General features: G+C 61.8%; 141 protein-coding genes and 1 pseudogene (1 of these 142 cut by a window edge). 73 read left to right on the forward strand and 69 right to left on the reverse strand.

Annotation, left to right across the window (positions count from 1 at the left end):
• Positions 1–560, forward strand: partial view of a phage late control D family protein gene (locus tag BLU85_RS15435; protein WP_092200913.1) — the 3' portion only. It extends 493 nt beyond the left edge of the window; 560 of the gene's 1053 nt are visible here — the last part of the coding sequence; its start codon lies beyond the left edge, outside the window; the stop codon is at positions 558–560.
• On the forward strand, positions 557–1090 hold the full coding sequence (locus tag BLU85_RS15440; protein WP_092200910.1) for a phage baseplate assembly protein V: 534 nt from the start codon (positions 557–559) through the stop codon (positions 1088–1090). Before BLU85_RS15435 ends, BLU85_RS15440 begins: the two co-directional genes overlap by 4 nt.
• A gap of 25 nt (positions 1091–1115) precedes the next feature.
• Here the strand turns inward: BLU85_RS15440 and BLU85_RS30565 are convergent, their stop codons facing one another.
• Positions 1116–1547: a hypothetical protein gene (locus BLU85_RS30565; RefSeq protein WP_139207935.1), complete on the reverse strand. Its 432-nt coding sequence runs from the start codon at positions 1545–1547 to the stop codon at positions 1116–1118.
• A 107-nt stretch (positions 1548–1654) separates the two neighbouring features.
• Between BLU85_RS30565 and BLU85_RS15450 the strand changes: the two genes are divergently transcribed.
• The 7 genes from BLU85_RS15450 to BLU85_RS15480 are packed head-to-tail and all read left to right on the forward strand — an operon-like array spanning position 1655 to position 6137.
• On the forward strand, positions 1655–2032 hold the full coding sequence (locus BLU85_RS15450; protein ID WP_092200904.1) for a GPW/gp25 family protein: 378 nt from the start codon (positions 1655–1657) through the stop codon (positions 2030–2032).
• Entirely contained in the window at positions 2016–3137 is a 1122-nt protein-coding gene (locus BLU85_RS15455; RefSeq protein ID WP_092200901.1) for a baseplate assembly protein, read from the forward strand. Before BLU85_RS15450 ends, BLU85_RS15455 begins: the two co-directional genes overlap by 17 nt.
• Positions 3130–3675, forward strand: a complete 546-nt coding sequence (locus BLU85_RS15460; RefSeq protein WP_092201099.1) for a phage tail protein I — start codon at positions 3130–3132, stop codon at positions 3673–3675. Before BLU85_RS15455 ends, BLU85_RS15460 begins: the two co-directional genes overlap by 8 nt.
• A complete protein-coding gene (locus BLU85_RS31235) occupies positions 3675–4619 on the forward strand; it encodes a glycine-rich domain-containing protein (protein ID WP_218190015.1) in 945 nt (314 codons plus the stop codon). The genes BLU85_RS15460 and BLU85_RS31235 overlap by 1 nt, the downstream gene beginning before the upstream one ends.
• A complete protein-coding gene (locus BLU85_RS15470) occupies positions 4613–5122 on the forward strand; it encodes a DUF4376 domain-containing protein (RefSeq protein WP_218190016.1) in 510 nt (169 codons plus the stop codon). Before BLU85_RS31235 ends, BLU85_RS15470 begins: the two co-directional genes overlap by 7 nt.
• 2 nt (positions 5123–5124) lie before the next feature.
• Positions 5125–5325 (forward strand): Com family DNA-binding transcriptional regulator, encoded by a 201-nt coding sequence (locus BLU85_RS15475; RefSeq protein ID WP_092201096.1) that lies wholly within the window; start codon positions 5125–5127, stop codon positions 5323–5325.
• Complete coding sequence (locus BLU85_RS15480) at positions 5286–6137, forward strand: DNA cytosine methyltransferase (protein ID WP_092200898.1); 852 nt, start codon at positions 5286–5288, stop codon at positions 6135–6137. Before BLU85_RS15475 ends, BLU85_RS15480 begins: the two co-directional genes overlap by 40 nt.
• A gap of 232 nt (positions 6138–6369) precedes the next feature.
• Here the strand turns inward: BLU85_RS15480 and BLU85_RS15485 are convergent, their stop codons facing one another.
• The 4 genes from BLU85_RS15485 to BLU85_RS31165 form a co-directional block, all read right to left on the reverse strand.
• Complete coding sequence (locus BLU85_RS15485; RefSeq protein ID WP_092200895.1) at positions 6370–7818, reverse strand: APC family permease; 1449 nt, start codon at positions 7816–7818, stop codon at positions 6370–6372.
• A 193-nt stretch (positions 7819–8011) separates the two neighbouring features.
• On the reverse strand, positions 8012–8752 hold the full coding sequence (locus BLU85_RS15490; RefSeq protein ID WP_092200892.1) for an IclR family transcriptional regulator: 741 nt from the start codon (positions 8750–8752) through the stop codon (positions 8012–8014).
• A 58-nt stretch (positions 8753–8810) separates the two neighbouring features.
• Complete coding sequence (locus BLU85_RS15495; protein WP_092200889.1) at positions 8811–9779, reverse strand: helix-turn-helix domain-containing protein; 969 nt, start codon at positions 9777–9779, stop codon at positions 8811–8813.
• Positions 9748–9996, reverse strand: coding sequence for a hypothetical protein (locus BLU85_RS31165; protein ID WP_139207933.1), 249 nt, complete (start codon positions 9994–9996; stop codon positions 9748–9750). Before BLU85_RS31165 ends, BLU85_RS15495 begins: the two co-directional genes overlap by 32 nt.
• Here BLU85_RS31165 and BLU85_RS15500 point away from each other — a divergent pair.
• The 3 genes from BLU85_RS15500 to BLU85_RS15510 all read left to right on the forward strand — a co-directional run bounded on the left by BLU85_RS15500 (position 9995) and on the right by BLU85_RS15510 (position 13530).
• Complete coding sequence (locus BLU85_RS15500; RefSeq protein ID WP_092200887.1) at positions 9995–11368, forward strand: aspartate aminotransferase family protein; 1374 nt, start codon at positions 9995–9997, stop codon at positions 11366–11368. The genes BLU85_RS31165 and BLU85_RS15500 overlap by 2 nt on opposite strands.
• A gap of 38 nt (positions 11369–11406) precedes the next feature.
• Positions 11407–12861 carry an aldehyde dehydrogenase family protein gene (locus BLU85_RS15505; protein WP_092200884.1) on the forward strand — a complete coding sequence of 485 codons (1455 nt, stop codon included), beginning with the start codon at positions 11407–11409 and terminating at the stop codon, positions 12859–12861.
• Positions 12862–12966: 105 nt separating this feature from the next.
• A complete protein-coding gene (locus tag BLU85_RS15510) occupies positions 12967–13530 on the forward strand; it encodes a cytochrome b (RefSeq protein WP_092200881.1) in 564 nt (187 codons plus the stop codon).
• 136 nt (positions 13531–13666) lie between these two features.
• Here the strand turns inward: BLU85_RS15510 and fabF are convergent, their stop codons facing one another.
• The 3 genes from fabF to BLU85_RS15525 are packed head-to-tail and all read right to left on the reverse strand — an operon-like array spanning position 13667 to position 19196.
• Positions 13667–14953: a beta-ketoacyl-ACP synthase II gene (fabF, locus tag BLU85_RS15515; protein ID WP_092200878.1), complete on the reverse strand. Its 1287-nt coding sequence runs from the start codon at positions 14951–14953 to the stop codon at positions 13667–13669.
• A 56-nt stretch (positions 14954–15009) separates the two neighbouring features.
• Positions 15010–18090 (reverse strand): efflux RND transporter permease subunit, encoded by a 3081-nt coding sequence (locus tag BLU85_RS15520; RefSeq protein ID WP_092200875.1) that lies wholly within the window; start codon positions 18088–18090, stop codon positions 15010–15012.
• Positions 18087–19196: an efflux RND transporter periplasmic adaptor subunit gene (locus tag BLU85_RS15525; RefSeq protein WP_092200872.1), complete on the reverse strand. Its 1110-nt coding sequence runs from the start codon at positions 19194–19196 to the stop codon at positions 18087–18089. The genes BLU85_RS15520 and BLU85_RS15525 overlap by 4 nt, the downstream gene beginning before the upstream one ends.
• A gap of 218 nt (positions 19197–19414) precedes the next feature.
• Between BLU85_RS15525 and BLU85_RS15530 the strand changes: the two genes are divergently transcribed.
• Both BLU85_RS15530 and BLU85_RS15535 read left to right on the forward strand, forming a co-directional pair.
• The gene (locus BLU85_RS15530; protein WP_092200869.1) at positions 19415–20878 is read left to right on the forward strand and encodes an efflux transporter outer membrane subunit; all 1464 of its coding nucleotides are present in this window, start codon (positions 19415–19417) and stop codon (positions 20876–20878) included.
• A gap of 136 nt (positions 20879–21014) precedes the next feature.
• Positions 21015–21800: an SDR family NAD(P)-dependent oxidoreductase gene (locus tag BLU85_RS15535; protein WP_092200866.1), complete on the forward strand. Its 786-nt coding sequence runs from the start codon at positions 21015–21017 to the stop codon at positions 21798–21800.
• Between the two features lie 57 nt (positions 21801–21857).
• Here the strand turns inward: BLU85_RS15535 and BLU85_RS15540 are convergent, their stop codons facing one another.
• The 4 genes from BLU85_RS15540 to BLU85_RS15555 form a co-directional block, all read right to left on the reverse strand.
• A complete protein-coding gene (locus tag BLU85_RS15540; RefSeq protein WP_092200863.1) occupies positions 21858–23129 on the reverse strand; it encodes an OmpP1/FadL family transporter in 1272 nt (423 codons plus the stop codon).
• 49 nt (positions 23130–23178) lie between these two features.
• Positions 23179–23958 carry a thioesterase family protein gene (locus BLU85_RS15545; RefSeq protein WP_092200860.1) on the reverse strand — a complete coding sequence of 260 codons (780 nt, stop codon included), beginning with the start codon at positions 23956–23958 and terminating at the stop codon, positions 23179–23181.
• A gap of 202 nt (positions 23959–24160) precedes the next feature.
• On the reverse strand, positions 24161–24781 hold the full coding sequence (locus BLU85_RS15550) for a TetR/AcrR family transcriptional regulator (RefSeq protein WP_092200857.1): 621 nt from the start codon (positions 24779–24781) through the stop codon (positions 24161–24163).
• Positions 24782–24909: 128 nt separating this feature from the next.
• Complete coding sequence (locus BLU85_RS15555; RefSeq protein WP_092200854.1) at positions 24910–25335, reverse strand: VOC family protein; 426 nt, start codon at positions 25333–25335, stop codon at positions 24910–24912.
• 338 nt (positions 25336–25673) lie between these two features.
• Between BLU85_RS15555 and BLU85_RS15560 the strand changes: the two genes are divergently transcribed.
• From BLU85_RS15560 to BLU85_RS15595, 7 genes are all read left to right on the forward strand, one after another.
• On the forward strand, positions 25674–26438 hold the full coding sequence (locus tag BLU85_RS15560; protein ID WP_092200851.1) for a substrate-binding periplasmic protein: 765 nt from the start codon (positions 25674–25676) through the stop codon (positions 26436–26438).
• A gap of 145 nt (positions 26439–26583) precedes the next feature.
• Positions 26584–27837, forward strand: a complete 1254-nt coding sequence (mexE, locus tag BLU85_RS15565; protein ID WP_092200848.1) for a multidrug efflux RND transporter periplasmic adaptor subunit MexE — start codon at positions 26584–26586, stop codon at positions 27835–27837.
• Between the two features lie 15 nt (positions 27838–27852).
• The gene (locus BLU85_RS15570) at positions 27853–31032 is read left to right on the forward strand and encodes an efflux RND transporter permease subunit (RefSeq protein WP_092200845.1); all 3180 of its coding nucleotides are present in this window, start codon (positions 27853–27855) and stop codon (positions 31030–31032) included.
• Positions 31029–32453 (forward strand): efflux transporter outer membrane subunit, encoded by a 1425-nt coding sequence (locus BLU85_RS15575; RefSeq protein ID WP_092200842.1) that lies wholly within the window; start codon positions 31029–31031, stop codon positions 32451–32453. Before BLU85_RS15570 ends, BLU85_RS15575 begins: the two co-directional genes overlap by 4 nt.
• A 433-nt stretch (positions 32454–32886) precedes the next feature.
• Positions 32887–33945 carry a tetratricopeptide repeat protein gene (locus tag BLU85_RS15585; RefSeq protein ID WP_092200836.1) on the forward strand — a complete coding sequence of 353 codons (1059 nt, stop codon included), beginning with the start codon at positions 32887–32889 and terminating at the stop codon, positions 33943–33945.
• A gap of 182 nt (positions 33946–34127) precedes the next feature.
• The gene (locus BLU85_RS15590; protein WP_092200833.1) at positions 34128–35630 is read left to right on the forward strand and encodes an ATPase domain-containing protein; all 1503 of its coding nucleotides are present in this window, start codon (positions 34128–34130) and stop codon (positions 35628–35630) included.
• The gene (locus tag BLU85_RS15595) at positions 35627–37297 is read left to right on the forward strand and encodes a response regulator (RefSeq protein ID WP_092200830.1); all 1671 of its coding nucleotides are present in this window, start codon (positions 35627–35629) and stop codon (positions 37295–37297) included. The genes BLU85_RS15590 and BLU85_RS15595 overlap by 4 nt, the downstream gene beginning before the upstream one ends.
• A 223-nt stretch (positions 37298–37520) precedes the next feature.
• Here BLU85_RS15595 and BLU85_RS15600 read toward each other — a convergent pair whose 3' ends face one another.
• The 5 genes from BLU85_RS15600 to BLU85_RS15620 are packed head-to-tail and all read right to left on the reverse strand — an operon-like array spanning position 37521 to position 44058.
• Complete coding sequence (locus BLU85_RS15600; protein WP_060742522.1) at positions 37521–37898, reverse strand: response regulator; 378 nt, start codon at positions 37896–37898, stop codon at positions 37521–37523.
• On the reverse strand, positions 37891–39171 hold the full coding sequence (locus BLU85_RS15605; RefSeq protein WP_092200827.1) for a hybrid sensor histidine kinase/response regulator: 1281 nt from the start codon (positions 39169–39171) through the stop codon (positions 37891–37893). Before BLU85_RS15605 ends, BLU85_RS15600 begins: the two co-directional genes overlap by 8 nt.
• Before the next feature lie 5 nt (positions 39172–39176).
• Positions 39177–39764 (reverse strand): chemotaxis protein CheB, encoded by a 588-nt coding sequence (locus BLU85_RS15610; RefSeq protein ID WP_092200824.1) that lies wholly within the window; start codon positions 39762–39764, stop codon positions 39177–39179.
• Positions 39761–40576 carry a CheR family methyltransferase gene (locus BLU85_RS15615; protein WP_092200821.1) on the reverse strand — a complete coding sequence of 272 codons (816 nt, stop codon included), beginning with the start codon at positions 40574–40576 and terminating at the stop codon, positions 39761–39763. Before BLU85_RS15615 ends, BLU85_RS15610 begins: the two co-directional genes overlap by 4 nt.
• Positions 40576–44058, reverse strand: coding sequence for a response regulator (locus BLU85_RS15620; RefSeq protein ID WP_092200818.1), 3483 nt, complete (start codon positions 44056–44058; stop codon positions 40576–40578). The genes BLU85_RS15615 and BLU85_RS15620 overlap by 1 nt, the downstream gene beginning before the upstream one ends.
• Positions 44059–44311: 253 nt before the next feature.
• Here BLU85_RS15620 and BLU85_RS15625 point away from each other — a divergent pair, with 253 nt between their 5' ends.
• The 10 genes from BLU85_RS15625 (at position 44312) to BLU85_RS15670 (ending at position 55891) form a co-directional block, all read left to right on the forward strand.
• A complete protein-coding gene (locus BLU85_RS15625) occupies positions 44312–44692 on the forward strand; it encodes a response regulator (RefSeq protein ID WP_081015440.1) in 381 nt (126 codons plus the stop codon).
• 78 nt (positions 44693–44770) lie between these two features.
• Positions 44771–46063: a glycosyltransferase gene (locus tag BLU85_RS15630; RefSeq protein ID WP_092200815.1), complete on the forward strand. Its 1293-nt coding sequence runs from the start codon at positions 44771–44773 to the stop codon at positions 46061–46063.
• Positions 46064–46133: 70 nt separating this feature from the next.
• The gene (locus tag BLU85_RS15635; RefSeq protein WP_060742529.1) at positions 46134–47039 is read left to right on the forward strand and encodes an AraC family transcriptional regulator; all 906 of its coding nucleotides are present in this window, start codon (positions 46134–46136) and stop codon (positions 47037–47039) included.
• A 212-nt stretch (positions 47040–47251) separates the two neighbouring features.
• Complete coding sequence (locus BLU85_RS15640; protein WP_092200812.1) at positions 47252–48562, forward strand: ABC transporter substrate-binding protein; 1311 nt, start codon at positions 47252–47254, stop codon at positions 48560–48562.
• A gap of 156 nt (positions 48563–48718) precedes the next feature.
• On the forward strand, positions 48719–49654 hold the full coding sequence (locus BLU85_RS15645; RefSeq protein WP_053184628.1) for a carbohydrate ABC transporter permease: 936 nt from the start codon (positions 48719–48721) through the stop codon (positions 49652–49654).
• 10 nt (positions 49655–49664) lie between these two features.
• Positions 49665–50495 (forward strand): carbohydrate ABC transporter permease, encoded by an 831-nt coding sequence (locus BLU85_RS15650; protein ID WP_092200809.1) that lies wholly within the window; start codon positions 49665–49667, stop codon positions 50493–50495.
• Positions 50496–50633: 138 nt separating this feature from the next.
• Complete coding sequence (locus BLU85_RS15655) at positions 50634–51737, forward strand: ABC transporter ATP-binding protein (RefSeq protein ID WP_092200806.1); 1104 nt, start codon at positions 50634–50636, stop codon at positions 51735–51737.
• Positions 51738–51752: 15 nt separating this feature from the next.
• Complete coding sequence (locus BLU85_RS15660; RefSeq protein WP_092200803.1) at positions 51753–53234, forward strand: mannitol dehydrogenase family protein; 1482 nt, start codon at positions 51753–51755, stop codon at positions 53232–53234.
• A gap of 218 nt (positions 53235–53452) precedes the next feature.
• Positions 53453–54940, forward strand: coding sequence for a xylulokinase (gene xylB, locus BLU85_RS15665; RefSeq protein WP_092200800.1), 1488 nt, complete (start codon positions 53453–53455; stop codon positions 54938–54940).
• Positions 54941–54952: 12 nt separating this feature from the next.
• Complete coding sequence (locus BLU85_RS15670; protein WP_092200797.1) at positions 54953–55891, forward strand: carbohydrate kinase family protein; 939 nt, start codon at positions 54953–54955, stop codon at positions 55889–55891.
• Positions 55892–55974: 83 nt separating this feature from the next.
• Here the strand turns inward: BLU85_RS15670 and BLU85_RS15675 are convergent, their stop codons facing one another.
• The 4 genes and pseudogenes from BLU85_RS15675 to BLU85_RS15690 all read right to left on the reverse strand — a co-directional run bounded on the left by BLU85_RS15675 (position 55975) and on the right by BLU85_RS15690 (position 59523).
• Complete coding sequence (locus BLU85_RS15675; protein WP_060742536.1) at positions 55975–56256, reverse strand: DUF1652 domain-containing protein; 282 nt, start codon at positions 56254–56256, stop codon at positions 55975–55977.
• A 380-nt stretch (positions 56257–56636) separates the two neighbouring features.
• A pseudogene (gene ilvA, locus BLU85_RS15680) lies at positions 56637–57643 on the reverse strand (threonine ammonia-lyase, biosynthetic).
• A 342-nt stretch (positions 57644–57985) separates the two neighbouring features.
• Positions 57986–59134, reverse strand: a complete 1149-nt coding sequence (locus BLU85_RS15685) for a PQQ-dependent sugar dehydrogenase (protein WP_092200795.1) — start codon at positions 59132–59134, stop codon at positions 57986–57988.
• Positions 59135–59181: 47 nt separating this feature from the next.
• Entirely contained in the window at positions 59182–59523 is a 342-nt protein-coding gene (locus BLU85_RS15690; RefSeq protein ID WP_092200792.1) for a hypothetical protein, read from the reverse strand.
• A gap of 198 nt (positions 59524–59721) precedes the next feature.
• Here BLU85_RS15690 and BLU85_RS15695 point away from each other — a divergent pair, with 198 nt between their 5' ends.
• Together BLU85_RS15695 and ligD are read left to right on the forward strand one after the other, a co-directional pair.
• Positions 59722–60612, forward strand: coding sequence for a non-homologous end joining protein Ku (locus BLU85_RS15695; protein ID WP_092200788.1), 891 nt, complete (start codon positions 59722–59724; stop codon positions 60610–60612).
• A gap of 33 nt (positions 60613–60645) precedes the next feature.
• Positions 60646–62634: a DNA ligase D gene (gene ligD / locus BLU85_RS15700; protein ID WP_092200785.1), complete on the forward strand. Its 1989-nt coding sequence runs from the start codon at positions 60646–60648 to the stop codon at positions 62632–62634.
• Positions 62635–62761: 127 nt separating this feature from the next.
• Here the strand turns inward: ligD and lpxO are convergent, their stop codons facing one another.
• A complete protein-coding gene (gene lpxO / locus BLU85_RS15705; RefSeq protein WP_092200782.1) occupies positions 62762–63661 on the reverse strand; it encodes a lipid A hydroxylase LpxO in 900 nt (299 codons plus the stop codon).
• 404 nt (positions 63662–64065) lie between these two features.
• On the opposite strand from lpxO, the gene BLU85_RS15710 reads away from it, so the two are divergent.
• The gene (locus BLU85_RS15710) at positions 64066–65655 is read left to right on the forward strand and encodes an ABC-F family ATPase (RefSeq protein ID WP_003181279.1); all 1590 of its coding nucleotides are present in this window, start codon (positions 64066–64068) and stop codon (positions 65653–65655) included.
• A 301-nt stretch (positions 65656–65956) separates the two neighbouring features.
• Positions 65957–67150: an MFS transporter gene (locus BLU85_RS15715; RefSeq protein ID WP_092200779.1), complete on the forward strand. Its 1194-nt coding sequence runs from the start codon at positions 65957–65959 to the stop codon at positions 67148–67150.
• Here BLU85_RS15715 and BLU85_RS15720 read toward each other — a convergent pair.
• Positions 67144–68181 (reverse strand): alpha/beta hydrolase family protein, encoded by a 1038-nt coding sequence (locus tag BLU85_RS15720; RefSeq protein WP_092200776.1) that lies wholly within the window; start codon positions 68179–68181, stop codon positions 67144–67146. The genes BLU85_RS15715 and BLU85_RS15720 overlap by 7 nt on opposite strands.
• A gap of 181 nt (positions 68182–68362) precedes the next feature.
• The gene (locus tag BLU85_RS15725) at positions 68363–68971 is read right to left on the reverse strand and encodes an FMN-dependent NADH-azoreductase (protein WP_092200773.1); all 609 of its coding nucleotides are present in this window, start codon (positions 68969–68971) and stop codon (positions 68363–68365) included.
• Between the two features lie 129 nt (positions 68972–69100).
• Between BLU85_RS15725 and BLU85_RS15730 the strand changes: the two genes are divergently transcribed.
• Together BLU85_RS15730 and BLU85_RS15735 are read left to right on the forward strand one after the other, a co-directional pair.
• On the forward strand, positions 69101–70009 hold the full coding sequence (locus BLU85_RS15730) for a LysR substrate-binding domain-containing protein (protein ID WP_092200770.1): 909 nt from the start codon (positions 69101–69103) through the stop codon (positions 70007–70009).
• Positions 70006–70356, forward strand: a complete 351-nt coding sequence (locus tag BLU85_RS15735) for an MmcQ/YjbR family DNA-binding protein (RefSeq protein ID WP_092200767.1) — start codon at positions 70006–70008, stop codon at positions 70354–70356. The genes BLU85_RS15730 and BLU85_RS15735 overlap by 4 nt, the downstream gene beginning before the upstream one ends.
• 70 nt (positions 70357–70426) lie before the next feature.
• Here BLU85_RS15735 and BLU85_RS15740 read toward each other — a convergent pair whose 3' ends face one another.
• Together BLU85_RS15740 and BLU85_RS15745 are read right to left on the reverse strand one after the other, a co-directional pair.
• Entirely contained in the window at positions 70427–70855 is a 429-nt protein-coding gene (locus BLU85_RS15740) for a DUF1294 domain-containing protein (RefSeq protein ID WP_092200764.1), read from the reverse strand.
• A complete protein-coding gene (locus tag BLU85_RS15745) occupies positions 70852–71682 on the reverse strand; it encodes an undecaprenyl-diphosphate phosphatase (RefSeq protein ID WP_092200761.1) in 831 nt (276 codons plus the stop codon). The genes BLU85_RS15740 and BLU85_RS15745 overlap by 4 nt, the downstream gene beginning before the upstream one ends.
• A 273-nt stretch (positions 71683–71955) precedes the next feature.
• Between BLU85_RS15745 and BLU85_RS15750 the strand changes: the two genes are divergently transcribed.
• From BLU85_RS15750 to BLU85_RS15790, 9 genes are all read left to right on the forward strand, one after another.
• Positions 71956–73590 (forward strand): methyl-accepting chemotaxis protein, encoded by a 1635-nt coding sequence (locus tag BLU85_RS15750; protein ID WP_092200758.1) that lies wholly within the window; start codon positions 71956–71958, stop codon positions 73588–73590.
• A 178-nt stretch (positions 73591–73768) separates the two neighbouring features.
• Entirely contained in the window at positions 73769–74332 is a 564-nt protein-coding gene (pnuC, locus tag BLU85_RS15755) for a nicotinamide riboside transporter PnuC (protein ID WP_092200755.1), read from the forward strand.
• Positions 74329–74853, forward strand: coding sequence for an AAA family ATPase (locus BLU85_RS15760; RefSeq protein WP_092200752.1), 525 nt, complete (start codon positions 74329–74331; stop codon positions 74851–74853). Before pnuC ends, BLU85_RS15760 begins: the two co-directional genes overlap by 4 nt.
• Positions 74854–75174: 321 nt before the next feature.
• Positions 75175–75621 carry a hypothetical protein gene (locus BLU85_RS15765; RefSeq protein ID WP_092200749.1) on the forward strand — a complete coding sequence of 149 codons (447 nt, stop codon included), beginning with the start codon at positions 75175–75177 and terminating at the stop codon, positions 75619–75621.
• 1 nt (position 75622) lies between these two features.
• Complete coding sequence (locus tag BLU85_RS15770; protein ID WP_092200746.1) at positions 75623–76216, forward strand: adhesin; 594 nt, start codon at positions 75623–75625, stop codon at positions 76214–76216.
• A 59-nt stretch (positions 76217–76275) separates the two neighbouring features.
• Positions 76276–77253, forward strand: a complete 978-nt coding sequence (locus BLU85_RS15775) for a heme utilization protein (protein ID WP_092200743.1) — start codon at positions 76276–76278, stop codon at positions 77251–77253.
• Positions 77254–77428: 175 nt separating this feature from the next.
• Positions 77429–78109: a C39 family peptidase gene (locus BLU85_RS15780; protein ID WP_092200740.1), complete on the forward strand. Its 681-nt coding sequence runs from the start codon at positions 77429–77431 to the stop codon at positions 78107–78109.
• 59 nt (positions 78110–78168) lie between these two features.
• Positions 78169–78915, forward strand: a complete 747-nt coding sequence (locus BLU85_RS15785) for a hypothetical protein (protein ID WP_092200737.1) — start codon at positions 78169–78171, stop codon at positions 78913–78915.
• A gap of 46 nt (positions 78916–78961) precedes the next feature.
• Positions 78962–80245: a transporter gene (locus tag BLU85_RS15790; RefSeq protein ID WP_092200734.1), complete on the forward strand. Its 1284-nt coding sequence runs from the start codon at positions 78962–78964 to the stop codon at positions 80243–80245.
• Between the two features lie 163 nt (positions 80246–80408).
• Here BLU85_RS15790 and BLU85_RS15795 read toward each other — a convergent pair whose 3' ends face one another.
• Positions 80409–81734, reverse strand: coding sequence for a sigma-54 dependent transcriptional regulator (locus tag BLU85_RS15795; RefSeq protein WP_092200731.1), 1326 nt, complete (start codon positions 81732–81734; stop codon positions 80409–80411).
• Between the two features lie 342 nt (positions 81735–82076).
• On the opposite strand from BLU85_RS15795, the gene BLU85_RS15800 reads away from it, so the two are divergent.
• The 3 genes from BLU85_RS15800 to nhaB all read left to right on the forward strand — a co-directional run bounded on the left by BLU85_RS15800 (position 82077) and on the right by nhaB (position 85415).
• Positions 82077–82343: a hypothetical protein gene (locus BLU85_RS15800; protein WP_013693488.1), complete on the forward strand. Its 267-nt coding sequence runs from the start codon at positions 82077–82079 to the stop codon at positions 82341–82343.
• 184 nt (positions 82344–82527) lie between these two features.
• Positions 82528–83817: a hypothetical protein gene (locus tag BLU85_RS15805; RefSeq protein WP_092200728.1), complete on the forward strand. Its 1290-nt coding sequence runs from the start codon at positions 82528–82530 to the stop codon at positions 83815–83817.
• 95 nt (positions 83818–83912) lie between these two features.
• The gene (gene nhaB, locus BLU85_RS15810) at positions 83913–85415 is read left to right on the forward strand and encodes a sodium/proton antiporter NhaB (RefSeq protein ID WP_092200725.1); all 1503 of its coding nucleotides are present in this window, start codon (positions 83913–83915) and stop codon (positions 85413–85415) included.
• 162 nt (positions 85416–85577) lie between these two features.
• On the opposite strand, the gene BLU85_RS15815 is transcribed toward nhaB, so the two are convergent.
• From BLU85_RS15815 to gnd, 3 genes are read right to left on the reverse strand one after another with little or no spacing between them, the layout of a single operon-like run.
• Positions 85578–86396 (reverse strand): HAD family hydrolase, encoded by an 819-nt coding sequence (locus BLU85_RS15815; RefSeq protein ID WP_092200722.1) that lies wholly within the window; start codon positions 86394–86396, stop codon positions 85578–85580.
• On the reverse strand, positions 86393–87913 hold the full coding sequence (zwf, locus tag BLU85_RS15820; protein WP_092200719.1) for a glucose-6-phosphate dehydrogenase: 1521 nt from the start codon (positions 87911–87913) through the stop codon (positions 86393–86395). The genes BLU85_RS15815 and zwf overlap by 4 nt, the downstream gene beginning before the upstream one ends.
• Entirely contained in the window at positions 87910–88890 is a 981-nt protein-coding gene (gene gnd, locus BLU85_RS15825) for a phosphogluconate dehydrogenase (NAD(+)-dependent, decarboxylating) (RefSeq protein WP_092200716.1), read from the reverse strand. Before gnd ends, zwf begins: the two co-directional genes overlap by 4 nt.
• 274 nt (positions 88891–89164) lie before the next feature.
• On the opposite strand from gnd, the gene BLU85_RS31170 reads away from it, so the two are divergent.
• Together BLU85_RS31170 and BLU85_RS15830 are read left to right on the forward strand one after the other, a co-directional pair.
• The gene (locus tag BLU85_RS31170; protein ID WP_013693491.1) at positions 89165–89338 is read left to right on the forward strand and encodes a DUF6026 family protein; all 174 of its coding nucleotides are present in this window, start codon (positions 89165–89167) and stop codon (positions 89336–89338) included.
• A 371-nt stretch (positions 89339–89709) separates the two neighbouring features.
• Positions 89710–91449, forward strand: coding sequence for a phosphoethanolamine transferase CptA (locus BLU85_RS15830; protein ID WP_092200713.1), 1740 nt, complete (start codon positions 89710–89712; stop codon positions 91447–91449).
• 24 nt (positions 91450–91473) lie between these two features.
• On the opposite strand, the gene BLU85_RS15835 is transcribed toward BLU85_RS15830, so the two are convergent.
• From BLU85_RS15835 to BLU85_RS15850, 4 genes are all read right to left on the reverse strand, one after another.
• Positions 91474–91968, reverse strand: a complete 495-nt coding sequence (locus tag BLU85_RS15835) for a GNAT family N-acetyltransferase (RefSeq protein ID WP_092200710.1) — start codon at positions 91966–91968, stop codon at positions 91474–91476.
• Between the two features lie 57 nt (positions 91969–92025).
• Positions 92026–93147, reverse strand: coding sequence for a cell division protein ZapE (zapE, locus tag BLU85_RS15840; RefSeq protein ID WP_092200707.1), 1122 nt, complete (start codon positions 93145–93147; stop codon positions 92026–92028).
• Positions 93148–93367: 220 nt separating this feature from the next.
• On the reverse strand, positions 93368–93709 hold the full coding sequence (locus BLU85_RS15845; protein WP_003202401.1) for a nuclear transport factor 2 family protein: 342 nt from the start codon (positions 93707–93709) through the stop codon (positions 93368–93370).
• Positions 93710–93760: 51 nt separating this feature from the next.
• Positions 93761–94477, reverse strand: a complete 717-nt coding sequence (locus BLU85_RS15850) for a helix-turn-helix transcriptional regulator (protein WP_092200704.1) — start codon at positions 94475–94477, stop codon at positions 93761–93763.
• A gap of 164 nt (positions 94478–94641) precedes the next feature.
• On the opposite strand from BLU85_RS15850, the gene BLU85_RS15855 reads away from it, so the two are divergent.
• Entirely contained in the window at positions 94642–95112 is a 471-nt protein-coding gene (locus BLU85_RS15855; RefSeq protein ID WP_092200701.1) for an LEA/WHy family protein, read from the forward strand.
• A gap of 1 nt (position 95113) precedes the next feature.
• On the opposite strand, the gene BLU85_RS15860 is transcribed toward BLU85_RS15855, so the two are convergent.
• Entirely contained in the window at positions 95114–96037 is a 924-nt protein-coding gene (locus tag BLU85_RS15860; RefSeq protein WP_092201094.1) for a carbon-nitrogen hydrolase family protein, read from the reverse strand.
• An 85-nt stretch (positions 96038–96122) separates the two neighbouring features.
• On the opposite strand from BLU85_RS15860, the gene BLU85_RS15865 reads away from it, so the two are divergent.
• Complete coding sequence (locus tag BLU85_RS15865) at positions 96123–97031, forward strand: LysR substrate-binding domain-containing protein (RefSeq protein ID WP_092200698.1); 909 nt, start codon at positions 96123–96125, stop codon at positions 97029–97031.
• A 3-nt stretch (positions 97032–97034) separates the two neighbouring features.
• Here the strand turns inward: BLU85_RS15865 and BLU85_RS15870 are convergent, their stop codons facing one another.
• Positions 97035–97289, reverse strand: coding sequence for a hypothetical protein (locus tag BLU85_RS15870; RefSeq protein ID WP_003181187.1), 255 nt, complete (start codon positions 97287–97289; stop codon positions 97035–97037).
• Positions 97290–97452: 163 nt separating this feature from the next.
• On the opposite strand from BLU85_RS15870, the gene BLU85_RS15875 reads away from it, so the two are divergent.
• Entirely contained in the window at positions 97453–97770 is a 318-nt protein-coding gene (locus tag BLU85_RS15875; protein ID WP_092164831.1) for an ElaB/YgaM/YqjD family protein, read from the forward strand.
• Between the two features lie 132 nt (positions 97771–97902).
• Here BLU85_RS15875 and BLU85_RS15880 read toward each other — a convergent pair whose 3' ends face one another.
• The 3 genes from BLU85_RS15880 to BLU85_RS15890 form a co-directional block, all read right to left on the reverse strand.
• Positions 97903–99780, reverse strand: coding sequence for a feruloyl-CoA synthase (locus tag BLU85_RS15880; RefSeq protein WP_092201092.1), 1878 nt, complete (start codon positions 99778–99780; stop codon positions 97903–97905).
• Between the two features lie 141 nt (positions 99781–99921).
• Positions 99922–101370 (reverse strand): aldehyde dehydrogenase, encoded by a 1449-nt coding sequence (locus tag BLU85_RS15885; protein WP_092200695.1) that lies wholly within the window; start codon positions 101368–101370, stop codon positions 99922–99924.
• A 105-nt stretch (positions 101371–101475) separates the two neighbouring features.
• Positions 101476–102306: a p-hydroxycinnamoyl CoA hydratase/lyase gene (locus BLU85_RS15890; RefSeq protein ID WP_092200692.1), complete on the reverse strand. Its 831-nt coding sequence runs from the start codon at positions 102304–102306 to the stop codon at positions 101476–101478.
• 213 nt (positions 102307–102519) lie between these two features.
• Between BLU85_RS15890 and BLU85_RS15895 the strand changes: the two genes are divergently transcribed.
• Positions 102520–103005, forward strand: coding sequence for a MarR family winged helix-turn-helix transcriptional regulator (locus BLU85_RS15895; RefSeq protein WP_060742571.1), 486 nt, complete (start codon positions 102520–102522; stop codon positions 103003–103005).
• Between the two features lie 81 nt (positions 103006–103086).
• Here the strand turns inward: BLU85_RS15895 and BLU85_RS15900 are convergent, their stop codons facing one another.
• Positions 103087–104394: an OprD family porin gene (locus tag BLU85_RS15900; protein ID WP_092200689.1), complete on the reverse strand. Its 1308-nt coding sequence runs from the start codon at positions 104392–104394 to the stop codon at positions 103087–103089.
• Positions 104395–104706: 312 nt separating this feature from the next.
• Here BLU85_RS15900 and mhpT point away from each other — a divergent pair, with 312 nt between their 5' ends.
• Positions 104707–105930 (forward strand): 3-(3-hydroxy-phenyl)propionate transporter MhpT, encoded by a 1224-nt coding sequence (mhpT, locus tag BLU85_RS15905; RefSeq protein ID WP_092200686.1) that lies wholly within the window; start codon positions 104707–104709, stop codon positions 105928–105930.
• A gap of 57 nt (positions 105931–105987) precedes the next feature.
• Here mhpT and BLU85_RS15910 read toward each other — a convergent pair whose 3' ends face one another.
• From BLU85_RS15910 to BLU85_RS15935, 6 genes are all read right to left on the reverse strand, one after another.
• Positions 105988–108408 (reverse strand): efflux RND transporter permease subunit, encoded by a 2421-nt coding sequence (locus BLU85_RS15910; protein ID WP_092200683.1) that lies wholly within the window; start codon positions 108406–108408, stop codon positions 105988–105990.
• A 52-nt stretch (positions 108409–108460) separates the two neighbouring features.
• Complete coding sequence (locus BLU85_RS15915; RefSeq protein ID WP_092200681.1) at positions 108461–109564, reverse strand: WD40/YVTN/BNR-like repeat-containing protein; 1104 nt, start codon at positions 109562–109564, stop codon at positions 108461–108463.
• 69 nt (positions 109565–109633) lie between these two features.
• Positions 109634–110995, reverse strand: coding sequence for a DUF1329 domain-containing protein (locus BLU85_RS15920; protein ID WP_092200678.1), 1362 nt, complete (start codon positions 110993–110995; stop codon positions 109634–109636).
• A 15-nt stretch (positions 110996–111010) separates the two neighbouring features.
• Positions 111011–112660: a DUF1302 domain-containing protein gene (locus tag BLU85_RS15925; RefSeq protein ID WP_092200675.1), complete on the reverse strand. Its 1650-nt coding sequence runs from the start codon at positions 112658–112660 to the stop codon at positions 111011–111013.
• A gap of 90 nt (positions 112661–112750) precedes the next feature.
• Positions 112751–113518: a coniferyl-alcohol dehydrogenase gene (locus tag BLU85_RS15930; RefSeq protein WP_060742578.1), complete on the reverse strand. Its 768-nt coding sequence runs from the start codon at positions 113516–113518 to the stop codon at positions 112751–112753.
• Between the two features lie 71 nt (positions 113519–113589).
• Entirely contained in the window at positions 113590–115062 is a 1473-nt protein-coding gene (locus tag BLU85_RS15935; RefSeq protein WP_092200672.1) for a benzaldehyde dehydrogenase, read from the reverse strand.
• Positions 115063–115348: 286 nt separating this feature from the next.
• Here BLU85_RS15935 and BLU85_RS15940 point away from each other — a divergent pair, with 286 nt between their 5' ends.
• A complete protein-coding gene (locus tag BLU85_RS15940; protein ID WP_092200669.1) occupies positions 115349–117124 on the forward strand; it encodes a sigma-54-dependent Fis family transcriptional regulator in 1776 nt (591 codons plus the stop codon).
• A 343-nt stretch (positions 117125–117467) separates the two neighbouring features.
• Here the strand turns inward: BLU85_RS15940 and BLU85_RS15945 are convergent, their stop codons facing one another.
• The gene (locus tag BLU85_RS15945) at positions 117468–118388 is read right to left on the reverse strand and encodes an AraC family transcriptional regulator (RefSeq protein WP_092200667.1); all 921 of its coding nucleotides are present in this window, start codon (positions 118386–118388) and stop codon (positions 117468–117470) included.
• Positions 118389–118642: 254 nt separating this feature from the next.
• On the opposite strand from BLU85_RS15945, the gene BLU85_RS15950 reads away from it, so the two are divergent.
• Positions 118643–119416, forward strand: a complete 774-nt coding sequence (locus BLU85_RS15950; RefSeq protein WP_092200662.1) for an L-iditol 2-dehydrogenase — start codon at positions 118643–118645, stop codon at positions 119414–119416.
• 194 nt (positions 119417–119610) lie between these two features.
• Positions 119611–120462 carry a CAP domain-containing protein gene (locus BLU85_RS15955; protein ID WP_092200659.1) on the forward strand — a complete coding sequence of 284 codons (852 nt, stop codon included), beginning with the start codon at positions 119611–119613 and terminating at the stop codon, positions 120460–120462.
• 79 nt (positions 120463–120541) lie between these two features.
• Here the strand turns inward: BLU85_RS15955 and BLU85_RS15960 are convergent, their stop codons facing one another.
• The gene (locus tag BLU85_RS15960; RefSeq protein WP_092200656.1) at positions 120542–121435 is read right to left on the reverse strand and encodes an NAD(P)/FAD-dependent oxidoreductase; all 894 of its coding nucleotides are present in this window, start codon (positions 121433–121435) and stop codon (positions 120542–120544) included.
• Between the two features lie 147 nt (positions 121436–121582).
• On the opposite strand from BLU85_RS15960, the gene BLU85_RS15965 reads away from it, so the two are divergent.
• The gene (locus BLU85_RS15965) at positions 121583–122050 is read left to right on the forward strand and encodes an Rrf2 family transcriptional regulator (RefSeq protein ID WP_092200653.1); all 468 of its coding nucleotides are present in this window, start codon (positions 121583–121585) and stop codon (positions 122048–122050) included.
• A 115-nt stretch (positions 122051–122165) separates the two neighbouring features.
• On the opposite strand, the gene mqo is transcribed toward BLU85_RS15965, so the two are convergent.
• From mqo to pedF, 10 genes are all read right to left on the reverse strand, one after another.
• Complete coding sequence (gene mqo / locus BLU85_RS15970; protein WP_092200650.1) at positions 122166–123809, reverse strand: malate dehydrogenase (quinone); 1644 nt, start codon at positions 123807–123809, stop codon at positions 122166–122168.
• A 487-nt stretch (positions 123810–124296) separates the two neighbouring features.
• Positions 124297–125667: a hybrid sensor histidine kinase/response regulator gene (locus BLU85_RS15975; RefSeq protein ID WP_092200647.1), complete on the reverse strand. Its 1371-nt coding sequence runs from the start codon at positions 125665–125667 to the stop codon at positions 124297–124299.
• Positions 125651–126808 (reverse strand): alcohol dehydrogenase-like regulatory protein ErcA, encoded by a 1158-nt coding sequence (gene ercA, locus BLU85_RS15980; RefSeq protein WP_092200644.1) that lies wholly within the window; start codon positions 126806–126808, stop codon positions 125651–125653. The genes BLU85_RS15975 and ercA overlap by 17 nt, the downstream gene beginning before the upstream one ends.
• Positions 126809–126940: 132 nt before the next feature.
• Positions 126941–127012, reverse strand: coding sequence for a pyrroloquinoline quinone precursor peptide PqqA (gene pqqA, locus BLU85_RS15985; RefSeq protein WP_003243383.1), 72 nt, complete (start codon positions 127010–127012; stop codon positions 126941–126943).
• Positions 127013–127260: 248 nt separating this feature from the next.
• Positions 127261–128781, reverse strand: a complete 1521-nt coding sequence (locus BLU85_RS15995) for an acetaldehyde dehydrogenase ExaC (protein WP_092200641.1) — start codon at positions 128779–128781, stop codon at positions 127261–127263.
• Positions 128782–129049: 268 nt separating this feature from the next.
• Positions 129050–130825 (reverse strand): PQQ-dependent methanol/ethanol family dehydrogenase, encoded by a 1776-nt coding sequence (locus tag BLU85_RS16000; protein ID WP_092200638.1) that lies wholly within the window; start codon positions 130823–130825, stop codon positions 129050–129052.
• A 305-nt stretch (positions 130826–131130) separates the two neighbouring features.
• Entirely contained in the window at positions 131131–132069 is a 939-nt protein-coding gene (locus BLU85_RS16005) for a quinoprotein relay system zinc metallohydrolase 1 (protein WP_092200635.1), read from the reverse strand.
• Between the two features lie 16 nt (positions 132070–132085).
• On the reverse strand, positions 132086–132856 hold the full coding sequence (locus BLU85_RS16010) for a quinoprotein dehydrogenase-associated SoxYZ-like carrier (protein ID WP_092200632.1): 771 nt from the start codon (positions 132854–132856) through the stop codon (positions 132086–132088).
• A gap of 10 nt (positions 132857–132866) precedes the next feature.
• On the reverse strand, positions 132867–133742 hold the full coding sequence (locus BLU85_RS16015) for a substrate-binding periplasmic protein (protein WP_092200629.1): 876 nt from the start codon (positions 133740–133742) through the stop codon (positions 132867–132869).
• Between the two features lie 5 nt (positions 133743–133747).
• Entirely contained in the window at positions 133748–134209 is a 462-nt protein-coding gene (gene pedF, locus BLU85_RS16020; protein WP_092200626.1) for a cytochrome c-550 PedF, read from the reverse strand.
• Positions 134210–134462: 253 nt separating this feature from the next.
• Here pedF and exaA point away from each other — a divergent pair, with 253 nt between their 5' ends.
• A complete protein-coding gene (gene exaA / locus BLU85_RS16025) occupies positions 134463–136328 on the forward strand; it encodes a quinoprotein ethanol dehydrogenase (protein WP_092200623.1) in 1866 nt (621 codons plus the stop codon).
• A 147-nt stretch (positions 136329–136475) separates the two neighbouring features.
• Positions 136476–137120 (forward strand): pentapeptide repeat-containing protein, encoded by a 645-nt coding sequence (locus BLU85_RS16030; protein WP_092200620.1) that lies wholly within the window; start codon positions 136476–136478, stop codon positions 137118–137120.
• Positions 137121–137310: 190 nt separating this feature from the next.
• On the opposite strand, the gene BLU85_RS16035 is transcribed toward BLU85_RS16030, so the two are convergent.
• Positions 137311–137949, reverse strand: a complete 639-nt coding sequence (locus BLU85_RS16035) for a response regulator (protein WP_092200617.1) — start codon at positions 137947–137949, stop codon at positions 137311–137313.
• A complete protein-coding gene (locus BLU85_RS16040) occupies positions 137949–139202 on the reverse strand; it encodes a HAMP domain-containing sensor histidine kinase (protein WP_092200614.1) in 1254 nt (417 codons plus the stop codon). The genes BLU85_RS16035 and BLU85_RS16040 overlap by 1 nt, the downstream gene beginning before the upstream one ends.
• Before the next feature lie 377 nt (positions 139203–139579).
• Between BLU85_RS16040 and BLU85_RS16050 the strand changes: the two genes are divergently transcribed.
• The 6 genes from BLU85_RS16050 (at position 139580) to BLU85_RS16075 (ending at position 144790) form a co-directional block, all read left to right on the forward strand.
• On the forward strand, positions 139580–140746 hold the full coding sequence (locus BLU85_RS16050) for an ABC transporter substrate-binding protein (RefSeq protein ID WP_092200608.1): 1167 nt from the start codon (positions 139580–139582) through the stop codon (positions 140744–140746).
• Between the two features lie 27 nt (positions 140747–140773).
• Positions 140774–141763: a YVTN family beta-propeller repeat protein gene (locus BLU85_RS16055; RefSeq protein WP_092200605.1), complete on the forward strand. Its 990-nt coding sequence runs from the start codon at positions 140774–140776 to the stop codon at positions 141761–141763.
• Entirely contained in the window at positions 141760–142491 is a 732-nt protein-coding gene (locus BLU85_RS16060) for an ABC transporter ATP-binding protein (RefSeq protein WP_092200602.1), read from the forward strand. Before BLU85_RS16055 ends, BLU85_RS16060 begins: the two co-directional genes overlap by 4 nt.
• On the forward strand, positions 142488–143279 hold the full coding sequence (locus BLU85_RS16065) for an ABC transporter permease (protein ID WP_092200599.1): 792 nt from the start codon (positions 142488–142490) through the stop codon (positions 143277–143279). Before BLU85_RS16060 ends, BLU85_RS16065 begins: the two co-directional genes overlap by 4 nt.
• Positions 143280–143530: 251 nt before the next feature.
• A complete protein-coding gene (locus BLU85_RS16070; protein ID WP_092200596.1) occupies positions 143531–144064 on the forward strand; it encodes a PQQ-dependent catabolism-associated CXXCW motif protein in 534 nt (177 codons plus the stop codon).
• Positions 144065–144124: 60 nt separating this feature from the next.
• The gene (locus tag BLU85_RS16075) at positions 144125–144790 is read left to right on the forward strand and encodes a response regulator transcription factor (protein WP_072405723.1); all 666 of its coding nucleotides are present in this window, start codon (positions 144125–144127) and stop codon (positions 144788–144790) included.
• A gap of 193 nt (positions 144791–144983) precedes the next feature.
• Here the strand turns inward: BLU85_RS16075 and nahK are convergent, their stop codons facing one another.
• Both nahK and nosP read right to left on the reverse strand, forming a co-directional pair.
• The gene (gene nahK, locus BLU85_RS16085; RefSeq protein WP_256572857.1) at positions 144984–147626 is read right to left on the reverse strand and encodes a hybrid sensor histidine kinase/response regulator NahK/ErcS'; all 2643 of its coding nucleotides are present in this window, start codon (positions 147624–147626) and stop codon (positions 144984–144986) included.
• On the reverse strand, positions 147556–148719 hold the full coding sequence (gene nosP / locus BLU85_RS16090; RefSeq protein ID WP_060742609.1) for a nitric oxide-sensing protein NosP: 1164 nt from the start codon (positions 148717–148719) through the stop codon (positions 147556–147558). The genes nahK and nosP overlap by 71 nt, the downstream gene beginning before the upstream one ends.
• A gap of 381 nt (positions 148720–149100) precedes the next feature.
• On the opposite strand from nosP, the gene BLU85_RS16095 reads away from it, so the two are divergent.
• Positions 149101–151758: an excinuclease ABC subunit UvrA gene (locus BLU85_RS16095; RefSeq protein WP_092200587.1), complete on the forward strand. Its 2658-nt coding sequence runs from the start codon at positions 149101–149103 to the stop codon at positions 151756–151758.
• Positions 151759–152145: 387 nt separating this feature from the next.
• Positions 152146–152874 carry a helix-turn-helix transcriptional regulator gene (locus BLU85_RS16100; RefSeq protein ID WP_092200584.1) on the forward strand — a complete coding sequence of 243 codons (729 nt, stop codon included), beginning with the start codon at positions 152146–152148 and terminating at the stop codon, positions 152872–152874.
• Positions 152875–152952: 78 nt separating this feature from the next.
• Here BLU85_RS16100 and BLU85_RS16105 read toward each other — a convergent pair whose 3' ends face one another.
• Positions 152953–153552, reverse strand: coding sequence for a LysE family translocator (locus tag BLU85_RS16105; RefSeq protein ID WP_092200582.1), 600 nt, complete (start codon positions 153550–153552; stop codon positions 152953–152955).
• Positions 153553–154177: 625 nt separating this feature from the next.
• Between BLU85_RS16105 and BLU85_RS16110 the strand changes: the two genes are divergently transcribed.
• On the forward strand, positions 154178–154951 hold the full coding sequence (locus BLU85_RS16110; RefSeq protein WP_092200579.1) for an acyl-homoserine-lactone synthase: 774 nt from the start codon (positions 154178–154180) through the stop codon (positions 154949–154951).
• 29 nt (positions 154952–154980) lie between these two features.
• Positions 154981–155847 carry a helix-turn-helix domain-containing protein gene (locus BLU85_RS16115; RefSeq protein ID WP_092164972.1) on the forward strand — a complete coding sequence of 289 codons (867 nt, stop codon included), beginning with the start codon at positions 154981–154983 and terminating at the stop codon, positions 155845–155847.
• Positions 155848–155916: 69 nt separating this feature from the next.
• Here the strand turns inward: BLU85_RS16115 and BLU85_RS16120 are convergent, their stop codons facing one another.
• From BLU85_RS16120 to BLU85_RS16130, 3 genes are read right to left on the reverse strand one after another with little or no spacing between them, the layout of a single operon-like run.
• Positions 155917–158991, reverse strand: a complete 3075-nt coding sequence (locus BLU85_RS16120; RefSeq protein ID WP_092200577.1) for an efflux RND transporter permease subunit — start codon at positions 158989–158991, stop codon at positions 155917–155919.
• Positions 158988–160091, reverse strand: a complete 1104-nt coding sequence (locus BLU85_RS16125; RefSeq protein ID WP_371128548.1) for an efflux RND transporter periplasmic adaptor subunit — start codon at positions 160089–160091, stop codon at positions 158988–158990. Before BLU85_RS16125 ends, BLU85_RS16120 begins: the two co-directional genes overlap by 4 nt.
• Positions 160088–161518 carry an efflux transporter outer membrane subunit gene (locus BLU85_RS16130; protein WP_092200571.1) on the reverse strand — a complete coding sequence of 477 codons (1431 nt, stop codon included), beginning with the start codon at positions 161516–161518 and terminating at the stop codon, positions 160088–160090. The genes BLU85_RS16125 and BLU85_RS16130 overlap by 4 nt, the downstream gene beginning before the upstream one ends.
• Before the next feature lie 293 nt (positions 161519–161811).
• On the opposite strand from BLU85_RS16130, the gene BLU85_RS16135 reads away from it, so the two are divergent.
• Positions 161812–163152, forward strand: a complete 1341-nt coding sequence (locus tag BLU85_RS16135; RefSeq protein WP_092200568.1) for a diaminobutyrate--2-oxoglutarate transaminase family protein — start codon at positions 161812–161814, stop codon at positions 163150–163152.
• A gap of 85 nt (positions 163153–163237) precedes the next feature.
• Here BLU85_RS16135 and BLU85_RS16140 read toward each other — a convergent pair whose 3' ends face one another.
• The 3 genes from BLU85_RS16140 to BLU85_RS16150 all read right to left on the reverse strand — a co-directional run.
• On the reverse strand, positions 163238–165199 hold the full coding sequence (locus BLU85_RS16140) for a MacB family efflux pump subunit (RefSeq protein WP_092200565.1): 1962 nt from the start codon (positions 165197–165199) through the stop codon (positions 163238–163240).
• A 2-nt stretch (positions 165200–165201) separates the two neighbouring features.
• Complete coding sequence (macA, locus tag BLU85_RS16145) at positions 165202–166353, reverse strand: macrolide transporter subunit MacA (RefSeq protein ID WP_092200562.1); 1152 nt, start codon at positions 166351–166353, stop codon at positions 165202–165204.
• Positions 166354–166431: 78 nt separating this feature from the next.
• Positions 166432–178209, reverse strand: an 11778-nt coding sequence (locus BLU85_RS16150) for a non-ribosomal peptide synthetase (protein ID WP_139212809.1), incomplete at its 5' end; no start/stop codon positions are given.

Raw genomic sequence — 178209 nt, forward strand, 5'->3', positions numbered from 1 at the left:
GTAATCTCGCCGCCGAGTACGACTACGCCTTCAAAATCACCGGCCAACGCCTGGTCTTTCACGCCATTAGCCAGCTCGCCAACGCCGCGCCGGTAGCAACCCTGATACTCCAGGACTTAAGCCGAGTGAACCTGCGCGACCAAATCAAAAGCGTCCCCCAAGCCATCGAGCTCAAACACAAAGACCCCGCCCACAAGCAACTGCTTACTTACACAATCGAAAACGGCGAAACCGTCGCCGTGCCCAGCAGCATCAGCAAAACCACCACCAGCGGCGACACCCAAAAAAGCCGCAAACGCAGCGCCTCCACCGAAGAGTCCAAAGCGAAAGCCAACGCAGAACGGGCCAAAGCCAACCGCGAACGCACCACCGGCAGCTGGGCGGCCATGGGCCGACCCAACCTGGTCAGCGGCAACGTCGTCACCCTGGCCGCGGCCGGCCAACTCGGCGGCCACTACCTCATCACCTCATCCCACCACCGCATCACCCGTATTGGCGGCTACACCGTCGACAAACACGTGTGCCGCGTCCGCACGACCAATCAAGAGCAAACCCCATGAGCATCGACCTGGCCTACGGCGAAGTCAGCGCCATCGACTATCCAAACTGCCGCATCCGCGTCCGCCTGGAAGACCGCGATGGTCTTCAGACTTATTGGCTCAACATTCCTCAACGCAATACCCAGGGCACCAAACGCCGCCCACTCATGCCCGAACTGGGCGAACAGGTTGCGGTGTTGCTTGATGCGGATGGGGTGGGCGGCGTGTACCTGGGCGGGATCTATTCAACTGCTGAACCGCCTCCGGTTGGGGATGAGGATACGGATTATGTGCGGTTTAGTGATGGGACGGTTTCGGCTTATGACCGTGCGGCTGGGGTGATGAGATTGGAATGCGTAGGGGCGTTGGTTATGAAGTGTGCAAGGAACATTACGATTGAGGCAGGTGGGCTCGTGGTGGTGAAAGCATCTTCGGTGACGTTGGATATCTCGCAGGTTACCTTGAACGGGGACCTGCGAGTAAACGGAGACATTGAATCTACGGGATCAATTATGGATACCCGTGGCAATTCAAATCACCATAGCCATTAAAGTCCCGAGCCTTGCTACCGGATTCCTATTCATCACTCGCAGCGGGTGGGGGGACGGCCTTGAACTTTGCCGATCCACGCCCCTGATGCTCGGATAAAGGCTCGTCGCAATGCCTTAGAACTTCGCCGGTGAGCAGGTCAGTCACAGTTTCCAGGTAGCGATCATTGTCTTTGTCCAGCACTCGTTCCTTGTTCACATATCGGCCCAAACGAACGCTAAGTTCTTGGCCGGATTTGAAATGGAGCCTCTGTTTCTTTTTCCCACTCAGATTAGATTGCTTCAGTTTCCCATCTAGCATTTCGAAGACGGGAGAATCAACGGTATCTGAAAGCTCAAGTTCAACGATTCGCTTCCTCGAGCCACATTTAGAACAAGGGTCTCGGTCAGGCTCGCTTGCACGCTGATTCAGCTTCGTTCCGCAGTCGGCGCATTTAACACTCTCGGAATCTGCTGGCATTTTGAAGTCCTTATCGGTTTGTCCTTGATATTAATATGGTATCAACATTTCTGCCTCTTTAAAGCTGATTAAAAGCCGTCTCTTTCAAGCTCACACATCATGGGTGTATGACAACGCCCACTACCCACACCAGTATCACCGCCGCCCATTGGCAGCCCAACCTCGGTACCTCCGGCGAGGTCGTCGAGGGCTTGCGTGACATCGACCAGTCCATTCGCATCATCCTGACCACCCCCAAAGGCAGCGACCCCCATCGCCCGGAATTCGGCAGCGACCTGCACCTGTACCTCGACTGGCCCACCAACCGCGTGACCCCACACCTGGTCCGCGAAGCCGTCGATGCCATCAGCCGCTGGGAACCGCGTATCTCGGTGGTCCAGGTCCACATCCTGATCAATGCGCAACAGATCATCGTGCGGGTGCGATGGGGCATCGCCGGCCAGATTCTCCAATTGACCGAGGTGCCTTATGCGCGAGCTGCCTAAACCCGAGTTCATCAAAATCGACCCGGCAGAGCTCGAGGCGAAACTGATCGCCCGCTACGAACAGAAATCCGGCAAAACCCTGTACCCCGCCCAAATCGAACGGCTGTACATCGACCAGATTGCCTACGCCGTGTCCCGGCTACAGATGAGCATCCAACACGCCGGTGAACAGCTGCTGGTGCGCTTCGCCCGCGGCCCCATCCTCGACTACCTCGGCGAACTGGTCGCCACGCCCCGACTGCTGGCAAAGCCGGCCCGTTGCACCTTGCGCTTCAGCCTGCCCATGCCGGCAATACAGCCGCTACTGATCCCAATGGGTACACGGGTAAATACTCAAGACGTCAAGCTGACCTTCATCACCGACCAAGACGTGACCCTGGCCGCCGGCACTACCCAAGTGACAGTCACCGCCACCTGCCTGACCGTTGGCGAACAAGGCAATGGCTGGACCGCCGGCCAGATCAGTGCCCTTGGTAATCCGCCGATGGCAGGCCTCACCGCAAGCAACACAACGGCCACCGCCCACGGCGCCCAAGACGAAGACGATGACCGCTATCGCGAGCGCATCATCCTGGCCCCCGAAGCCTTCAGTAACGCAGGAAGCCGCGCCGCATATCGCTACCACACATTGGCCGTGCACCAGTCCATCGTTGATGTCGCCGTCCATGGCCCAGACGAAGGCCAACCAGACGGCCATGTCGCGCTATTCCCGCTGACCACCAGCGGCCTGCCAACAGACGACCTACTCCAACGCGTTAGGGCCCAGGTCAGCGGCGAAAAACTCCGACCGCTGTGTGACACGGTTAACGTGTTATCACCCACCGAAGTCGACTATCAGATCAAGGCCAACATCACTTTCTACGCCAATGCAGACCGCCCGACCGCGATGGCAGCCGCACAAGCCGCCGCACAAACCTATGCCGCCGATTGCCGCGCCAGTCTCGGTCGGGACTTGGTGCCGGAACAAATCACCGCATTGCTTCAAGTGACCGGGGTGTACCGCGCCCATCTATTACTGCCGGCAGACCTACGCGAGTTGCAGGGCCATGAGTGGGCAAACTGTTCAGCCATTCAATTAATCGATGCCGGGGTGGTCCATGACTGATCAGCCTCTACCACCTGCATTGGCCGGCGATGAACGTTTCGCACTGTTATGCGAGCTACTAAACCGAGCACTGGCCGAGCTTGATCTCAATGTAATGCTGGTCTATCTGATCGACCTGGTGAAACCCGCGTTACTACCGGTCCTGGCCGACCAGTTCTCGCTCTTGGACGAAGCCGCCTGGCAATTGGCCGAGTCCGAAGAAGCCAAACGCAAGTTGATTAAAGGCGCCGGTGAACTGCACCGCTTCAAAGGCACACCGTGGGCAATCCGAGAAGTCATCCGCCTGCTGGGCTTCGGCGAGGTCACCCTCTTGGAAGGGATACAAGCGCAGCCAAGCACCGAGCCCTCCATCTGGTCGCTATACCGGGTCGTTTTAAAGCGCGTCATCACCAACGACCAGGCGATGCTCCTGCGCCGCCTACTTCTTTCCGTCGCCCCGGCGCGCTGTCGCCTGGTGTCGCTCGACTATCAATCCGTCGCCATCCGCTACAACGCAGTCGCGTGCTACGACGGCCAATACAACCATGGGAGCAGCTAATGGCCGATTTACCCGAGTCTCAAGATTGGGCACCCGGTGTGTACCAGCTCGAAACCTCCGATCCCGTACTAGGCGGGCCGGAGGGCATATCGAATCAACAAGCCAAGCAATTGGCGAACCGAACGTCCTGGTTAAAGAAAAAAATAGAGTCTTTCCTCGACGGCTCAGGCATTAACTTTGCCAGCCAGCAGGAAGCAGAAAAAGGGGTTGAGACCAACAAACCCATGAACGCTCTCAGAGTGTTCCAAGCAATCGGCGCCAAAGTCGTTCAGGCGACCACAAGCACCTCAGGCATCGCGCGGATCGCAACTTCCACCATGGTCAGAGCCGGCACCGACAACCGCACAATCGTGACGCCTAAGATGCTCGCGGCGATGTTCCCGTTCCGGGGGCGGCAGGTCTATAAAGTGCCGGGGGTCTACACCTGGGAAGTACCCTCTGGAGTAACCAAAGTCTGGGTAGAGGTCATCGGCGCTGGTGGCGGTGGTGCGCGACTTACAACGCTCCCAGGTCCCTCCGGTGGTTCTGGTGGCGGGATAGCTCGAAGATTTTACGATGTCAGTGACAAAGCGTCGGTGATAGTCACAGTGGGCGCAGGCGATATCGGCGCTTTAGTTGACGGGGGAACAGGCACCGACGGTGGCACCTCATCATTCGGTACGGCCATAGCGGCCACGGGGGGCGGTGGTGGCTTAATCAACGGGAAAGGAGCACACGGGGGAAGGGGTCATGGTGGCGACGAGAACCATAGTATTGGGATAGCCGGCCACGCGATTGGTGGCTCCACCAGTACCACTTTCCTCGGTGGCGCTGGCGGTGGCGGATCGTCGGGGCCTTCGTGGATAGACGATGTAAAGCCCCTGACTCCGGGACATGGGGGCGGAGGACGAGGCGGCGGTGCCGCCCCTGATGGCGCAGATGGACAGGTGACCATTCAATGGTAACCAGCACCTGGGCACGAATAGAAAACGCAACAGTCGCCGAAGTGACGAACATAGACCCGCAAGACAGATTCCCGCCATCTCTTGTATGGATAACCTGTCCTGACGACACACGGCCAGGCATGCAGTATGCGGATGGAATATTCACGGCTAAACGTGAAACGCCCATTGACCATGCTGCACACATCGCCCGCGTGCGCTACCAGCACGAAACAGCAGGCATCACCGTCAACGGCGTGAATATCGATACCCACCGCGACAGCCAAGCCTTAATCACAGCCGCGGCGCTATCGGCCGTCATCGACCCAACCTACGTGTGTGTTTGGAAAGCCCTAAGCGGCCCGGTCACGCTAACGGCCACCCAACTGATCGACATCGCCACCGCGGTACGCACGCATGTCCAAGCCAGTTTCGACCGCGAGTGTCAGTTGCTGACAGCACTGGCAGAAGGCACCTACAAGGTCGACATGCTCGACCACGGATGGCCCGCGGCGCAGGGGACATAACCATGCAGGAAATACGCTGTGGCGAGTGCCACCGCAAACTCGCCACCGTTCGCAGTTTCACCGAACTACAAATCAAGTGCCCGCGCTGCCGGACACTCAATCACCTGAAGGCCCCGAGCCTCCTATCCGAATGCCCTGAGCATCTGCCCACAAAAGAGCAGACATGCCCCAGCCCACCATTGGAAGCCTGTTCGCAGGCATAGGAGGTTTTGATGTCGGATTCGAAAACGCAGGCTACCGCACCGCCTGGCAAGTGGAACTCAACCCCACCAACCGGGCTGTCCTTGCCGACCGATTTCCACACGCCACCCAGTTCGAAGACGTGCGCCACTGCGGCGCCCACAACCTCAGCCCCGTCGATGTCCTCACCGCCGGATTCCCTTGCCAGGACATCAGCATTGCTGGCTCAAGACCCAACAACAAAGACACCCGAGGCCTGCGCGGCCAAAGAAGCGGTCTGTTCTGGGAAGTCATACGAATCCTCAAAGAGACACAACCTCGCTGGGTGGTGCTTGAGAATGTCGTTAACCTGCTCGCTATCAACGATAGCCAAGACTTTGAAACAGTCATCGGGGCCCTTGCGCAATGCGGGTATGTGGGATGCTGGCGGGTGCTTAATGCTCAATATTTCGGAGTCCCCCAGCAACGTCGTCGCATATTCCTGGTCGCAGGTCATCGACGAATGCCCCCCATCGAGCTGCTGGCTGACGCTGCGCCAGTGGAAGCAATACCTCCAGCGTCTAGCAAGATCCAGTGGCCACGGCCAGCGGATGCATGGGCTGCCAATACTCTATTGGCAAACAAAGCAGGCTCACAAATCGCTATGGGCTGTACAACTTTCATCGCTCACCCGAACGGATGGCATCAGATGGCTGAGCGGCAGCGAACGTCTGAAAATGATGGGCTTTGCCTCGGACTGGATGCGGCCAACCTTGCAGAGGCTTTCGCTGCCGGAAACGCCGTCGTTACGCAAATCGCGCAATGGATTGCCGAAAAGCTAATCAAAGCAGGCTAACAACCAAGACAGCGGGGACATCGTCCCCGCCAACCACCACCTCAACTTTCGAAATTCCCTTGCACCACACGCAAAAAACCTAAACCCTATTTACCTCGCCCCCGAGCCCTAGTTTTTCGTGCTCGGCATCATCTGGTTGAACCTTGTTGAATACAAGGTGAGCCCCTACCCCCACTCCACTGTTGATCGACGCGTCTCTGCAACTGTCGACGATGAGCCAAGCGCCAGGCTCCTATAGCTTATGACTCCCCAGCCCCAAATACCGCTGCGGTGCCACCTTGCGCAGTCGCGCCGCCAAAAACACACCCGCCAGCAAGGCCACGGGAATGATCGCGCAGAGGCCATATGACAAGGCCTTGCTGGCGCCGGTCAGCACATCGAAATGCACCACTGCAATGACCAGGACAGCCAGCAGGGCCACGCAAGAAAAGCCGGGGAAAATCCGCCCACGCCAGAACCCCAGTTTGAGTTCGGGGTGGCGCTGGGCAAAGACCCAGACCGCTGCGGACGTCAGTGCCATCAGCAAAATCACGCACAGCGTCGCCAGGTTGGACAGCCAGGCGAACAGTTGCAGGATCGGATCGGCATCCATGGCGGCGAACATCAGTACCACCACGGCGGAGATCAGGCTCTGCAATGCCGAACCCATGTGCGGGCTCTGGTGCACGCGGTGGGTGGTGCCCAACCGGCTGGGCAGCAAACCGTCACGCCCGATGGCATAGAAATAACGCGCCGCGGCGTTGTGGAACGCCAGCAGCCCGGCATAGATGCTGACCATGAACAGCACACGGATGACCTGGGTCAGGTGCGGGCCGACAAAGTGGTCTGACATGCCATAGATAAATGTCGTCGGGTCCTGCAAGGCCTGAAGCGTGGAGACGATTTTGTCCGCGCCCACGCCAATCACCATCGACCAGACCGACAGCGCGTAGAACCCGCCGATCAGCAAAACCGAACAGTAGGTGGCAATCGGGATCGTGCGTTGCGGGTTCCTGGCCTCCTCGCCATAGATGGTGGTGGCTTCGAAGCCGATGAACGCCGCGAAGCAGAACAGCAAGCCGATGGACGGCGTGCCGCTGAACACATGGCTGCGATCGAACGCGTCGAGATTGATCCCGCTGTCGCCACCGGTCCTGAGAATGGCGAAATCCAGGAGCAGGATCGCCAGGTATTCGGCGATCACAATGACCGACAGCACCCGGGCCGACAGGTCGATCTTGCGATAGCCGAGAATCGCGACGCTCGCCATCGCCATCAGCGAGTACGACCACCAGGGCAATACCAGGCCGAAGACGCTTTCCATCGTGCCGCTGACCACGCCCCCGAACATGCCATACAGCCCGACTTGCAGGATGTTGTAGGCGAACATCGCCAGCACCCCCGCCGCACCACCGGCCAGGCCACCCAGGCCGCGAGAAGTGAAGGCATAGAAACCGCCGGCATTGGTCACGTGCCGGGACATGGTGGTGTAGCCCACCGAAAACGCCAGTAACACCAGCAAGGCCAGGAGCAGCAAGGCCGGTGTGCCGGCGCCGTTGCCCAGCATGATGCCGATAGGGAAGCCGCCGGCGATGACGCTCAAGGGGCTCGCCGCCGAAACCACGAAGAAGATGATGAAGCCGATACCCAGGGCCCCACGCTTGAGCTCCGTGGAGCTATTGACCGGGAGAGGTACACTCATGTTTTCTTGACCTTATTGTATGAGGCAGTCGCTGTAGGATCGGTGCAGTCAATCCCTCGCCGTCACCGGATGGCGTTATTGTTCGTGTCGCACGCTGGACTCGATCCTATGCTTGCCCACGAACGCCCCATTAGCCCAAATCGGTCATCGGCGTGTTCCCCCCGAAAAAGCCAGCCGTCCAGTTGCTCTCGCCTTACTGCAAGGCGATACGCGCCGTCAGTTCCGACGCCGCGCCGGTGACCAGGTCGCACAGGTAGCCCTGGTGGAACGCATGGAACCGCTCGCTACGCCCCACCAGGGTCATGCTCCCGAGCACTCGGCGCTTTTCGTCGAAGATCGGCGCCGCGACGCCACTGCGCCCCGGGTACAGCTCGCTTTCGCTGATGCAGTAGCCCTGCTTGCGGATGGCGAGCAGCCCCTTGGTGAACGGCTTCCACGCCAACCCCTGATGCAGCACTTCGGCGGGCTTCGCGTGGACGTCATAGATGCGGCGGATCTGGCGCGGCAGCAGATAGGCCAATACGACCCGAGCGGTCGCGCTGTGAAAAAGATCGATCGGCCTCCCCCGATCGCCACCCACGGGGCCGGCGTCGGAACCCCGCTGGATCAACACGTTGACCACTGAGTCGCCATGCCATTCGCTGACCAGTGCGTCCAGGCCTGTGTCGGCCACCAGTTTGTCCACCAGGCCCCGGCTGCAGGCCAGCAATGGATCGTAGCGGGCCATCTGATGCTCCAGCGTGACGATCCGTGGGCCGAGTGCGTAGCCGCGGGGCAATCGCTTCAAGAACCCCGCGTCGCCGAGCTCGCGCAGATAACGATAGGCAGTGGCGGGCGTGTAGCCGAGCTCCCGACAAATCACGTCCACATCGATGACCGGCTGTTCAGGGCGGAACAAATCAAAGACCCTGAGCAGACGGCGAAGGCTATTCATCTTTTCGACATCCTTGTGCAGGCCAGCCCGCCCGCTGCCGGGTGCAGCGGGCAAAGGCTCAAGCAAGGGCGCAACCGCCGATGGCAGCACGCGCGGTTTGGGACGGCAACTCTGCGAACAGCACCTGGTACTCCGCCGCAAAATGGCTGAGGTGATAGAAGCCCCACTGGGCCGCGGCATCGCCAATCGAAAGATGCGTCGCGGGGGTGGACATCAGGGTTCGGCGCACACCGTTCAGCCTCACGGAGCGCAGGTAATTGACCGGCGTCGTCTCGGTCACCGAGCGGAAGCTGTTCTGCACCGTACGCCGACTGACCTGGAGTCGCTGGCACAACTCGTCCACGCTGGGCACGCTGTTCAATTGCGCGGTCGCCAGGCGGTGGCATTTTTCGACAATGTAGCTGCGCGTGGAACTTGGCGTGCGCTGCTGCTTGTCGCAGGCGGGGTCGGTCATCAATTGCAGCAGCTCGCCGAGCATGGTCTGCTCCAGCGCCACTTCCCGGTCTTGCGCATTGTCGAGTTCTTCACTCAAGAGCGCCTGGGAGAACGCCGCCAGCATTCGACGGCGAGCCTCGGCATAGCGTTGAGTGGACACCTTGATCACCGGCTGACGCAGCAACTGAGCGATTTCCCTGGCCGACGCGGTTTGCGCCAACGCGTCTTCGAACAACTCCCGTTCGAAGGTGATCGCCAGCAGTTCCATGCCCAGCGGCATATGGAACATGAACTCCTCGCCACCATGAAGAAAGAACAGGCTGCTGTCATCCACTTCCCGCCCTTGCATCCGGATCGAACCCGGAACGGTGATCGGCACGGCGAAACACATCTTGCCCCGTGGGGCCACGCCGTGCTGCACGACACGCTGGTTGATCTGCTCGCGAAACACGTGGCAGCGCGCCGTCGTCAGCTGGATAAGTGAGCTCTCAGCCGTACCAGCGGTCAACTGGTTGTAATCCTGGCTCCACTCCTGGACGGTGGCGGCGTGGACATGGATGTCATGGAAATGGCTGATGTTCTGGTTTTTCATGATGACGAAAGCCTCGGCCGATATTCTTCTTTTTTAGATCGCCTTCTCGAGCGATATTCTCACATAAAGAGAATTCTGCAAATTTTCTTTGAGCAATGTCCGTGCTCCGATGCTGACGCGCCAGGCGGCCCATCCATGTGCCGATTCGGGCTACCGGCCAGGAACAGCCCACGGGGATGATCGGCACACTGAAACCGACATCCTGAGAGACCGTCATGAGCGAAGCCAAACTTGAAGCCCTCCATTTCGCGGATGCCCCGCGGATTACCTCCACCATTCCCGGCCCCCGGACCACCGAGGCGCTGGCGTTGTCGGCGCGTACCGAATCCATGGCACGCGGTGGCGGACGCATGCCCGTGGCCATGGACCGGGCGTTCGGCGCGACCTTCAAGGACGCCGATGGCAATACCTACATCGACTTGTCCGCGGGTGTAGGCGTCAGCAGCGTGGGTCGCTGCCACCCGAAAGTGGTGCAAGCCATTCGCGAACAGTCCGAAGTGCTGATGCACGCCCTGGAGGTCAACAGCACCCGGCGCACCGAACTGGCCGCCAAACTCTCCGAGATCGCGCCCGACGGCTTGCGCGGCGACTGCATTACGTTCTTCACGCAAAGTGGCAGCGACGCTTTGGAGGCGGCCATCAAGTTCGCCAAGCGCGTCACCGGGCGGCACCAGATCATCGCCTTCCACGGTGGCTACCACGGCGTATGGAACGCTTCCGGTGCCCTGACGACAGGCACGGCCTATCGCAAGGGCTATGGCGCCCAGATGGGTGGCGTCATTCATGCCCCCTACCCTTATGCCTACCGTTTTCCCTTCGATACCACGCACAAAAGCGCCGAGCAGATCGCCGGTGAGTACGTGGATTACCTGCTGAACACCCCCTACACCGCCGCCGATGACGTGGCGGCCGTGATCGTGGAACCGGTACAGGGCGAAGGCGGCTATGTGCCGCCCTCGCCAGAGTTCCTGCAACTGTTGCGCAAGGCCTGCGACCGCAGCGGTGCGCTGCTGATTGTCGATGAGGTGCAGTCCGGCGCCGGACGTACCGGCAAGATGTGGGCGGTCGAGCACTCCGGCGTGAAGCCCGACATGCTCACCTTTGGCAAGGGTATCGGCAGCGACCTGCCAATGGCCGGCCTGATCATGCGCTCGGACCTGGCGGTGGCGATTCCTGACGGATCGATGCCCAACACCTTCGCCGCCAACTCGTTGTCCGCTGCAGTGGCGCTGACCAACATCAGTATCCTCCAGGACCCGGAGCTCGATCTGCTCAACCGTGCCCACACACTGGGGCTCGAAGCACAGGAGCGTATTCGCGGCTTCGGCAGCCCGCTGGTCGGTGAGGTCCGGGGGCGCGGCCTGATGATCGGGATCGAGCTGGTCTCGGACCCGACCACCAAGGCGCCACTGGCACCGGAAAAGATTGGCCAACTCATGGGTTACCTGCTGAGCCACGGCGTGCTGATGATTCCCTGCGGTCGCTACAGCAACGTGATGCGTGTCATGCCCTCGCTGACGATCTCACGGGCGCTGTTCTTCAAGGCCCTGGACATCTTCGGCGACGCCCTGGACGCCCTCGATGCGTGACCTGTCCCGACTCCTGCACATCACTCGTGGATTTCCAAATGACTGAGCACTTGAAACACTTCATCGCAGGCGCGTCTTTCGAAGCCTCTGACGGCCGCCGCATCAACCTCGTCAACCCCGTGACGGAACAGGTCTACGGCAGTTGCGCCCGCGGCACCGTCGAGGACGTGGACCGTGCCGTGGGAGCCGCACGCCACCAGCTCGAACGTGGCGTCTGGAGCCAGCTTGACGGTGCCCGGAGGGCTCGACTGCTGTCGAAACTGGCCGACCTGGTGGAACGCGACACCGACGTGCTGGCCGATATGGACGCCGACGCCATTGGCCGCTCGCCGATCGAACCGCGCCGGTTGGATGTGCCCAATGCGGTCGCCAACCTGCGCGCCTCCGCCGGCTGGGCCAACCAGCTGGAGGGGCGGACCATTCCCTCCGGTGGCTACTTTGGCACCAAGTCCCTCTCGTACACGGTACGCGAGCCAGTGGGCGTGGTCGGTGCCATCGTTCCCTGGAATTCACCGCTGATGATCACGGTCTGGAAACTCGCCGCCTTGCTGGCGGCAGGCTGCACCGTGGTCATCAAGCCGTCGGAAGAGACGCCACAGTCGGCGCTGCACCTGGCAACGCTGGCCCAGGAAGCCGGCTTCCCCGATGGCGTGATCAACGTTGTCACCGGCTATGGCAACGAGGTGGGTCGCGCCCTGTGCGAACACCCCCATGTCGACAAGATCAGCTTCACCGGCAGCCCCGAAGCCGGACGCGAGATCCAGCGCACTGCCGGCGTGCTGTTCAAGCGCGTGGCCCTGGAGCTGGGCGGCAAGAGCCCGCAGATTGTCTTCGACGACGCCTCCTTCAACGACGCGCTATTCGGCTGCTCCCTCGGTCTGTTCGCCAACCAGGGCCAGGTCTGCGCGGCCGGCTCGCGCATCCTGGTCCAACGTGGCCTCGCCGATCGCTTCGCCGCAGCACTGGCCGATGCCGCGCGCGCGGTCAAGGTGGGCGACCCCCGCCAACCCGGCGTGCAGATGGGGCCGGTGGCCAAGAAAGCCCAATTGGATCGCGTCAACCGCTACATCCAACTGGGCATCGACCAAGGTGCGTCCCTGCTGGCCGGCGGGGTATCGAACCCTGAACAGGGCTGGTTCGTCCGGCCGACCATCTTCGCCAACGCCCGCAATGACATGGCGATCGCCCAGGACGAGATCTTCGGCCCCGTCGGCACGGTGATCACGTTCGACAGCGAAGAAGAGGCTGTCGCGCTGGCCAACGATTCCAACTACGGCCTTGCCGCCACGGTCTGGACGAGCGACCTGGCACGAGCGCATCGCGTCGCCGCGGCGGTGAAGGCCGGGGCCGTGGGCATCAATTGCTGGAGCCCACTGGACGCCAACCTGCCCTGGGGCGGCGTCAAGGCCAGCGGCATTGGCCGGGAAGGAGGATTCAGCGGCGCACTGGCCTACACCGAGGAGAAGGTGATCACTGTGCTGCTGCCTGGCTAAGAGTAAACCCGCACTCCCCCGTCCATCCTCCACGCCCCTGTGTCGTAGAGGGTGGCCGTTCAAACGTGCATTCCCCTGGCTCCGATGATCGATGGAGAGACTGTGATGAATCCGGTAAATCAAACAACAATTGATCGGTATCCGACGTCCCTGCGAATTTTGCACTGGGTGCGCGCCGTGCTCGTCACTGGCCTCCTCTGGGCGGGCTGGCACATGACTGGGCTGGCTGACGAAGTGGCGAGCAAATATGAGCTCTATTATCCATGGCACAAATCCTTCGGGGTGCTGGCATTCCTGGTGGTCCTGGTCCAGATCGTCATGCGGGTGAGAACGGCCAGGCTGCCGCAACCGCCAGAGACGCTGGCACGGTATGAGCGGGTTTCGTCAAGACTCGCCCACCGTACCTTGTACGCGCTGCTGGTAATCGTGCCGTTGATGGGTTATTCGATGTCGAGCACCTACACGATGAGCGACGGCGTGTTCTTCTTTGGGGTGAACCTTCCGGAGCTCCTGGGCAAGAATGACGACTGGTTCGTGGTCTTCCAATGGCTGCACAAAGTGCTCGCCTACACCCTTCTCGGCCTGATCCTGGTGCATGTCGCCGGTGCCTTGAAGCACCGGTTTTATGACCGCGACCCTCGAAACGATGTCCTGCGCCGCATGCTGTGACTCGATCAGGCGTTGGCGAAAAGTGCCAACGCCTTGCATGACCTGCTTCTGCGTCTACACATCGGTAGTGACTGCCAGCCCGGGAACCGCCACCGTTGAAGTGCGTGACGGCCGGTGCCAGGCGCGCTACCCGTATTCATGCCTCCCAACGACGAAACAACACGCTGGCATTGACCCCGCCAAACCCGAACCCATTCGACAACGCATGGTTAATCGGCATCTTCCTGGCCTTCAGGCCGACCAGGTCAAGCCCAGCGGCGGCCTCGTCAGGATGAACCAGGTTGAGGGTCGGCGGCACGATCTGGTCACGCAGCGCCAATACCGTGAAAACGGCTTCAATGCCCCCGGCCGCGCCCAACAGGTGGCCGGTAGCCGATTTAGTCGAGGTAATCGCCACCCCGGAGTCAGTGCCGAATACCGAACGAATCGCCGTCAGCTCCCCGCTGTCGCCGACCTGGGTAGACGTCGCATGGGCATTGATATGCTGCACGTCGGCTGGGCTGACTGCGGCCTGGCGCAGCGCCTGTTCCATTGCTCGGCGGGCGCCGTTGCCGTCTTCCGGGCCGGCCGTCAGATGGTAGGCATCGGCGCTGGTGCCATAGCCGACCAGCTCCGCCAGGGGTTTGGCCCCACGCGCCAAGGCGTGCTCCAGCGACTCGATCACCAACAAGCCCGCGCCTTCGGCCATGACAAAGCCGTCGCGATCACGGTCGAAGGGGCGCGAAGCTTCCTGCGGGCGGTCGGCAAAACCGGTGGAGAGCGCCCTGGCCGCCGCGAAACAACCCAAGGTCACGCGATCGATCGCCGCCTCGGTACCGCCGCAAACGGCAATGTCCGCCTCCCCGCTCCTGATCAGCCGGGCCGCATCGCCAATGGCCTGGACGCCGGCCGCACAGGCGGTTACCGGTGCACCGAGCGGGCCTTTGAGGCCGTGCCGGATGGAAACGTGGCCGGCCGCCATGTTGGCGAGAAACGCCGGTGCGGAGAACGGTGACAGCCGACGCGGCCCCCGCGAGTCGGTGGTGCGTACGGCATCGGCAATGGCGCCAAACCCACCCACGCCCGATGAAATGATCGTCGCGGTCCGCTCCTGGTCGACGGCTTCAGTCGGGTGCCAGCCCGCCTGCTCCAGGGCCTCATGGGCGGCCACCAGCGCAAACTCGATGAAGCGATCCATTTTCTTGCGATCCTTGGGCGCGATGACGCGCTCGGGATCGTAGCCAGCGCTGGCATCTTCCTCCAACGACGGCACCTGGCCGCCCACGGCGACACCGGTACCCTCGGTGATATCTCCAGGCAGGACACGAATGCCGGAGCGGCCGGCCAGCAACCGTTGCCATACCTGTTCTACACCGCAACCCAAGGGGCCGACAATGCCAACCCCTGTGACGACGATTCGTTTTTGACCTTCGGGAGTACTCATAAGAACCTCTTCATTTCTCGGTCGACGCTCACTGGCAGCCACACGTGAACACTCGCTTATACCAGCCGTACTGTTTCAATTGGAGCAGGCTGGCCAGGACGGATCTTGAACCAGATGGAATACATTGCCGGCAGGAACACCAGGGTCATGAGGGTGCCGACGAACGTACCGCCGATCAGCGTGTAGGCCAACGTACCCCAGAACACCGAGTGCGTCAGGGGAATGAACGCAAGGATCGCCGCCAGCGCTGTCAACAGCACGGGGCGGGCCCGCTGTACGGTGGCTTCGATGACAGCATTGAACGGATCCAGCCCTTCTTGGGCGTTGTGATGGATCTGCCCGATCAGGATCAGCGTGTTGCGCATCAGGATGCCCGACAGTGCGATCAGGCCGACCAGGGCATTGATGCCGAACGGCTGGTGGAATATCAATAGCATCGGCACCACGCCAATCAGTCCCAAGGGCGCGGTGAAGAACACCATGAGCATCGCCGAGATCGAACGCACCTGGACAATGATGATCAGCAGCGTCAGCGCCACCATGATCGGCAGCAAGGGCAGGATTGCTTGGTTGGCCTTGCCCGATTCCTCGATAGCCCCTGCCTGCTCGATCCGGTAGCCGTCAGGGAGCGTGTCGAGGATCGGCTGCAACAGCTCGAGCATCGCGCTCGATACGTCCGGTGGCTGCAAGCCTTCGGCAATGTCGCCGCGCACGGTGATGGTCGGCGTACGATCACGTCGCCGAAGGATCGGATCCTCCATGCGTACATCCACCTCGCCGACCTGGGACAGCGGGATACGCTGCCCGGCGGCCCCTACCAGCGTAAAGCCTTCGATCCGGGCGGGGTCAAGACGGATGTCACCGGCGGCTCGACCGACTACCTGCACCGAACGGATGTCCTCACGAACCGCCGTGATTGGCACCCCGGCCAGCAGAAATTGCAGTTGCTCGGCGACGGCACTGGATGTCAGTCCGACCGCCTGCAGGCGATCCTGATCCAGGTTGAAATGCAGCGTCGGCACCAGCGGCCCCCAATCGGTGTTGACCGTTCTCATCATCGGGCTGGCTTGCATGACGTCCTGTACGCGTGCGGCAATCTCCCGCAGTTTCGTCGGATCAGGCCCCATCACCCGGTAGGCCACCGGAAACGGTGAATACGGACCGAACACAATCTGGGTCGCCCTGACACGGGCCTCTGGGGCAAGCCCTGCGGCAACCGCTTCCCGAAGACGGAACTTGAGGGTTTCCCGTGCCTCCTGGCTGTCCGTCAGCACGACGATCTTGGCGAACGACGGATCTGGGAGTTCTGGCGCCATTGCCAGGAAGAAACGCGGCGCGCCCTGTCCGATATAGGCGGTGACGATTTTCGCTTCCGCCTGTTTTTGCAGCCAGGCTTCGACCTTGGCCGTGGCGGCGCTGGTCTGCTCGATGGAAGTTCCATAGGGCATTTGCACCTCGACCATTACCTCGGGACGGTCTGAAGTCGGAAAGAACTGCTTTTTCACCAGGCCCATGCCCAGGACGGCCACGACAAACAGCGTGATCACCGTACCGGCCACCAGCCATTTGTGGCTGATGACCCGCGTCAGGACCTGGCGGAAGTGATTGTAGTGGCGGGTGTTGTAAATGGCGGCATGTCCGCCTTCGACCGGTTTGATGTCCGGCAACATTTTCATCCCCAGGTAAGGGGTAAAAGCCACCGCAACCACCCAAGAGGCGATCAGGGCGATGCCTACGATCCAGAACATGTTGCTGGTGTACTCGCCAGCGGTAGATTGGGCAAACCCGTTGGGCATGAAGCCAATCGCCGTCACCAGCGTACCGGATAGCATCGGTGCAGCAGTGTGACTCCAAGCATAAGCGGAGGCTTTGATCCGGTCATATCCCTCCTCCATTTTCACCACCATCATTTCGATTGCGATGATCGCATCGTCCACCAGTAGCCCGAGCGCCAGGATCAGCGAACCCAAGGTGATCCGGTCGAAGTTCTTACCGGAAGCCGCCATCACCACAAAAACGATGGCCAGTGTCAACGGTACGGCCGCTGCGACCACAACGCCTACACGCCAGCCCATGCTGAGAAAGCACACGAGCATCACAACCAGCAGCGCGACAAAAAACTTGACCATGAACTCGCCGACGGCCGAATCGATGTTCACGGCCTGATCGGTCACCTTGGTCAGCGTCATGCCCAGCGGCATGCCTTCATTGATCTTGCTCGTTTCGGCATCGAGCGCCTTGCCCAGATCGAGGCCGTTCCAACCCTCGCGCATGATCACGCCCAGCAACAACGCCTCTTCGCCGTTGTTGCGCACCAGGAAGGTGGCCGGGTCTTCATAGCCACGTTCAACTGTCGCCACGTCCGAAAGTTTCAACGTGCGCCCCTGGACGGCCAGCGGCGTATCACGAATTTTCTCCAATTTATCGAAAGCCCCCTCCACCCGCAGGAAAACCTGTGGCCCGTTGGTTTCGATGGAGCCGGCGGGCGTCAGTACGTTCTGGCTGTTCAGTGCGGCGAAGATATCCTGGGGAGAAACACCCAAGGTCGCCAGCCGGTCATGGGAGAAGGAAATGAAAATGCGCTCGGCCTGTTCGCCGATGATGTTGACCTTCTTCACCCCCGCCACATGCAACAGGCGCTGGCGCAGAACCTCGGCATCACGCACCAGCAGGCGCTGCGGCTCGCCCTTGGCCTTGAGGGCGAAAAGCGCGAACGTCACGTCCGAGTACTCGTCGTTGACCAGGGGGCCGACCACACCCGCCGGTAACTTGCTGGCTTCGTCGTCGAGCTTCTTGCGCGCCTGGTAGAACTCTTCCTGCACCTGTGAAGGTGGCGTGCGGTCCAGCAGCGAAACCATGGTGAAAGCCAGGCCGGGACGAGTGTAGGTTTCCGAGCGGTCGTACCATTTCAATTCTTGCAGGCGTTTTTCCAGGGGCTCGGCGACCTGGTCCTGCATCTCCTGCGCCGTCGCCCCCGGCCATGCAGTGATGACGGTCAGTTGCTTGACCGTGAATGGCGGATCCTCCGCGCGGCCAAGCTTGAAGAACGCCAGGGTCCCGGCGACAGCGATCAGAAAAATCAGAAATACCGTGATGGCGCGCTCGCGCACGGCGAGCGCCGAAAGGTTGAAGCTCATTGGCGGCTCTCCGCGACATTCACATCGCCTTGAGCAAGCAGCCGGACGGGCTCGCCTTCACGCAGCAGATGTGCACCCAGGGCGACAATCCGCTCACCGACGTTGAGACGGCCTGCAACGCGCGCCGCGTCGTCGCTCAAGCCCAAGACCTGGACGGGACGCCAAGTCACTTTTGCCGGCTCGCCGTCGATGACCCACACGCCAGTGCCATTGCCGGGGTCGTACAGCGCCGCGATCGGCACTTGCAGCACCTGCCCCTGGGCCACACCCTCGGTGATACGCAGTGTGACGGTCGAGCCCAGCGGTGCATTAGCCAGGGCGCCTTCCAGGACATAGCGCGCTTCAAAGGTACGGGTCACCCGGTCAGCCGAATCGGAAAGCAACCTCAGCCTGGCGGTGACCGCACCGCTGGTATTGCCATACAGCGTCGCCTGGGCGCTGGACCCGACGGCCGGCCGCAGGGTCTCGGGCAGTTGCACGACGGCTTCGCGCTGCCCTGCTCGCGCCAGTCGGACCACCGGTTGACCCGGACTGACGACCTGCCCCGGCTCGGCGAGCGTTTCCATCACCACACCATCGGCGTCGGCGAGCAGCACCGCATAGCCGGACGCATTGCGGGCCACGTCGGCTTGCGCCTCGGCGGCGCTGAGCTGCGCCTTCGCGGTATCGGCGGCGGCTTTGATCTGGTCATAACCCGACGCCGAAATCGCCCCGGCGGCCACCAGCTCGCGATATCGAGCTTCATCGTCAGCGGTCTGCTTGGCCCGGGCACGTGCGGCCGTGACAGCCTCTTGCTGGGCTCGCGCCTGCAAGCCCAGGTCGATGGGGTCCAGGCGCATCAGCGGCTGGCCCTTCTTGACGGACTGACCGGCATCCACCAACCGCTCCAGGACCTTGCCTGACACACGAAAGCCCAGGTCGCTCTGGACACGGGCCGCCACGACGCCGGTGAAAGAACGAGCGCCGACGGAAGAACCCTGCACTTGCGCAACCCTCACCAGAGGAGCAAGCGTGCGCGGATCGGTGGCGGTGGAGGAGTCGCCACACGCCGTGAGGACAAGAGGCAACAAGCAAGCGGCAAGGGTGACAGGTCGGAGCCGGAGCATAGGTTCCCTTTACTGAACGGAGGATTGGGAACTCATTCTTGCGCTCGTGACCAATACTGTCAATGGTCACATATCGCGGGACAGTTTTTAAAAACTGATTTTTTACAGGCGCCCAGTAAATACTGTGATTTCAATTCTGAAGGCCACTTCCATCACCAATTGACAGGGTGTGACCATCATATAATATGGTCACAAATGTCGATCCCAAGGAAACGTCAATGCCACCCCTGCGACCCCTTGCTTTTTTAGTAAGCGCCAGCTTGATGACCGGCTGCGCGGTCGGCCCGGACTATCAGCGTCCCGATGCCACGCTTTCCGATCGTTTCCTGGGCCAGTCTTCTGTCGAACAAAGGGCCGGCACAGCGCAGACCCGTCTCACAACCTGGTGGGAGGGTTTTGGCGATCCGGTGCTGACCGATTTCATCAACAAGGCGCTGGAGCAGAACCTCGACCTTGCCCAAGCGTCAGCGCGCGTTGCCCAGGCGCGGGCGGGTCTGGGCGCCGCCAACGCTGCCTTGCTGCCGTCGGGAAATATCAGCGGCCAGGCCGCACGGGCCTATCAATCCGTCGAAACGCCGCTGGGCCAGGTGCTCAATTCAACCCCCGGTTATGATCGATACGGAAATACCTACTCGATGGACCTGGGCGCGAGCTGGGAACTGGATGTCTTTGGTGGCCTGCGACGCGGACGCGAAGCTGCATTGGCCGAATACCAGGCCTCCGAGGCCGGGGCCGCGGCCACGAGGCTGGCCGTCGCCGCGCAGACCGCTGACACCTACATCACCCTGCGCGGCTTGCAAGCGCGACTGGACATTGCGAACCGCCAGGTCAAGACCCAGCAGGACCTGCTGGAAAAAGTCCGGTTGCTCTACAGCAAAGGGCTCGCCGCCAGCTATCAGGTCCGCCAGACCGAGGGCGAACTTGCCCAGGTCCAGGCAACGGTACCGGTCCTGCAAACCGGGCTGGATGCCGCCATGAATGCGCTGGATGTCATGCTCGGCACGCCGCCAGGCACCCACCGCCCGCAACTGACCGAGACAGGGAGCATTCCCCTGCCCCCCCAAATCAGCGGGATGGGTACACCCGCCGATCTGCTGCGCCGCCGGCCGGACCTCATCGTCGCCGAGCGTCGTCTCGCCGCCTCCAATGCCCGCATCGGTGAAGCCGTCGCCGAGTACTATCCGAAATTTTCCCTCAGCGCATTGCTCGGCAGTGCCACGACGGTCTCTGCCGGGCACCTTTTCTCCGGCGGCGCCAGCCAGGCGTCGGGGGCGCTGGGCCTGCGCTGGAGGCTGTTCGATTTTGGCCGGATCAACGCCCAGATCGACCAGGCCAAGGGGCAGGAAGCCGAGGCGCTGGCTGCTTATCGCCAGTCCGCGTTGCGCGCCACCGAGGATGTCGAGAACGCCTTCTCCGCCCTGGTCAACCGAGAAACCCAGGCCACGACGCTCACCGCAGGCGAAGCGTCATTGAGCGAGGCGCGTCGATCATCCTTTATCGCCTATCAGAAAGGCACGGCCAGCCTGATCGATGTCCTCAACGCCGACGAGACGCTGCTCCAGGCATCCGATGCCCGGGCACAAGCACGGACGGAATCGGCACGCGCGGCGGTCGCGGCATTCAGGGCGCTCGGTGGCGGCTGGCAAGCGCCGCAGCCACCACCGCCCATCGCGAGCCGATGATCCGACATAAACACCAGGCCGTCATCGCGAGCAAGCTCGCCCCCACAGGGTTAGCGCTCATTCCCTGTGGGAGCGAGCTTGCTCGCGATCGGGCAATCGCAGCTATTTTCAATCTCTACAACCGGAGTCCAGCCACATGAAAACCAACGAGAATTCCTGGGTGCTCATCACGGGCGCTTCAAGCGGCTTTGGTGAAGAGTTCGCCCGGCAATACGCAGCGCAGGGAAAATCCCTCGTTCTGGTGGCCCGCAGGCTGGACAAACTGGAAGCGCTGTCAAAAGAACTGCGTGAGCGTTTCGGCATCGAGGTGATCAACGAACAAGTCGACCTGTCTTCGATTCCAGCAGTCATCGAACTGCACAAGCGACTGGTTCAACGGGGTATTACGGTCGATGTGCTCATCAACAACGCCGGCCATGGATTGCAGGGCCCGTTCCTGGACCACGCCATTGACCAATCCCTGGCAATGATCAATCTGGACATCGCCAGCCTGACCACCATGACTCGCCTGTTTGCGCAGGACATGCGCATCCGCCGCCGCGGCCACATTTTGCAGGTCGCCAGCCTGCTGTCCTATCAAGGCGTGAAAAATTTCGCGGTCTATTCGGCGGCCAAGGCCTATGTGCTTCGCTTTTCCGAGGCACTGCATCAGGAACTCAAGGGCGACGGTGTCGTCGTGACCGCGCTGTGCCCAGGCATGTCGGATACCGGGTTTGCGCAGAGTGCCAACCAGACCCTCACGCCAGCACTGAAAATGGTGATGATGCAACCCGAGCCAGTGGTTCGCGCAGGCATCCGCGCGCTGCAAGCCGGGCGCATGAGTGTGGTACCCGGCCTCGGCAACAAGGCGCTCACGGTGTTGACCTGGGCCACGCCCCGCCGATTTCACCAGCGTCTCATGGCGAATGTCATGGGTGCATGAATGCGCTGCGGCGAAGGACCGGGAGCCACAAGGGCTCCCGGCATACGCCCTATTGCGTTAGAAGCGATAGCTGACTGAAGTACCAAAACCGCTGGCACTGTTCCGGTACTTGGAACTGTATGCGCCACGGGTCGACGAGGTCTCGTTGACGCGCACACTCTCTTCCTGCAAGTAAGAGTAAGCCACGTCGATCGTCACGTCTTCCACCGGCGTCCAGCCGGCACCGAAACTGAGCACCGTGCGGTCGCCGGTTGGTATCCGAGGCCCACGGTTGGTGTTGTTGGCGGGCGACTGGTCGACCGACAAGCCCGCGCGCAGGACCCATTGATCGTTGAGCTTGTACGCGGCACCGATGGCATGGGCCCAGGTGTCATGCCAGTCCTGTTCTTCGCTGACGGTGCTCAGCGCGCCGCTCAGCAGCGCAGGCAAGCCGGAGGTCTCGATGGTCAACTCTTTGAAGCGGCTCCAGCGCGTCCAGGTACTTCCCAGGTAGATCGTCCAGTCGTCATTGAGCTGATGAGTGAGCGAGATGTCCACGGACTCCGGAGTATCCACGTCCAACGACGCGTCATAGCTGCGGCCACTTACCCCCAACACGCTGAAAATGCCGCCGGTGAGCTTGGACTTGGCGTCCAGGTGGTAACTGACCTTGGAGTGGTAAGTCAGCCCCAGGCGAGTTTGGTCCGTCGCCTGCACCAGGATGCCGGCGTTGAAGCCGAGCGCCGTATCGTCGCCATTGCTCTTGAGCTTGCCGTCGTTACTGCCGGGGCTGAGGGGATTGGGCACCATCCCGGAGATCTCACCGCTGATCCGGTTGATGGTCGGACCGAACCCGATCGACACCTTGTCGTTGAAGGCATAGCTGACGGTCGGCTGGAAGGTCAGCGTCGTCACTTCGCTTTTGTTGCCGTAATAACGCCCGGCAAAGTCACTGCCATAATCGGTGATCAAACCAAATGGCACATAAAAACCGACGCCGACAGCCCAGTGCTCATCCACCGGCTTGACGTAGTAACCCATCGGCACCGTGGTGGTCGGCACGACGTCACCGTCCTCTTGGCCACCGAAGGTACTGCGGGTCTGGCTGATATCGTTCTTGGCAAACAGGGTCGCAGCGCCCAGGCTGACCTGCTCTTTCTTCAGGCGAGACATGCCCGCCGGGTTGCCGAAGACAGTACTGGCATCTTCTGCGGAAGAGGACCGCCCGGCAAAACCCGAGCCCATCCCACTGATGCTTTGTTCGTTCAGCGCAAAGCCGCTGGCAAACACTTGGGACGTTGCAAGCGCAACGGCGAGACTCACGGGGGTCTTGAGCAAGATTCTTTTCATTATTAGGACTCTAGGAACAATTGCTGGGGGGAAACGGTTTGTTTTTCTACTAGGTAAAAATCGCCACGGTCTGGCGCGCCCAAAGCACCCGCCGACCGCTTTCGTCCCAGATCTCCATATCCTGTAGCGAGTAGCCTTCCAAGGCTTGCTGACTGAAAGAGCTGATGAGGAACCATTCGCCGGCCACGGCGGGCTGCGGCAGATCGATTGTCCAGGAAGCCGAGCTGATGGCTGCCGGCTCTGTGAAGCAGGTCATCGCAGCGGGCGGCAGACTGTCAGCCAGGGCGATCAAAGCCACCGCCGGGTCTACCCCCTGGGCATCCAGGTGACGAACCCACATCAGTAACTCCGGATTCGTAGCCCCGGACACCGGCAGTGACCCACCCGCAGGGCGCATTTCGAAATTGAAGGCGCAAGCAGGCGCAATGGTGTTGTCCAGCGCCAGCGTGGTGTACCGCGACGCCTGCTCCACCATCGGGCATCCCCATGCTTCATGGGTAATCCTGCTGGCTCGTGGTTGAGCGAACAGCAAGGTCGTGCGCAACGCCAGCTCATCGCCCGACTTGCAATCGACAGACACCGAGGTCACGGATCGCCCTTCGCGCAACACGCTGGTATCGAATGTCTGGGCTTGCGTGACCGGACCTATGAATGACACCTGCGCAGACTTGAACGGAGGAAAGCCCTGTGGCCGTTCGCGCAGAACCGTTTCCAACGACAACGCCGCCGAAAGACCACCGAAAATCGTGCGACCCTGCTGCCAATTGGCTGGAGCAATGAACGGCAGGCTCGGATCAAACTGCGCCAGCACCTGGGCAAAACTGGTCATTTAGACGTCCTCCGACGGCCTGAACGTGAACCCGCAAAAGCACCGCAAGAGGGATCACCTGAAAGTCGATGCCATACTTATTCATGTGACCATTTGTGTCAATAGTCACCTAGCAGACAAAAAGAGACCACTCGGTCAGGTACAACCCGAATGCAAGGACAGTCGTTTTTGAATCGGGACGGCTGCTCGTCGCAGCCGTGGCTCAGGGCATCAGGCTACGCAGGATGAGGTTGGCGGTAAGCGTCGGCGCCACCTCGACATGATCGAGGCTGTACTGCAGCAATAGAGGATTGACGAAAGGCCGAAGGGTCAGGTGTATCGCCTCAACGGTTTCATCCAGGGGCGTCTTGCGTTCGAACTCACCGCTTTCGCGCCCTTCCCGTACGACCTGCACCACGAATTGCTTGATCCGTGCGTCATACACCTGGGAACTGGGCCAGCGCTCCGACGCGGAGAATGCGGCAATGTCGTAGAGCTTGCGATCATTGAAGAACAGGTCGATCCCTGTGGTAATCAGCGTCTTGACCAGGCGGCGAAAGCGCTCGGTCGAAGAGAGCCCTTCCTCGCTGACGGCCTCCTCCACGGCCGCAACGATCTTCGCAAGACAGCTGGAGCAAATGGCTTCGCCAATCGCCTGCTTGGAATCGAAAAACTTGTAGATGTAGGCCTTGGAAAAGCCGATGGCCTTGGCCAGGTCAGACACGGTGGTCTTGGCGTAGCCGTATTGACTGAAATGCTCGTTGGCCGCCGCGACAATCTGGTCGCGAATGTCATGATCGGCTGGGCCGCGAGTGCTGGGCGAAGGTGCTGTTGGCTGATTCATGGACGCAGCTTACGCATCCCGGCGAGGGATGACAACTTGTGACCACCTATGAATATGGTCACAAAACAACCGTCCGTCAGTTACCCGCGCTTTGCTCCCTCGCCACAAGGGCTCCCGATTTATCCGTATCATTTGGCAAAAAGCTGGCTCATATCCTTGAACGCCTTGAATTCAAGGGCATTCCCACACGGATCGAACAGGAACATCGTGGCTTGCTCGCCAACCTGCCCTTTGAAGCGGACGTAGGGTTCAATCACAAACTCCGTACCGAAAGATCTCAATCGTTCAGCCAGTGCCTCCCACGCCTCCCAAGCCAAAACAACACCAAAGTGCGGGACCGGCACATCGTGCCCGTCCACCGGATTGCTCTGGGCACTTTCCTGGAAAGCGGTCTTGGCTTGCTCATGAATCACCAGTTGGTGACCGTAGAAATTGAAATCGACCCACTGGCTGCTGGAGCGGCCTTCTTCCAGGCCAAACACTTCACCATAGAAGGTACGGGCGGCGGCAAGATCGTAGACCGGAATCGCCAGATGAAACGGAGAAAGGCTCATCGAGAATGCTCTTACGTGTGAGGTTGGACCATCGTAGCGCCGCGTACAGACCGTGTCCAAGCGATGCTGGGAAAGGACGGGGTTTCGCGGCGGGACCTTGCACCGCAGGTCCGCATCCAAACTTAGCCGCTTGCGCCGAGTAAATGATCTATACCTTCAGAAGCACAGTCGGGCCAAGGCAGCGGCATTGACGTGATGGGATGGAACGGTTCTGGTGAATCCCGCTGGATCGCTGCATCATGCGCCGCACTTTATAAAGAAGCTGGCCTGTAGACGTTGTTTCCGGCGCCCTGTACGCCGGGATTGGCGCACCACTTTCAATGCCTGAAGTATCGTCCATGAGCCCGACTACACGCGTTTTGAACGCCTCAACCAAAGCGCTTTACCGGCTTTGTCTGTTACTGCCGCTGCTGGCTACCCATGAGGCGAGCGCTGAGCCTCCGGTCATTGAACTGCACATTCTCGACGCACCGCCGCTGACATTCGTCGACGATCCCAGGGGCCACGGAATCGTGGGCGATGTCGCCGTGGCGGCCATGGCCAGGGCCGGGTACACCGTAAAGATCCATGTGCTTCCCTGGGCTCGTGCGCAAAAACATGTCAGTGAAGAACATGACCACTTGATCACACCCCTGTCGCGCATCCCCACTCGTGAGGATCGCTTTACCTGGATCGCCTCGATCATGCCCATGGAGCGCGCCTTTTTCAGCCTCGAACGGCAGGTGACCAGCTTCGCCCAAGCGAAAGAAACCTACCGCAAGATCGGCGTCGGCCTGGGCAGTGCACAGGAAGATATCCTGCGCAGCGAAGGGTTCAGCGATGAACAGATCTATACGTTGGCCATCGGCGACAATCCTGCCCAGATGCTGTTGATGGGGCGTATCGATGCCTGGTTCAACGGGGTGCCGGAGAGTCGTTACATCTGGCCGAAGGTGTCCAAGCGCAAACTGCTCATGAGTTCGGTTGGCAGCTACGCCGACCTTTACCTGGCCTGCTCCAAGCAATGCTCGCCGGAAATGGTCGAGCATTTGCGCGATGCGGTTGAAGCGCCTCGCGCGGATGGGACCGTCAAGCGTGTCCATGACCTTTATTTGTCGCAATAGACTGTGGTGGGGGGAGCCGGGCTAGAGCCCTCATCGATGGCTTATATCATTCTGAATGATAGTTACCTTTGCTTCATTCGATTCGTTCCTGTGCCTTGCGCCACGCATCATCCGCCCATTCTCAATACATTGGCGGATGCTATCCATGGAACATTCACTTTCAAAATTGCGTTTTCCCCTCGCGCTGCTGGCGGTGCTGGTGATGAGCGCCTGCGGCAAGACTCCCGACACGGCAGCGTCCATGCCGCCGGCCAAAGTCAGTGTGGCCAAGGTGTTGGAGCAGCCTGTCAACGAATGGGATGAGTTCACCGGCCGCCTCGAGGCGCCAGAAACCGTCGAGATCCGCCCGCGGGTTTCCGGGCAGATCGACGAAGTGGCCTTCACCGAAGGCGCGTTGGTCAAGAAAGGCGACCTGCTGTTCCAGATCGACCCGCGCCCTTTCCAGGCTGAAGTACGTCGTCTCGAAGCCCAACTGGCCCAGGCCCGCGCCACCGCCACCCGCAGCGAAAACGAAGCCCAGCGCGGCGAACGCCTGCGCTTGAGCAACGCCATTTCCGCCGAACTGGCGGACTCGCGCACCACCGCCGCCCAGGAAGCCCGTGCCGCCGTTGCGGCGATCCAGGCGCAATTGGACCTGGCCAAGCTGAACCTGAGCTTCACCCGCGTCACCTCGCCCATCAGCGGTCGCGTCAGCCGCGCGCAGATTACTGCCGGCAACCTGGTGACCGCCGATGTCACGCCGCTCACCAGCGTAGTGTCCACTGACAAGGTCTACGCCTACTTCGATGCCGACGAGCGTGTCTTCCTCAAGTACACCCAACTCGCCCGCCAGGGCCAGCGCGGCCAGGCCACGCCAGTCTACATGGGTCTGTCCAACGAAGACGGCAACCCGCACCTGGGGCAGATGAACTTCGTCGACAACCAGGTCAACCCGCAGACCGGCACCATTCGCGGTCGCGCCGTGTTCGACAACAAGGACGGCGCCTACACCCCGGGCCTGTACGCCCGCCTGAAGCTGGTGGGCAGTGGCACCTACTCTGCCGTGCTGATCAATGACGAAGCCGTGGGCACCGACCTGGGCAAGAAATTCGTGCTGGTGATGGACGCCGAGAACAAGCCGGCCTACCGCGCTGTCGAGCTGGGGCCGAAGATCGAAGGCTTGCGCATCGTGCGCAACGGCTTGAGCAAGGACGACACCATCATCGTCAAGGGGCTGCAACGGGCTCGTCCGGGCTCGCCGGTCACGCCTGAAACCGTACCGATGGCCAGCGAAGAAACCATTGCCGCCCTGGCACAACAACGTAAAGCGCTCGAAGCCAGCAACCTGCCCCAAGTCGCGCCATCCAAGGCGGCGTCAGGGTCGGCAGGCAAACTGGCCGCTGCGACCCCACGCGGTTAAGGGACTGAATCCAAGATGAAATTTTCCCAGTTCTTCATTTCGCGGCCGATCTTCGCAGCAGTGCTCTCGCTGCTGATCCTGATCGCCGGCGCCATCTCGCTGTTCCAGCTACCGATCAGCGAATACCCGGAAGTCGTGCCGCCGACCGTGGTCGTACGCGCCAACTTCCCCGGCGCCAACCCCAAGGTCATCGGCGAAACCGTGGCCGCGCCCCTGGAACAAGCCATCACCGGTGTCGAGAACATGCTGTACATGTCCTCGCAGTCCACCGCTGACGGCAAGATCACCTTGACCATCACCTTCGCCCTGGGCACCGACCTGGACAACGCCCAGGTGCAGGTGCAGAACCGCGTCACCCGGACCGAGCCCAAGCTTCCGGAAGAAGTGACCCGGATCGGCATCACGGTGGACAAGGCATCGCCCGACCTGACCATGGTCGTGCACTTGACCTCGCCGGACAAACGCTACGACATGCTCTACCTGTCCAACTACGCCCTGCTCAACATCAAGGATGAGCTGGCGCGCCTGGGCGGCGTAGGTGATGTGCAACTGTTCGGCATGGGTGACTACTCCCTGCGGGTCTGGCTGGATCCGAACAAGACCGCTTCGCGCAACCTGACCGCCACTGACGTGGTCACCGCGATCCGCGAACAGAACCGCCAGGTGGCGGCCGGTGCCCTGGGTGCGCCGCCAGCGCCGAACGCTCAATCCTTCCAGCTGTCGATCAATACCCAGGGTCGCCTGGTGAGTGAGGAAGAATTCGAGAACATCATCATTCGCTCCGGCGCCAACGGTGAGATCACGCGCCTGAAGGACATCGCCCGGGTCGAGCTGGGTTCCAGCCAATACGCCCTGCGCTCGCTGCTGGACAACCAGCCGGCGGTGGCGATCCCGATCTTCCAGCGCCCAGGTTCCAACGCGATCCAGATCTCCAACGACGTTCGCGCCAAGATGGAAGAGCTGAAAAAAGGCTTCCCGGCGGGAATGGACTACAGCATCGTCTATGACCCGACGATCTTCGTCCGCGGCTCCATCGAAGCGGTGGTCCACACCCTGTTCGAAGCCCTGATTCTCGTGGTGCTGGTGGTGATCCTGTTCCTGCAGACCTGGCGCGCCTCGATCATCCCCCTGGTGGCGGTGCCGGTTTCGCTGATCGGTACGTTCGCGGTGATGCATCTGTTCGGCTTCTCGTTGAACGCCCTGTCACTGTTCGGCCTGGTCCTGGCGATCGGTATCGTGGTGGACGACGCCATCGTGGTGGTGGAGAACGTCGAGCGAAACATCGAGCTGGGACTCACCCCCGTGGAGGCGACCAAACGCGCCATGGGCGAAGTGACCGGTCCGATCATCGCCACCGCCCTGGTGCTGTGCGCAGTCTTCGTTCCGGCGGCGTTCATCAGCGGCCTGACCGGTCAGTTCTATAAACAGTTCGCCCTGACCATTGCCATCTCCACGGTAATCTCGGCGGTCAACTCCCTGACCCTGTCGCCGGCCCTGGCCGCGGTACTGCTCAAGGGCCATGACGCACCCAAGGACCGTTTCTCCAAGTTCCTGGACAAGATATTCGGTGGCTGGCTGTTCCGTCCGTTCAACCGTTTCTTCGAGCGTGCCAGCCATGGCTACGTGGGTACCGTCGCTCGGGTGATCCGCAGCAGCGGCATCGCCCTGGTGCTCTACGCCGGCCTGATGGTGCTGACGTTCTTCGGCTTCTCCACCACCCCGACCGGCTTCGTGCCCGGCCAGGACAAGCAATACCTGGTGGCCTTCGCCCAACTGCCGGACGCTTCGAGCCTGGACCGCACCGAAGACGTGATCAAGCGCATGTCCGACCTGGCCCTCAAGCAACCGGGCGTTGAAAGCGCCGTGGCCTTCCCCGGCCTGTCGATCAACGGTTTCACCAACAGCCCGAACGCCGGCATCGTGTTCGTGACCCTCAAGCCTTTCGACGAGCGCAAGGACCCGAGCATGTCGGCCGGCGCCATCGCCGGTGCCTTGAACGGCAAGTACTCGGAGATCCAGGAAGCCTACATGGCGATCTTCCCACCGCCGCCAGTACAGGGCCTGGGTACCATCGGTGGTTTCCGCCTGCAAATCGAAGACCGGGGCAACCTGGGCTACGACGAGCTGTACAAAGAAACCATGAACATCATCACCAAGAGCCGCAGCGTGCCGGAACTGGCCGGGTTGTTCACCAGCTACACCGTGAACGTGCCCCAGGTCGATGCCGCCATCGACCGTGAAAAAGCCAAGACCCACGGCGTGGCCGTCAGCGACATCTTCGACACCCTGCAGATCTACCTGGGTTCGCTGTATGCCAATGACTTCAACCGCTTCGGGCGCACCTACCAGGTCAACGTCCAGGCCGAGCAGCAGTTCCGTCTCGAGTCGGACCAGATCGGCCAGCTCAAGGTGCGCAACAACCGTGGCGAGATGATCCCGCTGGCGACCTTCATCAAGGTCAGCGACACCTCGGGGCCGGATCGCGTGATGCACTACAACGGCTTCATCACGGCTGAAATCAACGGTGCCGCTGCCCCGGGGTACAGCTCCGGCCAGGCTGAAAAGGCCATCGAAAAACTGCTCAAGGACGAACTGCCCAACGGCATGACGTACGAATGGACCGACCTGACGTACCAGCAGATTCTCTCGGGCAACACCGCGCTGTTCGTGTTCCCGCTCTGCGTACTGCTGGCGTTCCTGGTGCTCGCGGCACAGTACGAAAGCTGGAGCCTGCCATTGGCGGTGATCCTGATCGTACCGATGACCCTGCTGTCGGCGATTACCGGGGTGATTCTCTCCGGTGGCGACAACAACATCTTTACCCAGATCGGCTTGATCGTACTGGTGGGACTTGCCTGCAAGAACGCGATTCTGATCGTCGAGTTCGCCAAGGATAAACAGCTTGAAGGCATGAACCCGCTGGCGGCGGTCCTCGAAGCGTGCCGCCTGCGTCTGCGGCCGATCCTGATGACCTCCTTCGCCTTCATCATGGGCGTGGTGCCCCTGGTGTTCTCCAGCGGCGCAGGTGCGGAAATGCGTCATGCCATGGGTGTGGCGGTGTTCTCCGGGATGCTCGGCGTGACCTTCTTCGGCCTGCTGCTCACCCCTGTGTTCTATGTACTGATCCGCAACTTCGTCGAGCGCAGCGAGGCCCGCAAGGCGGCCCGGGCTTTGAAACTGGAGGCGCAACAATGAGTTTGAAAGCGTTCGTTCCGAGCTTGCTGGCCCTGGCGTTGAGCGCCTGCGCCGTGGGTCCGGACTACAAGGCACCACAAACGGAGGCGGCGAACATCACCACCGCCACCGACGGTGCCGCCGGCCAGAAGAATTTCGACCGGGCTCGCTTCGAGGGCGTCTGGTGGCAGCAGTTCGACGACCCGACCCTCAACGCGTTGGTGACTCGTTCCCTGGAAGGCAACCGCGAGTTGCGCGTGGCCTTCGCCCGCTTGCGGGCCGCCCGGGCGATTCGCGATGACGCCAGCAATGACGTCATGCCGACCATCACCAGCCGTGCCAGCAGCGACTTGGGCAAGGGCCAGAATCCTACAGGGCAGACGGACGAGCGGATCAACACCGAGCGTTACGACCTGGGCCTGGACATGGCCTGGGAGCTGGACCTGTTCGGACGCATCCGGCGTAACCTGGAAGCCACCGATGCCGATCAGCAGGCGGTCGAAGCCGATCTCTATCAGTTGCAAGTGACGATGATCGCCGAGCTGGTGGACGCCTACGGTCAATTGCGCGGCGCCCAGCTGCGGGAAAAGATCGCCTTGGCGAACCTGAAGAATCAGCAGGATTCGCGCAAGATCACCGAAAGCCTGCGTGATGCCGGCGTCGGCGATCAGCTCGACGTGGTCCGTGCCGATGCCCGCCTGGCGTCTGTAGAAGCCAGCGTGCCGCAACTGCAGGCCGAACAGGTGCGCCAACGCAATCGCATCGCTACGTTGCTGGGCGAGCGCCCGGACAAACTCAGCGTGGACCTGAGCCCGAAACAGTTGCCGGCCATCGCCAAGGCCCTGCCCATCGGCGACCCGGGTGAACTGTTGCAACGACGCCCGGACATTCTCAGTGCCGAGCGTCAACTGGCCGCCGCCACGGCACGCATCGGCGTGGCCAAGGCCGATCTGTTCCCACGGGTCAGCCTGAGCGGTTTCCTCGGCTTCACGGCTGGACGCGGTTCGCAGATCGGCTCCTCGGCCGCCAACGCCTGGGCGCTGGGCCCGAGCATTACCTGGGCCGCTTTCGACCTGGGCAGCGTGCGGGCACGCTTGCGCGGTGCCGATGCCGAGGCGGACGGCGCCCTGGCGGCTTACGAACAGCAAGTGCTGTTGGCCCTGGAGGAATCGGAAAACGCCTTCAGTGACTACGGCAAGCGCCAGCAACGGCTGATTTCGCTGATCCGCCAGAGTGAATCGAGCCGCGCCGCCGCCGACCTGGCCGAGATTCGCTACCGCGAAGGCACCGTGGACTTCCTCGTGCTGCTCGATGCCCAACGTGAACGCCTGGCCGCCGAAGACACCCAGGCCCAGGCCGAAGTGGACCTGTACCGCGGCATCGTCGCGATCTACAAGGCCCTGGGTGGCGGCTGGCAACCGGAAACCGTTGCCAGCAACTGACCCGCCCTGCTCAACCGAGCTCCTTTGGTTGGCCGCAACCAACCAATTCCTTGCCCCGCGTTCATTTGGACGCGGGGCTTTTTTTGCCTATCGCCCACACCCACCATGAAAGTTCCCATTGTGGGAGCGAGCTTGCTCGCGATAGCGGTGGTTCAGTTGGCGGTGATGTCGGATGCGCAGCCGCCATCGCGAGCGAGCTCGCTCCCACAGGGGGGCTCGGGTGGGTACAGGGTTCGTGTCGCCCCCGATTCCGGTGTGGGAGCCGAGCTTGCTCGCGATGGCGGTGGGTCAGTCAATATCGATATCGCTGATCCGACGCCATCGAGAGCAGGCTCGCTCCCACAGGTCCGCTACCGCTATGACAAGGTTTGACTCAAGCCGCCACCTGACCGAAGCTTGCGACATTTCACGCTTCTGGTAATGGATTCCCTGCATGCCCTCGCCTCGCCGTCGCTATCTACTCCTCAGCCTCTGTGTCCTGTTGTTGATCGGTCTTGTCGCGCTATGGCTACGCAGCACCACGCCGCAAATCCCCGAAGCGATCAAGCGCGGTTACAGTGAAGCCCTGGAAAGCGCCCGCAACGGACAGCCGGGAGCGGCACGCATGCTTTACCAGCAACTGGGGCGTCCGGACCTCTCGCCCAAGCGCCGTGTGTGGCTGCACGCCGAACTGCCCAACTACCCCAGCCCGCAAGCCCTGAAACTGGCCGACGCAGACCTGCACAACGAATCACCGGACGTGCGTCGGGCCGCCATCGGCAGCATCGTCGGGCTGGTTCCGACGGGCCAGCGCAGCCTCTTGCTCGGCCCACTCCTGGATGATGACGACCCCAATGTCCGGTTCGCTGCCGTGAATGCGCTGCTGGGTCTATCGCCGGATGACCTCGGTTTGTATTTCGGCGCGATGCAGATCGCCATCGATACCTGGGAGCAGGTGCTCGATGATGGTCCGAAAACCGCGGACGCCCACTACCAGCTCGCCCGGCTGCACCTGCACAACGCCGAATTGAAGAAAGCCCAATTGGCTCTCGAACAGGCCTTGCGCCTGCAACCGGACAATCTCCCGGCGCTGGTCATGCAAATCGAAGTGCTGGACAAACAAGGCCAGAGCGAAGCCGCACGGCAACTGCTCGCCCGACAGTTGCAAACCCAGCCAACGTCGGCTTATCTGCAACATGCGCTGGGCATGTGGCTGCTGCAACACGGCCAGAGCGAGTATGCGGTGCTCGGTCTGGCAAAAGCCGTGGAACTGGAACCCGAGAACCGGCATTACCGCTATGACCTGGCGACCACCCTGCATGCCGAACAGGAAGTGGAAGCGGCGCAGAAACAGTTGCAGGAAATCGTCCAGCGCTACCCCGCCGACCGCAAGGCACGGGTGTTGCTGATCAACTATTGGAAGGAAACCGGTCAGTTGCAGAACGTTCAAATCCTGTTGGCGCAACTGGAACAGTTGAACCCCGATGACCCGGCGCTGCAACAGGGCCTGTAGGCATTCACTCAATTGCCTGCCGCCTCGCTTCGCTCGACAGCGCCTACAAAATTTGTGCAGTACGCCGCGTTTTGTCGATTCAAGCGGAACCGCCATCACTGCCAAAGGTCAAGTGTTCAGGCAGTCGATTTCAGGCGTTACCCCGCCTGCTGCCCACTTCCCTAGTCATGAGAGGGCTATTTTTGTCTACATCTAACGAGTTGATCAGTGCAAAAGCCGCCACCGGCATCGAAGGACTGGATGATGTCCTTTCCGGTGGTTTGTCCCGCGGCCATGTGTTCCTGCTAGAGGGGGAACCCGGGACTGGTAAGACCACGGTCGCGTTGCATTTTCTGTTAGCCGGCGCCAAGGCTGGCGAGCGCTCGTTGTACATCACGCTATCGGAAACCGAGCGTGAACTGCGTCAGGGCGCGGCCTCCCACGGCTGGACGCTGGATGACAATATTCATATTTTCGAGCTGACCCCGCCCGAAAGCCTGCTCAATGCCGAGCACCAGCAGAGCCTGCTGTACTCCTCGGACCTGGAACTGGGTGAAGCGACGCGGCAGATTTTCGAAGTGGTCGAACGGGTCAAGCCGACCCGGGTCGTGCTCGACAGCCTGTCGGAAATCCGTCTGCTGGCGCAAAGCTCCCTGCGCTACCGGCGCCAGATCCTGGCGATCAAGCATTACTTTGTGCGCTACGACGCCACGGTCCTGTTGCTCGACGACCTGACCACCGAGTCCCTGGACAAGACCGTGCACAGCGTTGCCCACGGGGTGGTGCGCCTGGAAGAACTGACCCCCAACTACGGCGCCGAACGGCGGCGGATCCGGGTGGTCAAGTATCGCGGGCAGAAATACCGCGGCGGTTACCACGATTTCACCATCATGGGCGACGGCGTGCACGTCTTCCCGCGCCTGGTGGCCGCCGAGCACCGTGGGCAGTACCTGCGCCAGCAACTCTCCAGCGGCATCGGCGAAATGGATGCGCTGCTGGGCGGCGGTATCGAGACAGGGTCCAGTACCTTGATCCTGGGCCCGGCGGGTACCGGCAAGTCGCTGATCGCGCTGATTTTTGCCGCAGCCGCCGTGCATCGCGGCGAGAAAGCCGCACTGTTCATCTTCGATGAAGAGCTGGGCTTGCTGTTCGAGCGCATGAAAAACATCGGCATCGATCTGCAGGCCCTGCTGGAAACCGGCAACCTGCTGATCGAACAGGTCGACGCCGCCGAGTTGTCCCCCGGCGAGTTCTCCCACCGCGTACGTCGTTGCGTCGATGAGGGCAACATCAAGACCGTGGTCATCGACAGTATCAACGGCTATCAGGCGGCGATGCCGGAAGAGAACGCCCTGGTGCTGCACATGCATGAATTGCTGCTCTATCTCAACCGCAAGGGCGCGGCGACCTTCATGACCGTCGCCCAGCACGGCCTGGTCGGCGACATGCAGGCGCCTGTGGACATTACTTATTTGGCCGACACGGTGATTCTGTTGCGTTATTTCGAAGCACTGGGCAAGGTTCGCCGGGCGATCTCCATCATCAAGAAACGCACCGGCAGCCACGAGTCGACCATCCGCGAATACCGCATCAGCCGCCAGGGCATGACCATCGGCGAGCCACTGGAGGCGTTCCAAGGTGTCTTGCGCGGAGTCCCCACCTACATGGGCGAGAGCAACCCGCTGCTCAAGGATGAACACCGGTGACGCCGGCCGAGCCCCTGTCCGAGCGGGCGCTGATCCTCGCGCCGCTGGGACGGGACAGCCAGATCGCCTTGATGATTCTCAATGAGGCCGGTTTTGCCGGCCTCATCTGCCGCCACCTGGGCCATTTGTGCGAAGAGTTGGAAAGCGGTGCCGGCCTGCTGGTGATTTCTTCGGAGGCCTTGGTCGGGCCCGACCTGGAAACGCTGTTCCAGCAAATCGAACAGCAGCCGGCCTGGTCCGACCTGCCCATTGTCTTGCTGACCCATCACGGCGGGCCGGAACAGAACCCGGCGGCCCGTATCGGTACGCAGTTGGGTAACGTGACCTTCCTCGAGCGCCCTTTCCATCCTGTGACCCTGATCAGCCTGGTGACCACCGCCCTGCGGGGGCGTCGAAGGCAGTACGAAGCCCGCGACCGCCTGATCGACCTCAGCAACAGCGAACTGCGCCTGCAGACTACCCTTGAAACCCTCGAGCAGCAGGTAGAAGAACGTACAGCCCAGTTGCGCCACAACGAAGAGGCCCTGCGCCAGTCGCAAAAAATGGAAGCGGTCGGACAGTTGACCGGCGGTATCGCCCACGACTTCAACAACATGCTCACCGGGATCATCGGCAGCCTCGAACTGCTGCGTCGGCGCCTGGCCCGCGGCCGTACCGAGGACCTGGACAGCCTGATCGACCTGGGCGTGACCTCGGCCAACCGCGCCGCTGGCCTGACCCATCGCCTGCTGGCTTTTTCCCGACGGCAATCGCTGGATTCCAAGGCCGTCCAGATGAATACGCTGGTGCTGTCCATGGGCGAGCTGCTGCAACGCAGCCTCAACGAAAGCATTCGCCTGGACATGCGATTGGACGAACAGCTCTGGGTCGCCGAGGCCGACCCCAACCAACTGGAAAGCGCCCTGCTCAACCTGGTGCTCAATGCCCGGGATGCCATGCCCAACGGCGGAAACCTGGTGGTACAGACCTGCAACCGACACCTGGACGCCGACTTCACCGATGCCTACACCAACCTGGAGCCCGGCGACTATGTGGTGCTGAGCGTGCAGGACACCGGTTGTGGCATGCCCGAAGCGGTGATCGGCCGCGCTTTCGACCCGTTTTTCACCACCAAGCCGATCGGCCAGGGCACCGGGCTGGGCCTGTCGATGATCTATGGCTTCAGCAAGCAGTCGCGTGGCCACGTGACCATCGACAGCGAAGTCGACAAAGGCACCACCGTGAACCTGTACCTGCCGCGCTTCCGCGGTGAAGAAGTCCACGAACCCCAGGTCACCACCCAGCACGCCGCCCATGCGCAGGACGGCGAAACCGTGCTGATCGTCGAGGACGATCCGGCGGTGCGGGTGTTGGTGAGCGCGGTGTTGAGCGAACTGGGTTATGCCTTTGTGGAAGCGGCTGACGCCAATGGCGCGGTCCCGATCCTCCAGTCAGGCCAACGCATCGACCTGCTGATCAGCGACGTAGGTCTGCCCGGCATGAATGGTCGGCAACTGGCGGAAATCGGCAGGCAGGTGCGTCCGGACCTGCGGGTGCTGTTCATCACCGGCTACGCCGAGCATGCGGCGGTACGTGGCGGCTTCCTTGACCCTGGGATGCAGATGATCACCAAACCGTTCACGTTTGATCTGTTGACGGCCAAGGTACGGGAGATGATCAAGGTCTGAGGCGATGGGCAGGCATTGTGGCGAGCACGCTGGCTCCCGCAAGCGGGCGCGGTAGGAGCTGTCGAGCGGAGCGAGGCTGCGATCTTTCCCCAGACACTTGAATCTCCAGCGAAAGATCAAAAGATCGCAGGCTTCGCCAGCTCCTACATAGCCCAGCGGGAGCAAGCTCCCTCGCCGCAGGGTTTTGCCTGATCTGCCGGGACATGCCCCCTCACCCGGCCTACTACGACAACATCGACTGCATGATGCGCTGTAACTCATCCAGGTCGAACGGCTTATCCAGGATCGGGGCCTTGCGGGTGATGGGGCTATCGGTATCGCGCACTTCCTGCGCGTAGCCACTGATGAAGATGACCTTCAGTTCAGGTCGCAACTTGACCGCAGGCTCGGCGATCTGTACGCCGGAAATACCGCCCGGCAGGCGAAAGTCGGTAATCATCATGTCCAGATGCGGCTTGCTCGCCAGGATCTCGAACGCCTGGTCACCGTTTTCGGCCTGCAACACCCGGTATCCCTCGCCCGACAGGTAGGCCGACAGCACCATCAGGATCGACGGGTCATCCTCGACGATCAATACAACATCTTGCGCATCTTCACTCATGAGAAGCCTTTGTTCGATCAATAGCTGCTGATACGACCTTAGGGTCTCTCAGAGGTTGCGTCTGTTCGGCGGTTTTGTCCAAGACAGTTTTCTGCAAGGGCAGGCAAACCCGAAACAACGCCCCTTCATGGAGACGACTGTCGACCGTGATCGTCCCGCCATGGGCCGTGACAATCTGCTCGGAAATGAACAGCCCCAGCCCCAGCCCTGAAGCGGCCGCCTTGGACGATACGCGCTCGAACTGCTGGAAGATACGTTTCTGGTTCTCCTCGCTGATGCCGATGCCGTGGTCCCGGACCTCGACGCAGGCATGCTCGGGCGTCTTGTAGACGCGCACTTCGATCGGGTTCTTGCCACCGTAGCGCAGCGCATTGGTCAACAGGTTCGACACCACTTGTTCGATGCGAAACTCATCCCATAGCCCCTCCACCACCGGCTCGGCCAGGCAGGTCAATGAGCACTCGGCGATGGCAATCTGCGGCTGGAAGTTGCGCAGCAGATTTTCCACCAGTGCCGTCAAATTGAAGCGGGTCGGACGGATCGACAGCTTGCCGGTACGAATCCGCGACACATCCAGCATGTCCTCGATCAGCCGGATCAGACTCTTGATCTGGCGCTCATCGCGCTCGACCATCGCTCGCACCTTGTCCAGGCTGAAGGCCGCGGCATTGTCCCGGGCCAGGTGCATCTTGCGCAGTTGGGTCTCGAGAATCAGGCCATTGAGGGGGGTGCGCACCTCGTGGGCGACAATGGACATGAAGTCGTCGCGCATACGCACCGCTTGCTCCAGCTCGCCACGGGTGGCCTCCAGTTGCTGCAACAGGACCTCCTGTTCCCGCCGGCTCTGCTCGAGGGCCACGACTTGTTCCTTTATGGCCTTTCGCTGGCGAAACAGCTCGACGAACACATTGACCTTGCTCTTGACGGCCTGGGTGTCCAGCGGCTTGTGCAGGAAGTCCACCGCGCCGGTTTCATAACCGGTGAAGGCGTAGTTGCGCTCACGACCGGCGGCGCTGACGAAAATGATCGGGATGCTGCGGGTCTTCTCCGTGCCGCGCATCAGCTCGGCAAGGCCGAAACCGTTCATATCGGGCATCTGCACATCGATGATGGCCAGGGCAAAGTCGTGTTGCAGCAGCAGGGACAGTGCTTCGTCCGCCGACAAGGCCTTGAAGACCTCGCGGTCGGGGCCCCTGATCAGCGCTTCCAGGGCCAACAGATTCTCAGGCAGATCGTCGACGATCAGCAGTTTGGCTTGAACATCTCTTGGCATGTGGTTCATTCCAGCCCGGCCAGTAATTGGCCGATGCCTTGCAAAGTAAGGATATGGTCGGGCTCATGCAGGGCCAGCGCCGCTTCGGGCATGGTGGCGACCTGGGCTTCAGCGGGGTCCTGGACCACGGTGATTCCGCCCAGCGCCCTGACCTTCGCCAGGCCCCGGGCGCCATCGCTATTGGCGCCGGTCAACACCACGGCCAGCAACTTCTCGCCGTAGACATCGGCGGCCGACTCGAACAGCACGTCGATGGACGGTCGCGAATGATGTACGGGTTCCTCCAGGCTCAACGACAGGCAACGGTCGGCCTCGACCGACAGGTGATAGCCGGGCGTGGCGACGTACAAGGTGCCCGGTGCGATGTCCTGCTTGTCCCGGGCTTCCTCTACCGGCACCGCCAGGCGATGGCCGAGCACGGAGGCCAGTTGGCTGTCGCGCTCATCCGGCAAATGCAGTACCGCCAGGATGGGCAGGCCGAAACCTTGGCGCAGGTGTCCGAATACCCTGAGCAACGCTTCGACGCCGCCGGCCGATGCACCGACGACAATGGCCTCGATGGGCGGGTTGGATCTGTCCTTCGTCTGGTTCATAGCTTGCGATAGATCCGTTCCTGTTTGACCAACGGCTCGAATCGATGACCGTAAGCCGAAAAATCCAAGGTCTCCTTGCTGCCCAATACCAGGAAACCACGGTGGCAAAGGGACTCATGGAACAGTCCAAACGCACGATCTTGCAGTTTTTTATTGAAGTATATCAATACATTACGGCATGAAATTAATTGTGTTTCTGAAAAAACACTGTCGGTCGCCAGGCTGTGATCGGCAAAGGTCACGTTCTCGCACAGGCTTTTATCGAACATCGCATAATCGTAGGCGGCGGTGTAGTAATCGGCAAACGATCGCCGTCCTCCAGCGCTCTGGTAGTTCTGCGTATAGGTGCGCACGTTTTCCAGGGAGAAAATACCCTGTTTGGCTTTTTCCAACGAGCGCGGATTGATATCGGTGGCGTAGATCAATGTGCGGTCCAGCAGGCCTTCTTCTCGCAGCAGGATCGCCATGGAGTAGACCTCCTCCCCCGTGCTGCAACCGGCGATCCAGATTTTGATCGAAGGGTACGTCCTGAGCAGCGGCACGACTTCCTCGCGGATCGCCAGGAAATGCGAAGGGTCGCGAAACATTTCGCTGACGGGGATCGTCAGCAGTTGCAGCAACTGCATGAATGCACCCGGGTCGTGCAGCACGCGCTCCTGCAAGGCCGAGATGGTCTTGCACTCGAACTGGCTCAACGCATGGTGGACCCGGCGCTTGATGGAGGCGCCGGAATAATCGCGAAAATCGTAGCTGTACTTGAGGTAAATCGCTTCGATCAACAAACGAAGTTCAATGTCAGTGTCACGTTCCACTAAATTCTTTCCATATTCGGCAACCACACGCGAATCAGCGAGAACAGACGATCCAGATCGATCGGCTTGGCCAGGTAATCATTGGAACCCGCCGCCAGGCAGCGTTCCTGATCGTCCTTCATGGCCTTGGCCGTCACGGCGATGATAGGCAGCTTGCGCCAGCGCGGATCCTTGCGGATCAGCGTGGTGGCTTCGAAACCGTCCATCTCCGGCATCATCACATCCATCAGCACCAGGTCGATGTCGTCGAATTCATTCAGGCGATCGATCGCCTCCAAGCCATTACGCCCAATGACCACGATCGCCCCCTTTGCCTCCAGGGCGCTGGTCAGGGCAAAGATGTTGCGTACGTCGTCGTCCACCAACAGCACCTTGCGGCCTTCGAACACCTTGTCGCGGCTGCGGGCGGTCTTGAGCATCCGCTGTCGTTCATGGGACAACCGGGATTCGACTTTGTGCAGAAAGAGTGTCACCTCGTCCAGCAGGCGCTCTGGCGAACGGGCGCCCTTGATGATGATCGAGCGTGAATATTTGCGCAGTTCGGCTTCTTCGTCCCGTGTCAGGTTGCGCCCGGTGTAGACGATCACCGGCGGAAAGGAACAGATGTCTTCGCTGGACATGCGCTTGAGCAGGTCATTGCCGAGCATGTCCGGCAACTTCAGGTCGATGATCATGCAGTCGTAGACATTGGTCCGCAGCAGGTCCAGGGCCTGCTGGGCCAAGCCAACGGCGGTGATCTCTATGTCATCGTCGCCGATCAGGCGGGTAATACTGTCGCGCTGCAGATCATCGTCTTCCACCAGCAGCACCCGCTTGACCTTCTGGGTCAGCTTGGCCTCCAGGCGCGCGAACACGTCCTTGAGTTCTTCACGGGTGGTCGGCTTGACGGCATAGCCGATGGCGCCCATGTGCATGGCGGCTTCAACACGGTCTTCGACGGAAATCACGTGCACCGGGATGTGCCGGGTTTCGGCCTGCTCCTTGAGTCGCTGCAACACCGTCAGCCCGGAATGGTCCGGCAGGCGCATGTCCAGCAGGATCGCGTCGGGGGCCAGTTGCAAAGCCAGGTCGAAGCCTTCGTCGGCACCGTGGGCCACCAGGCACTGGTAACCGAGCTCGTGAGCGAGGTCGAACAGAATCCGGGCAAACTTGGGCTCGTCTTCGATCACCAGGATGCACCGGGTGTCGAACGGCGCCTTGTCGCGGTCGTCGGCGAACCGCGCAATCGACGTGTCCACGTCAGCGACCAGCGGCGCCGGTGCGGCTTTGGGCGCGACAGGCGCCGGCGCGGTGGCCGTCGGGGTGAAGGTCATCGGCGTTATCGGCGTGTCACCGGGTTCGACATAACGCTCAGGCATTACCAGCGTAAACACACTGCCCTGCCCCGGCTCGCTGGAGACCGAAATCGAGCCGCCCAGCAACATGGCCAGGTCCCGGGAAATCGACAATCCCAGGCCGGTGCCGCCGTAGCGACGGTTGGTGGTGCCATCGGCCTGGCGGAACGCTTCGAAAATACTTTGCTGTTGATCGACGGCGATGCCGATCCCGGAGTCCCGTACGATGAACGCGATGCCCGAGCCTGGCTGGCCGGCCACGGACAGGCTGACGGAACCTTGCTCGGTGAATTTCACGGCGTTGGACAGCAGGTTCTTGATCACCTGCTCCAGGCGCTGGCGGTCGGTGTAGAGCATCGCCGGCGCATCTGGCAGCACCTGGACCTCGAAATTCAGGTCCTTGTCAGCAGCCAACGGCTTGAACATATCCTGCAACCCTTCCACCAGGCGCTGCACGCTGGTGTTTTCCGGACGCACTTCCAGCTTTCCGGCCTCGACCTTGGAGATGTCGAGAATGTCGTTGATCAGGTTCAGCAGGTCGTTGCCGGCGGAGTAGATCGACTCGGCAAACTTGACCTGCTCCTCACTGAGGTTGTGCTGCGGGTTCTCTGCCAGCAGCTTGGACAGGATCAGCGAGCTGTTGAGCGGCGTGCGCAACTCGTGGGACATATTGGCCAGGAACTCGGACTTGTACTTGCTCGAGCGCTGCAGCTCTTCGGCGCGCTCCTGCAACTGGATCTGGGCCAGGTTCAATTCGCTGTTCTTCTGGTCCATGGCGTCGCGCTGCTCGGCCAATTGCTCGTTGGTCTGCTCCAGTTCCTGTTGCTGGGCTTCCAGGTGGACCTGGGATTCCTTGAGGATGCGCGACTGTTCTTCCAGCTCTTCGTTGGCGGTCTTGAGTTCTTCCTGCTGGACTTGCAGCTCTTCGTTCAACTGCTGGGTTTCGGCCAGTACTTCCTGCAGACGCTGGCGATAACGGGCGGCTTCGATGGAGGTGCCGATATTGCCGGCGATCAGCTCCAGCAACTCGATGTCACGCTCGGTCAGTGGCCGCAGGAAACCCAGTTCGATGACACCATTGATCCGGTCATCGTCACTGGTGGGCACCACCAGCACGCTGTTGGGCAGGCCTTGCCCCAATCCGGAGCTGACTTTCAGGTAATCGTCCGGTACGTCGTCCAGACGGATAAGACGCCCCTGCTGCGCGGCCTGGCCAACGATGCCTTCGCCGGCGACGATCACCTGCTGTTGTTCTTCATCCTCCCGTGACAGGCCGTAGGTGGCGACACGCCTCAAGACACCACTTTCTTCCCGCGCATAAAGCGCAGCGACAGCGACGCCCAGGTACTTCGCACAGAACTGCAGGATGTTGCGGCCCAACAGGTTCAACGACAGTTGTCCCAGGACTTGCTCGGCCAGTTGCGTCTGGCCGCTTCGCAGCCAGGCCTGCTTCTCCAAGTGCAAAGCGCTGCGTTGCTGGACTTTCAGGCTGGCGCTGTAGCTTTTGGACAGACTCAACAGATCCCGGCGACCGACGTAGGCCAGGAGCCCGCTGACCGCTGCGACGAACAACAGGTAAAGGACAATGCTCCAGACGGTCGTGGTGCGCACATCCTGGTTGCGCGCCGCACGCAATTGTTGCTCGGTCTCGACGACTTCTTCGAAGGACTGACGGATTTCGTCGGTCAGGCGCTTGCCGCGCCCGGCCTTCAACGCCCCCCGGTAATCGCCGCTGCTGCGTTGCAGGTCGATCATGCTTTGGGCGTAATTGGCCCACTCCGTCTGGAGCGCTTGGATCTTGTGCAGACGGTCGGTCTGGACGGGGTTGTCGGCTGTCAATTCCAGCAATGTGTCCAACGCCACGGCAATCCTTGGCTTGGCCACCTCATAGGGGTCGAGGAAGTGCTCGTCACCACTCAACAGGAAACCGCGCATGCCGGTTTCCAGGTCCACACTCAGCTTGAACGCTTCGTTGGCGTTATTGATCACCCTGTCGGTATGGCCGACCCACTGGATCACCGACAGCAGGTACGTGATGAGGATGATGAAAAACACCGCGCTGAGGGCGCCCATGCCCAACGGCAGGCTGATATTGCGGCTCAGGAGCTTGCGAAAGCTTTGCTCGTCGACCGAAGACGAAGGAGTCATGGAAAGGGGCCTTGGTGGACAGTTGAAATCGGTGGAGTTTGCCCGAAAAACCGCGCTTGGATCCACATTTTCTGACAAAGTCAAAGAAGCAAATCCCACGACAATCCGTCTTGTAGCAGGGAAGCGACTATCCTTGTCAGCTCTTGTACTATAGATCCTTTCTTGTACAACCCAGGGAACTTGTGCCGCCTTGGCACTTACTCATGAATGAGGCCATTTTTTTTCGTGCCCCTCCCGCTCCCATCTTTCGAGAATGTCGACTATGCCCACCACCCCTGCCGCCACCCAGCCCACCATCCTGGTAGTCGAAGACGATGACATCGTGCGGATGTTGATCGTCGACGTGCTGGAGGAACTGGAGTACCAGGTGCTGGAGGCGGACGGTTGTGAGCAGGCGCTGAGTTTTTTGCGCGACCACCAACAGGACATCGCCCTGATGATGACCGACGTCGGCCTGCCGGTAATGGACGGACGCGAATTGGCCAAGCAGGCTCGACTCGAGCGGCCACAGCTGCCGGTGCTGTTTGCCAGCGGATATGCCGAAAGCATCGATGTGCCTGAAGGCATGTCGGTGATCGGCAAACCCTTCTCCATCGATCAATTGCGGGACAAGGTCAAAAGCATTCTTGCTTGAGCCGGATCGTATTCTTGGTCACTATCGGCGCCCCCGCGCGCCGATGGCGCCTGATTCGCTCCGAGGAACCCCCAGCCCATGCATCACCCCACTGCCACCAAAGTCCTGGTTATCGGCTATGTCTGGCCCGAGCCGCGCTCATCGGCTGCCAGTGGGCACGTCATGCAGATCCTCGACACCTTCCTCGGCCAAGGCTGGGACATCACCTTCAGCAGCCCGGCCGGCCCGGGCGAGCAGCGCGCGGACCTGGTCGCGCTGGGTATCCGCGAAGTGCCCATCGAACTCAATAACAGCAGCTTCGACGCGTTCATCCAGACACTTGCGCCGGACATCGTGCTGTTCGACCAGTTCATGATGGAAGAACAGTTCGGCTGGCGCGTCGAAAAGCACTGCCCCGGCGCCCTGCGGGTGCTGGAAACCTCCGACCTGCAAAGCCTGCGTCACGCCCGGCATCAACGTCTGAAAGAGCGCCTGAAGCGCGATGAGGCGAGCGAGGACTTCAGCGACCTCTTCGCCCCGGCCCTGGGCGAGGAATTCCAACGGATGGCCGACACCGACCTGGCCAAGCGGGAAATCGCCGCCCTGTACCGCTGCGACCTCAACCTGATGGTGTCCGAGGTTGAAATCGAACTGCTGGTGGAGCACTTCAAGCTGCCCCGCAACCTGCTGCACTGGTGCCCGTTGATGCTGGACCTGCCCGGTGAACCGTCGGTACCGTTCGAGGACCGGGCGCATTTCCTGAGTATCGGCAACTTTCGCCACGCGCCGAACTGGGACGCCGTGCTCTGGATGAAAAACGCCATCTGGCCGCTGATCCGCCAGCAATTGCCCGGCGCGCAACTGCACCTGTACGGCGCCTATACCCCGCCCAAGGCCGCCGCACTGCACAATCCGGCCCAGGGCTTTCACATCATGAACTGGGCCGAGGACGCCTTGCAGGTCATGTCGGCGGCGCGCATCTGCCTGGCGCCGTTGCGTTTCGGCGCCGGGATCAAGGGCAAGCTGATCGACGCCATGCTCTGCGGCACCCCAAACGTCACCACGCCCGTGGGAGCCGAAGCCATGCACGGCGACATGCCCTGGCCCGGATCGATTGCCCAGAGCGCCGAAGGCATCGCCGGCGCGGCGGTGCAGTTGTATAGCGACCAGGCGCGCTGGACCCAGGCCCAGCACGCAGGCCTGGCGCTGCTGGCGAGCCGCTACCGGCAACAGGTGCATGGACCGGCGCTGATCGACAGCATCAACGCCTGCCGAGCGGACCTGGCACAACGACGCCGGGACAATTTCACCGGCAGCATGCTGCGTCACCACCAGCACAAAAGCACCCAATACATGTCCCAATGGATCGAAGAAAAAAACCGCAACGGTTAGACACCAGGGTGGCACCTGCCTGGCGAAGGGGGCATTATCCAGTGGCGATAACAATAAAAGCGCCAGGCCCATGACCCGAACAGCCAGAGTCACCGACCCCTCCTACGAGTTGATGGACGACCATAACGGGCTGTCCATCATCTACCGCCAGCACGGCTTTCCCTGCCCGCTGGTGCGCTGGCATTTCCACAAGGAATACGAGCTGCACCTGATCGTCGCCAGTTCCGGCAAGGTGTTCATTGGCGACTACATCGGCAACTTCTACCCCCAGTCGCTGTTTCTCACCGGACCCAACCTGCCCCACAACTGGATCAGCCAGGTGGCCGAGGACGAAGTGGTGCCCAAGCGCGACATGTTGGTGAACTTCACCGACGAGTTGTTCGAAAGCGGCCACCAGGTATTCGCCGAACTCAAGACGGTCGCACCGCTGCTCGAACGCGCCCAATACGGCATCGAGTTCCGTTGCAAGCGCACCATCCGCCAGGCCATGAGCCTGATGCAGCGCATCGCCGATTCCCAGGGCATGAGCCGCCTGGGGCACTTTTTCATCCTGATGGAGCTGCTGGCCGCCACGGATGACTACCAACTGCTGTCCGGCGCGACCGCCCCGCAAACGGCGGACGAACACAGCATCGACCGCACCAACCGCGCGGTGGACTACATCTTTGCCCATTACGCCCGGGAGCTGCCCCTGGAAGAAGTCGCCGAACACCTGGGCATGAAACCCACCTACTTCAGCCGGGTGTTCAAACAGGCCACTGGCCGCTGCTTCATCGAATTCGTCAATCGCCTGCGCATCAGCAAATCCTGCGAATTGCTGGCCGACGGCGACAAACCGGTGACGGACGTGTGTTTTGAGTCCGGCTTCAACAACATCTCCAATTTCAATCGGCGCTTCCAGCAGCTCAAGGGCATGACGCCTTCCCACTACCGGCGGCTGGCGGTGCAGCGGTTGACCGAGCAGAACCAGGGCTGACCCTGTGGCGAGGGGATTTATCCCCTCGCCACAGATGAACTCCCCACCAGAAATTTTCTTGAGTGCAAAAAAGTATCAGTACAAGTGCGACGGATGATTTGTCACACCGTCCATTGAAGGCTGTAATCAGCGCACATTCTTCCCTTCATCCGGAAGACACAAAAACAATAACTGTCCTTCCGCAGCTTTCGGGCGCGGAAAAGGAGTGCGCGATGAAACCTTCGGTAAAAGCTCTGCTTGTCTCCACCTGCATGACCCTCAGTAGCGTCAGCTTCGGCGCACAGACCCTCACCATTGCCACTGTCAACAACAGCGACATGATCCGCATGCAAAAGCTCTCGAAAACCTTCGAGGCCGAGCACCCGGACATCAAGCTCAACTGGGTGGTGCTCGAAGAAAACGTCCTGCGCCAGCGCCTGACCACCGACATCGCCACCCAAGGCGGACAGTTCGACGTGCTGACCATTGGCATGTACGAAGCTGCACTCTGGGGCGCCAAGGGTTGGCTGGAGCCGATGAAGGATTTGCCGGCCTCCTACGACCTGGACGACGTTTTCCCTTCCGTGCGTGATGGTTTGTCGGTCAAAGGCTCGCTATACGCCCTGCCGTTCTACGCCGAAAGCTCGATCACCTATTACCGCACGGACCTGTTCAAGGACGCCGGGCTGACCATGCCCGAACACCCGACCTGGACCCAGATCGGTGAGTTCGCGGAGAAACTCACCGACAAATCCAAGGAGCAATATGGCCTGTGCCTGCGGGGCAAGGCCGGTTGGGGCGAGAACATGGCGCTCATCACCACCCTGGCCAACGGTTATGGCGCGCGCTGGTTCGACGAGAAGTGGCAACCGCAATTCAATGGCCCCGAGTGGAAAGACGCACTCAACTTCTATGTCGACAACATGAAGAAATCCGGCCCGCCGGGTGCCTCCAGCAACGGTTTCAACGAAAACCTGGCGCTGTTCAACAGCGGCAAATGCGCGATCTGGGTGGATGCCAGCGTCGCCGGCTCGTTCGTCACCGACAAGACCCAGAGCAAGGTATCCGATCACGTTGGATTCACCTTCGCTCCCCACGAAAAAACCGACAAAGGCACCTCGTGGATGTACTCCTGGTCGCTGGCCATCCCGACCAGCTCCAAAGCCAAGGAAGCCGCCACGGTCTTTACCACTTGGGCGACGTCCAAGGAGTACAGCCAATTGGTCGCCAAGACCGACGGCATTGCCAACGTACCGCCAGGTACCCGCACCTCGACCTACAGCGACGAGTACATGAAGGCCGCGCCGTTTGCCAAGGTGACCCTGGAATCGTTGAAAGTCGCCGATCCGAAAGCGCCAACCCTCAAGCCGGTGCCCTACATCGGTATCCAGCTGGTGACCATTCCCGAATTCCAGGCCATCGGCACCCAGGTGGGCAAGTTCTTTTCGGGCGCGCTGACCGGCCAGCAGACCGTGGACCAGGCGTTGACCGCCGCGCAGTCCACCACCGAACGCGAGATGAAACGCGCTGGGTATCCCAAGTAGTCAGCTCAATGAGGCCCGCTCCCGATACCTGTGGGAGCGAGCTCGCTCGCGATGAGGGCCTCCCGGCCAATATCACGGGGACTGACACGACGCCATCGCGAGCAAGCTCGCTCCCACAGTGGATCTTCATAGGCCCGCAAAAATCGGTTCAATGCCATGAATAGCTCAACTACAACCGCCAAAGCCCCCATCGAGATTGCCCCGCCGCCGGCGCGCAAGATCCGCCTGGCCAACCCCGGCTGGTTCCTGGTCAGCCCTTCGGTGGCCTTGTTGCTGCTGTGGATGATCGTGCCGCTGGGCATGACCGTCTACTTCTCGATGATCCGCTACAACCTGCTCTACCCCGGCGAAAACGAATTCGTAGGGCTGGAGAACTTCACCTATTTCCTGACCGACTCGGGTTTCATGCCCGGCGCCACCAATACCTTGTTGCTGGTGGGCAGCGTGCTGTTGATCAGTATCGTCCTCGGGGTATTGATCAGCGCGCTGCTGGAGGCCAGTGAGTTTTTCGGTCGCGGCATCGTCCGCGTGCTGCTGATCTCGCCGTTCTTCATCATGCCCACCGTCGGTGCGCTGATCTGGAAGAACCTGATCTTCCACCCGGTCTCGGGCATCCTCGCCTCGGTGTGGAAGCTGTTCGGCGCCCAGCCGGTGGACTGGCTGGCCCATTACCCGCTGCTGTCGATCATCATCATCGTGAGCTGGCAATGGCTACCCTTTGCGATTCTGATCCTGATGACCGCCATGCAGTCACTGGACCAGGAACAGAAAGAAGCCGCCCGCCTGGATGGCGCCGGCCCGATCGCGATCTTCTGGCACCTGACCCTGCCGCACCTGGCCCGCCCGATTGCCGTGGTGCTGATGATCGAAACCATCTTCCTGCTGTCGGTGTTCGCCGAGATCTTCACCACCACCAACGGTGGCCCCGGCTATGCCTCCACCAACCTTGCCTACCTGATCTACAACCAGGCGCTGGTGCAGTTCGACGTCGGCATGGCTTCGGCCGGTGGCCTGATTGCCGTGGTCATTGCCAACATCGCCGCCATCATCCTCGTCCGGATGATCGGCAAAAACCTCACCGACAAGCATTGAGGCCGTCGCCATGACTCTTCAACAATCCCGTCGCCTGCAAAGCCTGCTGCTGGGCACGCTGGCCTGGGCCATCGCGATCCTGATCTTTTTCCCGATTTTCTGGATGGTGCTGACCAGCTTCAAGACTGAAATCGACGCGTTCGCCACGCCGCCGCAGTTCATCTTCACGCCGACCCTGGAGAACTACCTGCACATCAACGAGCGCAGCAACTACTTCAGCTTCGCCTGGAACTCCGTGGTGATTTCCTTCAGCGCCACCGCCCTTTGCCTGCTGATCGCGGTACCGGCGGCCTACTCCATGGCGTTCTATGAAACCCAGCGCACCAAAGGCACGTTGTTGTGGATGCTCTCCACCAAAATGCTGCCACCGGTGGGCGTGCTGATGCCGATCTACCTGCTGGCCAAGCAATTTGGCCTGCTGGACACGCGTGTCGCGTTGATCGTCATCTACACGCTGATCAACCTGCCCATCGTGGTCTGGATGATTTACACCTACTTCAAGGACATTCCCCGCGACATCCTCGAGGCCGCGCGCCTGGATGGCGCCACGCTCTGGCAGGAAATGGTCCGCGTGCTGCTGCCGATTGCCAAGGGCGGCCTGGCGTCCACCGTGCTGCTGTCGCTGATCCTGTGCTGGAACGAGGCGTTCTGGTCGCTGAACCTCACCTCCTCCAAGGCCGCGCCCCTGACGGCATTGATCGCTTCCTATTCCAGCCCGGAAGGTTTGTTCTGGGCCAAATTGTCGGCCGTCTCGACCCTGGCCTGCGCGCCGATCCTGATCTTTGGCTGGATCAGCCAGAAACAGCTGGTGCGCGGTTTGTCCTTCGGCGCGGTGAAATGAACCGTCAAAAGATCGCAGGCTTCGCCAGCTCCTACACACAGCCCACAGCCTTCACGAGCCCTGTAGGAGCTGTCGAGTGCAACGAGGCTGCGATCTTTCCCAGTCAACTGAATAAATGACAAGTGGAGGCCCATCATCATGGCCAACCTGAAAATCAAGAATTTGCAAAAGGGTTTCGAAGGCTTCTCCATCATCAAGGGCATCGACCTTGAGGTGAACGACCGCGAGTTCGTGGTCTTCGTCGGCCCGTCGGGCTGTGGCAAATCCACGCTGCTGCGGCTGATCGCCGGTCTGGAAGAAGTCAGCGACGGCACCATCGAACTGGATGGCCGGGACATTACCGAAGTCAGCCCGGCCAAGCGCGACCTGGCCATGGTGTTCCAGACCTACGCCTTGTATCCGCACATGAGCGTGCGCAAGAACATGTCCTTCGCCCTCGACCTGGCCGGTGTGCCCAAGGCCGAAGTCGAGAAGAAGGTCAACGAAGCGGCGCGCATCCTCGAACTGGGGCCGATGCTCGAGCGCAAGCCCAAGCAACTGTCCGGCGGCCAGCGCCAGCGCGTGGCGATCGGTCGGGCCATCGTGCGCAACCCGAAAATCTTCCTGTTCGACGAACCGCTGTCCAACCTCGACGCCGCCCTGCGGGTGCAGATGCGCCTGGAACTGGCACGCCTGCACAAGGAGCTGCAGGCGACCATGATCTATGTGACTCACGACCAGGTCGAAGCCATGACCCTGGCCGATAAGGTGGTAGTGCTCAATGGCGGGCGCATCGAACAGGTCGGCTCACCGCTGGAGCTGTATCACCAGCCTGCCAACCTGTTTGTCGCCGGGTTCCTCGGCACGCCGAAAATGGGCTTCCTCAAAGGCAAGGTCACCGCCCTGGACAGCCAGGGCTGTGAGGTGCTGCTGGACGCCGGCACGCGTATCAACCTGCCGCGCAGCGGTGCCAGCCTGAGCGTCGGCGGCGCGGTGACCCTGGGGATTCGTCCGGAACACCTGAACCTGGCGCAACCGGGCGATTGCACGTTGCAAGTCACCGCCGACGTCAGCGAGCGACTGGGCAGCGACACCTTCTGTCACGTCGTCACGACATCCGGCGAAGCCTTGACCATGCGGGTTCGCGGCGACCTGGCGAGCCGTTTCGGCGAGCAACTGAGCCTGCACCTGGACGCCGAACACTGCCACTTATTCGATGCCGAGGGCGTGGCGGTGAGCCGCGCGCTGCGCGCCGCCGCCTGATTGCCGAGAATTGCGATGAAACTCAACCGACAAAACCTGCACAACCTCAACCCCGACGTAGCCCTGCCCGCCTACCCCTTGGGCGACATCCGCCAGGGCATCGCCCATATCGGTGTCGGCGGTTTCCACCGGGCTCACCAGGCCTACTACACCGATGCGCTGATGAACACCGGTGCCGACCTGGACTGGGCCATCTGCGGCGTGGGCCTGCGGACCGAGGATCGCCGCGCCCGGGATGACTTGGCCAGCCAGGATTACCTGTTCACCCTGTACGAGCTGGGCGATACCGATGACACCGAAGTCCGGGTGATTGGCGCGATCAATGACATGTTGCTGGCCGAAGATGGCGCCCAGGCGCTGATCGACAAGCTGGCCGAGCCGCAGATCGGCATCGTTTCGCTGACCATTACCGAAGGTGGCTACTGCATCGACGACAGCAATGGCGAATTCATGGCCCATCTGCCGCAGATCCAGCACGACCTGACCCATCCCGAAGCACCGAAAACCGTCTTCGGCTTTCTCTGCGCCGCCCTGGCCAAGCGTCGCGCGGCCGGTATCCCGGCGTTCACGTTGATGTCTTGCGATAACCTGCCCCACAACGGCGCCGTGACCCGCAAGGCGTTGCTGGCCTTCGCCGCGTTGCGCGACGCGGAGTTGGGGCAGTGGATCGACCGCAATGTCAGCTTCCCCAACGCCATGGTCGATCGCATCACGCCCATGACCAGCGTCGCCCATCGCCTGCAACTGCATGACGAACATGGCATCGACGACGCTTGGCCGGTGGTCTGCGAACCGTTCGTGCAGTGGGTGCTGGAAGATAAATTCGTCAACGGTCGCCCGGCCTGGGAAAAGGTCGGCGTACAGTTTACCGATGACGTTTCTCCCTATGAAGAGATGAAAATCAAGTTGCTCAACGGCAGTCACCTGGCGTTGACCTACCTGGGCTTTCTCAAGGGTTATCGCTTCGTCCACGAAACCATGAACGACCCGCTGTTCGTGCGTTACATACGCGCCTACATGGACCTGGACGTGACGCCCCAACTGGCACCGGTACCGGGCATCGACCTGACCGCCTACAAGAACACCCTGGTGGAACGCTTTTCCAACCAGGCGATTGCCGATCAGTTGGAGCGGGTCTGTTCGGACGGCTCGTCGAAGTTTCCAAAATTCACCGTCCCGACCATCAACCGCTTGATTGCCGATGGCGGCGAAACCCGCCGTGCGGCACTGGTCGTGGCGGCCTGGGCCGTGTACCTGAAGGGCGTGGACGAGAACGGCGTGACGTATTCGATCCCGGACCCACGGGCAGCGTTCTGCCAGGCATTGGTGGCCGACGACGCGCTGGTGACCCAGCGGATGCTGGAGGTGGAAGAAATCTTTGGCACGGCGATCCCCCGCTCGCCGGAGTTCGTGGCAGCATTCGAATGGTGCTGCAACAGCTTGCGCGAGCACGGGGTAACACGAACACTTGAGCGGGTATTGGCTGACGCAGAATAAGCCTGCGGATGCGGTCGCTTTTTGTGGCGAGGGGATTTATCCCCGCTGGGACGCGAAGCGTCTTCAAGACACGAACAACTCAGTGAATCTGACACACCGAGTCGTCAGTGTCAGGGCTGCTTCGCAGCCCAGCGGGGATAAATCCCCTCGCCACAGGCTCCACCATGTCCCGGCCCAAACAGTTCTGTGCTGACGGTTCATTGATATCAAGGATTTCTATGGCAAACCAACAACTGTTCCTGGGCATCGACTGTGGCACCCAAGGCACCAAGGCGCTGATCCTGGATGCGATCAGCGGCCAGGTACTTGGCCAGGGCGCCGCTGCCCACAGCATGATCAGCGGGGCCAACGGTCGTCGTGAACAAGACACCCGGCAATGGCTCGATGCATTCACCCAGGCGACTCATCAGGCGTTGGCCGCCGCCGGGGTCGATGGCCAGGCGATCCTCGGCATCGGCGTGTCCGGCCAGCAGCATGGCTTGGTACTGCTTGACGACCAGGGCCAGGTCTTGCGCCCGGCCAAGCTGTGGTGCGACACCGAGACGACGCCGGAAAACGATCGGCTCCTGGCGTACCTGGGCGGTGAAGACGGCAGCCTCGAACGCCTCGGCGTGGTGATCGCGCCGGGCTACACGGTTTCCAAACTGCTCTGGACGCGGGAGCAGCATCCCCAGGTATTCGAACGCATCGCCAGCGTCCTGCTGCCCCACGACTTCCTCAACTACTGGCTCACCGGCCGCCATTGCAGCGAATATGGCGATGCCTCGGGGACCGGCTATTTCAACGTGCGCACCCGCCAATGGGACGTGCAATTGTTGCAACACATCGACCCCAGCGCACGTTTGCAAGCGGCGCTGCCGGAGCTGATCGAGGCCCATCAGCCGGTCGGACGCATCCTGCCGGCTATTGCCGCGCACCTGGGCATCAACCCCGACGCGGTGGTGGCCAGTGGTGGCGGCGACAACATGATGGGCGCCATTGGCACCGGCAACATCCAGCCCGGCGTGATCACCATGAGTCTCGGTTCCTCCGGCACGGTCTATGCCTATGCCGCCGAACCCGCGATCAGCCCGCAACCATCAGTGGCAACGTTCTGCTCCTCCAGCGGTGGCTGGCTGCCATTGATTTGTACCATGAACCTGACCAACGCCACCGGGGCGATTCGCGAGCTGCTGGACCTGGACATCGACGCCTTCAACGCCCTGGTCGTCCAGGCCCCGATTGGTGCCGAGGGTGTCTGCATGCTGCCGTTCCTCAACGGCGAGCGGGTACCTGCCCTGCCCCATGCCACCGCTAGCCTGCTGGGCCTGACCACCACCAACCTGACCCGGGCCAACCTGTGCCGCGCCGTAGTCGAAGGCACGACCTTCGGTTTGCGCTATGGCTTGGACCTGTTGCGGGCCAACGGGCTCAAGGCCCAGAGCATTCGCCTGATCGGTGGAGGCTCGAAGAGCCCGGTGTGGCGGCAGATCGTCGCCGACATCATGGACACCACAGTCATTTGCACCGAACAAAGCGAAGCGGCTGCGTTGGGTGCGGCGATCCAGGCGGCGTGGTGCCATTCAGGCGCGCAAGACAGCCTCGCCGAACTGTGCGAGCGCTGCGTCAAGCTCGACCCGGCCAGCGAAACCCGGCCAGTCACCGCCCATGTCACGGCGTCCCAGCAGGCCTATGAACGTTATCGACAACACGTCGCAACCCTTTGAGAGCGGGCAATTATGTATCTGGTGTGTGGTGAAGCGCTGTTTGATTTTTTCAGTGAAACCGAGGCGGATGGCCCTGCCTCGCAGGTGAACTACAAGGCGATTGCCGGTGGCTCGCCGTTCAATGTGGCGGTGGGGTTGCGCCGCCTGGGTATTGAATCGGCGCTGTTCACCGGATTGTCCACCGACTACCTGGGCCGTCGCTTGCAGCAGGTGCTGCTCAACGAAGGGGTCAGCACCCGATACCTGCTGGACTTCGACGCGCCGACCACCCTGGCGATGGTCGCCGTAGGCGCCGATGGGTCGCCCCACTACAGCTTTCGCGGCGAAGGGTGTGCCGACCGGCAACCGAGCCTGGCCCATTTACCGGAACTGGGTCCTGAAGTGCGTGGCTTGCATGTCGGCTCGTTCTCGCTGGTGGTCCAGCCCATTGCCGACACGCTCCTGGCCCTGGTGCAACGGGAAAGCGGCCGGCGCCTGATCAGTCTCGACCCGAACGTGCGGCTCAACCCTCAGCCGGACATCGAACTATGGCGTTCGCGGATCGCGACACTGGTGCAATATGCCGACCTGATCAAGGTCAGTGACGAGGACCTGGGCCTGCTCTACCCAGCAATCGAGCCCCAGGCGGTCATCGAAGGTTGGTTGAAGCACCGTTGCCAAATGGTCTTCCTGACCCGTGGCGGCCAGGGGGCGACGGTCTTCAGTCGCCAGCACGGCACATGGTCGCTGCCAGCATGCCCGGTGAAGATCGCCGACACCGTGGGTGCAGGCGACACCTTCCAGGCCGCGCTGATTGCGTGGCTGACCGAACAACAATTGGATTCGATCGAGGGCTTGCATACACTGACCCGCGAGCAGGTCAGCACCATGCTTGAGTTCGCCATTCGCGCCGCAGCACTGACGTGCGGCAAAACCGGGCCGGACCTGCCCTATCGGCAGCAACTGGCCTGAATTTGCGCGTTACAACTGAAAAGCTGGACGCCGGGTTCGGACATCACCGGACCCGAGCGTCAGAGGAAAATGACAAGGCCGTATCAGCGCCCGGTCATTCGATGGTGTTGCTGATGAAAGTGATTGCCTGCGGCGGGGTTGTGGTCAAGCTCCGTACGCAACTCGGCAATCAGGTCGTTGATGGCTCGGCACCCGGTGAGTTTCCTGGCATCGATATTCGTTTTGAGCAAGGCCACATGGTCGGTCCTGTGGTCATCGAAGATCTTGATCGTCATCGTCAGCTCAGGTGACAACGTGCATTGCGAGCGCTTGGGCAGCAAGCTGCTTTCAATGATGTTTCGCATTTCGAGGGCAGATAAAAACATGGCGACTCTCTCCTGTTGAGGCGGCCAATTTATGTTCACGACGGCGGTACCTTCGTCCGTTTTCTTCCCTGCGGACTGGGACTATGAATACCGTGCCGTTCTCTTTCTTGGCATTTTCAGTTAACAAGTTCGTCAAGCGAACTCCTGAACCATCCCGCAAAAAATATGCCTGTATTGACGACCTTCCGGATTGATATGAATCAAGCGCTTAGCTTCGTCCCGCGCCAGAGGGCTCGTGCAAAGTGCAAGGAAAGGCTGTTTTTTCCATGCAAACTGCAATCACTTTTATCCTGTTCGCAACCTAGATTAGTCCCTATTGCGAAGAAGAAAGTGGGCATCCGTCGCCTGCTATAAAAAAAGTGTGACGTGGCGTAAAAAACTCAAAGAGCTCCCGCCGCCGCCCGCTCCGCCACATGGCCCAAACTGTCGAAATTGATGTTGGCACCCGAATCGATCGCGACCAAGGTCTCGCCTCGCGCGCCCGTGTTCGCCACGTATTGCTTGATGCCCGCCACCGCCAAGGCCCCCGACGGTTCGGTGATCGAACGGGTGTCGTCATAGATGTCCTTGATCGCGGCGCACAGTTGGTCGTTGCTCACGGTCATCACCTCATCGACACAGAAACGGCAGATATCCAGGCCATGGGCGCCGATCTGCGCCACGGCCACGCCGTCGGCGAAGGTTCCCACCTCGGGCAAGGTCACTCGCTCCCCGGCGATCATTGCAGCCTGGAGACAGGCAGAGTGCTGCGACTCGAGCCAATGATGCGAACTTCGGGGCGCAGGTATTTGACGTAGGCCGCGATCCCGGCGATCAACCCCCCGCCTCCGACCGGAACGAAAATCGCGTCCAGCCGGCCGGGATGCTGGCGCAGGATTTCCATGGCGACGGTGCCTTGCCCGGCAATCACCTCCGGATCGTCGAATGGCGAGACGAACTCCCGCCCGGTCTGCTCGGCCAACTCCAGCGCATGGGCCAAGGCAAACGGAAAACTGTCGCCGTACAGCAGCGCCTCGGCGCCGCGGTTGCGCACGCCTAGCACCTTCAGTTGCGGGGTGGTCACGGGCATGACGATGCTGGCCGAAATACCCAGCTCCCGTGCCGCCAGCGCGACGCCCTGGGCGTGATTGCCGGCTGACGCGGTGATGACGCCCCGTGCCCGCTGCTCCGGGGTCAGGTGCACGAGCTTGTTGTAGGCACCGCGGATCTTGAAGGAAAAAGTCGGTTGCAAGTCTTCGCGCTTGAGCAGGATCCGGTTGCCCAAGGCCTCGGACAACGCGGGCGCCGCTTGCAGTGGCGTGCGTACGGCCAATGCGTAGACCGGCGCGGCGAGGATTTTCTTTACATAGTGCTCAAGCAGGGTTTGCTCGGTGTGGGCAGCGGTCATGGCGATCTCCTGGTTCGCTCGGAGCCCAGGAGACAGAAAGAAAAAACCCGCCTCGAGGGCGGGTTCGGTGCAGCCGTCAGCTAGCCCGCCAAATAAGGAATGGCGGTAATAATGCTTGGCTGGCTGCGCAATACGGGTGAGTTCATGCCTGGAAATTAGCGGTGCTGCGGCGGCAAGTCAATGGGCAATATCAAGTGCCAGCCGATATTCGCTGCATTGACCTCAAGTGAACAGCATCACCTGTGGGAGCGAGCTTGCTCGCGATTGCTATGGGTCAGCCAACATGAGCGCTGACTGACGCACCGCTATCGCGAGCAAGCTCGCTCCCACAGTTTTCTCCAATTATTTGAGGCCGACTTTGTACAAGGCTCCGTCGTCCTCATCCGTCAACACATAGAGATACCCATCCGGGCCCTGGCGGACATCCCGGATTCGCGCCTTGAGCTCGCCCAACAGGCGCTCTTCATGGACGACCTTGTCGCCTTGCAATTGCAGGCGGATCAGTTCCCCCGACACCAAGGCACCGATGAACACGCTGTGTTGCCAGGCCTTGAAGCGCCCCTGGTCGTAGAACGCCATGCCGCTGAGCCCCGGTGAGACCTGCCAGACGTGGTGAGGGTCAAGGGCGCCTTCGACGGTCTTGCCCTGGGCCTCGGGAATCGGAGCGCCGGAGTAGTTGATGCCGTGGGTCGCCAGTGGCCAACCGTAGTTCTTGCCGCGCTCGATGATGTTCAATTCATCGCCGCCCCGGGGCCCGTGCTCGTTCTCCCAGAGGGTGCCACTCCAAGGGTTGAGTGCGGCGCCCTGGGGGTTACGCATGCCGTAGGACCAGATCTCGGGACGCACGCCTTTCTGGCCGACGAATGGGTTGTCGTCGGGCACCTTGCCATCTGGGTAGATGCGCACGATCTTGCCTTGCAGTTTGTCCAGGTCCTGGGCGGTGGGCCGGTCGTTGTTTTCCCCCAGGGTAATAAACAGATAGCCGTCGCGGTCGAAGACCAGTCGCGAGCCAAAGTGGTTGCCCGTGGACAGCTTGGGTTGCTGGCGGAAGACCACATCGAAGTTCTTCAGGCTCTTGAGGTCTTCGGCCAGTTGCCCCCGCCCCACGGCGGTACCGGCCTTGCCGTCTGCGCCCGCCTCGGCATAAGACAGATAGACGGTACGATCCTGCTTGAAGTCCGGCGACAGCACCACATCCAGCAGGCCGCCCTGGCCCTTGGCCCACACTTCGGGCACGCCGCTCAAGGGGGCGGACAATTGGCCGTCGGGGCTGACCACGCGCAGGTTGCCCCCTCGCTCCGTCACCAGCATGCCCTGTTGGCCAGGCAGGAACGCAACGGACCACGGGTGCTCCAGCCCCTTGACCACGGTGGTCACTTCCAGCGTGCCCTCCTCGCTCTTGAATGACTGGGTTGGCGCGGCACTGGCCGGGGTGGCGAGGGTCAGGACAGCGCTGGCGCAGAATGCGGCCAGGAGTGTTTTACGCAACATGCACATTTCCTTCTGCGGTGTTGAAAGAGAACAACGGACACCAGCGCCTAGCGGTTGCCATTCTGGCTGTTGCGCGGTGGCGCAGGAGACTCGATGGTCGGTCGCGGCGAACCCGACGGCTGGCCGGAACGCGGATAGCCATTGCCAATGCCGCCATTTTCCAGGGTCGGTGGCCGTGGTACCGGCACTGTCGGGTTGTGATGAATCGTCGGCACGTTGGGCCGGGTGCCCTGCATGCTATTGGGGTTGGCCCGGCGCGTCGGGCTGTTATAGGGATTGTCGTTACCCGGCAGGTTTTGGGCCAGGACCGTTGGGCCTGTGCTGGGCGTGGCGGCCTGGGCAGCGGCAGTCAGTAATAGCGTCATGATGACGAGCATCAGCCTGTTCATGGGGACACCTCTTGGTTCAGGCATATCGAAAGCACGCTACGCCGCAGGTTCGCCCTTGTTAAGCGAAATAACCCGGTGAAGATGTAACGAAGCGTCTCCAAACACCGGTGTGAGCAAGCTTGCTCGCCCCGCAATGGAAACTTTTCCCGAGGCGCGAAGGTCACCAGAAAGACATCCACCGGCAAGGAAAACACCACCATGGCTCGGGCAATCTGGAAAGGCGCAATCAGTTTCGGGCTGGTTCACATCCCCGTCGCGCTGGTGTCGGCCACCTCTTCACAGGGTGTGGATTTTGACTGGCTGGATAAACGCAGCATGGACCCGGTGGGCTACAAGCGGGTCAACAAGGCTACGGGCAAGGAAGTGGACAAGGAAAACATTGTCAAGGGCGTCCAGTACCAGAAAGGCCAGTACGTGCTGCTCAGCGAAGAGGAAATCCGCTCCGCCCACCCCAAGTCCACCCAGACCATCGATATCTTTTCTTTTGTCGCCAGCGAGAAGATCCCCCTGCAAAACATCGACACGCCCTACTTTCTCGCCCCCGACAAACGTGGCGGCAAAGTCTACGCCCTGCTGCGCGAAACCCTGGTCAAGACCAACAAGGTAGCCCTGGCCTACGTCGTGCTGCATACCCGCCAGCACCTGGCCGCCCTCATGCCCCTTGAATCGGCCCTGGTGCTGGTGATGCTGCGCTGGCCCGCGGAGGTGCGCGAGCTGGATGTCCTGGAATTGGGCGACGAGGTCACGAATCCGACCCTGGCCAAGGGCGAGCTGGAAATGGCCAAGCGTCTTGTGGAAGACATGAGCGCCGACTGGGAGCCGCAAGAATACCGGGACAGTTTTGCAGACAAGATCATGGAACTGGTGGAGAAAAAGGCCAACGAAGGCCGCCTCGAAGCCGTGGAGACCGATCCGGGCGAAGAACAACGCAAGACCGCCGATGTCATCGACCTGACCGAGTTGCTCAAGCGCAGCCTGGGCGGCAAGGGCAAGGGCACCGACAAATCCGCCGGCAAGCCCCCGGCAAAATCCGCGAAAACCGGTAAATCCGCTCCTGCCAAAAAAGCCACCAAGGCCTCCCGGGGCTAAAACCCTGGCGTGTGCAATACAAGGGAATCTGTCATGGCCAACGCCGAGAGTGAATCTGCTCGTTTGTCCAATGCCGAGTCGGACGCAACGACGCCCCGCAACCCTGGCCGAGGGGGCAAGACAGCCCCGGCCCCCCGTCTGCCCGAGCGTCTGTCGCCGCAACTGGCCACGCCCGTGGACGAGCCACCCACCGGTGAATGGCGCTATGAAGTCCAGTTCCACGGTTATCGCTTGCTGACCCGCATCGAACACGGTGAAGTGCGTTTATACAACCGCAATCACCAGGATTGGACCGATCGGCTGAAGCTGCATGCCGACGCCCTGGCCGGGTTGGGCCTGGGGGACAGTTGGCTGGACGGCGAACTGGTCCTTCTCGATGAAACGGGCCACTGCGATTTCGCCGCCCTGCGCGAGGCCTTCGAAATCAGCCGCACCGTTGACATGGTGTATTTCCTGTTCGATGCGCCCTTTCTCAATGGCGTCGACCTGCGCCAGGCGCCGGTGGAGGAGCGCCGTGCGGCGCTGAAAAAAGCCCTCGGCAACAACGCCAGCAAGCGCCTGCGCTTTTCCGAGTCGTTTTCCGCCAGCCAACACGACATGTTCGAAAGCGCCATCGCGCTCTCACTGGACAGCGTGGTCGGCAAGCGCTTGGGCAGCCCTTATATGTCCCGCCGAAGCGCCGACTGGGTAAAGCTCAAGTGCCGCCTGCGCCAAGCCTTCGTGATCGTCGGGTTCACCCGCCCCCAAGGCAAGCGCAGCGGTTTCGGCGCGCTGCTGCTGGCCGTCAACGGAGCAACGGGGCTGGTGTATGCCGGCCGGGTCGGCACAGGGTTCAGCCAGGTACAGATCAAGCAATTGCATGAGCAACTGTGTACCCAGCAGCGCGAGACCTCGCCACTGGCTGAGCCGCTCAACGGTACCCAGGGACGCGGCGTGCAATGGGTCGAGCCGACCCTGACCTGTGAAGTGGAATTCACCGAGTGGACCCGCGATAACCAGGTGCGGCAAGCTATTTTTCTGGGCTTGCCGCCCCATACGCTCGCCAGCACAGTGGTTCGGGAGCAGCCCCTGCCGATAAAGCCCTCCACGCCAAAACCCCAGCGTCGCAAAAAAGCCAGCACCGCCAAAGTCGACGGGGTAACGATCACCCACCCCGAGCGGGTCATCGATAGCGTCAGCGGCGTGCAAAAGGCCGAGCTGGCGCAGTATTACCTGGACATCGCCCCTTGGATCCTGCCGCACCTCAAGTTGCGCCCGGTAGCGCTGCTGCGGGCACCGGACGGTATCGGCGAAGAACTATTCTTTCAAAAACACGCCGATCGCCTGGAGATTCCCCACATCAAGCAGCTGGATCCGCAACTGGACCCGGGCCATGCCGCCCTGATGGAGATCGATGATATCCACGCGCTGGTCGGCGCGGCGCAGATGGGCACGGTGGAATTGCACACCTGGGCCGCGACCCATGATCGGATCGAGACACCTGACCTGTTTGTCCTGGACTTGGACCCGGACCCGTCACTGCCCTGGAGCGCCATGATCGAGGCGACCCGCATGACCTTGGCGGTGCTCGACGAGCTGGGCTTGCAGGCCTTCCTCAAGACCAGCGGTGGCAAAGGCATGCATGTGATCGTGCCATTGGCGAGAAATGAAGACTGGGACACCACCAAGGCGTTCGCCAAAGCCATCTCTCAGTTCCTGACCCGGCAAATGCCCGAGCGCATCACCGCCACCATGGGACCGAAGAACCGCGTCGGGAAAATATTCGTCGATTACCTGCGCAACGCCCGTGGAGCCAGCACAGTAGCCGCCTATTCGGTACGTGCCAGGCCAGGCCTGCCGGTCTCGGTGCCGATTGCCCGGGCCGAGCTGTCGACCCTGCGCAATGCCCAGCAATGGGACATGTATACCGCGCTGGAACGGGCCAAAAGCTTGGGCGCCGATCCTTGGGAGGGCTACAACCACCGCCAGCGGATTACCGCCAGGATGTGGGAGCAGCTGGATGCGCAAAAGCCCAACGATTGAACACCCTTCGTAGGCGCTGCCGAGCGAAGCGAGACTGCGATCTTTCCACAGCCCATTGAATCGAGAGCGAAAGATCAAGATCAAAAGATCGCAGGCTTCGCCAGCTCCTACGCGCAGGGACGCATACTTAGATCCAGACGAAAACTGCTAACAGCCCACCGAAGAAGGCCCACTTCTGCAGGTAATACAGTGTGCGGTTGCGCTTCTTCAAGGCCTTGCCTTGCAACCGGATCTTGTAGAGCCTGGAGAACGCCCGGTTCAGGCCGCCCGTCCTGTCGCCCGCGTCGTTGGGCGCACCGGCCGCCGCCATCACGGTACGGCTGAACCAGCGGTTGAAGGCAGTGGCCCAGCGAAACCTCATCGGCCGTTCCACATCGCAGAACAGGATGATGCGGTTATGGGCGGTGGCGTTCTCGGCGTAATGGATGAACGTTTCGTCGAAAATCACCGCTTCGCCATCACGCCAATGATAAGGCTCGCCATCGACATTGATGTAACAGCCAGCATCATTGGGCGTTTCCAGGCCCAGGTGATACCGATAGGACCCGGCGTAAGGGTCGCGGTGGCGGACCAGCTTCGACCCCGGCGGCAACTCGGCAAACATCGCCGCCTTGATCGAGCCGATGCTTTGCACCAGTTCAGTGGTGCGCGGGCACAGCTTCATGGCCGAGGGATGGCTGTCGCCGTACCACTTCAGGTAGAAACGCTTCCAACCGGTCTTGAAGAATGAATTGAAGCCCACGTCGTCATACTGATTCGAGCGCTTGATCTCCCCGGCGCGCAGCAGGCTCTGGCCTTCGGCCCGGATCTCTTCCCAATGGGCCTGCAACGGGCTCAGGTCGGGGAACTGCGCCGGGTTCAGGAAAGGCTTGTTCGGCAGTTTCGAGCACAGGTAAAGCAGGCAATTGATCGGCGCCAGAAAAGACGAATGATCGCTCAACTGGCGCCCGATCTTATGCCGCACGCGTCCGCGCAGGTGAACGTAGCCAATGGAGAGGAGGTAAATCGCGACAATGATGAGCTTCACGAAAGTCCGTCACAATGCAGGAGTGAACAGGTTGCGTCTCCAGGCCAGCCAAGCGGCAAGGGAGATGGCATCGGGTGAGATGGCATTTTAGCCACAGGTTGTAAGCAAAAGTTATCCCAAAGTTGTGAAAAACTGTCTTGCCCGGGCAATCCCCTATCGTTTATGCGGCCAGATCAGTACAATCGCCGCCAATTATCACGCGCCCCCTTTGGCCGATACCGCAAATCGCGGCTTCGGCGTACGTCTGCCGGGCCAGGCGCTCCGTATGCTGCTGTCCTCTTATGCCGGATGGACCCTTGCGCTTGCGACCACGACGCCTTTGCGCGGTCGGAACGTGCGCAAACAGGTACTGAACAGGTACTGCCGCACCCTTAGCTACTCTGAATGTTCCGCAGGATAAACCTTTGATCTCTACAGCTAACATCACGATGCAGTTCGGCGCCAAGCCACTGTTCGAAAACGTCTCTGTCAAGTTCGGCGCGGGTAACCGCTACGGCCTGATCGGTGCCAACGGTTGCGGCAAGTCGACCTTCATGAAAATCCTCGGCGGCGACCTCGAGCCGTCCGGCGGCCAGGTCATGCTCGAACCGAACGTGCGCCTGGGTAAACTTCGCCAGGATCAGTTCGCCTACGAAGAATTCACCGTGATCGACACCGTGATCATGGGTCACGAAGAGCTGTGGAAGGTCAAGGCCGAGCGCGACCGCATCTATTCGCTGCCGGAAATGACCGAAGAAGACGGCATGGCCGTGGCCGAGCTGGAAACCGAATTTGCCGAGATGGACGGCTACACCGCCGAATCCCGCGCCGGTGAACTGCTGTTGGGCCTGGGGATTGGCATCGAACAGCATTTCGGCCCGATGAGCGAAGTGTCGCCAGGCTGGAAACTGCGTGTGCTGCTGGCCCAGGCGCTGTTCTCCGACCCGGAAGTGCTGCTGCTCGACGAGCCGACCAACCACCTGGATATCAACACCATCCGCTGGCTGGAAAACGTGCTGACCCAGCGTTCGAGCCTGATGATCATCATCTCTCACGACCGTCACTTCCTGAACAGTGTCTGCACCCACATGGCGGACCTGGACTACGGCGAGCTGCGCCTGTTCCCGGGCAACTATGACGAGTACATGACCGTGGCGACCCAGTCCCGGGAGCAACTGCTGTCGGACAACGCCAAGAAGAAAGCGCAGATTTCCGAACTGCAGTCGTTCGTCAGCCGTTTCTCGGCCAACGCCTCGAAAGCCAAGCAGGCCACCTCCCGCGCCAAGCAGATCGACAAGATCCAGCTGGCCGAGGTCAAGCCATCGAGCCGCGTCAGCCCCTTCATCCGTTTCGAGCAGACCAAGAAACTGCACCGCCAGGCGGTCATTGTCGAACGCATGGCCAAGGGCTTCGACGGCAAGCCGCTGTTCAAGGACTTCAGCTTCACTGTCGAAGCCGGTGAGCGCGTAGCGATCATCGGCCCGAACGGTATCGGCAAGACCACCTTGCTGCGTACCCTGGTCAACGAACTGGAACCGGATGCCGGTACCGTGAAGTGGACCGACGCCGCGGAACTGGGCTACTACGCCCAGGACCATGCCCATGACTTCGAAGACGACGTCAACCTGTTCGACTGGATGGGCCAGTGGACCCAGGGCGGCGAACAACTGGTGCGTGGCACCTTGGGCCGCATGCTGTTTTCCAACGACGAGATCCTCAAGTCGGTCAAGGTCATTTCCGGTGGTGAACAGGGCCGGATGCTGTTCGGCAAGTTGATCCTGCAGAAGCCAAACGTGCTGGTCATGGACGAACCGACCAACCACTTGGACATGGAATCCATCGAAGCGCTGAACCTGGCGCTGGAAAACTACCCGGGCACCTTGATCTTCGTCAGCCATGACCGGGAGTTCGTATCGTCCCTGGCCACCCGCATCATCGAACTGAGCGCCGACGGCGTGGTCGACTTCAGCGGCACCTATGACGACTACCTGCGCAGCCAGGGTGTGGTGTTCTAAGGGCGCTGCGAGTTGCAAGCTTCAAGCGGCAAGTAAAAAGCCCTGTCCACTGTGACGGGGCTTTTGCATTCCAAGCTCACAGGGTTGTGGGAGCAGAGCTTGCTCGCGATGACGGTGGCACATTGCAGCATCAATGCAAACTGACCCTCCGCCATCGCGAGCAAGCTTTGCTCCCACAGGGATCTGTGGTGACCTCAAATCGAAAATCCGCTTGCATCAACACATTTAGTTAGCCTGCTTTCTTTTACGCCCTCCTCGCGCCATGATGAGGTTCTCTTACCGCCGCCCGCGAACGAGCCCCATGCCTACGCCCTCCTCTGCCCCCAGTTCCCTGTCGATCACCCTGCAGATCGTCTCCATCGTGTTCTACACCTTCATCGCCTTCCTCTGCATCGGCCTGCCGATTGCCGTGCTGCCCGGATATGTCCATGAACAATTGGGCTCCAGCGCGGTGGTGGCCGGGCTGACCATCGGTTCACAGTATCTGGCGACCTTGCTCAGCCGCCCCATGGCCGGGCGGTTGTCGGACAGCGTCGGCACCAAGCGGGCAATCGTCTACGGGCTGTCGGGGATTGTGCTCAGCGGCGCGCTGACGCTGATTTCGACCTTGCTGCAAAGCTTTGCGCTACCCAGCCTGTTGATCCTGATCGCCGGCCGCTTGCTGCTCGGCGTGGCCCAGGGGCTGATTGGCGTGGGCACCATCAGTTGGTGCATGGGCCAGGTGGGGGTTGAACACACGGCCCGCTCGATTTCCTGGAACGGCATCGCTTCGTACGGGGCCATCGCTATTGGCGCTCCGTTGGGGGTGGTGATGGTCAGTGAATTGGGTTTCGCCAGCCTGGGTATTGCGTTGTCGTTGCTGGCGGGCGTTGCGCTGTTGATGATTCGCAACAAGCCGTCGGTGCCGGTCATTCGTGGCGAGCGCTTGCCTTTCTGGGCGGTGTTTGCGCGCATTGCGCCGTTCGGGGCGGGCCTGAGCCTCGCGTCGATCGGCTACGGCACGCTCACCACGTTCATCACCCTGTTTTACATCAGCCGCGGCTGGACCGGCGCGGCATGGTGCCTGACAGTATTCGGCGTCTGCTTCATCCTCGCGCGGTTACTGTTCATTTCCAGCATCGCCCGCTTCGGTGGCTTCAACTCGGCCATTGCCTGCATGAGCATCGAAACCCTCGGGCTGGCATTGCTGTGGCTCGCGCCGTCCACCCCGTTCGCCCTGGTCGGCGCCGGATTGGCCGGCTTCGGGTTGTCGCTGGTGTATCCGGCGCTGGGGGTGGAGGCCATCAAGCAAGTGCCCAACACCAGCCGTGGCGCGGGCCTGAGCGCCTACGCGGTGTTCTTTGACCTGGCGCTGGCGATTGCCGGCCCGCTGATGGGCGCGGTGGCATTGAACCTGGGCTATTCGTCGATATTCTTCTGTGCCGCCTTGCTGTCGGTCACCGGCCTGGGCCTGACCCTGCTGCTGCGTCGCCGAGCGACAAACGCCCTTTATTGATCGGCCGTCTTCATCCCTGCCCGGGTCGGCTTGCCCAAGGCCTCGCCGAAGAAGCGGCTGGCCTCGGAAATCATGGTGCGGTGGATGTCCTTGCGATCGACACCGTCGGCATCCGTGCAGAGCGCTGGCATCGCGGCGATCTGCTCCTCGGTGCACGGCGCCAGGAAGACAAAGTGGCCCGCGCCGGCCAAGGTCTTGAAATCCGGAGCGGTGGGCAGCTTACGGGCCAAGGCGGCGGCATTCTTGTCGAAAGCCACCAGTTTGTCCCCATCGCCGCTGTACAGCAGCACCGGCACATGGACATCGGCCAACGTATGACGACCGAATTTCAGGCTCAACGGCGCCATCAGCAGCAGCGCCCGGACCCTGGGGTCGGCCACGGGTTGCAGGTCATCGCGGTCGGCGATCAGTTCGCCCTGGGTGTTGCAGGCGTCACGATCGTCCGGCCGCTCCGCGCAGTAGCGGCGCAGACGATTGAGGTCCGGCGTCGCACCGGACAGGATCAGCGCGGTTTCGCCACCGGCCGAATAGCCGATCACCCCGACCTGCCCGGCGTTGACGAACGGCGACAGCATCGGATCATTGAGCGTTGCGGTGATGGCTTCGGAAATCTGGATCGGCCGCCCGTACAGGTTGCTCAGGGTGCCAAGCCGGCTGTGATCCTGGGCATTGTCGCCGGGATGAATCACCGCCACCACGACAAACCCCTTGCGCGCCAGCGAGGTGGCCAGGTCATGCAGGGCCAACGGCGTGCCGGTGTTGCCATGGGACAACATCAATAGCGGGAAGCGGCCGATGGCGATCTGGGCGTCCGGCGCGGCATCGATCTGGTAGCCACCCAGCAGGCTGGATTGTTCCCGGTCGGTGGACGGATAGAAGGCGATGGCGTGCATCGGCTGCCGGTCCAGCGGATCGAGAAAGCTCAGTTCATGGAAACCAGCGCTCCAATGCGGATGCGGCCCCGGTGCGGCCTGCACGGAACCGAGACTGGCTAACCAGCAAAGCAGCAGCACTGCACCAAAACGTGTCATCGAATCTTCCACCTTCAGCGCCCGGGAAGGCCCCGTCGCTCGCACGCTTGGCCGTGCATAACCTGCGCCAGAATCCCCGACGCCGAATGCAGCAAAACCCTGCATCCCAGCCATCCAATGACGACGAGAATACAGGGTTTTGCGAAGGTTGCCCGAAGCGCTTGCTGCCTTTACGCAGGTTTTACGCAGCGGCGAACTGCTGGCCGATCTGCAACGTGGCTTCGCTCATGGCTTTGGTCCGCATGTCGTCACCGTAGGCCAGACCTTCGGCTCGGACGAATTCGATATCGGTGATGCCAAGGAAACCGAACAACAGCTTGAGATATTCCTCATGCCCCACGCCGCTCGGTTGACCGGCATGCAAGCCGCCCGCAGTGGAGACGATCACCAGTTTCTTGCCGCCACACAGGCCTTCCGGACCGGCTTCGGTGTAGCGGAACGTCTGGCCGGCGACGGCAATGCGGTCAATCCAGGCCTTGAGTTGGGTCGGAATACTGAAGTTATACATTGGAGCGGCGATGACCACCGCATCAGCGGCCAGGAACTCGGCCATCGCCGACGCGCTGAGATCCGCTTCGTGCTTCAGGGCCGCGTCACGCAGTTCAGCGCTGGTACCGGCGGCGATCAGGGTCTGGGCGGAAAAATGGCTGATGGCGTCGGCGGCCAAGTCACGGTAAGTGACGGTGATGCCTGGCTCGGCGGCTTTCCAGGCTTCAACCACTTCACGGCTCAATTGGCGGGAAGCGGAGTTGTCGCCGAGGATGCTCGAATCGATGTGCAGCAGTTTCATATCAGTGCTCTCCAAATGAGGACCGCAACCAGGCGATCAATTGGCGACCATCCTATCGATGAAGACAATGATCGATAAGTCAGCATAAATGCGATAGTTTGTCCCACTGACAGGACAATCGAGTTCACCATGCAAGACCTCAATGACTTGTATTACTTCGCCAAAGTCGTCGAAGCCGGCGGTTTCGCGGCGGCCGGGCGCTTGCTGGGCATTCCCAAATCGCGGTTGTCGCGGCGTATCGCCGAGCTGGAAGAGCGCCTGGGCGCGCGGCTGCTCCAGCGCACCACCCGCCAGTTGAAACTGACGGCGGTCGGCGAACGTTATCTGCGCCATTGCCAGGCCATGTTGCTGGAGGCCGAGATGGCCGACGAAGCGGTGGCGAGCATGTCCAGCGAGCCCCGTGGCCGATTGCGGGTGTCCAGCCCCGTGGGCCTGGCCCACCAGTTCCTGCCGGTGGTGATCGAAACCTTCCTGGTGAAATATCCCTTGGTGCAACTGGACATGACCCTGCTCAACCGGCGGGTGGACCTGATCGGCGAAGGCATCGACGTGGCATTGCGCGTGCGTGACCTGGGGGACGAAGACCCGCTGTTGATGACCCGGCGTTTGCGCCGGGCACGACTGATGCTGGTGGCCAGCCCGGCCTTCGTCGAAGGACGGCGGATCGAGACCCCGGACGATCTGGAGGCGTTGCCGGTGCTGGGGGCCCTGGAAGCCGATCGCCTGGTGCATCTGCGTCTGGTCAAGAGCGATGGACAGCGTGTGGAACTGAGCCTGGAGGCCCGCCTGGGCATCGATGACTTCATTGTGCGCCGGGCCTGCGCCCTCGCCGGCCTGGGCTTCACTTTATTGCCGAGCATGTATTGCGAGCAGGAATTGCTGGACGGCACACTGGTGGAACTGCTGCCTGGATGGTCGTTGCCCGACGGCTGGCTACAGGCGGTCTACCCGCATCGGCGCGGCATGTTGCCCGCAGTGCGCGCCTGGATCGATCATTTGGTGGAAGCCTTCGAGGGCTGTGGAGATAGAACGCTATGAGTTTGAGCGAAGAGGATGTCGCGCAGTTCTGCCTGGGCTTGCCCGGAGCCAGGGAAGACTACAAATGGGGCGGCGTGCGGGTGTTTTCCATCGCCGGGAACAAGATGTTCGCTCTTCAGGGCCTGCGGGGCGACTCGTTGGCGTTCAAGGTCGACAAGGATCTGTTCCTGGGTCACTGCGACCGGCCAGGCATTCACCCCGCGCCTTACCTGGCACGGGCCCAGTGGATCATCATGCAGGTGCCCTACCCGCTGGGGGCCGAAGAACTGCGTGGCCTGCTGCAACGCTCGCACCAATTGGTGGTCGGCAAATTACCGAAGCGTACCCAGGTCGGGTTGTTGCTGTAGTGGCGGCGCGACTGACCCGCCGCCATCGCGAGCAAGCTCGCTCCCACAGGTTTGAAGTCGAGCTGGTTGTCTAGGACAACGCCAGCAGATAACCGCCCAGGAACAACTGGTCGATCCAGAACACCTGGTGCAACAGTACGATGAACCAGAACACCACCTGGAACGAGACTTTGCGGGTCTTGTGGCGAAACAGCTGCTGGGCCAGCAAGGCTCCAGGCCAACCGCCGGCCAGCTCCAGTGCATGCAGCACGTTCTCCGGGGTGCGCCAGGCGTCGGCGCGCGCCTTGCGCTTATCGCTCCAGTACAACAGGAACGCCACCACACTGACGATGCCGTAGGCTGCCATCGGCACCCACGACACTGCCCGCAGCCCGAACAGCAGCGAACCGAACAGCGGCAAGGCGCAGACCAGCGCAAAGACCATCAGCTTGAGCCGCAGGTGCTGCACGACGCCGCCGCCATTGCCCCCTGCGCGTTTATGGGCGCCTGAATCGTTCATGGCTTGGCGGCGGTCCAGTCCACCCAGCCGAACTGCCAAGTGGCCAGGATCAACAGGCCAAAGGCGATGCGATACCAGGCGAACACGGCGTAGCTGTGACTGGCGATGAACCGCAACAGGCCCTTGACCGCGATCATGGCGAAAATGAACGCCGTGACGAAACCAATGGCGAACACCGGGAAATCCGCCGGGACGAACAGTTCGCGGTACTTGTAGCCCGAGTAGACGGCCGCGCCGACCATGGTGGGCATCGCCAGGAAGAACGAGAACTCGGTAGCGGTTTTACGCGACAGGCCAAACAGCAAGCCACCGATGATGGTCGCACCGGAACGGGAGGTGCCCGGGATCATCGCAATGCACTGGGCCAGGCCGACCTTCAACGCATCCTTCCAGGAGATCTCGTCCACCGTTTCGGCGTGTACCTGGTGCTGGCGCTTCTCGGCCCAGAGCATCACCACACCGCCCACCACCAGCGCGGCGGCTACGGTGACCGGGTTGAACAGATAGTGGTGGATCCAGTCGGCCAGCAGCACGCCCAGGACCACGGCGGGCAGGAAAGCGATCAGCAGGTTGGCGGTAAACCGGCGGGCGCCGGGTTGCGTCGGCAGGCCCAGCACCACGTCGAAGATCTTGCGCCGAAACTCCCAGACCACCGCGAGGATCGCGCCAAGCTGAATGATGATGTTGAATGCCATCGCTCGTTCGCCACCGAACTCGAGCAAGTCGGCGACAATGATCTGGTGCCCCGTGCTGGAAATCGGCAGAAATTCCGTCAAGCCTTCCACTACGCCAAGAATCAGTGCCGAAAAGGCGGTCCACAAATCCATTCATCCCCCAAAAAAGACGCTGTTCATGCAGGTCTTATCAATATTCAAGTGTCATGCAGGTACACGCAGCGGCTGCACAATAACCGCGACCTTTCAATAAAAACCAATGAAAAATCAGAACAGGCTCAGGTTTTGCGCTGCGGGGCCGAAATCCTATCAGACAAGCCCTGATAACGCTGCCGCGTTATGACCCAGATCAATCATGGATAACCGCCGGGCGCTAAAGTGCCGGCCGTCGTTGATGACAAGAATAAAAAACCGGAGTGACAGCGTATGAATAGCTTGCGCAGTGTGTCGATCAGCCGACGCTTGTGGCTCATCCTGATTGTGGCCATCGTGATGTTGTTCACGCTCGGCGCGTTGATGCTTAAACAGATCCACACCGACCTCTATCAGGCAAAAGTGCAAAAAACCCAGCATGTGGTGCAGACCGCCAGCGGTGTGCTGACCTACTACCATGGCTTGGAAACCGCTGGCACCTTGACCCGCGACGCCGCCCAGAAGCAGGCCCTCAGCGCCGTGCGTGGCCTGCGCTATAACCAGAGCGACTATTTCTGGATCAACGACCTGACACCGGTCATGGTCATGCACCCGACCAATCCGAAGCTTGAAGGCCAGAACCTCTCCGCCATCCGTGACCCGAACGGTTATGCGCTGTTCAACGAGATGGTCGCCATCGCCAAGTCCAAGGGCGCCGGCATGATCAACTACCTCTGGCCGAAACCGGGCGCCGAGGCTCCAGTGGGCAAGACCTCCTACGTCCAATTGTTCGAGCCCTGGGGCTGGGTCATCGGGTCGGGCGTGTACATCGATGACGTCCAGGCCGAGTTCCAATCCCAGGTGATCAAGGCCTCGGCGGTCGGCCTGGTCATCACCCTGCTCATGGGCCTGTTCTTGACCCTGATCGTACGTAGCATCGTCAGACCGTTGCAGGAAACGGTGAACGCCATGGCCAATATCGCCAGTGGCGAGAGCGACCTGACCCGCACCCTCGACACCCACGGCCAGGACGAAGTCACCCAACTGGCCCGGCACTTCAACGCCTTTACCGCCAAATTGCGCCAGGTGGTGAGCCAGTTGCAGGAGTCGGCCAGCGCACTGGGGCAATCATCCAGCGAATTGGGCAACGACGCGGCTCAGGCCCAGGAACGCAGCCAACAGCAGTCGCAGCAAATGGAACTGGTGGCCACCGCGATCAATGAAGTGACCTATGGCGTGCAGGATGTGGCCAAGAATGCCGAGCACGCGGCCAGTGAGATGCGCGACGCCGAATCCCAGGCCCAGCAAGGCCAGGTCAACATCGATGGCAGCTTGCAGCAGATCGACCGTCTGTCCCAGACCATCGATCAAGCCGTGGAAGTGATTCGTACCCTGGCCAGTGAAAGCACCCAGATCGGCAGTGTGCTGGAGGTGATTCGCTCCATCGCCGAACAAACCAACCTGTTGGCCCTCAACGCCGCGATCGAGGCCGCCCGCGCCGGCGAGCAAGGCCGAGGCTTTGCGGTGGTCGCCGATGAAGTGCGGTTGCTGGCCCAGCGTACACAGAAATCCACCGCCGAGATCCAGGCGATGATCGAGCGCCTGCAAACCCATTCCGAAGCCGCCGTGAAAGTCATCGGCGACAGCAGCCGTGCCTCGCAACTGACCATCGAACAGGCCGGCCTCGCCGGTGCCAGCCTCAACGCCATCGGCCAGGCCCTGCGCAACCTCAACAGCCTGAACGCCTCCATCGCCAGCGCCACCCTGCAACAAGCCCATGTGGTGGAAGACATCAACCAAAACGTCACCCAGGCCGCCGGACTGTCCCACAGCACCGCCATGGCCGCCGAACAATCCAGCCAGGCAAGCAGCCGCCTCAAGGCACTGAGTGAACAGTTGAACGGGTTGCTCAAGCAATTCCGAGTCTAAAGATTGGTGGATTATCCCTGTGGGAGCGAGCTTGCTCGCGATGGCGGTCGCACATTCAGCATTGATGCAAGCTGACCCACCGCTATCGCGAGCAAGCTCGCTCCCACATTGGTTTGTGGAGCTATCCACCACATAGCGTTTACAATCGCCGCCCTCTCCTCTTTCCCAAGGAACCGCCATGTCCGGGCTTGAACTGTTTGCCTCAGCCCTCGGCGTGATCGCCGTCTGGTTGACCGTCAAGCAGAACCCCTGGTGCTGGCCGATCGGCCTGGTCATGGTGCTGCTGTACAGCTGGATTTTTTTCGAGGTGAAGTTGTACTCGGACATGCTGCTGCAGGTTGTCTACGCGGTGCTGCAACTCTACGGCTGGTGGCAATGGACCCGTGCCGGGCGCAATCATGATGGGCGCCAGGTCAGCCGCCTCGGTGGGCCATCGGTGTTGCTCGGCCTGGCCCTCGGCGCGGCGGGCAGCTTGCTGTTGGGTGCCGCCATGGCCCACTGGACCGACGCCGCCCAGCCCTGGCTCGATGCCGCGCTCACGGGGTTCAGCCTCGTGGCCCAGTGGTGGATGGCGCAAAAACGCGTGCAATGCTGGCCGCTGTGGATCGCCCTGGACGTGATCTTCGTGGCTCTGTTCATCTACAAAGGCTTGCACCTGACCGCCGCACTCTACGCCCTGTTCACCCTGCTGGCCGTGCAAGGCTGGCGCGAATGGCGTGCCGACCCGGCCCTGCGCGCATGAAGGTGGTGGTCCTGACCGGCCCGGAGTCCAGCGGCAAGAGCTGGCTGGCGGCGCAATTGCAGGAACACTTCGGTGGAATGCGGGTGGATGAGTACGTGCGCCATTTCATGGAGCAGACCCAACGCGATACCTGCCTGGCCGACATCACCGACATCGCCTCCGGCCAGCTGGCCCGGGAAGACGAGGCGCGTGCCCATCGGCCGGCGCTGCTGATCCTCGACACCCACCTGTTGAGTAACATCCTCTGGAGCCAGACCCTGTTCGGCGATTGCCCGGAATGGCTCGAACCGGCGCTGCTGGCCCGTCATTACGACCTGCACCTGTTGTTGAGCCCAGAGCAGGTCGAATGGACGGGCGACGGTTTGCGTTGCCAGCCCGATCTGATGGAACGGCTGACGTTTTTCCAAGCGATCGAGACTTGGCTGAGGCGACATCGGCAACCTTTCCAGGTCATTCAGGGCAACTGGGTGCAACGCCGCCAGCAGGTGTTTGCAGCCGTTACCCAACTGCTTGAAGCGTGAACGCCGCTTGATCTGTTTCACTTCTGAAACAGCGCACTTCCACCAAACCCTGACTCAACCCCGTTTCATGCCCTTGTCATCAAGACTGTCAAGCTGCTGAAACACTCGCCTGAAAGCCTTGATCCAGAGCCCTGGAGCGGCTGATGGCCATTTGGCCGTCATGCACCTGTCTCAACGCTGAAACAGGATCCCTCCCTGAACGTCCATGCCTGAATCCAACCCATTGAATTGGCAGGCATTTCAAAATACGGCACAACACCTGCTCTTTCCCACTTCGCAACGCTGGACCAAGGCCAGCCCACCGAAGAAGGAATCGATGCCGTGGGGACTTTCGAAAGAAGTTTGACCTGTTTGCTAGTGATCGGCTGCGCCGCCAGCGCGATGCTCAGCCTGCCAGTACAGGCCGAAGGCAACGGCGTCATCGTGCTCAGCCGTGACGTACAACCCATCGCAATCGGTCGCAACGGCGGCAAAGATCCCTACCCGACCACCGTCAATGCCAACCCCTCCGCACGAATCAACCAAGCGACCGCCAGCACCGAACTGAGCGATGGCGAGTTCGCCAGCGTGGCCAGCGGCTCGTCGATCCGCAACATTGTCACCCCCAATACCGGTGTGCAGGGTTTGAACGTGGTCACCAACCCCAACGGCATGCCGGGCATGAATGCCGGTCACGGTGGCGGTAGTGGTGGCGCGATCTCGGGCACCATCAACCGCTCGTTGACTTCCGGCCTGGCCCCGCTGGGTCGGCTGGCGGGAGGACAGTGACATGAAGCCCGTGCTGTTCCTACTCGCCCTGATCGTGCTTTCCCTGCTCAGCTCTTTCACTGTATTTGCCGATTCGGGTGTCGCGGTGGTCAGCAACGCCAACCTGCAGGATTCCGGCAGCCATTACACCGGCAACTTCAACGTCAACCAGGCGGCCGGCGACCGGATCCAGCAAACCAACACCCGGGCCATCGCCATTGGCAGCCACGCCCAGGCAAGCACCCACGTGCAGCAACGTGTCGACACCCAGGCCGCCCCTTCCATGAACACCACCGCCCGCATCGGTGGCCACTCCTTCAGCAACGGCAACGGCGTGCTGGGCGTCAACCAGTCCGCCGGGGCCAACAACCAGATGGCCAATGTCATGCGGGTGGGCATCAGTGCTCATCCGCAGAGCATGGACGACAGCGCCCTGTCTCAACAGAACGTGGCGTTGTTACCGAACTCAGGAGCAACTGGCGCCCCAACCGGCAGTCGCCAGGTCGTTACCAGCGACCAGGCCTTCACCGGCAGCCGAGGGGTAATCCAGGTGAACCAGAGCGCCGGGGTGGGGAACCGAATGGCTAACACCCTGAGCATCCGGGTCGCTGACTGACCCGGGGGCTACATAAGAAAGTACCGACACTTAACCAACGACACGCAAGGAGAAACACCATGAAACCTACAATGGCACTCAAACCATTGGTTTTCGCTCTCGCCGCTGTCATGGCAATGGCTGCACAGGCTGGAGGAAACGATAACCATAATGGCCATGGCAATGGTCACGGGCATCAGCAAGGGCCGACGCTGGACCAGTTGCTCTCCATCAGTGCCGGGGCTGGGGCCGCGGTGCTGGATGAGCAGAACAGCGACGGCAACGTGGTGACCAACCAGGCCACCAAAAACACCGCCGAAGCCAAAGACTCGCTCAATGGCAGCAACGGCAACATGGGCGCCAACATTGCCGGCGGCGACGGCAACCAGCAGGACAACGCCGCCGCCCTGGCCACCGCCGACGAAAGCTTCATCTTCGGCTCGGCTGTCGCCGCCTCCAGCGCCACGCAGGTCAATAACAACAACTACGTCAAGAACAACTCCACGCAAAACAACGCCTCGCTCACCAATGCGGGCAACAACGGCTCCGGCAACATCGGTATCAACGTGACCGCCGGGAACTTCAACCAGCAGAAAAACAACCTGGCCATCGCCGTATCCGGGGGTCGTGTCGCACAGGCCTCGGCCGCGGCCGACCAGGCCTCCACCGGCCTTGTGGTCGACAACAAAGGCGTGCGGACCTACAAGACCGACACGCTCACCAGCACCTATAGCGCCTCAGGCACATTCAAGGCCAAAGGTACCGGTACCGCCGAAGACAACGATCATGGCGGCTGGGACAACAGAGGCGGCTACGGCGGCGGTCATGATGACGACAAGTTCAAGTTCTCCGCCGTGGGGACTTTCGAACTGGCCGGCAGCAACACCCAACAGGTGCTGACCCGCGACGGTTGGAAAAACCCTGTGATCAACAACGCCACCATGACCAACTCCATGAACGGCTTCTCCGGTAACGGCGGCGCCAACGTGTCGGCAGGCGTGGGCAACCAGCAAAGCAACTCGCTGTCCATCGCGGCCGGCTGCAAGGCTTGCATGTAAAAAAGTACCACTGTGGGGGTAGTAGTAGCTCTGTGGGAGCACAGCTCGCTCGCGATCGAGGTCGTCACGTACGGCCCCTCTGCTGGCTTCAAAACCGCTATCGCAAGCAGGCTTTGCTCCCACAGGCTCGTCCCCACAGGGGGCTTTTCCTGGATGTCCACTAGGCGTATTGATCATGCGTGTCACTGCCGTTTTCCTGCTGCTCTGCCTGGCTTGCATGGCCGAAGCGGCGCAGATGCCAGTCGCCGCCCTGCCTGGCGGCATGCTGGTCTACAAACCGGTGCAAAGCGTACGCGAACGTAAATTCAGCGACATCGTCGAGCAGAAAACCGACTTCAGTTGCGGCGCCGCCGCGCTGGCCACGGTGCTGCGCCAGGCCTATTGGCTTGACGTCGATGAAGAACACGTCATCAAAGGCATGCTGGTCAATGCCGACCAGAACCTGGTTCGCACCCAGGGGTTTTCCATGCTGGACATGAAGCGCTACGTGGAGACTATCGGCATGCGTGCCCGAGGCTACCGCATACCGCCAGAGAAGCTCGAAGCGGTGACGATTCCGGTCGTAGTCCTGATGGAAATACGCGGCTACAAGCACTTCGTGGTGTTGCAGCGGGCCGACAAGCAATGGGTCTACATCGGCGACCCGGTGCTGGGGCACAAGCGCTACGCCCACGATGAGTTCGTCAAAGGCTGGAACGGCATCGTCTTTGCGATCGTCGGCCCGGGCTACGACAAGACCAATGCACTACGCAGCCCTCCTCAACCCCTGACAGCCCGTAACAAGCTGGACGGTTTCAACCCGGTCAGGGATGCGGAACTGATGGATTTCGGCTTCATACAGAGCGACTTTTTCTAATCGCCGACCACTGCCAACAATAAGTACAAAAAAGGAGCAGGACGCTCCGGGAGCAGCACATGAAAACGTCACACTGGCTGTCGCTGGCCTGCCTGCTCGCGACCGCCTCGGGCTATGCCCATGCCGGCTTCAAACCCATCGAAGTCAAGGACCAGGAGCTTGCCGAGCTACGCGGTCGTTACGTCATGCCCGGCCGAGTCATCAGTTTCGGCATCGTCATGAGCAGTACCTGGCGCAACGCCAGCGGCGACTTGATCGGCGCCATCAGCACCATGCAGATCCAGGCCGCCACCGTCAAACCCGAGTTCTATGTCTCCACCATCAAGCAGACCGGCAATGGCAGCGTCCCCGAACAGGGCAGCGGCAACATTACCGGTGGCGCCGGCCTTGGCACGGGCCAGGGCGTGACCCAGAGCGTACGTGCCGCCGGCGACGGCAACACGGCCTACAACAACGTCAGCATCGATGTGAAAGAGAGCAACCAGGCACCGGCGCTCGTGCCTTCCCAGGGCCAACTGCTGACCAAGGGCCAGACCATCAGCGGCAGCAACGCCGCTGGCAGCGTCGCGGTTACCGCCACCGGCAGCGGCGTGCAAATGGCGATCCAGGCCAGCCACAACCAGGGCGGCACCTTGCAGCAAGTGGCCCAGGGCGGCTTGCTGCAAAACACTCGCCTGCTGGGCAATAGCAACCTGGTCAACAACATGACCCAGCTCAACGTGGTGCTGAACAACAACGGCCCCAGTGCCGGGGCACTGGACTGCAACCTGACCCAACTGCGCGGCCTCCGTAACCTCGGTTATTGAACTACGCTGTTTTCCGACCACTGGGCAAATAGGGACGGCATATTTCATGTATCGATCCGTATCGTTGCGCGCTGTGATGTGTTTAAGCACGTTGTTCCCGGCAGCCGTGTTGCAGGCGGCCCCGGACGCCGACATCGAGGCCCTGAAACAGGAACTTCTTGAGCTCAAGCAACGATACGAGGTCCAGCAGAAAGCCCTGGCGGTGCTCGAACAGCGGGTCCGCCAGGTAGAGGACCAACCCACCACGCCGCAGCCCAAGCGCCTGGCCAAATCCCCGGCCGACATGAAAGGCAACCAGACCGTGGCCGGCGGTGGCGCGACAACGGCCGGCGGCAGTGGCTATGGGCAATCCCTGGCCGATGATTCCCAGCCGGCCCAGAGTGTCTCCAATCTCTATGACGAGGCCAGCGGCTTCTTCGGCGGCGGCAGGTTCAGTTTCGAGACCGGCGTGACCTATTCGCGCTACGACACGCGGCAACTGATCCTCAATGGCTTCCTGGCCCTGGATTCGATTTTCCTGGGCAACATCAACCTCGACCGGATCAAGGCCGACACCTGGACGCTGGACCTCACCGGCCGCTATAACTTCGATAATCGCTGGCAGTTCGACCTTAACGTGCCAGTGGTCTACCGCGAATCCACGTATCAGTCAGGCGGCGCGAACAACGGCGCGGCCGGGGTCACCAGCGAAGAAACCGTGACCCGCGACCCGACCATCGGCGACGTCAACTTCGGCATCGCCTACAAGTTCATGGATGAGTCGATCAACTCTCCAGACGCGGTGGTCACCCTGCGGGTCAAGGCGCCCACCGGCAAGGACCCGTTTGGCATCAAGCTGCGCCAATCCCAGGCCAACACCAACCTGTTCGTACCTGACGACCTGCCCACTGGCAACGGCGTGTGGTCGATCACACCCGGGCTCTCGCTGGTCAAGACCTTCGACCCGGCGGTCTTGTTCGGCACCCTGTCCTACACCCATAACTTCGAAGAATCGTTCGACGACATCAGCTCCACCGTCAACCAGAAGGTGCCGGGCAAAGTACGGATCGGCGACAGCTTCCAGCTCGGTGCGGGCATTGCCTTCGCCTTGAACGAGAAGATGAGCATGTCATTCTCGGTCTCTGACCTGATTCAAAAGAAAAGCAAGCTCAAACAGGACGGCGGCGACTGGGAGTCGGTGGTCTCCAGCGACGCCAACGCCGGCTACTTCAATATCGGCATGACCGTCGCCGCGTCCGACAACCTGACCATCGTGCCCAACCTGTCCATCGGGCTGACCGACGATGCGCCGGATTTCACCTTCAGCCTGAAATTCCCGTATTACTTCTGATGCCCTCAGGGATATGTGATGGACACCTATCCCAAGGGCACTGCATAACCCTTGTGGGAGCGAGCTTGCTCGCGATAAGGCCTTTTCAGTCAGCATTGATACTGAATGAAAGGCCGCTATCGCGAGCAAGCTCGCTCCCACAATGGGTTGTATGTAGGCTGTTCTAGCGAATCTGATGCTTGTGCAGCAAACGATAGAACGTCGGCCGGGAGACGCCCAGCACCCGGGCGGCCACGCTCAGGTTGTCGCTGTGCCGGTTGAGCACATCGCTCAGGGCCTGGCGCTCGGCGCGGGTCTTGTAATCCTCCAGCGTGCCCATCGGCGCCGCGACGCCCTGGTGGCTGGCCAGCCCGAGGTCCCTCGCTTCGATTTGCCGCCCTTCGGCCAGCACCAACCCGCGACGGACGCGGTTGGCCAACTCCCGCACATTCCCGGGCCAGTCGTGCATGCCCATCGCCACCAATGCATCCTCGCTGAAGCTGCGGGGGCGGCGGCCGGTTTCCTGGCTGTAGAAATGGGAAAAGTGACTGGCGAGCATCGCCAGGTCGCCATGGCGTTCGCGCAAGGGCGCCATCGTCACTTGCAGCACGTTCAGGCGATAGTAGAGATCCTCGCGAAAACGCTTTTGTTCGATGGCCGCCTCGAGGTCCACATGGGTCGCCGCCAGGATCCGCACATCGACCGCAATCGGCTGGCTGCCACCGACCCGTTCAATGTGTTTTTCCTGCAGGAAACGCAGCAGGTTGGCCTGCAGCTCCAACGGCAGGTCGCCAATTTCATCGAGAAACAGCGTGCCTCCGTGAGCGGCCTCGATTCGTCCGATCTTGCGTTGGTGAGCGCCGGTAAACGCGCCCTTTTCATGCCCGAACAGCTCGGACTGGATCAGGTGTTCCGGAATGGCGCCGCAGTTGATGGCGATGAACGGCTTGTTGCGCCGGTGGGACTGACAGTGCAGGGTGCGCGCCACCAGTTCCTTGCCGGTGCCGCTCTCGCCGCGAATCAACACCGGCGACTCGGCAGGCGCCAACTTGCTCAATAACTTGCGCAGTTCGCGGATCGGCTTGCTGTCGCCCAGCAGTTCGTGTTCGGGCCGATCGATGTGAATCGAGCCCTGCCCCCGCAAGCGCGCCATGCCAAACGCCCGACCCAGTGTCACCTGGACCCTGGACACGTCGAACGGCAAGGTATGGAAGTCAAAAAACCATTCGCAGACAAAATCACCGACGTTTTGCAGGCGCAATACTTCCTGGCTGAGCACGGCGATCCATTCGGTGCCGCTACGGCTGATCAACTCCTTGACCGCTTCCGGACGCTCCAGGTGAAAAGGCTGCAAGCGCAACAGGCCGACGTCACAGGTCCGATCGCCGGCGTGTTCAAGGGCGCAACTGTCCACGTCCCAACCAATGCTGCGCAGACCTGGCAACAGGCGATGGCAATCGTCGCAGGGATCAACCACGAGCAGACGACGTGACGTACTGGCTTCGATCATGACTGATCCTTGGCGCCAAAATAAAAGAAATATGATTAGAAACAGTCGTTTGGCAAACCTGCATGTAACAGTAGCAAGAACTTGACGCCCCCTTGTATCAATTGATTATCGAGAACAGGTTAAAGTGGTTATAAGCAAGCGTTTCGTTAGTTGTCGCGGGTACTTTTCTTTCAGGGCGCTTTCAAACAAAAGACCAAAAGCCTGGTCTGAAAGAAAATCGAAATTTATTTAAATAATGTGTGACCCGCCTACGGGTTCGGGACATCAGTACAAGTAACCAGCCGCACGGTACGCCCAACCGACGGCACATCATTTGTTTGGGCACACTTAAGAGAAAATGCCATGAACGCCCCGCTCCGTATCAACGAAGCTCTTTTGATTGCCGACCGCGCATTCCGTCCTTTCCAATGCGTGGCCTGGGCTCCACAAGACGGTAACGGCGAACTCAGCCTGACCGTCATCGACCGCACCAATACCCATATTGGCCGCACTCAGATTCCAAGCAGCGCCTATACCGACCCGGTCCAACTGGCCGATCTGTTGAAGCAGGCCCGTGCCGAACTGAGCCAGGAAGGCTACACCTTGCAGTCTTGGTCGATGCCTGAATAAAACACTGCTAGGGCCTGTTATCGATTGCAGGCTTGGCATTGGGTTGTAAAGCCATTGTTATGGCACGCATCGCCCCTGTAACTGCAGTACCTGACAGTTGTGCATTGTCACATTCAGGGATTGAATGTTGCCCTCATGCAGTCATCGCCCGTTCGGGCCGGTCGACACGCAAGGAGAGGCAGGCATGCTCGATCAGTTCGCGTTTGAACTCCCCCCGGCCATGACCCACGCCGGGAAACTTGACCCAGGCTTTGCCGCCAACGGTAAAGCCTGGGTTCATTTCGAAGGCAGCACCTCGAGCCTGATCACCGGATTGACCCTCGACCGTGCCGACCGCATCCTGGTCGCGGCCAGGATCGAGACCGCCCATGGCAGCCGGTTCGGGCTGGCACGACTCAATCATGACGGTTCGACCGATCCGGGTTTCGGCAACCATGGCTGCGTGATCGGCGTGTTCGAACAGGGCTTCGAAGCGACGGCGGGCAAAGTGATCGAGCTACCCGACGGGCATATCCTGCTGTCCGGCCTGCACTACGAAAACAACGAGCACACCCTTCCCGCACTGGCGCTGTTCGATCAACAGGGCCGTGCCGTCCAGAACTTCGGCAACGCTGGCCGACACATCATCCGGCTCTGCGGCGACCTCTCCCAAGGCCTGCGCGATCCCTGGCTGCCGCCCGGCGTACCGGGGCTCGAGGCCTGCGACATGCAAGTGCAGGCCGATGGCCGGATCCTCTTGCTCGCCAACCATCACTACCAATTGTCCGACCATGTCGGCGTACTGATCCGGCTCCTGCCGGACGGGGCCCTGGATACCTCGTTCAACGGTCGCGGTTTCGTGATGGTCCGACGCGCGCTGAAAAATACCTGGCTCGGCTGCCTGATGCTCCAGGCTGACGGGCATATTGTCGTCGGCGGCGCGATTGACTTGCCCCAGCACGGCTTGATCGCCCGTTATGACAGCAGCGGCAAGCTCGATGACAGCTTCGGCGAAGAGGGCTTCCTGTCCATCCTGGCGCAGGGTCACAGCGTGATGGTCAGCCAGATCGTTCAGGATGCGAACGGCGATCTACAAGCCTTCGGCAGCAGCCGCGATCCGATGCACAGCCTGTCCCTGAAAGTGCGCCTGGACGGCACGCCGGACCGTCATTGCAACCAGGGCCAGTGCCAACTCATGGCGATCGGGCGCAACGCCAGCCAGTGGACCGCTGCCCGGCTTCAACCGGACGGCAAGCTGGTGACCGCTGGCGCCACCATCGGCGGTATCGAAGCCGACTTCGTGCTCGCCCGGCATTTGCCGGATGCCAGCCTCGATCCGGATTTCGGTGAAGGCAAAGGCTGGGTTCGCACTCGACTCGGCTACAGCCTGGACACCGCCACCGCCCTGGCGGTGCAGTCTGACGGTAGAATCCTGGTGGGCGGCTACTCGCTCCAGGGGCATTATCGAGCGGTGGTTGCGCGGTATTGGGCGTGAGTCAGATCGTCGTAGGCGAACGGTATTCACGCCTACGCTTGATATTCCCCATTTGTTACGGCAAGTTGCGCGCTTCTAATTAAAAGGAGCAGCCAATGTCCGGTTCGATGGCTCAAGCTTTCGCGCACAACTTTCTTGGGCAGTCCCCGCGCTGGTACAAGGCGTGCATCATCACCTTCCTGATTCTCAATGCCGTGGTGCTGTGGACCCTCGGCCCGGTGGTCGCCGGCTGGATGCTGGTCGTGGAGTTCATCTTCACCCTCGCCATGGCCCTTAAATGCTACCCGCTGATGCCTGGTGGGTTGCTACTGGTCGAAGCCCTGCTGTTGGGCATGACCACACCCAAGGCGCTGTACGACGAATTGGTGCATAACTTCCCGGTCATCCTGCTGCTGATGTTCATGGTGGCCGGAATCTACTTCATGAAGGACCTGCTGCTGTTCCTGTTCTCGCGCTTGCTCCTGGGTGTGCGCTCCAAGGCGCTGTTGGCCTTGATGTTCTGCTTTCTCTCGGCATTTCTGTCGGCGTTCCTCGACGCCTTGACCGTCACGGCGGTGATCATCAGCGCCGCGGTGGGCTTTTATTCGGTGTACCACCGTGTGGCATCGGGCAACGATCCACGCCAGGACAGCAGCATCGATGAAGACCACGACATGCCGTCGCTGCACCATGGTGACCTGGACCAGTTCCGGGCATTCCTGCGCAGCCTGCTGATGCATGGTGCCGTCGGCACGGCGCTGGGCGGCGTCTGCACCCTGGTGGGCGAACCGCAGAACCTGTTGATCGGCCATGAGATGGGCTGGCATTTCGCTGATTTCTTCCTGAAAGTCGCGCCGGTGTCGCTGCCAGTGCTGGTTGCCGGGCTGCTGACCTGCGTGGCCCTGGAAAAGCTGCGCTGGTTCGGTTATGGCGCGCTGCTGCCGGACAACGTCCGCACCGTGCTGGCCGATTACGCTGAGCAGGATAATCGCGAACGCACCGCACGCCAGCGCGCAGCCCTGGTCGTCCAGAGTCTTGCCGCGCTTATCCTGATCGTCTGCCTGGCCTTGCACATTGCCGAAGTCGGCCTGATCGGCTTGATGGTCATCGTGTTGATTACCGCCTTCACCGGCATCACCGACGAGCATCGACTGGGCAATGCGTTCAAGGACGCCATGCCGTTCACGTCGCTGCTGGTGGTGTTCTTTGCGGTGGTGGCGGTCATTCACGACCAGCAGTTGTTCACGCCGCTGATCCAGTGGGTCCTGGCTCTGCCCGCCGACCAGCAGCCCGGCATGCTGTTCATTGCCAACGGCCTGCTCTCGGCCATCAGCGACAACGTGTTCGTGGCCACCATCTACATCACCGAGGTCAAGCAGGCCTTCATCTCCGGCCACATGAGCCGCGAACAGTTCGAGACCCTGGCGGTGGCCATCAACACCGGCACCAATCTGCCGAGCGTCGCGACACCGAACGGCCAGGCGGCATTCCTGTTCCTGCTGACCTCGGCGATCGCACCGCTGATTCGCCTGTCTTATGGCCGGATGGTCTGGATGGCCCTGCCCTATACCGTGGTGATGGGCGGTTTGGGCTGGTATGCGGTGACTTACTGGCTGTAAGCAATTCCTGAGTAAAACCTGGGGCGAGGAACCTTGCTCCCGCTGGACTGTGCGTAGGAGCTGTCGAGTGCAACGAGGCTGCGATCTTTCCCCAGAGACTTGAGTATCAAGCGAAAGATCAAAAGATCGCAGGCTTCGCCAGCTCCTACAGGTCAGGACATCCTACGGCAGGATGTACCGCTCGATCGCCAGGGCTGCGCCGTCTTCGGTCACGGCGGCGGTCACCACATCCGCCTGGCGCCTGATCGCCTCATCCGCCTGGCCCATGGCAATCGATAATCCCGCCCGGTGAAACATCGCCGGGTCGTTGCCGCCGTCGCCCATGGCCGCGGTCTGCTCCAGCGGCACGTCGAGGAAGGCGGCCAGGGTCGACAGCGCTTCCCCTTTGTTGGCCTTCATCGCCGTCACATCCAGGTAGATCGGTTGCGAACGCGACACCTGGGCCTGCCCCTTGAGCAGCGGATGCAGCCGAGCCTCCAACTCTACCAGCAGGTCGGTGTTGGCGCTGGTGGCGACGATCTTGTCGATCCGCTCCAGGTAAGGTTCGAAACTCTCGACTTCGACCGGCGGGTAGCCCAGGCCACGCGTCTCCACCGGCACCATCGGCCCGTGGGCGTCGCGCACCAGCCAGTCGCCATCGGCGAATACCCAGACTTCGATGCCCGGCTGATCGGCGTACAGCGCCAGGGTGGCCAGCGCAGCCTCCGGCGGCAGGTAATGGACTGCGAGGAAACTGCCGTCGGGATGAACCAGCGTGCCGCCATTGAATGCCGCCGTGGGCAGGTCGACGCCCAGGGCCTCGATCTGCTGCAACATCGCCCGCGGCGGCCGCCCGGTAGCGAGGCTGAACAGCACACCGGCCTCACGCAATGCGCGAACCGCGGCGATGGTACGCTGGTTGATGCTGTGATCAGGCAGCAGCAGTGTACCGTCCATATCGCTGAGTAGAAATCGGATGGGGCGCTTCACCAGAACACTCATCCCAGGCCATGCCAGACGCGATTGTCGCGGGTCAGCAAGTCATCGGCGACCGCCGGGCCATCTTCGCCGGCCTTGTAGGGCTGGACCGTCGCGTCCTGCTGCCAGGCATCGAGGAACGGCTGCACGGCACGCCAGCCGTTTTCGATGTTGTCGGCACGCTGGAACAGGGTCTGGTCACCGGTCAGGCAATCGTAGATCAGGGTTTCGTAACCCGTGGACGGCTGCATTTCGAAGAAGTCCTTATAGGCAAAGCCCAATTCGATATTGGCCATGTCGAGCGCCGGCCCCGGCCGCTTGGCCAGCAGGTCGAACCACATGCCTTCATTGGGCTGAATCTGGATTCTCAGGTACGTGGGTTGCAGTTCGTCGACTTCAGTGTCGCGAAACTGCGCGTAAGGCGCCGGCTTGAAGCATATGACGATCTCCGTGTCGCGCACGCTCATGCGCTTGCCGGTACGCAAGTAGAACGGTACGCCCACCCAACGCCAGTTATCGATCATGACCTTGAGGGCCACGTACGTCTCGGTGTTGCTGTCGGCGGCGACGTTGGCTTCCTGGCGATAACCGGTCACCGCCTTGCCAGCGACTTCACCGGCGGTGTACTGGCCACGGATCGAGTTGGCGCGGGCCTGTTCCACCGACCAGGGCCGGATCGCCCCGACGACCTTGGCCTTTTCCCCACGCACCGCGTCGGCCCCAAACGCCGCTGGCGGCTCCATGGCCACCATCGCCAGCAGTTGGAACAGATGGTTGGGCACCATGTCCCGCAGGGCGCCGGTGTGCTCATAAAAACTGCCACGGGTTTCCACGCCGACGGTTTCGGCGGCGGTGATTTGTACGTGGTCGATGTAGTGGTTGTTCCAGAACGCCTCGAACAGGCTGTTGGAAAAACGGCTGACCAGAATGTTCTGCACCGTCTCCTTGCCCAGGTAATGGTCGATGCGATAGATCTGTTTCTCGCTCATGACCTTGAGCAGGCAGGCGTTCAGCGCCTCGGCGGTTTGCAGGTCGGAACCGAACGGTTTTTCGATCACCACCCGCCGGAATGCCCCCTCCTGCTCCTGAAGCAGCCCGGCCGCACCGAGGCGGCTGGCCACTTCACTGAAAAAGCGCGGCGCGGTCGCCAGGTAGAAGACCGCGTTGCCGGTGCCGCTGGCGGCGATTTTCGCCGCCAGCGCCTGGTAGGTGTCGTCATCGAGGAAGTCACCCTGGACGTAGCTGATGCCTTGGGCCAGCTTGGCCCACAGCGCCGGGTCGAGCGCGTGGTCGGCATCACCGCCCTTGCTCGCCGCTTCGTTACGGATGAAATCTTCGAGTTTCTTGGCAAAATCCACATCGCTGATGGCGTTGTGGTCAACCCCGACGATGCGCAGCCCATCATCCAGCAGACCGTCGCGACTGAGGTGGTAAAGCGCCGGCATGAGCAGGCGCTTGACCAGATCGCCATGGGCGCCGAACAGGAACAACGTGGTCGGCGGCGCGGGTTCTGCCTTGGATTTGCTGGCGATCGAGGTCATTTCTTCGGCGTCTCCACGTGGCCGCCAAAGCCGAAGCGCATGGCCGAGAGCATTTTGTCGCCGTAGGTACTTTGCTGGCGCGAGCGGAAACGGGCGAACAGCGAGCTGGACAGGACCGGAACCGGCACTGCTTGCTCGATGGCGGCCTCGATGGTCCAGCGCCCTTCCCCACTGTCGGCGACTTCACCGGAAAAACCGTCCAGTTTCGGATCGCTGGCCAACGCGTCGGCGGTCAAGTCCAGCAACCAGGACGACACCACGCTGCCGCGACGCCAGACTTCGGCGATATCGGCCACGTTCAGGTCGAAACGCTGCTCCGGTGGCAGGCTTTCGCTGGATTTGGTCTTGAGGATGTCGAAGCCCTCGGCGAAGGCCTGCATCATGCCGTATTCAATGCCGTTGTGGATCATCTTCACGAAATGCCCCGAACCCGCCGGGCCCGCGTGGATGTAGCCACGTTCGGCGCGGTCATCGTCGGATTTGCGGTCACGGGTGCGCGGGATATCGCCCATGCCCGGCGCCAGGCTGTCGAACAGCGGGTCCAGGCGCTTCACCACCTCGGCCTCGCCGCCAATCATCATGCAGTAACCTCGCTCCAGGCCCCAAACACCGCCGGAGGTGCCGACATCGATGTAGCTCAGGCCTTTTTCCAACAGGGCCTGGGCACGACGGATGTCGTCCTTGTAATACGTATTACCGCCGTCAATGATCACGTCGCCCGGCTCGAGCAACTCGCTGAGGACGTTGATGGTGTCTTCGGTGGGGGCGCCGGCCGGCAGCATGACCCAGACCGCCCGTGGTTTTTCCAGGCCGGCGACCAGCGCCGGCAGGTCCGCGACGCCCGTGGCGCCTTCCTGGCGCAGGTTTTCGACAAAAGCGGCATTGCGGTCATAGACGACGGTGGCGTGCCCATCGAGCATCAGGCGCCGCGCAATATTGCCGCCCATGCGGCCCAGTCCAATGATCCCGAGTTGCATGTGCTGATGCTCCCTACTACAAATAAAGGTGTGTCAAAGATTTAACACTATCGACTAATGGAGGTTAGTCCAGAGCATTGCTGCATAGTTTCCGGGTAATTCGAGCGATCACAAGGGATAACGCTCAAGATCCGGCCAAAGACACAGCGACCATGAAAAATAAAAAAGTTCCAATCACAAGCAAAAGAAATCAGAATCGGCGCCGATAGTAGAGGTGTCGACCAAATCATGGCGACATCTCTATAGTTGATGTACGCCATTTGCGAGGTGAGCAATGGGCCCTGTCGTTACCGCACGTCCTCCCCAAACCCTTTATGTGACCATTCGTCGCGATGAATTGCGCCTACTCAAGGAAGAACGCGATCTGCTGCTCGATGAAGTGACGCAGTTGCGCATGCAGCTGCAACACGCACAGCTGTCCCACCAGAGCCAGTCCCTGGCTCGGTAACCGCTCCAGAGGCACAGTCGAAGAAGTGACGCTGGTCAAACAGTGTCACTTCCATGCAAGTCCTGCCGTGCCCGCTTGCGGCGAGCATTCTATCTGTGGGAGCAAGGCTTGCCCGCGACGAACGATAACGCGGTTCAGCTGTACGACCGCGGTGCGGATATCGCGGGCAAGCCTTGCCACAGGTCCCGCCTCTAGAGACAAATCCCCTTGCCACAGGTGCATTCGCACCTCACATGCATTTTGTATCCGAAAAACTCACAAAGTTTTCACAACCGGCTCGTAATACTCCCGGCCTTTAGGGTTGCTCGGCGCAGGCCTGCGGTCACCAATCCGGTACCGGCAGCTTCGTCGATATAAGGCTGGAGCGCTTGATGAGCTTGTTCAAACGCAGCAAAACGACTGCGAAAGGTTTCGACTGGGCCGGACTCGGCTGGCTGTTTCTGTTCTTCTGGTACTTCTCGGGTATCACCCAACTGCTTATCCTGCTGAGCGACACCTCCGGTTTCACCGGCTTTCGCCAAGCGTTCGTGATGAGTGCGGTGTGGCTGGCCCCCCTGCTGCTCTTTCCCGCCCGTACACGCTTGCTCGCGGCATTGATCGGCGTGGTGCTGTGGGCTTGCTCCATGGCCAGCCTGGGCTACTTCTTCATTTACCAGCAGGAATTTTCCCAGAGCGTCATTTTCATCATGTTCGAATCGAACGTGTCTGAAGCCGGCGAGTACCTGACCCAGTATTTTGCCTGGTGGATGGTGGCGGCGTTCCTGGCCCACACCGTCGTTGGCTATTGGCTCTGGACCCGCCTGCGTCCGGTGTACCTGCCCCGGGGGCAAGCCTTGGTGGCGGCCGCGGTCATCGTGCTCGCGGTGGTCGGTTATCCGCTGATCAAGCAGACCCAGCGCACCGGCAGCTTCGCCGGTGGCCTGGAGAAGTTCGAAGATCGCATCGAGCCGGCCGTGCCGTGGCAGATGCTGGTGGCATATCGTCGCTACGGTGAACAGCTGGAAAACATGCAAGGCATGCTCCACAGCGCCAGCAAGATTGCGCCCCTGGGCAATCTCAAGGATGCCAGGGCAGAACAGCCGGCCACCCTGGTGCTGGTGATCGGCGAATCCACCAACCGCCAGCGCATGAGCCTGTACGGTTACCCGCGGGAAACCACGCCGGAGCTGGACAAGCTCAAGGACCAGCTTTCGGTGTTCGACAATGTCATCACCCCGCGCCCCTACACCATCGAAGCGCTGCAGCAGGTGCTGACGTTCGCCGACGAGGAGAATCCGGACCTGTACCTGAGTACGCCATCGTTGGTCAGCATGATGAAGCAGGCCGGCTACAAGACCTTCTGGATCACCAACCAGCAGACCATGACCAAGCGCAACACCATGCTCACGACCTTTTCCCAACAGGCCGACGAACAGGTGTACCTGAACAACAACCGCAACCAGAATGCCGCGCAATACGATGGCGACGTGATCGAGCCGTTCAACAAGGCCTTGGCCGACAGCGCCCCGCGCAAGCTGATCGTGGTGCACCTGCTCGGCACCCACATGAGCTATCAGTACCGGTATCCGCCGACGTTCAACAAATTCACTGACCGCCAGGGCGTACCGGCGGGCCTGCGTGATGATCAGGTCCCGACCTACAACAGCTACGATAACGCCGTGCTGTACAACGACTTTGTCGTGTCCAGCCTGATCAAGGATTACGCCAAGACCGACCCCAACGGCTTCCTGCTGTACCTCTCGGACCACGGCGAAGACGTGTTCGATTCGCAGGGGCACGGCACGCTGGGTCGTAACGAAGGCAAGCCGACCGCACCGATGTACACCATTCCTTTCATGGCCTGGGCTTCGCCCAAGTGGCGCGAAAACCATGACTGGAACTTCGCCGGCGACCTGTCACGGCCCTACAGCAGCTCACACCTGATCCACACCTGGGCGGACCTGGCCGGCTTGAGTTTTGACGAGCTGGACCGCAGCAAGAGCCTGGTCAGCGATGACTTCAAGGCCCGCCCGCTGCTGATCGGCAACCCGTATCAAACCCCACGCAAGGCCCTGATCGATTTCAGCCTGATGCAGCCCAAGGCGCCACTGGCCGAAGTCGTGCAGAAATAACCGAAACCGACCGGATGCCCGCTTTCACAGGGGCTTGATCCAGAACTGCATAGGGCCGTGGGCTGGATCGAACATGCCGGGGGCAAAGCCGAACTTGGCGTAGCTGCCCCGTGCCACGGCATTTTCCTGGAGCACTTCCAGGGTAATCTTGCAGCAACCGCGCTGGCGGGAAATATCCTCGACCTTCTGCAGCATCTTCTGGCTCAACCCGAGGCCGCGAAATTCCGGCATCACCGCCACGTCGTGGATGTTCACCAAAGGCCGGCAGGCGAAGGTTGAAAAACCTTCGAAACAATTGACCAGCCCCGCCGGCTCGCCATTGACGAAAGCCAGCACGCTGAAAGCATGAGGGCGCTTGGCCAGCTCCTCGGGCAGATGCAACAGCACCTCGGCCGGCAACGGATGCCCTCCGCCCATCGGGTCCTGCGCATAGCCGTCGAGCACATGACAGATCGCTTCGGCGTGGATCGGGTTGGTGTAGCTGGCTTGCAGGACAAGGATGTCCTTGGCTTCTTCCATGACCTTCCATCTCACTTCGGTAGTACCGGCGGCTCGACGCCGTCGGCGGGATACAGGTCAGGCTGGCTGACCAAAACGTTGCATTTGCATTTCCTGGAGGCGACTGAGCGTACGGCGAAACGGGAATTGCAGATAGCCCTCGGTGTACAACTCATCCATCGGCACCGCAGCCGAAAGGCACAACGGAACCTTGCGGTCGTAGCATTCATCGACCAGGGCGATGAACCGTCGCACGCCGTCGTCGTGGACCGACAACTGCGGCAGCTCACGGTCACCGGCCACGACCCGCTCGACGCCGTCCTCGGTGCCACGGGCAATGCGCCCCTCGCGCTGTTCGGCGCTCAGGCAGGGCACATCACTGAGCAGGATGACGCTGAAGCGGTCGCACAGCGCCATGAAATCCAGCGCCGAGAACGGTTGCTCACACAGGTCGGCGTAACGGCTCCAGAGCACCGTATCGCTGGCCTGGACCGGCTCAAGCAGACGATGGCCCACGTCAATCGGCGCACGGCTCGACACCTGCCCGGCGGTCAACAGGTTGAAGACATCGCCCAGCGGATCGGGCTGCCCGGGATCGCGCAGCCAGTAACGCTGCTGCAATTGGCCTGGGTGCTGGCGATGGTCTTGCCAGCCGTTCACCGGCACAATCTGCATGTGCTGCTTGATCGCGGTGATGGTCGGCAGGAAACGCTCACGGTTGTGGCCGTTGGCATAGAGTTCTTCCGGTGGCAGGTTGGAGGTGCTCACCATCACCATGCCCAGCTCGAACATCACCTGGAACAAGCGCCCGAGAATGATCGCGTCACCAATGTCGTTGACGAACAGCTCGTCGAAACACAGCACCCGCACTTCTGCGCTCAACTCCCGGGCCAGGGCTTGCAAAGGATCCGGCGTGCCGGTGAGCTGGAACGAGCGCTGGTGCACCCACGCCATGAAATGATGGAAGTGCTGACGGCGGGCCGGCACCTTGAGGCTTTCATAAAAGCGGTCCATCAGCCAGGTCTTGCCACGCCCCACCGGGCCCCAGAGATAGACGCCCTTGATCGACTTGCGCCCTTCGTGCAACGCCTGGTGGCATTGCTCCAGCGCCATGATGGCCAATTCCTGGGCCTCGTCCTGGACGAAGCCGTGGTGTTCGATGGCATGCTGCCAGGCAGTCAAGGGGGAGTCGAAAGTCATACGGCCCGGGTCCGGAAAACGAAGGTGGGGAGTATGCCATGACAGCGAGGGAGCTTGCTCCCGCCGAGGCGCGCTGTAGGAGCTGTGTAGGAGCTGTCGAGTGCAACGAGGCTGCGATCTTTCCCCAGACACTTGAATCTCAAGCGAAAGAAAGCGAAAGATCGCAGCCTTCGGCAGCTCCTACGAACCGAGCGGGGACAAAACAGCTCGACTGCAGAACTCAGATTGAGATATCCAACCGACTGATCTTGCCCTGTTCATCGAGCCGAAAGGTATAACGCAACTCCAGCGGGCTGCCGGGGAATGTTCCGGAGATCAGGTTCTGCACCAGCACCTTGCCAGTGCGTTGCTGCACATTGAGCACTTCCACCCGTGGCTGGAATCGCTGGGCGGTGTCTTCCATCCATTGGGCGATGGCCTGGGTGCCAACGCGGTGCTGGCCTTCATCGAACACGTTGGCATCCTCGGCGAAGAAACGCGTCACCGCCGAACTGTCACGGGCATTGGCAGCCGCGATGTAGCCGGCGATGGCCGGGGCCAGGGAAGAGACGGGATTGGACATGGTACGGCTCCTTGTTTTATCGATCTGGCACCATGCTAGAACAGCGTTGTGTCAGTTTTTGTCAGGAGTGAAACGGCCGGTTTCGTCCAACTTCATCAACGCAAACCAGTCCCGCAACAAATCGCTGCGCCGGCCTGGATACCGCTCGCCCTGCTCGGTGGCCGAGGCAATCCGGTCGGTGCGAAAGGTCCGATAGGCGCCGCGCAATTCGCACCAGGCCACTACCACCCGCGCCTCGTTGAAAAAGCCCAGGGCCAGCGGCCAGATCAGGCGTTGGCTCGGAGTCTTGTTCACGTCGGCGTAGTCGATGTGCAGCTTGGCCTGGGCACGAATGGCCTGGCGGTAGACATTCAGCTCCACGGTGTTCTGCGGATAGCCATAACCCGGCGGGCCAGGCAGTACCGTAGGGTTGCGCAACGCGTCCCGCACATCCGGGGCCAGCACGGCGGCGACCTTCGCCAGGGCGTCGGCGGCCGCCTTGCCCAGCACCTCGTCGGCGCGCTGATCCACGTAGCGCAAGCCCAGCACGATGGCTTCGATTTCATCGGCGGTGAACATCAGCGGCGGCAGGAACAGGCCGCTGCGCAATACATAACCAATGCCCGCCTCGCCCTGGATCGGCGCACCGAGGGCCGTGAGTTCGGCAATGTCGCGGTACAAGGTGCGCTCGGATACATTCAGTTCATCCGCCAACGTCGCAGCGGTGACCGGGCAACGCTTGCCCCGCAAGACTTGCAGCAAAGTGAGCAGCCGAGTGGTACGCGACACGATGGACTGTCCGCAAAGAAAAGATGGTGCAGATTAGCAGAGGCTGGTGTCAGAAACTGTCAGGAGCCTCTGTCTATGAGCCAGGGTTCGTGGGTTGCCGTGGGGCACCTGTGGGGTATCGTGCTCAATCGCTTCCGGTTTTTTCATTCTTTGAGAGTCAATCCATGCGCAGAATCCTCGGCCTTTCCGTATTCCTGATCCTGCTCAGCCTCAGCGCCTGCGCCCTCTTCCCGAACCGTGACCCGCTGAACATCAACGTGGTCGGCATCGAACCGTTGCCCAACCAGGGCCTGGAGGTGCGCTTCGCCGTGAAACTGCGTGTGCAGAACCCCAACGAAACCGCCATCGACTACAACGGCGTGGCGCTGGACCTGGAGGTCAATGGCCGTACGCTGGCGACAGGGGTCAGTGACCAGACCGGCTCGATCCCGCGCTTTTCCGAAGCGATCCTGAGCGTCCCGGTGAGCATTTCGGCGTTTTCCGTGCTGCGCCAGACCCTGGGCCTTAGCCAGACCCAAAGCCTGGACAACCTGCCCTATGTGCTCAAGGGCAAACTCGCTGGCGGCGTGTTCGGCACCCTGCGCTTCGTCGACCGCGGGACCCTCGAACTGCCAGGCTCCGCGGCGACGTGGTGAATCACGCCGTGAAGCGCACGCCAGGCTTGGCGCGCTCGTCCACCACCAATTCGAACACATCCGGCCTGGCGTAGTGACCGACCACGTCATAGTCGTAGCGCGCCCGTACCAGGTCATCGGTGTCGATTTCGGCGGTCAGTAGCCCGGCAGTGTCTTTCAGCGGCCCGGCGAGCACATCGCCCATGGGCCCGATAATCACGCTGCCACCGGCAATCAGCGGCCGCTCGGCCGGCCAGTGCGCGACGTCGATACCCAGCGCCTGCGGCGAGGCCTGGACCTGACAGGCACTGACCACAAAACAACGCCCTTCGTGGGCGATATGCCGCATGGTCACCTGCCACATCTCCCGCTCATCCACTGTGGGCGCACACCAGACCTCCACCCCCTTGGCGTACATCGCGGTGCGAAACAGCGGCATCATGTTTTCCCAGCACACCGCCGCGCCGACCCGGCCAACCTGGCTGTCGATCACCGGCAAGGTCGAACCGTCGCCTTTGCCCCAGATCAGCCGCTCGGTGCCGGTGGGCATCAACTTGCGGTGCCGGGCCACCAGGCCCGCATCGGGTTCGAAGTACAGTGCGGTGCAGTAGAGGGTGCTGCCGACACGCTCGATGACGCCCAGCACCAGGCTCGCCCCCGTACGCGCCGATAGCCCGGCCAGCGCTTCGGTTTCCACGCCGGGCACATCAATGGCATTGGCAAAATAGCGGGCGAACGCTTCACGCCCCTCCGGCAGCCGGTAGCCCAGTTGCGTTCCGAACCCCTCGCCCTTGGGATAGTCACCGAGCAACGCTTCAGGCATCACCACCAGGCGTGCGCCGGCCTGGCGAATGGCGTCTTCATAGGAAAGGATCTGCGCCAGGGTCTCGCCCTTGCCGCCAGGCAACGAACCGATCTGCAGGGCAGCCACAATGGATTTGGGCATGGTTTTCAACTCCTTGATCATCAGGTGTTGCTGATTCTCAAGGAGCGGCCGATCATGAATAAAGCCCCAACCGCTGCTAAATGATATGAGCCTCATGAATATCGCCGACATCGACCTCAATCTGCTCAAGACGTTCGAAGCCCTGCATGACGAATCCAGCGCCAGCCGCGCCGCCGTGCGCCTGGGCGTGACCCAGTCGGCCATCAGCGCCGCATTGCGCAGGCTCCGCGGGTTGTATGACGATCAATTATTCGTGCGCACGGGCCGGGGTCTGGCGCCGACGCTGCGGGCCAACCAACTGAAACCGGTGATCAGCGAAGCTCTGGACAAATGTCGCCAGAGCCTGGCGATGGTCGACCCCGATGCCAGCCATTATGACGGCCGCTCGGTCATCATCGGCCTGTCGGACGATTTCGAGATTGCCCATGGGCGGCGCCTGATCGACGAAGTGGCCCGACGTGCGCCGGGACTGCGCTTGATTTTCCGTCAGACCCACAGCCAGATCGTCGGCCGGGCCTTGATGGAACGCGATCTCGACCTGGCGATCACCGCGGGTGGTTTCGCGCAGCGGCTGCTCAGCCGCCAGGTATTGGGTGAAGGCGATTACGCCTGCCTGTTGGACGCGGCGAGCCTGGCGCACGGCCAACAATCCCTCAGTCTGGAGGCGTTCGTGGCCCGCGAGCATCTGCTGGTGTCTTCAGGTGGCTTCATCGGCATCACCGACGAAGGATTGGCCGGGCTTGGCCTGAGACGGCGAGTCTGTGCCTCGACCACCCACTTCGCCGCGCTGCCATTCCTGCTCAAGGGCAGCCAGGCCGTAGCGACGATTCCGGCCCACGCCGCCCGGGCCATCGCCGACCTCAGCGGCCTGGCGTTGCTGCCCTGCCCCCTGGCCTTGCCCCGCTACCCCATCGAACTGGGCTGGCGGACCCACACGCAAATGGATCCGGCAATGCTCAAGGTGCGCGAGGCCATCAGCGCGACGTTTGCCTGAGGTTTACTTGTTGGCGGCCATCAGGCGATTGACTTCACTGCGCACCATGTTGGCGTATTCCGGCGGCGACATGCCGTCCAGTTCGGCACGCACCCACTCGGCCCACTTGCCCTTGCGTTTGGAGCGCTCGCCGAACAGGCGGGCGGCATCGCCCTTGGCCTTGCCCAGGTTGTTTTGCCACAGTTCAAAGAGTCGGGATTTTTCGTCTTCCAGCGCAGCGCGCTCGGCCAGGGGCTTGTCAGCCAGATTGAAGCTCATGGGAATTACCTGTTGCGTAAATAGGCGCCATCTTACACCTTGCAGGGAAACGTCTTAACCACGAATTGCGATGGATTGCCCTGCGAGGGCCTAGGCGCTGCAACTTTTTAACCGGCGCAGCACTCCACTGTTCAATGCCATCATCCACACAAGGAGTACTTCCATGGCCCGTAAAGGCACTGTGCAAGCGAACGGAGAGCAAATCAAGGATCAAGCCTTCAGCGAATTGACGGCGCTGATTGAAGAATCGGAAAAACTGCTCAAAAGCAGTGCCTCGCTGGTGGGCGAAGAGGCCGAAGACCTGCGAGGCCAGATAGCCCAGAAACTGCAACAGGCACGCGACTCGGTCACCAGCGCCCGGGAACGTACCCGTCCCATGGTCGATGCCACTGAGGTCTATATTGGCGGCCACCCCTGGCAGACCGTGGCGATTTCCGCGGGGTTCGGGCTGGTGGTGGGTTTGCTGCTAGGACGGCGTTAAACAATAGCAAGCAGCCCCAGGACCTGATGTGGGAGCGAGCTCGCTCGCGATAACGGTGGACCAGGCAACATCTCTGCTGCTGAACCACCGCCATCGCGAGCAAGCTCGCTCCCACAGGGACTTTTGATTGCCTCAAGCGGCGGGACCCGCCCGCAGGATCGACGCATCCTCCCCGCGGTACAACGCCTCCACCTTCCCTGCCCGCCACTGCAACACCGCCCGTTGGTTGATCGATCCCTTGTCGGTGATTTCACCACGGTCGATGGACGCCGGTTCATCGAGCAAGGCTATCCACTCCAAGCGACTGGCATTGCCGCTGGCTTCGCGGTTCAGGCGTTGCAGCCAGTCGGCGAACCATTGGCGTACCGGCGGGCTGGCGAGGACCTGGGCGTCGCTGGCATCCGCGTCCAGGCCTGACAGGCGCCGGCATTCAACAAGTCGTGGAAACACCAGCGCGCCCAGGCACTCGCGATCCGGTGCGGTGATCACCAGGTCCTGGACGTAGGGTGTGCCTTCCAGCACCGCACGGTTACGCAACGGCCCGACGCTGACAAACACACCGGAAGACAGTTTGAAGTCCTCGGCGATCCGCCCGTCGAACATCAGCCCCAGTTGCGGATTGCTGGCATCGGCCAGTTTGATCGCATCCCCCGAGCAATAGAAACCGTCCTCGTCGAACACTTCGGCGGTCTGCTGCGGCGAACGCCAGTAGCCGGGCATGATGTGTGGTCCGCGAAAACGCCCTTCGAACTTGCCATCCACCGGCACCAGCCGGACCTCGCAGCCGGGCGCCGGAAGACCGATGTAGCCGGCCATGGACAAGGGCCCGGTGGTGAAGGTGCAGGACGGCGACGCTTCGGTCATGCCCAGGCCCGCCATCATGCGGATACGTTCTCCGCAATGCTGCTCGGCGACCTTGTCGAGCCGGTCCCAGGTACTTTGGGACAAGCCCGCCGCGGCAAAGAAGAACAGGCTGATGCGCTTGAAGAAACGCTCGCGCAATTCACCGTCCTGCTCCAAGGCGCTGACCAATTCTTCCCAGCCCTTGGGTACGGTCAGGTAGGCGGTGGGGGAAATTTCCTTGAGGTTGCGCAGGGTCTCGGCGAAGCCCTGGGCGGTGGGTTTGCCGTCGTCCAGGTAGAACGTGCCGCCGTTGTACAGCACGATGCCGACGTTGTGGCTACCCCCGAACGTGTGGTTCCACGGCAGCCAGTCCACCAGCACCGGCGGCACCTCGCCGAACACCGGGAAGGTTTGCAGCAGCATCTGCTGATTGGCGCACAGCATACGCTGGGTGGTGATCACGGCCTTGGGCAGCTTGGTGGAGCCCGAGGTGAACAGGAACTTGGCGATGCTGTCCGGGCCGGTGGCGGCGAACGCCTGCTCGGCCTCCGCGCCGCCGGGTTGAGCCAACAGGCTGGCGAAGCTGGTCCTGGAGCGGCCCGCCATCTCGCCGCGCACCGTGATCAAGGGAACGTTCGCCGGCAATACGGCATTGATCGCTCGTTCGAACGGGGCGGCTTCGCTGACAAACACCAACCCCGGCTGCAACAGATCGCAGACGTGACGCAGCTTGGCGAAATCCTGGGACAGCAATGAATAAGCCGGCGACACCGGGCAATAGGGAACGCCGGCGTACATTGCGCCGAGGGCCATTTGCAGGTGTTCGATGTCGTTGCCGGAGAGCAGCGCCAAGGGTTTTTCCGCTGACAAACCGTAACCGAGCAGGCTTTGAGCGATGGCCCGGACACTGTCGAGCATCTGCGCATAACTGACCCGACGCCAGTCGCCGCCCGCTTCACGGGCCGCGATAAACGTCTGCTGCGGGCGCACCTCGGCCCAGTGCACCAGGCGTTCGAGCAAACGCGCCGGCAGCGGGGCCAGGGGTTCCAGGGAGCGCATGTGCAAAATGCCGCGCTCTTCCCGGACTTCGACGGCAGGATGACCAATCGACACCTGGCGATAACGCCCGGCCTCGGGTCGGGAGGACGATCTGGACTCGGAACTCACGTACATTTCCTCCACCAAGGCACGCTCGGGTCGCGAGGCGAGCGGAGCGTGGCAGCGCGGGGCTGCGGCCTTGTCATTGTTATTCTGGCCTGCATCCGGGCGGCGGCTTTCGAGGCTCGACCGCCCATGATGCGATGGGTTTCAGATCGGGTAATGCCGGGGACCGTTCTGCAAGGTCACCCAGCGCAACTGGGTGAAATGCTCGATGGACGCCTTGCCGCCGAAGCTGCCATAACCGCTGGACTTGACCCCGCCGAAGGGCATCTGCGCCTCGTCGTGCACGGTCGGCCCGTTGATGTGGCAAATGCCCGACTCGACCCGCTGGGCCAAGGCCAACGCGCGGGTGGTATCGCGGCTGAAGATGGCTGCCGACAGGCCGAACTCGGAATCGTTGGCCAGGCGCAACAGCGCTTCATCGCCCTCGCCGCGCAACAGCACCGCCACTGGCCCGAAGGACTCTTCGCGGTACAGGCGCATCTGCGCAGTGACACCGTCGAGCAAGGTCGGCTGCAGGATGCTGCCTTCCAACTGGCCACCGGTGACCAGCGTTGCGCCTTTGGCCAAGGCATCGTCGATCAGTCCCTTGATGCGCTGGCCGGCACTGGCATCGACCAACGAGCCCAGCACCGAATCGCCGGCCGCCGGATCACCGGCACGCAAGGTGGCGATCTTGGCGGTCAGCTTGGCGATGAACGCATCCGCCACGCGGGCATCGACGATCAATCGCTCGGTGGACATGCAGATCTGGCCCTGGTTGAAGTAGGCCCCGAAGGCCGCCGCTTGCACGGCGGCGTCCAGGTCGGCGTCATCCAGCACCAGCAACGGCGCCTTGCCGCCCAGCTCCAGCAACGCTGGTTTGAGATGGCGCGCCGAGAGTTCGCCGACGATGCGGCCGACGTGGGTCGAACCGGTGAAATTGACCCGGCGCACCGCCGGGTTGGCGATCAACCGTTCGACAATGGCCGGCGCATCCGCCGGTGCGTTACAGATCACGTTGACCACACCATCACCCAGCCCGGCGTCCTGCAACACCTGGCCGATCAACCGGTGCACCGCAGGACTGATCTCGGAAGCCTTGAGCACCACGGTGTTACCGCAGGCCAGGGGCATGGCGATGGCGCGGGTGGCGAGAATCACCGGAGCGTTCCAGGGCGCGATGCCCAACACCACGCCACAGGGCTGACGCAGGGCCATGGCGAAACTGCCAGGCACGTCGGAAGGAATGATTTCGCCATTGATCTGGGTGGTCATGGACGCCGCTTCGCGCAGCATGTTCGCCGCCAGGTGCACGTTGAAACCGTACCAGTTGGCCATGGCACCAGTCTCACCGGCCGCGGCGATAAACTCGCCACTGCGGGCCTGCAATTGCTCGGCTGCCCGTAGCAGACGCGTGCGGCGTTCGTTGGGTGGCAGCGCGGCCCAGGCAGGAAATGCCGCCTGGGCCGCGGCCACGGCGGCATCGGCATCTTCGAGGGTGGCGGCGGCCACGTGAGACACCACTTCACCGGTCACCGGGTTGCAGCGCTCGAAGGTCCGGCCGTCGCGGGCCGGGCACGACTGGCCGCCAATCAACAGGGGCACGTCCAGCATGGTGATTCCTCTTTATTGTCTTTATCGGGAACACGTTCACAGTAGCGCCGAGGGCCTGGGACGAACAGCCCGCGGGCACACGATGGCGCCCGCCGCGCGATTGTCTCAGCGCTTGTAGGTCTGCAGGCCCGGCTTGATGGTCTTGTCGTCCAGGAATTGCTTCATCCCCTGCTCGCGGCCACCCTCGGTATCGAGCAGGCGCGACTGGTCGAGCTTGGCGTACAGGTAATCTTCGTTCTGTTCCCAGGTCAGTTCGCGGCAACGCTTGAAGCCATGCTTGGCCGCCCGCAGCACCACCGGGTTCTTTTCCAACAGGTTGCGGGCCAGTTCCACAGTGACTTCACGCAACTGCGCCAAGGGCACGCTCTCATTGACCAGGCCCATTTCGGCCGCTTTCTGCCCACCGAAGGTCTTGCCGGTCATGATGTAGTACAGCGATTGGCGATGGCCCACGGTGTCGGCCATGGCCTTGCTGACGAGGTTGCCCGGCGGGATGCCCCAGTTGATTTCCGAAAGACCGAAAGTCGCTTCGTCGGCGCAGATCGCCAGGTCACACGCCACCAGCGGGCTGAAACCGCCACCGAAACACCAGCCATTGACCATGGCGATGGTTGGCTTGGCGTACATGCGCAGTAATTTCCACTGCCATTGCGAGGCTTCGCGACGGATTTTTTCCTGGAGGATTTCCGGCCCGGCATCCACTTCGCGGAAGTATTCCTTGAGGTCCATGCCAGCGGTCCAGGCGTCACCGGCCCCGGTCAGCACCAATACCCCTGCGGCCGGATCCTGCTCCAGGGTCTCGAGCACGTCGATCATCTCGCGGTTGAGGGTCGGACTCATGGCGTTGCGTTTTTCCGGGCGATTGAGGGTGACCCAGGCGATGCCCTCCTCGATGTCGACCTTGACGGTTTTCCAGCGACCTTCGTAATTGCTCATGATGCGTGCTCTCTTGTTCTTGACTGAAGATGATCAAAAACTAAACCGGAAATTTAGTTATGTCAATTAACTATTAATCAGTTTATCTGTATTTTCCAGAGACTGGATCGAAGGTTTAAAAATTCGAATATGCACAAGCCCGTAGCCAGGGCGCCGCAACCCCGGCAAACTGGATAGCCTTGTTAACCACTTACCTTGAGGACACTCACTTCGATGGCCAAGTCTTCCAAGCTTGCCGAACCCGCCGAGCCCCTGGTCGCCGGTACCGACGCACAGGTGCCGCTGGACTCCGCCCTGGACGACCTGATCGGTTACGCCCTGCGCCGCGCCCAGTTGAAACTGTTCCAGAACCTGATTGGCCGGCTTGCCGTCCACGATCTGCGGCCCGCCCAGTTCTCGGCCCTGGCAATCATCGACCAGAATCCCGGCCTGATGCAGGCCGACCTGGCCAAGGCCCTGGCGATCGAACCGCCGCAAGTGGTGCCGCTGCTCAATAAGCTGGAAAGCCGGGCTTTGGCGGTGCGCGTGCGCTGCAAGCCGGACAAGCGCTCCTATGGGATCTTCCTGAGCAAGACCGGCGAAACCCTGCTCAAGGAACTCAAGCAAATTGCCGCCCAGAGCGACCTTGACTCCACCGCGGCCCTCTCAGGGGCTGAGCGCGAGGAGTTGCTGCGGTTGTTAAAGAAGGTTTACCAGTAGCGAGCCTGGCGCGGGTCCCTGCGGCATCGCTATGTGGGAGCAAGCCTTGCTCCCACAAGCGCTAGCCAACCGACTCGAAACTCACCAGATCGGCACGCTGTACGTCACCAGGAACCGGGTCTGGTTCTCGTCGCGAAACGCCGCGGTACCCGGGAAGTTGTTGCGATAGATCGATTTGCGGGCCAGCAACCCGACGTTCTTCAGCGGGCCGCCCTGGATCACGTACCCCAACTCCATCTGGAACTCACGCTCCTTGCGATCCTCGGCATTGAGGGCCGCCAGCTCGATGTGATCGCCACGCACATAACGCAGTCGAGTCCTCAGGCCTGGCACGCCCACGGCGGCGAAATCGTAGTCATGGATCGCCTGCCAGGTGCGCTCCTTGGCATTGAGGAAGTCCGAGCTCATGGTCATTTCACTCAAGCCCATCAACTCGGTGCCGGACACATACGGCGTGGCCGTATCGCCACTGGCGTGCATGTAGCCCAGGCTCACGCGATGCCCGCCCAGGCGATAGCCGACCAGCGCCGAGACATTGCGGTTATCCACCTTTCCGGCCTTGGCCGCGCCGTCTTCGTCACTGAAAAAACTGCGCAGGTCGGTGGTCAGGACACCATCGCCCAGGGGCAGGTTATGCAACAACGCCAGGGTGTCCTGCTGGTACAGGTCCGCCACTTCGGCGTGGTAGGCCCGCAGGCTGAGGTCTTTGTTGACCTGATAGTCACCGCCCACATACGCCATATGGGAAGAGGTCGCCGCGCCGTTGAATCGGCGGTTGGGCGAGGCGATGCTCATCGGCTGGTAATCGGTGGAATCGCGGCGGGCGATGCGATCGATATAACCGGTGTTCAACGTCAAACCGTCGAAATCCTTGGAACTGAGCGTCGTCCCGCGAAAGGTCTGCGGCAGCAGCCGCGACGGGCTGGCAAAGGCAAATGGCAGGAAGATCGAGACATCGCCGGTCTTCACCGTGGTTTGAGCGAAACGCAGCTTGCCGGTCACGCCCAGGCGCGAATACTCATCCGCCGCGCGCTTGTCGCTGGCGGACACAGGCAACAGTTCAGTGCCACTGCGATCCGGCGACGAATCAAGCTTGATGCCCAGCAATCCCCTGACATCCAGGCCGAACCCGACCGTGCCCGGGGTGAACCCCGACTCCATGTTCATGAACACACCCTGGGCCCATTCTCGCGCTGCGGTCTTGGCGCCGTCGTCCTTGTAGTCGCGGTCCATGTAGTAATTGCGAAGGGTCAGCGTACCGTGGCTGTCGTCGATGAAGCCTTCCGCCCACGATACGGGAGAACCGAGGCTCAGCCCGAGACAGGCCAGCAGAGGGACGAGGGATGAAACAGGGCGCGCCGTCAGCGCGTCCCGAGCAAGATTTGGCATGTTCGGAGTCCATTTATTGTTGTTGTTTTGATCGGCCCGAGCTTGGCGACGGGGGCCGTGCGGACAAAGAATGGAAACGGCACCGGCGCTTCGTCAATCGACAATGTCCGATAATCGAACATTAATATAACTAACTAATTTACCCATTCCTCCGTGAATCCTTTCCAAGCCACTGATTTTCATACTGAACTGCTCGCTTATTGACGCCCTTCCGGCACCCTTCATTTTTTAGTTAGCTTTGTTAATCTTAAACCCATCCGCCGGCTTTCCTTCGAGCGGTGTCCCCTCACAAAAACAATAAGAGGATTTGCCATGGACCGTCCGGCGCGTCGTGCCACGCTGACCATTGCCTTGTGTTTCATCGTTGCGTTGATCGAGGGTTTCGACCTGCAGTCAGCCGGTACCGCCGCCGCAGGACTACGGCAGACCTTTGCCCTTGACCCGAAAATGATGGGCTGGGTGTTCAGCGCCGGGATCATCGGGTTGCTGCCAGGAGCCTTCTTCGGTGGTTGGATCGCTGATCGCATCGGTCGCAAGAAAATCCTCATCACCGCGGTCTTGCTCTTCGGCGTGTTTTCCCTCAGCACCGCTTATGTCGAACACTTCTCCAGCCTGTTGCTGGTGCGTTTCATGACCGGCCTGGGCCTGGGCGCCGCCCTGCCCAACCTCATTGCCCTGTGTGCCGAAGCCGTGGGTGAGCAGCGCCGAGGCACGGCCATCAGCGTGATGTATGCGGGGGTGCCGCTGGGCGGTGCATTGGCTGCCGTGGTGGCGATGCTGTTTGGCGAGCACTGGCAGATGACGTTTTTCATCGGTGGGTTGGCGCCGCTGCTGGTGGTGCCACTGATGCTCCTGTGGCTTCCAGAATCCAGCGCCTTTCGCCAGGTGCAAGATGGCGGCACATCGCGCGGTTCCACCGCCCAGGCGCTGTTCGGTGAAGGCCGCGGCCGTACCACCTTGGCCCTGTGGTTGAGCTATTTCTTCACCCTGACGGTCATGTACATGTTGCTCAACTGGCTGCCGTCATTGTTGCTGGAACAGGGCTTCAGCAAACCCCAGGCCGGCCTGGTGCAGATGCTGTTCAACATCGGTGGCGCCCTTGGCTCGTTGCTGGGCGGCCTGTTGCTGGACCGTTGCAATGGCATCAAGGTAGTGCTGTTCGTCTATGCCGGCCTGTTGAGCGCCCTGGCCGGGGTCGGCTTGTCGGTCGGCATCGTACCGATGGGCATCGCCGGGTTCGCCGCCGGGCTGTTCGTCATGGCCGCGCAACTGGTTCTCTATGCCTTGGCACCGCCCTCCTACCCTACGGCCGTGCGTGCGACGGGGGTTGGTGCCGCGGTGGCCATCGGGCGCCTGGGCTCGGTGGCCGGGCCCCTGGCCGCCGGGCAGATCCTGGCGGCCGGGGGTGGAACCACGGCTGTATTGCTGGCGACTTCTCCTGGGTTGGTGGTGGCGACGTTGGCTGTTCTCAGTGTGATTCGCCATTCGGCGGGGCCACGATTGAGGGCTACGAATCCGGTTGTGAAGCATTCCTGAGTGGCTGCGCATATCCGTTATCAGGTAACGGATATGCGCACCTATCCTAACGCGCCCTCACCCCCTGACCCAACGCTCCTGCCGACTCGACTCAGGCTTTTTTACGAAGACCTTCTGCGGCAGCAGCCACCAGGCCAGGGCGGGCAACAGGATCAAGGCCCCGAGCATGTTCACCAGGAACATGAAGGCCAGCAGAATCCCCATGTCAGCCTGGAACTTGATCGGCGAAAAAGCCCAGGTCGACACCGCCACAGCCAATGTCATGCCTGTCAGCAACACCACTTTGCCGGTGAACAGCAGCGCCTGGTAATACGCCTGGGCCAGGGTGTCGCCGGCACGCATCCGTGCCAGAATCACGCTCAACACGTAGAGCGCATAATCGACCCCGATGCCCACGCCCAGTGCAATGACCGGCAGTGTCGCGACTTTCACCCCCATGCCCAACCCCACCATCAGCGCCTCGCACAGGATCGAGGTGAGCATCAGCGGCAGCATCGCGCACAGAGTGGCGCGCCAGCTGCGGAAGGTCAGCAAACACAGCAGGCTGACCGCACCGTAGACCCAGAACAGCATCTCGCGCATGGACTTCTTCACCACGATATTGGTCGCCGCTTCGATCCCCGCGCTGCCGGCCGCCAGCATGAACTTGACCTCCGGCAGTTGATGCCCGGCGATGAATTGCTCGCTGGCCTCCACCACCCGGTTCAAGGTGTCAGCCTTGTGATCGGCCAGGTAGACGTACAGCGACAGCATCGAGCAGCCCTGATTGAACAACTCTCGCGGAGCACGGGTCTGCACGGCACCCAGTGCGCCGTCATTGGGGATCAGTTCATACCATTTGAAGTTGCCTTCGTTATAACCGGCCGTGGCGATCTTGCTCAGCGCCGCCATCGAGGTGGTCGATTCCACGCCGGGCAATTGCTCCAGTTGCCACGCCAGCGCATCGACCGCGGACAGACTGGCGTAACGGGTGCATTGATCCTCCGGGGTCTTGATCATGACCACGAAGATATCCGAGCTGGCCGCGTAGTTCTGGGTCATGAACAACGCATCGCGGTTGTAGCGCGAGTCGGCACGCAACTCCGGGGCGCCGGGGTCCAGATCGCCGATTTTCAGGTGCAGGCTCACGGCAAAACCAGACGCGGCCAGCAACAGACCCGCCAACATGGCGCCGATGGCCCAGCGCCGTTGGGTGAACAGGTCGAGCACGCGCCACAGGGGATGTTTGATGCGCGCCTGTTGCTCGGTGGTTTCCGCACTCAGGCTGCGTTGTGCCGCCGCCGGGCTGACGCCGATATAGCTGAGCAGGATCGGCAGCAGAATCAGGTTGGTGAAGATCAGCACCGCCACCCCGAGGCTGGCGGTGATCGCCAGGTCCTGGATCACTCGAATGTCGATCAGCAGCAACACCGCGAAGCCCACCGCGTCACAGAGCAAAGCGGTGATGCCGGCGGCGAACAGGCGGCGGAAGGTGTAGCGCGCGGCGACCACCCGGTGGGTGCCACGGCCAATGTCCTGCATGATGCCGTTCATCTTCTGCGCGCCATGGCTCATGCCAATGGCGAACACCAGGAACGGCACCAGTGCCGAGTAGGGATCCAGCTCATAACCGAGCAGGGCCAGCAGCCCCAGTTGCCACAGCACCGCCGCCAGTGAACAGGTCACCACCACCAGGGTACTGCGCGCGCAACGGGTGTAGCCAAACAGCACCAGTACCGTCACCAGTACCGCCACCACGAAAAACAGCAGGACTTGGGTCATCCCCTCGATCAGGTCGCCGACGATCTTGGTAAAGCCGGTGATGTGAATCCGCAGGTCATCGGTCTGGTACTTGTCCCGCAACGCCTCCAGTTGCCGGGAAAACTCGCCATAGTCCAGCGCCTTGCCCGTCTGCGGGTTGATTTCCAGCAACGGCACGAAGATCACACTGGACTTGAAGTTGCCAGCGACCAATTGACCGACTTCCCCGGAGCGGGCCACATTGGTCCGCACCTGCTCGATGCTGGTGGTCGAGCCATCGTAGTCGTCGGGGATCACCGTGCCGCCGTCGAGCCCCTCTTCGGTCACGGCGGTCCAGCGCGTGGTCGGGGTCCACAATGATTTCATGTACGGTCGGTCGACCCCCGGCAGCAAATAGAGCTCGTCGTTGAGCTTGGCCAGGGTGTCGAGGTAATCCTTGGTGAAAATGCTCCCCTGCTTGACCTCCAAGGCGATGCGCAGCGAGTTGCCCAGGCCGCTCAACTCACTGCGGTTCTCGAGGAAATTGGCGACGTAGGGATGCCCGGTGGGAATGGTCTTCTCATAACTGGCATTGATGCCGATGCGCGTGGCTTGCCAACCAAGCACCAAGGTCACCAGCAGGCATAGCAGGATCACCAGCGGTCGATGGTTGAAGATCGCCCGCTCGGCGAAGTTGCCCGACGCCCGGTCGAAGTCTTCCTGGCGGCCGATCACGGTTTGGATTCTGTCGTCTTTCAAGTTTGACTCCTGTTGCACGAGCCGTGGCCCGATAGCGCTACACCGTGAAGTTTCAAGGTTTACCGGAGGCCCGCGGATCCTGGTCAGCGGCCACGCCAGTCAAACCGACGCTGGCCAGGCTGCCGTCGACCGCCTGCTGCACGGCAGCGACCGTCCCGCCGCTGCGGCTCTGACGCTTGTCAAAGCTGCGACCCTGGTCATGACTGAAGAGAAGCTCACCACTCTGGCTGGCCAACAACAGGCTGCCGTCGCGCAGTTCAAGGGCGCTCGCCAGTGTTGATTCGATACCCGTGTCGAGGCGTCGCCAACTGCCGCCACGGTCATCGGACCACCAGGCGTTTCCGCGCAAGCCATAGACAATCAAGGCCCCATCGCGCATGCCGAGCAGGCCGAAAAAGCTGCCTTCATAAGGTGACTTCAAGGCCTGGAATGACTGCCCGGCATCGGTCGAACGCAACAGCAGGCCGCGCTCCCCCACCAGCAGCAAATCCTTGCCCAAGGCGCGGATGCCATACAGGTTCAAACCCTGGGGGTTGTCCACATGCCGCATCCACGGTTGCCAGCTTCGCCCACCGTCATCGGTGCGGTAGATCTGGTTGTAGGCGCCCACGACGTAGCCGTGCAGGCGGTCACTGAAGTACAGGTCGAGGAATGGTTTATCCGGTCCGTCATCGAGCATGTGCCGTGCCTGCGCCAACTGGCTGGCACCGTCGGGTTGATTGGCATCGCGCTCGGCGACTTGCACCGCCAGGGCGATGGCGCGCTCACCGTCGAGTTGCTTCTGCCAGGTTTCCCCGCCGTCCTGGGTGTGCAGCACCACCCCCAGATGACCGACCGCCCAGCCCTGCTCGGCATCGACGAATTGCACCGCCGTCAGGCTGACGCTGACCGGTACCCTGGCCTGGCGCCAACTCACGCCAGCATCATCCGACAGCAGCACGATCCCGCGCTCGCCCACCGCCACCAGGCGCTCGCCAGCCCTGGCCAACCCGAGCAATACCGCGCGCGGAGCCTTGGTCGTCGGCAGTGCCGGTTGCTGCAGCACCGCCAATGTCGTGGCCTGTGCGAGCCAGGGCACACTCGCCAACAGGCAGCCCATCAGGGCACAAACACCCCATAGCGGACCGCGACGCGCAAAGATTTTTTCAACGTTCATATCGTTATTCCGCCTGGAAAATCGTAAGCGACCGCGACGAACCTCCTCTTCGCCACGGCCGCCACAGGTTCAACGCATGTTTTCGTTGGCCATGGCATCCGGCGTGAAGTAGGACGCCGAAGGCTTCGCGACCTTCTGGTACTGAACCGCCAGGTCGTTGCTCGATGAGTTGAGGAAGTAGGCCCCGGTGTCGAGGTTGTAGCTGCCCCACATGACCTGTGCGGTGAGGGCCGGCAGGTCCGGTGCCAGCAGCGTCAGCGAATACATCTGCCGGCCGAGCTTGCCCTGGGCGTCATAACCGTCGGCCATCAGGATCTGCCAGGAATCTTCGTCGACGTAGTAGGTCCGACGCGGCACGACATGACGCTTGCCGGGCTTGAGCGTGGCCTCGACCACCCAGACCCGATGCTTCTCCCAACGCACCAGATCAGGGTTGAGGAAGTTCGCCTTGACCAGGTCGTCGCTCTTAGCCAGGGCGGCGCGGTTATTGTTGTAGCCAACGATCAGCTCTTTCTTGCCCACCAGCTTGAGGTCATAGCGATCGGTCGGCCCGAACAGCATGAACGCCTCGTCGAACAGGCCGACGCCGGAGGTCACGAAATCCGGCGTGTCATAGGCAATGTTCGGCGCCCGGCGAACCCGGCGCTGGCCGACCAGATATTGCCAGGCCGCCCGATTGGCCGGGTCCAGGTCCCAATGGGTCATCAGGCCTTCGCCGGCCTTGGACGACGGCAACTCGGTGAACAGCTTGCCCAACAGGTACTTGCCCGAATAATTTTCCAGGCTGCCGCCTTCGACGTAGTAGGGAAACTGATAGGTGTATTGCGCCCGGGTGGCCTGGACTTTCTTGCCGCCGGCGGTCATCAGCCAGGTATCGAAAGGCGAGCTGATGGTGTCGCCGCCCTGCCACGACAACCGATAATTCCACAGTACTTGCGCACCGTTTTCCGGGATCGGGAACGGGATGCCGCCGTAGGCGTTGGAGACCTTCTCACTGTCCACGTCCAGCGTGGCGCGGGTGGCATTCTTGCTGGTGTTGTCATACACCCATTGCGGCGCGGCGGCCGAGCGATGGGTCGGGTACACGTCCAGGCGATAGTCCGGGTATTTCTTGAGCAGCAGTTTGGTGCCCTCGGCCAATTCGCTGGCGTACTGCTCCATGTTCGCGGCCTTGATCGAATACAGCGGTTTCTCGCTGGCGAATGGGTCGGGGCGCTTGTCTCCCGGTTTGTAGCCGGGCGTGACCTGGGTATAACCGCCCTGCCAAGCCGGGATGCTGCCATCGGCATTGCCGGCACGCTCGCCGCCCAGGGGGGTCAGATCGGTTTTCAAACGTGCGGCCTGTTCGGGCGACACCGCCGCTTGCGCCAGCCCCATACCGACGAGGGCCAGGGTCAGGACGCATGTGTTCAGGAATGCTGTGTTCTGCATGGCGAATCCACCTTATTAGAATGAGGTTTTCACGTAGAGCGAGACGAAGTCGCGGTCGGCCAACGACTGTCCGTAACTGAAATTGCCGTCCTCGCGCAGCCCGGCTTTCGGTGCGCCGAAGAAGTTCACGTAGTTGAGGCCGACGTCCCAGCGTTGCAGATAGGTGGCTTTGAGCCCGACGCTCCAGTCACCGGAATGGGTGTTGCCGAAGCCGGATTTGTTGACCGCCGACGAACGTCCATCGAGCACCATCCCCATGCCGATCGGCACGGTCAGGTCGATTCCGTCGACAATCTGGAAGTACGCCGGCTCGATCAATACCCGCAGTGCCGTGGCATCGCGGGTGGTATTGGAATCCAGCGCGGCAGCGTTCTTGGTTACGCTCAGGGTGCGGTTCCAGGCCAGTTCGGCCAGGGCCGAGCCGCCGTCCCAGAACGCGGTGGGCGATAACAGGTAAATCGCCGACAGGTTGGCGTGGGCGGTCTTGCCCCTGGCGAACAACTCATTGTCGCCACCATCGGCCGCCATGCCGGGAGTCACCACTTGCAGGTTGCTCACCAGCGGTGCGTTCCAGCGCACCGACGTTTCACCGGCAAAGTTGAACGGGCCGGAGGCGGTGGAGAAACTGACGCCAGCGGTCCTGATGTCTTCGGCGTAGACCTGCCGATAGGAACCCAGGATGGGCAACCCGGTGGCCGCTGCCGCCGGACCGTCCAGGTACGCGTACAACCCGATCGGTGCCTTATCGTGATACTGGGCCGCGTAGAACCCCAGCTCCAGCTCGGTGCCGCTCGGCTTGAAGCGGATCTGCATGCCGCCCTGCCCCGAATTGCGCGGTTTCAGATCGCCGCCATTGACCGTGTCGTTGCCGAACACTTCGCGCAACGAACCACTGCCGTACCCGATGGCATCGGTATCGCTCAGGTAGCTGCCGGCGCCGGGCAGATTGGAACGTTCCCACTCGAACTGATAGTAAGCGCCGACCGACAACTGCGGGTTGATCTGCAACTGCCCGGAGATTTGATTGACCGGACGCAGGATCTCCTTGAACTGAGTCCCCGGTACGCTGAGCAACTTGACGACGTCGGTCGGACCCTGGGCATTGGCAATGCCGTTGCCGCCGTAGAACAGGCTTTCCCCATAGATCAGGCTGTGTCGGCCCAGGCGCGCCACGCCCTGGGAGTCTTCACCGAGGTCGCCGCGCAAGAACACGAAGGCATCGAGAATTTCCGCGTCGCGCCCATGGAGCTTGCGGGTTTCGCTGAGAAAATGCGGTTGCTCGCTGCTGTCGGTGTCCTGGTTGTAGATATCGTCGTACCAGGCCGCGCCGCTCACGCGCAGCCCGTAGTTTTGCCGGCTGAGGTCCATTTCGGAAAACAGGTCCAGGCGGTTGGAGACCAGGCCGCTGCTGAAGTTCTTATCGCCCTGGCTCTGGATCGAGGGGTACAGGCCGTTGGCGGTTGGCGCGTTGACCAAGCGGCTGTCCTGCCCGTGCAGGCGCCAGGCCTGGCTGTACTTGATGGTGTTGTCCCAGCGCAGTTTCCAATCGGAGTCACCCAGGTCCATTTGCATGGCCTCGACCCGATCGACCATCACGCCGGTGCTGCACAACGCCAGGAACAAGGCGCAATGCTTGAAACGAAAGCTATCTTTGAAGTTATCCATGGACGCTTCTCATTATTGTTATTTTTGGGCATGGCTTTGCCAGCCAACACGCTCGGGTCGCGGCTAACGCCGCTTTGCGCGGGTGCGCATTCAGATGTAGGTGGAGGCCAATCCACCATCGACCGGCAGGTTGACGCCGTTGATCCAGCGCGACTCGTCGGCACACAGGAAAGCGATCACCGCCGCCACCTCATCGGCGTAAGCGGGACGTTTCATACGGTGGGCATCGGCCTGGGTCCGGGCCTCGCCGAGCATGCTCACGAAGTCGTCGAGGATGGGCGTGAAAACCGGACCTGGCGCGACACTGTTCATGCGCACCGAATGCTCGAGGAACCAGGGTTGGGCCTGCAGGTAGTTCCAGACGATCAAGGCTTCCTTGAAGTACTGGTAGCAGGTCTGGTCCGGCACCGGGTGGTCAGCCAGCCAGGCTTGCGCGGCGGCAAAGTCTTCGATGCGCGCCAGCGCCTTGTGCTGTTCCAGGCGTAACGGCCACTCGGCACCGAGGATCGAGGCGATATTGACGATGCTGCCACCGGCGCTGATGCGCGGCAGCAGCGCACGGCTCAGGTGGCGCAGCCCGAGGTAGTTGACCCGCGCCAGCAGTCGCGGGTTGGCAGTGCCCGGCACGCCGGCGATGTTGCACAGGCTGTCAAGCCGTGCGGGCAGCTGTGGCAGCAACCGTTCGATGTTCTCGGCGCTGCTCAAGTCGCCCTGCACAAAACCGTCCAGGGTCATGTGCGGCGCCTTGAGATCCACGCCAATCACCTGGGCGCCGTGTGCGCGCAGCAGGCTCGCCGTGGCAGCACCGATACCCGACGAGACACCAGTCACCAGCACAATTTTGTTGTCGAGTTTCATGTTGAGTCCTCTTATTATTTTTGTGTACTCGCAGGGCCCTCAGCTCATCGGGCCCGGTAAAGACTGGCCTGTCAGAACGGGTAGATCGGCGCCGTGTCCTTGACCGTCACCCACTGCCATTGGGTGTATTCATCCCAATCCGCCGGGCCGCCGACGCTACCGCCATTGCCCGAGGCGCCGCGCCCGCCGAACGGGTTGACGCATTCATCGGCGACGGTCTGGTCATTGATGTGCAACATGCCGCACTGCAAGCGCTCGCCGATGGCCATGGCCCGGCCCACCGACGGAGAAATGATCGCCGCCGCCAGACCGTATTCGGTGCGATTGGCCAATTCGATGGCTTCGTCATCGGTGGCGAAGCTGACCACCGTGGCCACCGGCCCGAAGACCTCCTCGTCGAAGGCGCGCATGCCCGGCTTCACACCGCTGAGCACCGTGGCCTGGTAGAACAGCCGATCGTGATCGCCGCCCGCCTCCAGTCGGGCCCCGGCAAGTACGGTATCGCTGACGATGTCGTGCACCCGTTGCAACTGCCGCTGATTGATCAATGGCCCCATGGCGGCTTCTTCCCGAGCAGCGTTGCCGAGGGTCATCGCCTGGGCCTTTTCCACCAGTTTGCGGGTCAGCTCGGCGGCGATGGACTCATGGGCGAGAATCAACCCGGTGGCCATGCAAATCTGCCCTTGGTGCAGCCAGGCGCCCCAGGCCGCGTTCCGGGCCGCGAGGTCGAGGTCGGCGTCTTCGAGAATGATCAGTGGGTTCTTGCCGCCCAGCTCCAGGGCGACCTTCTTCAGGTTGCGTCCGGCCACTTCAGCGACCTTGCGACCGGCGCCGGTGGAACCGGTGAAGGCGATCATGCGCACATTAGGGTCGCGGCACAGCGCCTCCCCGGCCTGCGCCGCGCCGGGCAACACTTGCAGCAAGCCCTTGGGCAGGCCTGCCATTTCGAACAACCGGGCGATGAGGAAACCGCCACTCACCGGGGTCTGCGGATCCGGCTTGAGCACCACCGCGTTGCCCGCCGCCAGGGCCGGTGCGACGGAGCGCATGGACAGTACCAGGGGAAAGTTGAAAGGCGAAATCACCCCCACCACGCCATGGGGCTGGCGTCGCGCATAGGACAGGCGCCCTGCCTCGCTGGGCAGCACCACCCCATGGGCCTGGGACAAAAGACCCGCGGCCTGATGCAACAGCACGATGGCTTCGCGCATTTCGTGCTGGCCCTTGAACAGCGCGGCACCGGTCTCCCGGGCCACGTACAGCGACAGTTCGTCGAAGGACTGCTCGGCCACGTCGGCGGCCTTGCGCAAGATCGCCGCCCGTTGCCGCGGGCCCAGCGCCGCCCACGCCGGCTGCGCCAGGGCGGCGTCGCGACTGGCCTTGGCGATGTCGGCCGCGTCGGCCATCGCACAGCGCATCAGCCGTTCACCGGTGGCCGGCTCGATAATCGATTGCAGCGGGCCAGAGGCAGGCACCCAGTCACCGTTGAAGACACATTCCGATTCGATCACCTGGGACAGCAGGTGGCTTTTGGGTGCAGACATTTAACACTCCCGGCTCTTTTGTTTTTGTCATCGTTTGCCGCACCTCGTAGGTATCGACGCAAACGCCGTGCAAGTGCTTGAGCAAGCGCTGTGCCGGTTTTGCCCACGGGCCTGGATAAACCTGGCGCAAGGCTCTGGCTCGAGGTTCTTCGCCAGGCATGACGTACAGGGCGCTTCCACCGGCCTGGCCGTTGGCCAGCTGTCGCTTGTTCATTTGATAAAGTTATGCTTAATAACTATTTCGCCAGGTGATCATTTCGATCACCCCGTCATCAGGGGCATAACAATGAATAATCCCCACTGCCAGTTGCCGGATCACCGGATCGCCACCGAGCATTTCCATCCACGGGGCGATAGCAACGAGTTGAGCGACAGCAGTTCGCCCACGCCGGCAGAACTCACCGCGTGCCTGTTTTTCTCCCCCGACGATGGCCGCATCTGGCTCAACGACCAGCGCATGTTGTTGCTGCACAGTTCCTCCTTCGGTGCGTTGCGCCGGGAAATCATCGAGCGCCAGGGGCTGGAGCAGGCCCGAGGCATGCTCACCCGCACCGGTTACTCCTCCGGCGCCCGCGACGCCCGGCTGATTCGCGAACGCTGGCCCCAGGCCGATGCCGCGGCGGTGTTTCGCGCCGGCACGCATCTGCATACCCTCGAAGGCATGACCAAGGTCGAGCCGCTGCATTTCAAGTTCGATGCCGACTCGGGGTTCTATGAGGGAGAGTTTCTCTGGCATCACTCCTGCGAGGCCGACGAACATGTCGCCGCTTATGGCACCGGGCAGGATCCGGTGTGCTGGACCGAACTGGGCTACGCCATCGGTTTCGTCAGCGGGCTGTTCGGGCAACTGGTGGTCTTTCGCGAAGTGGAATGCCGGGGCATGGGCCACGAACGCTGCCGAGTCGTCGGCAAGACCGCTGAACAATGGGGTGACATCGAGCAGGACCTGAATTACCTCAACGCCTCACCGCCGACCGTCGTCGCCCGCGCCGACATTCAGTCCGACAGCGTGGCCGGAACCGTCCCGTTGCCGGACAGCGAACAGCCACTGATCGGTGCCAGCGCCGCCTTCAACGCCGCGACCCAGGCTTTGCAACGGGTGGCCTTGACCCCTGCCACCGTGCTGGTCAGCGGCGAATCCGGCGTGGGCAAGGAGATGTTCGCCCGTCAGTTGCACCAACTGAGTCGCCGACGTGAGGGGCCGTTCATTGCCCTCAACTGCGCGGCCATCCCCGACAACCTGATCGAGGCTGAACTGTTCGGCGTCGAGCGCGGAGCCTACACCGGCGCCACCCATTCACGCCCCGGACGTTTCGAGCGCGCCCACGGTGGCACGTTGTTCCTGGATGAGATCACCTGCCTGAGCCTGGCCGGGCAAAGCAAGTTGCTGCGCGCCTTGCAGGAGCGGGAAGTCGAGCGGGTCGGCGGCGGCCATGGCATCAAGGTCGATGTGCGCGTCGTGGCGGCCACCAACATCGACCTGCGCAAGGCCGTGGCGGACGGCGCGTTCCGTGAAGACCTGTTCTACCGGCTCAACGTCTACCCCATCGCCCTGCCGCCCTTGCGCGAGCGCCGCGATGACATACCGTTGCTGATCAACGCCTTTCTCACGCGCTTTTGCCAGGAATACGGCCGCACACCGATGGGCCTGACCATGCGCGCCTTGAAAGTGCTGTTGCGCTATGACTTTCCGGGCAACGTGCGGGAATTGCAGAACCTCATCGAACGGGGCCTGATCGCCAGCGAGGAAGGCCAGGCCATTGACCTGGTCCACCTGTTTCGCAATGAGCAATTGCCGGTGGACGCCTACTCCGTGGACCACCTCGGCGGTCTCTCGCCGATGGGCCTGGCCGCCAACGATGCCGCGGAAAAACCGGCGCTGCTCCAGTCCCTCAGCCAACTGGACGCGGACTTCTCCATTGACGGCCTGGAATCACGCCTGATCAACGAAGCCCTGCAACTGAGCAGCGGCAACCTCGCGGCGGCCGCACGCTCGCTGGGGCTGAGCCGGGCGCAGTTCGCGTATCGCTTGAAGAAGCATCAAAAAGCTGTCCCGGGCTAACCACCGAACCGGGGAGATGCTGCAAAGGCAGGTCTTGGGGCCGCTTCGCGCCCCAGCGGGAGCAAGCTCCCTCGCCACGGGTTTGTCGACAGCCTTAAATAAACAACATTACCTGTGGGAGCGAGCTTGCTCGCGATGGCGGTGGCTCGGCTGCATTGAAGTTGAATGTGCCGTCGTCATCGCGAGCAAGCTCGGCTCCCACAATGGATCGGTGGTGTTCCTTGCACCCGCGTCCACCATCATTCCCCTGTGGGAGCCGAGCTTGCTCGCGATGGCGGTGGGTCAGTTGCCATTGATATTGGCTGTGTTGACGTCATCTCGAGCAAGCTCGCTCCCACAGGGGTTACCGGGTGGAGGCTCTGTCAAGCAGGGCGAAAGCGCCCCGCCGATATTCGCTGGGGGTCTGGTTCATCTCGATGCGGAAATGCCGGTTGAAGTTAGACAGGTTGTTATAGCCCACTTCAAAACAGATGTCGGTCACCGGCATCTCACTCTGCAACAGCAAACGGCAGGCGCGCTGGACCCGCAGCTTGCGCATCAAGTCGATGAAACCGTGCCCGGTGATGCGCTTGAAGAACCGCGAGAAGCCCGGTTCGCTCATGGCCAATTGGCGGGCGATCACCGACAGGCGCAGGTCGCCGGTGAGTTCGGTTTGCAGGTACTCGAAGGCTTTATGGATGCGCTCGGAACTGCGCGCATCCAGGGTCGGCGCATAGCAAGGGCTCGCCAGGCTCAGGGCCTCGTCGCCGGGCGCTTGGTTGAGGGTGTGGAGCAGTTCCAGGAACAGCGTCAATCGCGCCAGGCCCTGGGCCGGGCCGATGGCTTCCAGCAGGTGCGCGGCCTGCTGTGCCGTATTGCCACCGAAGGCCAGGCCACGGCGAGCGCGTTCGAACAGCCCCTGCAGATCCCCCAGTTCAGGCAAGGTGCGACGCAAGGCCAGCAGCGTGGCGCCGTCGAATTGCAACACCACGTCGCGCCCGGCCAAGTGCTCCTCCGGCGCCAGGTCGCCCATCCAATCGTGGGGCAAGTCCGGACCGATCATCGCCACATGGCCTGGGCCAAACGGGCCAATGTAATCGCCCGCCAACAGTTTGCCGCTGCCCTGGCGGATCAGGTGGATTTCAAATTCAGGATGATGGTTCCAGCGCGCCAGCGGGTACGGGTAGTCATGCTCGTACCAGCGAAAACTGTGTTCGGGCTCGGGCAGGATGACTTCCAGTTCGGCCGGTCGCTGCTCGAACAGGGGCGTTCGGTGATCAGGCATTTCGCGCCTCTTTTATCGTTATAGCGGGCACCTTACGCCGAGTGCGCAGCGCTTCGCCAGCCTCGGCCCGCCCACCCACCGATACTTTTTTAACCCAGGCGGGAGACACCGGTACAGGTTAAAAAAGTACCACTTCATCATCCTTCGCGGGTTTGTCGGCTTCCAACGGCACTGCTGTAATCGGCCTGCCATCGCCATTTGGCGAGTGCGACGCTGATTACCCTCTGATGCCATTGCAGCAAGGACCAAGCCCCATGAAACGACTGGAAGGAAAAAGTGCCCTGGTGACCGGCGCCGCCCGGGGTATCGGCCGGGCGTTTGCCCAGGCCTACATCGACGAAGGCGCCACGGTCGCGATTGCCGACATCGACCTTGAACGCGCCCAGGCCACCGCCGCCGAATTGGGCGACAGCGCCTACGCGGTCAAAATGGACGTGACCGATCAAGCTTCCATCGACCAGGCCATCGCGGCCGTGGTGGCCCGGGTGGGCAAGCTGGATATCCTGATCAACAACGCCGCGCTGTTCGACCTGGCGCCCATCGTGGACATCACCCGCCAGAGCTATGAGCGGCTGTTTTCCATCAACGTCGCCGGCACGCTGTTCACGCTGCAGGCGGCGGCGCGGCAGATGATCCGCCAGGGCCACGGCGGGCGGATCATCAACATGGCCAGCCAGGCCGGCCGGCGTGGCGAGGCCCTGGTGGCGGTCTATTGCGCCACCAAGGCAGCGGTGATCAGCCTGACCCAGTCCGCGGGGCTGGATCTGATCAAGCATCGGATCAACGTCAACGCCATCGCCCCCGGCGTGGTGGATGGCGAGCATTGGGATGGCGTGGACGCGCTGTTCGCCCGCCACGAAAACCTGCCGCCGGGGGAAAAGAAGCGCCAGGTCGGGCAGCAGGTCCCCTATGGCCGGATGGGCACTGCGCAGGACCTCACCGGAATGGCGATTTTCCTGGCCTCGACGGAGAGCGAATACGTGGTGGCACAGACCTATAATGTCGATGGCGGTAACTGGATGAGCTAATAATCCGGGTTTTTATGGCCTTGAAACGACGCAAATGGACTTATTCGCTTGAAAATTGATCCCACTACTTGAAGATTGTCCCGAGCGGTGCCCGACGGTGCCGTTCCAAGGGATTTCAAGAGAGCGTGAATACCGTTGCCCCAGCAGGGCAAAAATTGCGCATCATAGGCGCCGTCCGCTCAAGGGAGATTTACATGCGTGCCATTTCATCCGTCATGGGTCTTGTCGTGCTGTCGCTGGGCCTGGTGTTCGCTACCAGCGCCACGGCCACCGAAGAGACGCAACTGGTCGAGTCCATCAATCTTTACCGCAGCCAATCCCAAAGCTGTGCCGGCCAGGCCTCGCTGGAGTTGCCGCCGCTGGCCATGGACTCCCGGCTGATCCTGTCGGCCAATGGCATCGGCGACCTGCAACAGGCGCTGGCGCGGGCGGCCTATCCCATGGTCAACGTGCAAGCCATCAGCCTGTCCGGGCCGCGCGATGCGCAATCGGCCATGAAAGCCGTGCAGGAAAGCTTCTGCCAGGTGGTGCTCGACCCGCAGTTCGTCGACATCGGCGTCAGCCGCCTGGATCGCGAATGGCGCATCGTGCTGGCGCGCCCGTTGTTGTCGGCGCGACTGGGTGATTGGCAAGCCGAAGGCCAGAAACTGCTGAAACTGATCAACAGCGCCCGCGCCCAGCCACGTCGCTGCGGCACCGAAGCCTTCCCCGCCACCACGCCGCTGGTCTGGAACGCCACCTTGGCCCTGGCCGCCGTCACTCACACCCGGGCCATGGCCAACAACAATTTCTTCGACCACAAGGACCGCGACAACCGCATGCCGGGCGACCGCGCCGAACTGGCGGGTTATCAGGGCCAATTGATCGGCGAGAACATCGCTGCCGGGCAAGACACCGCGCTCAAGGTCGTGGACGGCTGGCTCGCCAGCCCGGGGCACTGCGCCAACCTGATGAACCCGCAGTTCCGCGAATTGGGCGCCGGGTATGCGACCGATCCGAAAAGCGATGCGGGGATCTATTGGACGGCGATGTTTGGCACCCAGTAGTTCCGGCACCGGCGCCATCGCGGGCAAGCTCGCTCCACAGGGCTCAGTGCCTCAATAGGGGAACGAGCCTGCTCGCGATTCAATGCCCCCCGAAGATCAATGATCGATGCACGCCTGAACCCGCCCTCACCCCGTCCCCCACCGACAGCGCCACCGAGCCGAAGGGCATGGCCGCGTCGCCACAGACGAACACCCCTGGCACGCTGGTTTCCCGGGTCATGTCGCTCCGGATGAAGGCCCCCATCGGCCCGTCCTCGAATTCACATCCCAAGGACTCGGCCAACGGACTGGCGACGCGGGTGCGAGGCAGGACAAACAAGCCATCGATGCTCACCACTCGACCATTGGCCAACACCACGTCGGCCCGGTCGCCTTCGATGCGCTCGACGTGCTCGGGCACCATCGTGACTCCACGTCGCTCCAGGCTGGCACGCTGCTCAGGGTCGGGCTCGAACACGCCGCGCGTGAAGAACGTTGTCGGCCCCCAGTCCGGAAGCATCAACGCATGGTGCAAGGACATTTCCGAGGTCGCCAGCACGCCGATCGGCCCTTGCTGCAGCTCATAGCCATGGCAATACGGACAATGAAACACGCTCTTGCCCCAGCGCTGCGCCAACCCTTCCACGTCGGGCAACTCATCGATCACACCGGTGGCCAACAGCAGCCGGCGGGCATCGAAGCTCTGCCCGTCGCTCGTTGCCAGGCTAAAGCCGTCCGCCACCTTGCTGGCATTGATCACCGTGCCCGATACCCATTCAACGGTCGGATAGACCATCAGTTGGCGGCGCGCATCCTCGGCGATGTCCCCGGGAGCCCGGCCATCCTGACCGAGAAAGCCATGGGAGCTGGCCGCGAAGCGATTGCGACGCTGGCCGGCATCGATCACCAATACCTTGCGGCGGGCACGGGCCAGTTGCAGGGCTGCGGACATACCGGCGTAGCTGCCGCCTGCGATAATGACGTCATAGCGCATGATCATTCTCCAAGAAAGGTTTCGACGGGTGCGGCAACGTCACGACACATCGTAAGTTCCTTGAAAAGCGCCTGTCAACGATCTCGTAACTTTTGCAATTACAGGCGATACTCACATCCGCCTCTGCTATGGAATACCGTAACGATCATGAGAACCGACACCCGCCTGTCCCGCATGCTGCATGTGCTGATCCACATGGACCGCCACCAACAATCCGCCACCTCCGATACCATTGCGCAGATGCTCGGCACCAACCCGGTGGTGGTGCGTCGGACCATGGCCTTGCTCAAGGAACAAGGCTATGTCACGTCGGAAAAAGGCCATCGCGGCGGCTGGACCTTGAGCAAGCCGCTGTCGGAGATGACCTTGCTGGATATCCATCAGGCCTTGGGCAGCACGTCGATCTTCGCCATCGGCCTGTCCACCGATCATCCGCAATGCCTGGTGGAACAAGCGGTGAATGCGGCGTTGACTGATGCGTTCGATGAGGCCCAGGCGTTGCTGCTCAAGCGTTTGGGGACGATTACCCTGGCGCAGTTGGCGGAGGATTTTGATCTGCGGTTTCGACAGGTTTGCGCAGAGGACGAGACGGACCTTTCGCGGATGGGGCATTGATGTTGGCAGGTGTACCACTATCGCGAGCAGGCTCGCTCCCACAGGGTTAACCGAACCCCCAAAAAAACGCCGCTCAATGAGCGGCGTTTTTGTACCTCACCAGACAGCGTCCGGCTTACAGCGCCATGTCAGCCGCTGGATTGGCCTCACGGGCCTCGGCTGGCTTGGCCGGTGCCGCAGGAGCGCCTGGCTTGCCGATGGCCGGTGGCGGGTCCAGTTGCAGGACCTCGCTGGTGTAGGCCCATTCCTGGGCGACGCGCTCTGGGCTGTCGTTGAGCTTGGTGCCGTAGCTCGGCACGATCTGGCGCAGTTTTTCCTGCCAGGCCGGGCTGGCGACCTTGTCCTTGAAGACCTTCTCAAGCACGGTCAGCATGATCGGTGCAGCGGTCGAGGCGCCAGGCGAAGCACCCAGCAGGCCGGCGATGCTGCCGTCCTGGGAGGCAACCACTTCGGTGCCGAGTTTCAGGACGCCGCCCTTCTCTTCGTCACGCTTGATGATCTGCACGCGCTGGCCGGCCTGCCACAGGCGCCAGTCTTCCTGCTTGGCTTCCGGGAAGTATTCTTTCAGGGCGTTGAAGCGATCTTCGTCCGACAGCATCAACTGACCTGCCAGGTATTCGACCAGTGGATACTGTTCGATACCAACCTTGGTCATCGGCCACATGTTGTGGGTGGTGGTGCTGGTCAGCAGGTCGAAGTACGAGCCGTTCTTCAGGAACTTGGTGGAGAACGTTGCGAACGGGCCAAACAGGATCACGCGCTTGCCATCGAGCACACGGGTGTCCAGGTGTGGAACCGACATCGGCGGTGCGCCCACCGAAGCCTTGCCGTACGCCTTCGCCAAGTGCAGCTGGGCAACGGTCGGATTTTCGGTGACCAGGAACGAACCACCCACCGGGAAACCTGCGTATTCACGGGCTTCCGGGATGTCGGACTTCTGCAGCAAGTGCAACGCACCGCCACCGGCGCCGATGAACACGAACTTGGCGTCGGTTTCGGTTTCGGTACCGTCTTTCAGGTTCTTGTACGAAACGCGCCAGGTGCCGTCTTCGTTGCGGGTGATCTCTTCCACTTCGCTGGACAGCTTGAGGGAGAAGTTCGGCTTGGTTTGCAGGTAAGCCGCGAATTGGCGAGTGATTTCGCCGAAGTTCACGTCAGTACCCAGGGGACTCCAGGTGGCCGCGACTTTCTGGCTCGGATCACGCCCTTGCATCATCAGCGGAACCCACTTGCTGATCTGCTCGCGATCTTCGGAATACTGCATGCCGGCGAACAACGGGCTGGCCTGGAGGGCTTCGTAGCGCTTCTTCAGGAACGCGATGTTCTCGTCGCCCCACAAAAAGCTCATGTGCGGCGTGGAGTTGATGAACGAGCGCGGGTTCTTCAGCACACCGTTCTTGACCTGCCAGGACCAGAACTGGCGGGAGATCTGGAAGGCTTCGTTGATTTCGATGGCCTTGGAGATATCGACCTTGCCGTTCTTGTCTTCCGGTGTGTAGTTCAGTTCAGCCAAAGCAGAGTGACCGGTACCGGCATTGTTCCAGCCGTTGGAGCTCTCTTCGGCAACACCGTCCAGGCGCTCGACCATTTCCATGGTCCAGCCCGGCTCCAGCTCATTGAGCCAGACGCCGAGTGTCGAGCTCATGATGCCCCCACCAATGAGCAAGACATCCACTTTTTTTGGCTCGGCGGCGTGCGTGGTCGCAAGACCCATCGCCATCGCCAGGCCCAGTAGCGCCGTGTGTGTTTTCTTCAACATGTGTGTATCCCTAGGATGGAACGCCATTCCGCCCTCCGGTTCTGTTCAAGGATAAACCACGCCCATGGCCAGCGAGCCAGCACGGTGGTTATCGAGAAAAACCGGAGGATGGACCTACAGGGCCGAGCAATACGTCGGCCTCACATTTATGTCTCTCCGGCGCTGACTTCTTGTAGGTCTTGGCTTCAGCTGGGTGAGGGACACTGCAAAACGGTCGTCATCGGGCCTGGCGTGGCCGTGCCCGATTGTCGCAGCGGGGGGAGTTTACATAATGAAATAAACAGACCGAAGCGCATTTTTACATTCTTGGCAAAAACGCCGACCAAATGACGGCATTTTAATGGCCCTCGCGACGGATTCGTGTAGGAGCTGTCGAGTGCAGCGAGGCTGCGATCTTGCCCTGGCCGCTTGAGTCTTAAGCGGATGAATTAAAGGATCGCAGCCTCGCTGCACTCGACAGCTCCAACAGAGTATCTACAACACAAACCTATCCGAGCAGCTGACTCAACACCGCCCGCAACTTGCCCGGCTTGACCGGTTTGTTGAGCAGCGGTGCATCCAGCTTGCGCAAGGCGCGGCGGCACTGGTCGCTGCGGTCGGCGGTGATGATCACCGCCGGAATCGCCTGGCGGAAATGCTCGCGCAGGTGCTTGACCACTTCACAGCCCACGACCCCATGATCCAGGTGGAAATCCGCCAGGATCAGCTCCGGCGCACGGCCTTGCAGCACGTCAAGGGCGCCCGCCTCGTCGGTGGCGGTCAACACGTCACAGCCCCATTGCCCCAACAGCGCGGCCATGCTTTGCAGGATGCTCAGCTCATTGTCGATCACCAACAAGCGCCGCCCCGGCAGCGGGTTGCCGGCGACCGCCTGTACCGGGGCCAGCGACACGGGCAGCGGTTTTTCACTGGACAGCGGCACTTCGATACTGAACACCGAGCCGCGTCCCGGCCGCGAACGCACCTGCACCCGGTAGCCGAGGATATGGGCGATGCGTTCGACAATCGCCAACCCCAGGCCCACGCCTTTGCGATCCGCCGCCCGGCCGACGTCCAGTTGGTTGAATTCGAGGAAAATCGACTCCAGGCAATCGGCAGCGATTCCCCGCCCCGTGTCCCAGACTTCCAGGCTCAGGCGCCCTCCCCGCCGCCGGGCCGCCAGGAGAATGCCGCCTTGGTCGGTGTAGCGGCAGGCGTTGCTCAGCAGGTTACGCAGGATACGGCTGATCAATCGCAGGTCGGTCAGCACCGCTTCGTCGCCAAACCGCACTCGCAACTCCAACCCGGCGGCACCGGCCACCGATTGAAACTCCGACACCAGCGGCCCCAGCAACTCATCCAGCCGGTACGGCGCCAGGTCGGGCTTGACGGCGGCCTGATCCAGCCGGGAAATATCCAGCAGGTCGGTGAGCAGGTCTTCAGCGCCCTCAAGCGCCTGGTGGGTGCGTTCGACCAGCACGTGCTCGGCGGCAGGCAGTTCGCGCTCACGCAACGTGGCGATCAGCAAGCGCGCCGCGTTGAGTGGCTGCAACAGATCATGGCTGGCGGCGGCCAGGTATTTGTCCTTGCTGCGGTTGGCGGCCTGGGCGACGTCCCGGGCATCGCGCAATTGCTGTTCTACCCGTTCGCGCTGGGCAATCTGCTGCTGCAGGTTGTGGTTGGCCTCCAACAGCGCATCGGTGCGCTCGGCCACCCGCTGTTCCAGCTGGTCGTTGAGCTGTTGCAGGTGTCGCCGGGCCTGTTCCAGCTCGTCGAGGCGCGCCGTCAGTTCCGGATAATGACTCTTGCGCGTCGAGTGATTGCCCAGCCCCAACAGCCCCTCCAAGGCTTTTTGCTGCTCGTCAGAGGGCTTCGCCATAAACGACCTCGACATCCCGCTGGCTCGACTCCCGAGGATTGGTGAGGATGCACGGGTCGTGCATCGCATGTTGCGACAGGAACGGGATGTCCGAGGTGCTCACGCCGTGCAGGCCCAGGGTCTCGTGGAAACCGATGGTGTGCTTGAGGGCAATCAGGTGCTCCACCAGCCGGGTGCGGATCTGCCGGTGGTTGAGCCCCCGGCAATCGATGCCCAGGGTCTCGGCAATCACCTTGAAACGCTCCGGTGCCGAGTTGTAGTTGAACGCCACCACGTGCTCCACCAGTACCGCGTTGCACAGGCCATGGGGCAAATCGAGGAACCCGCCCAGGCTGTGGGACATCGCGTGCACGGCCCCGAGGATCGCGTTGGAGAACGCCAGCCCGGCCTGCATGCTGCCCAGCATGATTTTTTCCCGCAGGGCGATGTCCGCCGGGTTGGCGATCATCTGCACCAGGTTGCCATTGATCAGGCGCATCGCTTCCAGGGCATGGGGGTCGGTCAACGGGCCGTGACCGGTGGACACGAACGCCTCGATGGCATGCACCAGCGCATCGATGCCGGTACAGGCGGACAGGAACGGGTCCATGCTCAGGGTGGTTTCCGGGTCGATCAGCGACACGTCCGGCACCGCCGCCTTGCTGACGATGGAGAACTTCATGCGTTCTTGCTGGTTGGAGATGATCACGAATTGCGACACATCAGCCGACGTCCCCGCCGTGGTGGGGATCAGGATCAGCGGCGGGCTGGGCACGTTCAGGGTGTCAACGCCTTCGAACTCGAGGATATTGCGGCCGTGGGCCACGACGATGCCGATGCCTTTGCCGCAATCCATCGGGCTACCACCGCCCACCGCGACGATGACATCGCAATGGTTTTCCCGGTACAGGTCGGCCCCGAGCATCACTTCCTCGACCCGTGGATTGGGCGAGACCGCGCTGTAGATGCAGTAATCGATACCTTGGGCCTGGAGACTGGCTTCGACGTCCGCCACCCAACCGGCGGCGATGACCCCGGGATCGGTGACGATCAGCACTTTGCGTGCCCCGAAGGTCTTGGCGTAGTTGCCGACATTGTGCCGACAACCGGCACCGAACATGATTTCAGGAGAAACGAACTTGCGCAGCGGGCTGAGGCTCATCTTTTCAGTTACGTGGCTCATTGGTAAGCCTGTTGTTATTGTCAGGGGATACCTTGAGCCTAAAGCATCCCGCTGTGAATGCAATCAGACCAATGGGTAGCCCGGCCTGAATGTTCCAGGCCGGGCCAGCACTCATCGGTTGGCGAAGTACATCGTCACTTCAAAGCCGATACGCAGGTCGGTGTACGCGGGTTTAGTCCACATGGGTCTTTCCTCTTCTTGTACCGGGCCATTCCGGCAAGGTCATTAATGCACGCCACGCCTGGGGCTCGAATGCTACTTTCGAAGCGGTGGATGGGGTGCGTTGGTATGGGGTGGCTGGCACGCAATCGCATAACCTTTGTGGGAGCGAGCTTGCTCGCGATGAGGTCGGGGCATTCAACACTGATGTTGACTGATCGGCCGCTATCGCGAGCAAGCTCGCTCCCACAGGGTGTAGCTGTGTTATCGGGTTAGAAGAACCCCAACGGATTGATGTCGTAGCTCACCAGCAGGTTCTTGGTCTGCTGGTAGTGATCGAGCATCATCTTGTGGGTTTCACGCCCCACGCCGGACTTCTTGTAGCCACCGAACGCGGCATGGGCCGGGTACAGGTGGTAGCAGTTGGTCCAGACGCGACCGGCCTTGATCGCCCGGCCCATGCGGTAGGCGCGGTTGATGTCGCGGGTCCACAGGCCGGCGCCGAGGCCGAACTCAGTGTCGTTGGCGATCGCCAGGGCTTCGGCTTCGTCCTTGAAGGTGGTCACACCTACCACCGGGCCGAAGATCTCTTCCTGGAACACGCGCATTTTGTTGTGGCCCTTGAGCAGGGTCGGCTGGATGTAGTAGCCGCTCGACAAGTCACCTTCCAGGTGCTCGGCCGCACCACCGGTCAACAATTCGGCCCCCTCTTCCCGGGCGATCTCCAGATAGGAAAGGATCTTGTCGTATTGCTGCTGCGAAGCCTGGGCACCGACCATGGTCTCGGTATCCAGTGGGTTGCCACGCTTGATCTTGGCGATTTTCTTCATCACCTCAGCCATGAATGGTACATAGATCGACTCCTGCACCAGTGCCCGGGACGGGCAGGTGCAGACTTCGCCCTGGTTGAAGAACGCCAGTACCAGCCCTTCGGCAGCCTTTTCGATGAAGGCCGGCTCGGCCTGCATGATGTCTTCGAAGAAGATGTTCGGCGACTTGCCGCCCAGTTCCACAGTCGACGGGATGATGTTCTCGGCGGCGCATTTCATGATGTGCGAGCCCACCGGGGTGGAACCGGTGAAGGCGATCTTGGCGATGCGCTTGCTGGTGGCCAGGGCTTCGCCGGCTTCGCGGCCGAAACCATGGACAATGTTCAACACGCCAGGTGGCAGCAGGTCGGCGATCAGTTCGATAAACACAGTGATCGACAGCGGCGTCTGCTCCGCCGGCTTGAGCACGATGCAGTTACCCGCGGCCAGGGCCGGGGCAAGTTTCCAGGCGGCCATCAGCAGCGGGAAGTTCCACGGGATGATCTGCCCGACCACGCCCAGCGGTTCGTGGAAGTGATAGGCCGTGGTCAGTTCGTTGATCTCGGCGGCCCCGCCCTCTTGGGCGCGTATGCAGCCGGCGAAGTAACGGAAATGGTCGGCCGACAGCGGCACGTCGGCATTGAGGGTTTCGCGTACAGCCTTGCCGTTGTCCCAGGTTTCTGCAACAGCGAGGACTTCCAGGTGCTGCTCGATGCGGTCGGCGATTTTCAACAGTACCAGGGAGCGGTCCTGCACCGAGGTCTTACCCCAGGCGTCGGCGGCGGCATGGGCGGCATCCAGGGCCTTGTCGATGTCGGCGGCGCTGGAGCGCGGGAATTCGGCAATGACTTCGCCATTGACCGGTGACGTGTTGGTGAAGTACTCGCCGTTGACCGGTGCGACGAACTCGCCGCCGATGAAATTGCCATAGCGCGGCTTGAAGGAAACGACGGCGCCTGGGGTTCCGGGTTGTGCATAGATCATGATGGGGCCTCTGCCTGGTCGATGCCTGTCACGGGACAAGCGATAGGCCGATGGTAGAGAGCCCCGCCGGCCGGACGAATGCGTCGTTGGCAGGGGGGACTCTCGTTATTTGGTAGTAGGTTTTGCTGCGATCCGAGGATGAGCCGGGCTTTTTTGTGGGAGCGAGCTTGCTCGCGATGAGGTCGGCACCTCCAGCATGGAGGGTGCCCGATTGACCGCTATCGCGAGCAAGCCCGCTCCCACAGGTTCGCTACTTGCCAAGGTTGGCTCAGCGCTTGGCGACAAGTTCTTTGGGCAACTTGAAGGTCCAGAGCATGCCGCCCTGGTTGAAGTCTTTCACACGCTTGGCCACTTCGCCGCCCCACAGCGGCACCGCGCCGCCCCAACCGGACACCACGGAGACGTATTGCTCGCCGTCCATTTCCCAGGTGATGGGCGAGCCAAGCACACCGGAGCCGGTCTGGAATTCCCAGACCTTTTCCCCGGTCTTGGCGTTGAAGGCCTGCAGGAAGCCTTCAGGCGTGCCGGTGAAGACCAGGTTGCCCTTGGTGGTCAGCACCCCGCCCCACAGTGGCGCATAGTTCGTGTGGCGCCAGACTTCCTTGCCGGTCTTCGGATCGATGGCCCGCAGCACGCCGATGTAATCCTCGTTCAGCGGCTTGATGGTGAAGCCGGCCCCGAGGAACGCCGCGCCTTTCTTGTAGGCGATGCCTTCGTTCCAGATGTCCATGCCCCACTCGTTGGACGGCACGTAGAACAGGCCAGTGTCCTGGTTGTAGGCCATGGGCATCCAGTTTTTCGCGCCGAGGAACGCCGGTGCCACGAACACCGAACTGCCCTTGGCTTCGCTGCCCGGCGCACCCGGACGGCTGGCCTCGTTGTAGATCGGCCGGCCGTCCTTGTCCAGGCCGGTGGCCCAGGTGATCTTGTCGACAAACGGGAAGCCGCGGATGAATTTGCCATTGGTGCGGTCGAGCACGTAGAAGAAGCCGTTACGGTCGGCGGTGGCCGCGGCCTTGATGTCCTTGCCGCCTTCCTTGTAGTTGAACGAGATCAGCTCGTTGACGCCATCATAGTCCCAGCCGTCGTGCGGCGTGCTCTGGAAGTGCCATTTGATGGTGCCGTCGTCCGGGTTCAGGGCCAGGCGCGAGGAGGAATAGAGGTTGTCGCCAGGACGCAGGTGGGAGTTCCAGGGCGCCGGGTTACCGGTGCCGAACAGCAGCAGGTTGGTTTCCGGGTCGTAGTAGCCGCCCAGCCAGGGTGCGGCACCGCCGGTTTTCCACAGATCGCCCGGCCAGGTCTTGCCCGCCTCGCCTCCGGAGATACCGTTCTCGACCGCCTTGCCATCCTTGTAGACGTAGCCCATGTGGCCTTCCACGGTCGGACGGGTCCACAGCAGTTCGCCATTCTTCGGATCATAGGCACTGATCTGGCCCACCACGCCGAACTCGCCACCGGCCACGCCAGTGATCAGCTTGCCGTTGACGATCAGCGGAGCGGCACTGATGGAATAGCCTTCCTTGTGGTCGGCGACCTTCTTGCTCCACACCACTTTGCCGGTGTCCTTGTTCAAGGCCACCAGCTTGGCGTCGAGGGTGCCGAAGAACACCAGGTCCCCGTACAAGGCCACGCCGCGGTTGATCACGTCGCAGCAAGGGCGGATGTCATCGGGCAGGCGCGCATCGTACTGCCACAGTTTCTTACCGGTGCGCGCATCCACGGCAAACACCCGCGAATAGGAACCGGTGAGGTACATCACCCCGTCCTTGATCATCGGCTGGGCCTGCTGGCCGCGCTGCTTTTCACCGCCGAAGGAGAACGCCCAGACCGGACGCAGGTCCTTGACGTTGCTGACGTTGAGCGTGTCGAGCGGGCTGTAGCGCTGGCCCTGGACACCCAGGCCATTGGTCACAATCTGCTCGGGGTTCTTCGGATCCTGGAGAATTTCCTGATCGGTCACGGCTGCAAGGGCCGAACCGGACAGCAGCATGGCACTGAGCAGCAGGCTCACGGCGAAGGGTTGGCGACGTGCGGGATGACTCATGACGGCTACCTCTGCGGTTTTTGTTATACCCGGGAAATTTTCCCGGTCTGTCGCAGATTCTTAGGCTCGGGGCCGCTGGCAACAATTGCCCGCTGTGTTGAGTTTTCTAGTTCCTTGGTACATGTGGGGCCGTTGCCTGTGTCCACATTTCCTGCGACGGGCCCATTTGTGGCGAGGGGATTTATCCCCGTTGGGGCGCGAAGCGGCCCTTTATCTTCTGCTGACGATCAGGGTGACTGGACTGGCTCATGGGGCTGCTTGCGCAGCCCAGCGGGGATAAATCCCCTCGCCACAGGGGTGTGTCTTCAGCCTGGGTCATGAGCATCCACCCGTTTCATCACCGCCCGTTCATAACGTGGATAGAGATGACTGACACTACGGATCAACTCATACCGACTCAGGCTGATCCCGGCGAAGCGTTCAGGGATGGGGCTGCGGATCATCTCGGCCATGTCGTCGCCCCTGGCCGCGCCGTCGCGCATCAGTTGGTCGAGCCAGCCCAGGTAATCGCGCATCTGCGCAAAGGGTCGGGCGTCAGTCGCCACGGGGCCATGGCCGGGCACGATCTGCTTCCAGGGCAAGGCCTGCAGGGTGTCCAGGTCTTTGAGCCAGACCTCCAGCCCGGGGCTGTTGGGGGTGGTCAGGGCCCGTTCGTAGAACACCAGGTCGCCGGCGAACAATACGCCGGTGGTTTCGTCGAGGATGGCCAGGTCGGCCCCGGTATGCCCGGCCAGTTGCAGCAGTCGCAACGCGTGATTGCCCACCTTGAGCACACCGGGCGTCAACACTTGGGTGGGCAGCACCACCTCGGTGCCGCGCATCCAGTCGCCCACCAGGCGGTACATGTTTTCCGCCATGGCATCGCCCTGCTGCCGCAGCAAATCCGTAGTCCCGGCCAAGGCACCGATGGGCACCCCGCTGAACGCCTGGTTGCCCAATACGTGGTCGGGGTGATGGTGGGTCAGCAAGACCTGGATGACCGGCTTATCGGTGGTCGCCGCAATGGCCTGGCGCAACGCCTCGCCGTAGCGCTTCGACGGCCCGGTGTCGATCACCACCACGCCGACATCGGTGACGATAAAACCGGTATTGACGATATTGCCGCCGTTGGCCTTGGCAAAGTTCTCTGTACTGCCTTCCAGCAGCCAGGTGCCTTCGGCGATCTGCTGGGGCTTGAGTGAGTAATCCGTACCGGCCCAGGCTGGTCCGTTCAGGCACATGACAATCAGCAGCAACCAACGCATGGCGCGCTCCTTGTGGTCAGGGGATCGCCGCCTCGAACGCGTTGCCGCTGTTGTCGCGCAGCAACAGGCGGGTTTGCCCGGGGCCTTGTATATCGAAGCCCAGGCTGGGGTTTTCGCTGACCGCCGGAAACAGCTCCAGGCGCGCCAGCACCTGGCCGTCGGCGTCCAGCAGTCGGGCCTGGTCGAGGAAGAATTCGGGGATGCCGCTCACCAGGCCGTTATCCATCGGATGGGCCACCTGCACGCGCAGGCGGCTGGTGTCGCCACGGGGAAAACGCCGCCCCAGGACTTCGCCAAGGTGCTCTTCCCAGCCTGGCTGGGTACGCACCACGCTGGGCGCGGTACAGCCGCCCCCGGCCGCGTCGATCAGGGTCGAGCCAACGTGCCACAGACCGTCCCGGGTCTGCACGGCGGCCCGCAGTGGCGTGGCCTGTTCGATGCGAATACGGATCGACAGCCAGGGCAGCACCCGCTCCCCCGGTTGGAAGTCGACGATTTTCGGCAGCGGATTCAATTCGGCCCAGGCCAGCACCCGCACGACGTCCCCGGCGAAGGCCCGGGCATCGATTTCCAGCGGCACCTGGCGCGCATCCTCGGCGAAGGGCGGCGCCAGCAACCGCACCCGGTCATCGAACACGAATGGCGCATCACCCAACAGTTGCTTGTGGTAGAAAGCCCACATCACCGAGGGCACCGGATCCTTGCCGGGCTCGACCGCCGCCTGGGCCATCAACGACAGGCCGCACCACAGCAGGCAACAGCCCAAGCGATAAGCACGCCATTTCATCCCTGTGCTCCTATTGGTACATCTCGGGCACTTCGTAACGCAGGCCGTAATGGGCGTAGACAGCCTTGACGCTGCCATCGCGGATCAAGCCTTCCAGCGCCTCTTCCACCGCATAGGCCAACTGACGGTTGCTTTCATGCACCGCCATGCCGATTTCCCAGCGTTGCTTGCCCATGTTCGGATAGGCATTCTCCGCCAGTGCCAGTTGCGGATCGGCCGCCTCATGCACTTGCCAGTCGATTTCCCCGCGCATGGCCATGACCGCGTCGACCTCGCCAGCCTGCATGGCCTTGAAGGCCTGGCTGACACCAGGGTAATGGCGGGTCTTGGCGCTGAGCATGCCGTTGAACACCGAAGTCAGGTAGAACGACGGCACGCTGTCGACTTCCACCCCGATAGGGTGCTGCTGGAACACCGCGACGCTGCCCACCGAATCCAACCGGCGACGGTCGTACGCCACCTGCCAGCACTCCTGCTGATAAGGCCCGAACATCACCACCTGGGCGTTTTCCAGCTCACCGACGTCGTTGCGCTTTTGGACGTAGTCGTGATCGTACGGCACACGCATCATCAAGTCGGCCAGTTGCCGGTCATGCAGCGGGCTGCTGCGCCAGATGTAATCACGCAGATCGTCATCGAGCTTCTCGCCAGGCGGCGCCCACATCAGCTTCAGGCGCACGCCCAGGGCCTTGGCCAAGGCCTGGGCCAGTTCGACGTCGACGCCCCTGGGCTGGCCCTGGTCTTCGAAGCTGTAGGGGGCGAAGTCCTTGTAGACCGCCACCTTCAGTTCCCCGGCGGCAATCATCTGGTCGTAACTGCGCACCTGGGCCTGAACCGCCTGGGCACCCAGCAACACGCAGCAGATTACCCAGGCGAACCAGCGCATGGCGATCACTCCTCGACGTGCACGCTGTCAAGATAAGTGCGCACTGCCCACAAGGCTTCCTGGCTCAGGTAATCAGCCATTTTCGGCATGTAGACTCGACCGTCGCGTACCGCGCCATGGCGTACGCGCTCGACGAACCATTCGTCTCCGGCTTCGGCGGCGTCCAACATGCGCAGGTCCGGGGCGATCCCACCGGACTTGGCTTCCAGGCCGTGGCATGCGGCGCAGTTCTGGTTGTAGGCCGAGGCGCCGATTTCCACGGCCCGATCATGCTCGGACGACGTGCGATAGGGGTTTACCGTCGCCCAGCCGTCGCCGTCCACGGCCACTCCGGTGTCTTTGATCGGGGTCAGTCCCTTGGTTTCCACTGCCTGGGGCACTACGTTGCCGTGGGCCCATGCGGAGCCTGCGCCGATCAGCCCCATCAGCAATGCGGTAGCGATGATGGCGTTGCGTTTTGTTGTCATTGTTATGCCCTCTGGATTGCACGCAAGACCTCTGTGAAGAAGCCGTGCCGTCATCTTAGGAACCCTGGGGCGCCAGCCGAATGCTGCTTTGGTGGCCGGGGTCTAGTCCCTTGGTAGCAGGCCATCCGACGCAAGTCGCAAAGACAGGCGGTTCGGGAAGTCTTCCCGGCAAGGGCGGGACTTTTTCCGTATCGGCCAGGCACCGGCGCGACCCAACCTAGTCAGGCCAAAACCTTCACTGGGAACTGCCACCATGAGAATAAAAACGCTACCCGCCCTCTCCGCCCTGACTGTTGCCTTGCTGCTGGCCGGCAGTCTGTCGCTGAGCCCCTTGGCCAGCGCCGCAGCGCCAGGGGTCAGCTGGGAAGACATTGCCAACGACCACCTGACCACCCAGGACGTGCTGCAGTACGGCATGGGCACCAACGCCCAACGTTGGAGCCCGCTGGCCCAGGTCAACGACAAGAACGTCTTCAAGCTGACCCCCGCCTGGTCCTACTCGTTCGGTGACGAGAAGCAGCGCGGCCAGGAGTCCCAGGCCATCGTCAGCGACGGCGTGGTCTACGTCACCGGCTCGTATTCGCGGGTATTCGCCCTCGACGCCAGGACCGGCAAGCGCCTGTGGACCTACAACCACCGGCTGCCGGACAACATTCGCCCGTGCTGCGATGTGGTCAACCGCGGCGCGGCCATCTATGGCGACAAGATCTACTTCGGCACCCTGGACGCTCGAGTGGTCGCCCTGGATAAAAACACCGGCAAGGTGGTGTGGAACAAGAAATTCGGCGACCACGCCGGCGGCTACACCATGACCGGCGCCCCGGTGCTGATCAAGGACAAGACCAGCGGCAAGGTGCTGCTGATCCACGGCAGCTCCGGCGACGAATTCGGTGTGGTCGGGCAATTGTTCGCCCGCGACCCGGAAACCGGCGAAGAAGTCTGGATGCGCCCGTTCGTCGAAGGCCATATGGGCCGCCTCAACGGCAAGGACAGCACCCCGACCGGCGACGTCAAGGCGCCCTCCTGGCCCGACGACAAGACCACTGAAACCGGCAAGGTCGAAGCCTGGAGTCATGGCGGCGGCGCACCTTGGCAGAGCGCCAGTTTCGACGCCGAGACCAACACCATCATCGTCGGTGCGGGCAACCCCGGCCCTTGGAACACCTGGGCGCGCACGGCCAAGGACGGCAACCCCCACGACTACGACAGCCTCTACACCTCGGGCCAGGTCGGTGTCGACCCGAGCACGGGCGAGGTGAAGTGGTTCTACCAACATACGCCCAACGACGCCTGGGACTTCTCCGGCAACAACGAACTGGTGCTGTTCGACTACAAGGACAAGGACGGCAAGGTGGTCAAGGCCACCGCCCACGCCGACCGCAACGGCTTCTTCTACGTGGTGGACCGCAACAACGGCAAGCTGCAGAACGCCTTCCCCTTCGTCGACAACATCACCTGGGCCAGCCACATCGACCTGAAGACCGGCCGCCCGGTGGAAAATCCCGGCCAGCGTCCGGCCAAGCCATTGCCCGGCGAAACCAAGGGCAAGCCGGTGGAAGTCTCGCCTCCGTTCCTCGGCGGCAAGAACTGGAACCCCATGGCCTACAGCCAGGACACCGGCCTGTTCTACGTCCCCGGCAACCAGTGGAAAGAGGAATACTGGACCGAAGAAGTGAACTACAAGAAAGGCTCGGCCTACCTGGGCATGGGCTTTCGTATCAAGCGCATGTATGACGATCACGTCGGCAGCCTGCGGGCGATGAACCCCACCACCGGCAAAGTGGTGTGGGAGCACAAGGAGCCGCTGCCACTGTGGGCCGGCGTGCTGGCGACCAAGGGCAACCTGGTGTTCACCGGCACTGGCGACGGATTCTTCAAGGCCTTTGATGCGAAAACCGGCAAGGAGCTGTGGAAGTTCCAGACCGGCAGCGGCATCGTCTCCCCGCCCATCACCTGGGAACAGGACGGCGAGCAGTACATCGGCGTGACCGTCGGCTACGGCGGCGCCGTACCGTTGTGGGGCGGCGACATGGCCGAACTGACCAAGCCCGTGGCCCAGGGCGGGTCGTTCTGGGTGTTCAAGATTCCGAGTTGGGACAAGGCGACCGCGCAGAAGTAGACCGATCCCGCCTGGGTCCTGACACACACCACAACCTCCTGGGGGAGCGAGCTTGCTCGCGATGGCGGTCGTTCAGCCGGCATTCATGTTGACTGATATTGCGCTATCGCGAGCAAGCTCGCTCCCACAATTGCCCGAGTTCATGCCATGAGATGCTTGTCATTGCTGCTTCTGTTCGTTGGCGCCTTTGCCAACGCCGACGACCTCGACACCCCGCTCACCCTCAACGGCTGCGTCATCGCCGAAGCCAGCCAATGCCCCGGCGCCAACCTGCGTGGCGCAAAACTGGCGAACCAGGACTTGCGCAAAATGAACCTCATCGGTGCCGACCTGCGCGACGCCGACCTGCGGCACGCGCGGCTGGACCTGGCCAACCTTGAGAAAGCCCAGCTGCAGGGCGCCAACCTGACCCGCGCCAGCCTGCAACAAAGCAACCTGCGCCTGGCGGACTTCAGCGGCGCCACGCTCAAGGCGATCCAGGGCTGGGGGCTGTTCGCCCAAGGCACGCAATTCCAACGTGCCGACCTGACCGCCGCCTACCTTCAGTTCGCCCGCTTGTCCGGCGCGCGGCTGCAGGGTGCCAACCTGCAGGCCGCTGACCTGGAAATGGCCTGGCTGAGCAAGGCCGACCTCAAGGGCGCCGACCTGCGCGATGCCAACCTGCAGGAAGCCAAGCTCGGCGAAAGCAACCTGGAACAGGCCAACCTGAGCGGTTCTCGCCAGCACTATGGAAATTTCCAGGATGCGAATATGGAAGGCTGCACCGGTTGCCCGACTTCCTGGGATCAGTGAAGTCTGCGGATACACATACAACCTTGCTCCTGCTGGGCTCTGTAGGAGCTGGCGAAGCCTGCGATCTTTTGATCGTTCGCTTGGGACTCAAGCGGCTGGGGAAAGATCGCAGCCTCGCTCCGCTCGTCAGCTCCTACAGGGCGAAAGCAAGTTCCCTTGCCACAAGTGGTCGGCATGTCAAATCAGATATTCATCCCGCCACCCGCACCACCCCAAGGTCAATCCCCAAGTGCACCAGTTCGGCATGGGAGCTGACCTGCAACTTGCTCTTGAGCAACGTCAGGTGGTTGGACACAGTCTTGGCGCTGATGCATAGCTGTTCGGCAATGGTGCGCGCCGGCGTGCCCTTGGCGAGCATGACGAAGATCTCCAGCTCCCGCTGGGTCATGCATTGCAGGCGTGGGTCAACATCCTGCCGGGAGCTGGCGCAGGCCAGTTGCGTGGCCAGGGACTGTTCGATGTAGGCATGGCCGGCCAGCACCCGGCGTACCGCTTCCACCAGCACCTGGGGCGCCGAGTTCTTGGTCAGGTAGCCCGCGGCGCCAGCGTCCAATGCCTGGCGCACCAGCGGCAATTCGTCGTGCATGCTGAAGAACAACACCCGCAATTGCGGCAGGCGCTGGCGCAGCCGGCGGGTGGTTTCCAGACCACTGATACCAGGCAGGCCAAAGTCCATGATCACCAGGTGCGGCACCTGCTCCTGCACCAGACTCAGCGCCTCCTCACCCGTGGCCGCTTCGCGGACCTGCAGGTCTGGCATCAGCACCCGCAACAGGCTGGCGTAGCCCTGCCGAACCACCGCATGGTCATCCACCAACAAAATGTTCATCACGCCTCCAGGGCAATATTCAAGGCCAGCGCCCAACCGGCGCCAGGCTGGCTGATGACGCGCAACTCCCCACCCAGGCTGCGGGCCCGTTCGGACATCGAGTGCAAGCCCACACCGGCGCGTGGTGGTTGCGTCGCACCGCGGCCGTTGTCGCGCACCAGCAAGCGCAGGCGCCCGGCGCGATGTTGCAGGCGAATCCTTACCTGCGTGGCACCGGCATGCCGGGCAACGTTGGTGAGTGCTTCCTGCAACAAGCGATACAGGTGGGTCTTGTCCGATCCGGACATAGGCGGCAAGGCTTCGTCTATCCACAACTGACAGGCGATGCCCTGGCTGGCCTGCCATTGCCCAGCCAATAGGCCGATGGCCTCGCATAACGGCAGGTGCTGCAACACCACCGGGTACAAGTCATGCACCAGCGCCCGGAACCCCTGTTGCAAATGCTCGCAATGGTCTTCGAGCTGGCTGACGGTCTGCTCCAGCGCCGGCGGCTGATCCATCACCAGGCGCAACAGGCAGGCGCGGGCACGAATGCCGGCCACGTATTGGCCCAGGTCGTCGTGCAGGGTCTGGGCCAGCCGGGTACGCTCCTGCTCCTGCACGGCCAGCAAGGCCTGGGTGAGCCGCGCGTTATCGGCCTGGGCCTCGGCCAGGGCGGCGGTCATGCGATTGAAATGCCCCGCCAGTTGCTGCGCTTCCGGAACGCCTTCAGTGTCCAGGCGCACCTGCAGGTTCCCGGCAGACACCTGACGCAGTGCCTGCAGCAGTTCATCGAGCAAACCCATGCCCCGGCGTACCGCCCAGCGGATCACCAACAGGCTGAGCGACAGCGCCAAAGCGCAGACGTACAGCAGTTGCACCAACGAATCGAGAATCTCGTCGATTTCGTCCCGCGGATCGACGGCAATCCAGGCCCGCCGACCGTCAGGCAACTCCACCACCTGAGCCGCGGGACCGTCGTCCAGTAGCTGGCGGCCGAGCCAGGCTTTCATCCCGTCTTCATTCGCGGGGAACCGTTCCCCAGGGGCCAGCCAACGGACCCGCACATGACGCAGGCTGCCGGTCAACCGCGGCTGGAGACTGGCCGGGTCGCGCTCGGCGGTTTCACGCAGGTAATGCACCACAGACTCGGCCGATTGCAATTCTCGCTTCACATCGGCCATGGCCTGGTGCAACAGCAGGACGGCACAGGCCAGGGTGACCAGGGCGAAGAAAGCTGACACCCAGAGGTTGATGCGCCAGAGGGCTGACATGGCTAGTGTTCCAATCCTGAATGGATACTCCCACCCTGTGGGAGCGAGCTTGCTCGCGATGACGGCGGCACAGCCGATACCGCGTCCGACTGAACCACCGCTATCGCGAGTAAGCTCGCTCCCACAGGAGGGCTTGGGGAGTTCCAGGCTTGGGGACGATCCAGCCCGATCAAACTCAGGATCAGCAGCAACGTCAGCAGCAGGGTCTTGAGAGTCCGCATGGTCTGTCCCTTCCTGGGCAATGACAATGCCTTGCATCCTAAAACCCCGGCTTCCGAGGCGAGTTACTACCTTGGTACTGCCCCGGCGGTACTTTCTGCATATTTCCCCAGCGCCATAGCCTTCCTATGCTGGCGCCACCCGCAATGGAGGACGTCATGCGCCGGCTCGTCAGTTACGCCCTGGTTTTTCTGCTGGCAGCGGCGACCGCTCACGCGGGCGATGCCACGCCGCTGCAAGTGCGCATCGGCTACCTGGGTTATCGCCCAGACCCGGGGCCGCTGCTGTCCAACGTCATTGTCGAACCGGCCGACACCGGGTTGCGCGGCGCTGAGCTGGCGATCGTCGACAGCAACAGCACCGGGCGTTTTCTCCAGCACGACTATCGCCTGGAAAGCGCCAGCGTCGACAGTCCCGAAGCCCTGCTCCAGGCCGCCCGCGCCCAACACGACCAGGGCCTGCGGCTGTTCGTGGTCAATGCACCGGCCGCCAGCCTGCGCGATCTCAGCGCCGCCCTGCCCGACAGCCTGCTGTTCAACGCCGGCAGTCCCGACGACAGCCTGCGCACCACCGACTGCCTGGGCAACGTGCTGCACAGCCTGCCCGACCGCGCCATGCTCGCCGATGCCCTGGTGCAGTTCAGCGTGGTGCGCAAATGGCAGCGGGCCCTGCTGATCGTCGGCCAGACACCCGAGGACCAGGCCTATGCCGCGGCATTGCGCCGGGCCATGAAACGCTTCGGCATGAAGATCGTCGCCGAAAAAGCCTGGCAGTTCGACAACGACCAGCGCCGCAGCGCCCAGGCCGACATGCCGCTGTTCACCCAGACCGCCGAGTACGACGTGGTGCTGGTGGCCGACGAGCGCGGCGATTTCGGCGAATACCTGCCCTACCAGACCTGGTACCCACGGCCGGTGGCCGGCACCCAGGGACTGACACCCACCGGCTGGCACAAGACCGTGGAAACCTACGGTGCGGCGCAGTTGCAAAAACGCTTCGAAGCCCTGGCCGGACGCTGGATGAACGACCGCGACTTCGCGGCCTGGATCGCCGTGCGCAGCATCGCCAGCGCGGTAAGCAAACTGCGTCAGACCGACCCGTTCGCCATCCGCCAACTGGCCCTCAGCGACCAATTGCCCCTGGATGGCTTCAAGGGACGCAAGCTCAGCTACCGGCCATGGAATGGCCAACTACGCCAACCGATTCCCCTGGTCCAGCCCCGTGCACTGGTCAGCACCTCGCCCCAGGACGGTTTTCTGCACCCCTCCAATGAAATGGACAGCCTGGGCTATGACCGGCCCGAAGTGAGCTGCCGTTACCCCTGATCGATAACAACAATAAGGAAAACCGCCATGCGCCGCCCGCTGTTCAAACCGGCCCTGCTCTGCCAAGTCCTGACCCTGGGCGCTGTTCTGCTGGCGGCCGGTCCCGCCGCTGCCAGCATCGCCTGGGTCTCCAACGAAAAAGACAACAGCCTGAGCCTGATCGACATGCAAAGCCTGGAAGTCATCGAAACCTTGCCCGTGGGCCAGCGCCCCCGCGGCCTGTTGCTGTCCCATGACAATCGCCTGCTCTACATCTGCGCCAGCGACTCGGACCGGGTCCAGGTGATGGACGTCGCCACCCGCAAGATCATCAAGGAACTACCCTCCGGCAAGGACCCGGAGCAGTTCGCCCTGCACCCCAACGACCGCTGGCTGTATGTCTCCAACGAAGACGATGCCCTGGTCACGGTGATCGACACCCAGACTTCCGAAGTGCTGGGCCAGATCGGCGTGGGTGTCGAACCCGAAGGCATGGCTGTCAGCCCCGACGGCAAGTGGGCGGTCAACACCAGTGAAACCACGAACATGCTGCACTGGATCGACACCAGCACCCAGACCCTGGCCGACAACACCCTGGTGGACCAACGGCCACGTTTCGTCGAGTTCAATCGCGACGGAACGCAGCTCTGGGCCTCGGCGGAGATCGGCGGCACCCTGACCGTGCTCGACGTCGCCACGCGCCAGGTGCTCAAGACCCTGGCGTTCCAGATCAAGGGCGTGCATCCGGACAAGGTGCAGCCGGTGGGCATCAAGCTCAGCGCCGACGGCAAGCTGGCGTTCGTCGCCCTGGGCCCGGCCAACCATGTGGCCGTGATCGACGCCAAGACCTTCGAAGTGCTGGACTACCTGCTGGTGGGCCGACGGGTCTGGCAACTGGCGTTCACTCCGGACCAGAAGCGACTGCTGGCGACCAATGGCGTCAGTGGCGATGTCTCGGTGATCGATGTAGAGAGCCGCAAAGTCCTGAAGTCGGTGAAAGTCGGGCGCTACCCTTGGGGCGTGGTGGTCACGCCATGAATGCCCTGGAGGTCAGTGACCTGAGCTTTGCCTATGGCCCGCGCGAAGCCCTCAGGCAGATGAATTTCAGCCTGCCCGTCGGCCGTTTCGCCGCGCTGCTGGGGCCCAACGGCGCCGGCAAGTCGACGCTGATCGCCCTGCTCACGCGCCTGTACGACCTGCAACGCGGCGATATCCGCGTCGGCGGCCACTCCCTGCACAAGTCACCACGACCGGCCTTGCGCCAGTTGGGTGTGGTGTTCCAACAAAGCACCCTGGACCTGGACCTGAGCATCGAACAGAACCTGCGCTATCACCTGGCGCTGCATGGTTTTTCGCGGCGCCAAGGCAGCGCCCGCATCGATGCCGAACTGACCCGCCAGCACCTGACCGAGCGCCGCCACGAGCGGGTGCGCGACCTCAATGGCGGCCATCGGCGCCGGGTGGAAATCGCCCGCGCCCTGCTCCATGAGCCGCGCCTGTTGTTGCTGGACGAACCCAGCGTCGGCCTCGATCCGGCCAGCCGTCTTGCCCTCGGCCTGCACATTCGGCAACTGTGCAGCGAACAGGGCATCAGCGTGCTCTGGACCACTCACCTGCTGGACGAAGTGCAACCCAGCGACGATCTGTTGATCGTGCATCAGGGCCGCCTGGTCGCCAGCGGCCAGGCCGACGCGGTGAGCCTGGAACACGGTGGCTCCCTCGGTTCGGCCTTCACCCATTTGACCGCCTCGGGAGCCCGGCCATGAACGCGTATTGGCACTGTTTCAGCGGCATCGTGGTGCGCGAATGGCTGCGCTTCGTGCTGCAACGCACCCGGCTGCTCAGCGCCCTGGTCCGGCCACTGTTGTGGCTGCTGGTGTTCGCCGCCGGCTTTCGCGCGGCGCTCGGCATCGCCATCATCGCCCCCTATGACACCTACATTCCCTACGAGGTGTACATCGTGCCGGGGCTGGCCTGCATGATCCTGTTGTTCAACGGCATGCAGGGCTCGCTGTCGATGGTCTACGACCGGGAAATGGGCAGCATGCGCGTCCTGCTCACCAGCCCCCTGCCCCGGGCTTTCCTGCTGGCGAGCAAATTACTGGCGACCTCGCTGATCTCGCTGCTACAGGTTTATGCCTTTCTCGCCATCGCCTGGCTGTACGGCATCCAGCCACCGACCATGGGCCTGCTGCTGGCCTTGCCAGCCTTGCTACTGGTGGCCCTGATGCTCAGCGCCCTGGGCTTGTTGTTGTCCAACGCCATCCGGCAACTGGAGAACTTTGCCGGGGTGATGAATTTCGTGATCTTCCCGATGTTCTTTCTGTCCTCGGCGCTGTACCCACTGTGGAAAATGCAGGAAGCCAGCCCCTGGCTGTATTGGCTCTGCGCGGTGAGCCCGTTCACCCATGGCGTGGAATTCGTGCGGTTTGCCTTGTATGAGCAGTTCAACCTCCTGGCGATGGCGGTATGCGTGGGGTTGACCCTGGTGTTTGCGCTGCTGGCGGTGTGGACCTTCAATCCGCAGCATGCGGCGTTGCGCAAGGCCAGTTGATCCTGCCCTATCCCAATATCCCTATGGGTGGAAAACCTGTGGGAGCGAGCTTGCTCGCGACAGCGGCGGATCATTCAGCAATGATGTTGACTGACACACCGCTATCGCGAGCAAGCTCGCTCCCACAAGGGTTCTGAGCAGGGCCCCATGGCTGAAATTACTACTTTAGTACCGGTTTTCCTGTCTATGGTCGCATTCACAAGACCTCGACCCTGGCATGTAATGGGCGCATAACAAAAAGGATAAATCCTATGCCCCGTTTGCTGGCGATCCTCTTGCTGGGCCTGGCGTTGAATGTCGCCCAGGCCGAGACCGCGCTGTTTTCAGCGCAGGGCTACCGCATCGCCCAATACCGCAGCCCCACGCCCGCCACCGTCGACGGCGCCCAGACCCTCGACACCCAGGCCCTGCAACGCCTGCTCGGCCAAGCCTCGCCCCCGCTGCTGATCGACGTTTATCGTCGTCCGTGGGTCCAAGGGCGTTTCATCGACAACGAGCCCCACGCCAACCTCCCCGGCAGCCTGTGGCTGGCCAATACCGGTGATGGCGATCTCGACCCGACCTGGCAGGACTACTTCAGCCATCACCTGCGCACGGCCACCGGCGGGCGGCTGGATCTACCACTGGTCTTTTATTGCCGCGCCGATTGCTGGTTGAGCTGGAACGCGGTAAAACGCGCCGCTGCCATGGGCTATAAGCAAGTGTACTGGTATCGCGATGGCCTCGATGCCTGGGAGGCGGCCAACCTGCCCCTGCAGGCCGCCCACCCCGAACCTTTTCCCTGATTTTGCAAAGAAATGCGCGCAACTGCCCTGCCCCACACGACAATAACGAGGTGAATGGCCATGTATAAAATCCTGATAGCCGACGATCACCCACTGTTTCGCGAAGCCATCCACAACGTCATCAGCGACGGTTTTCCTGGCAGCGAGGTCATGGAAACCGCCGACCTGGACAGTGCCCTGGCCTTGACTGCCGAGCACGATGACCTGGACCTGATCCTGCTGGACCTGAACATGCCCGGCATGCACGGGCTCAATGGCCTGATCAACCTGCGCAACGAAGCACCGACCATTCCCGTGGTCATCGTCTCCGCCGAGCAGGACAAGCAAGTGGTGCTGCAGGCCATCACCTATGGCGCGGTGGGCTTTATCACCAAATCCTCGCCACGCTCACAGATGACTGACGCCATCGAGCAGATCCTCAACGGCAACGTGTACCTGCCGCCGGACATCATCCGCACGCAAAAGAGCCCGGTGGGTCGGCGCCTGAACGAAACCCCGGCGTTCCCGCCGGAATTGCTCCAGGCCTTGACCCGCAAGCAACTGCTGGTGCTCGAACGCATGACCAAGGGCGAGTCGAACAAGCAGATCGCCTACACCCTGGACATCGCCGAAACCACGGTCAAGGCCCACGTCTCGGCGATCCTGCGCAAGCTCAATGTGCACAACCGGGTGCAGGCGATCCTCAGTGCCGGGGACATTGATTTCGGGGCTTATTTGCGGCGTTGAGCAGGCGCCATGAATCCCTGTGGCGAGGGAGCTTGCTCCCGCTGGGCTCTGTAGGAGCTGGCGAAGCCTGCGATCTTTTGATCTTTCGCTTGGGACTCAATTGCCTGGGGAAAGATCGCAGCCTCGCTCCGCTCGACAGCTCCTAACGCGCGCGCCAGCGGGAGCGAACTCATCTTCACAAAATCCATTCGGCTCAATGGTTCGGAAGCTGGCCCAACAGATGACTCATCGCAATCTTGAGCTTCATCGGCCGCACCGGCTTATGCATCAGGGTGTGCCCGCGCTCGCGGATCTGCTGCTTGAGTTCGTTGCTGTAGTTGGCGGTGATCATCATGGCCGGGATCGGTGAGGCCCGGCGGGCGTTGATCCGGGCCACCGCGTCGACACCATTCTGCTCATTATCCAAGTGGTAATCGGCAATCAGCAGGTCGGCTTCGGCATGGTAGTTGTCCACTTGCCGCGCCAGGTCCTGCTCCGACAATGCGGTGACCACCACGCAGCCCCACCCTTCCAGCAAGGTCCGCATGCCGGCGCAGATCGCCGCATCGTTGTCCAGCACCCAGACCCGTGCCCCGCGCAGTCGTTCGAGCATTGGCTCGCTCATGTCCAGGCACGGCAGCGGCTTGGGCGCGGTGGCACTCAGCGGCACGTCGATGGCGAACATCGAGCCCTTGCCCGGCCAGGAGCGCACCTGGATCCGGTGTCCGAGGATCCCGGCAATTTTCTCGACAATCGCCAGGCCCAGGCCCAACCCACGGTCCTGGTTCGGGCGCTGCACGTCGCCGCGCTTGAACTCCTGGAATATTTCCTCCAGGCGGTTCTCGGCGATGCCGATGCCGCTGTCCCAGACCTGGATCGACACCCGCTGGCGATGTCGGCGACAGCCCAGCACCACCCGCCCGCTGGGGGTGTAGCGAATGGCATTGCTCAGCAGGTTACGCAGGATCCGCGCGAGCAATTGCATGTCGCTGCGCACCAGCACCGAACAGCCGACAAAGTGCAGTTCCAACCCTTCGCTGCGGGCGATCTGGGCGTATTCGGCGGCCAGGTTGTCCAGCAACTCACTGAGGCCGAACGGCGCGACATCGGCCTTGATCACCCCGGCGTCCAGCTTTGAGATGTCCACCAGGGTGCCCAACAGGTTCTCCACGTCCTGCAGCGAATTGCTGACGTTGCGCACCAGTTGCGCGTTGGCGACCGGCTCGCGGCGCTCAAGCAAGGCACTGGTGAACAACCGGGCAGCGTTGAGCGGTTGCAGCAGGTCATGGCTGACCGCCGCGAGGAATTTGGTCTTGGACAGGTTGGCCTGCTCGGCCTCGCGCTTGGCTTCGCGCAAGCGCAATTCCACCCGGCTGCGCTCGTCGATTTCGCGCAGCAACTGGTCATTGAGCGTGGTCAGTTCGGCGGTGCGTTCCTGGACCCGCTGTTCCAGGTTCTGGTAAGCCTGGTGCAAGGCTTCGGCGGTGCGGCGGCGTTCAGTGATGTCGCGGATCAACACGAAAATCCCGACCACTTCGCCATTGGCCAAACGGTTCGGCACGTAGGAGCGCAGCATGTAACGCTCCTGGTTGTTGATGTTGGTCTCGGCGAATTCGAACGTCACGCTCTCACCCGCCAATGCCCGTGCCACGTAGGCTTCCAGGCGCTGGTAATGTTGCTCGCTATGGGCTTCGCGCAGGCTCTGGCCGAGCATCACGCCACGGGGCCAGCAATACCATTGCTCGTAGACCTTATTGGTGAACTCGTAGACCAGGTCGGCGTTGAGGTAGGCGATCAGCGCCGGCACATGGTCGGTGATCAGGCGGATCCAGCGCTCGCTTTCGCTCAATGCCTCGGCGTGCTGGTAGCGCTCGGTAATGTCGGTGAAGGTGTTGACGTAGCCGCCGGTGGGCAACGGATGCGTGCGAATCTCCAGCACCCGACCATCGGACAGGCGTTGCTCGCATTCGTGGATCAGCCGGCCGTTGCTGTCGCGGCTGGCCGGGGTCAGCAGTTGCAACTCACTGTCGGCAATCACTTCGTTGAACGGCCGGTGGGCCGCCACCGGCGCCAGGCCGCTGAGCTCGAGGAAGCGCCGGTTCCACAGCTCCAGCACACCTTGGGCGTTGACCATCGCCACGCCCTGGGACAGGTTGTCCACCGCCCGCTGCAACAGATGGGATTTCTGCGCGATGGCCTGCTCGCGGCGCACGGTTTCGCTGAGCTTGACGTCGGTGATATCGGTAAACAGGATCACCCGCCCGCCTTCCTGGGTCGGCCGCTCGCTGACTTGCAGCCAACGCCCGTTCTGCAAGCGATACAGCACGTGCTCGTCGGCCTGGCCCCGGGGTTCTTCGCTGAACAGCCCGTTGGCGGTCATCAGGCGCTTGACCTCGGACAGGCGCATACCGGCGACGATGCGCACCCGGCTGTTGGCCCAGAAGGCCTTGAAGCGGCTGTTGAACAGGACGATGCGTTGCTGCTCGTCGAACAGCACAAACGCGTCGGAGATGCTTTCGATGGCGTCGATCAGGTGTCGATGGGCGGTTTCCGCCCGCAGCCGCGCCTCGCCCAGCAAGTGATTGCCGGCCTTGAGTTCGGCCATGGCCTGGTTCAGGGCATCGGTGCGCTCACGCACCTGCTCGGCCAGCACCACCGAGTGTTGGAACGCCGCGTAGGGGTCGTTGCCCCGGGTGACGCCAGACTCCACCCGCTCGATCAGCGCCTCGTTGATGCGCCGCAATTTTCGGTTTTCGTGCTGCAGGCTGGCGAGCTGGGCCTGCAGGTCAGCGATGGCCGGGGACGCGATGTCGGGCAATGGCAACTCCGGTGAACGTCTGGTTGATGTGCATGCCATTGAACTGTTCTCCATAGGTGTTGAACCCCATCACCCGTTGTTCGCGCAGGAACTGGCCGATCTGCTCCAGGCCGCCACGATCTTCCAACTCCAGGCGCCGGAGGAAGCAATCGCAGCCGATGGTCAGCAACAAGTCGCCGAGGCGCGCCTGCAAACCGTCGAACAGCGTTTGCAGGTTGTGCAGCAAGGGACCGGGAGTCATCGCGGTGAGGACAATGCCGTTCTCCACCGCACAGTAGAAACTCAGGCTCAAGTCCGGGTGCACCTGCTGGATCGCCCGCACGTAGTACTGGTCATTGATGCGCACGGCCAAGGGATGGGCGGCGAACACCCGGTAGTCGAGCGCGCTCACCGGCACGCCAATGTGCCGGGCATACTCCTCGGCAGCGGGTTCGGCGTTGAGCTCATAGACCCGCCGCGAGGCGCTGTCCGCACCGGTCACCACCAGCTTTTCCTGGCGGGGCAGGATGTGGTGGGTAGTGAAGACTTCGAATTCCAGCCAAGTGTTGATCAGCACCACCACGGCCGCGCCGCTGTGGAATTGGCCTTCGAAGTAGACGTGGGTGTGGGTCAGGTAGTTGTCATCGCCGGCCGAACCGCCGAAATGCGGGATGTCCCCCAGGGCGGCGCTCAAGGCCGCCAGCACCATTTCCTCGCGGCTGGACAAGCCATCGAGCAGAGTCAAGGCGAAACTATGCCCCTTGATCGGCGCCAAGGCGTTGCTGCGACAACCGCTGGCCAGGCGCTCGACCATTTGCTGGGCGTCGATCAGGCTGAAGTGTTCCATTTCCCCGATCAGCTCGGCGGCAATGGAAAAGTGCCGATGATCGAAACCCACTGCCGTCACACAGTTGCGACCGTAACCCTGGGGGGTGATTTCCCCGGCGCTGGTGCAGCCCACCAGGCGAATCCCGCCGAAACTCTGGGACAGTGCCTGGCCCAGGGCCGGCAAGTCGTATTCGGCGGAACAGAAAAACAGCACGAACCCCAGGTGCGGGTGCAACAACTGCCGCGCCAGTGCCTGGGCCACCTGCTGGACGTCGCTCGCCTGGGACATGGCGCTCACCACACCTTCGCTCTGGGCCTGCTGCATCGTCGCCTCCGGCGGGTGCGTGATAGGAGCCCTGAGTGTACGAAGCCGCGCCGGCTCGACGAATGCTACTTGGGTAGCGGGTGGACGCTTCCATGGGATGAGAACGCTCCCACAAGCTCCCTCGCCACCAAAAGAGCGGTTCGGTGCACGGGCATCAGTGCCCATTGGCGCCCAATCGGCATCGGGAGGTCCTTAGCCCGGGGAAAAACTGCGAAGCTGTTCTCAGGTCGGTTGTCCGGCGTAAATTTTTATCGCACGAGAATGGACGAACCCGGTCGCATACATAATTGTCAACGTTACGACCCAGGCTCCATGCTCTGCGTGACGCCGTTTCGCCTGAAAGCCCCAATGCGTTAAGCAGACGCCCACAAGGAACGCTCCATGCCCGCAAGCTCCGGCCCCGCCACCGCCTCTTCATTGCCGCACGCCACCGGTTTCGTCCGGGTGCGTGGCGCCCGCGAACACAACCTCAAGAATGTCGACGTGGACATCCCTCGCGATGCCCTGGTGGTATTCACTGGCGTGTCGGGTTCTGGCAAGTCGTCGCTGGCCTTCTCCACGCTCTATGCCGAAGCCCAGCGTCGTTACTTCGAATCCGTCGCGCCTTATGCGCGGCGCCTGATCGACCAAGTGGGCGTACCGGACGTGGACAGCATCGAGGGCCTGCCGCCGGCAGTCGCCTTGCAACAACAACGCGGCACCCCCAGTGCCCGTTCATCAGTGGGCAGCGTCACCACCCTGTCGAGCCTGATTCGCATGCTTTACTCCCGCGCCGGCAGCTACCCGGCCGACCAGCCCATGCTCTACGCCGAGGACTTTTCACCCAACACGCCCCAGGGCGCCTGCCAGGAATGCCACGGCCTGGGCCGGGTCTATGAAGTGACCGAAGCCTCCATGGTGCCAGACCCATCGCTGACCATCCGCGAACGTGCCGTGGCTGCCTGGCCCATGGCTTGGCAAGGCCAGAACCTGCGGGACATTCTGGTGACCCTGGGGTATGACGTCGACATCCCATGGCGCGACCTGCCGAAAAAGCAACGGGACTGGATTCTCTTCACCGAAGAAACCCCCACCGTTCCCGTCTACGCCGGCCTGACACCGGCCCAGACCCGCGCGGCCCTCAAGCGCAAGCTCGAACCCAGTTACCAAGGCACGTTCAGCGGTGCCCGGCGCTACCTGCTGCACACCTTCATGCATTCCCAAAGTGCCCAGATGCGCAAACGCGTGGCGCAATACATGCGCGCCAGCCCGTGCCCGGTGTGCGAGGGCAAACGCCTCAAACGCCAGGCGCTGACCGTGACCTTTGCCGGCCTGGACATCGCCGAGCTGTCGCACCTGCCGCTGCTCGAACTGGCCGAGGTGCTCAAGCAGGTCCTGGCGCCCGACTACCTTGCACAGGCCGAAGAAACGGGAGACGTCCTCAGTCACCGGCAAACCCGCGAGGCCCGTGAGCAACGCGCCGCCAGGGGCGACAATCCCCATGCGGGCGGGCCCGACGCCCGCCACACACCCAACCTCTCCCTGGAAAAACGCCTGGCCGCCCAACGCATCGCCGCCGAGCTGCTGGAACGGATCGTCACGCTGATCGACCTGGGCCTCGGCTACCTCGCCCTGGAACGCAGCACGCCGACACTCTCGTCCGGCGAATTGCAACGCCTGCGCCTGGCGACCCAGCTCAATTCCCAGTTGTTCGGTGTGATCTACGTGCTGGACGAGCCCTCCGCCGGCCTGCACCCGGCCGACAGCGAAGCTCTGTTTGGCGCCCTGCAACGCCTCAAGGCAGCGGGTAACTCCGTGTTTGTGGTCGAACATGACCTCGATACCATGCGCCGCGCCGACTGGCTCATCGACGTGGGCCCGGACGCTGGCGAACAAGGCGGGAAAGTCCTCTACAGCGGTCCGCCGGCAGGCCTTGGCCAAGTGCCGGAATCACGCACCCGCGCCTATCTGTTTGGCGAAGGACACACCGCGACACGCAGTCCACGAGCACCCAAGGATTGGCTGCGCCTGGAAGGCATCACTCGCAACAACCTCGACAACCTGAACGCGGCCTTCCCGTTGGGCTGCTTCACCGCCGTGACCGGTATCTCTGGCTCAGGCAAATCCAGCCTCGTCAGCCAGGCCCTGCTGGATCTGGTCGGTGCCCACCTGGGCCAGGCCAGCCCCAGCACCGAACCCGACGAGCAAAGCCTGGAAGACGAACCCGTGCAAACCAGCTCAGGGCGCGTTGTCGCCGGGCTCGATGCGATCAAGCGCCTGGTCCAGGTGGACCAGAAACCCATCGGCCGCACCCCGCGCTCCAACCTCGCCACTTACACCGGGTTGTTCGACCACGTGCGCAAACTGTTTGCCGCCACAGAACAGGCGCAGGCACTGGGATTCGATGCCGGGCGGTTTTCCTTCAACGTCGCCAAGGGGCGTTGCGAAACCTGCGAAGGTGAAGGCTTCGTCAGCGTGGAGTTGCTGTTCATGCCCAGCGTATACGCGCCCTGCCCCACCTGCCACGGCGCCCGCTACAACCCACAGACCCTGGAGGTTCGCTGGCAGGGCCTGGACATTTCCCAAGTGTTGCAACTGACCGTGAACCAGGCACTCGAGGTGTTTGCCGAACAAGCGGCGGCCAGGCGTTCGTTGCAAGTGCTGCAAGATATCGGACTGGGCTACCTGCGCCTGGGGCAACCGGCCACGGAGCTGTCCGGCGGCGAAGCCCAGCGGATCAAGCTGGCGACGGAACTGCAGCGCAAGGCCCGGGGCGCAACCCTGTATGTGTTGGATGAACCGACCAATGGGCTGCATCCCCAGGACGTGGATCGCTTGCTGGTGCAGTTGAATCGCCTGGTGGAGGAAGGTCATACGGTGGTTGTGGTGGAACATGACATGCGGGTGGTGGCGCAGAGTGACTGGGTCATCGATATCGGCCCGGGAGCTGGAACCCAGGGCGGAAACGTGGTGGTTTGCGGGGCTCCGGCGACGGTGACGAAATGCCGGGAGAGTCGAACGGCGGCGTTCCTGGAACGGGCTTTGCGCGATGAAAAATAAAGGTTTTTTAATGTTTCCGCTGTTGCGAAAAAGCTGTCTATACTGTCCTCCAGTTAATCGTTTCAGTAGTCGTAATTAACTATAACCTCAGGGGCAAAGGGCTGAGGTTACACCAGCAAGGACGCAAAATGACATCATCTCAATTGAGAGAGCAGGCATTACATGACGACATGAAGGGGTATTATCGCACCCTGAAGCGAACCCCGATGAACCGGAAAACCCCACCCGATACTCCAGCCCCTTTCGCAGCCCCGACAACGGTCACTAAGCAGCGTGTGGGTATTGCTGCCAACGCTATAAAACCTCCCTCCTCCGCTTGGCGAATATCAACGTGAAGCCTTTGCTACCTACAGGTACTCACATTAATATTTTTCGAGCGCGCCCACTATGCTCAAGCCCATTTCAAGCCACCTGCTCAATTTAATTCAAGAGGTGGAGAATAGTATCCCAGGAAAAAGCCACGAAGAGTATACCGAGATACTAGGCTGGATATTCTCGAAACTAGGGCTTGAAAAGTTTGCTTATGTTCACTTGGAGCCCATCTCCTTCGACAATTCAAAGGTCTCCATCCACAGCAACTATCCCGCCGAATGGGTGGACACCTACCGCAAGAATTCGCTGCACAAATCAGACCCAGTGATGGCCAACACAGCCATTACCGCCACGCCTTTTTTCTGGGATGAAATCCCACAAGAAATCGACAACAATCCGGAAATATTTGATCAATCCGCATCCTATGGCATCAAGCAAGGGTTCACTGTTCCGATTCATGAGCCTGGCAGATCGTTCGGCTCCGTTCACTTCTCCTCGGAAGAAAATGATCCCGATTTCCCAACCATTGTCAGGGAAAACATACTCATTATTCAAACGCTCAGCATCATCGCCAACCAGCACCGCCCGGTTGAGACCGTTGTAGAGAGCACGCTCAAGCTATCGCCCAGGGAAATTGAATTCCTGCATTGGCTTGCGCTTGGCAAAAACTATAAGGAAATCGGTTTGATCATGAATATCACCGAACGAACAGTGAAATTTCATGCCAAGCAAATGACTGAAAAAATGGAGTGCACCAATGTCAAGCAGGCCATGTTCAAAGCGGCGCAGTTGAACCTCATCTAAATCGTTTTACATTCAAGCTCACTTACTACCCTGCCCCCAACTCGCACGCGATGCCTCAACCTCAATACCAGAGCACAATCAGACGAAATTCACCTGGGATGCGATATTGAAAAGCATGCCGCAGGCGAACAACCCAATCACCAAAGAAATGGCTCGATTTAAAAATCGTCCAGATACAATTGCATGAAATTTTCGGCCACAAAAAGCGCCAATGGCGATCCACACAAGCCCTACCGGAAAAATAATAGCTGTAAATAGCAAAATGAATGACAGCCAGTTATCCAGCGACAGAAATGTGCCCGCCGGTGCAACGAAAGAAACAAAAAACAGCCCCTTGGGATTTGTCAGCGTTGCCACAAACAAATCCGGAACGGTAATCCCCGCTGTTGCACCCGGCGCATGCTCTTTGACCGAAAACCACAGCTTCAAGGAAATATAAAACAGAAAACACACAGCAAACATCTTGGTAGCGATCACCACCCACGAGTGCTCGGTCATCAGTAAGTCAATGAATACTCCCCACATCGTCATCTGAATAACGTATGCCAACCACTCGGCTGCGACGAAGCGCATCGAACGCGTGTTGAGCCCTCTACTGATGCCAGCTTGCAACAATAATGAATTCGTCGGTCCCGGAACCAACAACACGGTCAACAACGAAAGCGCAATATAATTCATAGCATCCATCCATATCAGAAGCCTGTACGGCTCATTTTCAGGGTCAGATCAATCCGTCATCTTTCCACATGACTTCAAGCACAGTGACATGAAGTCAGCCATTTCAGTCATACGAGGTCATACAACCAATCTAAATAGAGCAATCACACTAGACCAACATCAATGTGCCACACACTAAAAACCACTCGCCTATCGATATCCACTGGATTTACATCCGATGAATCAACCACGAAAGAAAGTCATCATAACCATTGCTAGATGACCGTTTGCTTACAGATGCTGGACTCTATCTGAGCGCGTCAATTTTTTGAACAACACAATATCAATCAGTTACGATGGGCATTTTTCTCGTCGTCAAAAAAACAATAAATCGAGCCCAGTAAGAATCATGTAAATCCACTCGACCGACACCTGTTTGCCACCATGCCGCACCTATACTTTTTTGGATTCGCAGCGATACAAATCCACAACTAACAAGCCCACCCACAATTTATAAGCCACTCGCAAAATCGCACCCACTAATTAGGCTGCACACTCTATAAATCAAAGACTGTACTTTAGGACAGTTGAAATACCCTAGTGCAAAGTTAACAGTAGTCTCACCTGCAGCCAAGAAGTCGCATCCATGAACTACTCCCCATGCACCTATGGATTTTCCGGCGTATCCACCAGCATCGTAAGCTACTCAAAAATCCCTCTTAACACCCTCGAACAAATACTGTCCATTCGCAAACTCGCTTTCATCGATCGAAAGAAGTGGGACATTGAAAGTTATCAAGGCAGCGATTATGAGTGGGATGAATACGACGATCCCGACGCGATCTATATCTACGCCCATGAACACGAGCGCGTCACCGGTTGTGTTCGACTCCGCCCCTCCAGCAAACCCACACTGATGAGTGGCCCCCTGAGCTTTATCCTTCCAACCGAAAAAACCAGACCGCACTCTGGTCACTGTTGGGAAGCCACAAGATTTGCACTTTCAACTAATAATTTCCCCACGGGAAAACTCACCCGAGCTAATGTAGACATTCGCACAGCGGCACTTTTCCTGTCAATGATTAAGTTCGCCCAACAACAAAAAATACACGCCTATGAAATCGTCGTAGACACCCTGATGGAAAAAATCCTGAAGCGCTCTGGCTGGCCAATTGAAAGACTCAATACGGCACTAGGCTCGAAGGGAGAACATATAATTTACGGCACCTTGCCCTGCACGCTCAAAACTTATGACGAGGTCCTCGCCAAGAACGCCATCAACCGAGCAACGGTGCTTACCAATCCCCTCATCACACACCGCTCGTCAGATACACTCCATAAATCCTTGGATACTGCCCAGATACTCCCCGCTCGAAATATTCCGGCAAAGATACCCATGCACACTGAGCTGCAGTTTTAATCAAATAATTGGATGATTTTGGAGAAAGGATGAACCTACAACGATTATTCCCGCACGTTGGCAAAGTCATTGCCAGTACAGGCAGTCGCAATTTTCCGCGCATGTTGCACGACCTGATACTCACGGAAATACCCGTGGACGCAACACATATTACCGAACAACGGATCGGTACAAGTAATATGTCTGAACCCAGCACCTCCAGCATCGGTTGCGTCGGCCTGGACAACGCTTGCGTCGGTGCGCTCATGGACACGCATACCGCCAAGCCCTTTTTCCTGGCCGACGACATACTCTTTGAAGATGCGGCATCGCAGAAAATACCCAACTTTTCCCGCTGCCTGCTTAAGTGCGAGCGCCCGGAAAAATCCCCCGGCCACAGCACGACGACGCAACTACACCTGTCGACCCGAAAGAATGGTCGTCGTTATGTGCTGTCCATCTATCGATCGCCTCTTTCAAAGGGATTTACCGCACAGGAACATGCATTATTGAAAGACTTCTCCTGTCTTTTATTGCCCATGGTCGAGGAGCACGTGGCAGCCCTCGTTCCACCGGAATCCACTCGGCAGGACCCTTTCCTGGCATTGGACGCTTCGGAAAACGGCGGCATGGAAGCACTGCGCCAACGGTTCGCCGATCGATTGCTATTGTCGGGATTGAGTCTGTCTTCCCGCGAAACGGAAGTGTGCGTAGGTTTGCTGGCCGGGCGCACTGCCCCCGAACTTGCCGAGCAACTGAACCTGAAGGTCAATACAGTCGAAAGTTATCTCAAGCGCGCAGCCATAAAGATGGGGATTGGTGGGCGTCGTTCGCTGATCCGCTGGATGCATTCGATGGATGCCACACCGGCTCACATGGAATGGAATGGCAATAGCCCGATCCAACAAGCCGTATAAACCTACCCCCAACGATTGCTCGTTCACTGACCGAATCGAGTACTTGTTGGGGGAATATTGTTTTGCCCCTCAAACTTCCTCTAGCGCACCGTCTTCTATCGGCGATCGAGTGCGACGCTTCAGCCATTCAAGCGCATCGTCCACGTAAGTGAAAATCACCGGTACCACCAGCAGGCTCAACAACGTCGACGTCAGCAATCCCCCCATGACCACCACCGCCATCGGTTGCCTGAAACTCGGGTCCTCGCCCATTCCCATCGCCGTCGGCAACATCCCGGCCCCCATCGCGATGGTGGTCATCAGGATCGGTCGGGCACGCTTGTGGCACGCATCCACCAACGCATCGTATCGACCCAGGCCATAATCGCGGCGAGCCATGATGGCGTACTCCACCAACAGGATGGAGTTCTTGGTCACAATGCCCATCAACATCAACAAGCCGATGACCGAGGACAGGGAGAAACTGAAGTTGCACACCAGCAAGGCCAACAACGCGCCACCCAGCGAGAGCGGCAAGGCCGAAAGAATCGTGGCCGGTTGCAAGAAGTCGTGGAACAACAGCACCAGGACTGAATAGATACAAAACACGCCGATGGCCATGGCCAGGCCGAAGCTGGCGAACAACTCCGTCATCAGTTGCAATTCGCCCTGCTCCACCAGTTTCACTTCAGCTGGCAAGCTGCGCATCACCGGCAGTTGACGGGCCTCGGCCATGACCTCACCCAGGTTGCGACCGTTGAGCTCGATAGACAGGGTGACATTGCGCAGGCGGTCCAGTCGGCTGATTTGCGCCGGCCCACTGCCCATGCTGATGTCCCCCAACGAGGCCAGGGCGACCTGGCCGTCTCGACCGGTTACCCGCAATTGGCTGATCGCCTGCAAATCGTCGCGCAACAGCGAATCCATGCGCACCCGCACGTCCACCTGGCGCTGGGATAGATTGATCTTGCCCAGTTGCGAGGAGTATTCGCCGTAAGTCGCCATGCGCAAGGTATCGGCGATGTCCTGGCTGGTGATACCCAATTCCGCTGCCCGGGCAAAATCCGGCCGCATCTGGATTTCCGGCCGTTGCAAGGCGCTGCTGGACGAAACATTGCCGATCCCGCGCAACCCACGCAACTGGACCTCAAGGGCGCCGGCCGTGCGCTCCAGCAGATCGCCGTCATCGCTGGCGAGCACGATATTGAGCTTCTCTCCGCTGCCATCGCCGCCAACATTGATGCGTACTCCTGGAAGTGTGCGCAACACCTGGCGCATCTGCGCTTCGACCTCCACCTGCTTGCGATCGCGCACATTGCGAGGCGCCAGCTCCACCGTCAGGATCGCATCGCCGGCGCCAGTGATATCGCCAGGCCCGGTACCCGAACTGCTGGCGGTCCCCACCGAGCTGAACACATGCGTGACGTCGGGGAGTCCGCGCAGTCGTTCGCTGGCCTGCAAGGCCATCGCGGTGGTGTGTTCCAGTGTCGTTCCTGGCGGCAGCTCCAATGTTATCTTGCTGCGGCCGGTGTCTTGCGCCGGCAGGAAGCTGGTGGGCAGCAACGGAACCAGCGCCAGGGCCCCGACGAAGCACAGGCCGGCCAGGCCCATCGTCGTCTTGCGCCAAGTCAGGCTGGCATGAATCCAGCCCAGGTAGCGGGTCATCAACGGGCTGTCATGGTCGACTTCATGCCTTGCCTTGAGGAAATAAGCCGCCATCATCGGCGTCAGCAGCCGCGCCACCAGCAGTGAAAACAGCAGCGCCGCCGACGCGGTCACGCCGAACTGGCGGAACAGCTTCCCGGCGATCCCCCCCATGAACGCCGTGGGCAGGAACACTGCGACCAGGGTGGCCGTCGTGGCGAGCACCGCCAGACCGATTTCATCCGCGGCCTCGGTGGCGGCCTGAAGCGGGGTTTTGCCCATGCGCAAATGCCGCGCGATGTTCTCGATCTCGACGATGGCATCGTCCACCAGCACACCGATGACCAGCGCCAGGGCCAGCAGGGACACGGCGTTGAGGGTGAACCCGGCCAGGTACATCACGCCAAAGGTGGGGATGATCGACAGCGGCAGTGCCGTGGCGACGATAAGCGTGGCGCGCCAGTCTCGCAGGAACCACCAGACCACCAGTACCGCCAACAACATGCCTTCGTACAGCAAATTCATCGAGTCGTGGTAGTTGGCGAGCACGGCCTTGACCGTGTCACTGGCTTCAACGATCTGCACGTTGGGATGCTGTTTTTCAAACGCGGCCATGGCCTTGCGCACGTCATTGGCGACGCCGACATCGGAGAACCCCAGGGAACGGGTGACCTGGAAACCGATCACAGGCCTGCCATCGCGAAACGCCCGGGTGCTGCGTTCGGCGTGGGTGTCGCGAATGTCGGCCAACTGTCCCAGGGCGAGCAGGCGGCCGTCGCCGCTGGGAATGTCGATGGCACCGAGGCCCGCCGGATCGTCAATGGCCCCCAGGGTCCGCATGGCTTGCTGGCCGCTGCCCAGATTGCCCTGGCCGCCGGAGTTGTCCTTTTGCATCGCCCGCAACTGGTTGGCGATGTCCGTGACGCGAATGCCCAGGCCCGCCATCAGGGCCGGGTCGAGATTGACCTGGACTTCCCGGTCGACACCGCCCATGCGTGCGATCATTGCCACTCCGGGCACCGCCAGCAGCTGTTTGCTCAACTCATTGTCGACGAACCACGACAACGCCTCTTCATCCAGGTTATCGGAGTCGATGACATAGGTCAGCAATGCCGAGGCGCTGGTGGTCAACCGGGAGACCGAGGGTGTGTCCAGGCTCGCCGGCAACTGCGCCATGGCACTGTCGACCGCGTTACGGACTTCGTTGAGCGCCTCGTTGCCATCCTTGTCGATGTCGAAGCTGACGCTGATATTGACGGCACCGTCGGTGATGGTCGTCGTCACGTGCTTGAGCAGACGCAGGGACGTCAGTTTGTCCTCGATCTTGCGCGCCACTTCCGTTTCCAGTTGCTCCGGGGCCGCGCCTTCCAGCGAGGCGCTGATCACCACCACTGGCAGGTCCATGTCCGGGAAATCCTGGATGGCGAGCTTCTCGAAACCCGACAGGCCAAACAGCGTCAGCAGAATGAACAGCATGACGGCCGGGACCGGATGGCGGATCGACAGGGCGGAAATGTTCATGGCTGGGCGACCTGGGATTGAACGAGGGTCACACTCGCGCCATCGTTGAGGAACGCACCGCCGGCACGCACGATTCGGGCAGGCTCATCGAGGCCGCTGAGGATCTCCACGGCCTGATGCAAGCGCCGGCCGACCACCACCGGTCGCTGGACCACGCGCATGTCGTCATTGAGCGTGAACACATAGGAACGCCCGTCCCGCAGGATGACGGCAGTGTCTGGCACCGTGACGGCCTCGCGGGGCGCCAGCTCGATCTGGCCGCTGGCATACATACCGGCCTGCGCGGCGCTGTCGGTGGGCAGGGAGACGTAGACCAATCCCCGGCTGGTCTTGGTATTCAACGTGGGCGATACCAGCCGCACGCGCCCTTCCAGGCTCTGGCCGTCGGGCAACGTCATACGGGCGACCTGGCCAGGCTGAACCTGGGCCAGTTGCCGGGCATCCAGCTCGGCCTGCCATTCGATGCGGCCATCGCGCACCATGCGAAACAGCTCGTCACCGGCGGAGAGCACCTTGCCAAGCAGCGCCGTGCGCGCCGAAATGACGCCATCGTCCACGGCGAGGATGCGGGTTTGTCCGAGCCTGATCCGCGTGCTCTGCAATTCGGCACGGGCGCCGGCCAGGTCAGCCTCGGCGAGCGCGACCTTGATCCGGTAGTCTTCACGCTGTTGCTCAGACAAGGCCCCGCCCTGCCCGACGACCCGGGCCCGACGATCATTGGAGCGGGCCTGCTCCAGGTTGGCGCCAGCCTGGGCGACGAGCGCCTTCTGCTTGTTCTCCTCGGCAATCACCGTTTCGCTGGCCAGCGTGGCCAGTAATTGGCCTTTCTTCACCCGGCTACCCACATCGGCCTCGATGCTGGCGATGCGCAGATTGCTGGTCTCGGCATTGATGACCGCTTCCTGCCAGGGGGCGAGCGCGCCATTGGCAAACAGTAACTGCGGCCAGATCTGGCGTTGCGCCTGGACGACTTCCACGCTCAAGCTGCTGACCTGGGGGGCAGCCTCGACCGGTTCAGCGCCCCGGCGAAAATAGATCAGCGCCACCACGATCGCACACACCGCGATCGCCAACGCGAACTTGCCTGATCGCGACCTCACGCGCCGTCCCCGCCCGAGGCCCGACTGCGCGCAAGGGGCTGACCGGCTTGCCAGCCGCCCCCCAGTGCCTTGTACAGGGCGATCCAGTAGCGCACTTGATTCTGCTGCAAGGTGATCAATTCAATCTCGGCTGTCAGCGCCTGGCGGCGTGCGGTTTCCCGGTCCAGGAGGCTGACATTGCCGGCCTGCCAACTGCGGTCGATGGCCTCGAACGATTCCCGGAAGCCTGCGGTGGAACGCTCCACATCCGACTCCCGGCGACGGGCCGCATCGAGACGCACCAGCGCCTGCTCCACTTCCATCACACCGGTGCGCAGCGTTTGGCGATAGGCCGCCAGGGCCGCTTCATACGAGGCCTTGGCACCCTCCACTGCCGCGCGCCGCTTGCCACCGTCGAACAGCGGAACCGACAGCACAGGGCCCAGCGACCAGGAACGGTTGCGCTGGCCCACCATGGTTCCCACGGAAATCGTCCCGGAAAGACTCAGGCTCGGCAGGCGATCAGCCTGAGCCACGCCGATCTCGGCATTCGCCGCTGCCAGCTCGCGCTCGTCGGAGGCGATGTCCGGGCGTTGGCGCAACAAGTCGGCCGGAACCTCCTGCACGTTGAGTTCGGCCGGCTGCGGCAGTTGCGCAGGCGTGTGGCCCAACACATCCAGCAGTCGCCCTTCATCACTGCCTGTCAGTGCCACCAGGCTCTTGAGCAGCACCTGGCATTCACTCTGCTGCTGGACCAGGGTCGCGGCGCTGCTGGCGGCACTGGCATCGGCCAACGCGGCGTCGGCGGAAGACGTGAAGCCCGCCCCGAACGACTGACGCGTCATGCGCGCGGTGTCTTGTTGTGACTGGGCCTGGTCACGGTAAGCCAATACCAACTTCTGGCAGCCACGGTATTGCACGTAGTAATCACCCACCTGGGCCGCCAGGGAAACCCTTGCGTCATGCCAGTCATCCACCCGTGCTTCGACGCGGGAGTTGGCGGCTTCATTGTTGCGGCGCAACTTGCCGAACAGATCGAGTTCCCAGGCGGCATCCATCGCTGCAGAAGAGCCAGAGCCCCCCTGGCGCTGCGAACCGGTCTGCTGCCCACCTCGGCCACCGGACACCCTGGCGTCGAACTTGGGCAAGGCATCGGCGGCGTCACTGTCGGCGGTCGCACGGGCCAGCGAGATATTCGCCCAGGCCTGGTCCATGGAGGGGCTGTCGGCTTCGGCCAGGCGCAACAGCTCGGCCAATGCCGGGTCATCGAATTGTCGCCACCAGTCGGCCAACGCGGCCACGGACGCGCCATGGGGCACCGGTGCCTGCCACTTGGCGGCGATCGGGACGTCTGGCACCCGATAGTCGGGGCCCAATACGCAGCCACTCAAGGCCGCCGCACACAGTGTCACCAGCAATATGCTCTCTGGAGGCTTGAAGACATGCATAGGGTTCTCTAGGGGTGTCAAAGGTGAAAACAGCAAGGCACCCGGCACCGGCACAACTCAGGGAGATGGCGGATTATTAACGATGGCTTGATGAGGCTCGCATGGCCGTTATTTAACCTTGTGCCCGTTCCGATGTCTGGCGTGGAAATTGGGGACAGGTGCCGGCAGGAAAACTCGCGATAACGACGGGGGCCTGTTGAAATGAGCTCGACCTGCCCAGTAATGGCTGCACTTGCTGTCGAGCATGAATGGCCCCGCTCGGTTCACGTTCCATAGCCAATGGATGATCGAATATGGAAGCACTCACTTATCTCGAAAACATCGAGTCGAACGCACGTACCTATGCGCAGACTTTCCAGCGCCTGTTCGTCAGCGGCAGGGGCATGCGTATCAAGGATGCCAGCGGCCAGGAGTTTCTCGATTGCCTGTCGAACGCCGGGACACTGGCCCTGGGGCATAACCCGCCCGAAGTCCGGGACGCGGTGATGCGCTTCCTCGACAGCGATCACCTGCAGCAGGCACTCGACCTGGCCACGCCGGCCAAGCATGCGTTCGTGCAGGAGCTGTTCTCGATGCTGCCTGCGCAAATGCGCGACACCAGCAAGATTCTCTTCTGCGGGCCCAGCGGTTCGGATGCCGTCGAGGCCGCCATCAAATTGGCCCGCCACTACACCAAACGCTCGCCATTGATGGCGTTCCACGGCGGCTACCATGGCATGACGGCCGGCGCACTGTCAGCGATGGGCAAGCTGTCCCCCAAGACCGGCGATGGCCTGATCGCCCAAGGCACGCACTTTCTGCCCTTTCCCTATCGGTTTCGATGCCCGTTCGGCACCAACGGCGAGCATACCGATCAACTGTCCATCGACTACATCCGTACCGTCCTCTCGGACCCCGAAGGCGGCATCGCCAAACCGGCAGCGGTCATCGTCGAGGTGGTACAGGGCGAAGGCGGTTGCATCCCGGCCTCGGCCAACTGGCTGCGGGCGCTACGGGAAATCACCCTCGAGCAGGATATCTTGCTGATCGTCGACGAAGTCCAGACCGGCCTGGGTCGCACCGGCAGCACATTCGCCATCGAGCACGCCGGCATCGTCCCCGACATCCTGGTGCTGTCCAAAGCGATCGGCGGTGGCTACCCACTGGCGGTGATCGTCTACGCCGAACATCTGGATACCTGGGGCCCCGGCATGCATGCGGGGACCTTCCGCGGCAATCAGATAGCAATGGTTGCCGGCGCCGCCACCATGCAGCAAATCCGCAAGGACCATCTCGTCGCCCATGCCGCCCGGATGGGCGAACGACTGGAAAGCGGCCTGCGGGACATCGCGCAGCGTTCCCCATTCATCGGCGATATCCGCGGTCGCGGGCTGATGATCGGCGTGGAAATCACCAAGCCGACCGACAACCAGCGCGCCGGCCAGGCTGACGGCGCCCGGGCACAGGCCATCAAGCTCAACTGTTTCGACAACGGCTTGATGATGGAAACCGGTGGGCGCCATGGCGCAGTGCTCAGGTTCCTGCCGCCCCTGACCATCACCGAGACCGAGGTCGGCATGGTGCTGGACCGCTTCGAACAGGCGGTGAGGAAGGTGGGCGAGACTCGCCCGCAGGCGGCACGCGTGGCGGTATAAGGCGCCAGGCACACCTTATGTGGCGAGGGAGCTGGCTCCCTCGCCACAGGGTTCCCTACCTGGCTTCAAGCCAGGGTAGCCCGGATCAATCCCGTGCCAATGCGTTGATCGGATCGAGCCGCGCGGCATTACGCGCGGGCACGAAGCCGAACACGATGCCGATCAGGGTCGAGCAGACGACAGCGGCGACGATCGATCCCATCGAGAACACCATCTGCCATTCCTTGACGAAGATCGAGAAGACGTAGCCGATCCCGAACGACAAGGCGATGCCAATCGTGCCGCCCATCAGGCACACCATCACCGCCTCCACCAGGAACTGCTGGCGTATATCGGACTGACGTGCACCGACAGCCATGCGGATACCGATCTCACGGGTACGTTCGGTCACCGAGACGAGCATGATGTTCATCACCCCGATGCCCCCCACCACCAGCGAGATGATCGCAATCAACGAGAGCAGCAGCGCCAGGGACTGGCTGGTCTTTTGCACTGTCTGCAACACGCTGTCGAGGTTGTAGGTGAAGAAGTCCTTGATGCCATGGCGTTGGGTCAGGAGCTTGACAACGTTGTCTTCCACGACTTTGCTCGGTTGCCCGTCCTTTATCCGTACCGTGACGCTGTCCAGGAATCGCTGGCCCAGCAACCGGCCGGCCGCCGTTTCATAGGGCATCCAGATGTTCAGGTTTTTGTTGGTATTGAACACGCTTTTGCGGTCTTCGGTCACGCCGATGACCGTGCAAGGCAGGTTGTCGATGAGAATCACCTTGCCCAATGGGTCGGTGTTCGGGCCGAACAGTCGCTGGCGGGTATTATGGTCGATCACCACCACTTGTGACTGCCGCCGGGCATCGTCCTTGCTGAACGCGACACCGGAACCGATCTTGATCCCGCGAACCTGGAAATAGCTCTCGCTCACACCGTTGACGGTCGCATTGAGGTCGATATTTTCATAACGCAACAACAGGTTGCGGCCAACGTTGGGGGTCGCGCTGTCGATGTAATATTGATCACTCAGGGCCGTAACGTCGGACAGCACCAGGGTTTCGATCGCCGTCGAACGACTGTCCCCCCAGTCGGCCCCGGGCATGATCTCGATCGTATTGCTGCCGATCGCCTGGATGTCTTTCAGGACATACTGCTTGACCCCTTCGCCGATGGCCACGATCGAGACCACCGAGGTGATGCCGATGATGATGCCCAACATGGTCAGCAGAGTGCGCATGCGATGGGAGATCAGCGCCACCCAGGCCATGTTGAACGCCTCGCTGAACAGGCCGAAGCTGGCGAGCAGGCCGTTGGCCGATTTGGCTTTGGCCGGACGCGTGCCTTGCGGCGCCTGATCCTCCAGCGGTTGCTGCGGATTGGGCCGATCGCTGACAATCTCGCCGTCGCGGATCTCGATGATGCGCTGGGCGTGGGCCGCCACTTTCTCATCGTGAGTCACGATGATGACCGTGTGCCCCGCCCTGTTGAGCTCCAGCAGGATCTTCATCACTTCCTTGCCGCTGGTGGTGTCCAACGCCCCGGTGGGCTCATCCGCCAGAATGATGTCGCCACCGTTCATCAGCGCCCTGGCGATACTCACCCGTTGCTGTTGACCACCCGAGAGCTGGTTGGGCCGATTGCTCAAGTGCCCCACCAATCCCAAACGTTTCAACAACTCTCCGGCGCGACTGTGCCGTTGCGACTCGGCGGCGCCGGCATAAATCGCCGGCATCTCGACGTTATGCAAGGCGCTCAGGTGCGGCAGCAAATGGTAACGCTGGAAAATGAAACCGAAGTGATCGCGACGCAACACCGCCAGTTCCTGGTCGCTCATCGAACCGGTTTCGCGCCCGTCCACCTTGTAGCTTCCGCCGCTCGGATGGTCGAGGCAGCCGAGCACGTTCATCAAGGTCGACTTGCCGGAACCGGACGCCCCGGTGATCGCGACCACCTCGCCGGCATTGATCGTCAGGTTGATGTCCTTGAGGGCGACGAAGGCTTTTTCGCCAGCCAAGAAGCTGCGGGTGATGCCCTTGAGTTCCAGCAATGGTCGGGTCATGGTCAGGCTCCCGCCACGGCCGGGATTGGCTCGCCGATGACGACCTTGTCGCCTTCGGCCAGGCCATCCTTGATCTCGGCCCTGACATTGTTGTTGATGCCCATGCGCACGTTACGCGGCTGAGCCTTGCCTTCGGCATCCAGCACCCGGACCACGTAGCTGCCATCCTGGTTTTTCGCACCCAGGGCAGCGACGGGAACCGTCAACACGTCCTTGGCCTTGTCCAGGACAATACGAACCTGGGCCGTCATTGAAATGCGCAGGCGGTGATCGGGGTTCGGCACGTCGAAAAGGCTGTTGTAGAACACTGCGGTGTTCTGCTTCGGCGTCCCGGCGTTCTGGGTTTCGAGGAAGTTCTGTGGCGCCGGCTCAGTGCCGCGCAGCTTGGCGTAGTAACGCTTTTCCGACTCCCCCAGGATGGTGAAATACACCTCTTGGCCAGGCACGATGTGAATCACGTCGGCTTCCGACACCTGCGCCTTGACCGTCATGGTGTCCAGGTCGGCGAGCTTGAGCAGGACCGGCGCCAGTTGTTCGGCGATCACGGTCTGGCCTTCCTGCGTGACGATCCCCACCACATAGCCATCGATCGGCGCGACGATGTGGGTATAGGCCAGGTTGACGCGAGCGGTTTCCACTTGGATGCGGGCGTCCTTGATCTGTGCGTTGAGGGAGAGCAGGTTCGCCTCTTCCACCCTGTAGTTGGACTCGGCGGTCTCATACTCCTGTTTGGAAATCGCGTCGTCCGGCTGCAGTTTCCTGTAGCGATCGTAGGTGGCCTTGGCGTCCTTGAGTTGCGCCGCCGTGGCCTGCCGCTTGGCCACCAGGTTCTCTTCGTTGACCAGGGCCTGGCGCAGGGAGTTCTGCGCCAGCATCGGATCGATTTCCGCCAGCCACTGGCCCTTCTGGACCTTGTCGCCCAATTTCACCTTGAGCGATTTCAGTTGGCCCGACACCTGGGCGCCGACATCGACCTGCTTGACCCCCTGCAGCGTGCCGGACGCCAGCACCGCGTTCTCGATGTCCGTGCGCTCGACCATGGCGGTCAGGTACTCCGGCGGTTTGCCCGGCGATTGCGCGCTGTAGAAAATCAGACCGGCCACCACGACCAGTACGAGCACGATAGCGATTTTGCGAAACTTCGACTTTTCCATAAATAACCATGAGTGCGTTGATTTCAGACCCGGCCAACGTGGCGCCGGGCTCCATGGATGCGCGTCAAGGAGAGACAGTCATACGTAATCACTGGCGGCCTCCTCGTCGAGCATGGGAAGGCCGTCCTGCCACCAGGCTGCCAGGTTGTGTACGTGAGGGGCCTTGAGGATCGTGAAGTGGTTGCCCGGACCGTACCAGATACTGAGATCGGGGATATGCTTGCGCCATCCTTCGATCATTTGTTCCTGTTCGCGTTTGTTACCGGCCGTGTCCAGGGTTGGATCATTGGCCAGCACCAAGCGCACCGGCCCGGTGTAGCGATGTTGCGGTTGATAAACCGTGCGCAGGGCCGTACCGAAGGCCCGCGCCGGACCGCGCATCGAATCCACCGCCGAACGCTGCGGCAGCATGCCGGCCCGTACCATGCCCGCATGCAGCAAGCGCATCTGCGCGGTATCGTCCTGGGCACCGAAGACCGTGGCATCGATCCCCAACGACTTGCCGGAAGCCAACTGCATCGCCTCGATCAGCCGATTCAGCACCCCGGTCGCGGTATAGGGCTTGCCCACCACGCCGTTGCCGCCCGGCGACTCACTGTCGATCAGCGTCAACGAAGCCACCTTGCGCCCCCGGGCATGCAGGCGGGCCGCCATCTCGAACACGATCCAGCCGCCGAAGGAATGGCCGAGCAGATGCACCGGCCCCTCCGGTTGGACCTTGTCGATCGCGTCGAGGTACGCCTGGGCGGCCGTCTCCACGAGGCTGAAAGGCTCTGTGCTGCCGTCCAGCCCGCGGTGCTGCAGCCCATGGATAGGCCAGTCAGGACCGAAGGCATCGGTCAAGCCGATGAAACCGGTCACGCTGTCGCCTGCTCCCGGCACGCAGAAGATCGGCGCCCGATCGGCACGCCCGCCCTGGATCGTCAGCAGCGGCTGGTAACCGCTCTTCGGTGAAGGGGCCGGACGCGATGCGGCGGTGTGGAGTGCAGCAGTGATGGCCTGGCCCAATGCCTTGACATGGGGCATTTGCATCATGCTCTGGTGGTTACCCGGCACCTTGACGCAATGCAACTTGGACGTGGGCAGGACAGCGTCCCAGCCCAGGTAGCCGGAGTGCTCGGGCGCGTCGTCCTTGCGTTCTTCGGCCACCAGCAGATGCACCGGTACGGAAATCGGATACACCGTGTAATGGGCCAACGCATGACCATGGGCCACTTCGCGATCAAGGTACTGCCAGAGTTGCTCCGCGCTATAGACGGCCAGCTCGGCCGGCAGCACCGCCTCGTCGCGGCAATGCTGCACCAGGCCTGTGAAATCGAATCGATCCAATTGTCCGTGCAGATCGGCCAGATTCTCCAGGATCGCTGCAAGTACTTCTTCGCCAGGCAACGCAGCCCTCCAGAAAACATCGCAGCGGTCCAGCAGATGCAGCTTGTGGGCTTCGTCCAATGCCCAGCGCGACCGGCCCTGATCCACCAGCCGAGGCAGATAGCTGTCGATGAGACCGACGAACTCCACCTCCTCGTCCAGGCCGATCAGCTGGATCGCGGTCTCGTAGGCCAGCACGCCACCGAACGACCAGCCGGCCAGGCGATAAGGCCCTTTGGGTTGTACCGAACGAATGATCCCCACCAGGCGCGAGGCCATGCACTCCATCGTTTGCAACTGCGGCTCACCCCATTCGACGGCAGGCAGGCCATACACCGGGATATCCGGATCGATGTGCTTGCCCAGCATCGGGAAGTACAGGTCCAGGCCACTGAACTCATGCACCAGGAACAGCGGATTCTGCTGGCCGGTGGTGCGCACCGGTACGATGGCCTCCTTGACCTGGGCATCCTCGGTGCGGGCCTGCAGCATCGATGCCATCGACGCGACGCTTTCGTGCTGGAACAGCTCGGCCAGCGAGACGGTCAGGTTGGCCTGTGCCAACAATCCGACCAGCCGGATCGCCAGCAGTGAATGACCGCCCAGCTCAAAGAAGTTGTCGTGACGACCGATCTGCTCCAGCTTCAGGACGTCGGCCCACAAGCCTGCCAGCGCGACTTCCAGGTCGCCTTGCGGCGCCTCGTAGCCCTGGCTCCCATAAGCGTGCATTTCCGGCACCGGCAACGCCCCGGTGTTGACCTTGCCGTTCAGTGTCAGCGGCAACGACGTCAATTTCACATAGGCCGCCGGGATCATGTATTCCGGCAGCACGGAGCGCAGTTGGGCGCGCAGGACATCCGCATCGAGGTCCCCACCGTTCTCGTGCTCGGTGTAATACGCGATCAGGCACTTGTCGCCCGGACTGTCTTCACGCGCTACCACCAGGGCCTCGCGCACCCCATGGCACTCGTGCAAGCGGGCCTCGATCTCACCGAGCTCAATACGGAAGCCACGTATTTTGACCTGACCGTCATTGCGATCCAGGTATTCGATGGTGCCGTCGGGCAGCCAGCGGCCGAGATCGCCACTGCGGTACAGGCGCGCGCTGCCCGAATCGCTGAACGGATCGGCAATGAAGCGTTCCTCGGTCAGGTCCGGCCGGTTCAGGTAACCAAGGGCCACCCCGACACCCCCGATATGGATCTCTCCCGCGACACCCACAGGTACCGGTTGGCGCGCGGCATCGAGAATATACACCCGGGTGTTGGCAATGGGACGGCCGATCGGAACACTCGTTGCGCCATGTGGCACGGCAGTGACCACATGGGTCGTCGCAAAGGTGGTGGTCTCGGTGGGACCGTAGCAATGCACCAGCCGCAGCGAAGGAGCATGGGCCAACAGCCGCCGGAAGGAAGCCGGATCACCGCGCTCGCCACCGCACAGCAGGATCCGCAAGCCTGCCAGAGCATCCGGGATCAAGACCAGGTATTGATTGAACATGGCGGTGGTGACGAACAGCACCGACACCTCGGCCTCTGTCAGCGCCTGGGCGAATTGCGTCGGGCTGAGCAACGTCTCGTGATCAATGATCACAACGCGCCCGCCGTTGAGCAATGCCCCCCACACTTCCATCGTACTGGCGTCGAACGCCGGGTTCGAGGCGAACGCCACGCGATCCTGTACACCGAAATCCGCGTAGCCGTTATTGATCGCCAATCGGCCTATGGCCAGGTGCGGCACGATCACCCCTTTCGGGTGGCCCGTGGAGCCCGAGGTGTACATGATGTACGCCGGCGTATCGCTGGTTTGACCGGGGAATACCGCCGGCTGTGCAGCCTGGATCAATTGCAGTGTGTCCAGGTCCAATCGCGGCACGTCCTCCGGCAAGGCCCTGTCACGGGTCGTCAATACCAGCACCGCGGCGCTGTCTTGCAACATGAAACGCTGCCGTTCCTCGGGCGCATGGTGGTCCAGCGGTACATAGACGGCGGCGCACTTGAGGATCGCCAGTTCGCTGATGATGAGCTCGAACGAACGGTTCAGCATGATTGCGACTCGAGCCCCTGGCTGGACGCCTCGTTCAAGCAAGCAATGCGCCAGGTGATTGGCTCGCTCGTGCAGCTCCCGGTAGGTGAGTTGCCGCGCCCCATGCTGGAGTGCAATCGCGTCAGGCCGGGCCCTGACCTGAGCTTCGAACAAGCCGTGGACCGTCTCTTCGCGGGGATAGACCGTGTCGGTCGCATTGAAGTCGACCAGCAGTTGCCGGCGTTCCGCCGCTGGCAATATCGCCAGCTCACGCAAGGGCACCTCGGGCCTGCGCTCAAGCGCATCGACCAGGCTTTCCAGCGCCATGTGCATGTAGCCGCAGATGCGTTCTGCCCCGATGCGCGACTCCGCCAGGGCGGTCAGCACAAAGGCCTCGCCGAGGTCGTCGATGTTCAGCGACAGTGGGTAGTTGCTCCACTCCTCGCCGCCGAGCCCCTCGATCCCGTTCCAGGCCGACTGGGCCTCCTCGGTGACCTGCGTTGCGGTGTGCCGATAGTTCAGCAGTGCACTGAACAACGGCGTCGACGTAGCGACACCGCTGCAACGCTGTGCCAGTGCCAGCGACGCATGTTCGTGTCCCAGCAGCGCGGTGAGACGCGCATGCGTTGCCTTGACGCCTGCCCGGGCCCCGTCGACGCCGACGTCAACCCGCAGCGGCAAGGTGTTGATGAACAACCCTAGCGCCCGATCGGCCCCCTCACCGCCCTGCATCCGGCCCATCAGTACGGTACCGAACACCACGTCTTCGCGCCCGGACACGGCGCCCACCACCCGCGCCCAGGCCAGGTGATGCAGGCTCGCCGCGCTGACGCCAAGCAGTCGCGATTGTGTCCGCAGACGACGATTCAAACTGTCGTCCACACCCAACCTGGCCTGTTCGATGACATGGCTGTCGCCCTGCACGTCCTGCAGACCGAATGGCAGGGTCGGCTCCTGGATATCCTGGAGCATGTCCCTGAAGAACGCCTCGTGGGCGCTTTGCGTCACGCCAAGCCGCGCCTGGGCCACGTAGTTGCGATACGGCACGGCATCGCCCAACTGTGCCTGCTGCCCGAGCAAGTACGCTTGCATATCGTGCTGGATCACCTCCAGCGCGGTGTGATCGAGTGCAATGTGATGAAACAGCAGCAGCGCGACCCAGCGCTGGTGCTCGTCGTCATAGGCACAGGCAAGCCGCATCATGGGCGCCTGGCGCACATCGAGCCGAGAGTGCCGAGGGTCGAAACGCTCACGAAGCTGCGTCACCACGTCCTCGCCCGGCTCGACCGTACAGGTCTGCACCGCCAGTGGCGCTTCCCGCAGCACCACCTGCACCGGCTCGCGCAAGCCCTCCCAAAGCACAGCCGTGCGCAGGATATCGTGGCGGTCGATCACGCCTTGCAGCGCGCTCACGAACGCATCCAGCCGAGCACGGTCCTCTAGGTTGAACATGGCCTGCTGCACATAGAGATCGCCCTGCGACGAAACCAGGTGGTGATACAGAATCCCTTCCTGCAATGGCGCCAGGGCGTAGATGTCCTGGACATTGCTCACGCCACCGGGCACCCAGGCGACGATGGCGTCGACTTCCTGCTGCGTCAGGTCGGCAAGCGGCAACATCTGCGGGGTGATCCGCTCACAACCCGGCACGATGCCGTTGTCCGGCACCACGATTTCCGTCGTGCCGCCCACGGCTGCCGCCAACGCGGCCAGGGTCGGCTGGCCGAACAGCACGCGCACATCGGCGCTCAAGCCGGCTTGGCGCATGCGTTCGATCAACGTGACCGCCAACAACGAGTGCCCGCCCAATTCGAAGAAGTGGTCATGACGCCCCACCTTTTCGACCTTGAGCAACTCGGCCCACAGTTGCGCCAGTGTCGTTTCCACAGCGCCCTGCGGCGCTTCGTACTCACTGGTAATCACCGACGCCAGGTCCGGCGCCGGCAACGCCTTGCGATCCAGCTTGCCGTTGGGGGTCAACGGCAATGCCTCAAGCTGCACATAGGCTGCCGGCACCATGTATTCCGGCAGTTGCGCTAGCAACTGGGCACGCAGGGTTTCGATCTCGACGCGGTGCTCGTCACCGTGCACGGTGAAATACGCCACCAGCCGCTTGGACCCCGGCACGTCTTCGCGAGCCAGCACCACGCTTTCCTTGATCGCCTCGTGCCGGGCAAGCTTGGCTTCGATCTCGCCAAGTTCGATACGGAACCCACGGATCTTCACCTGATCGTCGTTACGCCCTAAGTAGTCGATGTTGCCGTCCGGCAGGTAGCGACCCAGGTCGCCGGTGCGGTACATCCGTGCATTCGGCCGGGTACTGAACGGGTCATCGAGGAAACGCTCGGCCGTCAGTTCCGGACGGTGCAGATAACCCCGCGCCACCTGGACGCCACCAATGTAGATCTCCCCAGCCACGCCCATGGGCACCGGTTGACCATGAGCGTCGAGCAAGTAGATCCGGGTATTGGCGATGGGCTTGCCGATCGGCGTGCTGTCCGGTGTGTCGGCACCGGAACAGTCCCACGCCGTCACGTCGACGGCCGCTTCGGTAGGGCCGTACAGGTTGTGCAATGCCGTCCGTGGCAGTCGCCCCTTGAAGCGCCGCACCAGATGCCCCGGCAACGCTTCGCCGCTGCACATCACCTGACGCAACCCCTCGCACTCGCCAGCTTCGCCATGGGCCAGGAACACGTCCAGCATCGACGGCACGAAGTGCATCGTGGTGATGCCGTGCCGCTGGATGGCTTCACGCAGGTACGCCGGGTCGCGATGCCCACCCGGACGCGCCATCACCAGCCGGGCGCCGGTGAACAGCGGCCAGAAGAACTCCCACACCGACACGTCGAAGCTGAACGGGGTCTTCTGCAGCACCGCGTCCGCGGCGCTCAGCGGGTAGGCGTCCTGCATCCACAGCAGGCGATTGACCACCGCGCCATGCTCGTTCATCACGCCCTTGGGCAGGCCGGTCGAACCCGAGGTGTAGATGACGTAGGCCAAATGGTTGGCATGCAGGCCCGAGACCCGCGGATTTCCGGTTGGCTGCGTGGCGAAGTCTTCCTCTTCGAGCACCATCACCCTGGCAGCGGTCGCGGGCAGGCTCGCCTGCAAGGCGCGCTGGGTGAGCACCACCGTCGGTGCACTGTTCTCCAGCATGTAGGCCAGGCGGTCGGCCGGGTAATCCGGATCGAGCGGCACGTAGGCGGCGCCGGACTTGAGAATGCCCAGCAGCGCCGCGACCATGTCCGTACTGCGGTCCACGCAGATCGCCACGCGGTCATCCGGACGAATGCCCAGGGCAAGCAACCGGTAAGCGATCTGGTTGGCGCGGCCGTTCAGTTGGGCGTAGCTCAGTTGCTGCTCTTCGAACACCACGGCGACGGCCTCCGCGGACGCTGCCACCTGTGCCTCGAACAGGCCATGCAGGGTCAGGCCTCGCGGATAGTCGACGGCTGTAGCATTGAACGCTTCCAGCAGATGCTGGCGCTCTGTGTCCTCCAACAGCGGGATCTGCGCCACCAACGCCTGCTCATCGGCAACCATGGCGCGCAAGATACATTCGAGGTAGCCGAGGTAGTGCTCCATCGTGGCCTGGTCGAACAGTGCCGTGGCGTACTCCAGCGAACCGAACAGGCGACCATCGATCAGGGCCATGTCCAGCAAAACATCGAACTTGGCGGTACGGCTGGTCACCCCCAGCCCTTGCAATGACAGGTCGGACAGTTCCATCCCGCCGGCTTCGCTGTTCTGCCACGACAGCATGGCCTGGAACACTGGGCTGTGGGACAGGCTGCGCAATGGCCGGACCACTTCCACCACCTGCTCAAACGGCAAATCCTGATGCGCCTGGGCGCCCAGGGTCTGGGCCTTGACCCGTTGCAGCAAGGCGTCGACGGTCAGTTCGGCCGAAACCTCGACGCGTATCGCCAGGGTGTTGACGAACAAGCCGATCAGGTCTTCGACCTGCGCCTGCATGCGGTTCGCCGTCGGTGTGCCGATGACGACATCATCCTGCCCGGACATCCGGCTCAGCAGCGCGGCCCACGCGGCCATCACCGTCATGAACAACGTGGCGCCATGGCGCTGGCTCAAGGCCCTGAGGCCTTCGGTCAGCGCTTCATCGAAGGCGATCCCCACCGCGTGGCCTGAATGATCCTGCTGGGCTGGCCGTGGCCGGTCCGTCGGCAAGGTCAGCAATGCCGGTGCGCCGGCCAGGGTGTCTTGCCAGTAGCGTTCCTGGCGGCTCAACACCTCTCCGGTGAGCCAGCGTCGCTGCCAGACGGCGTAGTCGGCGTATTGCACCGGCAAGGCCGGTAGCGGGTCGTCCTGGCCTTGGCTGAATGCCGCGTACAGCACGCCCAATTCACGGGTCAGTACATCGGCGGACCAGCCGTCCGAGACGATGTGGTGCAGGGTCACCAGCAACACATGGTCAGCATCGCCCATGTGCACCAGGCGACCACGGGCCAGTGGGCCACGGCTCAGGTCAAACGCCTGCCGTGCTTCCTCCCCGGCCATGCGCGACAGCTCGGCCTCGGCATCCGGGTGGGCGGACAGGTCATGCCGTTGCAAGGCGAAACCGATGTCGGCCGGAGCAATGCATTGCTCCACTTCCTGGCCCTGGACAAAGGTCGTGCGCAAGGCTTCGTGACGGGCGACGATGCGGTCCAGGGCGCGTTGCAAGGCGTTGCGATCCAGGCTGCCGCGCAGGTGCAGGGCGGCGGGCATGTGATAGGCCACGCTGGCGGCGTGGTCCAGTTGATCGAGGAACCACAGGCGTTGCTGGGCAAACGACAACGGTAATGCCTGCTCGCGGGACACCGGCACGATGTCCGGCCGGGTGCTGCGTGCCGCTCGGGCCAGCACCTGGGCCAACGCACTCAGCTCAGGTTGGGCAAAGACCTCGTTCAGGCTCAGTTCCACCCCCAACTGCTCGCGCACCTGGGCAATCAAGCGCATCACCAGCAACGAATGCCCGCCCAGTTCGAAGAAGTGGTCGTGACGCCCTACCGCTTCGACGTTGAGCATGCCCTGCCAGATCTGCGCCAGGGCGACTTCCGTGGCCCCTTGCGGTGCTACATGCGTACGACTGGCGAAGGCCTCGGCATCCGGCGCCGGCAGTGCCTGGCGGTCGAGCTTGCGGTTCGGCGTCAGCGGCAGCGCAGCCAGGCTGACGAACGCACTCGGTACCATGTACTCGGCCAGCAGGGTCGACAGTTCCGAGCGCAAGGCAGCCGCGCTCAGGGTGATACCGCCGTGCGGCACGACATAGGCCACCAGGCGCTTGTCCCCCGGCGTGTCCTCGCGCACGATCAGCGCCGCTTCCTTGACCCCGGCGCAGTGGCTGAGCCTGGTTTCGATTTCACCCAGCTCGATACGGAATCCCCGCACCTTGACCTGGAAGTCATTGCGCCCCAGGTATTCGATGCGTCCGTCCGGACGATAGCGGGCCAGGTCGCCGGTCTTGTACATGCGGGCGTCGGGCTGGTCACTGAATGGATCGACGAGGAAGCGTTCGGCATTGATCGCGTCGAGGTTCAGGTAACCCCGGGCCACGCCGTCGCCACCGATGTAGATCTCTCCCGCCACTCCGAACGGCACCGGCTGGCGGTGGCCGTCGAGCAGGTAGATACGGGTGTTGGCCATCGGCGTGCCGATGGTGGCGTTGCCGGCCGCGCCGTCGGCGTCGTAGTGCATGTAGGCGGCGGTGCACGATACGGTCGCCTCGGTCGGGCCATAGGTGTTGATCAGCCGGGTATGGGCCGAGCGCACCGCGTCCCACATCTGCAGTTTTTGCATCGACAGCGCGTCACCGGTGACGTTGACCAGGCGCACATCGCGCAGATGATCGCGGGCCTGCGCCGGCGTGCCGTGCCATTCGGCCGCCAGGGAATGCCAATGCGCAGCGGTCAAATGCACGAAGGTTGGCCGGAGCCCGGCGTCCTGCTGCAACTCGACGCTGCCGAACAGCGCGCGGGTCGGCGCCAGGGTGGCGCCGGCGACCAGCGCCGGGAAAATCTCTTCCACCGAGAGGTCGAAGTTCAACGTGTTCTGCTGCAGCACCGTATCGGCCGGCGTCAGCTCGAACAGGCGCACGGCGTCTACGCAGTAGTTGACCAGGCCCCGGTGTTCGATCATCACGCCCTTGGGCGCGCCGGTCGAACCCGAGGTGTAGATCACGTAGGCCAGATGGCGCACGCCGAGGGTCGCCACCACCGGGTTGTCGTCGCGGCCCGCGGCAATGCCGCTGCGCACTCGCTCGACGTAGTCGAGCAGCACCACTGGCGCTGCCAGTGGCGGCAGGCAGTCTTGCAGTGCGCGCTGGGTCAACAGCGCTACCGGGGTGCTGTCGGCGATCATGTAGGCCAAACGTTCGGCGGGATACGCCGGGTCCAGCGGCACGTAACCGCCACCGGCCTTGAGTACCGCCAACAGGCCCACCAGCATTTCGGCGCTGCGCTCGACACAGATCGCCACGCGGTCGTCGGGACGGATGCCCAGCCCGATCAGGTGATGGGCCAATTGGTTGGCCTGGCGATTCAGTTCGGCATAGCTCAGGCGTTCGCCTTCAAATACCACGGCAATGGCCTGCGGCCGAATCGCGACCTGGGCCTCGAAGAGTTGATGGATTGTCTGTTCACGGGGGTACGGTGCCTGGTTCGCGTTGAGCCCGACCAGCAGACGCTGGCGTTCGGCGTCGTCCACCAGGGCGATCTGCTCGATCAGCGTCTGGTCACTTGCCACCATGGCACGCACCACCCGCTCGAAATAACCGAGGTAACGCTGCACCGTGGCCTCGTCGAACAAGGCCGTGGCGTATTCCAGGGCGCCGAAGACCTGCCCCTGAGCCTCGCCGAGTTCCAGGGACAGGTCGAACTTGGCGATATTGCTCGCCACACCAAGGCTTTCGAGCTTCAGGTCGCCCAACACCAGCTCGCTGTTGTCCAGGGTCTGCCAGGACAACATGGCCTGGAACAGCGGGCTGTGGGACAGGCTGCGTACCGGATTGAGCACTTCCACCACCTGCTCGAACGGCAGGTCCTGATGCGCCTGGGCACCCAGGGTCTGATGCCTGACCCGCGCCAGCAAGGCCTCGACCGTCGGTGCGCCCGAAACGTCGATACGCACGGCCAGGGTGTTGACGAAGAAGCCGATCAACCCTTCGACTTCCGACCGTGTGCGGTTGGCCACCGGCGAACCGATCACCACGTCATCCTGCCCGCAAAGGCGACTCAACAACGCCGCCCAAGCCGCCATCAACGTCATGTACAGGGTGACGCCGTGACGCTGGCTCAAGGTTTTGAGATTGGCCGTCAGCTCGGTGTCGAACGCCAGGGGCAGCGCCGCCCCGCTGTAGTCCTGCTGCGCCGGGCGCGGCCGGTCCGTCGGCAACATCAACAGCGCCGGCGCATCGGCCAGGGTTTGCCGCCAGTAGCTGCTCTGGGCCTGCAACACGTCGCCGCTCAGCCAGCGGCGTTGCCACAGGGCGTAGTCGCCGTATTGCACGGCCAGCGCCGGCAGCGGATCGTCCAGGTCATGTCGGAACGCTTCGTAGAGCGCTGCCAGTTCCTTGACCAACACACCCATGGACCAGGCATCCGAAACGATGTGGTGCATGGTCACCAGCAACACATGCTCCTCGTCACCCAGGCGGATCAACCGGCCACGGATCAGCGGGCCGTGCTCCAGGTCGAAGGCGTCGACGGCTTCCCGCGCCGCCAGGGCGTGCACTTCGGTTTCGGCATCGATCCGCTCGGAAAAGTCATGCTGCAGTAAGGCAAACCCGCTATCGGCTGCGGCGATACACTGCCGGGGCTCCTCGCCCTGGACCTGGACGAAAGTCGTCCGCAACGCCTCATGACGGGCAACGATGCGATCCAGCGCCCGCTGCAGGGCGACGCGCTCCAGAGTGCCACGCAGACGCAGGCCGGCCGGCATGTGGTAGGCCGAGCTGGCCCCTTCCATCTGCGCCAGGAACCACAGGCGCTGTTGGGCGAACGACAGCGGCAGGGGTTCGTCGCGGGAGGCCCTGACGATCTCCGGCAATGTGCTGCGCCCAGCCTGGGACACGGCCTGCGCCAGTTCCATGAGTCCGGGATGAGCGAACAGAGCGGTGAGGCTCAGCTCCACGCCCAGGCGCAAACGGACCTGGGAGATCAGTTGCATCGCCAGCAATGAATGGCCGCCCAATTCGAAGAACTGGTCGTGACGGCCGATCTGTTGCAGGCCCAGCAGGTCCTGCCAGATCTGCGCCAGGGTCGTTTCGACTTCACCTCGGGGTGCTTCGTAGCCGCGGGTGATGACCGAATCCAGGTCTGGGGCCGGCAGGGCCTTGCGGTCGAGCTTGCCATTGGGGGTCAGGGGCAGTGCGTCAAGCTGCACGTAGGCTACCGGGACCATGTAGGCCGGCAACTGCGCTTGCAGGTAGCTGCGCAGGGTTTCGATATCCACCACGTCGGATTG

This window comes from Pseudomonas sp. NFACC14, assembly GCF_900106885.1.
In the GTDB taxonomy this organism is placed as follows: domain Bacteria; phylum Pseudomonadota; class Gammaproteobacteria; order Pseudomonadales; family Pseudomonadaceae; genus Aquipseudomonas; species Aquipseudomonas fluorescens_AA.

Coding starts and splice junctions, on each gene's coding strand:
- BLU85_RS15440 (WP_092200910.1), top strand. CDS start 557: ATGAGCATCGACCTGGCCTACGGCGAAGTCAGCGCCATCGACTATCCA.
- BLU85_RS30565 (WP_139207935.1), bottom strand. CDS start 1,547: ATGCCAGCAGATTCCGAGAGTGTTAAATGCGCCGACTGCGGAACGAAG.
- BLU85_RS15450 (WP_092200904.1), top strand. CDS start 1,655: ATGACAACGCCCACTACCCACACCAGTATCACCGCCGCCCATTGGCAG.
- BLU85_RS15455 (WP_092200901.1), top strand. CDS start 2,016: ATGCGCGAGCTGCCTAAACCCGAGTTCATCAAAATCGACCCGGCAGAG.
- BLU85_RS15460 (WP_092201099.1), top strand. CDS start 3,130: ATGACTGATCAGCCTCTACCACCTGCATTGGCCGGCGATGAACGTTTC.
- BLU85_RS31235 (WP_218190015.1), top strand. CDS start 3,675: ATGGCCGATTTACCCGAGTCTCAAGATTGGGCACCCGGTGTGTACCAG.
- BLU85_RS15470 (WP_218190016.1), top strand. CDS start 4,613: ATGGTAACCAGCACCTGGGCACGAATAGAAAACGCAACAGTCGCCGAA.
- BLU85_RS15475 (WP_092201096.1), top strand. CDS start 5,125: ATGCAGGAAATACGCTGTGGCGAGTGCCACCGCAAACTCGCCACCGTT.
- BLU85_RS15480 (WP_092200898.1), top strand. CDS start 5,286: ATGCCCCAGCCCACCATTGGAAGCCTGTTCGCAGGCATAGGAGGTTTT.
- BLU85_RS15485 (WP_092200895.1), bottom strand. CDS start 7,818: ATGAGTGTACCTCTCCCGGTCAATAGCTCCACGGAGCTCAAGCGTGGG.
- BLU85_RS15490 (WP_092200892.1), bottom strand. CDS start 8,752: ATGAATAGCCTTCGCCGTCTGCTCAGGGTCTTTGATTTGTTCCGCCCT.
- BLU85_RS15495 (WP_092200889.1), bottom strand. CDS start 9,779: ATGAAAAACCAGAACATCAGCCATTTCCATGACATCCATGTCCACGCC.
- BLU85_RS15500 (WP_092200887.1), top strand. CDS start 9,995: ATGAGCGAAGCCAAACTTGAAGCCCTCCATTTCGCGGATGCCCCGCGG.
- BLU85_RS31165 (WP_139207933.1), bottom strand. CDS start 9,996: ATGACGGTCTCTCAGGATGTCGGTTTCAGTGTGCCGATCATCCCCGTG.
- BLU85_RS15505 (WP_092200884.1), top strand. CDS start 11,407: ATGACTGAGCACTTGAAACACTTCATCGCAGGCGCGTCTTTCGAAGCC.
- BLU85_RS15510 (WP_092200881.1), top strand. CDS start 12,967: ATGAATCCGGTAAATCAAACAACAATTGATCGGTATCCGACGTCCCTG.
- fabF (WP_092200878.1), bottom strand. CDS start 14,953: ATGAGTACTCCCGAAGGTCAAAAACGAATCGTCGTCACAGGGGTTGGC.
- BLU85_RS15520 (WP_092200875.1), bottom strand. CDS start 18,090: ATGAGCTTCAACCTTTCGGCGCTCGCCGTGCGCGAGCGCGCCATCACG.
- BLU85_RS15525 (WP_092200872.1), bottom strand. CDS start 19,196: ATGCTCCGGCTCCGACCTGTCACCCTTGCCGCTTGCTTGTTGCCTCTT.
- BLU85_RS15530 (WP_092200869.1), top strand. CDS start 19,415: ATGCCACCCCTGCGACCCCTTGCTTTTTTAGTAAGCGCCAGCTTGATG.
- BLU85_RS15535 (WP_092200866.1), top strand. CDS start 21,015: ATGAAAACCAACGAGAATTCCTGGGTGCTCATCACGGGCGCTTCAAGC.
- BLU85_RS15540 (WP_092200863.1), bottom strand. CDS start 23,129: ATGAAAAGAATCTTGCTCAAGACCCCCGTGAGTCTCGCCGTTGCGCTT.
- BLU85_RS15545 (WP_092200860.1), bottom strand. CDS start 23,958: ATGACCAGTTTTGCCCAGGTGCTGGCGCAGTTTGATCCGAGCCTGCCG.
- BLU85_RS15550 (WP_092200857.1), bottom strand. CDS start 24,781: ATGAATCAGCCAACAGCACCTTCGCCCAGCACTCGCGGCCCAGCCGAT.
- BLU85_RS15555 (WP_092200854.1), bottom strand. CDS start 25,335: ATGAGCCTTTCTCCGTTTCATCTGGCGATTCCGGTCTACGATCTTGCC.
- BLU85_RS15560 (WP_092200851.1), top strand. CDS start 25,674: ATGAGCCCGACTACACGCGTTTTGAACGCCTCAACCAAAGCGCTTTAC.
- mexE (WP_092200848.1), top strand. CDS start 26,584: ATGGAACATTCACTTTCAAAATTGCGTTTTCCCCTCGCGCTGCTGGCG.
- BLU85_RS15570 (WP_092200845.1), top strand. CDS start 27,853: ATGAAATTTTCCCAGTTCTTCATTTCGCGGCCGATCTTCGCAGCAGTG.
- BLU85_RS15575 (WP_092200842.1), top strand. CDS start 31,029: ATGAGTTTGAAAGCGTTCGTTCCGAGCTTGCTGGCCCTGGCGTTGAGC.
- BLU85_RS15585 (WP_092200836.1), top strand. CDS start 32,887: ATGCCCTCGCCTCGCCGTCGCTATCTACTCCTCAGCCTCTGTGTCCTG.
- BLU85_RS15600 (WP_060742522.1), bottom strand. CDS start 37,898: ATGAGTGAAGATGCGCAAGATGTTGTATTGATCGTCGAGGATGACCCG.
- BLU85_RS15605 (WP_092200827.1), bottom strand. CDS start 39,171: ATGCCAAGAGATGTTCAAGCCAAACTGCTGATCGTCGACGATCTGCCT.
- BLU85_RS15610 (WP_092200824.1), bottom strand. CDS start 39,764: ATGAACCAGACGAAGGACAGATCCAACCCGCCCATCGAGGCCATTGTC.
- BLU85_RS15620 (WP_092200818.1), bottom strand. CDS start 44,058: ATGACTCCTTCGTCTTCGGTCGACGAGCAAAGCTTTCGCAAGCTCCTG.
- BLU85_RS15625 (WP_081015440.1), top strand. CDS start 44,312: ATGTCGACTATGCCCACCACCCCTGCCGCCACCCAGCCCACCATCCTG.
- BLU85_RS15630 (WP_092200815.1), top strand. CDS start 44,771: ATGCATCACCCCACTGCCACCAAAGTCCTGGTTATCGGCTATGTCTGG.
- BLU85_RS15635 (WP_060742529.1), top strand. CDS start 46,134: ATGACCCGAACAGCCAGAGTCACCGACCCCTCCTACGAGTTGATGGAC.
- BLU85_RS15640 (WP_092200812.1), top strand. CDS start 47,252: ATGAAACCTTCGGTAAAAGCTCTGCTTGTCTCCACCTGCATGACCCTC.
- BLU85_RS15645 (WP_053184628.1), top strand. CDS start 48,719: ATGAATAGCTCAACTACAACCGCCAAAGCCCCCATCGAGATTGCCCCG.
- BLU85_RS15650 (WP_092200809.1), top strand. CDS start 49,665: ATGACTCTTCAACAATCCCGTCGCCTGCAAAGCCTGCTGCTGGGCACG.
- BLU85_RS15655 (WP_092200806.1), top strand. CDS start 50,634: ATGGCCAACCTGAAAATCAAGAATTTGCAAAAGGGTTTCGAAGGCTTC.
- BLU85_RS15660 (WP_092200803.1), top strand. CDS start 51,753: ATGAAACTCAACCGACAAAACCTGCACAACCTCAACCCCGACGTAGCC.
- xylB (WP_092200800.1), top strand. CDS start 53,453: ATGGCAAACCAACAACTGTTCCTGGGCATCGACTGTGGCACCCAAGGC.
- BLU85_RS15670 (WP_092200797.1), top strand. CDS start 54,953: ATGTATCTGGTGTGTGGTGAAGCGCTGTTTGATTTTTTCAGTGAAACC.
- BLU85_RS15675 (WP_060742536.1), bottom strand. CDS start 56,256: ATGTTTTTATCTGCCCTCGAAATGCGAAACATCATTGAAAGCAGCTTG.
- BLU85_RS15685 (WP_092200795.1), bottom strand. CDS start 59,134: ATGTTGCGTAAAACACTCCTGGCCGCATTCTGCGCCAGCGCTGTCCTG.
- BLU85_RS15690 (WP_092200792.1), bottom strand. CDS start 59,523: ATGAACAGGCTGATGCTCGTCATCATGACGCTATTACTGACTGCCGCT.
- BLU85_RS15695 (WP_092200788.1), top strand. CDS start 59,722: ATGGCTCGGGCAATCTGGAAAGGCGCAATCAGTTTCGGGCTGGTTCAC.
- ligD (WP_092200785.1), top strand. CDS start 60,646: ATGGCCAACGCCGAGAGTGAATCTGCTCGTTTGTCCAATGCCGAGTCG.
- BLU85_RS15715 (WP_092200779.1), top strand. CDS start 65,957: ATGCCTACGCCCTCCTCTGCCCCCAGTTCCCTGTCGATCACCCTGCAG.
- BLU85_RS15720 (WP_092200776.1), bottom strand. CDS start 68,181: ATGACACGTTTTGGTGCAGTGCTGCTGCTTTGCTGGTTAGCCAGTCTC.
- BLU85_RS15725 (WP_092200773.1), bottom strand. CDS start 68,971: ATGAAACTGCTGCACATCGATTCGAGCATCCTCGGCGACAACTCCGCT.
- BLU85_RS15730 (WP_092200770.1), top strand. CDS start 69,101: ATGCAAGACCTCAATGACTTGTATTACTTCGCCAAAGTCGTCGAAGCC.
- BLU85_RS15735 (WP_092200767.1), top strand. CDS start 70,006: ATGAGTTTGAGCGAAGAGGATGTCGCGCAGTTCTGCCTGGGCTTGCCC.
- BLU85_RS15740 (WP_092200764.1), bottom strand. CDS start 70,855: ATGAACGATTCAGGCGCCCATAAACGCGCAGGGGGCAATGGCGGCGGC.
- BLU85_RS15745 (WP_092200761.1), bottom strand. CDS start 71,682: ATGGATTTGTGGACCGCCTTTTCGGCACTGATTCTTGGCGTAGTGGAA.
- BLU85_RS15750 (WP_092200758.1), top strand. CDS start 71,956: ATGAATAGCTTGCGCAGTGTGTCGATCAGCCGACGCTTGTGGCTCATC.
- pnuC (WP_092200755.1), top strand. CDS start 73,769: ATGTCCGGGCTTGAACTGTTTGCCTCAGCCCTCGGCGTGATCGCCGTC.
- BLU85_RS15760 (WP_092200752.1), top strand. CDS start 74,329: ATGAAGGTGGTGGTCCTGACCGGCCCGGAGTCCAGCGGCAAGAGCTGG.
- BLU85_RS15770 (WP_092200746.1), top strand. CDS start 75,623: ATGAAGCCCGTGCTGTTCCTACTCGCCCTGATCGTGCTTTCCCTGCTC.
- BLU85_RS15775 (WP_092200743.1), top strand. CDS start 76,276: ATGAAACCTACAATGGCACTCAAACCATTGGTTTTCGCTCTCGCCGCT.
- BLU85_RS15780 (WP_092200740.1), top strand. CDS start 77,429: ATGCGTGTCACTGCCGTTTTCCTGCTGCTCTGCCTGGCTTGCATGGCC.
- BLU85_RS15785 (WP_092200737.1), top strand. CDS start 78,169: ATGAAAACGTCACACTGGCTGTCGCTGGCCTGCCTGCTCGCGACCGCC.
- BLU85_RS15790 (WP_092200734.1), top strand. CDS start 78,962: ATGTATCGATCCGTATCGTTGCGCGCTGTGATGTGTTTAAGCACGTTG.
- BLU85_RS15795 (WP_092200731.1), bottom strand. CDS start 81,734: ATGATCGAAGCCAGTACGTCACGTCGTCTGCTCGTGGTTGATCCCTGC.
- BLU85_RS15800 (WP_013693488.1), top strand. CDS start 82,077: ATGAACGCCCCGCTCCGTATCAACGAAGCTCTTTTGATTGCCGACCGC.
- BLU85_RS15805 (WP_092200728.1), top strand. CDS start 82,528: ATGCTCGATCAGTTCGCGTTTGAACTCCCCCCGGCCATGACCCACGCC.
- nhaB (WP_092200725.1), top strand. CDS start 83,913: ATGTCCGGTTCGATGGCTCAAGCTTTCGCGCACAACTTTCTTGGGCAG.
- BLU85_RS15815 (WP_092200722.1), bottom strand. CDS start 86,396: ATGAGTGTTCTGGTGAAGCGCCCCATCCGATTTCTACTCAGCGATATG.
- zwf (WP_092200719.1), bottom strand. CDS start 87,913: ATGACCTCGATCGCCAGCAAATCCAAGGCAGAACCCGCGCCGCCGACC.
- gnd (WP_092200716.1), bottom strand. CDS start 88,890: ATGCAACTCGGGATCATTGGACTGGGCCGCATGGGCGGCAATATTGCG.
- BLU85_RS31170 (WP_013693491.1), top strand. CDS start 89,165: ATGGGCCCTGTCGTTACCGCACGTCCTCCCCAAACCCTTTATGTGACC.
- BLU85_RS15830 (WP_092200713.1), top strand. CDS start 89,710: ATGAGCTTGTTCAAACGCAGCAAAACGACTGCGAAAGGTTTCGACTGG.
- BLU85_RS15835 (WP_092200710.1), bottom strand. CDS start 91,968: ATGGAAGAAGCCAAGGACATCCTTGTCCTGCAAGCCAGCTACACCAAC.
- zapE (WP_092200707.1), bottom strand. CDS start 93,147: ATGACTTTCGACTCCCCCTTGACTGCCTGGCAGCATGCCATCGAACAC.
- BLU85_RS15845 (WP_003202401.1), bottom strand. CDS start 93,709: ATGTCCAATCCCGTCTCTTCCCTGGCCCCGGCCATCGCCGGCTACATC.
- BLU85_RS15855 (WP_092200701.1), top strand. CDS start 94,642: ATGCGCAGAATCCTCGGCCTTTCCGTATTCCTGATCCTGCTCAGCCTC.
- BLU85_RS15860 (WP_092201094.1), bottom strand. CDS start 96,037: ATGCCCAAATCCATTGTGGCTGCCCTGCAGATCGGTTCGTTGCCTGGC.
- BLU85_RS15865 (WP_092200698.1), top strand. CDS start 96,123: ATGAGCCTCATGAATATCGCCGACATCGACCTCAATCTGCTCAAGACG.
- BLU85_RS15870 (WP_003181187.1), bottom strand. CDS start 97,289: ATGAGCTTCAATCTGGCTGACAAGCCCCTGGCCGAGCGCGCTGCGCTG.
- BLU85_RS15875 (WP_092164831.1), top strand. CDS start 97,453: ATGGCCCGTAAAGGCACTGTGCAAGCGAACGGAGAGCAAATCAAGGAT.
- BLU85_RS15885 (WP_092200695.1), bottom strand. CDS start 101,370: ATGCTGGACGTGCCCCTGTTGATTGGCGGCCAGTCGTGCCCGGCCCGC.
- BLU85_RS15890 (WP_092200692.1), bottom strand. CDS start 102,306: ATGAGCAATTACGAAGGTCGCTGGAAAACCGTCAAGGTCGACATCGAG.
- BLU85_RS15895 (WP_060742571.1), top strand. CDS start 102,520: ATGGCCAAGTCTTCCAAGCTTGCCGAACCCGCCGAGCCCCTGGTCGCC.
- BLU85_RS15900 (WP_092200689.1), bottom strand. CDS start 104,394: ATGCCAAATCTTGCTCGGGACGCGCTGACGGCGCGCCCTGTTTCATCC.
- mhpT (WP_092200686.1), top strand. CDS start 104,707: ATGGACCGTCCGGCGCGTCGTGCCACGCTGACCATTGCCTTGTGTTTC.
- BLU85_RS15915 (WP_092200681.1), bottom strand. CDS start 109,564: ATGAACGTTGAAAAAATCTTTGCGCGTCGCGGTCCGCTATGGGGTGTT.
- BLU85_RS15920 (WP_092200678.1), bottom strand. CDS start 110,995: ATGCAGAACACAGCATTCCTGAACACATGCGTCCTGACCCTGGCCCTC.
- BLU85_RS15925 (WP_092200675.1), bottom strand. CDS start 112,660: ATGGATAACTTCAAAGATAGCTTTCGTTTCAAGCATTGCGCCTTGTTC.
- BLU85_RS15930 (WP_060742578.1), bottom strand. CDS start 113,518: ATGAAACTCGACAACAAAATTGTGCTGGTGACTGGTGTCTCGTCGGGT.
- BLU85_RS15935 (WP_092200672.1), bottom strand. CDS start 115,062: ATGTCTGCACCCAAAAGCCACCTGCTGTCCCAGGTGATCGAATCGGAA.
- BLU85_RS15940 (WP_092200669.1), top strand. CDS start 115,349: ATGAATAATCCCCACTGCCAGTTGCCGGATCACCGGATCGCCACCGAG.
- BLU85_RS15945 (WP_092200667.1), bottom strand. CDS start 118,388: ATGCCTGATCACCGAACGCCCCTGTTCGAGCAGCGACCGGCCGAACTG.
- BLU85_RS15950 (WP_092200662.1), top strand. CDS start 118,643: ATGAAACGACTGGAAGGAAAAAGTGCCCTGGTGACCGGCGCCGCCCGG.
- BLU85_RS15955 (WP_092200659.1), top strand. CDS start 119,611: ATGCGTGCCATTTCATCCGTCATGGGTCTTGTCGTGCTGTCGCTGGGC.
- BLU85_RS15960 (WP_092200656.1), bottom strand. CDS start 121,435: ATGCGCTATGACGTCATTATCGCAGGCGGCAGCTACGCCGGTATGTCC.
- BLU85_RS15965 (WP_092200653.1), top strand. CDS start 121,583: ATGAGAACCGACACCCGCCTGTCCCGCATGCTGCATGTGCTGATCCAC.
- mqo (WP_092200650.1), bottom strand. CDS start 123,809: ATGTTGAAGAAAACACACACGGCGCTACTGGGCCTGGCGATGGCGATG.
- BLU85_RS15975 (WP_092200647.1), bottom strand. CDS start 125,667: ATGGCGAAGCCCTCTGACGAGCAGCAAAAAGCCTTGGAGGGGCTGTTG.
- ercA (WP_092200644.1), bottom strand. CDS start 126,808: ATGAGCCTCAGCCCGCTGCGCAAGTTCGTTTCTCCTGAAATCATGTTC.
- BLU85_RS15995 (WP_092200641.1), bottom strand. CDS start 128,781: ATGATCTATGCACAACCCGGAACCCCAGGCGCCGTCGTTTCCTTCAAG.
- BLU85_RS16000 (WP_092200638.1), bottom strand. CDS start 130,825: ATGAGTCATCCCGCACGTCGCCAACCCTTCGCCGTGAGCCTGCTGCTC.
- BLU85_RS16005 (WP_092200635.1), bottom strand. CDS start 132,069: ATGCGTTGGTTGCTGCTGATTGTCATGTGCCTGAACGGACCAGCCTGG.
- BLU85_RS16010 (WP_092200632.1), bottom strand. CDS start 132,856: ATGAAATGGCGTGCTTATCGCTTGGGCTGTTGCCTGCTGTGGTGCGGC.
- BLU85_RS16015 (WP_092200629.1), bottom strand. CDS start 133,742: ATGCGCTGGTTCGCCTGGGTAATCTGCTGCGTGTTGCTGGGTGCCCAG.
- pedF (WP_092200626.1), bottom strand. CDS start 134,209: ATGACAACAAAACGCAACGCCATCATCGCTACCGCATTGCTGATGGGG.
- exaA (WP_092200623.1), top strand. CDS start 134,463: ATGAGAATAAAAACGCTACCCGCCCTCTCCGCCCTGACTGTTGCCTTG.
- BLU85_RS16030 (WP_092200620.1), top strand. CDS start 136,476: ATGAGATGCTTGTCATTGCTGCTTCTGTTCGTTGGCGCCTTTGCCAAC.
- BLU85_RS16035 (WP_092200617.1), bottom strand. CDS start 137,949: ATGAACATTTTGTTGGTGGATGACCATGCGGTGGTTCGGCAGGGCTAC.
- BLU85_RS16040 (WP_092200614.1), bottom strand. CDS start 139,202: ATGTCAGCCCTCTGGCGCATCAACCTCTGGGTGTCAGCTTTCTTCGCC.
- BLU85_RS16050 (WP_092200608.1), top strand. CDS start 139,580: ATGCGCCGGCTCGTCAGTTACGCCCTGGTTTTTCTGCTGGCAGCGGCG.
- BLU85_RS16055 (WP_092200605.1), top strand. CDS start 140,774: ATGCGCCGCCCGCTGTTCAAACCGGCCCTGCTCTGCCAAGTCCTGACC.
- BLU85_RS16060 (WP_092200602.1), top strand. CDS start 141,760: ATGAATGCCCTGGAGGTCAGTGACCTGAGCTTTGCCTATGGCCCGCGC.
- BLU85_RS16065 (WP_092200599.1), top strand. CDS start 142,488: ATGAACGCGTATTGGCACTGTTTCAGCGGCATCGTGGTGCGCGAATGG.
- BLU85_RS16070 (WP_092200596.1), top strand. CDS start 143,531: ATGCCCCGTTTGCTGGCGATCCTCTTGCTGGGCCTGGCGTTGAATGTC.
- BLU85_RS16075 (WP_072405723.1), top strand. CDS start 144,125: ATGTATAAAATCCTGATAGCCGACGATCACCCACTGTTTCGCGAAGCC.
- nahK (WP_256572857.1), bottom strand. CDS start 147,626: ATGGCATGCACATCAACCAGACGTTCACCGGAGTTGCCATTGCCCGAC.
- nosP (WP_060742609.1), bottom strand. CDS start 148,719: ATGCAGCAGGCCCAGAGCGAAGGTGTGGTGAGCGCCATGTCCCAGGCG.
- BLU85_RS16095 (WP_092200587.1), top strand. CDS start 149,101: ATGCCCGCAAGCTCCGGCCCCGCCACCGCCTCTTCATTGCCGCACGCC.
- BLU85_RS16100 (WP_092200584.1), top strand. CDS start 152,146: ATGCTCAAGCCCATTTCAAGCCACCTGCTCAATTTAATTCAAGAGGTG.
- BLU85_RS16105 (WP_092200582.1), bottom strand. CDS start 153,552: ATGAATTATATTGCGCTTTCGTTGTTGACCGTGTTGTTGGTTCCGGGA.
- BLU85_RS16110 (WP_092200579.1), top strand. CDS start 154,178: ATGAACTACTCCCCATGCACCTATGGATTTTCCGGCGTATCCACCAGC.
- BLU85_RS16115 (WP_092164972.1), top strand. CDS start 154,981: ATGAACCTACAACGATTATTCCCGCACGTTGGCAAAGTCATTGCCAGT.
- BLU85_RS16120 (WP_092200577.1), bottom strand. CDS start 158,991: ATGAACATTTCCGCCCTGTCGATCCGCCATCCGGTCCCGGCCGTCATG.
- BLU85_RS16130 (WP_092200571.1), bottom strand. CDS start 161,518: ATGCATGTCTTCAAGCCTCCAGAGAGCATATTGCTGGTGACACTGTGT.
- BLU85_RS16135 (WP_092200568.1), top strand. CDS start 161,812: ATGGAAGCACTCACTTATCTCGAAAACATCGAGTCGAACGCACGTACC.
- BLU85_RS16140 (WP_092200565.1), bottom strand. CDS start 165,199: ATGACCCGACCATTGCTGGAACTCAAGGGCATCACCCGCAGCTTCTTG.
- macA (WP_092200562.1), bottom strand. CDS start 166,353: ATGGAAAAGTCGAAGTTTCGCAAAATCGCTATCGTGCTCGTACTGGTC.